The sequence below is a fragment of the Methylophilus sp. genome (genome assembly GCF_052173275.1).
GTDB lineage: Bacteria > Pseudomonadota > Gammaproteobacteria > Burkholderiales > Methylophilaceae > Methylophilus.
Genome location: NZ_JBQMUL010000002.1, coordinates 2,353,184 through 2,583,869, shown reverse-complemented (window position 1 = coordinate 2,583,869; position 230,686 = coordinate 2,353,184). Strand labels below are relative to the sequence as shown.

Below are 230,686 nucleotides of genomic sequence, written 5' to 3'. Positions count from 1 at the left end.
GGCGAAACCATCAATACCGCTGCCCAGGAAATCGCCAGCGGAAATAATGACCTTTCCAGTCGCACTGAACAGCAGGCATCCAGCCTGGAAGAAACCGCTTCCAGCATGGAAGAACTGGCTTCTACCGTGAAACAGAACGCCGACAATGCACGCCAGGCCAATCAAATGGCAGAAGCCGCTTCACAGGTGGCAGTGCGTGGCGGTGAGGTGGTGGGTAATGTCGTGACCACCATGAGTGCGATTAATGAAAGTGCACGCAAGATCGAAGACATCATCACTGTAATTGATGGCATCGCTTTCCAGACGAATATCCTTGCCTTGAACGCAGCAGTTGAAGCGGCCAGGGCTGGTGAACAGGGCAGGGGCTTTGCCGTTGTGGCAGGTGAAGTGCGCAACCTGGCACAACGCTCAGCCAGTGCCGCCAAAGAAATTAAGGAACTGATTACCGATTCTGTCAGCAAAACGACTGAAGGCACCAAACTGGTACAAAACGCCGGTGAAACCATGCATGAGATCGTGACTTCTGTGCAACGTGTGACAGATATCATGGGCGAGATCACAGCGGCTTCTGCCGAGCAAAGCTCAGGTATTGATCAAGTCAACAAATCTGTGACTGAAATGGATGAAACCACCCAGCAAAATGCTGCTTTGGTTGAAGAAGCCGCAGCCGCCGCTGAATCGCTGGTTGAGCAGGCTGCTACATTGATGGATTCCGTCAATAAATACAGGCTGCATAACGCAAGTCCGGCCAAACGAACCAGTGTTGCACCTGCGAAAAAAACAGCACCAGTGCCATTTGTTAGCAAAGCCAAACCAGCCGCTCCAAGCCATTCCAGCGCTCAGGAACAACCTGCCAGGCTGGCAAAAACCGGGACTGATAATAGCGATTGGGAAGAGTTTTAAGCTGCCATTGAAGACGATGGTGGCATTACAGGAAAGCAGCACAAAACACTGAATTTAAGGTTTGCAGCTTTCCCGGGTTACACCGCTGTCATCCTCATTGATCTTCTCTAAAAAGACCGGATTTATCCGGTCTTTTTTTTATCCATCTTTCAATCTATTCACGTAAAAGTAGCCCTTGATTTTTTCCTGGTTTTTTTACTTTTCGTTCGCGACGAAATCACCTTTCATCAAAAAAATATTTTTTGCAAAGTAATTGAATTTATTGAATAAATTTACATTTAATTGCTATCAAGTTTTCTGATGCTTATACGATATTAATGATAAGGAATGGTTAAGTTTATGACACGTGGATTGAAGTCAAAACGGTCGTGGCTGACACCTGTGGTGCGAGTGGCTTAAAAGTGTCGAACAGTATGCTGATTTGGCGGGTAAAAACCCTTCTAATGAACGCATGTGAGCGACTGTATTTTTGCAATAATCGTGCGAGAAATAAGTATTTATACAATTTAATTTGATGGTTAGGGATTTGTGATGACAATAGCGAAACGTATGTATCTGTTGATCGCCTCTTGCGCGATTGCAATGGTGATCCTGATCGGATTTACCTTAACTCAGGTCGTCAAGGTATATGAATATACCAATCAGGCCAATGCGAATAGCATTCCCAGCATTCTGGAGCTTTCCAAAGCTGAGAACTTCTATCAGAGATTGCGCTTGAACCTGTTGCGACATGTGTCTGCAACGGCGCCAGCAGAAAAAGCAAAGCTAGCCGCGCAAATCCAGGAGCGCCGTAAAGTGGTCGAAGAGGCCATGAATAGCTACAAGGACCTGACGACTGATAGCACAGACAAGGAAATGTTCACGCAAGAGCAGAATATGCTTGCTGGTTATTTTGATCAGATGACGCGTGTACTTGCCTTGTCCGATGCAGGCTCACCTGAAGCCGCCATCCTTTTGCAGCAAGCCGATAAAGTCGCAGTTGAACTGGCGAACAAGCTGGATGATCATATGGTGTACAACCAGAAGACCAGCCTGATCCATGCGGATAATGCCGCATCAATCAAAGAAAAAGCATTGTGGCAATCTTCTGCTATCGCCTTGTTATGTCTGACTGTGATTGTGGTGACCGGCGTGTTGATTACCAGACGTTTGCGTGCTCAATTAGGTATGGAACCTGCTGAACTGACGATAATCGCGCGTAATTTTGGTGAAGGTAACCTGAACCAGAAAATAGATTTGCCAGCGAATGATAAAACCAGCGTGGCCTATTCTATCCGCGTCTTGCAAAAGACCCTGGATGGCCTGGTGCAATCATTAAACTACGTCAGTCAGCAACACGACGAAGGTGATATTGATTGCACAGTGGACGAGACCCGCTTTAAAGGTGGCTATGGCGAAATGGCCGCAGGCATCAATAAAATGGTCGCTGGCCACATTGCCATGAACCAGGAAGCAATTGAAGTGGTTAAAGCCTTCGGTGAAGGTAACCTCGACGCACCATTGAAGCAGTTCCCAGGCAAAAAAGCCTTTGTCAACGAAGCAATCGAACAGGTGCGTGGCAATATCAAACGCCTGGTCAGTGACGCAGATGAGCTTGCGCATGCCGCCGTTGAAGGTCGCTTGAGCGCAAGGGTAGATGCAAGCAAGCACCAGGGTGACTTCCGCATGATTGTAGAAGGCCTGAACAATACTTTAGATGCCATCGTGAAGCCATTGAGTGTGACTTCCGGCTATCTGGATAACATTGCCAAAGGCAATATCCCGGCGCGTATCACAGAGCAATACCAGGGCGATTACAGCCTGATCATCAACAACCTGAACACCTGTATCGATGCAGTGAATGCATTGGTGGCAGATGCGAATGAACTGGCACTGGCTGCACAAAACGGCGCCTTGTCTACCCGCGCTGACGCCAGCAAACACAATGGTGATTTCCGCAAGGTCATTGACGGCGTTAACGGCACACTGGATGCAGTGGTGAAACCATTAACCATCACCTCCGAGTACCTGGACAACATCGCGAGAGGCAATATTCCAGCCAAGATCACCGATCATTACCCAGGTGATTACAGCCAGATGATTGAGAACCTCAATACCAGCATCGAAGCTGTCAACAACCTGGTCGCAGACACCAACCTGCTGGCCGAGGCTGCCGGTGAAGGCCGTATTACCGTACGTGCTGACGCTGACAAACACCAGGGTGACTTCCGCAAGATCATCGAAGGTGTCAACAGCACCCTGGATATGGTGGTAGACCCAATCATTGCCGTAACAGAAGCCGTAGAAACCATTACCACGGCTGCCAACGAGATCTCCAGCGGTAACGCCGACCTGTCAGCACGTACAGAACAGCAAGCATCCAGCCTGGAAGAAACCGCTGCCAGCATGGAAGAACTGGCTTCAACCGTGAAACAGAATGCCGAGAACGCCAAACAAGCTAACCAGCTGGCATTGACAGCGTCTGACGTCGCCGTCAAAGGTGGTGCCGTGGTCAACGAAGTGGTCGCGACCATGAGTGCCATCAACGAAAGTGCGAAAAAGATCGAAGATATTATCTCCGTGATTGACGGTATCGCCTTCCAGACCAACATCCTGGCCCTGAACGCAGCGGTAGAAGCGGCAAGGGCAGGTGAACAGGGCAGAGGCTTTGCCGTGGTGGCAGGTGAAGTGCGCAACCTGGCACAACGCTCAGCCAGTGCAGCCAAGGAAATCAAAGAACTGATCACTGACTCCGTCAACAAAACCACCGAAGGTACCCGCCTGGTAGAGAATGCCGGTAGCACCATGGAAGATGTTGTGTCATCTGTACAGCGTGTGGCTGACATCATCAGTGAGATCTCAGCGGCTTCTGCCGAGCAGACCACGGGTATTGACCAGGTCAACCAGGCCGTGACTAGCATGGATGAAACCACGCAGCAGAATGCGGCATTAGTTGAAGAAGCTGCAGCTGCGGCAGAATCATTGGTAGACCAGGCCAATCAGCTGGCAGATGCCATCAGCCAGTTCAAACTGGAAGGCAAGAGCTTTGGGGGCGGACATGCGGTGAAGCAAACAGCCGCGCCACAACACACCTTTACTAAGAGCGCTGTTTCACATTTCAGTCAACAAAAAGGTAGCAGGCCACAGGCTAGCGCCAGTGCACCTGCTCAGTCGCCAGGGACTTCGCGAAGAACCGGCACTGACGATGAAAGTTGGGAAGAGTTTTAGCTGAGTCATTGTTTCATTCACAGCCGACTGCAATTGTGGTCGGCTTTTTTTATGTTTGATTTTTATAGGCTGATGATTTGATTACGACTTACTGCCAGGCTTTTCTGCACGAAGCTAAAAGTCTTTAAAGGCTGGCGCATGATTTTCTGCCGCAGCTGAATCCTGCCTTTTTGATTTCTTTAGGTTTGCAATTACCAAAATAGAGCTAAGTTTCCCCTTTTTTCACACCATTCAAAACCTGTGGTGGTATTGAATAATGGCCAATATATAGCGATAAATAGTACAAAAAACCATATCACAGGGTTTTGGAAATTAAAAAAACAAGGAGTGACGACATGTTGTCAGGTCAATCGGGTGTGTTTGCAAGTGGGTTTGGACGTCTCAAGGTATCGTATCAATTAGGCTTGCTATTAGTGGTATCAGGCGCAGGCGTCGCCATCAGTTTCATTCACGCGGCTTTGGGGGCAGGGGTAATAGCCTGTGCAACAGGGCTGGCTGCAGTATTTATTTTAAGCGCTAAAAACCAGCTGGGTGGCAACGCTACTGAGGCCATTGCAGTCGCACAACATATTGCTGAAGGCGATTTTGGCGATGCAGGCGGTTTAACCCCTACAGATGATATCAGTCTGCTAAATGCATTAAATCAGGCAAAAAGTACTTTGGCAAAACTCAGCCAGCAAATCGCCTACATTGCTACCGAACATGCGAATGGCAACTTTAATGCCGCGATCGATCTCACCCAGTTTCATGGCGAATATCGTCACATGGCAGCAGGCATTAACCAGACTTTAGCCTTGCCTGCAGATATCCTGCAAAAAACAAGTGACGCCATGCTGGCACTAGGCCAAGGCGATTTCGATGCTCAGTTACAACCATTGCCAGGTGATCTTTCAGTATTGAATGCACACTTTGACGGCCTGAAAACCAATATCAATGCCTTGATTTCTGATTTAGCCAATATGAGCGGCGCACATGCACAGGGCGAGTACGACACACTGCTTGAGATCACCAGGTTTGATGGCAACTTTAAACAAGTTGCACAAAATATCAATACCATGGTGTCTGGCTACGTTGGTGATAGCGAAAAATTCATCGCCGTGATGGACAGCATTGGCCGCGGTGACCTCACTGCACAGCTGGAGCCTCTGCCAGGCAAAAAAGCGGCCATGAACAAGAGTGTTGATCGCATTCGCGGCAACCTCAAAGGCATCGTCGATTCAGTGAACTGGGTCAATAGCGAGCACGAAAAAGGCAATATCGATATGACTTTGCGTGCCGATATGTTTAAAGGCCAGTTCTCAGTGCTGGCAGATGCGATCAACAAGATTGTTGCCGGCCATATCGAATTGAATCAAAAAGCCATGGCCTGCGTCAAAGCGTTTGGTGATGGTAATTTTGATGCGCCTTTAGAGCAGTTCCCTGGCCAGAAAGCCGAAATCAACCAGACCATCGAAAAAGTACGCAGTAACCTGAAAGCGTTGAATCATGATGCCGAAGTGCTGGCCGAAGCAGCAAAAGCAGGGCGCGTCACTGTGCGTGCCGATGCCAGCCGCCATCCAGGCGATTACCGCAGGATTGTTGAGGGAATGAACAACACACTGGATATGATTGTAGAGCCGGTATTAACGGTGAAGGCCGCTGCTGAATCTATCAATATCGCAGCGAAAGAAATCGCCCAGGGCAACGCAGATTTAAGCCGTCGTACCGAAGACCAGGCCGCTAACCTTGAGAAAACAGCCTCCAGCATGGATGAGTTGTCCTCAACGGTGAAACAGAATGCCGAAAACGCAAAACAAGCCAATGAATTGGCAGCCCAGGCTTCGCAAGTGGCTGTCAAAGGTGGCGATGTGGTCAATGCTGTGGTGCACACCATGAGCGACATTAACGAAAGCGCACGCAAGATTGAAGACATTATTTCTGTCATCGACGGCATTGCCTTCCAGACCAATATCCTAGCGCTGAACGCCGCGGTTGAAGCTGCGCGTGCCGGTGAACAGGGTCGCGGTTTTGCGGTGGTGGCTGCCGAGGTGGGTAACCTTGCCCAGCGTTCTTCCGTAGCTGCGCGCGAAATTAAAGAATTGATTAATGACTCGGTCAACAAGACTGCAGAAGGTAGCCGCCAGGTTGAAGAAGCCGGCAAAACCATGCATGAGATTGTGAGCTCGGTCAAACGCGTCAGCATCATTATCGGCGAGATCGCCTCGGCTTCTAACGAGCAGAGTGCTGGCATTGCCCTGGTCAATGATGCGGTGATCCGTATGGATGATGTGACACAGCAAAACACCGCCCTGGTTGAGGAAGCGGCTGCGGCTGCCGAATCACTGATGGATCACTCGAATGAGCTGGCAACAGCGGTGAGTGTATTTATTGTAGAAGGCAATGCGAAGAGTTCGCGTCACGAGAATGCAGGCTGGACGGAAGATTACCGTCAAGTCAGTAATGGATAGGGCACGCTGTAAGCCCTTTATAAAGTAGTACTTTTAATTAACAGGAGCATAAAAATGGCAGTGATTGATAGAGTATTGATTGGTGAAGGCTTGGTGATTGAGGACCGTCCTGAAGGTGGTCTGGATTTGAAAAATGTGGCCCACATTGACTTGATCTTAGGACCACGCGGTAGCGCTGCAGAAGACGCATTTTGTCGTACGCTCACCGATCAAAAACAAGGAGTAAACGGTTTATTGGCGATTGCAGCGCCAAACATGATGGTAAAGCCAAACACCGTAATGTTTAACAAAGTAACAATTAAAGATGGTCGCCAGGCGACTCAGATGTTTGGCCCGGCACAGCGTGGCGTGGCAATGGCTGTGATGGATTGCGTCGCTGATGGCACGATTCCTCTGGAAGAAGCCGATGACGTATTTATTTGCGTAGGCGTGTTCATCGACAGCAAAGCAGATATGGATGACCGTATCCAGGACTGGAACTACCGCGCGACAAAAATCGCACTGAAAGCCGCGATCAACCGCGAGCCTAAAGCGGCTGATGTAGTGAAACAATACAAAGAAGCCTTGCACCCGTTTGCGGCACAAACACCAGAAGCACAGAACCGTCGTGCTGATGACACCGCAGCTGCTTTGGCCATCACTCAAATGCAAGAGCGTAGCAAGTATGCACGCACCAGTGCTGAAGCAAAAGCACGCGAAGAGAAACAAGTTGAATTAGCGATCGATCAAATGAAAGAGCGCATCAACACTACAAAGGCTTAATTTAAGCCAATGGAACCCAACGGATTTGCATAGGATAACGAAGTGGCTGCCTTGAAAAAACAAGAACAAGAAGATCGCGAGTTTTTGTTTACGCGCGATGATTTCGTCAGAATTAAAAGTCTGATTTATCGCCATGCAGGCATTTCATTGTCCGATGCAAAGACGGATATGGTGTACAGCCGAATCGGCAGGCGTTTACGTGCACTTGATATGCAAAGCTTCAAGCTGTATCTGGATAAGCTTGAACAACACCAGAACTCAGACGAATGGCAGGCATTTACCAATGCATTGACAACCAACCTGACTTCTTTTTTCCGGGAAGAGCATCATTTTCCCATCTTGGCAGAACATCTGACCAAGCTTGCTTCTTTAAACAAGCATTCAAAACCAATCCGTATCTGGTGTTCTGCGGCTTCGACCGGCGAAGAGCCTTATTCCATTGCCATTACCGCGTGTGAGGCATTTAATTCGCTCAAACCCCCGGTAGAAATCATCGCGACTGACATCGATACCAATGTATTAGCGACTGCGAGTGCGGGTGTATACCCGATAGACCGCATTAAAAAAATGGACGAATCCAGGCTGCGCAAGTTCTTTGAAAAAGGCACTGCCAAGCACGATGGATTAGTCAGAGTGAAAAAATCGGTACGCGATTTGATTCACTTTCACCAGCTCAACCTGCTGGATCAGCAATGGCCGTTTCGTGACGGCTATGATGTGATTTTCTGCCGCAATGTCATGATCTATTTTGACAAGCCCACACAAAGCAAAATCATTGAAAAATTTATTACACTGATGAATGAAGACAGCTTGCTGCTGGCCGGGCATTCAGAGAATTTCCTCTATGTTTCCAACCAATTGCAATTGCTGGGTAAAACCGTTTACAAACTAAAAACTAATGGCGCGGCTCGTTCCAGCCTGTTAATGAATCGGAAATAGTCATGAGTGTTTCACAAGAAGATATTGCAAACACCCTCTACTTTGACAGAACATTTAATTGCGATGCAGCTAAGATCTCTCCTGGAGAATATTACTATACCGATAAGGATATGCTGATTGTCACGGTGCTTGGCTCATGCGTATCTGCCTGTATCCGCGATACCAGGTCTGGCATTGGCGGCATGAATCACTTCATGTTGCCTGAGAGTGGCAGCGCAGATCGTGATAGCCCTGTGTCAGAATCGATGCGCTATGGCACTTATGCCATGGAAGTACTGATCAACCAGTTGTTGAGGAATGGCGCCAAGCGTGAGAATCTCGAAGCCAAGATTTTTGGCGGAGGCAATGTTTTGCGTAGTTTCACAACCAATAACGTCGGTGATCGCAATGCAGAGTTCGTTAAAAAATACCTCAAAGATGAAGGTATTAAAGTGACCGGGGAGGACCTGCTGGATATTTATCCGCGTAAAGTCTATTATTTTCCCAAAACTGGCAAAGTGCTGGTGAAAAAACTGAAACAACTGAACAACTACACCTTGGTCAAACGCGAGCAGGCTTACTCCAGCAAGCTGAAAACCAACGATGTGGGCGGCGATATCGATTTGTTTTGATAATAATAATTATAAAAAGGAAATCATATGAAAACCAAAGTATTAGTCATTGATGATTCTGCGCTGATCCGCAGCTTGCTGACAGGTCTGATCAATGACACCAAAGACCTGGAAGTGGTAGGCGCCGCGCCTGACCCTTTGGTCGCGCGTGAAATGATCAAGCAATTGAACCCGGATGTGCTGACGCTGGATGTGGAAATGCCGAGGATGGACGGGCTGGATTTCCTGGAAAAACTCATGCGCCTGCGGCCTATGCCGGTAGTGATGGTTTCTACGCTGACAGAAAAGGGTTCTGAAATCACCTTGCGTGCGCTGGAACTGGGCGCCACGGATTTCGTGACCAAACCCAAAATGGGTATCTCGCAGGGCATGCAGCAATATGCCGATGAAATTACCGATAAGATCCGCACGGCTGCCAAAGCCAAAGTCAGCACGTTGCAAAGCATAGCCAAAGCATCAGCTGCCGGCGGCCAGGTACAAAATGCCATCCGTAACCCTTTGATCAGCAGTGAAAAATTACTGATCATTGGCGCTTCTACCGGTGGTACCGAAGCCATCAAGGCATTTTTAATGCAAATGCCTTCAGACTGTCCTGGCGTGTTAATCACGCAACATATGCCAGCAGGGTTTACCAAATCCTTTGCTGACCGTTTGGACAGCCTATGCAAGATCTCAGTGAAAGAAGCCGTGGATAATGAGCGGATCTTGCCAGGCCACGCTTACATTGCGCCGGGTGACAAACACTTGCTGTTGGCCAGAAGTGGTGCCAACTACGTCACTCGCCTGTCTGATAGCGAGCCGGTGAATAGACACAAGCCTTCTGTAGATGTATTGTTTGATTCTGCAGCGACGCACGCCGGTAAAAATGCCATAGGCATTATCATGACCGGCATGGGTAAAGATGGCGCGGTGGGCATGTTGCAAATGAAAGAAGCCGGGGCTTACAACTTTGCGCAAAATGAAGATAGCTGCGTCGTCTACGGCATGCCTCGTGAAGCGGTTGCACATGGTGGCGTGCATGAGATCGGGCATTTAAAAGACCTGCCAAGGCTAGTGTTGCATTACCTGGCAACCAATAGTGAACGCGCGATGCGCGTTTAAACCTGGTAAAGAACAAACAGGCAATTCAGCGCTTTATTGGCGCTAGCATTGATACCATCCCGGTTGATAATGCTGACTATAAAATATGTCACTAATGATAGCGGAGTAACAAATGGGCAATCCGAATACTAAATTTCTGGTGGTTGATGATTTTTCCACCATGCGCAGAATTGTGCGTAACCTGCTCAAAGAGCTGGGCTACAACAATGTCGAGGAGGCAGAGGATGGTGCCGATGCATTGAGCAAACTACGCAGTGGTGATTTCGAATTTGTGGTGTCTGACTGGAACATGCCAAATATGGATGGGCTGACCATGCTGCAAAATATTCGTGCAGATGCGAAATTATCCAAATTGCCAGTGTTGATGGTGACGGCGGAAGCCAAAAAAGAAAACATCATTGCAGCCGCGCAAGCAAAAGCGAACGGTTACGTGGTGAAGCCTTTTACTGCGGCTACGCTGGAAGAAAAATTATCTAAAATCTTTGAGAAACTGGAAAAAGGCGAGGCGTAACCATGACCGAAGCTGTCAATCCGAATCAAGACAATGCAATGGTAGATATGGCTTCTGCCTTGATGCATAACCTGAACGATAACCAACAAGAAGATATGATCAGCCGGATTGGCCACATGACACGCACGCTGCACGACAGCCTGAGTGCATTGGGTTACGACAAGGTGCTGGAACAAGTGGCGCAGGAAATCCCAGATGCGCGTGACCGCTTGAACTATGTCGCCAAAATGACCGAGCAGGCCGCTGAACGTGTATTGAATGCCACTGACCTGGCCACGCCATTGCAGTCTGAGCTCGCTGACAGGGCCAGTGTGTTAAAGGCACGCTGGCAAGAGGTGATGGCGAGTTCGGCACTCAAATCCGAATATGATTCTGTGGTGCATGAAACGCTGGAATACCTGTCTCTGGCAGATAAAAATACGGCAACCACTAAATCGTTGCTGATGGATATCATGATGGCGCAGGATTTCCAGGACCTGACCGGGCAAGTGATCAAGAAAATCACTACCTTGGTACAGGAGCTGGAGAGACAACTGGTGCAAGTGCTGGTGGACTTTTCGCCCGGTGCCAAAAAAGAAGAGCCTTCCGATTCATTGCTGAATGGCCCGCAAATCAACCCGCACAATACAGTGGATGTGGTTTCTAACCAGGAACAGGTTGACGATTTGCTGGATAGTTTAGGATTTTAAAAACTGATTTTTCAAGCAAAATAACAAAAAGGGCCCGTGGGCCCTTTTTGCTTATGCATAACCGACGCGCTCCTCCACCGGCAATGCCGCTAACTCATCATCGGTGTAGACACGGCCACGCGTGATAAAAGCAAAGCCGCTGCCACAATCGAGTGAAAATGAGCCGCTGGAGCCGGGCACTGCATCGAGGATGGTATGCGTATTCGCCATAAAGCTGAAATGGCTGTCGCCCATATAAAAGATGGCGCCCGCCAGTACACCTAGCTTCACATCCGACGGGCTGGGCCTGAACTCTGCGGCGGGCATGCACATGGGGCCGCTGCCTTCACAGCAACCGCCAGATTGCAGGAACACTATCGGGCCGTGCTGCTGGGTGAGCTGTTCAATCAATGTGAGCGCACTGGGTGTTGCAGAAAGTCTTTCAGCCATGGTTTTTCCTCAATATTTATCTTAAAGACAAAAAAGGGGCGAAAAATTCGCCCCTTTTTAAACTACTTTAGATCAAGTGATGATTCACCCTGCGCTTAGAAGAAACCCAGTTTTTTCGGGCTGTAGCTGACCAGCAGGTTTTTAGTTTGCTGGTAGTGGTCCAGCATCATTTTGTGCGTCTCGCGACCAATGCCTGACTCTTTATAACCACCAAACGCCGCGTGAGCAGGGTAGGCGTGGTAACAGTTGGTCCAGACACGGCCAGCTTTGATACCGCGGCCCATACGATAAGCACGGCTACCATCGCGTGACCAGACGCCAGAACCCAGGCCAAAGATCGTGTCATTGGCAATGCTCAAGGCTTCTGCTTCATCTTTAAAGGTAGTCACTGCCAATACCGGTCCAAAAATCTCTTCCTGGAAGATACGCATTTTATTGTGGCCTTTAAACAGCGTTGGTTTCACATAGTAACCTTCTGCCAGGTCACCACCCAGGACATTACGCTCGCCACCACACAGCAGTTGCGCACCTTCCTGTTGACCAATATCCATGTAAGACAGGATCTTGTTGATCTGGTCTTGTGAGGCTTGCGCACCTATCATGGTGTTAGGGTCCAGCGGGTTGCCTTGTTTGATCGCAGCGACACGCGGCAATACACGCTCCATGAATTTGTCGTAAATGGATTCCTGAATCAGTGCACGTGATGGACAGGTACAGACCTCACCCTGGTTAAACGCAAACAGCACCAGGCCTTCAACCGCTTTGTCGAGGAAGTCATCGTCAGCAGACATGATATCTTCAAAGAAAATGTTAGGTGATTTGCCGCCTAGTTCCAGCGTCGCCGGAATCAGGTTATTGGCTGCCGCCTGGGCAATAAAGCGGCCAGTGGCTGTGGAGCCGGTAAAGGCGATTTTATTAATGCGCTTGCTGTTAGAAAGCGGGGCGCCCACTTCACGGCCATAACCGTTCACGATGTTCATCACACCAGGCGGTAATATGTCCCCAATCACTTCCATCAATATCAGGATGCTGATAGGCGTGAATTCCGCTGGTTTCATCACGACACAGTTACCTGCAGCAACGGCTGGTGCCAGTTTCCAGGCAGCCATCAAGATAGGGAAGTTCCAGGGGATAATCTGGCCGATCACGCCTAGTGGTTCATGGAAATGATAAGCCACAGTGGTCTCATCCAACTCGCTCAGGCTGCCTTCCTGCGCGCGCAGCGCACCGGCAAAATACCTGAAATGGTCAGCAGCTAATGGGATATCTGCATTCATCGTTTCACGGATAGGTTTACCGTTATCGACGGTTTCAGCGGTGGCGATCAGTTCCAGATTCTGTTCGATACGATCTGCAATTTTCAGCAATAAATTAGAGCGTTCTGCCGCAGAAGTTTTCGCCCATTTATCAGCTGCTGCGTGCGCGGCATCCAGCGCCAGCTCGACATCCTCAGCACTGGAGCGGGCAGCCTGCGTGTAAGGCTTACCAGTAATGGGGGAAATCACATCAAAATACTCACCCTTCACTGGTGCGACCCACTTGCCACCAATAAAGTTGTCATATTTTGCCTTGTAAGGGACTTTTACTCCCATGGCTTTCAATAGATCCAAACTCATAATCACTCCTGTACTTTTTGTATAGATGTTATAGCAGAACTGCTCTCCAAACCGCCATATTGAACGTGAGTTCAATAATCTGAAAAATCATCTGTAAAGCCGCTTAAAATAAGGCTTTTTAAGATGATTAACGGGATAAACATTAACCCTTAAAACCCACAAAATCAAGCGTTTTTGCTGTGTTTCTAATGATTTATAAGATAACTGAGTTAGTTGCTTTAATCCTGAAAAGTTCAATCGCTTACACGTGTGGCGCTGGCGTTAAATCGCGCTATTCTGCAATCTGATTGTTCCGCTATAAATCATTTGGCGCGTTATGGGGAATCAGCTATAATCGCGCCTTCTTTCGGAGAGATGGATGAGCGGTTTAAGTCACCACCCTGGAAAGGTGGCATAGGGGCAACTCTATCGAGGGTTCGAATCCCTCTCTCTCCGCCAGCAGTACAGTGAAGCCTGTTTTCTGTGACTAATCAATAAGTGACAGACCGCAGGCTTTTTCTTTTTAGCAGCATGATTGCGTGATGCTCTCTGAATCGTTGGCAAACAGTCTTCTCGAGAAATCATCATTAGCCTGATGACTGGAAGAAGCTGGGGTCAGCATGAATTTAAATAAAGCCTTATGGTGCTGAGTCTCAAAAGAAAAAGGCACCCTTAAGGGATGCCTTATAAACACTCGGAGATACCCATACAGTCTGACGAATTAGGGTGGGGCTGATTTACCCAGCTTGAAACAAGTTGCCTCATCTCAAACTGTCCTAGTGGCAAATAAGCCCTTAACTAGAATGCAAGGAATCATTCGTTATGCCAATAGGAGTTATTCCTGAGTTTATTCCTTGTGGGTTTTACCTGCGAAATTAGTGAGGTTTAAGCGCATTCAAGCAAAAAAAACCTCTCGGCTGTGCAAGAGGGAGGAGGGTTTGCTTAAATGGATTTCTTAATCTTGCGCTGATGATCCTCTTAAGGCGATAGCGACATTAAATGCCGTTAAGACACTTTCAACGTCCAGGATGTTCTCACCTATGAATGCCTGAATGTCTCCGGCTAGGGTATGTATAACCACTGCGTATTTGGGTGTGGCCAGGAACCACAGCATGCCGCCATAGACCATCGAAAAGAGGCCGATGTAGGGCAGGTTGCCATTACCAAAGAGAAGTGCCAGGCCGCCAAACAGACACACCCTGGCAAAATTAAGGGGAGGTTTGAGTGTTTTGGATTCAACCGTAGTCACATTCTTAATGGCGATAGCCTTGCCGTTGACAATGAATCGCGTATTACTGACGCTGATCCCTTGATAGCTAAAGTAAATGGATTCTTCCATAAATCACCTCCGTAATGTCATCAAGATGTGTTAACATTATATTACTATAAATTAACTAATAATAACAATATATCTAGTCCTTTAGTCTTAGCCAAAGCGGGTCATTGTTGTTGCTTTGCGCGCCTCATAGAATATCCCTGGCGTTACCCCTAACAAAAAATAAAAAGAGAATCGTAATATGTTGCATAAATTGATTTTACTCACCGGCTTGATTGCTTCCATTAGCGCGCATGCCGCCACCCCTACTAATTCACCTGTACCAGAGCCTGAGAGCATGAGTTTGATGCTGCTTGGATTGGGGCTTATTGGCGTGATTGTGTTTCGCCAGAAGTAGGCAGATGATTTCCTGATAGTTGAATCAGCTCTCACCTCTATCACACTCAATGTTGTTTTGGGAGAAACAAGTGCTTCTGGGTTACAGCCTCGCCACTTAAAATGTCACTGGCTTAACGCATTAATGTGGTACAAGTGTCCTAGCGTTTTACTCCAGCAACCTCTGTAGCCACCACAAATAATGAAGGACACAAAATGAAAAAACTATTAGTCAATGTACAACTGGAGATGGACGTTCCTGACGCTTGGGATTTAGTTGAACATCCGGACGACGTTCAAGCGATCAAACTTGAGGATGGTCGATTTATGTACATGAGTTTCTTGCCGATGTTTACTGAAGATCCTAAAGCTGGCGCTGAATGGAGCAGTGAATGCACGGAAGAGTTGAGTGATGAAATCCTGGATATGGTGGCTGATGAAGAAGTGCTGATGAAGTTTGAGACTGAATAATTAAAGCACTTAGAGTAGGTAACACTTCAGCGTGTTACATCTCAGGTATCCTTGCAAAAACTTGGTAATTATTCCGACAATCAGGCAACTGCAACCTTAAGATAAGCTTTTCTTATATTAAGTTGACCCTACTCAGTTAATGAAAAAACACCTCAAGAGGTGTTTTTTCATTTTATTCAATAAGTGGTTTTAATGCATTCAAGCTACAGACTACATGCGATTGAAGCCTTATTGATTTAAGTTTTATGGTTTCCTTTTCTCTGTTGTTTTGTCACTTTTTACAGCGTCTGCCGGGGATGCTTTTTTGGCGCCTACGCTAATATCTTTCTTCAGGTTGTTGAGGGTTGCCTGGCCTATCCCAGGTACCTGGTCTATTTCTTCTACAGTTTTGAAACCGCCATTCTTTTTCCTGTATTCAATAATAGCCTGAGCCTTTGCCGGGCCTATGCCATTCAGGCTCTCCAGTTCAGCCTGGCTGGCAGTATTGATATCCACTGCGGCATAAGCAAATGGGGATGAAAGTAACAACATTAAAGTCACTAAAAATGTGTATCTCATAGCTTCTCCTGATCGTAAAAAAATAAAAGCAGGCCAATAGTTAGCCTGCTTTTATTCTAATAGTGAGGAGCCCGCTGTCACGGGCCGCTGCCTTTAATTTGTTAATTAATGTTAAATATTATTGATAATTGTGTTTAATGCAACAATGGGATCAGCTGTTTGTGTAATTGGGCGGCCAATGACCAGATAGTGAGAACCCAGCGACATCGCTTCCTTAGGTGTCACAATCCGGGTTTGGTCGTCCTTGCTTGCATCCGCCGGACGAATTCCCGGGGTCACCAGGCAGAATGCTGGGCCAAGTGCCTGTTTGAGCATGGCAGCTTCTTGAGCGGAGCAGACAACTCCGTTTAACCCGGCATCTTTAGTCAGGCGGGCAAGTGCCAATACGTGATCACTTAAAGAGCGCTGGATACCCAGGCTATGCAGAGTTGGTTCATCCATACTGGTGAGCACAGTCACGGCAATCAGCAAAGGCGCTTTTGCACCAAACGCTTTATCCAGACCCTCACGTGCCGCTTGCATCATGGGCTGGCCGCCACTGGCGTGTACATTCAGCATCCATACGCCAAGATTAGCCGCGGCCTGGCAGGCCTTGGCTACGGTGTTGGGGATATCATGAAACTTCAGGTCAAGAAACACATCATAGTGCTGTTTTACAAGCGATTCGACAAAGGCAGGGCCTGCAGCGGTAAACAGTTCTTTGCCGACTTTTAATTTGCACAGGGCAGGGTCCAGGCGAGCAACCAGTGCTTGCGCAGAGGCCGCATCGGCGTAGTCGAGGGCAACAATAATTTTGCTATCAGTCATGAGTGCTCAGTACAAAAACAGTGAAAGAACAATTATTTGCGTTTAAGCAACTTGATGTCACGGATGGTGGCTTCAGTCGGCTCGGCGGGGAGAGACTCCCAGGCATTGCAGGCTGGGCATTGCCAGTGGTATTGCTTGGCGCGGAAACCACATTGGTCACAGTAATAGGCCGCGCGGTCGCCGATGGCATTACGTACGGTTTGTTGCATAAGCTGTAAATCATGCTGTTCATCTTCCAGCATGGCACGAGCCTGCAGCAATTGGTCCAGTGATTTTAAACTGGGCTTGCGTATCAGTTCATTCCGCGCCAGTTTGGCTGCCGTATCGGCGCCTTCAGCTTGCAACGTGGCCTCGTATAACACTGACATCATGCTGCTTAACTGGTAGGACTCCAGGTATTGACTCAACTGGGCCAGGCCTTCTTTTAAGCCTTTGGACGCGTTGCCGGCCGTTGCATCACCTTCTCGCAAAGCGGCATAGCTTTTCAGCATTTTTTGTGCGACCAGGCCCAGGTATTCCGGATCCTGCATTTCGATTCTTTTCCAGAAGGCGATCGCCGCTGCGTGATCTTCTTGCTGTGCCGCCATATCGCCTAGCAGCACATTGGCGCGTACACAGTTTTTGTTTGCATCCAGGGCTTGCACCAGGAGGTCGGTGGCATGCTGCCAGTCTTTCTGAATGATCGCGTTGACGGCCAGCTCACAGTAATACTGGGCGACTTCTTTGCGATAAGAAATCCCGGATGAGCCTTCTAATTCAATTGCCATGGCAATTGCTTGCGACCACTCCCGCTCTTTCACATATATTTCGAGCAAATGGCGTAATGCGGCCTGTTCATAACGTGTATGACGCAAAGTTAAAAATAATTCTTCCGCGCGGTCATATAATCCGGCTTTAAAGTAATCCTGTGCCAGTTCCACTTTAATCGAAGTAGATTGCTGCTCAGTCAACTCATAGTTTTCCAGCAGATTCATATGCAGGTGGATAGCACGGTCAGTTTCGCCGGTGCGACGGAACAGGCTGCCCAATACAAAATGCAACTCAAGCGAATCCTTATTCAGGTAGAGCGCTTCACTGAAAGCATCTACCGCTTTGTGGTACTGGTCCGCAATCAGCAGGTTCAGGCCTTTGAAATAAGTAGCGGGCAGGGAGGTCGATTCTGCGATCAACTGCTTGATATCCACGCGAGCGGCGATCCAGCCCAGCGTGAAAAACAGTGGCAAAATCAATAACCACCAATATTCAAATTCAACCAGCATACAAGGTCTCTTTTTTAGATAGCGCCTATTTTACCTTAAGCGCCTGAGGTGTTGGCATGAATATGGCGATGCCATGAATTTAGTAAAGCGATGGCGATGCCATTCAGGCAAAGCACGGCGAAAAAAAACGGCATCTCATTGAGATGCCGTTTTTGTCAGCAAAGGCTGATTTACTCCATAGCGTCTACGCGGTCGCGCAGTTCCTTGCCTGCCTTGAAATGAGGCACATACTTGGCTGGCACCTGTACTTTGGTGCCAGTTTTAGGATTGCGTCCCAAACGAGGCGGGCGGTAGTTCAAACTGAAACTACCAAAACCGCGGATTTCAATACGCTCGCCAGTCGCCAGGTTCTCTGTCATCGCATCGAGGATGGTTTTGACAGATAACTCGGCATCTTTCAGCACTAATTGCGGAAAGCGCTGTGCAAGTAAATCGATAAGTTCAGATCTAGTCATGACCTAAAGCCTTTATTATTTTTTGCTGTCCAATTTAGCTTTCAACAAAGCACCCAGGTTAGTGGTACCCGCTGAAGCTTCATCGATAAGGACATCATCTGTTTTTGCTTTTTTGGCTTTTGGTTTGCCGCCTTTGTCGTCACCAATTGGCGCGCTGTTGCCACTTGGATCTTCAGTCAGCTGTTTCACGCCCAGAGAAATACGCTCTTTCTCAACATCAATTGCCAGGATAACGGCTTGCAGCTCGTCACCTTTCTTGAAGTTGCGGATCGCTTCTTCGCCAGACTGTGTCCATGACAGGTCAGACAAGTGAACCAGGCCATCAATGCCGCCTGGCAGACCGATAAACACACCAAAGTCAGTGATGGATTTGATTTGGCCAGATACTTTGTCGCCTTTAGCGTGCGTTGCAGCGAAATCATCCCATGGGTTTGGTTTGCACTGTTTCATACCCAGTGACAAACGACGACGGTCTTCGTCGATTTCCAGGATCATCACTTCAACTTCGTCGCCCAATTGAGCAATTTTGCCCGGATGGATGTTCTTGTTAGTCCAGTCCATTTCAGACACGTGTACCAAACCTTCAATACCCGGCTCTACTTCAACAAACGCGCCGTAGTCAGTCAGGTTAGACACTTTACCGAACAGGCGTGTGCCTACTGGGTAACGGCGGCTCAATGCCACCCATGGGTCGTCGCCCAATTGTTTGATGCCCAGAGAAACACGGTTTTTCTCTTGGTCGAATTTCAGGATCTTGGCTTCAACTTCTTCACCAACGGTCAGCACTTCAGATGGGTGCTTCACACGGCGCCATGCCAGGTCAGTGATGTGCAACAGGCCATCGATACCACCCAGATCCACGAACGCGCCGTAGTCAGTGATGTTTTTAACGATACCTTTGATTACAGCACCTTCAGTCAGGCTGCCCAGCAATGCTTCACGGTCAGCACCCAGGGTGTCTTCCATGACTGCGCGACGTGAAACAACGATGTTGTTACGCTTGCGGTCCAGCTTGATGACTTTGAAGTCCCACTCTTTGTTTTCGTAAGGAGTCGTGTCTTTCACCGGGCGGATGTCTACCAGTGAACCAGGCAAGAATGCCATGATGCCGCTGACAGAAACGCGCAGGCCACCTTTAACACGGCTGCTGACAAAGCCTTTAACAACGCGGCCTTCGTTCATGGCTTCTTCCAGATCCAGCCATGCTTGCATTTTCTTCGCTTTTTCGCGAGACAGTTGTGTAGAACCAAAACCATCTTCCAGCTTTTCAATCGCCACTTTGACGAAGTCGCCTACAGCAACTTCAAGTTCGCCTTGGGCATTTTTGAACTCACCGGCATTAATCACGCTTTCGGATTTAAGGCCAGCGTTAACAATCACGAAATCATTGTCTACAGAGACTACTTCGGCGGTGATCACTTCACCAGCGCGCATTTCCTGGCGGGCCAGGCTTTCTTCGAAGAGGGCTGCAAAAGATTCGTTAGAAGAGGTTGAATTAGAAATAGAAGCCATTAAAAAATTGTCCAAATTTACACGTAAAACAACACATGCCGTTATACGCGCCATTGCTACTCAAGATAAGCAGGCAACGGATAAAGTTAATATATGTCACATCCAGCTGGCGCCAGAGATAACGCGAATCTGGAACTATACACAAAAAAATTATTCACTTCAATGACTTAAAGCGTTTTTTATGTAATTTCCGTGGTCTTTTTTAAAGGCGTCTACAATCATATCGACGGCTTGGGCGATATTCATTTTCGTCGTATCCACCAACATCGCATCCGGCAATTGTTTCAGGGGAGCTGAAGCGCGTTGCGTGTCACGCAGGTCGCGCTGCCTCAGATCTTCCAGAATCGTATCGTAATCGGCAGTGTCGCCGCGTTGGATGAGTTGATCATAGCGGCGTTGGGCACGGGTCTCAACGCCTGCGGTGAGAAATACTTTTAATGCAGCATCCGGGAAAATGACCGAGCCTATGTCGCGTCCATCTCCCACCAAGCCAGGCATTTTCCTGAAATTTCTTTGAGTTTGTAGCAGGGCAGTGCGCACCTCAGGGTGTACAGCGACCTCGGAAGCACCTTTACCCATGTGTTCGGTGCGAATATGTGGGCTGACATGAACACCATTTAAAAACGCTTCACCGCCCTCAAACTTGATATCCATCGCCGAGACGATGTCTGCCAGTTTAGCTGCGTCTGACCATGACACAGATTGTGTGTGCGCTGCATAAGCCAGCAAGCGATAGAGTGCGCCGGAATCCAGGTAATGAAAGCCAAATACGGCTGCGACACGTTCTGCGACGCTGCCTTTACCGGAAGCGGAAGGGCCATCAATGGCAATCACTGGCCATAAGGGTAGTTCAGTCATAAATTTTGCTTATCGAATACTTAAAAACAATGAATTGGATTAAATAAATAGGGTTTTATATGATGTGCCTAACGATTAAGGAGCACCTCATGATTAAAACATTTTCTTTCGCTATCCTGCATTTCAGCGTGGCTTTTAGCATTGCCTACCTGCTCACCGGCAGCATCCTGATTGGTGGCCTGATGGCGCTGATTGAGCCTGCCATTAATACTGTCGTATTTTATTTCCATGAGCGGGCTTGGAACCACCATCAGCATGGGCATGCCGCCGTTAAAGAGGCGGATGAACATGAGTGGGCTTACGCTGCCTGATTAATGCGCAATACTACTAAACACCTTAAAGTATTCGGGGAAGGTTTTAGCCACGCATTTAGGGTCGTTAATCGTGACTGGCACACCGGCCAGGCTGATCAATGAAAAGCACATCGCCATGCGGTGGTCATCATAGGTATCGATCACTGCATTTTCAATCAGCTTTGTAGGTGGCGTAATCTCGATAGCGTCAGCCGCTTCTGTGACGGTTGCCCCCACTTTGCGCAATTCTGTCGCCATGGCAGCAATGCGGTCAGTTTCTTTCACGCGCCAGCTGGCTATATTGCGCAAGGTGGTTGTGCCTTGCGCAAACACCGCCATCACCGCCAGCGTCATGGCAGCATCAGGAATATGGTTACAATCCAGGTCAATCGCCTTGAGTGCCCCCGTTTTTTCTGCGCGTACATGATTCTCGTCATAGCTGATACGGCCACCCATCAGTTTGGCCGCTTCCGCAAACAGAATATCGCCCTGAATACTGTGCTGGCCAACGCCTTGCACGGTGACATCGCCCGCCAGGATACCTGCCGCAATAAAGTATGAAGCACTCGAGGCATCACCTTCAACGTAAATCTCGCCTGGGGATTGGTAACTTGTGGCCGTTGGAATATGAAAACTTTGCCAGCCATCTCGTTCTACAGTGACACCAAAACGCTGCATCAGGTTAAGCGTGATTTCAATATAAGGCTTTGAAATCAACTCACCGACCACTTCTATCGTGGCTGCCTGGCCTGTCAGCGGCAACGCCATCAGCAACGCGGTCAGAAACTGGCTGGAGACATCACCACGGATTTGAATCGGCTGGCTGACATCGATTGTTGCCGGGGATATTTGCAGGGGAGGGTAGTGCTCGTTGCCCAAATAACTGATATCGGCCCCTGCTTGCTGAAGTGCTGTGACCAAATCACCAATCGGGCGCTCATGCATGCGCGGCACACCATGCAAATGGTAACTGCCATTTGAAAAAGCCAGTGCTGCTGTCAGCGGCCTGAAGGCTGTGCCTGCATTGCCAAGAAACAAGTCCGCCTGCTTGTTTGGAAAGTTACCAGCACACCCGGTCACGCGCCAGGCGTTTTCATCGATGTTTTCCAGCTTAATCCCTAGCGATTGCAGCGCTTCCAGCATGCGTGCTGTGTCATCGGAGTCGAGCAAGTCGCGTATCACTGTCACCCCGTCAGAAAGCGCTGCCAGCAACAAGGTGCGGTTGGAAATGCTTTTTGAGCCGGGTAATGTGATCGTACCTGTTGCTTGTGTGGCGGCAGCTAAATGCAGTTGTTCCATATATATTGAGTCTACTATTGAGTTTTGGATTTAGCCCAGGCATTACGGGCGTTGCTGGCATGTTCAAATAACGCAAACAAACCTTCATCATCATTATTTTCAAGCAATGCCGTCATTTCACTCACCGCTTGTTGATAGGTATTGAGCTCTTGTAATAAGGCCTGTTTATTTGCCAATGCAATATCACGCCACATTTCAGGATGGCTGCCAGCAATCCGGGTAAAGTCACGGAAGCCACTGGCGGCAAATTTAAACAGTAATTCTGCATTGTCACGCTTGGCTAAATCCTCTACCAGGGCGAATGCCAATAAATGCGGCAAATGGCTGACTGCGGCGAATACACTGTCATGTTCTTCCGGACGCATATTGGACACGAGCGCACCGCAGTTTTGCCATAGCGCAGTCACTTTTTGTACAGCCTCTGCGCTGGTCACAGTCGCTGGTGTAAGAATGACGTTTTTGCCTATATATAAATCAGACATTGCCGCAGCTGGGCCGCTTTTTTCAGCCCCGGCGATGGGGTGTCCGCCCACAAACTGGTTAAATTTTTCGCCCAGTTCGGCCTGTGCATAAGCCATGACATCAGATTTTGTGCTGCCCGCATCCGTGATCACTATGTGCACAGAAAGATGAGGACGAATAGATTTTAGAATGGCTGGCGTTTGTGCAACAGGCGCTGCGATGAGGACTAAATCTGCATTTTCTAGCGCGCTTGCAACATTCGTTTCTGCGGCATCAATCAATCCTAAATTTAATGCTTCCTGCAGACTTTGATTTGAGCGGCCAACGCCAATGATCTTTGGCGGATTGGGCAGCTTTTTCAGTGCCAAGGCGACTGAACCGCCAATCAATCCCACGCCAAATATTACAATTTTCTTGAACATTCAGGAATTGTATCATGTCATACAAGTGCGTCTGAAGTTTGGCTAGTATGGGTTTCAGGCGTATAATTAAAAGCTTGCTTTGGGGCTGACCAGGTTTCGACGTGGGTTGCAAAGCAGTGCAGGGCATACCGAGGGTTCAGGTTTCCTCGTAAATCCATCTGAAAAAGTATAGTCGCAAACGACGAAACTTACGCTTTAGCCGCTTAATACCGGCTGAACGCTGCCCCGAAGAGTCTCTCGGTCGGGCCGGGTAACCGGCAGCAGCGTCATTTAGAGAGAATCGTGCGTGGTTGGGTTGCTTAATCACGCATTAAATCCAAGGCAACTCGCTTTACCCTTGCTTGCTCGTTGGTGAGTGTACGGTTAAATATAAACAACGCAGCTAAGTATGTAGAACTGTCTGTGGAGGGCTTGCGGACGGGGGTTCGATTCCCCCCAGCTCCACCAATTACCCAAATCAAGAAATACCAAAACACCTCACAAACCCGCGTAAATGCGGGTTTTTTCATTTATACCTACTCTCAGAACGTATCATGTGATGTATTGACATACCCCATCTATTGGGGGTATTTTCTGGGGTATCTACACGTACCCCAATGGGAGATACCCCAAATGGCACTTTCTGACGTTACCTTAAAAGCCAAAACGCACAAAGATGAAAATGGCAATCCACGCAAAGCACCATACAAGCTTTACGATGAAATGGGCTTGTATGTACAAGTTGCGGAGGGTAAATCCTCTGTTTTAGAGTTTCATTAAAGGTTTAATAAAAAATGGGTAATAAAAATGAAATATACCGAGGCCCTTTAATTCTATTAGCTGTGCTGGTGATATGCATTTTGGTAGTGGTATTTTCTAATCAAAATCAATCAGAATCCTCACACTTAATTCCGGCAAGATATATTCCATGGTCACCAGAGAATAAATGCCTAAATCTTCATAAAGCGGACTTTAATGACCCGGACTCGGCTTATGTTCACAGTAGTTATACATTAGGTAAATCCGATTTGAACATAACAGAAAACCCTATTTCAAGGCACTACATAGAAGAAGGTTACGGCATGTTAGTTGTAAACGTTAGAGCCAAAAACGCCTATGGGGCATACGTTAAAGCTTATGTAGCATGCCCGACCGATAGTGACGGCGTAAGTGAACTGTTAACAGCTGCCTACCGAGTACAGCAAGACCAAGGCCTAGGCCTAGGTGTGAGTGCTGAGACACCTTTAGTAGAGTGACTTTTGATTAATTGGGGTATCTTTGGGGGTATCTTGTTATTTTAAATCCAATAGAATGGCTTAAATAAAGGCTTATATGGCTTTGTTTGATTGTCCCCAGCCCACCAATCTTAAGTAACTAATGCAGTATATGTCGTCAAAAAAACCCGCTCAAGAGCGGGTTTTTTGTTGTGTATCCATTTCTCAAAAGTCTGTTTTTAATATACGCGTCAGCTATATTGCATTTTCAAGCGAATACAGAACCTGCGCTTTGCCACCATGCGCAATTGATCAAAGATCATCTGCTTCCAAACAAACCGCGCCCTGATAGTCTGTTCGTCAGTGTCATTGATTTTGAGCTGATTAAGCTGTTTTCGAGGTTTCCTTCTCGTGACGGCAAAAGCATGATGCTTGATGCGTTCAAGCTTATTTGCCGGTGCTGCCAGCGCGCCGGATATCCAGCGATGAAATACCACTGGTTTTACGTTGGCGAGTTTTATCGCTTTTTGCAGATTTAATGTCCCTAAATATTTGCCGATTTTTAAACTCCAATTCAATGAATGTTGCGTGTGTATTTTCTCAACTCTGCTTTTATTTTGCATGGTTTTATTTTTCATATGATTTCCCTTTTCCTATGATTATTATGACCATAAATTACATTGATAGAAATTAATAAATCATTTAAATCAATACATTAAATAATAAACTTAATGTATTACGACTCTATCAGCGATAGGGCTTTTGTATCAATAGGAATCTTTACTCAGCGGGTGGAAGAAATTTTTTGCAAACTAAATACGTTATAAATTTGTCACAAAAGGAAACCAAGCAAACTGATAGCCATAGAAACAACATGAACCTTACGCATAGCAATGAAGCAAAACTTGTCCAGGACGTAGAGACACTACGCATTCAATTCCCACAAGCAAAAGATTTATATAGAGAAGTCTGCCGACTGATGTTTTTTCGATACGGGATCCAGCCGACCGCGAATAAGCTTTATCAGCTTGTGCGCAAAGGCACCATGTCGATACCTGCGCAGGCAGTAAGTAACTTTTGGTCGGAACTCAGACTTAAAAACAGGGTGGATATTGAGCACTCTGGTTTGCCGGACAGTTTGCGCGAATTCGCTGGCGAAGCCCTTAGTACCTTATGGAAATCCGCCCTGGAGGTCGCCAGGCAAAACGTCAAAGAAAAGCACTCAGCCATCAATGGTCTTGAAAGTAGTAACAGGCTGGAGTTAGAAAATTGCAAGGCGCAACTTAAGAAGCTGGAGTCGCTCAACATTGAACAGTCTTCAGAGCTGGCCATGCTTAGAAAGCAGCTGCAGGAGAGCGAAAAAAGATTCCTGATTGATCATCAGGTATCAGCTACTCACAAAGAATCAGTCAAAACGCTGCAGTATGAGAAATCAGCCTTGGAAGGTTCGCTAAAGAGTATCAATAATGAATTTGATACCGAGCTGAACAAGCTGCATGCTGCGTTGAAGTTTTCAGAAGAACGATTCAGGAAGCTGGAGGCGAAATCATTTCTGGATGTCGACAGGGAGCGGCAGCGTACATATAAGCTGGAATCTGAAATCGCTGAGTTAAAAAAAGCATTGCTGACAGAACATGCAGTCAATAAAAGCCAATCAGCCAAGAACCAAAAACTGGTAAATGAGTTACGCGAAAATGTGGGCGTGATCAAAGGGCAATTAAAAGAGTCGCAGCGCCAGCAATTAGTCGCGTCAAACAAGTTAAAGCAAATTGAAAGAAAAAAGGCATTACTTAAATGAGTATGTGCAGATGAGACCTAAATTCAAAACACTTCGCATAATGTATAAATCATTGTCTGCATTTGAAATGCCTGCCGCCATAGCTGGCGCGGGTTGCAGGGCAGTTACACCGGTGGTAATTAATAACAAGGCAGCCACCCCTCCAAGCTTCTGAAAGAGGCTTTTCCACAGTGTTTTTTCCTCCTCTGTCTTAGCTCTATCCATGTGAATCTCACTGACCACCAAGAATGGGTCGATCTCTAGTATTGACGCCACTTTCAGGCATGTTTTGTCATCGAAATGTACGTTTTTCTTTCTATAAGCGCTGATCGCAGATCTAGTTAACTCCATTTTCGAAGCTAAAACATAGTCGGAAGGCGCGCCAGTCTTAGATTTGATGGCGTCGAGATAACGATTTGTACTGTTCATGATAGGCATCCAGTCCTAGTTGTAAGTGGCACCATAATAGTCAATGATTCTTTGACATTCAACGGTCAAATGACGTTTGACACGTCGAACGGTATTTGACTATATTTCGCCTTGCCTGCCAGCTTCCGGCATCCAGCCAGACAAGTTACTCCGATTACTTGGCTCCGCTGGCAGGACCCAAACTTATCAGGGTGCCAATCGGAGGGGTTAACTTAAGGGGCGAAAATGAATATTCAGGAGTGGCAGAAACTTAGTACAGCCGAAAAGAAACGGCTGTTACGTGCAGCAGGGCATCAGCCCAATAACTACGCCTATAGGGCGTTTAATTTTATCCCGTCACACATCCGTGACGACATCAACTACGTGATACGCCGTGAGCAGGCTAGGGCAGAAGCTGGGGCGATCTATGCGTGAAGATATTAGGCAGTGTGGGTCTGGGTGGGGGTGCAAAGAGTGTTCGCGGTCTCGGTTGAGGGAAACCGCGAATGATTTGTTAGTTAGTAACCGCAGGAGGGTGGTCAGTCCAGTGCACCATCATACTGATAGCGCCATTAATGAAAGATTTGGCTTCTGGCGGAATGCCCGCAGAATTGCCCAGCATTATTTGCAAGCCCAGAATGGTTTCTTTCGTCGCCTCTTTACTGGTCGGTGGAAAAGCGTGGATCACAGGGATCATGCTTCCTAAAGCCATACCTATCATGTTTGCAAATTCTTCTTTTTCACTTTGTGTCACGGCAGTGTCTCCCTTTGTTGTTGGTAAGGGCATCATACCTCTTTTGGTGCCAGTATGACCGCCCTAAACACCCCCTCAATAGACACCCCCCGAATGCAGCTGGCGACAGTGCTAGAAATTGCCCTTACTGAGGGGTTCTCATTGAGACCCCCCATGCAGGCAGTTGCACTGGCCTACGGGATCACTTCACCTGATAGGGCTATCTATGAGCACCCCTCTGCTTAGTCTGAATGATCGCGTCCGGATCCTGAAAGGTGACCATGAGGGTGCCATTGGGTGGATCTGGAAAATACAGGTCGAACCTACTACCGAAATCAAGACCCTGGTTTTGATTACAGTTCAGCTGTCGCGGCCGTATGGTCACATGGCTGAGCTTTTGCCATCCATGATCGAGCTGGACGCCACTCCATGCTCGCATGACTGGCAGCTTTTGCAGGAAGCCGATACCGGCTATTTGTGCCGCAAATGCGGCGAACGCCACTATGACGAAAACATCCAGCCGCCTATAGCGGCTTAATTTTTAACTATCGAAAGGACTGCCATGTTTAAACAGGGTGACAAAGTACGGATCAACGATCAGGAGCATGACTATTGCGGCTTCTATGGCACGGTTGAAAGCGTCATTGATGATCGCTTATGGATCGCTGACGATAACAATGCAGCGCGCGTGATTATTGCGACTCAGTCACAGGTAGAGGCCAATTAGAACATGCAAAACGTGGCATCAGCACACCTTCTCGGTAGTAGTGCGAAATCCCCAAACCAGAAAGAAGCGCAAAAACCAAAACAGCAAATGCCAATATTTGCCAAAAGGTTGCGTTATGACTTGCAGCGCAAAGCAATGTCCATCCTGTGGGATCACTCAGGCGATACCGAGCGCCAACACCGTGTTTGCAGCTGCCACCGCAATTTAAGTTCTGACGGTCTGCCGATTTATCGCGCGGTCGATGGATCCAACGCGCGATTTGCAAACGTGCAAACCTGCGGTTCTGGCTGGGTATGCCCAGTCTGCAACCCAAAAATCACAGAACATCGCCGCGAGGATATTTACAAGGCGACGGTAGAGTGGAACAAGCAGGGCGGCAAATGCCTGCTTATGACACTGACCACCGAGCACGAAAACGCTGACAACATTGTCGAGGTGCTTGAAGAGGTCTCCAAAGCGCAGGATCTATTCACCAATGACAAGTTTGTCAAAAAGACCTTTGGCACTGCGACCGCCACAGTGATGCAGCGCGAGGCCAAAGGCAGACCAGTTAAAGAGCAGATCCACGGCACGCATCAGCGGCTAGGTTATATCCGGTCGCTGGAAGTCACGCACGGCGTGAACGGCTGGCACCCACATTTTCACATTGTCATGTTTATGCATGACGATTCGCTTTTAACCGACGGATCCACACTGCAACGCCTGAAGGAAATCTGGGTTAAGTGCCTGATTAAAGCCGGTGCGGACAAATTCAAAATTAGCGATATGTTGAAATACGGTTTAGATCTGCGCGGTGGCGATTACGTGGCTGACTACATCATGAAATTTGGCCGCGAGCCGATCGCAGTGAATGGCTGGACAATCGCCCACGAAGTCACCAAAGCCAACAGCAAAAACCAAACGCGCAATATCAACGGTGACTGGCATTACACCCCGTTTCAGTTGCTCGGCTTTGCCACCAATGGCGAAGAGGCCGCGGCCGCATTGTTCAAAGAATTCGCCCTGGCATTCACTGGTAAGCGGATGAATTACTGGACCAACGGCCTTAAGGACTATTTCGGCATCAATGAGGTGGACGATGAAGAGATCTCGCAGGAAGCGGCTGAACCTGAAGTCGAAGAGGAACTGGTGATCTATCTGAACCCTGAAGAGTGGAAGCAAGTATTGCAATCAAACACCCGGGCGGAATTGTTAGAAATAGCCGCCGCCTTTGGCAAAGATGGCGTGATCGACTTTCTTGAGAGACTGCCCGATCGACCCAAAACCCACAGCGGCCACTATGACGTTGCCAAGCCCAAAGGGATTTGGCAGTGACCGGCAATGGCTATTTGATGATCGTGATTGTGTTCGCACTAATCAACATTTGGCTTGCTAGGTGGAAATAATGGCTTTTTGGGGCAGGCTATTTGATAACCGTAGGTATTGCAGTAAATGCAAGATCAGCTTTTCTAACAAAGGGCCTCGTTGCCCAAACTGTGGCCGGATCTGTTGATGTACGGCCACCCACAAGCAAGGCACTTTATGAGCAAACAGGAAAAAACCATCAAGCTGGCTTCTCTGGTTCAGCAGATTCAAGCGGTTCAGATCCCGGCATACATCCCGGGCGCTAAAGATCTGCAACAACTGAAAGAGGCCATTTTATTAATCATCGACGTCCTAACTACGGAAAGCGAGTAAACCATGAAAACCAAAGTAGGGCGCATGCCCTGTGAGACTTGCAGCACTGAAGTCGTTGTCAAAAAAAATGAGCATGGCACCCTGTCATACAGGTGCGATGAATGTGATGCAGCACCGTATGCACGTGTGGGCACCGGCCAGCATGATAAATGGTCTGCAAAGCTAGGCACCGCAACACAGCCAGCACCGCAAGAAGATCCAAAGCCAGCGCCAAAAACTGGCGGTCACCCTTTATTCGGTTAATTAGGATCTAGCATGATTGATGAAAACGAACTGAACAGACTAGCCACTAAAGCGCAACAAGCTGACGCGGCCGCGACTGAGCAAGCGGCCGTTACTGAGCAAACCGGCACAGGCGATCAAGGCATTCAAACCATCGAATTAACACTGGACGCTGAAATGGCCATGATGTTGAACATGATTTTAAATATGCTCAAACCAGCATTGCCAAGCCTCGAACAGATCTACACGCCGCCAGTGATCCAAGCGCTTTCTGAAAGCACCGCGGCCGTGTGTAATAAGCATGGATGGCTACAAAACGGGCTTGCTGGTAAATTCGCTGAAGAGCTGGCTTTAGGTGCGATAGTCATACCGGTGGGGCTGGCGACCTACAAAGGCGTTACCGCTGACATTGCCTATAATAAAGCGGCTCAGACCACGCAAGAAAAACCAGTCGAGCCAGCGAAAGCCGAATAATGGGTGCGGAAAATATCGCACGCATTGAGGCGTATATAGGGGCGTCCGGATCCGGCAAATCGACAGCAATCAAACAGCTGGTGCGCAAAGAAAAGCCTAAACGGCTAATCATCATTGATCCCATGGGTGAATATGCCAAGTTCGCAGAGCCGGTGCCCACGATCAAAGATCTATTGACCAAAGTCCGCCAGAAATCCTTCAATGTCTCATTCAAAACCTCAAGGCTTAACCCAGTCGATCAGTTTGAGATCATCTGCGACATTGCCTACACCATGGGTGATATGTGGTTGCTGCCTGAAGAGTTGCAAATGTTTACCAAGGCAGGTTCTGCGCCGCCTTCATGGTCTGATTGCACATTGAGGGGCCGCCATAGGGGATTAACACTGATAGGGGCCACACAGCGTCCGGCCGTCATTGATAAAAACTTCTTTGGCAACTGCACCAAGATCCGCACCGGTCGCCTGAATTACAAGGCAGACATTGTGACCATGGCCGATGTCTTGAACGTACCCAAAGCACAGGTGCAAAACCTTTTACCCTTCCATTACATTGAAAAAGACATGGCAACAGGCATCGTTACCACTGGAATGGTGCAAAAACTAAAATAAATTTTGATCAGAAAAGCTTCTCCAGAGGGGTGCTCAATAGGCACCTATTCAATAGGGTGGTCGTTTGACCGCCTTTTTTTTATGCGAATAATGGGTATCCGTAACTTTTGTTAATCAATCAACAATCAAGGAAACGGACATGAACACAAACCTGTTATTCGCAGCTGGCATTCTTGGTGCTGCATATTTCTTCGTCGGCAAAACCAATCCAATGGTGCGCGGCGCTGTCATCAGCATCGGCGCAGTGATTGCCGCTAAGCAAATCCCTTACGTTAAAGACTACGTTTAACGACTGGCTTGACCTTCTCACTCTCTCATTAAGGAAAAGCCATGTTATTAAAACTCGTAGCCTTTAACAATGTAGTCGCAAACCAACCAGCAACGCTGGATCTGCTGTCCCTGACCGCTGGTAAAGTGATCGACCGCATTGTGCTGCTTTTGGGCGGCACCTTCACCAAAGCCCAGCTGACTGACATCCGCATCAAAGCGAATGGCAAGATCATCTGGAATGACAACGGCGATCGCACTGACAAGCGCATGCAGTATCGCGGTATCGCAGCAACTGCCAACAAACTGACAATCGACTTTTCAGAGATCCGCGCAAAGGATCAGCTGGAGCAACAGTTAGGCAGTCTGGACACTTTACGTCTGGGCGGCGGCACGCTGACGATGGAGGTCGATATCGGCGGGGCCACCAATCCGACACTGGCCGCATGGGCTGAATGCTCATGGCAGACTACCCAAGTCGAAAACGCGCAAGCCGGTGCATATTCTGGCGCGGACTTGATCGGCAAGGTGCTGAACTTCCCGCACCAAGTGGCAGCGACAGCGGCCAAATATCCGATCACGATCCCATACGGTAAACAGGGTGGCAGCTTGATTAAGCGGATCCACCTAGTGCCGCCAGCATCAGGCATCACGATCAACGGCTTTGAAGTGCGTAAAAACGGTGTAACGATCTTTGATTCCACCAAGGATATCAACGACTTTATCAACACCGAATACCAGCGCGTCACACAAACCGGCTGGTTCCACTTTGACACCATCAAAGACGGTTGTTTCTTTACTAACCTGCTCAATGCAGCGGACGCCAAAACAATGGAGTTCTATGCAGACGTGACAGTCTCTACGCCTGGCACTATGCAAGTCGTCGTGGAAATGCTGGATCCGTTAGCAAACAACTAAGGGGCGGTTATGACTGACTTAACTTTGCCCGGTGGTTTGGGGGCTGGCACCGATTGGAACGATACTTTACAAAAGATCGTTGCTTATGGCGCTGGCCGTTTCGCCGACACATACGCCGTTGATAAACTGTATCAGGCAAGCAATAACACGCCTTTGATGATGGATCAATGGGGAAACGTGTTCCCGCAAGGCCAGCTGAATTCGGCTTATCAAACTCAACAAAGCGGCACCTTTCCCATGATTTTTTTAATGATCGGCGGGGCGTTCCTCTTTTTGATGTTGGCTAAAGACTAGGGGGCCGTCATGGCAGCATGGATGGCGGCAATTCCCGCGATGGTGAATGGTGCCGTGGAAGCGTCAAAGGCGCCCGCTATCGGCGGGAATATGCCTCAATACCACACGATGTTTGGCTCTGGCGACTGGAATGTCGCGACGTCTGGATCCAAGGTCAACGGATCTACCCAGTGGTACGTCTACGCGCTCGGCGCGGCCGTTGCGATCATCGCTGTAAAACGATTCACACGGAAATAATTAGCCATGATCATAGGCGGAAAATCAAAATCATCATCAGCATCAGCTGAGACCAATGCCGACAACAGAATCGTTGCCGATGCTGAGGCACAAGCGGCCAGCTCTGGTTCTCAAGTAGCAAAGGATTACGCCAGCCCGGTAAATATCAATGTTGTCGGCACCGGCATGAATAAGTCGTCAATGAACGTGAACTCATATGTCACGATGACAGATCACGGCGCCATAGCTGCGTCATTCAATTTTGCCGAAAATGCCTTGGACAAAATGGACGAAACGGTCGAAGAGGTGCTCGGCGTTGCCAAGTCAAATTTTGATCAGACGACCAGTGCATTGCAAAACGCCTATGAAGATGCAAAGGGCGGCACCCTGGTGATGCAAAGGGTCGCTTTCGCAGCGCTCGGCACCGTGGCGGTCGGCCTGTATTTCTGGCTCGGAAAAAAGGCTAAATAATGAAAACATATGATCTCGCTTTAATCCCTGGCGTGGATACACGCTTAAATATTGACTACAAGTTTCTACTTGTCCTGGCCGATGGTGGTTACACGTTTGATGTGTCGCTTTTTAAGGGTAGCGGCTTTCAGAAATGTGAAGGCGTCAATGCTGGTTTCGGCTTGAGGCTGGACGGCAATAATCGCGGCAAAGAGTTATTTTTCACCAGTTCAAACGCACAAACGATCAAGGTATTTGTCGGTGATGATGAGGCAATCTATCAGCGCCTATCTGGCACGGTCACTATCAACGGCGGCACGTTGGCGACAGTTTCAAATCTCACGACACTGGGCACGATTTCTAATACGGTGAATGTGGCCGATGCAGGGGAGAGTTACGGCGCGAGTTATAAAAGTCAGACAGCTATGGGAGTAAACACCGCTGATACGATTGTCGCTCCTGGCGCGAATGTAAATGGAATCATCATTCAGCGAGCGAGCATGCTTGCATACAACGCAACGTTGTTCATGTATCCGACATTAATCGCAAAAACATCAACGCCGCTAAATACTAGCGATGGCGATGTGATTTTAACTTCACGTTCTTATGGTGGCGGTGCCTATTTTGCTAGTGCAGGTATGGATGAGCCTTTGAAAATTGCAGCAGGCAAAGGTTTGTATTACATCAATAGTACTGCTGAAAGTAATGCCCATCGGTCCGTTCTCTACACGTTACCGTAATGGAAGACGACGACTTAATCATTCTGGCGTCTGTGGCTCTGATTGGCGTCGTTTGGTGGTGGCGCAATCAGCAGGGCGGGGCGCTAACAGAAGATCTAACGGAAGGGCTTGGCAGTTTAGGCGACTTTATGACGACAGTACAAAACAAACTATGGGTGGCCCCTGCGGCCGCTAAACCATATATGACAGCAATCGCCCAGGCGGAAAGTAAATACGGTCTGCCAACTAACTTGTTGGCGCGTGTGCTGCATCAGGAAAGCCGCTTCCGCGAAGACATCATCACAGGCAAAACCAAGTCCTCGGCTGGTGCAATCGGCATTGCGCAATTCATGCCTGCCACGGCTAAAGGCTTTGGTATCAATCCGCTGGATCCCTTCGCCAGCATCGACGCGGCTGGAAAGTATCTGAAACAACTGTATACACGTTTCAAAAGCTGGCCTGAAGCGCTTGCCGCTTATAACTGGGGTCAAGGCAATGTCGGCCGCAAAGGCCTTGAGAATGCACCGAAGGAAACAAGAAAATATTTCAGCCAGATTCTGGCAGACCTGGGGATGGCATGAAAACCACGACTTTAATTGTGCTGGGCGCCGCTGGCGTCCTTGGCTTTGTGCTGTTTAGTGATGGCAAGCAAAAACAGACCGTTCAGACCGCGCTTAAAAAGGCCGGTATTAATATCAATTTCAGCTCAGGTGTGCCGGTCGATATCCCGAAGGATCCGACAAAGCTGGTCAATCAGGTCGATTACTATGAAAAAAATCCCACAGAATCATTCTGGGATAGCTTATTCCGTAGCCTGCCATGACTTCACTAGCGATTAAGCCAGAGGTAAGCCTGAATACCGTGATCGCATTGTTGGTCGCCGGTGGCGCGCTTTATCTGGCGTGGAAAATCAAAAACGGTGTGTCTGACGTTGCTGATGACCTGGGCGAATGGTGGGAAGGCGTGGATCTTAATCCATTGGATAAAGAGGGCACCATCGGGAAGATCTTTAGCCCGCCACCCTACAGCTATGAAACGCTTGATACAGCCGCCCGCAAGGCATTGGCTGCAAAGGGCAAGAATATTGATAACTACCGCATTTATCTACCGTTGCCAGGCGAGAAGCTACCGCCTGACAGCTGGAAGGTAACCTACAAGGGAACCGTGTACACATACATCCCGAAAAACTCAAAACCGATATTTTCTATTTAAGGATCCATTATGGCCACAGCAGAAAAGAAACCACGCACAGCAGCACAGATCGCCGCCACTGAAAGACTGGTAGCGAGAAACACCGCAAAGAAAGCGGCACCGGCCGCGCAGGATCCTGACCAGCTGTATAAAGTGATCGGCGGTGACTGGGGCAACAATTACGGCCACATCGTGGCTGATAAAGAAGGGGGTCCGACAGTAAGCGTCGAGCTGATCGGGAAAGAAGAAACCATCGACGTGGACAGGGAGGCATTGCAAGCAGTGCCGTTTATTGGGGCATAGGGGAATATGGGTACATTAATCTCAGGGGCAGGAACAGTTGCAGCAAGTAGGATCTTTATCGGTTTGGCAAGTCTGGCAGTGGGGTCGTATTGCAAGCCCTGCGAGCCATTCGTGCCGTGGGTCTTTCAGTTGTTGGGTATTGGATCCTAACCGGATCCGGTGATATAGAAAACCCTGTCAGTGATGGCAGGGTTTTTTGTTAGATCCACCTGGTAACAGGGATATGCAAGTACCCTTTCCTGCAGTAAAGGGGTAATATAGTACCCTTTACATCGAGGCGGTTTAAAAGGGGGCTTTTATGCAGTTTCTTGTTCACTCATCCAAGACAAAACAGTTTCTATATGAATCGATCTATAGGCCAACATTAAGGGCCGGTGATCGGGCTATGTGGACACCAAACATGCACAGCGCAAAGCTGTTTAAAACGCCCAGTGAGGCCTATCAGGTAGCATCACGCCAATCAGCCACATCAAAGGCGCACGTCGTACTGTGGGATGGGGTTTCGATGTGGAATTTGACTGAATCAAAAGCTTAGTTTGTCGCTGAGCTCAGCGACAAAGAAAAACGCGCTCTAGGGCGCGTTTTCTTATGCTTGGCGGTATATCGCCTTTAATTCGGTATAGATCTCGCGCCTGCCGCGCTCATCCAGTTGGTTAAAGGCCATTTGTTTCCAGAAGAAAACCGCCTTTAGATCGCCAGGTGAAAGCACGCGGCCATCCTCAGTTATTAACCTGTCTCGATAGAATCTAAAGTCACGCCACGCTTTAGATCTGCCTCCCGGTGGTTCACCGAATGCATGCAGTCTTAAAAGCTCTAACGCGGCATAGGGGGCGCAGGATCTGCCAGTTGACCAACGGTAAAAAGTGAAACGATCAATCTGTAAAATATCCATCACATCCTTGGGGCCGTTGAGGGTTCCGAAGTGCCAGCCGACACGTAGATACCATTCAATTTTTGACTTAGTAGCTAATTTATTTTCATTATTAATAGACTTTGTTCTCATATCAGTTCAATCCTTTAGAATTATTAGTTATTGAAACAGGCATAAAAAAAGCGGGTTAAACCCGCTGTCTAATTATGCTAATCCGAGGGAATTTTGAATCAGAAAAGAGAGGTCTATTTTGCGTGCTTTCGGGCGTTGACCTTTGCGCCGTTTATTTCGCATAATGTATATTATGTTAAATTGTTGGTGTATCGTAAATAGTAGTCGTATGCGCATTCCCCCTGTTGGGATTTGAGTTACTATCTAGACATATCCATGTCACAAGGTGCTTAAGATGAAAAATGTTTATGTTTGCATTGCTTCCTTGTTTCTAGCGGCATGTACTACGCATCACAGTCACATCACTGCACATCCGCAAGCGCGTGTCAGTCAGTTAACACAGCCTGTGAATATCACGGGTAAAGTTGACCAAGTACTCAGGAGTGGCATTCTGGGAAAAAGTGTGACTAGTACGGTGTTCATTTATTTTGATGATGTGTTGCACATCACCGGAAAATTAGATCGTACTGGCTTTGGTGAACTGCCTGGGATCAGTTATCAGGACAAACGCGTTTCCAGCAGTTGCAACTCGAGGCCGACTGGGCCAAGAACGGCGGAATTAAGTTGCATTGTATTTATTGATAGCCAACGCGTAACGACCTTGGTGATGGATACCAAGAGAAATAAATAATACTTCTGCCTAAACGCCCTATTTTTATGGCGTCTGCCGCTCTAAAAAGATTTAGTTATTAATCAGGCAAGTCTGCATGCTCTTCAAAGATCTCCCTGAAGCGCTCAGCTAGTCTTGCGAAGGCTGCAAGTATCATCGGGTCAAAGTGTTCAGGGCGCGTGCGGCCATCGCCTTTAAGGATGATCTGTAATGCATGGTCATGAGTAAATGCCGGTTTATATGGGCGTTTGCTGCGTAAGGCGTCATATACATCGCTAATCACCATAATCCGTGCAGATAATGGGATGGCTTCCCCTTTCAAGCCATTCGGGTAGCCGGTCCCATTCCAGCGCTCATGGTGATTGAGTGCAATTTCGGCACCCATCATGGTGAAGGGCGAGGTGCTTTTTCCGTGGCCCAGGATGCTGTGTCCCAGGGCAGCATGGGTTTTCATGATTTCCCATTCATCCGGAGTATGGGCACCGGGCTTGAGCAAGATATGGTCAGGTATGCCTATTTTGCCTACATCATGCAAGGGGCTGGCATGGTAAATCGTGTCGATAAAGTCCTGGCTCATGCCTAAATCAGCCGATAGTTCCTTACAGAAAAAAGCAATGCGGTGTATATGGTCGCCGGTTTCCTTGTCGCGAAATTCGGCCGCTCGCAGGATGCTGAACATGGAGTCAAAGTAGCTGGTCAGCAACTGTTCAGTCCGCTCTTCCACTTGCACTTCCAGCGTGCGGCTATAGTTGCTGAGAAAGTCGTTATATTCTTTCAGGCGTAACAGGTTGCGTACCCGGATCCAAAGTTCGGCTCTATCTACCGGCTTGGTGACAAACTCCTCTACCCCACATTGCAAGGCGCGCATTCTTGAGTTTCGGTCTACCAGTGCGGTGATCATAATGATGGGTATCACTTTGGTGGCTTCATTACTTTTCAGCTGTTCGGCCAGTTCAAAGCCATTCAGTACCGGCATCATGGCGTCCAGCAGGATAAGGTCAGGCTGATGCTCATCAATCAGTTCCAGCGCCATTTTGCCATCATGCGCTTGCAAGGTAGCGTAGCCTTCTGAGGTCAGCAGCGTATCGAGATAGGTGCGGTTATTCTCTTCGTCATCGACAATGAGTATGGTCTTGCGCGTGACTTTCATATCCATGGTATCAACCTCTCGCCAGTATTATTTTTATACGTAGATCTGCTTTAAAGTGACATCGTGTTGTTTTAAAGTATGGCATCTATTGTTTCCAGGAATTCTTTGTAGCGGATAGGTTTGGCAATATAGCCATCGCACCCTGCTTTGCGCATTTTCTCTTCGTCGCCTTTCATGGCAAATGCGGTGAGCGCGATGATTTTGATATGGCTGGTCTCACCCTCTTCCTTTAGTATCTGCGCGGCTGTCAGGCCATCCATGCCAGGTAGCTGGATATCCATCAGAATCACTTCTGGTAGCTGGCTGCGCGCAATTTCCAATCCATCCAATGCATTCACGGCTTGCAGAACTTCATGCCCGGAAGTCTCCAGCAACAATTGCGCGAGTTTCATATTGGTCGGGTTGTCTTCGACGATCAGTACTTTTGCCATCTTCGCCTCTAGGTTTTTTCTTTAGGCGCGCGCTTTTTCTTGCCGGCCAGTGCACGATGGACTTCACTGAGGAAGTTGCCATGATTGAATTCAGATTTTTCCAGGACAGCCAGCACGTGCCCTTTCAGGACTTGATGCTCCTGAGGCGTCAGGAATTTGGACGTCACGACAATGATAGGGATTTTCGCCGTGCGTTTATCCAGCTTCAAATTTTCAACCACTTCAAAGCCATTGATTTCCGGCATCATCAAGTCCAGCACGATCAGGTCCGGTTGCTGTAATTTGGCGATATGCGTCGCTTCATTGCCGCCATAGGCGCGCAGCACGGTGTGCCTGGCGTGTTCTAGATAAGAAGAAATGATTTCTACCGCTTTGGGGTCATCATCGACAACCAGCACCTTGGCACCAGGCTGGTTATGCCCTGGTTTGGTAAAGCCCAGCTTGTTCAAGGCTATTTGCAAATCGTCGGCAGAAACCGGTTTTTGCAATACCTGCGCTGCGCCAAGCGATAAACCACGGTTGCTATCGGCCATGATAGAAAGAATCACCACCGGGATATGCGCGAGTTTGGCATCGGTTTTCAGTTTGGTTAAAAATTGCCAGCCGTCCATGCCAGGCAACAAAATATCCAGCGTGATCAAATCTGGCGGATTACCGTCGGCCAATATAGACAGCGCTATTTCGGCAGTGGCCGCACGCGTGACACGACAGTTGTCTGATTCCAGCTGCAGCCTGATCAAATCAGCTGCGCGGTCATCATCTTCCAGCACCAATACGTGCGGTGAATCCGTATGCACAAATTTGCGTATGCTTTCGCCGGTCTGCATGCTGGCTAACGTAGTATCGCCCAAGTTGGTATTGTGTTGCAGCCAGACGGTGAAGGTACTGCCTTTGCCAGGCGTGCTGGTGACTGCCACTGCCCCACTGTGCAGTTCTGCCAGTTTGCGCACCAGGGCCAAGCCTAGCCCGGTACCTTCAAACCGCCGGGAAAGCGTACTTTCTACCTGCACAAAAGGCTGGAAAAGACGGCTGATATCTTGTGCTTCTATGCCTATGCCAGTGTCGGTGATCGATATCTGGATAAACTGGCTGGCGTTGCCTATAGGTGAAAAATGGCTTTGCGGGATATCCCTGGTTTGTTCAAGTACGTTATCCCGCTGCACCAGGCTGGCCTGCAACGTGATCTGGCCGCCCTCTGGCGTAAATTTCACCGCGTTGGATAACAGGTTATAAACGATCTGTTTCACCTTGCGTGAATCCAGCCAGGCATGGCCTAGATCATCTGCCAGGTCAGCCTGCAGCTTGATATGCTGGGTAGAGGCTTTTTCCTTGATGATAGAAAGGCTGTTTTGCAGCAAGCCTTTTACATCTATCATCTCGCCCTCAAGCTCCATGCGGCCGGCTTCAATTTTAGACAGGTCGAGCACATCGTTAATCAATGAAAGCAGGTGTTGCCCGCTTTCAAAAATATCATTGACGTACACTTTCTGTTTATCCGCCAATTGCCCAATCAAACCATCCCGCAGGATCTCTGAAAAGCCAATAATGGCATTCAAAGGCGTGCGCAGTTCATGCGACATGGTCGCCAGGAATTCAGACTTCATCTTGTCTGCTTCCAGTAACTGTTCGTTCTTAAGGCCGATTTCTTCACTGCGCAGATGCAACTGCTCTGCCAGAAGCTTGAGGTCGCCATACTGCTGGATATTATGTAGCGCCACGCCTAATTGCGCCGATAAGCGCTCAATAAAGGTTTGGTCGCGATCTGTGACCGGGCGGCTTGCCGCCAGCACGAGTACCGCCAGGCGTTTTTCCTGGTAAGTGACAGGACAGATAATAATGGCTGCAGGTTTAATAGCGAGCAGCCCTGTCTCTATGGTCAGCGTGGGGAACTCTTCTACGTCGCGCAGTATCAGGGTCTGGTTTTTGTGAATCGCATCACCGATGATGCCATGGCCTAATTTGAATTCATTGAGGATATCTGTAGGCGATGAATGTGTGCTTTCCAGGCGGTAAAAACCGCCCCATTCGTCATAGCCATAAATCGCAGAAACCGGGAAAGCATGATTCCTGGCCAGGATTTCCAGCATGTTAGGCAGGATATGTGCGCGGTCATAATTGGCATTGAACAACCTGAGCACCTCGCTGTGGGTCTGGTCATAAATCGCCGCATTTTTCAGGTCGTATTCAATCTGCTTGAAATCGCTCACATTGCGCGCCACGGTAGATAAGTGCGTAGGCACGCCATTCGCATCTTTGTGTACCACGACCACCTGGGAAACCGGGATAGTGATGCCGGTGCGGCTGATAAAAGCGGTTTCCCCGCCCCACACGCCAGTACTCAATGCCGCAGGGATAGCTTTGTTGTGAATGAGGTCGGTTGCCCAGTCCGGGCGCATACGTGAGATCGCTTGAGTAGCGATGTCTTCATTTTCACCTATCCCCAGGAGTTTGCGCCCGCCTCTGTTCAGGTAAAAATACTCGCCTTGCAGGTTGGCATTGGCGATCAGGTCGGGCGATGCGTCGAGAATATCAGTGAGCCGTTTCTGCTCAGCCGAGGCTTGTTTGCGGATTTTAAGATCGCGCTGGATGCGCCATATCAGTAGCGGAAAAAAGATCAGGATCGCGACCGACATGAAGGTGAACAGAACCAGCAAGTCTTTGGCGTGGTCTTGCTCTAACTTAGTCCTGTCAGTCAGCAGGTTTTGCTCTTCGAGCGACATGGCACTGAATACGCCACGAATCTCGAGCATATCTTCGCGGCGGATGGAGTCCTTGCGCAGGATATCCCTGAGTTTATCGATAGAAACTGCATGCGCAGAATCAATCAGCTGATTAAAGTAGATCAGCCGCCGGTCTATCAGTCTTCTTAATAAGGTGATCTGCTTCTGCTGGAAGCTATTATCTTTGGTGAGTACGGCCAGCTCGGTAATATCTTTTTGCAGGTCGGCCAGAGCAATATCACGGCGATTAATCGAACTGTTGTCACCGGTGAGGAGAAATCCGCGTTGCGAGACTTCCAGCTGGTTGAAGAGTGCCAGGCCTCTATCCAGTTTTGAAATGACTTCGTTGGTGTGGGTGACCCAGCGATTAGTCTCAGAAAAACGCTGCAGGTAGATAATGCTGGTAATGCCTACGATCACCAACAGCGCAAAAAAACTGATGAATCCATAAATAATGATGGATTCCAGCGCCCAGCGCTCTGTACGTTCAGAGCTCATACCGATATAACCTGCTAGCCAGCATTGTGATTCCCTTCTTGTTATTCACATCAAGGATTAATCAGTACAGTTCTTACACCGATTTGAGATTGCGTGTTGCTAAACGTTCAAATACCGCGAAATATTCATGAGGCTGCGCTATGACTGCCATCGGGGATAGTTTTCAACTGCGGTGAAGGCCTTTCAGTAGTGGGCACATCTGAAATACATTTATGCTAATTTATTCGTCCGGCAGTCACCTGTCAATTCTAATTTTTACTTAAATTAAATATTTATCGTTATAAATATTTAATTGTTAATCCAGAGCATGCTTATCAGGCTTCACAACATGAGCGAGCAGGCTGCCTTGGCAGCTTGCCGCGCTTATTTTCCGGGTAATTTGAAGGTCAGGATGCGGTCGCCCTGCTTGAAGCCAAACAGGGAGTTTCCGCCGCTTACTACTGCGATATATTGCTCACCATTGACCTGATAAGTGATGGGGGGCGCATTGACGCCATATTCAGATTGGTAATGCCACAAAGCTTTGCCGTCCTTGCTGGCATAAGCCGTCAAACTACCATTGCCTTCACCGCAGAAAAGCAATCCGCCAGCAGTAGAGAGCACGCCACCTACCAGAGGTTGCTGCGTTTTGTGCTGCCAGGCGATTTTTCCTGTCTGGCTATCAATGGCGCTCAGCAGCCCCCATCTTGCATCATCAGTCGGCTCACTGGCAGCGTAACGCATCGGTTTCTGACCGCTGCTGGCCTCGGTTTCATGCACGGTATATTTGATAGGGCTATGCATCGCGGCGACAAATATTTTATGCTGGCGCTCGTCTACGCTGACAGGTGACCAGTTGGCGCCGCCTAGTATGCCCGGATAAATCACAGTGCCTTCAGGGCCTGGTTTTTTAAACAGGTTATGCTGCGGTACAAAGGCTTCCGATTTGGCGAGAAACTGGCCGGTTGCCCTGTCGTGCACATAGAACCAGCCCGTTTTGCTGGCTTGCCCGACTACCGGAATCGTTTTCCCCTGATGCTGGTAGTGAAACAAGACTGGCGGGCTGGCTAGATCATAGCCCCACAAGTCGTGTGGCACCTGCTGGTAATGCCATTTATAGTGGCCGGTTTCAGTATCCAGCGCGACCAGTGACACGGTATACAGATTGTCACCTGGCCTTGAAACATCATTCATCTGCGGCGATGGATTGCCCGTGCCAAAGTAAAGCGTATTGGTGTCTGCATCAATCGCTGGCGTGCTCCAGGCGGAACCGCCACCAAACCTTGCCGCATCCGGATACGCGTTAAGCGCAGCTTTTTCAGCTGCGATATCCCGCTCGAATACGCTGCCATCCGCCGTTTTGGTGGTGAAACTACCCTCCCAGGCTTTGGCCGGGATCGTATCAAACTGCCAGACCTGGTGGCCGTCATTCACATCAAATGCGGCGAGGAACCCAGGGCGGCCATAACGCCCGGTCACACCGATCACGGCACCTAAAGGCGCATCACTGGTCGGGTTATCAATATGCAATCCATAACCTACGCCAGTGATGCCTATGATGACTTTTTGCTTGTAGACCACGGGCGCCATGGCAATGCCAACGCCGGTGCCGCCAGTGACTTTCCTGGTTTTATTCGGGTCACTGCTATTCAGCGTCGTTTGTTGTTCGGTGTTCACCTGGTTAGCGGCGACATCAATATCCCAAAGCTTTTGCCCGCTACGCGCATCCAGCGCAATGAGCCGCGCATCCACAGTGCCGATAAATACTTTGCCTTCAGACACGGCAACGCCGCGGTTAGCCGGCCCACAGCACATCGGCCAATCGGCTTTGCGGTCATGCGTGTATTTCCATAATTGCTTGCCGCTGGCTGCATCTAAAGCCAATACATGGTTAAACGGCAGGCTGATATACATCACACCATTGACCACAATAGGCGTGGCCTGAAAAGTCGCCTTGACGCCGGTATTGACGGTCCAGGCAGATTGAAGCTGGCTGATATTCTGTTGATTGATTTGCGACAAGGGTGAAAAACGTTGCGCTTGCAGATCCCGGCCATAACTGGCCCAATCGACATTCGCCGATTGGGCAGTGTCTGGTTTGGAGACCTGCGTACAAGCCAGCAACAATGATACTGACGTCAGGCTCAGGTAACTAAATAATTGCCGGATGAAAGGTTTATTCATATTCATAATTATCCAAGGACTATACAGGTGAGTATACATGCGAAATGTGTTTTTGCGTCCAGACGCCATTTGAATCACCACAATATAAAATATATTTCTCACAATGCAACTAAAGGCAGTTTATGATGGACATAAACAACAATTGGTTAATGCGATAATATTTATGAGTTCATCTGCATCTCTTGCCCTGAAAATCGCCGAAAAAGGCTGGTTACCAGATCTACTCATCCGCAAAGGCATACAAAAACTCTGCCAATCCAGATTAGATGAAATCCTGGACAACGATTGCGAAAGCGCACAATCAGCCCTGATTCAATTCATCGAACAGATGCAAACCTCAGACATTGCGCCATTACCTGAAAAAGCCAATGCGCAGCATTATGAAATCCCAGCGGCTTTTTACCAGTATTGCCTGGGCGCCCACCGTAAATACAGCAGTTGTTACTGGCATGTAGAGACCGGAACACTAGATGAAGCCGAACAGCTGGCCTTGTCACAAACCTGCGCCCATGCCCTGATACAAGATGGCCAGCAGATCCTGGAGCTCGGTTGCGGCTGGGGCTCTTTGACCTTGTGGATGGCCCGCCACTACCCGAATGCCACGATTACCGGCGTATCTAACTCAGCTTCGCAACGTGACTATATCTTGCAGCAGGCCAGCCTGCTCGGCCTGGCCAACGTCAATATCATTACCGCAGATATGAATGTGTTTGATACCGAGCAGACCTTTGACCGGATTGTATCGGTAGAGATGTTCGAACACATGCGTAATTACCAGGTGCTGTATGCCAAAGTGGCGCGCTGGCTAAAAGCGGATGGGCTGTTTTTCAAGCATATTTTTGTCCATCGCCACGCCGCGTACGCATTTGATGTCAAAGCAGATGATGACTGGATGAGTCAGTATTTCTTCAGTGGCGGCATGATGCCTAGTGATGATTTGCCACTGTACTTTCAAGATGATTTAAAAATCATTGAAAAATGGCGCTGGAGCGGCAGCCATTATGAGAAAACCGCCAATGCCTGGCTGGAGAACATGGATCAGAATCACGCAGCGCTGACACCAGTGTTGCAAGGCATCTACGGTAAAGCTGATGCCGAGATCTGGCGCCAGCGCTGGCGCATTTTTTTCATGGCCTGTGCCGAACTGTTTGGCTACAACCATGGGCAAACCTGGTGGGTCAGCCATTATTTATTTGCCAAAAAATAAACTTAAATATCAAATATGCCCTCTAATAAATTGATTATATTTAATTTTATTGCTTTCCAGTTGCTTTGGTGGGCATGCGTGCTTTCCGCCAAACCGGGATTGACGCTGACTGTATTTGTCGCCGTTGTGCTCTTCACTGCAGCCCATTTGCAATGGATAGAACGCTGGCAACAGGTTTTGCCTATCTTCATCGCAGCCATGTTGGGTTGCATATTGGACCAAATCGGTTATACCATGGGCTGGGTTGCTTTTGAATACCACCATGCATGGATAAGTCACATTCCATTGTGGATGGTGGCCTTATGGCTGGCATTTGCCACCACCCTGAATGTCAGCATGCGCTGGTTACAGCGCAAACTTGTGCTAGCCGCCGTGCTCGGCGCTATTTTTGGCCCGCTGGCTTATCTGGGCGCCGTGCAATTAGGCGTGGTAAAGCTCCCCTCCCCGATTGCTAGCCTGGCCTGGGTGGCGCTGGAATGGGCCATTGCCATGCCACTGTTGCTTTGGGTCCGCCATGCGTTTAATCACACTGCAAACATAAGGCACACATGATTTATACCTACGCATTGATCGCGATACTGATGTTTGCCTTGAGTGGCTGGCTGCTGAGTTTTGCCACGCATCATTACAGCCATGTCGATAGCATGTGGAGCCTGTTTATGGCGATCACAGCGTATATCAGCGCGATTTTTCTCTATGATCTATCAGCCCGCGGCTGCCTGGTGCTGGCGTTAGTGACATTGTGGGCATTGCGGCTGAGTATTTTCCTCACTTTGCGTAACTGGGGTAAGGAAGATCACCGCTACGACACTATACGCAACAATAATGAACCGCATTTCTGGTTTAAAAGCGTCTACATTATTTTTGGCTTGCAGGCTTTACTGGCCTGGGTGATTTCTTATCCACTGTATGCTGCAGTGACCAGCCAGGCGCCTTTGCAGTGGCTGGATTGGGCCGGTGCATTGTTGTTCGCCCTCGGATTTTACTGGGAAGTGGTCGCAGACTGGCAGCTAACACGCTTTCGCAATCAGCCAGGCGACGACAGCAAAGTACTTAATACCGGGCTTTGGCGTTATAGCCGCCACCCCAACTATTTTGGCGAGTGCCTGATCTGGTGGGGCTTCGCCTTATTTGGCGCCGCGACTGGTGATCATTGGGTATGGCTATCACCCATCATCATGACTATTCTGCTGTTAAAAGTCAGTGGTGTCAGCCTAATGGAAAAGACCATCCATAGCCGGCGCCCCGGTTATGCGGAATATGTCAAAAACACCAATGCTTTTATTCCAGGCATCCCGAAAGCTGGACAGACGCATGAATCGTAAAGGTCAAGCGCTGGGGCTAGTGGCTTTATGGCTAGGCCTGCTGCCTGTAGCACAGGCAAAAGACTGGTCTTTTGAGGTGTGGCTGGACAAACAGAAAATAGGCACCCATACCTTTTCGCTCAACAACCAGCAGTTGCAGAGCCGCGCCAGTTTCGATGTCAAAGTCTTGTTTATCAATGCCTATCGCTACCGGCACCAGGCGGATGAAGCCTGGCAAGACGCATGTTTAAACAGCCTGAAATCGCATACTGAAGAAAACAAAACAGTCACCGATGTCAATGGGCTACTAAAGGATAGGCAATTCGTTATTGATAAACAAGAGGGTAAAAATGCTGAGCAACAAACATTACCTGCGTGCATCATGACTTTTGCTTACTGGAACCCCGCTATTCTCAAACAAACGCGCTTGCTCAACCCGCAAAATGCCGAATACCTGGATGTGACAGTGAGTGACGATGGCGTTAAACCTATCATGGTCAAAGGCCAGGACACGCCTGCCCACCAATATCATCTGCGCGGCCGCTATAAAGGCAAAGACAAGCTAAACATCACATTATGGTATGACCAGCAACAAGATTGGGTGGCGTTAGAATCGGTGACGCCAGAAGGTTATAAAATAATTTATAAGCTCATTTAATCAATATGTTAAAAATTTTAATTAAAGTGATTTGTATGATGACGATATTCGGTCTCACCGCTTGCCAGAATTTGCCGCCTATCCAGACTGTGACCCAGGTGGATGTAGACCGCTTTATGGGTGACTGGTATGTGATTGCGGCTATTCCAACTTTTATGGAGAGTGACCCGTACAACCCTGTCGAACACTATGACAGAAATGCGGACGGCACGATTGCCACCACGTTCACTTTCAACAAAGGTGGGTTTGATGGCAAGTTAAAAGAGTACCACCCGACTGGTTTCGTGGTACCCAACACGGGCAACGCCGAATGGAAAATGCAATTCTTGTGGCCGTTCAAGTCTGAATACCTGATCGCGTATCTCAGCGATGACGCGCAACACACGATTATTGCCAGGAACAAACGTGATTATGTCTGGTTGATGTCGCGGCAGCCTTCGATGGACCAGGCCACGTTTGACAAACATGTCGCAAAAATAAAAGCCATGGGATACGACATCAGCAAGCTGGAAATCTTTCCGCACCTGAATGTTCAACCACCATTAAAACAGCCCCTTTAAAGCAGATGCGCGAGTCTGTGCATGAATCTGCCGAATAAACCAAGCCTGCCCATGCATGAAAAACCCAAGTGAATGAGAGACGCAAGTGATTCAGAAAATAGGTAAGATGCAGCAGCGCGTTTCCGGGTTACTCTGGCGGTTAATCGGCTGGCTGGATAATCGACATTACCAGGCGCCGGCCAGTGCCACCTCAGAAAGCATAGACTGGTGGCGGGTATTGCCATTTGTCGCGCTGCATATCGCGCTGATCGCTTTGTTCTGGGTCGGCTGGAGCGCATTTGCGGTAGGGTTCGCAGTGCTCATGTATGTGTTGCGCATGTTTGCCATCACAGGCTTTTATCATCGTTATTTCGCCCATAAAACCTTTCAAACCTCACGTGCCGGGCAATTTGTCTTTGCCTTGATTGGTGCCACCGCAGTGCAGCGCGGGCCACTCTGGTGGGCGTCGCATCATCGCAGCCATCATGTACATGCCGACCAACCGCAAGACATTCATTCGCCGCACCAGCATGGTTTTCTGTGGAGCCACTTAGGCTGGTTTTTGAGCCACGCCAACTTTAAAACTCAGCTTGAGCGCGTGCGCGAGCTGACACGCTTCCGTGAACTCTGCTGGCTGGACAGGTTTGACAGCCTGGTGCCTATTGCACTCGCTGCCGCCATCTATGGCCTGGGTGAATTGCTCAACGCTTATGCGCCGGGCTTACACACCAATGGCTGGCAGTTATTGGTATGGGGTTTCGTGCTTTCCACCATCGCCCTCTACCACGCGACTTTTTGCATCAATTCACTGGCGCATGTCTGGGGCAGCCGGCGTTATGCCACGCGCGACCAAAGCCGTAATAACTGGCTGATTGCCATCTTCACACTCGGTGAGGGATGGCATAACAATCACCATCACTATCCAGGCACGGCGAAACAGGGTTTTTACTGGTGGGAGGTCGATTTCACTTATTATGGGCTGAAAGTATTGGCCGCCCTTGGCCTGATCTGGAATCTCAAGCAAGTGCCGCTGGAAATTCGCAACCAGCATGCAAACGAGGGGCATTAAGCATGGCCTTGAATATCGCCATTATCGGCAGTGGCATTGCCGGTAATACACTGGCCTACCATCTGCATCAACAACACCAGGTCACAGTATTTGAAGCCAACGACTATATTGGTGGCCACACGCATACCCATCAGGTCAGCATCGCCGGCGAAACCCATCTTGTAGACACCGGCTTTATTGTGTTTAACGATAAAACCTACCCCGAGTTTGAGCGTATGCTACGCACCACGGGTGTCGCCTGGCGCGACAGTGACATGAGCTTTAGTGTGCGCAACGAAGTCACCGGGCTGGAATACAACGGTACTTCTATCAACAGCCTGTTCGCGCAAAGGCGAAATTTTCTCTCCCCTGCCTTTTACCGCATGATCCGCGACATTATGCGCTTTAACAAACAGGCACTGGCATTGCTGGCGCCCGGCAATGAAATCACGTTGGGCGAATATTTAGCACAGAACGGCTACTCACCGCAGTTTGTACGCGACTATATTGTCCCTATGGGTGCCGCCATCTGGTCTACCGATGCCGAGCAGATGCTGAACTTCCCTGCCCGCTTTTTTGTGCGATTTTTTCATCATCATGGCATGCTAAGCATCAACGATAGGCCGCAATGGCGCACGATTAAAGGCGGCTCGGCCAATTACCTGGAGAAAATCACTGCTGGCTATCGCCAGCGCATACAACTGAACTGCCCGGTCACCGCCGTGCATAGGGATGTCGATGGTGTCACCCTCACCACAGCACAGGGCAAGCAGCGGTTTGATTATGTCTTTTTTGCTTGTCACAGCGATCAGGCCTTGCGTATCCTGGCCACTGAAGCCACGGCAGCAGAACAGGAAATACTGGGTGCCATCCCCTATCAGGACAACACGGTCTTTCTGCACACGGACGCGACCTTAATGCCCAAACGCAGACTGGCCTGGGCGGCGTGGAATTATCATGTCACCGCCCAGGCGGCTAATAATTCGCAAGCGCCTGGCAAAGTGCAAGTCACCTACAATATGAATATCCTGCAAGGCATACGCTCGGCGCAACCCTTGCTTGTCACACTCAACTACACCGCCGCGATTGATGCGGCCAAAGTCATCAAGAAACTGCATTATCGGCACCCGCTATTCACGCTGGCAGGTGCGCAAGCACAGTTAAGGCATGCAGAAATCAGTGGCCATCACCGCACGGGTTTTGCCGGCGCATACTGGAAAAATGGCTTTCATGAAGACGGCGTGGTCAGTGCACTGGCCGCTATCCAGCACTTCCAGGCAGCAGTTTTATGATTGATAGCGCACTTTCTATCGTCAATCAAAAAATGCCGGGCGAGACAGTCTCAGGTGAAAAGTTACATAGCGCTATTTATACAGGCTGGATCAGTCATCAACGCTTGCAGCCGAAAACGCATGGCTTTCGCTACCAGCTTTTCATGCTTTATCTCGATCTGGAAGAACTTCCTTATTTATTTAAAAATAATAAGTTATGGTCTTATCTTAAACCAAATTGTGCTTACTTCAGACGGCAAGATTACCTGGGGCCGCCTGACCAGCCTTTGGATCAATGCGTGCGTGACCTGGTGGAAACACACACCGGTCATCGTCCGGCAGGCCGCATAGGCTTGCTCACCCATTGTCGCTACTGGGGTATATGCTTTAACCCGGTCAGTTTTTACTACTGCCATGATAGCCAGGGTGAATTGCAGGCCATCGTCAGCCATATCACCAATACACCCTGGAAAGAGCAATTTGCCTATGTGCATGAAGTCAAGCAGGCAAAAGAATTGTTATTCAAACTAGACAAAGACTTTCACGTCTCCCCTTTCATGCCTATGGATATAGACTACCAATGGCAGTTTTCAGCGCCCGCTGACACGCTTAGTGTGCATATGCAAAGCTGGCGGCAGGAGCAAGCCATGTTTTTTGCCACCTTGAAGCTGCAGCGGCAACCCTGGCGGGCCAGTAGCCTGAATCGCATGCTGTTTGGTTACCCGTGGATGACCTTGAAAGTCATTGTTGCCATTTACTGGCAAGCCCTGCGCCTATGGCTCAAAAGAATCCCTTTTTATGCTCACCCAAAACCATACGCCAACCCTGGTGATGAATCATGAATCCAATGCCTACTGTAAAAACGCTACCAGCAGATACCCTGACCAAACCTTTAAAGTCAAAAAGCCGTGCCAAGTGGGTCGCGAAATTGGCTAAAGCCCAGGTACTGAAACGCCTGGCCAGCCTGAAATCAGGTCGGCTGACAGTGATCGATGGCCACGAGCGCCATGAGTTTGGCGATGCGGGCGCGATAGCGACTTCAGCCACCATTACCGTGCATGACCCACGTTTTTATGGCGAAATCGCCTTTGGCGGCAGTATAGGTGCCGGTGAGGCTTATATGCTGGGCTATTGGCAGGCGGATTCCCTGACCAATGTAGTGCGCCTGATGGTACTCAATCAGTCTGTGATGGACACGCTGGAGGGCGGTTACCAGTATTTGAGTAAACCTATCCTCAAAATTTTCCATTGGCTTAACAGTAATAGTGAAGCCGGCAGCCAGAAAAATATCGCCTCGCACTATGACCTGGGCAATGACTTGTTCAAGTTGTTCCTGGACCCGACCATGATGTATTCATCGGCGATATTCGATGATCCAGCCAAGGCTGATACTGGCAGTCTGCAAGCGGCTTCAGAGCGCAAGTTACAGCTGATTTGTGAGAAATTGCAGCTGTCTGCGACAGACCGCGTCATTGAGATAGGCACTGGCTGGGGCGGTTTTGCTATCTACGCTGCTAAACACTACGGCTGCCATGTCACCACGACGACAATCTCTGAACAGCAGTTTGCATTGGCAAAAGAGCGCGTGGCAGCGGCAGGCCTGCAAGACAAAATCGTCTTGCTGAAGCAGGATTACCGCCACCTGCAAGGCCAGTATGACAAGCTGGTATCGATTGAAATGATAGAAGCGGTTGGCCACCAGTTTTACGATACCTATTTCAAAAAAGTCAGTCAGTTGCTTAAATCTGACGGCGTGGCGCTGATACAGGCGATTACCATCAGTGATCAGCGCTACGACAGTGCCATTCGTTCGGTAGATTTTATCCAGCGCTACATCTTTCCTGGCTCGAATATCCCCTCCAATACCGCCATGCTTACCAGCATGACGCGCGCTAGTGATTTACGCCTGGTGGATTTACAGGATATCGGCTTGCATTACGCGACCACTTTGCGCTTGTGGCGGGAAAACTTCTTTGCCAATATCGATGCGGTCAGGCAGTTAGGCTACAGCGATACATTTATCCGTATGTGGGATTTCTACCTGAGCTATTGTGAAGGCGGTTTTGCCGAGTGTGCCTTGGGCGATGTGCATCTGCTGTTGGCCAAACCTGGCTACCGCGCACTTAACAGGGTGTAGCCGCGCAGCAGTCAGCGGGCATGATAAAATTGCCAGCCTATGACTATGCACGCAGCACTGGAGTGGCGCGAGGGCCTGCCCTACTCTACTCAATTTAATGATATTTATTTTTCTGCCAGCCCGGATCAGCCACAGCATGGGCTGGCTGAGACCCGGCATGTTTTTCTGCAGCATAATGATTTACAGCAACGCTGGCAGGCGCTGCCGCCTGATCAGCCCAGTCATTTTGTGATTGTCGAAACCGGTTTCGGCAGCGGCCTGAACTTTCTGGCTGCTTTGCAACTGTGGAGGAAACATGCGCCAGCTTCAGCGCATTTACATTTTCTTAGTATTGAAATCGCCCCGTTTACCCTGCAGGATTTACAGCAGGCACATGCACATTTTCCGGAACTGGCCGAGCTTAGCCAGGCGTTGTGCCAGCAATATCGACTGCTGCAGCCAGGTATCAATCAGTTGGAGTTGCCAGCGTTTTCCACAAGTCTGACTTTGCATATTGCCGACGCGGCACAAGTGTTTCCCGCATTGCATGTGATGGCCGATGCGTGGTTTCTGGACGGTTTTGCGCCATCGAAGAATCCTGAAATGTGGCAGTCACCGTTATTTGACTGCATGGCCAGGTGCTCACGCCAAGGCACCACTTTCGCTACTTTTACCAGTGCCGGCTTTGTACGGCGTGGCTTGCAGGCTGCGGGTTTTATTGCTGAAAAGAAAACTGGCTATGGTGCCAAACGCGAAATGTTAAGTGGCGTGTGGCAATCAGCCGGCATTGAGCAGCAGCCGGCAATGCCTAAAGTGGCAGTGATAGGCGCGGGCATCGCCGGTTGCAGCAGCGCCTGGCACTTAGCCGGGCTAGGTTGCGAGGTGCATGTGTTTGAGCGAGCGGAGAAGGTGGCGCTTGGGGCATCGGGTAATCCACGCGGCATGCTCTACCCAAGGTTAAATGCAGAAAAACCCATGAATGACCAGCTGGCTTTACGTAGCTATAGTTTTAGCTTGCGTCATTATGCAAATCTGGGACTAACTGAAGATGTCTTTAAAGCCTGCGGATTACTGCAATTGGGCGGCAGTGCACGCGAACAAAAGCGAGTGCATAAAGTGGCAGCGCGCTACAGCGATTTAGGTCTGCTCACGCAGGTAGATGCAAGTCAGGCAACGGCATTAGCGGGTGTGACATTAACAACAGACTGCCTGCACTTTGCTGAAGCTGCCTGGGTCAACCCAGGCGAGGCCTGCCAGGTGATGCTGGCGCAAGCCAATATACATGTGCACCTACAACAGGAGATTCAGTCCATCTCCAGGCAAGACACAGGCTGGCAGTTGCAATCTGAGACTCAGGTATATGCAAGATTTGATGCCGTGATTGTGGCCAATGCGGCGGATGCCGCAACATTACTGCCTGACAGCGGTATGTGGCTGAACCCGGTGCGTGGGCAAATGGGCATGATAGCCACACAAGCGGCCTTAGAGCCGCTGAAAACGATTTTATGTGGCGATGGTTACCTGACGCCTTTGCATCAGGGCATGCACGCCATGGGCGCCACGTTTGCCGCAGGCGATGCGGATACCAGCCTGCGTGAAGAGGATAACCAATCAAATTTGAACATGATCAGCAGTCTAAGCCCGCAGTTTGACCAGGCGGGATCTGCAGAAGTGACTTTTGCCCGGGCTTCAAGTCGCTGTGGCTCGCCGGATTATTTACCATATGTTGGGCCATTGCTCCCGATAGCTTCCCTACCCTCAAATACTTCCCCCGGTTTTTCTGATTTGCCCGCCCCACAAGGGTTATACGTGCATGTGGCGCATGGCAGCAAAGGTTTGATGACCGCGCCCTATTGCGCTGCTGTACTGGCCAGGCGCCTGCTGCTTGATGTTGGTTTGCCCTTGCCTCAACTGACTGAAGATAGTTTCTGGGCAGGCCTGCATCCGCAACGTCACCTGTTTAAGCAACTAGGGTGGAAACAGCTGTTGAATCCGTTTAACGAGCAGGTGACATCATGACGCCAGAAATCCAGCGCTTACAGCAGCAATTGTGGCGTGCACCGCAGGATCCGGCCTTGCATTACGAGCTGGGTCGCTGTTACCTGGCACTGAAACAAGCCGAACTCGCACAGCGATCCTTTGCCCAGGCACTGCAGTTGGCTCCCGGCCACCCGCAAATTTTGATGCAACTCGGCAATACGGCCAGCCAGCGTGGTGATGAAGAATTGGCCGCCGATTACTTCAAGCAATCGTTACAACAAGATAACCAGCAAGCGGATGTGCACTTTAACCTGGCAAACAGCTTGCGCAAACTGGGCTTGAATAGCCTAGCCATACAGCATTTCCAGCAGGCATTAGCACTGGATCCGGCGGATGCAGAAACCCATAACAATGTGGGTAATGCCTACAGGGAAACCGGGCAACTTGATCTGGCGGTGGCCGCATATGCGCAAGCGCTTAAACAGAATCCGCAATTACTGCATGCCAAAGTGCACTGGATACACCAGAAGCAGCATATGGCCGACTGGCAAGGCATAGACCACGCCATTGATGAAGTACGCACAGCTTTAAAACAACGGCCACAAGCGCAGATTCCTCCGTTTGCGTTTCTCGCCATGCCTGGCACTAGCAGTGCAGAGCAACTGCAATGTGCGAGTGTGTGGGCGCAGCAACATTACGGGCATATCCAGCCGTTACCCGTGCCAGCTGCCCGCCGCCAAGACCAGAAAATCAGGCTAGCCTATATTTCTTCAGATTTTCGTCAACATCCGTTGGCCTACCTGGTCACCGATGTGATTGCCGCTCACGATCGCAGCCGCTTTGAGGTAAGCCTATATAGCCAGGCCAGGGATGATGGATCAAGCGAGCGCGAGGCTTTTATGTCAGCGGCAGACCACTGGATTGAGATTGCGGCCCTGAATGATGCAGCGGTGGCCGCGCATATACGGGCCGCTGATATTGATTACCTGATAGACCTGACAGGGTTTACGCAAAACAGCCGCAGTGGTGTGGCGGCTTACCGCCCTGCGCGCTGCCATATCAACTGGCTGGGGTATCCGGGCAGTATGGGCGAGGTCAATGGCAACTCCTTGTTTGATGTCATCCTGGTGGATGAGACTGTGCAGCAAGCTCAGTTTTCTGAGCGCACTATCCCCCTGCCTTGTTACCAGCCTAACAATGCGCAACGCCCGCAAGCCGAGGCTGGCACGCGCGCGCAACATGGGTTGCCTGAGCGTGGATTTGTGTTTTGCAGCTTTAACCAGAGCTTTAAAATCACCGCCGACGTGTTTGCCTGCTGGATGCGCATATTGCAGCAAGTGCCGGATAGCGTATTGTGGTTGCAAGCATGTAATCCATGGGCCACCAGCCACCTCAAACAGGCGGCACAGCTGGCAGGCGTACAGCCAGAGCGGCTGATCTTTGCGCCACGTACCAGTGTTAGTCAACATATTGCCCGCCAGCAACATGCAGACCTGATGCTGGACACTAGCCCTTACAATGCACACACCACCGCCAGCGACGCCTTATGGCAAGGCATTCCCTTATTAACCGTGGCTGGTGAGACGTTTCCGGCCCGTGTGAGCGCCAGTCTTTTAAAGCATATTGGCTTGGCGGAATGTATTTGTGATGATTGGGCGCAGCTGGAAAAACAGGCGATTGCACTGGCGAATGCCCCGGCGGCATTACAGGCGCTGCAAATAAAAGTGAAACAACAGGCGAAGATGCTATTTGATCCGCTGACTTTTTGCCAGCAGCTCGAGCAGGTTTATCGCCAGTTATTGCAATAACGCCCTACTCGTTGCTATACCACACCGACAATAATCCGGCAGCCACAATGCACAAGCCGCCGAACATCTCTATCAGCGACATGGTTTCGTTGGCCAGGAAATAAGCAGCGACCGCCGCCACAATCAGCTCAAACATAAATAAAACAGAAGCCTGAATGGCCGGGATCTTGGTGACGCCATATTGCACCAATAAGGTCGCTGATGTGATCATCAGCGCGATGATCAGTAACAAGCTCATGTCGCTGATGCTCACTGAGCGCAGCATGGCAAAGCCAGCCAGCCCCTCCTGCCACAGCAGGACGATCACCGATAAAGAAAATACCCCCAGCCAGACCAACATGGATTTAGTAGCAACGGTGAGATGGGTGGAGAATCGTGTAATCACATTGGTGATCGAGAAGCCTATGCCCGCCGATAAAGCCAGCCAGTCTGAAGTAGATTGCGGCCACGGCAGCCCCCATTGGCCGTCTGTCAGCATCAGCTCTGCCCCGACAAGGGATAATGCGATGGCTAGCAGTTGCGGGCGCTGCCAACGCTCATGCAGCCAGATGCGTGCCAGTAATAATGTCCATAGCGGCGACAGGTAAAACAACAACATGACCCGCATGACTTCACCATCTATGATGGCGAGCACATAGGCCAGGTTGGTCCATCCGGCGACAAGGCTCAGCCAGTAAGCAGATGCTGGCACTTTGGCGATATGTGGATAGCGGCGCCAGAACAGCAGCCCGCCTATCAGCAATGCCAGCCAGAAACTCATCACACTCGATTGCACGCCAGCAATTTCACTGTCATTCAGTAGTCGGTACGGGTACCAGATGAGTCCCCAGCTGATTGCACCGTAAATCAGTGCTGCCAGGGCAAAATATTTTTGCTGATGGGCTTTTTGTTTATGCGCAAGGCTCACTTATAATACAACCCTATGAATCCACATTTAAATTTACTCCAGCCCTACCCTTTTCAGCGTTTGCGTGACTTGTTTGAGGGGATAACGCCGAATCCTGACTTTGCGCCTGTCAACTTGTCCATAGGCGAGCCCAAGCATGCGACACCTGAAATCATTACCCAGGCATTGAGGGAGAATCTGGCCGGGCTAGCCAGCTATCCTACCACAATCGGGGTACCCGCCTTGCGTGTAGCCATCAACGAGTGGTTGCAGCGGCGTTATCAGATCCCGGCACTCAATATCGATAAAGCTATTTTGCCAGTCAATGGTAGCCGTGAGGCCCTATTTGCTTTTGCGCAAGCCGTGGTGGACACCAGCGTGTCTGCGCAACCCGTGGTCATCTCGCCCAACCCTTTTTACCAGATCTATGAAGGCGCCGCTTTTCTGGCAGGCGCGACGCCCTACTTTATCAACACCACCCCGGAAAATGACTATGTCATGGACCTGTCGCAAGTGCCGGTGGAGATACTCAAGCGCACTCAATTAGTGTTTGTTTGCAGCCCAGGCAATCCTTCCGGCAAAGTGATGGATCTACAAGCCTGGAAAACCCTGTTTGAGTTATCTGACCGGTATGGATTTGTGATTGCTTCTGATGAATGCTATTCGGAGATTTACTTTGATGAACTGAATCCGCCTGTGGGTGCTTTGCAAGCCGCCCATCAGTTAGGACGTGATTTTAGCCGTGTGGTCATGTTCAGCTCGTTGTCCAAACGCTCCAACGTGCCTGGCATGCGCTCCGGCTTTGTCGCAGGCGATGCTACCATCGTTGAAAAGTTTGCGCTCTATCGCACTTACCACGGTTGTGCCATGAACCCTGCCGTACAGGCCGCCAGTATCGTGGCGTGGAATGATGAAGCGCATGTGAAACAGAATCGCAGCCTGTATAGCGAGAAATTCAATACGGTCACGCCCTTACTCAAGCAGGTCTGGTCACACACACAGCTGCCTGATGCGGCATTTTACTTGTGGATCCACACGCAAAAAGATGACACGGCTGTTGCGATACAACTCTATAGAGACTTGAATATCACGGTATTGCCCGGTTCTTTCCTGGCGCGTGAAGCACACGGCATCAACCCAGGCGCAGGCTTTATCCGGATGGCATTAGTGGCCTCCACTGAAGAAACCATTGCAGCCGCACACCGTATTGTTGAACACCTGAAATAAAACCAACACTCAAAAACAAAAAAGCCGGATGCTTACGCATACCGGCTTTTTTTACTGCTAGAAAAAATTAAGCAGATTTTCTACGAGCGATAAAACCAATCAGACCCAAACCAACCAACATCAATGCATTGGTTTCTGGCTCTGGTACTGCAGTGATTGTATAGCTACCAGTGTAATCACCACCGCCAAGCAAGTTGAATTTCAATGTGTAGTTACCAGCAGCCAGGTTAGAAGCACTGAAAGTAAATCTGCTCAAATTGAAAATGCTTTGTGGCGCCCAGGTGAACAACTCATCACCATCAACTTCTAATGTAGCGCCAAAAAACAGGCCAGTATTCGCACCATTAAGAACGGTGAAAACAGGATCCAGCACACCAGTCAGATTGAAACTGCCACCCAAATAGGAGATGTCAATTTTCTCAGTTCTGGCTTCTGTTATACCAATGACATCATGACCGCTAAACGTTGTCGTTGTTGCAGATGCCGCGCCCGAAAAGGCTAATGCAGATGCCAGGGCAAATGCATTTACAAATGTAGATACTTTCATATCTTCTCCTCAATTAAAAAAATTATTAAAAAAACTCTTTATAAAACGCTTATAAAACAATTGCTTAATACAAATGCTTATTATGAATAATGCGACCTACGTAGTGAGACCCACCCAATCATGGACAAACCCAACAAAAACAGCACAGACATCTCTGGTTCAGGCACTGGCAGTGAAATAGCGTTCGCAGTGAAATTGTAATGACCGCCGTATAATCCGGTTGCGATGCCAGCTATTTTGAACGTATATTCGCCGGCAGATAGAGATGAAGAATCCGTCACCAGGGCACCATCTTCATCATATAAACCGAAATTGAATCCAGCAAGGTCATCCTGAAAGTCATAAATAACGATGGCTTCCTGGTTTTCGCCAAGACTGAAATCCTTGAAGATTTTAGAGATGCTGTAGTCAATACGACTTAAACCAAACAACTCAAAGGTATAGAAATGCTCAAATGAACCCACGCTAGGATTCACATCTAAGTTCACAACACCGTAGTTGAAATCAATCGCTTCAGCATTCGCGCTTGCGGCAAACACCGAAAAAAACAAGCAAAGCGCTAAATTTTTTAGTTTTTTCATCACTACTCCTCGACTCAGCATAAACGGTTTTAATTGCCCGGTTGGACCACCGTTTATCAACTGCTTTTTATATTGTTTTTTTAAATCATGTAGCAATAAATATTCCACAATTTAAATTTAAGGTAATCCATTGATTTTTATATTGTTTTTATTTTTTTCAATGTAAAAATAAATGGCTTAAATTTATTTTATGGCTATTTTGGTGCAAATTGTTTGATTTGGTGCACCCAAAAATACTCAGAACAATTCTCACTACCGGATTATACGTATAAAAAACAAGGATTTGTGAAATATTTATGAAAATGGATAGTATTGAATGTAATTAAATACGAGGGGATATAAATAGAAAATCAGGTTAACTGTCAGAGAAAACAGCTAGCCGGATATCTAGAACTTATCGGCCAGTTCAAAGCTGCTTCCCAGCGCGTCTTTCGCTGATAATAAAGGCTGTGTTTCTATCTGCCAATCGATGGCAAGCGTGGGATCATTCCAGAGTATGCAACGCTCATGCTGCGGCGCATAAAAATCGGTCGTTTTGTACAAAAACTCTGCTGTTTCAGACAAAACGACAAAGCCATGCGCAAACCCTTCGGGCACCCACAGCATTTTTTTGTTTTCATGGCTCAAAACTTCGCCTACCCAGTGACCAAAAGTGGGCGAATTTGATCGCAAATCAACCGCGACATCCAATACCGCCCCTTGCGTCACGCGCACCAGTTTGCCTTGTGGCTGTTGTATTTGATAATGCAAGCCGCGCAAGACGTTTTTTGCCGATTTCGAATGGTTATCCTGTACAAAGCGCGGGCGTAATCCGGTGGCTTCAGCAAAGACGTGCTCATTAAAACTTTCGTAGAAAAATCCCCTGTCATCCCCAAACACTTTCGGTTCAAACACAACAACATCGGCAATAGCAGTTTGATGCGCAATCACTAAAACACCTTCTCATTCACAATCTGTATCAAATACTGTCCATAGCTGTTCTTTTTGTAAAGCTCAGCTTGCTTTAATAACGCTTCGGCAGTGATATACCCCATGCGGAATGCGATTTCTTCAGGACAGGCGATTTTCAGGCCCTGCCGGTTTTCTATGGTTTGGATAAACAGGGAGGCCTCCAGCAACGATTCATGTGTGCCGGTATCCAGCCAGGCGTGTCCACGGCCCATCACTTCGACATTCAGTTGCTGTTGGGCAAGATAATGCTTATTCACATCGGTGATTTCCAGCTCGCCTCTTGGAGAGGGTTTTAAATTCGCAGCAATATCACTGACCTGGTTGTCATAAAAATACAGACCGGTCACGGCATAACGCGATTTTGGTTGCGTCGGCTTCTCCTCCAGGCTGATGGCTTTGCCTGTCGGATCAAATTCAACCACACCATACCGCTCAGGATCATTGACTGGATAAGCAAATACCGTTGCTCCGCTTTCCGAATGATTAGCTTGCTGTAGCGTTGTCGCCAAATCGTGACCATAAAAAATATTGTCGCCCAGCACCAGGGCGCTAGGTGAGTTATCGATAAAGGACTGGCCGATAATAAATGCTTGCGCCAAGCCATCGGGTGAAGGCTGCACGGCATATTGAATATTAATACCCCACTGCGAGCCATCGCCCAGCAACTGCTCGAACCTGGGCGTGTCTTGCGGCGTAGAGATCAGCAAGATATCTGCCACCCCGGACAACATCAGTGTCGTCAGCGGGTAGTAGACCATAGGTTTGTCATAAACCGGGATCAATTGCTTGGAAACCGCCTGCGTGGCCGGATACAGGCGCGTGCCAGACCCCCCCGCCAAAATAATGCCTTTTCTATTTTTTGCCATAATGCGCCCTATAAAATTTGCTGCAACACATGTGCAACGCCCTGTTTCCAGTCAGGTAGGCGTAAATCAAATGTGTGCTGGAACAACGTGGTATCCAACCTTGAGTTAGCCGGACGTTTTGCCGGCACCGGGTAATCTGCGGTTGTGATTGCTTTCACCATGTCTGGTGATACTTTCATTGGTTTACCGAGCTTAATTGCCTGCGCAATCACGAACCGGGCGTATTCGTGCCAGTTCGTCACCCCTGAAGCGACGACATGATACAAGCCATAGGGGAATATTGTGTCCCCAGGCTGTTTGATACGGCCAACTAACTGCGCCGTCACATCTGCCAGCAGTGCGGCTGAGGTCGGTGCGCCAAACTGGTCAGCCACTACACTCAGTGCATCACGCTCACTCGCCAGCTTTAACATGGTTTTTGCAAAGTTGCCGCCATGCGCACCAACGACCCAGCTGGTCCTCATGATCAAACTGCGCGGGCATGCGTTGAGTAAGGCCTGCTCGCCATCTCTTTTGCTGAGGCCGTAGACATTTTGCGGGTTCGTTGCATCAGATTCCTTGTAAAACTGCTCGCCCATGCCCTCGAATACATAGTCAGTCGAGTAATGAAACACAAACGCGCCTGATTTTGCAGCCTCTTCACCCATGATGCGCGGCGCATCGACATTGATTTTCCTGGCCAGGGCTACGTCAGACTCAGCTTTATCCACCGCTGTGTAAGCAGCTGGATTAATGATGCCATCCGGTTTGATCTCTCTAATCAATGCACGCAATGCCGCTTCATCGGCCAGATCACACTCAGCCCGGCCTAGCGCAATCACTTCAGCCAGTGGTGCCAGGCTGCGTTGCAATTCAAACCCAAGCTGGCCGTGACTTCCAGTCAGTAAAAGCTTCATTGATACTGCTTTTCTACCCATTGCCGATATTGGCCGCTGGTGATGTTTTCTACCCAGGATGGATGATCCAGGTACCACTGTACCGTTTTGCGGATACCTGTTTCAAACGTTTCAGCTGGTTTCCAGCCCAGTTCTTTTTCCAGCCTGGTGGCATCGATCGCATAGCGCCTGTCGTGCCCTGGGCGATCTTTGACATAGGTAACCTGCGTGTTGAAGGGCAAGCCATCCGCGCGCGGCTTCAACTCATCCAATATGCTGCAAATGGTATTCACCACCTCAATATTCGGCTTCTCGTTCCAGCCGCCTACATTATACGTTTCACCCAACTGTCCGGCAGAAAGCACACGGCGGATCGCCGTACAGTGATCTTTCACGTACAACCAGTCGCGAATCTGCTGGCCATCGCCATAAATAGGTAATGGCTTACCATTCAAGGCATTATGGATCACAAGCGGGATCAGCTTTTCGGGGAAATGATAGGGACCGTAATTGTTCGAGCAATTCGTGGTGAGCATAGGCAAGCCATAGGTATGGTGATACGCCCGCACCAGATGGTCAGAAGCGGCTTTGGATGCGGAGTATGGGCTGTTTGGTTCGTAACGATTGTGCTCGTTAAACGGCGGGTCGTTCTTGGCTAATGACCCATAGACTTCATCTGTGGAGACATGCAAAAACCTGAAATCTGCTTTTTCATCGCCTTCCAAGGCACTCCAGTAAGCACGCACAGCCTCAAGCAGGTGAAAAGTGCCGACCACATTGGTTTGAATAAAATCTTCAGGGCCATGGATAGAACGGTCTACATGCGACTCTGCAGCAAAATTCAGCACAGCCCTGGGTTGATGTTCGGCCAGCAATCGTTTGACGAGTTCAAAGTCACCAATATCACCTTGCACAAAAATATGGCGAGCATCATTGGCCAGCGATGTCAGGTTATCCAGGTTACCCGCATAAGTCAGTTTGTCCAGGTTCACCACAGGCTCATCCGACTGCGCCAGCCAATCCAATACAAAATTACTGCCGATAAACCCGGCGCCCCCCGTAACAAAAATCATGTAATCAATAACCTTTTTTAAGTGTTCAGATACCAAAAAGGCATATTAGAACGTTTTTGCGATGACGACAATTTTGTTATGAATATTAACCGTGCATCTGGAGCAGCTAACAAGCCAGGATTATGCGAATTTTTTCAGTTGCGCCATGACACTGGCAAGCAATGATTGCGCGGCCAACTGGCTGGTTTCTTCCACATAACACCTGAATTCAGGCGCATTGCCGGAGGGCCGTAAATGTACCACGCTGCCAGATTGCAAGGTCACCCGTAAGCCATCAGTCGTGTCCATATGCGATACCTGCTCTGCAAGTTCCAACGATTGCAACATATCGGCAGGATCAGCCGTCCAGCCAGACAGCAATGCCTTGCTTTTTTCGGTAGGGAAATCCTGCAGGCGGTCACTGGCGGTAAAGCGCTGTGGCAAGGCCGCCACTAATTGTGACAGTGGCTTGCCCTGGGCCTTGACCTGTGCCAGCAAAGTCACCACCGGCAGTACCGCATCGCGGGTTGGCAATGGCTGTAGTGTGGGTGACTGCGGAATATGGCTGCCTAGCAAAAAGCCACCATTCGCTTCAAACCCGGCCACGCTGGTGGCGCCCTCTTTTTGTAATGCTTCCATGCCCGCGATGACAAAAGGTGAGCCTATGCGCGTGCGGGCTACCTGTTGGAAATAACCACTGGCCTCAATTGCGGTATTACAGCTCACAGGCACCGCCAGATGAGAGATCTGCAATGCCTGTGCGGTCAACAAACCCACGATGTCGCCACGCAGCCAGTTACCTTGTTCATCACTGATCAATGGCCGGTCACCATCGCCATCGGTAGAAATAATCGCATCTACCTGATATTGCGCAGCCCAATCCAGGCCGCGTTGCGTATCTTCAGCCGATACCGCTTCAGTATCGATAGGCACGAAGATGTCTGACCGTTCCAGGCAAACAACTTCAGCACCCAAGTCACTCAACAGGCGATGCAGCACATCCCTCGCCACGCTTGAGTGCTGGTAAATCGCCAGCTTTAACCCTGTAAGCGCCTGGTCACCCAATAAATCTTTATAGCGCTGAATATACTCGGCTCTGGCCTGAGGCGTTTCTTCAGGCAAGCTGACGGTAGTTTCGGATAAGGTCTGCAACTCACTGGCCAACATAGCGGCTTCATCAGACTTGGTGATTTCACCATCGGGACGGTAAAACTTGAGGCCGTTGCGGTCAAAAGGAATATGGCTGCCCGTGACCATGATGCCGGGGATCTTACGAGTCTGGGCAAATAAAGCCAAGGCAGGCGTGGGGATAGCCCCACAAAAAATGAGTTCCAACCCAAGTTGCCGCAGCATTTTTGCGCAGGCTTCAGCAATCCGCGGACTACTCGGGCGCAAATCGACCGCAATGGCGACTTGCTTAAATTCAAACGCGCCCTGCACGGTGTTCACAAAAGCCTGGGTGTAAGCGGCACACACCTCATCGGTCATAGCAGCCACCAGGCCACGTGCACCACTGGTACCAAAAGCCACCCCACTCTGCTGCATCACTGTTTGCAAGACTGGCATACCCGACACCTTAACTGCGGCCATAAGTGTCTTCGTAGCGGACGATATCGTCTTCGCCCAGATAACTGCCTGATTGCACCTCAATCAAATGCAATGGCAGTTTGCCCGGGTTTTCCAGCCTGTGGGTAGAACCAATCGGGATGTAGGTAGATTCGTTCTCGGTATACAGCTTGCTCACATCATCAACTGTAATCATTGCCGAACCACTCACCACCACCCAGTGCTCGGCACGGTGATGATGCATTTGTAATGACAATCTCTCGCCTGGTTTCACCATGATGCGTTTTACCTGGAAGCGCTCGCCAATATCAATGCCCTCGTACCAGCCCCAGGGGCGGTATACACGCGGATGCATTTGGTGTTCAGAACGGCCGCTGGCTTTCAAGTGATCGACAATGCTCTTCACATCCTGCGCGCAATCGCGGTGGGCTACTAAAACTGCATCGCCCGTCTCCACAATCAGCAAATCCTCCACGCCCACCGCCGCAACAAAACGGCCTTCAGCACGGATTAAAGTATTTTTCACATCCTTCAGGTAAACATCACCACGCGTCGCATTACCATCTGCATCATTAGGCTGCACGTCCTTCAGCGCAGTCCAGGAGCCAACGTCATTCCAGCCAATACTCGCAGGCACGATGGCCGCCAGCTTGGTTTTTTCCATCACCGCATAATCGATCGAATCCGAAGGCGATTCAGCGAATGACGCCTCGTGTAAACGCACAAAGTCCAAGTCCTTATAGCTTTGCTCAACCGCTTTAGCCACCGCACTAACCATGTTTGGCGCATATTGCGCCAGCTCGCTCAAGAACACGGCTGGTTTAAACAAAAACATGCCGCTGTTCCAGTAAAAATTACCGGCGTCCACATACTGTTGCGCTGTCTCGGCATTCGGCTTCTCTACAAATCGTGCCACATCAAAAGCGCCTTCAGCCCCATTTAAAGCATTACCCGATTGAATATAGCCATAACCAGTTTCAGCGTGTGTAGGCTCAATCCCAAAAGTCACCAGCTTGCCCTGCTCCGCCGCCACGCTGGCTCTACGTACGGCAGCTTCAAAAGCAGCCACATCTGTGATCACATGGTCAGCCGGCAACACCAGCATCAACACATCCTGCTCTTTCAAACTGATGGCTGCCGCAGCAATCGCAGGCGCCGTGTTACGCGCAATCGGCTCCAGCACAATCGATGCCGGGTTTAAATTCACCTGACGCAACTGCTCAGCCACCAAAAAGCGATGGTCATTACCACATACCACAATCGGGTCACTCACATCAGCCCAGCTGGATAACCTGGTCAATGTTTCTTGGAGCATGGTGTTATCAGTCACCAAAGGCAACAGCTGCTTAGGCAATACCGCACGCGAGAGAGGCCACAATCGTGTACCTGAACCACCAGAAAGAACTACGGGAACAATTTTCATTTTAGCCACCACTCAAAATAGTAAAAGAAATCTTTAATACAATAATTAGTTTTTGTTGCGAAGGTATTTCTTTACCTCGAAAAGCAGAGTGACACTCTCTCTGAATTTTGGAATTAATAAAAAGAAAATACTTAATATAACCGACATATAAGTCCAACCTATTAAAAGGTTATAGTTGCCTTGACTTGTTGAATGACTTATCAAATAGTTCGAAATATGTGCCGCTGCGAAATAACAAAAAGCAGTTAACAACGGTCTATAAATCATTTCTTTTACAGGTATGCCAGAATTTTTTAACCAAAAAATTCCATATAACCAATAGACCATTAACGCTAAAGAGTATGCATAAGCAACACCGACTACGCCCGAAAAAAGTCCTAGGGATGTGATCAATATAACCCCTGGTCTGCCTATCGTAACAAGTTTTAAAAGAGACGAAGTCATACCTTTCGTTACATATACTACAAAAACTGTGTGACATAAGACGGTAAAGACACCAGCAAAAGTTAATCCAATAAAAACAGGCACCATTTTTATCCATTGATCCCCCAGAACAAGACTAAATAAAAGTTCTGTTTGACAACTAGCTGCTGCTAAGCCAGCAGTACAAATATGAAAAATGATGTTCTGGCCAAATAGCAGATAACGATTGTATTTACTAATATCTTCAGCGTTCAATCTTGACAACACGGGTACTGCAACCGTTGTAAAAGATCCATTAAATTGATTTATAGGAACCATAAGTAGCTTATTCGCCCTATCAAATATTCCCAAGCTGATTGCTCCAAAATATCGACCTATGAGCATAGAAGGGAGATTGTTAGAGAAGTATGCCAATAGTTGAGTACCAACTAATCCTGCTCCAAATTTGAAAAACTGACTCATTTCCGTGTCTTTAGTTGGAAGGCCTGGTAACCATCGTCCAAAGGCGATATATAGCAATACTTGAACCGATGCTTGACTTAATAGTTGTGCAACGATTGACCAGTAAGAGTAATTTTGATATGCGCAATAAATACCAGTAGCTATACCAACTGAGAAAGCGATAACATCCGTGAAAACTAATTGTTTAAATTTGAGCTCTCGATTTAATTGAGCTTTGTACTGTGCAGAAATGCCATTAAGGATAAAATTCAAGGACATTACTTGAGCAATTAATACAAGTTCGCTACGTCCGTAAAAGGTAGCCAACTCTTCAGAAAAGTTAAAGGAGAGTGTGGCAAATACCAAACCAATTAATACATTAATCCAAAATAAATTACTTATTTGTGATTTGGATATTTTTGCTACTTGAATAGATGCAGTGGCTAATCCAAAGTCTGAAATAATATCGCACACGCCGTATATGGCAACAACCATGGCCACAAGCCCAAAGTCTTCAGGCATTAGCAATCTTGCTAAAACCACGAGATTGATCAGTTGCAAACCAACTTTAAATACTTGCCCCGTCATCATTGTGACGCCACCGCGTGCTGCTTTACCTGATAAGCTCAAATTGTTACACCATATATATAAATGAAGGGGCTGTCCTAAATAACTAGCGATACTTTTTTAACACATTATTTTAAGGGGCAGTCTAATGCTTAATTAGTACATCGCCCAAAGGCCTTCTAGCAGATAATGGAACAACCACATCTTCCTCGGGGTAGCCAATCGCCAAAAATGTCAGAATTCTTTCATTATTTGGAATATTGCCCTGCTCATGTGCTTTGACATCAGTATCTGGATTCACACACCAATTCAGGCAGCAAGACACCATGCCTTGAGATTGTAATGCCAGAATGAAAGCCATAAGGAATAGACCGCCATCCAAATGCGGTTCAAATCTTTCTGTTGAATCAAAAAATGATCCGAGGTCGCAACACATGACTACAAGCATAGGTACTTTGTGGCCAAATCCTGCATTGCCATTCTGTAATGCTAACATTTGGTCAATATCGCCACGCTTGTTATATATGTGAACTTTCCAAGGTTGCCTATTACATGCCGAAGGGCTTAATTGAGCAACTTGGACGGCTCGTTCAACCAATGCCATATCTATAGATTTATCGTCAAAATTTCTGGTGCTACGCCTACTCAATGATAGCTGGTACAGCATTTCAAATGACTGAGCTGGAGGCTTTTCGATAGAAATTGGTGTTTGATATTGAGTAGCAAAATCACGCTCTACCAAAAAATTATTTATTTTTTTTGCGATTGAAGCCGCCTCGGGTTGGGATGCGGAAGTGAGGTTAGCAAATTCCCAGTATGACTTTAGCGTAGCGCATGCGGCTTGATAGATAGGAGCTTCTCTTGGTAGACCAACACTATCCCACTCATTTAAAAGCTCTAATGTTTTTTCTGCAGCGAGGTGACCAAACCATCTTCGGTTTTCAGGAGGTAAGCAAAGCCCTTTTTCAAGTTTATGGAAGTAGAAAATCAGCTCAGAACTCAACTTCCAATAATGAGCGCCTTTACGTTGCCAGCCCAAATATCGCCAATCATCAAGAATATCCTTTTTGTAGTTTATGAATCGGGCAACTCTTACTGCAGAATTCTTGAGCTTTTTCAGATTTTTATGGAGTCCTGGAACCTTCCACAATACTGATTTAAGTCGACTAGCAATGCTATTTTTACTCATCGTGTTCTCTTAGATATTTAGAAATGCGGGCTGCACTAGATAACTAGCAAATATATTTTTTAACCCAATTTTTTAATTTTGATAACTTAATCTGTGTGGTTTGAGTTTTAAACCGCCACTCGCACGCATTCAAGAACAGCACGAGAGTTAGCTTTTGTCTCACCGTTGGGTTTACGCATACCTTGCTTGGCCTGATCCCAGAAGTTCTCTATGCAATTGATATGATTTTGCTTGATTCAATTAATCAACTTAAAGCTTTTAATAAAAACTCTGAAGATAGTGTTCTCAACTCATTAACTTTCGCATTAACCTCTTTGTAATCGATTAAGTTTTCAACCAACTCTTTTGCACTGTGGCTGCCAAGTTGTTTTTCATCGATTAGACGACTTTCCAGATTCAATTGTTTCAACAGAGATGTGAATCTGCTTGCGCCACGATCAGCGTTGATAATTACTACGAATTGCTTATTGAAAATAATACAAAAAACCATGCCATGAAATGAGTCAGTTATCACAAAATCTGAATCATGAATTGCAGTCACCCACTCTGGCACTGTTAAAAATGATTGAAGTCCTAGTGAGGAAACTTGATACTGACTTCCCAGATTTCTTGCAACGTTATCAATAAAATCCTGCTTTTCGCCGTGCTGGTCTAAAACGTACGTAAGAAGTGATTTATTTGATTTATTTTTTAATGAACTGCTGTCAGTTTCGCTGAGAAATTTTGTATAAAAGTTTTTATTTATTAAGAGTGTAGGATCTATTACATGCGTGCAGTTCTTAACTCCTAGTTCATCGCATACTGAAATACCATCAGCCTCTCTAGTTGAGACGGCATAAAAATCATTGAGTAGTGTTGAAATAGCTTGTTTCTTTTCAGAGGCTTGCCAGTGAGACTTTCCAAATGAAGCAGCGTAAGCAATTTTTCTGGTCTTAGTCCCTTTAGCAAAACTTAAAAAATATCTCTCAAATCCATCTTTAATATAATCCCAGCGCCAAACCTGGTCACTGCCGACAACTATTGCATCAAGATTTTCTTGATTAGTAACGAAAGCAAAATCATTCAATGATCTTAAATTGCGTGTTTGATTGGGAAGGTATTTTTTTAAAAATGGTTTATGAAATTGACCTTTTAGATATATATATCTAAGTGTCTTAAAGTTTTGAAATGGAATTCTTTCAATAAATGTTCTAACCCAAAGCTCGAATCTATGTCTGAACGTAGTGTTACTCAAAAAAACAACATCATAGTTGTGCTCTTTTAGAAAGTTGTATAACGCAACCGCTTGTAGCATTCCGCCATAATTCTCATGCAAAGGTAAAGTTAAAATGCCAACTTTTTTCATTTTTATCGCTTTAATTTTCGTGTGATTACTAATTGTTGTTTTATAGACGAGCTACATATTTGTGAAACATACTGGTTTTATTGAAACTGAATTCTTTTATAACCTTGTAGAATTTTAACTACAGCCAAAATCCTAAAGCTTCTCAACAAGGTTTTGAATTCAAGGAATCCAACTTTTAATGGGTTAATTTCAATGTCCGAAGCAAGACCTTTTCTACTATCCGATTCAATAAATTTATCTTGAATTGCAATCGCAGGGCTCACTTGATAGAGAGAGATTGAACTTGGCACGGGAGATTCTTCATAGCAAAAAAGGAAGGCGTCGAGCAACATATAGTTTTTTGGATCTACAGCGAGTAAGTTCTGGGCACACTTTTTACTGATTATATATGCCCCAGCACACCATGCGGTTGAAACTAGCTTAGCCAAATGCCTTTTGTTCTGGCTTACAGACACATCCTTCAAATCTTTAAGTAGTACCTTTGACGTTGAAGTTTCCAATCTTATAATATCGAAGTCATCAGGCATCCAGCTATGATCCGAAAGTAGCTTTTTTGCATCCGCTGAAAAGTGCATGTCGTCCTCGAGAACTAGAGCGTAATCCTCATCTCCATTGGCAACTAATTTCCAGGTTTCAAAATGACTTAAAAAGCATCCAATACCACCGCCTTTATCCCAACTACGGCTACCGATTTTGTTATAAAAATCGTCATATTCTGCATCAGTCATTGACATCCCGTTAACAGCAGATACTCTCTGAAATGAAATTCCAAGCTCATCAAGCTTTTCCCGCATGTGATTAAGGCGTGCTTGAGCTTTATCTAGGTTGATCAGATAGGTTTGCATAAATTGCCCAGTAAGTGAATTGAGAGTTTTATTAAAACTCATGTCATTCAATTTGAAATTGTAGTAATTATAACTTATTGAATTTTAATTAATTTTGATCAGTAACTTTTAAATTTATATTATTCAGCATTTCGTCGAGCACTTCATCCCATGTGAAAATTGGAGCCAAGAGACCCTTTTTTTCATAATTAATTGCTGAAGAGAACGCATTAATAGCAGTCTTTATAGAATTATAAGAATAAAAGCCTGGGCTAGCTGAAGAAGCAAATTCAGGTGCAACTACAGGAAGGTTGCAATATTTATACTGAAGTATCTTCAAGCTAGATTGCGAAAGATACTCACAGTTCGGTGCATTTCTATATGGCGCAAGTGCGATATTTGCATGCTTCATATAGGGAACGATATCATCAAATTTACATTCACCATGTTCAACGACGTTAGGTAATTGAAGTTTCAGCTTTGCGTAACGCCCAAAGAGATGAAATTGCCAATCAGGATATGCTTCAGCAAGACTTGTCACCAACGCTTCGTCAAACAACATATCCCCGACTGAGATAGCATTCATAGATGCAGAATATGGGTTGGGCAACATATTCGAATCAAAAGCAATCTTGCTGATACCTTGTGGGATATATTTCACCGAGATGCGGGTTACATCTTTGAAATCATTTAGCATGACTTCGGCTGGCACACGTATAAAGTCCAGCCAAGCCTTGGCTGCATGTTCTACCTCAATGACATACGGGTGTGCTCCAACTGTTTTCAGGCGATCAGAAGCCTCGTAAATGACTTTTACATTTTTATTGAGCTTTTTGATAAAAGGGATCATCGCTAGCCCAATCCCACTTTCAACGATCACCACGTCTGATGCGGCGATTCTCTGATAGTTACTTTGGCCAAATTGCTGCGGAATTAACCTGAAGAGTGGTGTAAGTATGCAATTGAGCGCTGGTTTATTCAGAATTGGATGCACCCAGCTGACCCAGTTATAAACACTCAGCTTGCTAGAAATGCTGAGCCACGTGTTTTTTATCTCTGGCAGCGGTCTTTTGAAGAAGGGAAACAGATAGCTTTTACCAACTGATACATAATCCACCTCATGACCATTTTCAACCAGATAATCTGCCCAATAATGGAAACCAACCTTGCGTTTGGCATCATATTCGTGGGCAACAATCAATGTCACTTTCATACTTGTGTTACTTTCCCGATTTCAGCCACAGCAAGTTCATAGCCGTTGTTTTTAAGGTAGCCAATTGTCAGAGCATGGGTTTGAGGCTTGCCCTGGGCTTTAATCGCCTTGAAGGCTGCTCTCATTTGTGCGATGGCCGCATCATGCCGCACCTCAGCCCAAGATAAGTTGCCACACCCTTTAAACTCATGGTTATCTGTCACTACCGGCACCAGCGCGCTTTCAACTAGGTAAGCATTTTGGCTATTGCAAAAATCCATGTTGCCCGACCAGTTGGTAGTAATCACTGGGGTATTCAATAGTAATGCCTCTGCCAGAGTAAGGCCGAAGCCCTCTGAGCGATGAAAGGAAGCATACAGATCGGAGGTCTGCGTGAGCCCCAAAATATCTGCCCTATCCCACGACTCATCAATAAGCCTGATTCGCTGATCGTCTCCTATCAGTTCGTTGATGTGTGTTTTTTCATCGCCACTGCCTGAGTTTGACTTCAGCACCAGCATCACATCTTCATTTTGATTGAATGCCTGTTTAAAGCAAGTAATCAGACTTTGCGGGTTTTTTCTCTCAAGCGCAGAGCCAAAACTGAAAATGCTTGAAATCAAAAAAGTCGATGCAGGGATATTCAGCCTGGCTCTGATATCTTCATTTGCGCCCTTCAAGTTATAACTCACTGGATGCGGCACTGTGATTACAGGTTTACTAGTGTGCTTGCGGATGGCGCGACTGGTAAATTCTGAGGGTGTCATTACTGCGTTCATATATTTAAGCGCTGCTTGCCATTCCGCTGGAATATCCTCCAGTTCCCAGGCCCAGTAGCCGATGTTATAACTTTGCTTATAAGCTTTAAAACCCAGTGAGAATATAGCCGGAGGCAGCATTGGCGGGTTTAAATGAAAAATTCTGATGCTGGGCTTGTCGTTGCCATGATAGAAACCATCCAACGGCCATGAAAACGCAGCAGTTTTTCTATAAACAGCTTCAACAGAAGTGCATTTGACTTTAAAGCCCGAATCTCTCAGGGACAATGCACATAATCTCGCAGACTCACCAATCCCACTGTAGCTTTCAAAAAAACCAATGATCTCTATCACTTTCTCATTATCAAACTCAAAGTGAGCATTACTCACTGGAATTATCTTTTGAAGCAATAGTGAGCGAATGGATCTGTATACGAACCTTACAAACTTACCTATCAAAAAACACCTCAACTAACTCTATTAATTCATTACTTTTAAAGTGTCAGATAGCTCTCTCGACCTAGTTCTGAATGGCTTTTCGACATATTGATACAGTAGATGACTAATCAAAAAAATCAGTGCTAGGCTTATTAAGCTTTCCAACTCTAAATACTTTGCCTTTGAATTCACTTTAACCCTTAGCTATATTGTTCTTTTTGATTAATAGTGTACCTAATAAAAACCATGCAATAGGGACCCATTTAAACGAGAAAATTGAATCTCCGCTGATTGCAAGGTTTGCAGCAACTAGTACGCCAAATAAACTTTTAAAAATCCTGCCTTCATTAGTCGCCATATTTAAACGACAAAAACTAAACCACATGATTAGTGGCAATGTTAGACCTGTGAAATGAATCAAATAGGCATAGCCTTGGTCAACGAACATGCTGTAATGATAGTTAGAAAGTCCAAAAAATTCACTCGCCTTGAAATTAAGTATGTAGTATCCAGTAGTGCCGAGGCGTGTTTTAAAGTCATCCATATTTATTGGGGTATATAGATAAAAACAAAATAAAAGTATTAAAAATGGGCTTAAATATGAAGTAATTTCCAAGGCTTTGAGAGGCAATAAAAACCGTAAGATCAACAAAATGGTAATGAGTGTAGATGCAAATCTGGAGTCAGCCAAAACCGCCACAGCAAAGGCTGCTGCAATAAAAAATAGACCAGACTTGATATCTTTTTTAGATAGTCCCCAACATGCGATAAGCACACCAAAATTTCCCATATTGACTGTTTCTAGAAATACAGAAGATGTACGGTGATCACCTAAGAATGGAAGCAAATGTCTACCACCCCAACGCGTACCATTCATAGAAAAACCACCTTGTGAATATTCAATTGCTATATCAGAGGCTCTGCCAGTAGCTACTTGGTATTCAATCACATTAAAAAATATTCGATAAACTGCGGGTAGAATAAATTCAACCAACCCAACAGCTATGACTATATATGTGAAATACTTTAACAATTGGTCAGGGGATATTTTGTTGTTGTATTGAGCCCCTAACCAAATAATCAAGATTGGTATCATCAGGTTGCGTATTGTCTTGGGGTCAAAGTGTTGTTGAAATATGACTAAAAGAAAGGCATTGGCGAATACGAGAACCAATAAACTCAGCATCTTTAGAGAAATTGGCCCCCGGATGAAAAAAGCCACTACTCCGGTCAGTAAAACAATTTCCGTCAACATCAAAAGTGATGGAGTGATCCTAAAAAAATGTGTATTTACAAAACAGAAAAACGCCTGATATAGAAGTGCCGAAAACAACAATAAAATTGCATAATTTGAGAGTGCATCCGAAGAGGCACTCTCATGTTGTTTAAGGTTATATTTCAAACGAAAGCTGCGCATATTTTTTTCAAATAAATGGTTGTTCTTGGTAATTATTTATCTACCAAGTAGTTTTTGATAATGCCAAACTGCGGTGTCTTTTCAGCATCCAGGCTTTGAATATTGAACATATAGTTTCCCCACCATTTTCCAGCCGCCCAATAAGTCCAACCTATCCAAACATTCTGGTTTTGTTTCAAATACTTCAAGGTATTATCTAATGCTTTAAGGCAAACGGGGTCAGCTGATGCACCAAATTCCCCAAGGAATGCACGCTGCCCATTCTCATTTAACCATTTGGTAGCCTTTTCGAGTCGTACAACCCCCACATCTCCACTTACGCAGGTGGAATGAGTGCCGCTTGAGTCACTATCGAAATACTGGTGCATATCAAAGGCATAGTTATTTTCCGGATCTTTGATTGTTTTCAAGGCTTCAGCGTTTCCGCTACCGATCCATGAATGTGCGCCAGTCCAATTTGTACCCGGGACTAGGATAAGCTGTTTTGCACCCGTAGAACGAATTGCATCAATGGCAACTTGCGCTTGCGATGCCCATTCAGATGATTTTTGTTTAAAAGGTTCATTCATCAAGTTGAATATGACGTTAGGTGAGTCCTTGTATCTTTCTGCAAGCCTTTTCCAAAAATCACCGAAGCTAGCCATTGGCACAGCTTCTGAACCAATCAAATTTCCTTGATAACTCCCATAATTATGCGGATCCAAAACTATTTTAATATTGTTCTTTTTTGCTGCTTCTATGACAATATCTAAATACTTAACCTCATTGTTATTTAGAGGCTTATTAAGCTCTAGTTGCATACGCGACCATGTAAATGGTACTCGAATAACGGTAAAACCGGCATTTGCAAAACGCGTAATTTCATCCGCGCTTGGCCAAATATATTCGTGGCCGTGTCGGCCCGGAATCTTTCCTTCATTTAACTCTGCGCCAGAGATATTCACGCCAACTAGTTGTTGCGTTTCTTCCGCGTAAGCGTTGTTAACACTCAATGCACTTATTAGGCAAGTTACCAAAACTGATCGCAATATCATCACTTTTCTCCAATCGCATTGTGGTATTCACGCAGGTACTTTTGGGCAACGTTAGCCCATGCGTAAATGGTTACAGAAGTAATAATGCTTTTTTTATCAATCATTCGTGATTGATGTAGTTGCATTACTTTTTCTGACAACTGAAAAGGATTGTTAGTTTTAATATTGATACCAATATTTGTTTGATTGACCAGTTTTTCAAATGGCGGGATAGCACTAAGCACTGGATATAAGCCGGCACTCATTGCTTCAATGGGTGCAATACCGAATCCTTCATGCTTGGATAAGCAAATATAGTAGCTCGCCTGCCCAATCTGCTCACTTATTTGTTGATTTGTCGGGTTATTCAACACATGGATTCGCTCATCGACCCCTTGTTTTTTTGCGTAGTCTTTTAAATCAGCTTCCGATAGGTCATATGCACGGCCGCAAATAATCAGCCGCCAGGGTTGCGTTGAATCTTGCGATTTGAGCGCCGCAATGACATCAATTGCTTCGTACAGCCCCTTATTGACGGACCAGCGACCAAAGTATATTAAAACGGGCTGCAACGTTTCTGAAGCGGCATTATTAAACTTTTGAATATCTACGCCATTTTCAATCACGCATAATTTTTTGCTTTTGATAATGGCCGAGAATATGTCGCCATCGTTATCGCTGCAGCCAATCACTTTTTTATAAGCAATTGAAGAAAGTCTGGTGATGGTATGGAAATAGATTTTCTTCAGTCTGGATGCAAACCCGGTATGAAAAAAGCCACCGTGCGTAGAAACGACCAGCGGTTTGCCGTGAATCAACCGGGTTAAGGCCAAAAAGTCATAAAAGAAATCGATGGCATGCACATGCACTAAATCTGCCTGCTTCAAATGCTTTAAAACAGAAAAGGCAATCGGGTAGCGATCAGAGCCAAAATATGGAATGCGGATGACCTGCACGCCTTCAATGATTTCCTCAGCAGGCAGCGTTTGGTCAGCTTTTTTAAATACCCTGTCTAGTGTGATGATATAAGGTTGCAAACCTTGTTGCAGTTGCTCCTGCACCAGGTTGCGTACCACTTCTTCCAAACCGCCCAATGACGGTAAATATTGTCTGACCACATGTGCAACGCGCATCACTAGTTTGCTTTCCCTTGCTTGGTTGCGCTTTTATTCTTTAGGCACAAATATAAAAAATAGACGATATCTACGGTATATCGCTTAACTAGCCGTTTAGGCTCCAGCAACATGCGGAATAGCCACTCCAACCTGTATTGACGCACCCATTCTGGTGCCCGAGGCTTATTCCCGGCCAGGAACACAAACAAAGCCCCTACACCCATGAAAAGCTTGGCGTTCAACGCCTGGTAATGGTCAAGTATCCAGGTTTCTTGTAATGGGTTACCCATGCCGACCAGTACGACATCCGCACCGGAAGCATTGATTTTATCTATCAACTGCGGATTTTTAATATCTTCAAATCCATCGCTAGCCCCTACAATTTTTTGCCCTAGCGTATGAGTAAAATAAAAAGCCGCTTTTTCTAGATCCGGCGTTGTGCTGCCGATCAGGTAAATTTTATGCTGTAAGTTGCCCTCGAAATAAAACGGCGTGAAATCTGTGCCATTCAGGTTGTCTTTAAACCTTTGTCCATGCACTAACCAGCTTGCAATATCAACACCAATGCCGTCATTCACAATCATTACATCCGGGCTATGCAAGCGCGAGACAATCGCTTGAGCCTTTACAATTAAATTGGTGTTAGCAAAAAACAGCAGTGTTTTCCTACCCTCACCCACTCTCTGCATAATGGTATTTTTGAGGGTATCTCTCGTGATATTAAGTACAGGAATGTGGGACAAATTCAGCATTTTTATAGCGCTACCAACCTTGATTTAAAAGCTTACAGCGACGATATTTCAATTAGCATCATCGTTGTTTGAATAAACTGTACATAGTGATTAGCTAAAAAGTACCGTCTTTAACTCCCAATAAACGCTCTCTGGCATCCGGAGCAATTTTATTCATTAAGTCAGTCACAAATTGCTGCTGTACTGAGTATTCATCATCAATGTTATCGCCTATGGTGGACACCCTGAATAACAAGCCATCGGGCACAACACCGGTTAATCCGTAACGTATACGCTCTAGCCGCCATTGAATAGGGTTGACCGCCACCTTATTACCGATTGTCACCCAATAAGTGACAGGCTCTTGCCTTGAACCTTTAACCGCTACCATTTTCCGGACCGTAAAACTTCCAAAATCTGTACTAAATGGCGAGTCATGGCTTTTTTCAACATAAAAACCTTGAGCGGTGTAACAAATCTCAGGTTTATGCACCTGCAACATGTCATTTTGATCGCCGCCATAGGCAATCGCCAGCATGACCCGCTGCCCTTTGCTATTAATGTATGAGCGTGATAATGATTGCAAATAAACTTTATTCACGCTTTCGGCCACGCTAGGATCCACTAACAAGCCATTGGAGGCTTCATCCTCTTTCCAGTCGCCAAACTGCTGAGGAATCATGGCCTCCAGATTGAACTGCTGTTTTTGTTCAGACATTCTTTCGTTAGGCCTTAATGCAAAAGCAGTTATCGAAAGAATCACCATGATCAAGGCCAAGTAAAGACTTAACGGGTGGAATTTAGGCAGTGTTTTAACTAAGTTCATGAGGTTTCTTACGTTTATCTAGCCACCATTGGATGGTATGGTCTACTGCCAAAATCAGGATCAAGGCCACCGTAAATAATACGATGCCGGCGAAGCCATGAATAAAGCCTTGACCAACCTCGTTACCGAAATAATAAGTGATCAGCGTTAAACTGGTGACTCGGATGACATTGGCCGTAAATGAAATGGGCACAATCAGCGTTGCCAGAATCAGGTTTCTTGCAAGCGAATCATGCCTTACCAGGTTTAAATACAGCAGGCCTAATGCTTCTAACGAGATCAGCGTATTCATCCCGGCACAGGCATCCGCGACCATTAACTGGTATTGCCCGATTTGAAGAATCACGCCATCACGTGCAATCGGGTAACCCAAATGAAACAACAGGTTATCAACCACATATGACACTGCGATTTTCATTGGCAATGTAATCGCTGCCAGAAATGCCCCTGGAATCGGTAGCAGGAAAATCATAAAGAAGATCGGAAAAGCAATCACTCTCAAGAATTTGTTGCCATAAGCCATCAGCACCAAACCGATGACAATTGGTATCTGTGAGCCTAAGTCGAGAATCAAAATATCCTGTGAACGACCGATCACATAACAAAATGCACCAATCGCAAAAAGAATGCCGCCAATAATGGGCGATTTTTTAGACTCTTCGAGAACAGCATATAGCTCTTCTTTTCTTGTCCACACCAGGTAGCCAATCAAAAATAGGATGATGGGGCCGTGGGATTGATCATCTGTTGCCCATAGGGTCTCACTGGTGTGCAAATAAGTCGGCACATACATCACCAATAAGCCAATCAGTATAGGTAAGAAATACTGAATGGCTTTTTGGTTTATCTCAGATATGTTCATAACGGCTGCTTCGCAGTTCTCTAAAACTCGTTAAGGACTGAGCCTACAATGCGAACAGACGCCAGGTTTAACTGATCACGTAAGTTCTCAACATGCACGACTTCTGTTGCATCTTTCTTACTAACGATCAGCGCGCCTTGGCTACGTAGAGCCACCGCTTGTGCATCAGAGCAGGATTCAGTCGATGCGTTATCTATAATAATCACATCAAATGCTTCACTGAGTTGATTCAATAATTGTGTGAAGCGGATATTATTCAACAACTCTTGCGGGTTAGGTGGAATAGTACCTGCGCCTAAAATCGTCAAATCAAGTAATGCGTCAATTCTTGAAAATGCATGCTGAAAATCCGCACGGCCAATTAACACATCTGACAAGCCGTGCTTCAATGTCAGGTTAAACAGCTGATGTTGCTTTGGGTTACGCAAGTTCGCATCAATCAATAAGGTCTTTTGGCCCAGCTGGGAGAATACGATTGCCAGGTTGGCAGCAAGGTAGCTAGCACCGGCTCCTGTTGAAGCTGGAATCACAGCCAGCGCTTTATGCCCTTCGCTGAACCAACGCAGGATCAATTGACTACGCAAAGCCCTGAGTGCTTCTACTTGATGCGAGTAAGGAGAGTAAGCCGCGATGAGATCTTTACTGAATAAAGTCTGATTTTCAGACAGGTAAGGATACTCAAATTGCAATGCCAAAGCGTGTTGAATATCAGAGTCATCCAGCAGGCCAAGTTTCTTGGCCGCCTCACCAAACTTTAATCCATCCTCGTTCTGAAGACGCAGAATTTCATTTAAAGATTCGACGCTTAGCTTTCCCATATCGACTAGTACTTTGCCGATAATGTCAAAGCGTTGAGACCGTTGCAAACTTAGGTTTTGATTGTCTACCATACTTATACTTTCTATGCGGAAGGCAATAATTTATTACTGCGGGTAAATCTGGTCAGTAATCGTTTATTTTTCTTACTGTTGCTGATGACAAATACGGGTGCATCGAGCAAATCAACCAGATCTTGTGTCGCACGTACTTTTCTATTCAGTAACTCAGCAAGCATTGCAAACAAAAGCCCCAGGAAAATACCTGCCAGCACCGAGAAGAATGTGTTCATGAAAATTCTTGGCTTGGAAGGGCTAAAAGGAGGGCTGGCAGTATCAAGCAATGCAATATTGCCTTGGTCCGACTGCCCTTCGATGCTGTTTTGTCCATATAATTTGCTCGCATTTTCCATAGCTGCTTGCGCACTCATGACGTCATTTTGCAAACTCATCATCTCGCCACGTGTGTGGTTCAAAGTTAATACTTTCTGCTTTTGCTGCTCAACTTGTTGTTTGAGCACGGCTACGCGTTCTTTAGTGATACTGGCTGTGCCGCCAAGATTGCTCGCTACCTTTGTAATCTCGTCTGCAAGCTGTCGTTTCAGTTTATCAATTTGAGATGTCAATGAGATGTATTGCGGGTGGTTTTTGCTCACTGTCTCGGAAATACTCGCCAGGCTTGCTTCTGCCTTAGACAGTTCCATCTTCAGATTTTGTACCAAGCCACTCTGCGCAACATCTGGTGAATCAGATGCATTTTGTGTGACATCGTGAAAACGGGAATTCGCTTCTACCAATTGCGCCTGCGCCATACTGAGTTGCGCTGACATTTCACTGAGTCTTGAGGACTCAACATCTATCCGGTCATCATTACTTGTCAGACCATGTTCTTTCTGAAAGGAAGTGAATTTTGATTGCGCTTTTCCAAGATTGTCGCGCAACGCTTGTACCTGTTGATTTAAATAGGTAGCAGCTTTCTGTGCGGGCTCAGTTTTCAGTTTGATACTTTTTTCGATGTAAACATCGGTGAAAGTGTTAGCTATCAATGCAGCAAACTGCGGGTCAGCAGCCGAATAAGTAATTTCAATCACATTACTTTTCGTATAAACAACATTCAATTTCCCAGCTAATGCCCTTGCTAGCCAGAGGCTAATTTCACCTTGGCCGCCATTACTGTTCCTAAACCGCTCTTGAACGTTTGGATTGTTTGCCAACCCCAAACGGTTAACAACCTCCAACGCTACAGTGTCACTCTGTAAAACCTGTAATTGGGTAGCCATATAGCTATCCGTCATCTGAGCACCTAAAGAAACTCCCGTTACCGGATCAACTACTTTGTTATTTAGAAGCACCTTCGTAGAGGCTGTGTATTCCTTAGGACTGAGAATATTGAAAATAACAGTGATCAATACCACAGTAAAAAAGGTAATCAATATGATTTTGCGGCGTGCAGCCAATATGGCCAATAATTGTGAAAATGTCATTCTGTCTACCCCTTAAAGCAAGCTTTCCTCAACAAACAAGACATCTTCATCTTGCAAAGTACCATTCAGTTCAGGTTTAAGTTTAATCACTTCCCCTGCAGCATTTTTTCTATGCAGCTTAACGGAACGCTGTGTGCCTCGAACACTTAACCCACCCGCTTTGGCAATGGCTTGCATGATGGTCATGTGTTTATCAATTTTATACATGCCCGGGCGCTGTACTTCACCGTAGATATAAATCTGTGGTGCGACTGGCACATAAATCACATCACCAGGATTTACCTGTTTATTGATATCTGAAGATGGTGCACGAAAAAGTTGGTCAATATTGATCTCTTCAGTGACCGGCGTGCCTGAAACGTTAGTGGTATAAAATAAGGTTTCGCCGGCTGCTTCCGTCGGGCCGCCAGCTTGCGCGATAAAATCACTAAGTTTACGCAGACCACCCTGTATGCCGAATTTACCTGGGCGTGCCAGCTGACCAACAATAGCAACATCACGCATGCCTACATAAATGGTTTCACCGCCTTTAAGAATAATGTCTGCAGATTTAACTTGTTGATTGATGATTTCATGCAAATCATACTCAGAGCGTTTATCTCCTTTAACAACAGTGATCACTTCGGAGCCATCGGATGTTATGCCACCAGCCTCGGCAATTAGATCTTTCACGTCTGATGGGCGAGTAATGGGGTAACGACCTGGCTTTAATACGCCACCCAGTATCGATACAGACTTGCTCATAAACTCAAGCACAAGCACCGACACCTGTGGGTTCGCAATAAAGCCACCTTTTTTAAGCTGCTCTGCAATACGCTTTTCTGTTTCAATGGTGGTTAAGCCGCCAACTTTCACTTCACCAACCAATGGTAATGTGAGGACGCCATCTTCAGACACCCGGGTTTCACGCAACAGATCAGCATCGCCATAGACAGTGACCCTGACATAATCACCAGCGCCAAGCGTGTATTCAGCATGTGATATCAGGCTGAATATCGACAAGATAAAAGCTAACAGGTACTTCATTGATCTAGACATAGATGTGTTCACTTTAATAAAGATGAGAAATTAAAAATCGACAACCTTTAGGGCTTGGTTAAAGGGGGGTTGACAGTATGTGAATGCGATTTATTCGCTAAAGCCATTTCGCTATCTAAAATTTTAATGGTAGATAGCTTTCTTAGCCGAGTAACTTCGCTAGTTATAAACTTTTGTTTTTTATCTTCAGATAACACTTTGGCAGCATAGTTCTTAGCTTCATCGGCACTCATCGGGTTTTCTGTAATGTTTGTAATAGATTTTACGATGACTTTATGACTGTCATGCGTAAACAATAAATTGCCTACAGAGGCAGTTTTCAGCTTATCTGCCCAGATTGACGGCAATGTATCCATCGAAAAACTGCTGGAAACAAGGTTATATTTAATATGCCTGGATTCTAAAATAGCTCGTAAAGAATCAATATCAGTCGCTGAAGACTGTAATGATGTCAGGTCTATTAAAGCGCGATCGTAATTAAACACGATGTCTTGTGTAGAGAAAACTTTGCGATGTGCACATGTTTCCGGATGTGCTTCAATATATTGACTTATGTCACCGTCAGTCGGCGGTGATGATTTTGAAATTCTATTTGCCAGATATGCTTGCGCATAAATTTGCGCCTTGGCTGAATTAACCGCTTCTACTACTTCAGGCGCCCTATCCAAATTCAGCTTGCTGGCTTCTTGCACTAACAATTGACGATCAATTATTTTAGTTAAAAGCTGGTCTTTGACCTTAATATCCACTTCATTATCTAGATGCGCTCTATTTATCTCGGCATTGAATTGATTCAGGGAGATTTCATCTCCATTCACTTTGGCTAATGCCTTGGAGCTATTAAGAGAAGCATTACTATTTATATCACTACAGCCACTTAAAAGCGTCACGAATGCTAAAAATGAAATATTCTTTTTATCTAGATTTATTTTTATAGTCTGCATGCGATGCTTCAGCCACTTAAATTCTAAAATCAACGCTCACACTGGTGAGCGTATCATCGAAGTCAAATTGGGCTAAGGTTGAATCACGATTGGATTTTGTGCTTCTTAGTGAAAAACCAATGTTCTTTATCGGTCGCCAACTAATACTCGCACCATAAGCATGTTCTTTGTCAACTCTGCCACTGGTATCAAACCGGCCACGACCTTCAAAGTCTCGTTCGGAGAGACTGAAATAAGTACTTGCTTGAATTTTTGCACTAATTTCATAACTCAACGACGCATTTAATGAGTCCGTAGTGGTGTATGTACTATTATCCGTTTCAAAAGCACCAAAACCTCGTGCTATGCCAACAGTGGATCTTAATTTCCCAGTCCACTCTAACTCATGGTTAAGACTTCCGATTATTCCATTGTAATCACGCAATGAAAAATTATCGTTCTCTTTTTCTACATAACCAATTTTTCCCCTGAGATTGCTTTTCCCCTCATCAGTGGCTAAAAATTCAAGGTCATATTGATAAGTTGTAAAACCAGTATCAAATTGTAGAACGGTATTTAACGGCCGGCCGGTTACGGAGCCTTGTTTTCTATGGCCCATAAATGCAATGTAACTTTTTGAAGGAAAGTTATAGCGGACTCCGTAATCCAATCCTACTTGTTCATTACTAGCAATCGCGTTAAATGCGCGACTATTTTCGGAGGTTAATTCAGAGTAACCGATAATTAAGCTGAGCACTTGGTGCGGTGAGTATTCAGCTCGAAAAACATTCTCTTTAGTCGTAATCAAATTTCTAGTTGGTGTTTGTATGTCCCTAAAGTTTATTTGACGTTCCGATCTTGAGGACGACAAAACACCAGTCAAATTTGGAGTTAAAGACCAATTCCATGCGGCATCATAGTTAGTAGCTGCATAATCAAGGAAATCATTTTCTTGATATTTATTGTCTATGTAAGTGACGTTAGCCATGAAACGCTGAAGTGCATAAGCCTTATTGAACCGTACACCCAGGGTTGAAATCGTAGCTTGATCTGAAACTTCGTTCGTACTGCGCCTGAAGAGGTTGTTATCGTAGGTTTTATTGACGTCTGCAATGAATTGCAACGTATCCAGCTCATCTGCAAATGTCAGGCCTGGAATCACATTGAAAAAACAGCAACACCAAAGAAGTTTGCGCGTGAATAATGCTACTTTTCTATTTTTATATCTTGAAGGCATGAGCCACCCTGAGTTTAAAAGGCCATTTACGCCAATATGTATTCTACTATTAAAAACCAAAGCGATGCAGTAAAACAAGAACTATTCTCAAGCCTTGCTTTATTTAACTTTCAGGCATGAAAGGCGAGTAATCATGCTTGTTTATGATGACATTTTTTTGACAGGTTACCATGTAAATTTAACTTCAGCAGCCACCCTAAAGAACGATTGCTTTATTGTATGATTGGTGCAAATATCATAGATGCGTTAAAATCGTCGTAAATCAAATTATAAGTAATATATGGCCACAAAGAAACCTCCCATCCGAACTCTCTCCGGCCTCTCGTCTGGTGCTAACAGTCCGCTTTACCTCTTGGAATCCATTGTTGAGCCTTTAGTCATGGTGTTCGTGCTGTGGGGGCTTTTCATCTACACCGAAAATCAGATCCCGATGTCGATATTTATCGTATCGATTGTGTTGTTCTCGATTACCTTCCCCAGTGGTGCAAAAATCCGTAAGGGTTTTGCCAAGATGTGCCGCGATGTCATTGCGCAGTGGCTGCTGATCGCGATGTTTGTTCTGATTTTTGCTTATGTCACTCGCTACATCACGCTGTATAGCGAGCAGTTGATTTTACTGTGGCTGGTGTTGACGCCAGTTGCTCAGATTGCCGTGCTGCAACTATTGAAGTGCGCGAGCCCCAAGTTGATCCAGTGGCAAGGCCCGCCGCAAAACACCCTGATTGTCGGCTTGAATGAACAAGGCATTTTGCTGGCGGATAATCTGAAAGAGGATTATTACCAGCGGATTAATGTACTTGGCTTTTTTGAAGACCGCTCGCCTGCCCGTCTTGAACAGCAGGCAGACTACCCCGTTTTAGGCAGTTTGAATGAATTGAGCACTTATTTGAGCTTGCATACTGTCCACAAGCTGTACATCGCGCTGCCGATGTCCAGCCATCCGCGTATTTTAAAAATGCTGGATGATTTGAAAGATACGACGACTTCTATCTATTTTGTGCCGGATATTTTTGTCACCGACCTGATTCAAGGCCGCGTCTCTGAAGTGAACGGCATCCCTGTCGTCTCCGTGTGCGACACCCCTTTTACTGGCATGGATGGCTTTATTAAACGCACGGCGGATGTGCTGTTTTCGCTGTTTGTGCTAATTATGATTTCACCTATTTTATTGATTATTGCCATTGGGATAAAACTGACCTCTCCTGGTGCAATCATTTTCAAACAACGCCGGTATGGTTTGGATGGTCAAGAGATACTGGTGTACAAATTCCGCTCTATGACTGTGACTGAAGATGGCGGCAAAGTCACTCAGGCAACAAAAAATGACCAGCGTATTACGCCATTGGGCGCATTTCTGCGTAAAACGTCATTAGATGAATTGCCACAATTTATTAATGTATTACAAGGACGTATGAGCGTCGTGGGCCCACGCCCGCACGCGGTGGCGCATAACGAAGAGTATCGCAAGCTGATCAAAGGCTACATGGTGCGCCATAAGGTGAAGCCTGGCATTACCGGCTGGGCGCAGGTGAATGGCTTTCGCGGTGAAACGGATACGCTGGAAAAAATGGAGCAGCGTGTGCATTATGACCTGGAATACCTGCGTAACTGGAGCCCGCGTCTGGATATGTTGATTGTGGCCAAAACTGTGTGGTTAACCGCGGTTGGTCAAGACAGCGCTTATTAAGTACTTGTTTAAATTATTGTAGAAAAAGCCGGAATTTTTTCCGGCTTTTTTATTTGCGGATATGTTGTTTGATGGATGTGGAAGCTATATTGATCCAGTCAGGCTTCAGGCAATCAACTACTTGGTTATCACTCATCCCGCGCAACCAGGTTAGTTGACGTTTGGCAAGTTGCCGTGTGGCAAAGACGCCCTGCTCTCCCAATGTTTTAAGGTCAATGTCACCATTCAGGTAGGCCAATGTTTGCCTGTAGCCCACGCAACGCATGCTTGGGTTTTCAGCAGTGAGCTGCGGATATTGCGCAAGCAGGCTTTGGACTTCTTCCACAAAGCCTTGTTTGAGCATCAGTTGAAAGCGGTCGGCAATGCGTTGATGCAATACAGCACGCTCGCTTGGCATCAGCGCGATTTTAAGGATATTAAACGGCAGTTCGTGTTTGGTGGATTGCGCACGCAGCGCGCTCATGGATTGGCCGCTGATACGATAGACCTCTAATGCCCGCTCGATCCGTTGCGCGTCATTAGGCTGTATCTTTGCCGCGACGACGGGGTCAATACTTGCCAGTTGCGCGTGCATGGCTGGCCAGCCTACCCTTTCTGCCTCTATTTCGATCTCTGCCCGTACATCCTGATCAGCTTCGGGAAGCTGACTCAGGCCATGCTGCAAAGCGTTAAAGTAGAGCATGGTGCCGCCAACCAGCAAAGGCACGCGCCCTTTTTCCGTTGCGGCATGCATAAGTGATAGCGCATCTTTGGCAAATTGTGCCGCTGAGTATTGTTCCAGCGGCGTAATCAAATCGATCAGATGATGCGGTGCCTGGCGCAATGTTTCGGCGTCTGGCTTGGCTGTACCTATGTCCATGCTACGATAGACCAGTGCAGAATCTACGCTGATGATTTCCAGCGGCAGTGCCTGGTATAAGGCGATTGTGGCTGCGGTTTTACCGCTGGCCGTCGGCCCCATCAGGAAAATGGCGGGAGGCAGAGAGGTTTTAGCGGGTGCGGTCATACAACTTCAATATGGGCAATCAATTACTTATTACAGAGACTCATCAAAGACAATTTATTTATCATATTTGACATAGCTGAAACGCAGGTCGTCTTGCGGTGTGCCTTCCAGGGCTGAACCGGCTTGTGCATTCGGCTGCCATTGAATGACTTCTTCAATTTTGCGTGCAAGTTCAATGTCTTTCATAGTGATGCCTTTGGCGCTATGTGTGCAGAGTTTCACAATCACAAACGCGTATGAAACAGTCAAATCAGGGTGATGCCAGGCGGCTTCTGCCAAATGACCGACTGTGTTGACCACCATCAGTGTACCTTTCCAGCTATTGGTTTTGTATTTACGGCGGATCCAGCCTTCTTCGTAAAACCAGTGCGGTAAGGATTCAGCAAAATGTTGTTGGATTTCCTGCTCGGTCAAAACCTGTTCAGTCATGGCGTTCTCCTTGTGAGTATGATTGGTCTCATTTAAACAGGCAGTATACCTGAGGCATACATGCCATTTAAACCAATGTGTTTACTTTGGTTGCCTGGGTTCAGCCGAGTATGGCCAGCATGGCCGTGATGACGGTGAGGTCGGCACTGGTGCCAGGGTTGAGTCGCGCTTGCTTGAGCGATTGATCCCATTTGAGTAGTGTCGCCATATAGTGTTTAGGGTTCTCAAGCGCCATAAACTCGGTGGCATGCGTATGTGCGGCTTGCTGCACTTCTTGCGCGGTTGCCGCGCCATATTTACGCGAAATGTGGCTATCCGGCACGGACGATAACCAATAAAAATATACAGCTGTCAGCGCCCAGGCCGGACGCTGCCAACGGTCTATATAGCTCTGATATAAGGGCAGCGCTTGGGAAAACAGTTGCGCATAGCCTTCGCTATACTGGCGTGCAACCATATCATGCGCACTCGCCAGGCGCATGGCCTCCAGCAGGGTGATCCTGGGGGCTTGTGCAACATCGTGCTCATGACGCTCACCCATACCTGCCGGGTTCACCAGCCTGATGCCTTGATAGACTAACCGCGCGTCTTCCAGTGTTGTGTCATTCAACACCTGCTTTAACCCGTCTAACAAGGGCAACTGCGGGTACTGCAACACAGCCTGCACCAGAGGCGCTGCCAATAAAATAATGCCCAGATTGGTATTACAGCCCACTTTCGCGTAGGTGACCTCTAATGCGGCCAGTATGCGTTGGCCCAAGGTGCGATCGCCATATTGCGTATCATCACACAGCACCGGCGCCGAGACTTCTGCGCTATCGATAAAGTGTTGTACCTGCATGCCGTGACCATCGGCAAAGATATGCACATTGCCGGGCTTGAGGGCTTCAAGCTCTGCCAGGCAGGCTTTCAAATAGGCGCTTTGTACGTTCATAGGTGAGGGCGATATGGGTTATTCAGCATCATTTTTATCAGCAAACCGTAACAGATCTGCTACCAGAATGTCGGCAATATTCAAATCCGTAATGGTTTGCAGGCCGCGCCAGGCGGGTATGCTATTTACTTCGATCACCCATAACTTGCCATGTTTGTCGCGCATGATATCCACGCCAGCGTAATTGATGCCAATCGCTGCCGCTGCCTGCACGCCGATCTCGGCCACATCGGCTTCATCACTGGCAGTACATCGCGCACCACGTGCCACATTGTGTAACCAGCCATCGCCTTGCCGGCGCATCACTGCCACCGGCTCGCCATTGACCACAAACACACGGTAATCATGCTGGTTGGCACCGCAATCAATTTTTTCTTGCAGGTAGTAGATGCCATCGACAAACATATCCTGCGGCAAGGCGAATTGCTGTGGGTGTTCAATCAAGCGCACGCCTTTGCCTTGCGAGCCAAACAATGGCTTGATCACCAGCGTTTTGCCATTATCCAGCGCTTGCTGCATCAGGGGGTGCGCGACCTGCCGGTACTCACACACCCAGGTATTCGGTGTCCCGATGCCATGCTCGGCTAATAGCTGCGTAGTCAGGCTTTTATCGACAGTGGTTTCAATGGCGCGGGCATGGTTATAAATAGTCATGCCCTGCCGTTGCAAGGTATGCAGAATATTCATGCGGGTGATGATCTGCTGGGTAGACCCGGCGGCAACGCCACGCACAAATGCAATCGGCGAAGGTTGCGATAAGCCTGGAATATGCACTTGTACATGCTGGTCTACGATACTGACATGGCAGCTATCCAGGCAGACCATATGCGCCTGCCAACCCTGGCGGGCAAATGCTTGCGCCAAGGCTTGCCCATGCCAGCCGCCCGCCTGGGCGACTTCATCGGTGAAGATAGGAACGACTTTCATGCGATCAGGAAAATGGCTGCGGTGTGAGTATCAGTGGGTATTCAAAAGCTTGTTTACTACATCTGCCTTAAAGCTTTTATGTCACGCCCTGCAATCTTCTCACTTATCAGCGGAGGTTTATCCACCAAAAGATTGATTCAGCAGGGCCTCATTGAATTGGCCGGCAAAGAAAGTTTTACCTGATTTCAAATTAGTGACGCTGACTTTGGCAGGTGAAAACAGCATAGGGTCAATCTGGTAGAAATCCATATTCACAGCTTTGAATACTTCAGCGAAAGGACGTCCATAATCTTTGGAAGCAGAAGAAGGTAATTGTTGCGCCAGTTGTTCTGCGGCAGCATCTTCAGCATTTACAAACAACTGTACAAAACCGCCAAACAAGATCGCATCATTGGTGCGGCCCATGCCGGTAATAAAGTCAGGTGAAGGGGCTGGCACAGGAGCCACGCCATAGCCATCGACAATCGCATTCAAATCAAAATGCAGGGTATGGCATTTATGCAGAGCGACTTCCAGCACGCGCGCGGTGACTTGTAGCGAGCCAGCAATACTACGTGTAGGTGTCAGGATGAATGTCAGTTTATTGGCTGGCAAGCCGGTATCCCTGGCGACTTTTGCGATCACTTCCGCTGGCGGGACCTTATCGGTTTCCAGCACTAGCACCGATTGTTCGCCTTTATCACTGTAGTTGATGTCTTTGAACACTTCTTCACGTTGTGCAATGGCGCGGGCCGGGCCGCTGCCTAGCGAAAAGAATTTCTCATGTGATAAGGCCCAACCGGCGTATTGGCTACCCAAACAGGCAATCACCGGCTGTTTGGCGGTCACGACCACACTCAGCGGCCAGTTGGCGAACTGTGGCACTTGCTGCAGGGTGACGCCACCCAGGCCGCCCATGCAGATTTCGGCAATGATGCGCCCGGCTTCCAGACCCCCCGGTGTTTGAATACCGGCATCGATAATCGTCGCGCCACTTTCATGGGTGGTCACCAGGCAGCCCAGGGCTGGTGCGTGGGCAATCAGGTGTGCGACCAGCGGCGCACTGTATTGCTGTACGCTAATGGATGTTGAATTCGATACGTTCACAGACATAAGTCCCCCATAGTTTCTCTAATTGTGTTTTTTTGTCTTGCAATACTTGCTGTACTTCGTTTGTTGAGTCACCTTGTGCATACAGGCTGCACAAGGGTTGCCCGGCAGTCACGCTGCCGCCATCTGGTCGGTCTTCCAACCAGTTGGGGAAGTTCATATCTTCTGTTTCTATCGCCTGCCGTGCATACAAAATACAATGGCTGGCATACTGGGTATTTGCCTGTAACGCAGGCGACACAGCCCCCTGGGTACCAGCAAGGTGGGCTTGTATCAACGGTAATTCCGCATACAAGCGCATGCTGGCACTTAACCTCGGGTTGATCTCCAGCACATGTAACTGGCCATCGTGCCAAATCGTATCCAGGCTGTTGATGCCAACCAGGCCAGCATCAGGCACCAATGCTTCTAATGTTTTTTGCATCGCAGCAGTTAACCGCGCGTCGTGCAGACGTGTCGCGCCTGCATAAGTATAGTCTCCCTGCCGTTGCTTGAGTGCATGCACGCCTAGCAATGTCACTGACCGTTGATTTGCCACAAACAGTGCACCTACAGCCAAACCGGGTTGAAACGCCTGCCAATAACCTTCTGGGCTGACAATTAGCGACTCATCCCAATCACTGACATGCGCCCCACCACTCTGCCCTGCTAGCTTGTATAACCACTGGCCTTGTTGCGGCGCTTGAGATCGCACGGTGGGCGTCAACACGCCATGCGCCTCACAATAACTATTTAACCAATATGGATTTTTAACTTGCTCGAGCACCGAAGGCGCATTGCCTGCCAATGCATAGCGTTGATGCAGGTTCTGATAGCACGCAATATCTGCTTCAAAACCGGAACCTATTATCAGCACTTCAGGTTGCCAGGCATCCAGTTTTTCAAATAAGATATGCGCATCTTCAGCAGTTAGCCGCCCTGCCAACGCCGGCAATTGCCATGTTTGGTGTGCGGCTTGCACTGTATCAATATCTGCAAAGGCATCGATTGCCAATACTTCAAACCCTTCACGTCGCGCCAGCTGTGCATAGATGCGCGCGCTTTGTGACACGATCGCCAGGCGCAAGAATGCAATTACTCCACGTGGGCACAGGCGTATTCATACGCCTGATGGTAATCAATGTGCATGGGTGATTCGCTTTGCAGCATTTGCTCCAGCAATTTATTCTGGGTGACATATTTCAGCTGACCAATCGCAAGCGCGCCAAAGCCGGCCACTTGCGTGCCTTCAATCAAACCTCCGTTAGAAAAGGTATCTACACCTTCAATACCAGAAGGCGGCACGGCATTCACATCGGCCACCACTTTTAAGGATTTGGAATTGGCAAACTGGCGGGTTTCCAATACGCGAACACCGGCTGGCGTGGCACATAAAGCGACAGTCGCTTCGTTCAAAATAGAGACTTTAGCATCTTCGGAACTGCCATCCACCACTTGCAGTTTCACATCGTAACTGCTGGATAATTTGTCGACATAAGCTTGCATGCTGTCTGTGCCTGCATGCGCCACCATCAGTACGGTAGAACCCTGGCGGGCGGCAATCAACGCAGCGGTTGAACCAACCGTGCCACTGGCACCAAAAATGGCGATTTTTTCTTTGCCCACGCCGCTACCGGATTTTTTCAGGTAAAAATCCACTTTTGCCAGCATGGCTGCTGCAGTGGTGAAAGCACCTGAAGGATCAGAGAATGTATGGCACTCAAATGGCTTAAACATGGCGCTACGTGCCTGTTTCTGCATTTCAAGGGCGACTTGGATATCGCGACCGCCAAAGAATAAAGCCTGCTGCTTGAGGCCGCTTGGACTACGCGAAAAAATCGCATCCTGGGTTAAAGCGACCACCTCATTCAGGGTGACGTCGGTATAGGAAATAATTTTTTCATAGCCTGCATCAAACGCCATATTCACATCGAATGGGCTGGCATTTTTAGCGGCTGTGAACAAATGCATAATACTTGTTTTTTTCATTATTCCCCCTGTGGAATCCATTTACTTAATAGTATCACGTAGCAATATACACAATCATGCATAGGTTCAAAATCAAAAGCAGACCTTAAAAACAGTAACTTTTCCTGAATATGTCATTCAATACGCTGGCCATTGTTGAATACGACTTCATTCAATCCGTGCGGGGTCGTTGACTGCAGCGGTCACAATAAAAGAAAGGTGTGTGTGCTGGGCATATTGCTGCGACAGCGCGGCCTGGTGCAGCATAGCCTCATTTTTTGATGGCATTAATACAAAACCGGTCGGTCCCCATGAGGTTTGGCCCAGGCCGCGATATCCTTGCTGATGGAAAGCTTGCAGAATGCGTGCAACTGACTGGCTGGCATAAGGGCCGCCTTGCGCAGGCGCAAAGTAATCAGCATTGTAATTTTGCAGCGCGCCTACAAACCCGGTAAACGCCTGGAAATCCTGCTCAATTAAAGCAGGCAAACCCTGCATCAGTAACCGGTGCTGGATGTCGCGTGTGGCTGCTGTGCCAAGCGGCGGCAATTGTTTGAACGCATTTTTTTCACCACTGCCATGCAAACCATCATGGCTCTGGTCAACAATCAGTAAAAAATGCCATGCCTCGGGGAAAGCATGACGAGCCAACAAAGGCGGCACAATGGTATTTGATCCACGCCCGCCATCCACCACTAACCCGCCATGATCAAAAGTGGCAATGCCTATGCCGGAGCGAGCACCACGCTGATGGGCAGCTGCGATCTGTGCGCTGTTGACGGGGTGATCTAATAAGGTATTCACCCCTGCGCCCACGGCTAGTGCCATTTGCGTGCCTGAGCCCAGGCCGCTGTGCCGCGGAATCGCCTGCTGAATGTTCAAATCAAGCGCTGTATTCAAACCCAAAGACTTTAAATGCTGCTGCAGGATAGCCGATGCCCATGGGTCGACAGCGGTTTGCTGAGGTTGCGCTGAAACGGTGAGTGCGGTGTGGTATGCATCAATGGCTACCCCCACGCTGCCGAAACGTCTTTCGGCTTGCCCACTTAGATCAAAAAAACCTAGATGTAACCGACCATGGGTCTTCACGCTGACCAAGCGTTGCGGGGAGATCACTGCATTCATGAGGGTAAATTATAATGATGCTGAAAAATATGGAATGTCAGCGCGATGCTGACGTGACATTAAAACATGATTTTGGCATAATGCTGGGAGAAAAGTAATTGCAGAAACAGGTTAGCTCAATAGTAAGCCTCACTTTCGAATTCAATCCGTTGCTTCCCGCGATAGATTTTCATCTGATTTAAAACAATTAAGGGTTTTATATGGTAAGTCATGTTATTCCATTTGAGAATCTCAGAAATAGCGATGTGCCGTCAGTCGGTGGCAAAAACGCTTCTTTAGGTGAGATGATTTCTCAGCTCAATGCCAAAGGTGTGCGCGTACCTACCGGATTTGCAACCACCGCGGATGCATACCGTGAATTTTTATCCCAAGGCGGTTTAGATAAAAAAATCAATGACTTGCTCGACAAACTGAATGCTGATGACACGCAAGAACTGGCCAAATGTGGCAGCCAGATTCGCCAGTGGATTATGGAAGCGGAGTTCCCGGACGCTTTACAGAGCGCTATTGCCCAGAACTATGCCAAGCTGATCGATAAATCAGCGCCAGGCACTACTTTCGCCGTACGCTCATCCGCTACTGCAGAAGACTTGCCAGATGCTTCTTTCGCCGGCCAGCAGGAAAGCTTCCTGAATATCCATGGCCTGGATAACATCAACCATGCGATTAAAGAAGTATTTGCTTCTTTATATAACGACCGCGCCATTTCATATCGTGTGCACAAAGGCTTTGTGCATGCCGATGTTGCTTTGTCTGCAGGCGTACAACAGATGGTACGTTCTGATATCGGCTGTGCCGGTGTGATGTTTACCATTGATACCGAATCCGGCCATAAAGATGTTGCCTTTATTACGGCTTCTTATGGCTTGGGTGAAACAGTGGTGCAAGGCGCCGTCAACCCTGACGAATTCTATGTACACAAACCATTACTGGCTAAAGGCAAGCCTGCGATTGTGCGCCGCACCATGGGTTCCAAACTGATCAAAATGATCTTCTCTGATGCGACCCAGGCTGGTAAATCTACGCATACAGTGCCTGTAGATGCCGCAGAATCCAATCGCTATTCACTGGATGATGCGGATATCCTGGAACTGGCGGGCTACGCCATCACCATTGAACAGCATTATGGCTGCCCAATGGATATCGAATGGGGTAAAAACGGTTTGGACAACAAACTGTACATCCTGCAAGCACGCCCTGAGACTGTTAAATCTCAGGAAGCCGCTAAAAACGTCACCGAGACATACAAACTGCAGAAACATTCTTCAGTGCCAGTGGTTGCCGGTCGTGCCGTGACACAAAAAGTGGGCGTTGGCCCTGTGCGTATCGTGCTGGATCCGGCCGATATGCATGAAGTACAACCTGGTGATGTGCTGGTTGCCGACATGACGGACCCTAACTGGGAGCCGGTGATGAAGCGCGCCAGTGCCCTGGTGACTAACCGTGGCGGCCGTACCTGTCACGCAGCGATCATTGCGCGTGAATTAGGCATCCCGGCGATTGTGGGTTCAGTCAATGCGACCGATCTGCTGCGTGATGGTGAGATCGTGACGGTTTCATGTGCTGAAGGCGAAACCGGTTTTGTATACCACGGCGCCCTGGATTTTGAAGTATCTACACAATCCAACTCTGCACTCTCCAAACCGCCATGCAAAATCATGATGAACGTTGGCAACCCTGACATGGCGTTTACGTTTGCGCAAACCCCTAACGATGGTGTTGGCCTGGCGCGTCTGGAATTTGTGATTAACAACATGGTAGGCATACACCCGAAAGCGATCTTGAATGTCGATGCTATGCCTAAGGCTATCCAGACCACGATTCATAACCGTGCGCGTGGCTATGCCAGCCCTAAACAGTTCTACATTGATAAAGTAGCTGAAGGCGTGGCAACAATTGCCGCTGCTTTCTACCCAAAACCAGTGATCGTGCGTACTTCAGACTTTAAGTCTAACGAGTACAAAAAACTGGTTGGTGGCGATATCTATGAACCGGATGAAGAAAACCCGATGATTGGTTTCCGTGGCGCAGCGCGCTATATGGCAGAAGACTTTAAAGAGTGTTTTGCCATGGAATGCCAGGCCATGAAAAAAGTCCGTGATGAACTGGGCCTGGTCAACGTTGAGTTGATGATCCCGTTTGTGCGTACCCTGGATGAAGCCAAAGCCGTGACAGAAATCATGGCAGCAAACGGCCTCAAACGTGGTGAAAACGGCCTGCGCCTGATCATGATGTGCGAGATTCCATCCAATGCCTTGCTGGCTGAGCAATTCCTGGAATACTTCGACGGCTTCTCTATTGGTTCGAATGACCTGACACAGCTGACATTAGGCATGGACCGCGACTCCGGCATTCTGGCAGATGGTTTTGATGAGCGTAATGACGCAGTCAAAGTATTGCTGAAAATGGCGATCAGCACTTGTAACCGTTTAGGTAAATATGTGGGTATCTGCGGTCAGGGCCCTTCTGACCATGAAGACTTTGCTGAATGGCTGGTTGCAGAAGGTATCCAGTCGGTTTCGCTGAATCCGGATACTGTGGTTGCAACCTGGCAGCGTCTGACCAAGAAGTAATTTTTTAAAGCTCTTTCACTCAAGGCAATCGCATGAATCACCGTTCTGTTTTTATTATTTCTGATGGTACGGGGATTACTGCGGGTGCCTTGAGCAAGCTGCTGGAACATTTTCCGAACACCAAATTCACCACTACCCGCCTGCCCTTCACCGATAATGATGAAAAGGTGCAAGCTGGTTTCGAGCATATCCAGAAAGTCGCAGACCAGGACGGCATCCGCCCGATTGTGATCATGTCGGTAGGTAATGGCGAACATCGCAATCGCCTGAAGCAGGCCAATGCCTACTTTATTGACCTGTTCCACCGATTTATCTACCCGCTGGGTTCTGAGCTCAACCAGGAGCCGCTCACAGGCGCCAGTATTGCTTATAGTTCTATGGGCAACAGCTACCATGAGCGTATGGAAGCGATTAATTTCACGCTTAACCATGATGACGGCATGACGAATACCGGCCTCGATGAAGCTGAAGTGATCCTGATCGGTGTTTCGCGCTGTGGCAAGACGCCAACGAGCATCTACCTGGCAATGCAGTTCGGCATCAAAGCGGCCAACTACCCATTGATTCCGGAAGATTTTGAGCGCGGCGCGTTTCCGGCAGCTGTTGAAAAAAACATTGATAAGATTTTTGGCCTGACCATTAAGCCGGAACGCTTGCATTCAGTGCGTAGTGAGCGCCGTCCGGACAGCTTCTATGCTTCACTGGACAACTGCCGCAAGGAAATCGAAAAAGCAGAAGACATGATGCGGCGTTATGGCATCACCTGGGCTGACTCAACCAGCCGCTCTATCGAAGAGCTTTCTGCGCTGATCCTGCAAAAAATTCGCCAGCGCTAAGGCTGGCGGTTTTTTTCCTGTAAGCCCTCAGAGAGGACGCAGACTTGCTGTTTAGGCAGCCATCGCCAAAGCGCGCGTTTTGACCTGTGGTTTAACCTGCGCCTGCAACTGCTGTGGTTTCAACATATCCCCACGCCAGAAATAATAAAACTCACGTGCTACACTTAAAAATGCATGTTGTGTGCCTAGTGCATTAAACAATGGCAGGTTTCTATCCACCGTTTGACGGTAGCTATGTGATTGTTTGTGCGGCACCTGGCGCAGCGACACTAACAGACACTTCGCCATGCGCATGCGCTCTTTGAATGCAGCAGGGTCAAGACCTTTAGTTTCTGAAGCGCTCAGGAAAGCTTCCATCACGATTTTTTCAGCCGTTGACATCATAGTCTTGTCCAGGTCATACCAATGCTTGAACAGTTCGTCCTGTGTGGTGGTCACCATAGGCGCATTGCCGTTAAATACCTTGGCCTGGCTCATGGCGGCAATGGCTTTGATATCGCGCATCCAGAATGAGAAGAACTCACGCACTACCGGCAATACCATAGGGATTTCAGCAGTATCAATGCTGGCGATAAAGCGATCCACCGCCTGGCGGTATTCACTCCCCGCACATGGAATATCTTTTAAAAACGCACTCAGGCGAATGATGGTGAATTCACGCTGGATTAACATGCGCTGGCTCACACCCTGACCGGTAAGCAGTTTAACGTAGGCTTTTTGTGCTTCTTCTTCTCTGGATACTTCCATTGATGCTCCCATCTGCTTTTCTAGTTGATACTGTTGTTTGAACAGTTATTTACACAACTATCTTAAAGGAACAGCTGGGATTTCAAATACGCGATTAAATCCAGAAAGGCCCGACATTTGCACAGTTTGAGTGCATGGCACTTATACTCAGGCAGGTTTAAAGCGGCGGTGAATCATGAGCATGAGCAGCGTACTGACCAGCGTCATGCCCAGCATGGCTACCGACATGCTGAGGGTTGAATGCCATACCAGAGGCACGATGATCGCTGAGCTCACTGTAGAGCACACCATTTGTATAAACGCCTGGGCCGAGGCTGCCGTACCGCGTGATTTCGGGTAAAAGTCCAGCGCGGCGATAGAGAGTATAGGCACGACCGTGGCCATGCCCACATTGAATAAAGCAATCGGTAATATCGCCATCCACCAGAGGGGTTCACCGGCATAAATCATTTGTATCACCACATTGAGGATAGCCACCAGCACCATCCAGGCAAATGCCCAGCGTATGGTGCGAGCTGGAGAAAACTTACCGGCTGTGTGTCTGGCAAGCCAGGACCCGGACATCATGCCTGCCACGGTTGGAATAAATAAAAAACCGAATTGCTGGCTGGTCAAATGTAAATGCTCGACCAGGAACACCGGGCTGGCCAGTACATAGATGAAAAAAGCGGAGAAATTCAGGCCGACGCAGGCAGTCAGGATAAGAAACTGACGGTTACCCAGCATCTTTCCATAAGTCTGTGTGATGTTGCGTACCGAGAAGCGCACTCTGTGTGCGGCAGGCATGGTTTCGGGCAAGTAGCGCAATGCCGACCATAATGTCACGGCTGCATACAAGGCCAGAAAAATGAAAATGGCTTGCCAGTGTATGCCTAGCAATACGCCGCCCAGGATAGGCGCAATGGCCGGTGCAATACCGAACAGCATTTGCATGGTGGCCATCACGCGCTGCGCTTGCGGACCATCAAATAAATCGCGCACCATGGCGCGGGCAACGGTATTCCCTGCCCCGCCACTCATGCCCTGCAAGGCGCGGAATAACCATAGTGTTTCTACATTGGGGGCAAAAGCACAACCTATACTGGCGAGGATAAAAATAGCCAGCCCCCATTTAATAGTCGTGATACGGCCCACAGCGTCTGAGACCGCGCCGTGACACAAGGTCATCACCGCATATGGCAGCAGGTAGAAAGTCAGGCTCTGTTGTATGGAGAGTGGGTCGGCTTGCAATGAATCGGCCATGACATGGAAGGCAGGCAGATAAGTATCTATCGCGAAAGGCGCCAACGCAGCCAGCGCTGCTAAAACATAGACCAGTAATACCGAATGCTGCACTCAGATTCTTTCAGAAAGGATCTATTTAAAATAGATCAGGAACAATCACAGGCGATGAAATCACGCATGAAAAAACAACAGGCGCAAAATGCGCCCGCTGATTATAAAGCATATGCCTGATACGGTCAGGGCAAGGCGTGAAATTGCTCGACTCTTTCTTTATCGCCTGCCACATATTTTTTGGAGTTTTTATCGGTGCGGAAAATAATCGGTTGCTCACGCACTAAGGGGTTTTGTGAGCTCAGTAACGCCTCATCAATCAAATGGCGATTAGGTGACTTGGTACAGACCGGATCGGCCATCTCGGCATCGCCGCTGAGTATATAGGACTGGCAACGGCAGCCGCCCAGGTCATTATCCTGCTCATCACAGCTACGGCAAGGTTCTTTCATCCAGTCCTTGCCCCGATATTTTGTAAACGCTGGTGATTCTTTCCAGGCCCATTCCAGGCCATTTTCACGCACGTTAGGGAAAGTCATGCCGGGTAATACACGCGCAGAGTGGCAAGGCAATACATCACCATTAGCAGTGACGATCATGAAAACTTCACCCCAGCCATTCATGCATTTTTTCGGGCGATCGGCAAAATAATCCGGCACCACAAAAAACACTTTCATTTTGTTGCCTACACGTTCCCTGAAAGCATTGGTCGCCGCTTCAGCGTTGTTTAATTGTTCACGGGTAGGCATCAACTGGTCACGATTGACCAGGCTCCAGCCGTAGTACTGGGTATTGGCCAGTTCAACATAGTCGGCGCCCAGTGCTTCTGCCATATCCAGGATTTTGCCGACCTGGTCGATATTGTAGCGGTGTATCACCACATTCAGCACCATGGGGTAGCCATGCGCTTTAATCATGGCGGCCACTTTTTTCTTCAACTCGAAAGTACGCGTATCGGTAATAAAGTTACTGATATCCTCAGTCACATCATGCATGGAAAGCTGAATATGATCCAGGCCGCCTTCTTTAAACGCCTGTATGCGTTTTTCAGTCAGGCCGACACCGGAAGTGATCAGGTTGCTGTAGTAACCAAGCTTGTGCGCCTCGGCCACAATCTCTTCGATATCATCTCGCAACAAGGGCTCACCACCAGAAATGCCTAACTGGATCGCACCCATTTTGCGTGCATCGCGCAGGGCATTGATCCATTGCTCGGTGCTTAACTCATTTTTGGTGTGTTTGTCATAATCAGTCGGGTTGTAACAAAAAGCACAGTGCAGCGGGCAACGGTAAGTCACTTCTGCCAACAACCATAGTGGTTGTTTCTGTGTCACATTTGCTGCCACGCCATTATTTAATTGTGCCATGATGCGCTCCTTACGGATTAATTCACCTTGCGTAACCAGGCTTTGCCTACAGCCAGGTCAAACATGCCGAGAATATCGGCTTCAATACCTTCTGCATCCGGAAAAGCAGTTTTCAACTCGACGACGATATCACCCACAGTCGCCTTGCCATCAACGCGCTTTAAAATCTCGCCTGCCCCGCCATGCAATTTCACCATGCCTTCGGGAAACAGGATGACGTAGCTCTGTTGCGCTTCTTCCCACTGAAACCGATGGTGAAAAGCGATTGCATAGATATCGGCGTGCTGAATATTGTTTTCCATCATTAAACTTTCAAATCTTGGGATTAAAATCAGCCTTCAATCTTGATCACTGGCTGGCGTAAATAATCACGCCCTTCGGTTTTAATCTCGGTCGAAGCCAGCATGATTGAATCCGCAACCACCCACAACACATTGAGCTTGAATTGCAGGATGTCCAGTGCTTTCAACTGCATTTCACGCGAGGTACTAAAGTAATCCAGAGTCACGCTTAAGCCCTGCTCTACATCACGGCGGGCTTCTGTCAGGCGTTTTTTAAAATACATCAGGCCTTCTTCTTTCACCCAGGGGTACATGCTTGGCCAGGAGCTGATGCGTTGCTGGTGAATGTGCGGTGCAAACAGCTCGGTCAGGCTGGAACAGACACTTTCCTGCCACGGGCGCTGCTTGGCAAAATTGACGTAGGCATCCACCGCAAAACGCACGCCTGGCGACACCAGTTCAAGGCTGGTCACTTGTTCACGCGACAGGCCTACTGCTTCGCCCAGCTTGATCCATGCTTCAATACCACCGATCTGGTCATCAACACCGTCATGGTCGGTAATGCGCACTATCCACTGCTTGCGTACTTCTTTGTCCGGGCAATTGGATAAAATCGCCGCATCCTTCATCGGGATGGCAATCTGGTAGTAAAAACGGTTGGCCACCCAGCATTGCAATTGTTCTTTGGTCAGTTTGCCCTCATACATCATCACATGGAATGGATGATAGATATGGTAGCCCTGCCCTTTTTCACGTAGCTTTGCTTCAAACTCTTCACGTGTCCATGGCAACTGCGCCTGCGTCACTGCGTTCATGTTGTTCTCCTAAAGAATGATATCCATACCGTCATACGCGACTTCGATCTTGTGATCGTCAAGTATCGCGCGCTCGGCGGAATCTTCCCTTAAAATCGGGTTGGTATTGTTGATATGAATCAGTACCTTACGCACTGGCTTAAGCGTACCGAATTTATCCAGTTCTTCTATCATGCCGCCAGGCCCTGATTGCGGGTTATGGCCGATACTGCGGGCAGTTTTGGTCATTAGCCCCATATCCAGCATTTCGGTATTAGTCCAGAAGGTGCCATCAACCATGATGCAATCCGCCTGATTCATCAATGGTGGCAAGTGCGGTTCTATTTCAGCCAGGCCTGGCGAGTACCAGCATTTTTTACCGGTTGAGATCTGTTCAATCAATACGCCTATGGTATCGCCTGGGTGTGGGTCATTACGGTGGGGGGAATATGGTGGCGCGGCACTCTTGAGTGCAACTGCGGTAAAGCGCAGGTCAGGCACACCTGGGATTTCAAAGTGATTGGCATGACTGACATCATCGCCATCAATCTCGATTTCGTGATGGTTAACACCGCAGTAATGGCCAAGGATATTCAGGATCTGGTTACCACTAGTGAGGTCTTCATAGACCATTTTGGTACAGTAGATTTCACGTTTTACCTGGCCTTCACGCAGCATGAACAAGCCGGTGGTATGGTCAATCTGGGCATCTATTAAAATAATGGCCTGAATACCGCTATCGCGGATGGCACGGCCAGGTTGCAGGGGCGGGAATTCCTGGATTTGCTGCAGAATATCTGGCGAGGTATTGAATAAGACCCAATCAACGCCATTGCTAGAGACACAAATAGAAGACTGTGTGCGACGTGTGGCCTTGATCGTGCCTTTACGCAAACCATCACAATTCTCACAGTTACAGTTCCATTGCGGGAACCCCCCGCCAGCACCAGCACCCAACACGTGTATATACATAATCGCTTCTTGTTTTAATGGTTATAGACCTTGCAGGTCATCATACAATAATTACCTGATCGTCGTTGAGAACTCTTCAGGTAACACTGGCGTGGTCAAATGTGCTTACTTGCTACATCGCCACTGCCTTACTGGTATGACTGGCATCATACGCATGGGTTGCAAGAACACCCTGCTACTGACAATGATTCCCTGCTCATGATTTTCATGAGCCCGGTGTTCTGGCCGCTATAAAAACAAAAAAACCGCACAAACTTCTGTGCGGTTGATGTATGACTTAAAGCTTGTTATTCCTGCTCGGCCAGCTTGTCGCGGCGTGCTTTGACGGCGGCAGCTAATGCTTCAAGCACTGTCACTGAGTCTTCCCAACCCAGACAGGCATCCGTAATAGACTGCCCGTAGTTAAGTGTGCAGCCTGGTGTGTGGTCCTGGCGACCTTCGTTGAGGTGCGATTCCAGCATCACGCCGATAATCCGGCTATCGCCATTGGCGATCTGCCCGGAGACATCCGCAACCACTGCCATCTGGTTTTTATACAGTTTCTGGCTATTGCCATGACTGCAATCCACCATTAATACTGGCGCCAAACCGGCATCGGCCAGCTGATTGCACACTTCAGAGATGCTTTGTGCATCATAGTTAGGCAATTTACCGCCGCGCAGGATCACGTGGCAGTCTTCATTACCCTTGGTCGCAAAAATGCCAGACTCACCTTCTTTAGTCACTGACAAGAAGTGGTGCGGGCTGGCAGCGGTTTTAATCGCATCAATGGCGACCTTGGCGCCACCATCAGTGCCATTTTTGAAACCGACCGGGCAAGATAAGCCTGAAGCCAGTTCGCGATGAATCTGTGATTCAGTCGTGCGTGCGCCGATGGCGCCCCAGCTGACCAGGTCCGCAGTGTATTGGGGTGAGACCACATCCAGGAACTCAGTCGCTGCCGGCATGCCGATTTCGTTCACTTCCAGCAAAAAGCGGCGCGCCTTTTCCAGGCCTGCGTTGATATCGTAAGTGCCATCCAGGTGCGGGTCATTGATCAGCCCTTTCCAGCCCACAGTCGTACGCGGTTTTTCAAAATAAACGCGCATCACAATTAGCAGTTCATTGCCCAAACGATTACGCACTTCTACCAGCCGCTTTGCGTATTCCAGGCCAGCCTCGGTATCATGGATAGAGCACGGGCCGACGATGACGACCAGGCGGTCATCGCCCTGATGCAGGATATGATGAATCGCTGTGCGTGTTTTCAGGATATTCTGGGTGCTGGCAGTGCTTTCCTGCAGGCGTGACAAGAGCTCCGCTGGCTTGACCAGTGGTTTGATTTCAAGCACCCGAACGTCGTCGGTAGCTAGTTTTTCGTATGCATTCATGACTTTAAAATCTGTTCCAGCACTTCGAGAAAACGTGCGTTTTCACTAAACAAGCCGATACTCACACGCAGGTAATCCGGCATTTCATAATTGGCTACCGGCCGTACAATCACGCCCTGCTTCAACAAAGCCTGATTCACAGCGCTAGCATTGGTCACTTTAAAGCTGACAAAGTTGCCAAACGAGGGAATAAAGCTAAGCCCCAGCTTGGTTAACCCTTGCGTGATTTGCGTCATGCCAGCCTGGTTCGCAGCATAGCTGCGTGACACGAAATCCTCATCGTGCAACGACACCGTGGCCGCCACTTGCGCCAGGCTATTGACGTTAAAAGGCTGGCGTACACGATTCATCAAGTCGGCCAATGCAGTATGCATCAGGCCAAACCCTACGCGCAACCCGGCCAGACCGTAAGCCTTGGAGAAGGTACGCGAAATAATCAGGTGATCAAACTCAGCCAGCCAGCTGATGGCTTCTGATTTATCCGCGACCGACAAATACTCATCATATGCCTCATCGAGCACGACCACGATATGACTGGGCACTTTTTGTAAAAAGGCTTTCAATTCGGCTTTGGCTATCAGCGTGCCGGTTGGGTTATTCGGGTTAGCCACAAAAATCAGTTTGGTTTTGGGCGTAATGGCTTTTAAAAAGCCAGCCAAATCATGCCCATACGCAATCGCAGGGACCACCACACCAGTAGCACCAGCAGCCTGCGTGACTAACGGGTAGACGGCAAACGCGTGCTGCGAATAGATCACTTCGTCGCCTGCTGTCAGAAAAGCACGCGCGGCCAACTCCAGAATGTCGTTAGATCCATTGCCAAACACAATCTGCGCTGGCTTCACCGCATATTTATGACTGACAGCGTCGCGCAAGGCAAAACTGTTGCCATCCGGATAGCGCGCGATTTCATAAATGGCCTCTTCCAGCGCCATTTGCGCTTTCGGGCTCATGCCCAAAGGGTTCTCATTGGAAGCCAGTTTGACGATATCGGCTTCGTTCAGGCCCATTTCACGGGCCAGCTCGCTAATAGGCTTGCCACCCTGATAAGGCGCGATGGCGCGGATATTCGCAGGGGCTAATTGTGACAACTCAGACAGGCGTGATGCATCAGACATAGTTTGGCCAGTTAAATATTGAATAGTTAAATAATGGCGGTTGGGTAAGAACCCAACACTTTAAGAAAGGTGGAGCGGTCAGCCAGTTCCTTGAGTGCGGCTTGCACATTAGGCGCTTGCTGATGCCCTTCAATATCGACAAAAAATACGTAGTTCCACAAATTTTGACGCGAAGGCCGGGATTCCAGTTTAGTCATACTGACACCATGGCGTGACAGTGGCTCAAGTAGCTGCAACACTGCGCCCGGCTTATTGTGGGCGCTCATGACCAATGAAGTTTTGTCTTGCCCTGACGGCGCAACGCCGTGACTACCCAGCACCAAAAAGCGTGTGGTGTTTTTGGGGTCATCCTCGATATTTTCAGCAAGGATATGTAAGTCGAATAATTCCGCAGCGCGTTTGCTGGCGATCGCTGCCGCAAAAGTACCCTGGCTGGCCACCAGTTCATGGATCATCTGCGCGGCACGGGCATTACTCACTACCGCCTCACGCTCAACATTAGGCAAGATTTTATTCAGCCACTCATGGCATTGCGACAGTGACTGCGCATGCCCGAATACGTGTGATATCTGTGAGATATCCTCTTGCGCAGACAATAAGCAGTGGTGTACTGGTAAGGTCACTTCACCGACGACCTGCAAAGCACTCGCCAGCAACAAATCCAGGGTAATGCCAACAGCACCCTCGGTCGAGTTTTCAACCGGCACAATGCCGTAATCCGCCTGGCCTGCTTCCACCGTGCGGAATACTTCATCTATGCTGGCACAGACTACCGCCTGGCGCCCTTCACCAAATTGCTTTAAAGCCGCCTCTTCGCTATAAGTGCCTAATGGGCCTAAAAAAGCGATCGACAGCTCTTTTTCCAGTGCACGGCAATTTGACATCACGGCACGGAAAATATGGCTCACCGCTTCCGGAGACAATGGCCCGTCATTCTCAGTCTGCAGGCGACGGATGATTTGCGCCTCACGCTCAGGGCGGTAGATGACACCATCATTTTTTAAATGGCCGATTTCGCGTGCCAGCTTGGCGCGCTCATTCACCAATGCCAATACCTGCGCATCGATGGCGTCAATCTTATCTCTAAATTGTTTTAATAAATCAGACATTTAAAACTTATACTTAATGTTAATTAAGAATTATTCTTTTCGAATTCCTGCATGAAAGCCACTAATGCCTGAACGCCTTCAATCGGCATGGCATTATAAATACTGGCACGCATACCACCGACTGAACGGTGGCCTTTCAATTGCAATAATCCACGTGCGCCAGCCTCTTTGAGGAATGCATCATTCAGGTTCTCATCACGCAAACGGAATGGAATATTCATGCGTGAACGGTATGCTGGTTGTATAGGATTATAGTAAAACTCGGTTTGATCTACGTAGTCGTACAACAGCTTGGCCTTGGCGATATTGATTTTCTCAATCGCCTCTACCCCGCCTTGTGCTAGCAACCATTCAAATACCAGCCCGGCAATGTAAATGCTGTAGGTAGGTGGCGTATTGATCATGCTCTGGTTTTCTGCCTGCGTTTTCCAGTGGAACACCGCTGGCGTGAGCGGCGAAGCCTGTTCCAGCAAGTCTTCACGCACAATCACCAGGCACAAACCGGCAGGGCCGATATTTTTTTGTGCGCCGCCATAAATCACACCATATTTTGAAACATCAATCGGGCGTGAAAGGATATGCGAAGACATATCCGCCACAATAGGCACCCCGTGCGTATCAGGCACATCGAGAAACTCGACACCGTTGATGGTTTCATTGGTGCAATAATGCACATAGGCTGCATCACGATTTAGCTGCCAGTCAGCAAATGCGGGCACATGCGTGAAACCATCTGCCTCAGCCGAGGCCGCGATATTGATCTGGCCGTAGGCTTTTGCATCCTTGACACTGCGCTTGCTCCAGGAACCGGTGACTACGTAGTCTGCCGATTTGCCATTGAGCAAATTCATGGGAATGATGGCGTTTTCAGCAATCGCACCGCCCTGCAAAAACAGCACTTTATAATTAGCCGGAATCGCCAGCAACTGGTGTAAATCCGCTTCTGTTTTTTCCAGGATGCTGGTGAACTCTTTGCCGCGGTGTGACATTTCCATCACACTCATGCCACTGCCATGCCAATCCAGCATTTCAGCTTGTGCGCGCTCCAGAACGGGTTTCGGCAATACTGCCGGGCCTGCAGAAAAATTAAAAATCTTCGTCATAATTCTAGTTACTCTTGGATCTGGTTACTCTTCGTTTCCGTCTTCTTCGCCTTCAACTTCGTCGGTTTCTACAATCTTCTCTAAACCGGAAAGTTTCTCGCCTTCACCCAGGTTAATCAGCGTCACACCTTGTGCCGCACGCCCCATATCGCGGATCTCTTTCACGCGGGTACGGATCAATACACCACCAGTGGTGATCAGCATGATCTCATCATCAGCCGTCACCAGTCTTGCCGCAACAGCCAGGCCATTACGTTCGCTGATGGCAATAGCTTTCACACCCTGCGTACCGCGGCCGGAGTGACGGAACTCTGACAGTACCGTGCGTTTACCATAACCGTTTTCAGTAGCCACCAGGACAGATTGCTGGTCATTCTCAGCAATCAGCAAGGAAAGCACGCGTTGTTTAGCCGCCAGTTTCATGCCACGTACGCCACGGGTTGCACGACCCATAGGACGCACATCATCCTCGGTGAACCAGACCGCTTTACCACCATTGGATACCAGCACAATGTCATTCTTGCCATTGGTCACTTCGGCACCGATCAGGTAATCGTTATCATCGAGGTTGATCGCGATAATGCCGGATTTACGTGGATTGGAGAATTCGGTCAAGGCTGTTTTCTTCACCGTACCCATAGACGTCGCCATGAATACATAATGGTTCTCGTCGAACTCTTTCACCGGCAGAATGGCGTTGATCTTCTCGCCCTCTTCCAACGGGAACAGGTTCACGATCGGTTTGCCACGGCTGACACGGCTGCCTTGCGGTACTTCATAGACTTTGAGCCAGTAGACACGGCCACGGCTGCTGAAGCACAAGATGTAGTCATGCGTGTTCGCTACAAACATCTTGTCGATAAAGTCATCTTCTTTAGTCGCTGCCGCCTGCTTGCCACGGCCACCACGGCGCTGGGCGCGGTATTCATCCAAAGGCTGTGATTTCACATAGCCAGTGTGCGACAAGGTCACCACCACATCTTGCGGCGTGATCAGGTCTTCCAGCGACAGGTCTTGCGTGTTGTGTTCGATCTCGGAACGACGTTTGTCGCCAAACTGTTTCTGGATCTCGTTCAGCTCTTCGACAATAATGGCTGTGACACGCTCAGGCTTGGCCAGGATGTCCAGCAAATCGGCGATGATATCCATCACTTCTTTGTATTCGGTGACGATCTTGTCTTGTTCCAGGCCAGTCAGGCGTTGCAGACGCATCTGCAGGATTTCCTGTGCCTGCACATCTGACAAGCGGTAGCCATTTGGCGTCAGGCCAAAGTCTACCGACAAGCCTTCTGGGCGTGATGCTTCCATGGCTGCGCGTTGAAGCATTTCTTCCACCACGGTGGAATGCCAGTCACGGGCCATCAATTCTTTTTTCGCTTCCGGAGGCGTTGGCGCAGCCTTGATGATGGCAATCATCTCATCCACATTGGCTAACGCAACAGCCAGGCCTTCCAGCACATGGCCACGGTCACGCGCTTTACGCAGTTCAAACACGGTGCGGCGCGTCACCACTTCACGGCGATGGCGCAGGAAGGCTTCCAGCATCTGCTTCAGGTTAAGCAGGCGTGGCTGGCCGTCCATCAGCGCGACCATGTTCATGCCGAACGTATCTTGTAACTGGGTTTGCTTGTACAGGTTGTTGAGAATGACTTCAGGCACTTCGCCGCGTTTCAGCTCGATCACCACGCGCATGCCGGACTTATCCGACTCATCGCGCAGGTCAGAAATACCTTCGATCTTCTTCTCGTTCACCAGCTCGGCGATCTTCTCGATCAGGGTTTTCTTGTTGACCTGATATGGCAGTTCATCAATGATAATTGACTGGCGACCGCCTTTATCCAGGTCTTCAAAGTGGGTACGGCCACGCATGACCACACGGCCACGGCCAGTGCGGTAACCCTCTTTGACGCCGACTGTGCCGTAAATAATGCCCGCAGTTGGGAAATCAGGTGCCGGAATATACTCAATCAGTTCATCAATACTGATTTCAGGGTTTTTCAGCAAGGCAAAACAGCCGTCCAGCACTTCATTCAGGTTGTGCGGTGGAATGTTGGTCGCCATACCCACAGCGATTCCCGAGCTGCCGTTGATCAGCAGGTTAGGGATACGGGTAGGCATGATCAGCGGTTCTTGCTCGCTGCCGTCATAGTTAGGGCCAAAATCGACGGTTTCTTTCTCGATATCCGCCAGCAGTTCGTGTGCGATTTTGGACATACGGATTTCCGTATACCGCATCGCCGCTGCGTTATCGCCATCCACCGAACCGAAGTTACCCTGGCCATCGACCAGCATATAACGCAGGGAGAAATGCTGCGCCATACGCACTATCGTGTCATATACCGCCGTATCACCGTGCGGGTGGTACTTACCGATCACGTCACCGACAATACGCGCAGACTTCTTGTATGGCTTGTTATAGTCATTGGACAGCTCGTGCATGGCGAACAGCACACGCCTATGTACTGGTTTGAGGCCATCACGCACATCTGGTAAAGCACGACCAACAATCACGCTCATGGCGTAATCAAGATAACTGCGGCGCATCTCGTCTTCGAGACTGATAGGCAGGGTTTCTTTAGCAAACTGATCGGGAGACTGACTCATTCTTGACCCATTTTATAGTTAAAAGTTATCTCGCGATTTTAGCATATTTAGCTGGCTCTGGCTGGTTTAAACACGGCTAAAATGGCCCAGATTGTGCCTGCGGGCAAGAAAAGGACTACGAGAAAGAAGAATTGGAATCTCCGGCTTTTGAAACGCAGCGGTGACGTGATGTAAAACTGTGCATAAATGAAAACGGTTTATCGCAATGCCCACTGACGGCAGTACGATAAACCGCTATTTTTGAAACGAGATTAAGCCTGGGCCAGCAATTTCAAATCGGCTTTTAAATCTTCTACATGCTCCAACCCTACCGCAATACGCACCAGGTTATCCCTGATGCCAGCTTCTGCACGCGCTTCCGCCGTGACGCGGCTATGCGTCGTCGTGGCCGGGTGCGTGATGGTCGATTTTGCATCGCCCAGATTGGCGGTAATCGAAATCAGCTTTGTCGCATCTATCAATTCCCAGGCGGCTTCCTGCTCACTTTGCCCAGCCCGCGGCTTGACTTCAAAGGTGACGATACCGCCACCCAACCTTTGCTGCTTTTGCGCCAACGCATATTGCGGGTGCGACGGCAAACCAGGGTAATACACACGTGCCACGCGCGGCTGTTGCTCCAGCCATTGCGCGATTGCCAGCGCACGTAATGCGTGTGCTTCCATACGTATCTGCAGGGTTTCCATGCCTTTGACGAACACCCAGGCATTGAAAGCACTCATGGTGACACCAGCCGTGCGCAAAAAGCCATAAACCGGCTCCATCAGTGTCTTGTTACCCAAAACCGCGCCACCCAGCACCCTGCCCTGGCCATCGATGTATTTAGTCGCCGAGTGGATCACAATATCTGCGCCCAGTTTTAACGGTTGTTGCAATGCCGGGGTGCAGAAGCAATTATCAATCGCCAGATAGGCGCCTGCAGCGTGCGCCTCCTCCGCCAGTCTGGCGATATCGCCAACTTCGGTCAACGGGTTGGAAGGCGTTTCGGCAAAAAACAATTTGGTATTCGGTTTGGCAGCGGCTTTCCATGCTTCAACATCGGTCAGTGATACCAGCGTTACTTCCAGTCCCCAACGTTTGAGGATGTTGGAAAACAGTTGTACCGTGGTGCCAAACACACTGCGGGATGCAACCACATGGTCACCAGCGCTGCAAATCCCCATGATGCAGGCCAGGATAGCAGCCATGCCGCTGGCAGTCGCCACGCATTGCTCTGCGCCTTCCAGGGCGGCCAGTTTATCCTGGAACATGGTCACGGTTGGGTTAGTGAAGCGGGAGTAAATATTGCCGGGCTCAGTCCCGCCGAATCTGGCAGCTGCCTGTGCTGCATTCTTAAAGCGGAAACTGGAGTTCAGGAACAGGGCTTCAGAGTTTTCACCAAACTCAGTTGTCAATGAGCCTGCGCGTACTGCCAGTGTTTCCAAATGGTATTCATCGTTCATATATCTTAATCTTCCAACTATCTTGAATCTTTCAATAAAAACTAAAGACAATAAAAAACCCGCTTTAGCATTGCGCTAAAACGGGTCTTTGGGCTCTCGCTTTAGCAGGATTTATAATGCGCTCGCAAGCTGAGTTCGGCTTCGGTTAAAGTTCGCCACTCAAATCAGCGCAATTTCATTAAACGCCTTTTGCAGGCGCCTGTCAAGGCTTACTCCACGCCCACCAAATCGGTCGATAACAAATTTAAATCCAGCTGGGTGGTTGAGTTTGGCGGTGGCTGTTTCTTGTTGAAATCGCTACGTGCTGCCTCAATACGGTTCAGGTAAGCGGCATCCACATCGCCGGTGACATATTTACCATCAAAACAGCTGCAATCGAACTCAGTCAGATGCGGGTTCGATTTGGTGATGCTTTCTCTCAATGCGTCTAGGTCCTGATAAATCAACGCATCGGCGCCGATTTCAGCACAGATTTCTTCGTCAGTCCGGTTGGTTGCCAGCAATTCATCACGGCTAGGCATATCGATACCGTACACATTCGGGTAACGCACCGGTGGCGCGGCAGAAGCGAAGTAGACTTTATTGGCGCCTGCATCACGTGCCATTTGCACGATCTGTTGTGAGGTGGTGCCACGCACTATTGAGTCATCGACCAGTAAGACGTTTTTACCTTTGAACTCAATACCGATAGGGTTGAGTTTCTGGCGTACAGATTTTTTACGCAATGCCTGGCCAGGCATAATGAAGGTACGGCCGATATAGCGGTTTTTGATAAAGCCTTCACGGTAATCCAGGCCTAGTGAAATGCCTAATTGCAAAGCACTTGGGCGGCTGGTATCCGGGATAGGGATCACCACGTCGATTTGTTTATCTGCCCATTCGCGCTTGATTTTTTCACCCAGCAAAGTACCCATATCCAGGCGGGTCTGGTACACAGACACGCCATCAATGACAGAGTCAGGACGCGCCAGGTATACATATTCAAAAATACAGGAGGTCAGTTTAGGATTCGTGGCGCACTGACGGCTGAACAAGTTGCCATCCATATCAATAAACACGGCTTCTCCAGGCTCAACATCGCGCAGCAACTTAAAGCCCAGTACATCGAGGGCAACGCTTTCAGAAGCCACGATGTACTCGACTCCCTTGCTGGTTTCCTGTTTGCCGATCACCAATGGGCGTATGCCGTGCGGGTCACGGAAAGCCAGCAGACCGAAGTTGGCAATCATGGCGACCACGGCATAGGCGCCTTTGCAACGTCTGTGCACACCGGCAACGGCATCAAATACCATATCGCTGTTCAGCAAAGCACTTTTCGAAGTGGCTTCAATTTCGTGTGCCAACACGTTGAGCAATACTTCTGAGTCTGAACTGGTGTTGATATGACGCAGATCTTGCCTGAACATTTCAGACTTCAGTTGCTCAGAATTGGTCAGGTTGCCATTGTGGCCAAGCACGATACCAAATGGAGAGTTCACATAAAACGGTTGTGCTTCTGCCGCACTGGAGGAACCAGCGGTAGGATAACGCACATGGGCGATGCCTACATTACCGGCCAGATTGCGCATATGGCGGGTATGAAATACGTCTTTTACCAGGCCATTATTTTTATGCATATGGAAAGTATTCCCATCGCAAGTCACGATCCCTGCTGCGTCTTGCCCGCGATGCTGTAGCACCAGCAACCCGTCATACAACAACTGGTTCACCGGGTTTTTACCTACAATACCGATAATTCCACACATAGCGACATCCTATCCAAGACTAGATTACAAATTAAATGAGAGACTCATCCGCCTGCTGATGTTCCAAATGCACATGCTCAGCAATACTAGATGGTACCCACGGCAGCAAATTCAAGACCAGCACTTCAACTGGTGCACTCAACATGGCATTAGTCCAGCGTGCGTCCTTGGGAATATCGGTCATCGCAGCCAGCATCGCCAGTATGCAGACGATCAACACCCCTTTGGCCGCACCGGCAAGGCCGCCCAGCACGCGATTGAGGCCGCCTAAACCCACCGCTTTGATCAGCGTAGTGAGTAATAAGGCACACAAGGTGCATAAAAATAGCACCGATAAAAATACGAACAGGAACGCAGCAATCGCTTTCACCGTTTCACCAGGCACTTGCTCCGGGATATAGCTGATGACCTGGCTATTAAATTTGTTGGCAAGATAAAACGCCAGCACCCAGCCTATAACTGAGAAAAGTTCACGGATAGCACCGCGCATCAATCCAACCAGAATGGAAAAACCAATAATACCCAGGACTAGATAATCAAATATGGTCATTGCCTGATTCAGGATTTACTCGCCACAATGCCGCTAAACCCAGCCGCTTCCAGCTTTTTCAACGCGGCACCGGCTTCATTACGTGTCGCATACGTCCGCGACCGTAGCCTTAACTTATGGCCGGCAGCATCTACATTGTCGGTTGCCGCTTCAAAACCAGCCTGTTTTAACTTGGTTTGCAGCTTTTCCAGATTGCTGGGGTCAGAAAACACGCCAAACTGCACATAGAACTTCCCTGATGTTTTATCGGAAGAAACCGGCTCTTCTTTAACCACAGGCTTGCTCGCCGCCACTTTGGGTTCAACTTTGGGTTCAACTTTGGGTTCAACTTTGGGTTCAACTTTGGGTTCAACTTTGGGTTCAACGATTTGAACGGGTTTGGCTGGTGGTGGTTCAGCGGCACGGGCAGGTTCTGCTTGTGCTGTTTTAGCGGGTGCGGGCGGGGAAATAGGGGCGGTTGCAGGCACTTCTTCAATACGTGCGACGGGTGTTTCTACAGTAGACGTTGTTTTAGCTGAGGTACTCGCCGCGGGGGTCGCCTCTACATCAAGTTCGACATCTTCGTCTGGCAGTTCGAGTATAGGTTCGCGGTTAGCCTGCTGATTGACAACGGTAATTTCAACATCGTCATGTGCAGGCTCTACAACTCTGTCTTTCAATACGAAAGGCAATACAATTAACATCAAAATAACCAGGGTGATGGCGCCCACCAGCCGTCTGCGGGCCGTTTTTTTGAGTACCAGTTCCTTGTCTGTCAAACTATCTCTTGCCATATTGTTTTAAATTCTCACTCAGATCATTTCACATCTATTAAGCCAAATCACTAGCCTAAAAACCTAGTTTGGTGAAATCCATTGGTCAGGTGTTATTTCCAGAATGGCAGCCACGGTAAAGAATGAGCCGAACACGATAATTTTATCATTTTTTGCTGCTTTTTTATAACAGCTTCGTAATGCTGCTGGCAGGTCAGCGTGGACTTTCAATTGCTGCTCAGCAACCTGTTGCGCCAGGCATGCCTGCAAATATTCCACACTGGCGGCACGCGGATGTTGGATCGGTGCAATGTCCCACTCATCAATCACGTCATGCAAGATGTCGACCACACCGGCGATATCCTTGTCTGACAGCATGGAAAACACCGCAAATACTCTGCTGCCATCTGCACTCAGTTGTTGCAAGTTACGCCGCAAGGCGCGCGCCGCATGCGGGTTGTGTGCCACATCCAGGATCACATCCGGCGAGCGGTGCCAGTATTGAAAACGACCAACGACTTCAGTGGCCGTCAGGCCTTGCCGTAAATCCTCTTCTGTCACTGGCAGCCCGGCTTGCAAAGCACGCACGGCATATAGCACACTGGCTGCGTTTTGCCATTGGTAATCGCCAAACAACCTTAAAGAACCGATTGCCAATGTGCCCTGTGCATCATGGTATTGTGCCTCTTGCTGCTGACTGAAATCTATCCTGTAATCCACGCCCAAGCGTTTTAATGACACGCCCAGTGTTGCCGCATGGTTCAGAAGAGAGACCGGCGGCTGTACATCACCACAAATGGCCACTTGGCTTTTACGGTAGATCCCCGCCTTTTCATGCCCTATCAACTCACGCGTATCGCCCAGGAACTCCATATGATCCAGGTCCACATTGGTGACAATCGCACAGTCAGCATCCACGATGTTCACCGCATCCAGGCGGCCACCTAGCCCTACTTCAAGGATCACGATATCCAGCGGTTGTTGCTCAAACGCCCATAATGCTGCCAGCGTCCCCATCTCGAAATAAGTTAAGGAGATATCCTCACGTGCTAACTCGACAGCAGTGAACGCAGCACACAGCACTTCATCACCGATCAAATCTCCATTCAATCGTACACGTTCCTGATACTGCACCAGGTGCGGTGAGGTATAACAGCCGACACGATAACCGGCCGTGGCATAAATCCGTTCCAGCATGGCACAGGTCGACCCTTTGCCATTGGTTCCTCCCACCGTGATGACGGTAAAAGGAAATGCCAGCTGCAGGCGCGCTGCTACAGCCTGCACCCGCGACAATCCCATCTCTATTGATTTGGGATGTAATGATTCAATATAGCTAAGCCAACCCTCGACTGTGACAGGCAGCTCGGGCAAGGGAGACAACATCAGGCAACTTTAGAAATATTCAGGAAACTGGCTAACAACTGGCTTAACTTCGCGCGCATTTCACGACGGTCAACAATCATGTCAATGGCGCCATGCGTCAGCAGGAACTCGGCCCGCTGGAAGCCTTCTGGCAAGGTTTCCCGCACAGTCTGCTCAATCACGCGTGGGCCAGCAAAGCCGATCAGCGCATTTGGTTCAGCCACGATCACATCGCCTAACATGGCAAAACTGGCAGACACGCCGCCCATGGTCGGGTCAGTCAGCACAGAGATATAAGGCAAGCCTGCCTCTGAAAGTTTAGTCAGGGCGGCACTGGTTTTGGCCATTTGCATCAACGACAGCAAGCCTTCCTGCATACGTGCGCCGCCACTGGCAGATACGCAGATAAAAGCAGATTTGTGCTCAATCGCTGCTTGCACGCCGCGGACAAAACGCTCGCCCACCACAGAGCCCATAGAGCCACCCATAAACTTGAATTCAAATGCGGCCACAACCACAGGCACACGTTCAACAGTGCCACGCATGACAATCAGCGCATCTTTTTCTTTGACATCACGCTGCGCAGTGCGCATGCGTTCCGCATAAGTCTTGCTATCCTTGAATTTCAAGGCATCCACTGGCGTGACATCGGCACCGATTTCAACACGATTCTCCGCATCCAAGAACACATTCAGTCGTGCGCGGGCACCCAGCCTGTGATGATGCGCACATTGTGGACACACCTCAAGGTTGGCATCCAGGTCGGTACGATACAACACCGTTTGGCAGGCATCACATTTATGCCAAAGCCCTTCTGGCATATTGCGGCGCTCACCGCTGACCGCACGTTTAATTTTTTGGGGAATCTTATCTAACCAGCTCATATTTTCTCCTGCTTGTCTCGTGTGATGACCCTAAACGGAGTCAATCGCAGTACGTAATTCTTTCATCAAGGCCTGTACATTCGTAATCAGGTTATTTGCATCTGACTGCTCAATGGCAAGTACCATCCGGCTACCCACGACCACCGCATCAGCAATCACGGAAACGTCACGCGCTGTGGCAGCATCTTTCACGCCAAAGCCCACGCCAATCGGCAATGTCGTGCTCTTGCGTATTTCTGTCACCCGTTTTTTGACTTCGACGATATCCAGGTTACCTGCACCGGTCACGCCTTTGAGCGAAACATAGTAAAGAAAGCCTGTCGCCTGCTTCACAATCAACTCAGTACGCGCTGGCTCAGTGGTCGGCGATAGCAGAAAAATACTGTCGATACTCGCTTGCGCCAGTTGCTGGTTAAACTCTTCGCACTCTTCAGGCGGATAATCGACTGTTAAAACGCCATCGACACCGGCTTCTTTGGCCAGTGTGACGAATTGAGCCGCGCCCATCGCTTCTATCGGGTTAGCATATCCCATCAATACAATTGGCGTTTTCTGGTTGGTTTCGCGAAAATCCTTCACCATCGCCAGCACTTTACGTAAGCCCATCTTGTGTACCAGGGCACGTTCACTGGCACGCTGGATCACCGGGCCATCGGCCATCGGGTCAGAAAATGGCACGCCCAGCTCAATCACATCGGCACCGGAAGCGACCAGGGCATGCAGCAAAGGTACGGTCTGATCAGGATGTGGATCACCCGCAGTAATGTAGGGAATCAGCGCTTTTTTACCCTGCGCTTTGAGTTCTGCAAAAACCGATTGAATGCGAGACATAGCTAAGAATTCTTTTTTTAATGGATGAGGCTAAAGCGTAATATTAGAAAGTTTTGCCACTGTATTAATGTCCTTGTCACCCCTGCCTGACAAATTCACTAACACCGCTTGATCCGGTGACATGGTTCTCGCCAGCTTCTCGCCGTAGGCCAAAGCATGGCTGGATTCCATGGCAGGAATAATGCCTTCGGTGCGACACAACTGGTGGAAAGCATTCATCGCTTCGTCATCAGTAATGGCCACATATTCAGCACGCTTGATATCTTTTAACCAGGCATGTTCAGGGCCCACGCCCGGGTAATCCAGGCCAGCAGAGATAGAATGCGTTTCCACGATATTGCCATCGGCGTCCTGCATCAGGTACGTGCGATTGCCGTGTAATACGCCAATCGGGCTGTTTGCCGTCAATGGCGCAGCATGGCTGCCGGTTTCAAGGCCATGACCTGCCGCTTCCACACCAATCAGGCGCACGCCTTCTACGTCGATATAAGGGTAAAAAATACCCATGGCATTAGAGCCACCGCCGACACAGGCAACCACCGCATCTGGCTGGCGACCTATCATCTCCTGCATCTGCTGTTTGGCTTCGATACCGATCACGGCCTGGAAATCACGTACCATCATAGGGTAAGGATGCGGGCCAGCGACAGTGCCGATAATGTAAAACGTATTGGAGATATTGGTGACCCAGTCGCGCATCGCTTCATTCAATGCGTCCTTGAGGGTTTTAGAACCGCTTTCCACCGGGATAACCGTAGCTCCCAGCAGTTTCATGCGGAATACATTGGGCGCCTGACGCTTGACATCTTCTGCGCCCATATACACCACGCATTCAAGGCCCAGCCTGGCGGCAATGGTGGCTGTGGCAACGCCATGCTGGCCCGCGCCTGTTTCAGCGATCACACGCGGCTTGCCCATGCGTTTGGCCAGTAACGCCTGGCCTATCGTATTGTTGATTTTGTGCGCGCCGGTATGGTTCAAATCTTCGCGCTTGAGGTAGATTTGTGCGCCGCCGATTTTATCGGATAAGCGTTTGGCGTGATAAATCGGGCTGGGACGCCCTACAAAATGTTTGAGGTCGTAAGCAAACTCAGCCAGGAACTCAGGGTCGTGACGATACTTTTCGTACATGACCCGCAACTCTTCCAGGGCTTCTACCAGGGTTTCTGCAACAAACACTCCGCCAAATGGACCAAAATGGCCCCGCTCGTCTGGCATGTCATACACTTGCATGCGCTACTCCGTATATCATTTTGTTATTCAAACCGCCCTATTGCGTACTGCATCATGCTGCAAAACCTGCTGCATGAATGCTGCTATTTTTTCCGGGGATTTAATCCCCTTTTGTGCCTCAACCCCGCCACTGACATCCACGGCATAAGGCTGAACCTGCTGCAATGCCTGCGTGACATTGTCAGGATTTAGCCCACCGGCCAGAATGACCGGCTTTTGCAAGCCTGCTGGAATCAATGTCCAGTCAAATACCTGGCCTGTGCCACCGACTGCTTTTTCTGAAAAAGTATCTAGCAACAAGGCAGAAGCCGATGCAAAATCAAGCTCGCATTGTATCAAATTTACATCCGGTTTAACGCGGATTGCTTTGTAATATGGCAGATTAAATTTCTCGCAATAGTCTGCCTCTTCGTCCCCGTGAAACTGCAGGCAATCCAGCGCAGTCGTAGCTATCACCTGCTGCAGTTCGCTGACAGCAGCATTCACAAACAGGCCAACCGTGCTGATATACGGCGGCAATGTTTTGATGATCGCCTGCGCCTGTGCCGCAGTCACTGCGCGTGGGCTAGGTGCATAAAACACAAAGCCGAGTGCATCTGCACCGGCATCAATGGCAGCCCATGCATCCTCTTTCCGTGTAATACCACAGATTTTAACCCTGGTTCTTTTCATCTTTCTCATTCACTTTGTTTAATCCCAAGTGGCTTCGCAGGCTGGCAATTGCCAGGCGGCATCATAGGTCACGCCGGTGAAATACAAGCCATCGGGCATAAATGTCGGCGGCGAAAGCGTCCTGTCCTTATTTTGCAGTAATGCGCTAAACGCGGACACATCCAGTTTGCCCTGCCCTACATAGACCAGTGCGCCCACCACGTTGCGGATCTGGTGTTGCAGGAAAGCATTCGCCTGGAAACTGAACACGATATACTGGCCTTGCTGTTTCACCTCGGCTTGATGCATGGTCCGGATGGGAGAACTTGCCTGGCACTCACTGGCGCGAAAGGCGCTGAAATCATGTTCGCCCAATAATAGCTGGATCGCTTGTTGCATAGGCACAATATCCAGAGGCCTATGATACCAGCCCACCCGCCCATGCTGGCTGGCTGGTGCCACAGCATGGTTATAAAGCACATACTGGTAACTGCGCGCCCTGGCGCTGAATCTGGCATGGAAGTCGTCAGCCACCTCGCATGCCCAACGCACCCGCACCCAGGGTGGCAAGTGTGCATTGGTGCCGCGTACCCAGGCAGTTTGCGGCCGTTGTGCCGTTGTCTCAAAGTGGGCAACCTGCATCAGCGCATGTACCCCGGAATCGGTGCGGCCAGCAGCGTGTAATCTTACTTTTTCATCGGTGACCAGTGCAATGGCGCGCTCAAGTGCATCCTGAACTCCACGGCCATTTGGCTGGCTTTGCCATCCCTGAAAATAAGCACCATGATATTCAATGCCAATCGCAATTTTCATGGCGCATAGTATAAGGGCTGTCTGGCATAACACCTAATGATGAGCAGCCTTAACCATGCATCCATAGGCATTCGCGGCGATTACATACTTAGCCAGGCATCATCCATCAGAACGAGATCAACCAGGTGAATTCACTTAGTCTTTGACACCCTTGCAAGGCATGTCAAAAAAGAAAAAGGCCGGTTTCCCGGCCTGATGGTTATGCGACTTTCTCAAGCAGCTCGCTGGCACGCTGTCGCTGGCGCTCGCCACCTTCGCTGAGCACCTCTTCGATCAGCTCTTTCGCGCCTATCATATCTTCCATATCGATATAGGCCTGAATCAAATCCAGCTTGGTATTCACTTCTTCCGGTTCACCATCGAACTCGGCGACACTCTCCTCTGGCTGGGCACCCACATCAAGTGAAATCTCGGGGAAAGTGCTTTCCGCACTGAAGTTATCTTCAGGAACACGGCTTAAGCTATCGTCGGCAGCATCCAGGCTGATTTCTTCAATCTCAAGTGCATCACCTTCTTCCTGCGCAGCATTGAAAGCGGTATCGTTAGGACCACCCAGCTCAAGCGACAACTCAGGCAAAGATTCAAATACTGCATCATCGGTTGAAAGTGTCTGTTCGCCAGTAGTTGCTTGCGTTCTATCCGGACGGCGATTTTCAAAACCTGCAATCTCTTCATCCAGATTCAGGGAAGGTAAATCCAATGACTTGGGCGTCAGTTCAGCATCATTTTCTGTATACAACTCAGGCGCAGCTCCTGCTGTGCTAAGCGGCTCAATACTGAAATCACTTTCTTCAGGCACATCTAATACAGAATTACTTTCTAACGGCTCTGCATCCAGCGGCTTTTCTTCTGCCAAGTTTGGCAAAGGTTCTTCCAGTGAAGTTTCGGCTAAGGTTGATAAAGCATCTGCTGGCTCATTTTCCTCTAAAGGCTCATCCTTTAATTCTGTATCAGCAGGAACGCTGAAATCTGTCTGCAACTCGGCAAATTTTTCCTGTGCCGGCTCATTCACCGGTTCAACCAATGATTCGCCGTCAACAATAGAAGGCTCAGTCACGCTTCTTGCTGGCTTGTCAGTTGATTCAAATTCAAGCGCAGGCGCCTCGAAGTTAAAGTGATATCCCTGCTCTGCATTTGCTGCTTCAACCACAGGTGTTTCAATGGCTGTGTTATCCAGCGCTGGCATTTGGTAGAGCGAATTCTCCGGATCCAGTTTTTGCCCCATCACAACCACTTTAGACCATGTCTGGTCGCTAGGGCCGACGTTGGCATACACTTCACTTGCCAATGACTCAAACGCGCCTTTATTATTGGTATTTTGATAAATTTCAAGCAACTTCAGCTTGAGCTCCTGGCGTTCAGGGTCTTTCTGAATGGCATCTTTAAGAATCTCCTCAGCCTGCGCATCACGGCCATAGGCCATATAGACTTCAGCTTCCGCAATCGGATCAACATCATGCGAATCAATCATGCCGCCGACACCACTTTGCGAGAAGTCCGTCAGGAATGAGGTATCGCCCGAGGCTGCTTGCGTATCCCCAAACACGGTATTGTTCTGCATTTCAGTGGCAGGCGAAGTCAGAATCGCATCTTCAAACGTATCGATTTCTTTTTTACGGCGGATACGGATAAGTGCCCAAACGCAGATCAGTATCGGTAATGCGATCAAGGCCCATGGCAATACAGGACTGATGTTTTTAAGACGTTGCAGCAACACATGCATAAATGAAGGTTGCTCAGCCTCAGGTGTCGGTTCTGCTGCAGTTTCAGGCACAGGTGGTGCTAATTCTGCCGCCGGAGCTGGTTGTGTCTCCGTTGGTACAGGTTTGTTTTCAGTGGTCACCGCCGGTGCTTGTGCATCTGGTGTAGCCGGTGCCTCAGCTTTAGGCTCTGGAGTAGTCGCTTGTGCAGCATTTTTTTCAGCCTGCGACATGGCATTACTCTTCAACTCCATCAACTTCTTCATATCCGCTACCTGCTTTTCCAGGGCTGCGGCACGAGATTGCTCTTCCTTGATGGCGTTTTCTTTAGCGGTGGCTTCTTCCTGCGCTGCATTTGCTGCTGCTTTGGCAGCCGCTTTATCGGTTTGCGTACCTGACTTTTCATCGCCTGCGGATAGCTTCAATACATCTTTACCCGCCGGTGCCTGCGGCGCAGTTTTCTCCTGCGCACTGCCGATTTTGCCTGCGGATTGTTGTGTGTTGCCGCCGGTTTCACTGGCGGCAGAATTTTTGACTACGTTAGACAAAGCATTTTTATACGCCAGCCAGTTCGTGTTGTGCTCAGCCACCAGGTTTTTCGCTTGCTGATTGCTGATGGCATTCAAGCTAGCCTGGTCCGGCATGCGGATGATCTTGCCTACCTTAAGGCGATTGATGTTTTTACCATCGAACGCATCTTGGTTGGAGCGGTACAAGGCTGCCAGCATTTGCTCTACGCTGACATTATCCGGTTTCATTTGCCTGGCAATGGCATACAAAGTATCGCCGCGTTCTGTGGTCAATGGATCTGGTGTGGCGAGATTGTCTGCAGGTGGCTCAGGCGGTGCGCTTGGCTTAGGCATTGCTGCGCGTTGCGCTGGTTGTTTTTTTGCGGGTTGCTTGCTTGCTTCAGGTTTTTCAGCCTCTGCAATCGGCGCTGCGGCTTTAGGCGCCTCTGCCGAGACTGGAGGTTGGCCGGTGACCGGCAAGCCTGTTGATTCTGACACATAGTTTGAATTGAATCCGGGCGGATCCAGCAGTAAGGTATATTCCTTCACCAGTCGGCCAGTTGGCCAATCCACCTGGATCAGCATATCCAGAAAGGCTTCAGTGATCGGTTGTGAACTGCTGAGTTTGAGGACAGGCAGGCCTTTGCTGTTGTTGCCAACCTCGATCTGGATATAAGGGTAAGAAGCAGGTTTCTCCAGCATCTGATCCTGATACACCTGATCAGCGGCCAATGCAGCCTGGATAGTGCTTAACTCCCCCGGATTAACAGCCAGCAGTTCAATTTCTGCATTCAATGGCTCACCCAGTTTCGAGCTGGACGTCATCGTCCCCAGACCGGCAGCATGTGCGGTGATGACTGCGCTCAAACTCAAGGTTAAGGCTAATTTTTTTAATTGAAATTTATGCACCCGTGTTAACCCTTATCAATTCATGGCGTTCGTGAACATAGCACCATTCAGTAAGCCACGCAAGCGCGCCACCTGCCGTCTGGATGCCACAAACTTGCCTAAATAAAACTCTACCACCCATTAAACTATATTGCATGCAAAATAAAAGCCCGAAAAGACCATGATTTCACTAACAAATCATGGCTTTACGGGCTGTATTTTAAACAATTACTTAAGCTTCAACCAGAATTCGCAACATCCGGCGTAATGGCTCAGCGGCACCCCACAATAACTGGTCACCAACGGTAAAGGCCGACAGGTATTCACCACCCATGGCCAGCTTGCGCAAACGACCTACCGGGGTGGTCAAAGTGCCAGTCACGGCCGCAGGAGTTAACTCACGGATGCTGGCTTCGCGCTCGTTTGGCACAACTTTGGCCCATTGATTGGCTTCTGCCAGCATCTGGTTGATCTCATCCAGCGGCACATCCTGGCGCAGCTTCAAGGTCAACGCTTGTGAATGGCAGCGCATGGCGCCAATGCGCACACACAAGCCATCGATCACAATAGGGTTGGCTTCACGACCCAGAATTTTGTTGGTTTCTGCGCCGCCTTTCCATTCTTCCTTGCTTTGGCCATTGCCCAGGTCTTTATCGATCCATGGGATCAGGCTACCAGCCAGTGGCACACCAAAATGCTGGGTAGGCAAAGCCTCACTGCGCAGGGTGTCAGCCACGGTGCGATCGATCTCGAGAATGGCAGAAGCAGGGTTCGCCAGCAACGCAGAGGCAGACGCATTGACCACGCCCATTTGCGCAATCAGCTCACGCATATTTTGCGCGCCGGCACCAGACGCCGCCTGGTAAGTCATTGAAGTGGCCCATTCCACCAGGTCAGCCTTGAACAAGCCGTTCAAAGCCATCAGCATCAGGGAAACCGTACAGTTGCCGCCTATCCAGTTTTTACCGCCCTGGTTCAATGCATCTTTAATCACATGCATATTGACCGGGTCGAGAATCACCACCGCGTCTTTGTCCATACGCAAGGTAGAGGCCGCATCAATCCAGTGACCATTCCAGCCACTACTGCGCAATTGCGGAAAAATCTCGCTGGTGTAATCACCGCCCTGGCAGGACACGATCGCATCCATCTTGCTCAGTTCAGCAATATTTTTAGCATCCTTCAAGGCAGGCGAAGTCTTGCCTACTGCAGGCGCAGCACCCCCTGTTTGTGATGTGGTAAAAAACTGTGGCTCGATATCGGTAAAATCGTTCTCTTGCACCATGCGTTGCATGAGCACAGAGCCCACCATCCCGCGCCAGCCTACAAACCCTACTTTTAACATGTTATCTCGTTATTCTCGCCGGTCACCCCGGCATCAAAACATTATTGAGAGGACTTTTTCTGCACGGCCTCACCAGCCTGCTCAAGATCTTTGCCCATCCCGTTCATTGTGTTGCAACCCGTCAACACCATTGCTATTACCAGCGTCATCATTAACTTTGACATTTGTTTTCTCCTTAAAAATTAATCCCTGAAATTACCAAATTTCAACGGAAAGTCCGTAACATTCTTTTTAACAAAAGCGATCGCTTCCTGCAACACATCGCGCTTGGCACCATTCACGCGCACCGTATCGCCCTGGATACTTGCCTGCACTTTCATGCCGCTGTCCTTGATCATCTTGGTCAGGCGTTTGGCCAGGTCAGAATCAATGCCTTCGCGTACGACCAAATCCTGCTTGACCTTATTGCCAGAGACCTTCTGCACATCTTTGTGTTCCAGACGCTTGGAAGATTCGGCCTCTTTTTTCTCCATGGAAGGCAACAAAATATCTTTGACCTGATCCAGCTGAAAGTCATTGTCGCCATGCAGGGTAATGACTTTATCTTTTTCATTAAAATCAATCTTGGCCGAGGTCCCCTTGAAATCATAGCGATTGACGATCTGCTTGCTGGCAGCATCCATCGCATTTTTCAGATTGACCATATCGACTTCAGAACTGATATCAAAACTTGGCATGTTAAAAACCTTTCAAGCGATGGCAGGGCAAGGCGTGAGCGCGCAGGCAGTAAATTCAGTACGGCAAGCGCTCGCAACGCAGCCCTGCCGAGCAATCACAATTATTCGTTCCAACTAGAAATTGTGCAGCTTGAGCAAGGCATGCAAGCGCAGGCAGTACACATAAGTACGGCAAGCTTGCATAACGCTGCTCAAGCAAGCAGGTTCGGTTGGCTCTATTCGAAATGGCAGACGTAGTCTACTGTTTCAATCACTTCAATGTCAAAAGACGAATTACCCGGCACAGTGAATTTTTCACCTGCTTTATAAGTAGTCCAGTTTTCTTCATCTTTCAAGCGCACGTTACAGACACCATCATTGATCTCCATCAACTCTGGCGAGCCGGTATTGAATGTCAATGTGCTGGGGAAAATCACGCCTACGGTACATCGTGTCCCATTCGGGAACAGCACGGTGTGGCTGACGCACTTGCCATCAAAATAAACGTTTGCTTTCTTTTTTACGCTGACATGATCAAATTGTGCCATTTTAAATTCCTGATTAATTTCAATGCGTCGCCAATAAAAGCGCGACTATATCACACCTGAAAACTGCGCGAGCGGGATGCAATGCAAATCGCCCGCGCAGCCTGCTTACATTGCGGCGACGATCTGGTCACCCATTTCGGAACAGGAAACACGCTTGGTGCCCTCTTCGTAAATATCACCGGTACGATAACCGGCCGCCAGTACTTTCTTCACTGCGTTCTCAATACGTGTGGCTGCAGCTTCGTTATCAAAGCTGTAGCGCAGCATCATGGCCGCCGACAGGATAGTCGCAATCGGGTTGGCCAGGTTTTTACCTGCGATATCTGGCGCTGAACCGTGTGAAGGCTCATACAGGCCTTGTTTGCTTTCATTTAATGAAGCAGATGCCAGCATGCCTATCGAGCCAGTCAGCATCGAAGCTTCGTCAGACAGAATATCGCCAAAAATATTGCCGGTCACCATGACATCAAACTGTTTCGGGTTGCGGATCAGCTGCATGGCCGCGTTATCCACGTACATATGGCTTAACTCAACTTCCGGATATTCTTTCGCCACATCAATGACGATTTCTTTCCAGAATTCAGTCGTCTCCAATACGTTGGCTTTATCGACTGAACACAGTTTTTTGCCACGTTTCATGGCGATTTCAAACGCCACATGCGCAATACGACGCACTTCCGGCTCGCTGTAAATCATGGTGTTAAAGCCTTCGCGTATGCCTTCATCGTTGGTGCGTATGCCACGCGGCTGGCCGAAATACACATCGCCGGTCAATTCACGCACGATCATGATATCCAGCCCGGCTACTACTTCCGGCTTCAAGGTAGACGCATTCGCCAGTTCAGGGAACAACACCGCAGGACGCAGGTTGGCGAATAACCCCAGATCTTTACGGATAGCCAGCAGGCCACGTTCCGGGCGTAATGGACGGTCCAGCGTGTCATATTGCGGGCCGCCAACGGCACCCAGCAAGACGGCATCCGCGGCCCTACAGATTTTTTGCGTGAATTCAGGGTATGGATGACCATACTGATCATAAGCCTGGCCGCCTAATGGCGCTTCGGTGAAGGTCATGTCCAGACCGTCTTTTTTCAATACTTCCAGCACGCGCAAGGCCTGTGCAACGATTTCCGGGCCGATGCCATCACCGGGTAAGACTGCGATATTTAATGCCATAGGGTTGATCCTAAATAGTAATGTTCAATGATGATGAGAAGCCATCAGAAATCGTCGCAAACAATCGGGTGAACAGCTATGCGCAGCACAGAAACCCAAGTGCACATTGAGCACATGAGGTTTCTTGCACGCGCGGATTAAAACGACGTCAATCAGTGGCGAAACAGGTTTTTACGCAAACAACCAGGGTTGTGACTGCTTATGCTTTTCTTCAAACGCCTTGATCTGGTCCGCATGCTGCAAGGTCAGGCCGATTTCATCTAGGCCGTTAAGCAGGTTGTGCTTACGGGTCGGGGTGATCTCAAAACTGAATGACTGGCCCGAAGGCGTCGTCACGGTTTGAGAAACCAAATCAACGTTCAGCGTGTAGCCTTCATTCGCCAGACACTCCTTGAACAGGCTATCCACTTGCTCGGCAGAAGCCACGATAGGCAAAATACCGTTCTTGTAACAGTTATTGAAGAAAATATCGGCAAAGCTAGGCGCAATCAGCACACGAAAGCCTTGGTCTTCAATCGCCCATGGCGCGTGTTCACGTGAAGAACCGCAACCGAAGTTATCACGTGCCAGCAGCACTTGCGCGCCCTTGTATCGTGGTTGGTTCAGTACGAAATCCTTATTCAAAGGACGTGTACTGCAATCCATGCCGGGCTCGCCGTAATTGGTATAACGCCATTCATCAAACAGATAAGGGCCAAAGCCGGAACGTTTGATCGATTTCAAAAACTGTTTCGGGATAATGGCATCGGTATCGACGTTGGCCCTATCCAGAGGACAAACCAGACCATTTAAAGTACTAAATGCTTTCATGCTGCTCTCCTTTATACGCTGCGCACATCGACAAAATGCCCGGCAATCGCTGCCGCCGCGGCCATTTCCGGGCTCACCAGGTGCGTACGGCCACCCGGGCCCTGACGGCCTTCAAAGTTACGGTTTGAAGTTGAGGCACAGCGCTCACCTGGCTCCAACCGATCAGCATTCATGGCCAGACACATGGAACAGCCTGGCTCACGCCACTCAAAGCCTGCATCAATAAATACTTTGTCCAGCCCTTCCGCTTCCGCCTGGCGTTTCACCTGGCCGGAACCTGGCACGACCATGGCCAGCTTGATATTACCTGCAACTTTTTTGCCCTTGGCAACACCTGCAGCTGCACGCAAATCTTCAATACGTGAGTTGGTGCAAGAGCCGATAAATATCTTATCCAGCTTGATCTCATCAAGCGGCGTATTCGCATTCAGGCCCATGTATTTCAGGGCATTTTCAATGCTGGTGCGCTTGGTGGCATCGTCTTCCTGCGCAGGATCAGGCACGGTTGAGCCGATAGGCAGCACTTGTTCTGGTGAGGTGCCCCAGGTCACTTGTGGCGCAATCTCAGCGCCTTTCAGTTCAACCACTGCGTCATAGGTGGCATCCGCATCAGATTGCAGGGTTTTCCAGTAATCCACGGCTTTGGCCCAGTTTTCACCTTTAGGCGCATGCAGGCGGCCTTCGAGGTAAGCGGCTGTTTTCTCATCGGGCGCAACGATACCAGCACGCGCACCGGCCTCAATCGCCATATTGCACAGTGTCATGCGGCCTTCCATAGACAAACCACGGATGACTTCGCCACCAAACTCAATAGCGTAGCCGGTACCACCAGCAGTACCAATCTTGCCGATGATGGCCAGCGCAACATCTTTAGCGGTCACACCTTTGCCCAGTTGGCCATCGACTCTGACCAGCAGGCACTTGGATTTTTTAGCCACCAGGGTTTGCGTCGCCATCACATGCTCCACCTCGGAAGTGCCAATACCATGTGCAAGCGCGCCAAACGCACCATGGGTAGAGGTATGGCTGTCGCCACAGACGACCGTCATGCCAGGCAGTGTGGTGCCGTTTTCAGGCCCGATGACATGGATAATGCCCTGGTCCTTGTTTTTAAACGGGAAATAAACAAGCGCACCAAATTCTTTGATATTGCTATCCAGCGTTTCGACTTGCAGGCGCGAAATCGGGTCTTCAATGCCCTTATCCCAGTCTTTGGTCGGCGTGTTATGGTCAGGGTTAGCCACGATGGAGCTATTACGCCAGGGTTTACGCCCGGCAATACGCAGACCTTCAAACGCCTGCGGGCTGGTCACTTCATGCACCAGATGGCGGTCGATATAAATCAAACAGGTACCGTCCGGTTCCTCACGCACCACATGTGAATCCCATAATTTGTCGTACAGTGTTTTGCCTGCCATGACCGTTCCTTTCAAATGCTACGTATCAAATATACTAAATTGATAAAACATGCGCAGAATACCTAAGTTTCAATACCCTTACAAGAATATCATTTATACTAGTATTAAGACTAATAGGATAATGAAATCAAATGGATACGAGACGTCAGGAACTCGCCGAATTTTTACAGGCCATGCGCCAACGTGGCACCCCGGAAGCATTTGGCTTCCCCTCCGGTTCTCGCAGGCGTACGCAAGGCTTGCGCCGTGAAGAAGTCGCGCAACTGGCTGGTATCAGCGCCACCTGGTACACCTGGATAGAACAGGCACGTGAGATCAATGTGTCAGCAGATGCGCTGGACAGATTGGCCACCGCCTTAAAGCTGAGCAAATCAGAGCGCAGTTACCTGTTTGATATGGCGGACAGGCGTGATCCGCAAGCGCATCAAAGTGAAGTCGATACCGCACCTGAGACTTTGGTCAGCATACTCACCCAGATACAAGTGCCTGCGTACATCATGGGGCGCGCCTGGGATTTACTGGCATGGAACCCGGCCGCCGCTAGCCTATTCACCGGCTTGCTCGATATTGAATGGCCGCAAGGCCAGCACCCTAACCTGCTCAGATTCGTATTTGCCAACCCCCTCGCCAGACAATTTGTCGTCAATTGGGAAATGCGCAGCCGCAGGCTGGTGGCCGAGTTTAGGGCAGATTGCCGGTCCCGCCTGGAAGAGCCGGAAGTCAAGCAACTAGTCGATGAACTGAGTAGCAGTAGCCCAGAGTTTGATCGTTTCTGGAAACAACATGATGTGCTGGAAAGGCAAGGCGGGCAGCGTGAGTTTCAGCACCCGCAATCTGGCTTGATCCACTTTCAGCAAGTGACTTTACGTTTAGTCGAACAGGAGCAACTGAAACTGGTGCTGTTGCAGCCGGTTTAACCACCCTGTTTTTGCGTTTTCAGCAGCTTGTATTCAATCGCATCTTTCAATGCCAGCCACGAAGCTTCAATAATATCCGACGACACACCAACAGTAGTCCAGTTGGTTTGCTGGTCGGTTGATTCGATCATGACCCGCACTTTAGCTGCCGTGGCCAGGTTTGAGTCCAATACCCGCACTTTGTAATCGACCAGTTTGATCTCGTTAATGATGGGGTAAAAAGGCTCCAGGGCCTTACGCATCGCCTTGTCTAATGCATATACCGGGCCGTCTCCATAGGCAGTGACTTCCGATTCCTGGTCGTTCACAAACAGACTGATCGTGACCGCAGAGTTGATGCCATTGACAGAAGGTTCATGGATATACACGCTATACTGTTTCAGCCGAAAGTAAGGCTGAAACTTACCCAGCAGCTTGTGCATCAGCAGATGAAACGAGCTTTCCGCACTCTCAAACTGGTAGCCTTCATGTTCCAGGGCTTTTAAATGCTCAAGTATCTGGATGGCCGCTTCAGACTCCTTGGTCAGGGTCGGGTCGATTTGCTGCAGCTTGTTTAAAATCGCTCCTCGCCCCGCCACTTCCGACACCAGGATATGGCGCTCATTACCAACCGCATTCGGGCTGATATGCTCATAGGATTTGGGATTTTTATTGACGGCATCAATGTGCATGCCGCCTTTATGCGCAAACGCATCGTGGCCGACATAAGGCGCTTTATCGTTAAACGTCACGTTCGCCACTTCACTGACAAAGCGTGCAGCAGCTGTCAGGTCAGCCAGTTGCGCAGCAGAAATACATTCCAGTCCAAGCTTTAATTGCACGTTGGGAATGATAGATACCAGGTTGGCATTCCCGCATCGCTCGCCTATGCCGTTAATGGTGCCTTGCACCTGTACTGCGCCCGCCTGTACTGCGGCGACTGAATTAGCTACCGCCATTTCGCAATCATTATGGCAATGAATACCAATGTCTAATGTTGGGAAACGTGCCACCACGGTTTGGGTGATTTCAAAAATCTCGTTGGGAAAGCTGCCTCCGTTGGTGTCGCACAAGGCGAGAACATCAGCACCGGCATTGGCAGCCGCTTGCAACGTGTCCAGGGCATATTCAGCATTGGCTTTATAGCCATCATAAAAATGCTCGGCATCAAACACGACTTCTTTGCCCTGTGATTTCAGGTAGGCAATGGTGTCCGCTATCATGGCCAGGTTTTCATCCAGCGTGGTGCGCAGGATATCGGTGACCTGGTAATCCCAACTCTTGCCAAAAATGGCGACGGCGTGAGTATTGGCAGACAGTAACGATTGCAGGTTCTTGTCTTCAGCAGCAGTGATGCCGATGCGGCGCGTGCTGCCAAAGGCAATGATCTTGGCGTGTTTTAGCTTCAGCTCGCCTACACGGGCAAAAAACTCTAAATCTTTCGGGTTGGAGCCGGGGTTGCCGGCTTCGATATAGCCTATGCCCAGTTGATCCAGGCGCTGTACGATCTTGAGTTTATCCTCGACTGAAAATGAAACACCCTGCGCTTGTGCTCCATCGCGCAGGGTAGAATCATAAGCAATCACACGTTGCCTGGGCATAAGGGTTATTTTTTGCGGTTATGCAAATTCGCCGCAATACGCATTCTTAATGCATTCAGTTTAATAAAGCCGCCGGCATCTTTCTGGTCATAAGCGCCTTTGTCATCTTCAAAAGTCGCAATGGTCGAGTCAAACAATGAATCTGTTTTACTGTCACGACCAACCACGATGACATTGCCTTTGTACAACTTGACGCGCACCCAGCCATTGACCGTCGCTTGCGTGTGGTCTATCAGTGTTTGCAAGGCCAGACGCTCCGGGCTCCACCAGTAACCGTTATAGATCAGGCTGGCGTAGCGTGGCATCAGATCATCTTTCAGGTGCGCCACTTCGCGATCCAGCGTGATGCTTTCAATCGCACGGTGCGCTTTCAGGATGATGGTACCGCCCGGGGTTTCGTAACAACCACGTGACTTCATGCCTACATAACGGTTTTCTACCAGGTCCAGACGGCCAATGCCGTGCTTGCCACCGATACGGTTCAACTCGGCCAGAATCTCGTGTGCTTTCAGGGCTTTGCCATTGAGTGCCACGATGTCGCCATTTTTGAATTCGATATCCAGGTATTCTGCGGCATCCGGCGCTTTTTCCGGTGACACTGTCCAGCGCCACATATCTTCTTCCGCTTCGGCAGCCGGGTCTTCCAGATGGCGGCCTTCGTAAGAAATATGCAGCAAGTTAGCATCCATGGAGTATGGGCTGCCGCCTTGCTTGTGCTTCATTTCCACCGGGATGCTATGTTTTTCGGCATAGGCCAGCAGTTTTTCACGCGAAAGCAGATCCCACTCACGCCATGGGGCAATGATCTGGATATTCGGGTTGAGTGCATAAGCGCCCAGTTCGAAACGTACCTGGTCGTTGCCTTTGCCGGTCGCACCATGCGAAATCGCATCGGCTTTGGTTTCGTGGGCGATTTCAATCAGGCGCTTGGCGATCAAAGGACGTGCGATAGACGTACCCAGCAGGTACTCACCTTCATACACCGTATTGGCACGGAACATCGGGAACACGAAGTCACGCACAAACTCTTCGCGCAAGTCATCGATATAGATCTCTTTAACGCCGAATTTCTGCGCTTTTTCACGCGCAGGCTCAAGCTCTTCACCCTGGCCCAGGTCTGCGGTAAATGTCACCACTTCACATTGATAGGTGTCTTGTAACCACTTCAGAATCACGGAAGTATCCAGCCCACCAGAGTAGGCCAATACGGCTTTTTTAATATCGCTCATTAATGCATGTTTCCTTAAAAACGTTTACCAGAGTGGCGCGCAGTCACAAAAAATACTGTGCTGCCAGGCCGACAAGGTCAATCTACTTTACCCAATAACAAATATTCCATCAGTGCCTTCTGTGTATGCAGGCGGTTTTGGCTACGGCCGTTTCACTTAAACCTGAAGGTTAGCCTGCGCCGAAACAGCTTGCGCATATAAGCTGACGCTTATATGACCTTCCCAAGCAGAAGGTACTCCATGAGTGCTTTCTGCGTGTGCAATCTGTTTTCTGCCTCATCCCACACCACACTTTGCTTGCCATCAATCACTTCAGCAGCCACCTCTTCGCCCCTGTGGGCTGGCAGGCAATGCATGAATAATGCATCGGCTTTGGCGACGCGCATCATGTCAGCATCGACTTGCCAATCAGCGAAATCTTTACGGCGCTCTTCATTTTCAGCTTCAAAGCCCATGCTGGTCCAGACATCAGTCGTCACTAGGTCGGCGTCACGTGCGGCTTCCATCGGGTCAGCAAACGACTCGAAGTGATCAGTACCATACAGGTTGGCACGTTCAAATTCGACTTCATAGCCAGGCGGTGTAGACACATGTACGTTGAAATCCAGCACTTCTGCCGCTTGCAGCCAGGTATTGCAGACGTTATTGCTGTCACCGATCCAGGTCACAGTTTTGCCCTGAATAGGCCCACGGTGCTCAATAAAGGTAAAAATATCTGCCAGTATCTGACATGGGTGATATTCGTTGGTGAGGCCATTGATCACCGGTACGCGCGAGTTTTGCGCAAAGCGTTCGATAATGCTTTGCTCAAAAGTACGGATCATCACGATATCGCTCATGCGCGAAATCACTTGTGCTGCATCTTCCACCGGTTCACCGCGACCCAATTGTGAATCACGCGTGTTCAGGTAAATCGCCGAGCCACCCAGTTGCTGCATGCCCGCTTCAAAAGACAGGCGGGTCCGCGTGCTGGCTTTTTCAAAAATCATGACCAGCGTGCGATCAGTCAACGGCCAGTATTGCTGGTAATTCTTAAACTGCGATTTAATCCATTTGGCGCGGGCAAAAATATGTTCTATTTCATCCCGCTTCAGATCGTTAAACTGCAAAAAGTGTTTGATACTCATGATAATCCGGCGCAGTTAACTCACGCGCTTGCCTTTAAAAAATTCAAAATCAGTGGGGCCAGTCTGTTGACCAGTTCTTCGGCCTCTTGCTTGTTCATCACCAGCGATGGCAACAAACGAATGACCTTTTCGGAAGTCACATTAATTAATAGTTTGGCAGCCAACCCTTGTTTCACCAGGTCAGCACAAGGCCTGTCCAGCTCTACGCCTATCATCATGCCGGCATTGCGGATCTGCACGATACCCGCCTGCCCTTTGAGCGCTTCAGTCAGTAACTGGTTGATATAGTCACCAACTGTTTTTGCGTTTTCAAGCAGGTTTTCCTCGGCGATAATATTCAGCGTTGCCAGACCTGCGGCAGTCGCCAATGGATTACCACCAAAAGTGGAGCCATGCTTGCCCGGAGTGAATGTTTCAGCGGCGACACCACGCGCGACACAAGCACCGATAGGCACGCCAGAACCCAGGCCTTTTGCCAGTGTCATCACATCCGGCACAATGCCGGTATGCTGGAAAGCGAACCAGGTGCCTGTTCTGGCAATGCCAGACTGCACTTCATCCAGCATCAATAACCAGCCATTGGCATCACAGATCTCACGCAAACCCTGGAAATAAGCGTTCAGGCTGGCTGGAATATGCACGCCACCTTCGCCCTGGATCGGTTCAACCAGAATCGCAACGACGTTATTTTTATGTGAAGCAATGGTTTTAATCGCTTCCAGGTCGTCAAACGGCACGCGCAAAAAGCCGCTGACCAGCGGTTCAAATCCGGCTTGTACCTTGCGGTTGCCGGTTGCAGACAAGGTCGCCATGGTTCTGCCATGGAAACTCTGATCCATCACGATGATTTCAGGATGGTCTATGCCTTTGTTGTGGCCATGCAAGCGGGCCAGTTTGATCGCCGCTTCGTTCGCTTCGCAACCAGAATTGCAGAAAAATATCCTGTCCATGCCGGAAAGCTCTGCCAGTTTATCGGCCAGTGCGGATTGTTCAGCGATCTGGTAGATATTGGAAACATGGATCAGCCTGGCGATTTGCGCATTCAGCGCGGCGACAAATTTCGGGTGGGCATGGCCAAGGCCATTGACTGCCACGCCTGAGAGTGCGTCCAGATAGCGATCACCGGCAGTGTCTGTCAACCAGACGCCTTCGCCTTTGACAAATGTCACAGGCTGTCTACCATAGGTGTTCATTAAATGTTCGGAATGCATTTCAAAACCCTTTATCAAAAAACAAAAACGGCGGCTCAAGCCGCCGTAACCGTCTTAAACCGTTTAAAACCCTAATACTGCCCTATGACTCAAGCCATTCGCCATGAAAAACAACATGGGAATGGAGAGCATCATATTGGTGCGGGATGCCAGCATCGCCACACGTCGGGCAGTATTCTTGGATGCATCATCTGCAGGCACCAGGCCTAAAATCTTTTTCTGGTTAGGCCAGATCAGCACCCAGACATTGATCAGCATAATGGTGCCCAGCCAAGCGCCCACGCCTATGACTTCAAAACCATTACGCAGCATAAACGCATCATGCATGTGCGCGCCCAGCAAAGCCGCCCCGGCTAACCAGGTCACCACGGCAGACCAGCGGAACCACAGCAAGGCCCGGGGTGCCACATGCTTGCTGATGCCGGCAGCAGTGCCATCGGCCGCCGCAGCTTTCAAGGCTGACATTTGCACCAGGTTAAAATAATAAAGCAGGCCTACCCATGTAATGCCTGCCAGAAGATGTATCCAACGCGCGATTGCCGGGACAATTTCCATGATCAGGCTCCGACCGCAACAAAATTTTTCAGGAAAAACACCAGTGCCACGGTCAACAAAACGCCTGACAGAATGGTGCCTGCGATAGAGTCCAATGGATTTTTCATGCTTCCCCCGTTCATGTAGCCAAAAATAATGCACGCGATTGCGGTAAACCATTCGATGCACGCTTCAGTGATTTTACCAGCCCTTGAGCGGGATTTTTTTGTTGTGAAATCACAATATTGGCGAATGCTGGAGATTACCGCAAAAGTCTTTATTTGACAAGTTTACGGGGCTGGTACGGCCTTGCGCAACCCCAACCCCGCTTTGGCAGATGATGGTTGGTCTTTTTCGTTTTATAATGCGCGGCGGCATTATGATTGTGCGTTTGACATTCAAGCGCCTCACTACGAGGAACTCACACACCATGGCAACAACAGATATCGATGTACTGCTGGTCGGCGGCGGCATTATGAGCGCCACGCTGGCGATCTTGCTGCATCGGCTGGATCCCGACTTACATATCTGCATGGTTGAGAAGCTCGAAGATGTCGCACTCGAAAGCTCGGATGCCCTGAATAATGCCGGCACCGGCCATGCCGGTTACTGTGAGCTGAACTACACCCCCAAAAACAAGAACGGCGGCATTGAGATCCGCCGCGCCCTGGAAATCAATGCGGCGTTTGAAGTCTCGCTGCAATGCTGGTCAACCCTGGTGAAAGAAGGCGTATTGAACGCCGAGGACTTTATTCAACGCGTGCCGCACCTGAGTGCGGTATGGGGCGAGCAAAACAGTGCATTTCTGCGCCAGCGCCATGCGCTGCTGAAAGCCCACCCCTTGTTCGCTGAGATGCAGTGGAGCAACAAACCAGCCACCCTTAACGACTGGATGCCATTGATGATGGCTGGCCGTCAGCAGGCAGACGGCATGTCTGCCACCCATGTGGCGCATGGCTCGGATGTGAACTTTGGTGCGCTGACACGACAACTGGTAGCTTATTTGAAAACGCGGCCCAACTTCACCTTGCTGACACAGTCACGCGTCAGCAAACTGAAACACCAGCCTAAACACAACACCTGGCAAGTGCAGATCCAGAATCTCGCCACAGGACAATCTCAGGCATATCACAGCGCTTTTGTATTTTTAGGCGCAGGTGGCGGTGCCCTGCCATTGTTACAGCAATCCGGCATTGCCGAAGCGCAAGGTTATGGCGGCTTCCCGGTGAGTGGGCAATGGCTGATCTGTGACAACCCCGCGCTGATCAACAAGCATCACGCCAAAGTCTATAGCCAGGCAGCGGTTGGCGCACCGCCGATGTCAGTCCCGCATCTGGATACACGCATGATCCATGGCAAACCTTCGCTGATGTTTGGCCCGTATGCAGGGTTCACTACCCGTTTCCTTAAACAAGGCTCGCGTTTTGACCTGGCCAAATCAGTCAAATTCAGGAATATCAAAAGCCTGCTCGGTGTGTGCAGGCACAATGTGGACCTGACAAAATACTTGATCAAGGAAGTGTTTCAAGGACATGAGCAGCGCATGCATGCCTTACGCGTATTTCTACCAGAGGCGAATAGCCAGGATTGGCGGCTGGCACATGCAGGGCAGCGCGTGCAGATTATCAAACGCTGTCACCAGCATTGGGGAAAACTCGAATTCGGCACCGAAATCGTCGCGTCTGCCGATGGCAGCCTGGCGGCCTTGCTAGGCGCATCACCGGGCGCATCGGTCAGCGTGAAAGCCATGCTGGATGTACTGGAACGCTGCTTTGGCAGCCGCATGCAAAACCAGGTATGGCAAGACACTTTAAAATCGCTGATCCCTTCTTATGGTGAGTCACTGATAGACGATGCTGCCCTATTGGCGCGTGTTCGCCGCGACACATTAAGCACATTAAATCTTTCATCATAAGCAATTGATTTTATAATCATAAAGCCCTCTTACGAAGGTCTGGCAACTCACCATCGCAAGAAAAAAAATGAATTTCATAGGCAAAAGTATGGTCCAGCCTACAAATATTTAAAACACTGAAAGCTTTTTGTTTATGTCTCACTGTTCATTTGGTCACCATGATAAGCGCACGTTTAATTTACCAACTTCAGGCTTGCCTGCTGCCACGGCTTTAGTGGCAACCCTGGTACTGGCAGGCTGCCAGGCAACCGAGGTACAGAACAAGCCAATGGAAACGCCAGACTTTGGCGAACATGTCATCATCATGGATCCCTCCATGCCTTCCAATGAAGTGCAAGACAAGCTGGATGCCATATTCAAACTGCAGGAAAGCAACCAGTTCGGTCCCGAGCGCTATGCCGTGCTGTTTAAACCTGGCGTTTACCACAACAAAGTCAGGCTTGGTTTTTATACCCAGCTATTAGGTTTGGGCCAGTTTCCAGATGACGTCATGCTGCAAGGCGGCATCCAGGTTGAAGCTTCCTGGCATGGCGGGGATGCCACGCAAAACTTCTGGCGCAGCGTAGAAAACCTGTCTGTCACGCCTGATAACGGCACCATGCAATGGGCCGTGTCCCAAGCCTCTCCCCTGCGCCGCATCCACGTGCGCGGCAATATGTTGCTGGATGACAATGGCGGCTGGTCCAGTGGCGGATTCATTGCGGACAGCCTGGTTGATCAGGAGATCAATTCCGGCACGCAACAACAGTGGCTTACCCGCAACTCGACTTTAGGCAGCTGGACTAACGAAAACTGGAATATGGTATTTGTCGGCGTTAAAAATGCGCCTGACGGCCAAGGCTGGCCTAACCCGCCGTATACAGTGGTTGAACAAACGCCTGTAGTCAGTGAAAAACCGTTTTTAACTATCGATAGCGCGGGTCATTACAGCGTGTTTGTTCCGGCCTTGCGGAAAAACAGCCAGGGTGTGAGCTGGCAAGATAAGCATCTCTCTGGCGAAAGCCTGCCGCTGGATAAGTTTTACATCGCCAAAGCGGCCACGGATACGGCCAGCACGTTGAATGCTGCGCTCAATGCAGGCAAACACCTGCTGTTTACGCCTGGTATTTACCAGCTGGATGCACCAGTGCAGATTAAAAATCCGAATACAGTGGTGCTAGGCCTGGGTATCGCCACCCTGCTGCCCACCGCAGGCAATGTGGCGATGACAGTCGCAGATGTCGATGGCGTAAAAGTCAGTGGCCTATTGTTTGATGCCGGTGAGAAAAATTCTGAAGTACTGCTACAGGTAGGCGACAAGAAAACCACACTAAGCCATGCGCAAAACCCGATCACCCTGCATGACGTGTTTTTCAGGGTGGGTGGTGCCAGTGTCGGTAATGCCACGCATAGTGTCATCATTAACAGTAATCATGTGATTGGTGACAACTTATGGGTATGGCGCGGTGACCATGGCAATGGCATTGGCTGGGCCCTCAACAAAACCAAGCACGGCATCATCGTCAATGGCGATGACGTCACCATGTATGGCCTGTTTGTAGAACATTTTCATGATTACCAGACCTTGTGGAACGGTGAAAATGGCGAAGTCTACTTTTACCAGAGTGAAGCGCCCTACGATGTGCCCAACCAGGAAAGCTGGATGAATGGCAGCACCAACGGCTATGCGTCATATAAAGTCGCTGACCATGTCACGCATCACAAAGCCATAGGCATGGGGGTTTACTGTTTCTTTGATACCAATACCAGCGTCAAGCTCAACAGTGCGATTGAAGCCCCGACAGGCCCGGACATACACTTTGAACACGTCACCAGCGTGTCACTGGGCGGAACGGGAGAAATCACCCATGTACTGAATGGCCAGGGTGATAAAGCCTACGACAAAAACTATGTATCCAGGATCATCAAACAATAGACAAAACTGCAACATTACAAGCACGCCACTGAGCCGAAAATAAACCTGTTTTCGGCTCAGTGCTTTTTAGCGTTTGATTTTACGATCCAGGAAATTATGCATCAGCTTGCCGATTTCCTCGCCATCTTCTTCCAGTGCAAAGTGACCGGTATCCAACAGGTGTAATTCAGCCTCCGGTAAATCACGTAAGTAAGGCGTTGCCCCGGCAGCAGGGAAGATCTTGTCGTTCTTGCCCCAGACGATCAGCATAGGTGGCTGATATTTGCGGAAGTACGCTTGCCAGGCCGGGTAAAGCGGTGGATTCGTGCCATAGCTGTAGAAAAGTTCCACTTGGATATCCTTGTTGCCAGGGCGATCCAGATAGGCCTGGTCTAGCATCCAGGTATCGGGGCTGACATGCCGGGCCGGGTCACGGAAACCTTCGGTGTATTGCCATTTTGTCGCGCCCACTTCAAGCACCGAACGCAGCTGGGCAGCGTTCGCTTCTGTTTTATCCTTCCAATAGGCTTTGATCGGATCCCAGAATGGATTGTCTATGCCTTCCTGATACGCGTTGCCATTCTGCACCACAATGGCAGTGATCTTCTCAGGATGCGCGGCCGCCAGGCGATAACCAACCGGCGCGCCATAATCCTGCACATAGATGGCATATTTAGTTAAACCAAGCTCGGCGGTCAATTTATCAACCACCGATGCCAGGTTGTCAAAGCTATACTTAAATTTATCCATCGCCGGCTGCTCACTTTGGCCATAGCCAGGATAGTCAGGTGCAATCACGTGATAACGATCAGCTAGTTGCGGTATCAGGTTTCTGAACATATGTGACGATGTCGGGAAGCCATGCAGAAGCAACACTGTAGGTGCATTTTTAGGTCCTGCTTCGCGATAGAATACTTTGACGCCATCGATCATAACCGTGTGATAAGAGACCGCCGTTTCATTCTGTGTGGTTTGTGGTGCAGTTGTCGCCGCAGTTGCTTCATACACCGGCATAACGAATGTAGCTATTAACGTAGCCAGTAAAACAGGCATTTGTACAGCGACCTTAAATTTTGTGTAGTTCATCATTTATCCTTTGTCATTGATATCGATCACCGAAAACTCGGTATAACGCAATGTAACCGGATGCAGATTTAAGTAGCACTACTGGCGACTCAATTCACTGTTTCGCTTAGTGTAATAATGACCATCGGAACGAGCGGTGCAGCCTCAATGGCAGATCAGGAAACGCATTTAAATGGCTATAAAAAGCATTCTTCTGGCATCACAAGTTAAACAATAGCCCTTCGATCGTGCATGCCGTTGCTTGAATTTGCTGGATACATGACTGTCTTTGCGCTTCGGTCAGCCATCCTGTGAGAAAGGTGGTCCCTATCGCGGCAACTGGCAATCCATCAGGGTCAATAATGGCGATGCCTATGCCGCTGGTGGTCCTGTCCAGTGTGATGTTATCAAAAGTGCCATAGCCATTTTGCATGGCTTCTTTCACGCTACGCCTGAACCCGGTTTCATCGAACCCTTCTACACGGTGATAACGTGACATATTCGTCTCGACAATGTCATAGACTTCTTTTTCCGGCATATGCGCCATAATCCCGAGGCAGCTTTGGGTCATGCCAAATGGCCCGCGTAATCCCGGATCACCTCGACCGATCTGGATCTGTGATTTGCTTTCATATCTGCCTACGCAAACAATATCCAGCCCTGCGCGCACCGAAAGGTAGACCACCTGGCCCAGCTTGTCTGCAAGCAACCTCAGCTCACTTTCTGCTACCTTTTCCAGCGCGTTTCTGGCAATCGCGGAATAGCCAAGCGCGGCTAACTCCTTGCCCAGGTTGAATCGGCCACTTGCATCATCTTTGCTGACCCAGCCCAGTTCGATTAATGCCGCTAGGGTACGGACAACCGTGGTGCGCGGCAGTGATTCCCTGGCAATGATTTCCGTCAACAAGCTGCCTTTTCTCGAGCCCCTGGCGATTGATCGTAAAATCATGGCGGCGCGTGGAAGGCTGCCGGCCTTGTCAGGCGGCAGCAATGTTTTTACGGAGTGGCTGGTCATTTTTCTCTGGCTCATTTGAATTAACCGGATACCGGTTAGTTATTTTAGACTGAAAATTGACTATATTTCTTGGTATTAATACCATCCACTACGCCGTCAAACAACATCACAAGACTAACTGACTGGATAGTGGATATATTCCCGGCAAGTTTGGACATGGACACAAGGAAGCGAGATGCAGCAACACTTTAAATACCTGATAGCCAGAGTCTGGTTTCTGATCAACCTGTTTTTCAGCCTCTACCCGCCCTTGTATTGGGAAGTGGGTTCCAGCCAGAAAATAGTCTTTGGCTTGCCTTTAAGTTTCATTTACTTCGCCGCCATTGCCATCTCCATCACGCTCAGCATTCTTTACGCCTATTGGGAAGAAGCCAGCAGAGAGGGATGGCACGCATGCTGATCACCTTTGGCGTCATGATTCTGTTTTTTGCCGGGCTGATTGTTATCCTGCAACGGATCAAAATCGACGATAAATCTTTTACCAACTATGCGGTGGGCGACAGGTCGTTCGGGGCACGCTTTCAGGCCATGTCTTTTCTTAATACCTGGTATCCGGGCGCCATGTTTACCGCTTTTGGCGGCATGGCAGCCGCCAGCGGCATTATTTCATTTTATGTTTTAACTTATAGCCTGTTGACCGTGATTACGCTGTTTATCATGGCCAAACCGGTCTGGACCTGGGGCAAAGCGTTTGACCTTAAAACGCAACCAGACCTGTTCTCGCTGAGATATAACTCTACCCATATCAGAACCATTGCCGCCATCATAGGCATTATTTCCGGCATTCCATGGTTGGTATTAGGCATGCAGGCTCTGGGTGAGATGTTTCGTTATATTTCACTTGGCGCACTCAGCTTTGAGCAAGCCGTCATCCTGGGCGTGGCTGTGATTGCCATCAGGCAGATCTGGACTGTGCGCATAGGCATGAAAGGCGTCATCATTTCCGACTATTATCAGGGCATACTGGCTTACATTATCGGCACTGCGATATTAATCGGCCTCATCGCATGGCTGATCATTAGCAAAGACATTACATTTGCCAGCCTTGCGCCTGCAAAATTCAGCATCCCCGGGCCAGGCTCACAAGAAGGCCCATTGTATTTATTCAGTCTGATACTCACCGGCGTGGTCGGCGGCTGGTGCTGGCCTTATATCTTTGTGCGCCTGTTTACTTCAAATGGCGTGCAAAGCCTGAAAAAATCCGCTGCGCTGGCAGTGCCGTTGTCGTTGGCTTTTTGTGGGTCATTATTGATTTTTGGCATGCTGGCCGGTGCGCTGCCTGAAGTGGCAAACAACCCGAATGATGTATGGTTCATCGTCACCAAAGAGGCTGGCGGGCTGGTATTGCTAGGCGTTGCCGGCGCGATATTGCTGGCGGCCACCATGGGCCATATCGATGGCAATATCCAGGCCACAGGCGCTCAAATCGCCAACGATTTAATCGGCAATTACTTCAAGTTGAATACCAGGCAACTGATCGTGCTATCTAAAATCGGCATGCTGGCTTTAACCATATTATCTTCCTGGCTGGCCTGTCTGGAGCTGCCTGCCCTGTTCTCACTCGGTGTACTGGCCTATCAGGGTATTATCCAGCTGGCTGTACCGCAGTTTATGGGCATTTTCTGGAAGCGTGGCAACAAGTATGCCGCCATCACCAGCATGTCGGTAGGCTTCACACTGGCAGTCATTCTGGAGACGACTTATCACGGCACCTTGCCCTGGGCGTATGGCCTGACTTCCGGCGCGGTTGCCCTGTGTGTTAATGTATTGATCTATATCGCGATGGCCTATCTCCTGCCGCAGGATGTTGCGGAAAAACAGCGGATAGAAAAGCTGTTTGCCATGGTCTCAAATAAATAGCCTGACACTGACATGAGAGGATAGCCGGATGAAAGATAGCCATATTTACTTCCCTGAACATAGGGCGATGCAAGAGATGATGGGCAGCGTCGCCCTCGCCGACAAAATGGAAGAGATGATCATTCATGACACTTTTTCCGAGGATGATGTGGCGTTTATCACCTCCAGGGAAATGTTTTTCCTGTCGACCATAGGTTCAGGCGGCGAGCCCACGGTTTCTTACAAAGGCGGACCCATCGGCTTTGTTAAGGTCGAGGAAAATGAGCTGATTTTCCCAAACTATGATGGCAATGGCATGTTTTTGTCGGTCGGCAATCTGGTAAAACATCCGCAAGTGGGCTTGTTATTCATCAACTTTGAGACACCACACAGACTGAGGGTGCAAGGCACTGCAGTCATCGATGCGAATCCGGATCTGCAATTATTCCCTGGCGCCCAGTTTCTGGTGCGTGTCAAACCAAACAAGATCTGGGTCAATTGCACCAGGTACATTCCTACCTACAAGAAAGTTTCGGAATCCCCTTACACCCCGGACCAGTGCAAGTCGCCGAAACTCGCCGAATGGAAGCGGATAGATGCTGTTTATGACAGCCTGTCAGCGTCGGATAAAGTGCTGGTCGATGAACAGGGCCTGATCACTATTGAAGAATATGGCGCCATGGTCGGCGAAAACAGAGCCTAGGCAACCATACTGGCGGATGAACTACGCCTTTTCGAAAACCACGCGTGACCAGATGACATCTGGTTTAAAACTGAACATGCTGGGCTGATCTTTCAAAAGCATCACACATTTAAGCCCAGCATTTGCTGCCTGAAGTATGGTTTGCTCAGCATCAGTAGCGAATACATGCGTGCCCATGCCTGCCGGGCCATTACGCAGTGAAAGTGCGCACCTTCCACCAGTTTTAAGCAACTGTGCGAATCGTTGTATAGCGGCTTGGCGCTCAATATCATCAAGATGATGCCATACGCCATCCACCAGAATGAAATCGAATTGCGCATGGCCATCAGCCAAACATTGCAGCGTCGGCAAACTGTCATGGTGCCAGGTGATTGAAGAATGGGAATATCGATTGCGCGCGGCATTCAGGAATTCAATCATGGGCTCTACTGCAACGACTGAATGTCCCATTTCAGCGAATGCCATGGCGTTTTGGCCGGCTCCTGCACCGGCATCAAGAATGTTTGCCGGAGCTTTCGGCAAAAACGCAAGGAATGCATTGCACACTTCACTAAAACTTAATGCTTGGCCACTGGCAATAAAGTGATCAATAAATCTTTCGTAACCTGCAGTGCCGCGGACCATGGCTAACTTTAAGCTGTTTGCTGACCATACAGGCGCTGATACACACTACCAGCCTGATTGACTAACACCTCGTGCTGGCCTTCTTCGATAATACGCCCGGCATCGAACACCAAGACACGGTCCGCTTCTTTCACCGCCGACAACCGGTGGGCGATGATGATAGTGGTGCGGCCACGCAAAAATGTGTGCATGGCAGCATGCAGCAACGATTCCGTATGCGTATCCAGCATAGAAGTCGCTTCATCCAGGATCACCACCTGCGGTTGCTTGAGCATCATGCGCGCAATCGCCAACCGCTGGCGCTGGCCACCTGATAGCCGCACACCACTGCGGCCTAATTGCGAATCCAGCCCATCGGGTAGATCGCGGATAAACTGGGCTAGTTGTGCGACTTCCAGGACCTGCCACAACGCGTCATCCGTATAAGGTTGTTGCATGGCCAGGTTCTGCCGCACGCTATCGTTGAACAGCATGGGGTGTTGCAGCACCACACCCACATGTTCGCGGATCTGGGCATAGCCTAATTGTTCTATCGATTGCCCATTAAACAGGATCTGGCCTTGATTAGGGGCATACAAACCGAGCAATAGCTGGACCAGGGTAGATTTACCTGCGCCGGAAACCCCCACCAGTGCCACCTGCTCGCCGGGTGCGATATCCAGGCTGACCTGGTCAAGGATAGGGTCACCTTCGCCATATGAGAAAGTCACCTGTTTTAACGCTATTGCGGCTGGCTGCTGGTCATTAAAGCCTTTGACCAGCGCTGGATAATGCGGTTCTTCTTCGGCTTCAAGCACCTGGTTGATCCGCGCCAGCGCAGCTTTGGCGGCATAATAGGAAAATTGCACGGTCAGCAGTTCCTGCACCGGCCCCATCATGAACCATAGATAGCCAAATACGGCGATCATTTGCCCGACAGATAGATCAGAGAACACCACCATCAGCATGGCGACGGCGCGGAAGATTTCAAAACCGAACAGGAAGACGCCGAATGACAAACGCGATAAAGCATCTGATTTCCAGCCAGAAGCAGTCGCCGCTTGCCGCACTGCCTCAGCGGCCTGTTTGGCTTTTTCCAGGAAGCGCTTGTCACTATTGCTGGCACGCAGTTGCTGCATGACTTCCAGGGTTTCGCTGACCGATTGGGAGAGCACTTCAAAGGCGTTATTTTCGCGTTGCTTCCAAAGTTTGACCTTTTTTCCCAGCACCATGGTGAGCGCGATCACAAACGGATTCAGCAGCAGAATAATGAAGGCCAGCTGCCAGTGCATCCATAGCAACACCACCGCCACACCGATCACGCTAAGTACGGCCACCAGCACCTTGGCAATGGTTTCACCCAGGAATTTATCCAGCGTTTCAATATCAGTCAGCAGGCGCGCTGTGATCTGCCCTGCCCCCAGGCTTTCATAGACTTGCATGCGGATACGGGAAAGCTTGTCTAACAGGGTTTGCCGCACCCCCAGGGTCGCCTGCTTGGATAAACCGACAAAAATGCGTGTCGTCGCCACGCCGAGTAACACGCTGCCCAGGCGCAAACTAATAGTGAGCAAAGTGACGCAGGCAATGATGGCAATCGGCCCCATCCAATCCGCTGGCAACAAAACCGCCATGGTTTGCGTGAGTTTGCCGGGTTGCTTTAACAGGACCTCATCTACCAGCAATGGCATCAACAACGGGATAGGCACCGCCACGGCTGCGCCGAAAAATGCCAGCCATTGCCCTAACCACAAGCGTTTTGACTGTAGCCTTAACTGCTGCCACAGGCCTGATAAAGTGATCATACGTCTGAAAGTTTATTTCTGTGCAGTAGTCAATACGCGCTGACGGCGGATCTCGTATAAAGCAATGCCGCTGGCGACACTGACATTCATGCTTTGTACCGAGCCAAACATCGGGATAGTGATCAAGGCATCACAGGTTTCCTGCGTCAGGCGGCGCAAGCCGTCACCTTCAGCACCCATCACCAGCGCGATAGGCCCTTCCAGCTTGGTATTGTGCAGTTCACTTGGGGCATCCATGGTAGTGCCGACCACAAACACACCCGCCTCTTTCAGTTCGCGCATGGTGCGCGCAAGATTGGTCACTGAAATAAACGGCACGGTTTCAGCCGCACCGCTGGCCACTTTACGCACTGTACCATTCAGGCCAACTGACCTATCCTTGGGTGCAATAATGGCATGTACACCCATGGCATCAGCCACCCGCATGCAAGCGCCCAGGTTGTGCGGGTCCTGCACACCGTCGAGGATCAAAAAGAACGGTGGTTCGTCAAGGTCAGAGTCAAGGATATCGTGGATATCCTTGTAAGGCATGGGCGTTTCTACCACCCTGGCAATCACGCCCTGATGGCGGCCATGCGCGCCTATAAAGCCATCCAGGCGGTTACGCTCGGATTGGATGACACGGATATTGTGCGATTTTGCCATCTCGAGCAGATCACGCATACGCGCATCTACCCGGTCTTGATCAATGATAATTTCCTGTATGCTGCTGCCATGCTGACGCATGCGACTCAACACCGCATGAAAACCAAACAGAATGCGGGTTTCTGACATAGTAACTCCTAATTAATTTTATTCTGAATTCAAACGCCAAGCACCGCGCATAGGTGTTGCACGCGCGGAGGGGAGTTGAATATTTCGCAAGGTTGAATGCACAGCAATCACCTTGCGAAATGTACACAGGCGATATTATCGGGCTTTCGCCTTAGGTTTGCCTTTATTTTTTTGCACCGAGCGACGATTTTTTTCTTTTGCCGTGCGCGGTTTTCCAGCACCCTCTTTGCCTGAGCTTGTAGATGCTGCCGCTGGCCTGGCTTTGGGCGCCCCTTTACTACTGGCCCCTTTACCCGATTTACTACCGGTATTAAACGGGCTGGCAGGCCTTGCTCTGGCTTCTGACACCTGCGATCTTCTCAATGTAGAGGTTCCGGCTTCTGTCGGAGTATCACTTTCAGCCGTCTCACCAGATGCGTCAGCTTTGCCAGCCAGCGTAAAGTCGATGCGGGCGGTTTCCAGGTCTACACGGACAACTTTTACCGTCAGGCGGTCACCCAGGCGGTAACGCACACCCGTGCGCTCGCCCACCATCTCATGCCTGGCTTTGTCGTGGATAAAGTAATCATTACCTAAATCGGTGACGTGTAACAAGCCTTCCACATACACTTCATCCAGCGCCACAAACAAGCCAAAACTGGTTACACCAGCCACAGTGCCAGCAAACACTTCGCCGACTTTATCCTGCATGTAAAAGCATTTCAGCCAGTTGGTGACATCACGCGTGGCATCATCGGCCCTGCGTTCGGTCATGGAACAATGTGTACCCAGTTGATGCCAGTCTTTTGCCTGGTAACGTTTGCCTTCTACGACGGCCTTGATGGCCCGGTGCACCAGCAAGTCAGGGTAACGGCGGATGGGCGAAGTAAAGTGCGTATACGCATCATAGGCCAGGCCAAAATGGCCGACATTATCCGGGCTATACACGGCCTGTTGCATGGAGCGCAGCATCACGGTTTGCAATAATTGCGCATCAGGGCGCGATTTAATGCGCTGCATCAGTTTGGCGTAATCCTTGGCCTGCGGCTTTTCACCACCGCCAACACCAAAGCCGAACTCGCCCATAAACAGGCGCAGCGCTTCCAGTTTTTCCGGTGTCGGGCCTTCATGGATACGGTACAAACATGTCTGCTCATTTTTCAGTAAAAAGTCGGCCGCGCAGACGTTGGCTGCCAGCATGCACTCTTCAATCAGCTTGTGCGCGTCGTTACGTACTACCGGCACAATCTTGTCTATCTTGCCGTTGTCATTGAACACCATCATGGTTTCGGTGGATTCAAACTCGACCGCACCGCGCTTTTCACGTTGCGTCAGCATCAATTTAAACACGCCATTCAGGTTATTCAAATGCGGCAGCAACCATTCATATTCTGCGGTCAGCGCAGGGTCTTCCTCGTGTAGCAAGGCAGACACCTTGGTATACGTCATGCGCGCTTTGGATAGCATCACTGACGGATAGAACTGGTATTGCTTGACCACGCCCAGCCCATCGATCTGCATGTCACAGACCATACACAAACGCTCGACCTCGGGGTTCAGCGAGCACAAGCCATTGGATAAAGCCTCTGGCAACATCGGGATCACGCGGCGTGGAAAGTACACGGAATTACCGCGGTCAAACGCTTCTTTATCCAGTGCATCGCCAGGCTGCACATAAAAACTGACATCGGCAATCGCCACGACAAGGCGCCAGCCTTTGCCTTGCGGCTCGGCAAACACGGCATCGTCAAAATCACGCGCCGTTTCACCATCGATGGTGATCAGCGCTAAATCCCGTAGATCCTTGCGGCCTTTGTAATCCTTGGGCTGGACCGTTCTTGGAAAATCTTCAGCCTGTTTAACTGCGGCCGGATTGAATTGATGCGGCAAATGGTGTTTGCGCAGGGCAATCTCGATTTCCATACCACTGTCGGCGTAGTTACCCAAAATCTCCACCACTTTACCCATAGGGCGGGAGTGTGAAGAAGGGTATTCGGTTAACTCAATCGTGACCACCTGGCCAACCTGGGCATCCATATCGAGGTGGTAAGGGATCAAAATATCCTGGCTGATACGTTTATCTTCCGCAGCGACAATGGTCACGCCCTGCGCGCGAATGACACGGCCTACCAGGGTTTTATTGGCACGTTCCAATACTTCGACCAGCTTGCCTTCTGGGCGGCCTCTTCTGTCCAGCCCGGCGAGCCGCACCATGGCGCGGTCCCCATGCATGACCATGGTCATTTCTTTAGGGCCCAGGAAAATATCTTCAGGATGTTTGGTTTTATCGTCCGGCACCAAAAAGCCGAAACCATCGGTATGGCCGAACACCGTACCGGCAATCAAATGTATTTTATCCGGCAGGCAAAACGCGCCCTTACGATTGCGCATCAGTTGCCCGTCACGCTCCATCGCGCCCAAACGACGGTTAAAGTTATCCCGTTCATCATGGCTGATGTCGAGTAACAGATAGATCTGGTCTGCACTCAGGGGAACACCCTGATCAGACAGAAGTTGCAGCACTAGCTCACGGCTAGGTAACGGGGTTTGGTATAACTCTGCTTCACGTTGCGCCTGCGGATCGGTTGCCCGCAGAGGCGTTTTAGTTTTTCTGGTTGACAATATTAATTCTTCCTTTAAAATGCACAGCTTCTTTAGCCCAGGTGGCGGAATTGGTAGACGCGCTAGTTTCAGGTATTAGTGTTTAACGACGTGGAGGTTCGAGTCCTCTCTTGGGCACCATAAAGAACAAAACAATCCTTTGTTAGCAATAACTTAGGATTTTTTTGTTTTATGCTACCCGCAAAACTGTACGCATAAATTTCATTCCAACTGATTTGGTACAACATAAGGTCAGTTTATCACCATTTAGTTTTGAAGCAGATTTAACTTTCCAATTCCTGGCATTTCAGACATCTGCACGCAGCACTTTAATCGCATAACTATTTTTCGGTCACTGGCATAGCTTAGAAAATGATGCAGCCAATTTCTGCTACAACATCAGACGCCCGCGTAAATCAATTTTAATTAAATGTTCCTACATTAAACACGCTTTAAAAACGCTACAATTCACGCGCATGATTCCAGTGATTATTAGCTAACCATGGACGATGTGTCTGCACGGCGCATTGCGCATATCGATATGGATGCATTCTTTGCCTCCTGCGAATTATCGCAATACCCGGAATTGCGAGGTTTGCCTGTCGTCGTTGGTGGCCGTGCTTCAGATACACCGCAGTTAAATGAAGATGGTACGCATGCTTTCTCGCGCTTGCGGGATTATGTTGGCCGCGGTGTGTTAACCACCGCCACTTATGAAGCTCGCGCGCTGGGCTTACATTCGGCCATGCCCACCATGCGCGCCGCCAAGCTCGCACCAGATGCCATTCTGTTGCCTGTAAATTTCAACTTGTACCGTCGTTATTCCCGGCTATTTAAAGAAGCCATCCGCTCTGTCAGCCCGGTGATCCAGGATATAGGCATTGATGAGGTCTATGTCGACCTCGCTACGCTGGAAGAAGATTCGCTGACCATTGCGCAAAAGCTCAAGGCTGTCGTGTTTGAGGCCACCAGCCTGACTTGCTCAGTGGGGATCGCACCTAACAAATTATTAGCGAAACTATGCTCAGACATACAAAAACCGGATGGCATCACCATTATCAGCATGGACGACCTGCCCACACGCATCTGGCCGATGCCAGCACGCAAGATCAATGGCATAGGCCCGAAGGCGAGCGCCAAGCTTGAATCTCTGGGCATCCAGACCATAGGTGAGATCGCCACACTGCATGAAGCATGGCTCACCCAGCATTTTGGACAAAGTTACGGCAAATGGTTGTATCGGGTATCACGCGGGTTGGACGACAGGCCAGTGGTGACTGAAAGCGAACCTGTTTCCATGAGCCGCGAAACGACGTTTGAACGTAATTTGCACGCTGTGCGCGATAAACAGGCCTTGGGTGAGGCATTCACCCACTTGTGCGAACGGGTAGCCGATGATTTACAGCGCAAAGGTTATGTATGCCGCAAAGTAGGCCTCAAGCTGCGCTTTGATGATTTTAAAACGGTCACGCGTGACCTCACCTTACCAAAACCGGTGGCCGATGCACAATCGATACGCCGCGCAGCGGGCAAATGTTTAACCCGCATTGAGCTTGACCGCAGCATACGCTTGCTAGGGGTGAAAGCCAGCGGCCTGGAGCGGCCTGATGCGCAGCGCAGTAAAGCCTCTGAACAGTACGCGTTTAATTTTGATTAAGCGGGATATTTCTTACACGCAGGCCTGTCTTTGCAATCACACCAGCCATACTTCACTGTGGCAAACCCTCATTTTTTAAACACGACTCTTTTATGCAACAGCTCTGGAGAACACCATGAAGTACTGGCTTTTTTTAGCAATCGCAATTATTTCCGAAATCACCGCCACCTCAAGCTTGAAAGCCAGTGAAGGGTTTACCCGGGTGATCCCTTCCGTTGTGGTCGTCATCGGTTATGCACTGTCCTTCTACTTCCTGTCATTAACCTTGAAAGCGATTCCCATAGGTATTGCCTACGCGATTTGGGCCGGGCTAGGCATTGTGCTACTGGCGATTGTTGGCTGGGTATTTTATGGCCAGCAACTGGATGCTGCCGCCCTGATAGGCATCTCTTTTATCCTGACAGGCGTACTTATTATGAATTTATTTTCTAAAACAGTCTCTCATTCATAGAATAGCCACGAATCAACAATAACTTTTAAAGGAGAAATGAATGAAGGCACTATTCACATCGTTTGTATTAATCGCTGGATTGATTCCTGCTGCCAGCCATGCAGCAGCAGAAACACTCAAGCTGGAAGAGTCTGTCGAGATCAATGCCAAGGCAGAGACTGTCTGGGCCAATGTCAGCAACTTCGGCGACCTGGGCTTGTGGCATCCTGCCATTAAAACCACACATATTGTGAGCGGCACCCCTAATCTGCCAGGCGCTATCCGTTTATTAACACTGCAGGATAATAGCCAGGTGAAGGAAGAATTGTTGACTTTTAGCCCGGCGCAAAAAACCTTTAGCTATAAAATATTAGAGGGCGTGTTGCCGGTGAGCAACTATCGTTCAACCATCACGGTGAAAGCGATATCAGACAGTAAAAGCAAAGTCACCTGGAATGGTGACTTCAAGCGCAAAGATCTTTCTGACAAGCCAGTCGCCAATCAAACGGATGATGACGCGATTAAAACCATGACCGTGGTTTACCGTTCTGGCCTAGATAATCTAAAGAAGATTTCTGAAGGCAGGTAATCCGCTTTAGCTATTTTTAATGGGCAAAATAAAACCCGGCAGCTGCACATCTGCCGGGTTTTTCATATCTACAAAGCTAATGACAATTACAGGCCTAAATCACTCAAGCCAGGGTGATCATCCGGACGTCGTCCCAGCGGCCAGCGGAACAACCGCTCGCTTTCTTTGATCGGCAGGTCATTGATAGAGGCAAAGCGATTGATCATCAAGCCATCCGGCCCAAACTCCCAGTTTTCGTTGCCATAAGCGCGAAACCAGTTGCCTGAGTCATCTTTGGACTCATAGGCATATCGCACCGCAATGCGGTTTTCAGTGAACGCCCATAGCTCTTTGATCAAGCGGTACTCAAGCTCCTTGTTCCATTTGCGCTCAAGAAACTGCTGCGCCTGCTCACGGCCTTTGACAAATTCAGCCCGGTTTCGCCATTGGGTATCCACAGAATAAGCCAATGCCACTTTGGCAGCATCGCGTGAATTCCAGCCATCTTCAGCCAGCCGCACTTTTTGGATGGCAGTTTCGCGGGTAAACGGTGGTACCGGCGGACGAATGGACGGGGTCGATGTCATATCTCTCTCCTAAAAATTAAATATCGTGTAACCCTGCGCTGACAGCTGGGCAATGCTAGGCAAGCCTGAGGTGCCAGGCACACGGTTATCAGTGATCAGTTCAAACCCCTGTTTCTCCGAGGCTTCGCGCGCACCGAATACATCGGCACAACCGCATGATACGCCAGCAACGGTATCAGAAACAGCACTATACAGGGCATGTAAGGCATGGTCTTTCTGGCTGATCACCGCTGCCCAACGCGTACCAGCACCCTGGAAATAGACCGCGACTTCGGTGCCTGCTTGCTTGAAATCATAGGCGGCGGCTAAACCGTTAAATGCACGTCCTAACGCTTCTTCCCCGCCATGGGTCGGGTCTGACAAAATAATAATGGCTGCTTTCATGTTGCTCTCCTGATTAACGGGTTGTATGCAATGTCGTTTGTTTGACGATCGCATTTTACAAACCCGCTCAGGCGCGAAAAACCACTCGCTGAGAAATTGATTATTTCGTTGGGCGCAACATAACCATTTCAAACAATGTAGCTATTTCAAATTAGGGTGGTTGCGCAAGTCATGCACAATGCCATCAATAAAAGCACGCACTTTTGAAGAGCCTAGTTTATCTTCACGGTGGACGACATGGATAGGCCACGGCGGCTCTTCGAATTCTTCCAGTATCAGGGTCAACGCGCCACGCTCGACCTCACTTTTCACCTGGTAAGAGAGTAAACGTGTGATGCCCAGCCCGCCGATGGCAGCGGCGAGGGCGGCGTCATTGCTGGATACAATCAGTTTTGGCTCCATGCGCAATTTTTCTGAGGTTTCTGCTGTACCAAAACGCCACTCGATTTTAGTCGAGAGCGCATTAGCCGAAATAATAGCGTGCGTGCGTAAATCCTCTGGTTGTTGCGGCACGCCATGTTTTTCAAGATAGGCGGGAGATGCACAGAACACATGGCGGACTTGCCCTACTTTATTGGCACGTAAGGATGAATCCGGCAACTCGCCGATACGGATGGCAACATCGATGCCCTCTTCCACCAGATTAGTGACTCGATCAACAAAATGCGCGATGACCTTCACTTTGGGGTACTTTTGCATGTAAGCAATGATGCTGGGCATGACATATAAACGCCCAAACAACACGGATGCCGTCACCGTGAGCGTGCCATGCGGTTCCGCATTGGCACCTGACACAGCCTCATTGGCTAGCGCGAGACTGGTGAGGATGGCTTTGCTATCCTCATAATACTGGTGGCCGGCATCGGTTAAGCGGATATTGCGCGTGGTGCGCTGGATCAGTTTCACGCCTAACAGCTCTTCTAACGCCACAATGGCACGCGTAACTGCGGCAGGGGAAATATCCAGTTTTCGCGAAGCAGCGGCAAAGCCCCCCTCTTCTTCCACCGTGACAAACACGCGCATAAGGTGAATCTGGTCTATGACTTTCTCCTGAGGTATGAATGTATTGCGGGTTGGGTGTGCTCTTCGCTTTTGATTATTTCATAGAATGCAGCCATCAACAACGAAACGAGGCAAGCACGGCCCTGAGCATGACTTAGGTGTTTCATTCAACGCTGGCTATGCACATGAAAAGACCAGTCACATATGATGGCTTGAGCACCATGCGTGACTGGTCGATGATACGCTCTTGAGTGTGAGAGGTGCTTTAAAAACCGATGGAATAACCCACGTAACCCATGGGTTGAAAACGTGTTTCCACGATCGGGCTATCCGCTTGCTGATTGCCAAGGCGGTTGGCAATCAGCCCGAAAAATACCGCCTGATCGGCACTGACACTGTAAATACCATTCACGCCGAGTTGTAGCTGAGTACCCGCTTTTGCCTGGTATACCGGGCGATCTGGCCGTGCTTCATCTGCATCTACGCCAAAGTAATAATCATTGAATTTGCGGTTGTTCCATTGCACACCTACCAGGCCATTCACGCGGAACCGCTCTGAACGATACAGGCTGCGGATAAATTGCAATTGCACGTTTTGGCCGTTGCTGGCACCGCCAGCATCGAATCCCCACTGGGCATTGATAGTGCCTAACTCGGTCTGCCAGCGCAGCACTGGGCCCACATCAACAGAGAAGTCCCTGTCATGCATGCCCTTGGTGCGGCTGCTATCGCTGGCATCCCAGCCAAACCTGGCATCGGCGGACAAACCCAGGCGCAGGCGCTTATCATCAGATTCCAGCAACCAGACGCCGGCCTGCAAGCCATTGATGTAAAAGCGCTCGCCATAATTGGCGTTGATCACCGGCAAAATCAAAGCCCGCTGGTCTTTGGAACCTGAGGTTTTCGGGATCACACCTACGCCTACGCCATACATGTTTTTCTGCCGCGGCATGGCGGTTTCTGTTTGCCGGTCTATATTGCTTTCTGCCATCACACTGGTATTCATCAGTGCCATGCTGAAAATGCCCATGGCATGGGTAAATGATTTGATTGTTTTTTTACCTAACATGTTTAACGCCTTTTTTGCTTTTTGATAGATGATGACTGTGATTGTTTGATGGAGGCTGCTATACAGGTTTTGCCTGCCTGGATAAGGCTAAAATTGTATAGCCCTAAAATAACCTATACAAATGACGGTTTTGAGATGAAGAAGTTGCCTTTTATTGATTAAGTGCATTAAAAAATATGGCAGATTAAGGCTGCCTGATGGCTTGCAGCAAATGACATTCCGAAAACAATTCGGCTATCCACTCGATAAATGCACGTACCTTGGATGAAAGATGCCGATTTTGCGGATACAGCGCATTCATGGGAAAACCCTCTGCGACATAGTCTGCCAGCACGCTCTCCATCTCACCATTGGCTAAAAAGCCCTGCACCATAAAAGCGGGCAGCTGGCAGATCCCCAGCCCTGCCAGACAGGCAGAGACCATCGCATCCCCATTATTAATCGCCAGTTTACGCATGGTGGCGATCTCCTGGGTCACACCGTTGTGCGTGAGCAAAAATGGATACACTTTGCCGGTTTTTGAGGAAAAGAAATGCACGCCATGATGTCGCGGCAAATCCTCTGGGCTGGCTGGCCTGCCGTAAGTATCAAGGTATTCAGGCGTAGCCACCAGCATGAATTGCATGGTGCCCACGCGCCGGGCGACCAGGGTTGAATCCAGGGGGTTGCCTATGCGGATCACACAATCAACACCCTCTTCCAGTAAATCGATGGGCCGGTCATCACATCCGATTTCCAGCTCGATATCCGGATAGCGCTTAAAGAAATCCGGCAAGGCAGGAATAATCACCAGTCGCCCTAGCGGCGCCGGCACATCTACCCGCAAGCGCCCTTTGGCATTCACCGTCGCCTGGTTCAAGGCCGCTTCTGTTTCTTCCAGCTCATTTAATAACCGGATGGCGCGCTCGTAGTAAGCGGCGCCATCGGTGGTCACACTGATGCGTCGCGTGGTTCTGTGTAGCAGTTTGACACGCAGGCGTTTCTCCAACGCCAGTACCTGTGCGGAAACGGTGGTCTTGGGCAGGTTTAATGACAGCGCGGCTTTGGTAAAACTTTCCAGTTCTACCACGCGCGTGAATGCCAGCATAGTGTCAAAACGGTCCATAAATAGACTTTTGTATTGGCTTGATTGTGCAATAAATTAACACAGTGATTGCATATTTAGGTTATTTATCTCAATTTTATATGCATTTATAGTGTTCATCAGATTTAAACAAACTTTTATTACTGACATTAGGAGATTCTCATGAGCACAAAATTAGCAGGTAAAGTAGCCGTTGTGACAGGCGCATCCAAAGGCATAGGCGCAGAAATCGCAAAACGTTTCGCCAGGGATGGCGCTGCAGTCGTGGTCAATTATTTATCCAGCAAACAAGGTGCTGAAAAAGTCGTTGCCGAAATTATCGAGGCTGGTGGCAAAGCGGTTGCGGTTGGCGGCAATGTGAGTGAGGCTGGCGAGGCGCAAGGCATTATAGACGCAGCCATCAATCACTTCGGCAAGCTGGATATCCTGGTCAACAACTCCGGCATCTATGAATTTGCCACCATAGAAGAAATCACCCCGGAACATTTCCACAAACAATTCGATATCAATGTCCTCGGTTTGTTATTAACAACTCAGGCCGCGGTGAAACATTTAGGTGAAGGCGCCAGCATTATCAACATCGGCTCTGTCATTAGCCGCTTAACGCCACCCGGCGCGGCAGTATATACCGCGACCAAAGGCGCTGTAGATGCCATTACCGGTGTCCTTGCGCGTGAACTGGGTCCACGCAAAATCCGCGTCAACGCTTTAAACCCTGGCCTGGTTGAAACAGAAGGCACACACACTGCGGGCGTCATCGGCTCAGAAGCTGAAACTGGCTATGTCGCACAAACACCATTGGGTCGTAGCGGCCAACCGAATGACATTGCCTCAATTGCTGCTTTCCTGGCGTCTGATGATTCGTACTGGTTGACCGGTGAGCAATTGCTTGCTGGCGGTGGCTTACGCTGATTAATAGAAAAAACATATAGAAAGACACAATGATGATCAACTTATATACATGGGCGACACCGAATGGTCGAAAAATCTCCATCATGCTTGAGGAGCTCGGCATCGATTATGCGGTGAGCCCGGTTGATCTGGGCAAGCTGGCACAATTTTCCGCAGAATTCAGTGCCATTTCGCCTAACAATAAGATCCCGGCCATTGTGGATACTGCAGCAGAAAGCGCGCCACTGGCTATTTTTGAAAGTGGCGCCATCCTGACTTACCTGGCGGATCAAAGTGGACAGTTTTTAGCAGCACATGGCCAGGCGCGTTACAACGCGCTTGCGTGGCTGCATTGGCAAACCAGCAGCCTGGGGCCTATGTTTGGCCAATTAGGTTTTTTTGCTGTCAGAAGCCAGGAAAAAGCACCCCTTGCCATTACACGATTCACTGAAGAAGCGGATCGATTGCTGACCGTGCTGGAGACCCAGTTAGCAAGTCATTCTTATGTGGCGGGTGAGGATTACTCTATCGCGGATATCGCTTGCTATCCCTGGGTGCTGGCTGCCACAACGTATCTTAAAACGGTGCTTGAGGATTCGTTAGCAACGAAACCCTCGATACAACGCTGGTTGCAAGTGGTGGGTGACCGGCCAGCGGTGAAACGTGGCATGGCTATCCCCAAACTTTAATATTTTGCATCCTAACTGCCATGTGGACGACCACTTTTCAATACTCAAAAACCCGGCAAGCCATTGCGCTGCATGTGTTTGGCAAGCATGAAGCCAAACATCAAACACCCGTGGTGATTTATTTCCACGGTGGGCTGTTTAACTGCGGCAAGGTGGAAGACGCTTACGCGATGGCAAATGCCCTTTCTGAACAAGCGGTGGTCGTGTGTGTGGATTATCCATTGGCACCCTGTGTGCATTTTCCTGACACGATAGAAGTCGCCTTTGAAGCGCTGGCCTGGGTCGCCAAGCATGCACTCAAGATAGGTGCCGATGTAAAACGTGTGTTTGTTGCTGGCGAGCAAGCCGGTGGCAACCTGGCTGCAGTGGTTTCTATGTTATTTCGCGACAGAGGGATAAGTGGCATGCGCTTGTCTGGCCAAATACTGATTAATCCCATGCTGGATGCCTTGCAAACTTCCAAGTCTATGGGCGCCACCATGGATTCGCCTTGCAGGCGTGCCTGGGCAGACTATATTCAAGTGACCAGTAATGCCACGCACCCATATGCCTCGCCAGTGAATTCCTGCAGGCTGGCAGGACTGGCGCCGGCGTTGGTGATCACCAGCCATGAAAATCCCCTGCGGGACGAGGCAGAAGCTTATGCAGCAAAGCTATTGCTGGCAGGTGTGCCGGTGCAGGTGCAACGGCTGGATGATGGTGCTCAACGCCTGACGGCGGATGTACACCCGGCTTTCGATGCCAGCTGCCAATTAATCAGACATTTTATTAAAGGCTAACGCGTTGATATTTCACTAGAAGTTCAATTTATCAGCACGCTTCTTGTACGAATATTCCTACAAGACTTTCAGAAAAAGCTGTATGGAGCAGAGTTTGAGAAGCCAGCATTATTGAGCCTACATTAAATGCATTGCTACAAATTAAAAAAGAGGGAGGATTAATCATGACACAATTCAGAGGATCGAACATCCAGGAACGAGCCAAAGGCAGTATTGCGATATCCTTGGCCGCCATTACCGCTGGTGCAGTTGCCGCCGCGCTGGTGATTATGTCGATCGGCTCAATTGTGACGATTATTTCTATCGGCTCCTCTATCAACCCTGGCATGCAAGCCGCTACACCTTTGATAGAAACGACTCACATCGCCGTGCTCACTACAGCTGATCACGGTCATTTCAAGCAAGTTAAGAAGTTGACCAAGAGAAATGAAAAGAGTTTCTATCTTGATGCAGTCCTGCGTGAAGACTCTCATCACATGCCTACGCCAACCAGTGAGCAACCTATACAGCAGCCTAAGCTGACCATCAAAGGCAATCACGTTTTTGCTTAAGTATTGAATATCTCAAAGGCTAACCCGGTGCAAAGGCTAGCGTCTTTAGTTCTAATGATCAGTTGCCTGTTAATGGCAGAAAGCCTGGTCGCGGGCGAAGTCAGCAAAACACCGCATGTCGCCTTTTCAAGCAAATTCCGTAGTGTCGATTACTTTTTCACTGACCGCGCTGAAACCGCAGCCATCGCTGATGGCGCGACTTATGACGTCGCTATCCGTGAAGTGGGTTGGGACCTGATTTCTGCCGTAGGCCGCGCTTGTAGCTCGGTCAAAAATATTCAGGCCATTTTTATTGACCGCATCAACTTCAAGGAACGTCATTCATTTGTGGTGCTGGGGGTATTGGCAGATCTCGAGTTTCTGGCATTTAATATTGATAGTGCCTTACCGAACACCACTCTGAAAGAACTCATCAGCGCTTTCGAGCGTGAGCATATTTCCGTCATCCGCCTGGCTGAAGCCAGCAGCGTCGAGTTGTTGATCGCAAACAAATAACTTCACTTGTTGAATCCAGCCTAAATCGCATAGATGTTAATCAGGCTGCGCTCCTGCGTATGTTCACAGGTCTGGAAATGGATAAAGTAAGTTTGCCCAACCCTGATAAATTTAGTCGCATCTACCAGATCATCCAGCGTCAATATCGGGTTATCGCCCATGTGCGTCGGAATAGTGATAGTGGCATTAGACAAACTGAAGGTGATGCTTTCGGTAGTGATGCCACTCTCACTGCGCTGCACGCTTTTGATTTTTGTTTTGGCGATCTGCTGCTGGCAATCCGGCATCACCTCTTCCAGATTGATCAAGGCAATCACAGACGATTTATCGGCTGCTGTTTTGGCAGGCTTGCCAGTCATTTTTTCAACATGCGTGCTGATGACGCGGGCGCTATCACTGGCAGCGGTTGTTAATGTGGCTACACTTAAAAGAGACAGACATAAAGCGAATCTTTTTAAACGATGATGCCCAAGACCCGAGGAAAATATCATGGTTAAACCTTTTTTATCATTATTGTGATGTGTTGCAATTGAGCGCCGCAAAGCATTTTTACTACGCTTATTCTCAGCTTCAATTTCCCATCAGGAGTTTACAATAAACACTTTGAAATTGTTTATGTAGCAATAATTTCTTCTGCCTGAAAGCAGGCTCAAAAGCCCCGAAATGGTGCAAAGTACTTGAGTCATGTAGACTTTTAAGGCATTGTGGGCGATTAAATGCAATTGGTATGATCCAAATACATTGGGATAAATGAATGAGCGGCACGCATCACTCCGAAAAAGCATGTCTTGAGCGAAAAAACACCTCGCTCAGCACAGGAGGCAACACCTCCTTGCAATCAGCTTTTTTTCAAACAGGCATCATGGAAATCGGCAAACTGAATATTGTATTGATCGGTTTGATTTTCGTGATACTGATCGCCCTGATTTCAAAGGAAGAAGCCTCACCGCTAGCGAACCAGGCTGTGCGAGTTCAAACGGTCACCACGCCAGAAATCGCGGTGCTTGACCCGCAAGACACCATGCCTGAGGCGACAGCACAGATCGACCCACCTAAATCTGAATTTAAAGCGCCTTCCAAACCGCATAAAAAACATGAAACAACGGCCCCGGTAGTCGAACATCTCAAGCAAGCAGAACTAGTGGCGGGAAACCCTGCCACCAATGCAGAGCCTGCCCCTGACAATAGCCCCAGGCAGGACACTGACCGCCCGTTGCAAAAAGAACCTTCCAAGAATATCCTGGTGTTTAATATCTGGAGCCTGTCTGAACTAAGATTGCGCAGCACTTTTACAAAGTTGATCAATGATGGCTCGGCCCCACCGGCGATAGTGGATTCCAGAAAAAGGGAATACCTGAATTTTGTGAATAAACGCACGCACAAATGCGGCGAACTGCACAACAAGTTTGCCAGCAATATCAATACGGTAGAAAAACTGAATTTTAAAGACAAAGATGTAGAAGTACTGGAATGCCATACCTCGGAAAACATCACCGAATTGAATAAGTTAAACGATTCCGCACCCTACGACTCTTGAGTCTGGGGCAATACGCTTGCGCTAGCGTTCCAGTTCAAACACGACACCCATACTTCTAGCCCTAGATTTTCTCGTGAAAGTTGGCCGCGCCTTTTTTCCAGTAAGCGGCGGCTTTCATGTGCTCTTTCGCTTGCCCTTTCTGCAGCAGGATATCCCTGGCCTGTAATGCAAACACATGCTCGCCAGCCACCCAGCTAAATCCTTCACCCGCCGGCAATTCCAGTGCTTCTATCAGTCCAATGGCCTGCTGATGCGTCTCTACCCAAGTGATTTGACGATTACTTGCAGTTTCAAAGCGACGACGGTCACTTTCATCATCGACCTGGATAACAGCAATGACGTGCGCTTCTTTCGGCAGTTCATCTATCCTGCGTGCCAGCGCCGGCAGGCTGGAGGAGTCTGCGACCAATAGATGCCAATCAAAATCTTGCGGGATCACCATAGAACCTTTGGGCCCAGCAATCACGGCGGAATCGCCTGGTCGTGCATTTTTAGCCCAATCCGAAGCATCGCCATGGGCATGCAATGCAAACTCAATGGTTAATTCTTGTGTCGCCGTATTAAAGCTGCGCGGCGTGTAATCTCGCCTGACTGTTTCACCTGCCACGTTGGTGAAAATGAATTTGATATGGTCATCAAACGACAGGCTATTGAACTGGGCAAGTAAAGGCCCGGTAAACACAATGGTTATAAACCCCTCACTGGTTTTTTCTACGCGCGACACCACTACCGGCCTTTGTTGCAGCTCAAACCTGACTCTTTCAAAGTTGCGTTCTTTCATGACAGTTTCCATAGCGTGTTATTTAGTTGATAATATCAACTATGATGAATAAAAAAGTAGACAAAGTCAACCATAATCCGGATGATAAGCACCAGGTGTTTGAAACCATCCATCGCCTGATGCATCACTTCCGTGCGCGCCAATACCGGTTTATCCAGGAAAGCGGCGTGGACCTGACGCATATGCAACATAAGGTGCTGGGATTTTTCGCCCGTCATCCTGCAGCGACACTCAGCGATATGGTGTCCTATACAGGCAAAGACAAAGCGCAAATCGCCAGATTGATTACAGAAGTACGTAGTAAAGGATTGCTGGATGCCACACCGGATGCGTCTGATAAAAGAATATCCAGACTAAGCCTGACGCCTGAAGGCAACAAGGTGTTTGAGAGCCTTAAAACTTCAGAAAAGGAATTGTCTGAATTGGCTGTACAAGGATTATCTGAAGAAGAATACAAAACGTTGCTGATTCTGCTGGCAAAAATCAAAAGCAATATCGCAACCAATTAACACTGGCCGCCCTCTTCAGCTACTTTGTCATTCGCCACTTTAAAAGCTATCCGTCCTGCGCTTCAGTAACAAGAAATACTTTCTCACCAACTGCTGAAAAATCAACACCTGGCAAACAGCTGATGTATTTGCATCAACATTTAGTCCCCGCCGTAAAGCTTGGCCACATTGATTTCATTCAGGAAAAACATGGCACGAAGTTTGATAAAGCTAACAGTTGGATTAGGGACAACCCTTTTCATTGAAGTAGTTTGAAAGAGAAATCATTTATGAAAAACGTATGGCGTGCCATTCAGTTTATTCCCGAATATAAAGGGAAAGTCGTTGGTGTCATTCTGGTGGGCACCGCGCTTGGATTTATCAATACCGCCACACCTTATATCTACAAATTTATCGTGGATGTCATTTCCCGTATGTTTTCCGGGGCAGTCACCCAGGCAGAAGCCACCTGGAGCGTCACTGTTTTACTCGGCGTATTTTTCGCCTTGCGTCTGGGCGTCGTTATTTTTGGTGCGATTCAAAACAAACAGGCGGATGACCTGTGGCTGGACACCGTCAGCACTTTCCGCCAGCGCGTATTCGACAATATGACGCAAAAATCTATCGACTATTTCGAGAAGACCCGTGTCGGCGAAATCATGGACCGGTTTGGCACGATTACCAGCATTACCATGTGGCTATCGTCGCTCACTGAAGGCACGCTGTCAGGCCTTCTGCAAATGCTGTTTATCCTGACCGTTTTAGTGATTAAAGCACCGGTGATTGGCCTGATCATGACCGTGGTGCTGGGCATCAACTTCTGGATTTCATACCGGACAGTAGGCTGGACGCATAAACACCGCCGCGGCTGGCAAGCATTAGCGGGACGGATGACAGGTTTACTGGCAGAAATGGTCGGCAATATCGCCACAGTCAGGAGCTTTGGCGGTGAGCCAGCAGTGAAACAACGCTATGACAACACACAAGCAGAGTGGCGCATCGTGCGCGACAACCTGCATAAAACGCAGTGGAAATCCGAACAAGGCTTGAATGTCGTCAATACTTTTGGTGTATTTGCAGCGGTAGCACTCACCGTGAACGGTGCCCTGAAAGGCGCTTATACCACTGGTGACATTTTATTGGTATTAACCCTGAGCCAGAACCTGATCAGCACCATTGCCCCGATCTCTCGCCAGGTAAACCAGGCCAGTGAAATCGAGAGCAGCGCCGAACGTCTGATAGAACTGCTGGATGTCGAGGCTGAACATCACGACAAACCTGATGCTATCATCCTCAAGCAGCTGGAAACCATCACTTTCGAGAATGTCACCTTCCGTTACCCGGGCAAAGAGATCAGCGCCCTGCAGCAGGTGTCATTCCACATATCGGCCGGACAAACGCTAGCGTTGGTCGGCACCAGTGGCAGTGGCAAAACCACCATAGTCAAACTGCTGATGCGTTTTTACGACCCAACAGAAGGCCGCATACTGATCAACGGCATTGATTTGCGGGATTACCAGCAGCGCAGCATACGCGCTGTGATGGGCGTTGTGCTGCAAGATGTCGCCTTATTCAACGACAGCATAGGTGAAAACATCGCCTTTGCCCGCCCTAGCGCTACGACAGATGAAGTGATTGCCGCGGCCAAAGCGGCGCATGCTGATGAGTTTATCCTGCACCTGGACCACCAATACGAAACCCTGGTCGGTGAGCGTGGCATCAAGCTTTCAGGCGGCGAAAAGCAACGCGTCGCCATTGCCCGCGCCATCCTCAAAGATCCGCAACTGATCATCCTCGATGAAGCCACCAGCGCGCTGGATTCCGAATCTGAACACCTGGTCCAGCAAGGGCTGGAACAACTGGTTTCAGGCCGCAGCTCAGTGATTATTGCGCACAGGCTCAGCACTGTGATGAACGCAGACATCATCCTGGTGCTGCAATATGGCCATGTGATCGAGAGAGGCGCACATGCTGAGTTGCTCGCTGCCCAAGGCCTGTATGCCCGATTATTTTCCCTGCAATCCAAAGGCCATCTGGCAGTCGCCTAGGCCTGACTTCAACTTTAACTACGAATGGTGATCTCAATATGAGTATTTCTCTTTATCAAGTATCTGTCCCGGTATTTATCAAATTTCTTGGCAATCTATCCCTGATCCTGGATAAAGCTACTACCTTTGCCGCCGAGAAAAAAATAGAACAAAGCGTGTTACTCGAAACTCGCCTCTACCCGAACATGTTTACCTTTGGCCGTCAGTTACAACGCGTGGCTGACCACGCCACCAGCTATTCCGCCAGGTTGGCCGGACTTCCGCCGCCTGTATTTGACCTGCCATTAGCCAGCATTGCCGACTACCAAGTGTTGATCAAAGCCTCGATCGAGTTTTTGTCAGGTCTGGAAGCCAGCCAGATTGATGGCCAGGAGCTCCGTGAAATCTCCATTCCACGTGGTACCGAGGTCAGAGTCGTGCAAGCCCAGACTCATCTGCTCAACAACATCTTGCCTAACTTCTATTTCCACCTGACCACGGCATATGCAGTGTTGCGGAATATTGGAGTGGATGTGGGTAAGCAGGATTTCTTAGGCAGGTCTTAATCTGCAACTCCTCAGGCAAGCGCGCACTAAGGCACGTTTGCCCTGTCAGACATTCATATTGCGACTTGTGCTCAAGGACCCGGTATGAAAACAGACAAAGCAGCTGAGGATAAGCATGGACTGGCAAGAGCCATAGTACTTGCTGTTGTTTTTATATGGTTTTTCATTGGCGGCATTGCCCACTTTGTATTCACTGAGCTTGAGATGAAAATCGTGCCGCCCTGGCTGCCTGAGCATCGGCTGTTAGTGCTCGTGAGCGGAGTATTCGAGTTAATAGGTGCGCTAGGGATTTTATTTACCCCCACCCGCCGTATTGCTGGCTGGGGGTTGATTGTTTTAACCATTGCTGTCACACCTGCCAATATTTACATGTGGCAAAACCCCGGTCAGTTTCCCGAGGTGCCATACTGGGTGCTAAGCCTGCGCTTGCCATTGCAGTTAGTACTATTAGTCTGCATCTGGTGGTCAACACGCGTTCCTGAAAACAGGGTGGGTACCTAGCACCCAATCCATCTAAATGCGTCTTTAAAAATTGGCAGGCCGACGATTATTTCCTTAAATGCGCATTAAAAAAGGCAATGCTGCGTTGCCAGGCCAGTGTTGCAGCAGCTTCATCGAATCTTGGTGTCGTATCATTATTAAACCCGTGCTGTGTGCCTGAATAGATATGCGCTTCATAGGGAATATTGGCAGCCTTCAGCGCCTGCTCATAAGGTGGCCAGCTGGCATTTACCCTTTCGTCATTTTCGGCAAAATGGATGAGCAAAGGCGACTTGATATTTGGCACTAATTCCAGCGGCGGTGCGCTGCCGTAAAATGGTACAGCGGCGGCCAGATCAGGCAAGCGCGTCGCCAACAGGTTAGAGATTCCGCCACCATAGCAGAAACCGATCACACCGACTTTACCGTTACTTTCGGGCAGCTGTTTTAACCAATGGAAAGCAGCCACAAAATCTTCATGGGCTTTGGGTTGTTCCAGTTGCTTGAACAATTCACGCGCTGCGTCTTCATCCCCAGGGTAACCACCGAGTGGGAACAAGGCATCGGGTGCAAATACAATAAAGTTTTCCAGTGCAATCCGGCGCGCGATATCTTCAATATGCGGGTTCAGGCCACGGTTTTCGTGGATTACCAACACCACGGGCAGTGTACCTTTGACCTCGGCCGGTTTGACCAGATAGCCTTTGGCTTTGCCATAGCCTTTGGGCGAATCAATTTCTACATAATGGGATTGCAGGCGTACGTCCTGGCTACCGACCTTCTGTGCATGTGCAAACTTGGGGTTCAATGCTTCCAGCAAGCCCACGGCGGTAAATGCGCCCGCAAATCGCGTGGCTTTTGAGATGAATTCGCGCCTGTCGATATCGCCGTGCACCAGCTTGTCGAACAAACGTAGCACTTCAGGGTGGAAGTCGTTTGCGGTGTATTTGAGGCTATTCGTCATTTAAGTGCTCCTTGATATCAAATCCGTTATTTTCGGTATAAAGCAATGCCATAGAAATCAAGTTTTCAAACTGACCATTTCTTTTTTCGGCATTCATATGCAAGCCTTCTTTTACAAATCCAAAGCGCTCATACAGCCTGATGGCACGATAGTTGTGCTCCCTTACTGTAAGCTGGATTCTGGATAAACCTTTGTTCTTTGCCGCATCGAGTGCCGTCTGTATTAAACGCTTTCCCAGGCCCTGATTTCGGTGTGTTTCTATGATGCCTATCCCGAGTACGCCAACGTGCGCATAAATCGACCGCTGCAAAGGGGTAATATCACACCAGCCAATCACTGTTTGCTTCTCGAGTAATACATAATGCGGCCAATGCCCGTTGATATTCCTTAGTACAAAGTCGCGGGTCATTTCGGCAGTAGGTGGCTCATTGAATGAGAGATATTGTTGCTCCCTCACTACGCTGGAAACAGCCGCCGCAAAGCCTTCCAGGTACTCTTCACTGATCGGTGAGATCAAATAGCGCATTGCATTAACACTGCCGATGATTGCTTATGCATCTGCGGTTTCTATCTCAGACATGGTTAACAGTGCTTTCAATGTCACGCCAGCCGCCTGCAATGCTGCCGACCCGCCTGTCTCGCGGTCAATCACGCATATGGCGTATTCCACCAACAATCCATCCGCATTCAGCAGTTTGATTGCATCTAAAATAGCGCCGCCACTGGAGACCACATCTTCTATCAAGACAAACCGCTTACCTTTTAATTCAGTGCCTTCTGCATAGCGGCATGTGCCGTACGCCTTGGCTTCTTTTCTGATGAATGCAGTGGGGAGCCCGGTCAACTGACTGAGTACGGTGACGATCGGAATCCCGCCTAACTCTAACCCTGCCAGCACTTCTGTATCAGCGGGAATCAGTGGCACTAGCGCTTGCGCGATGTCTTTCAGTAGCGTGGGATCGGCTTCGAACCGATATTTATCAAAATAGGTCTGGCTGCGTTTGCCTGACCTTAATAAAAAATCGCCGGATAGTTGCGAGGTTTGTTTAATACGGCTTGTCAGACTCATTGCGTTTCCAGATGGTCAATAAAAAGCCCTCATGAAGCTTAGGGTTCATGAGGGCTGGTATAGAACACTTAACTACAAAAACTTTAACTTAGGCAACCGCGCGTAAATTACCCGCACCCGCTTTGCCGCGTACCAGTGGCAAGACTTCTTCACCCACGCGGTAAGCTTCTTCCAGGTGTGGCGTACTGGCCAGGATGAAGGCATCCGTGCCTAGTTGCACCAGTTCATCCAACCTTGCGGCCACGTTTTCGTAGCTGCCGACGATACCCAGTGTTTGGCCGCCACGTAGCAAGCTGAATCCAGTCCAGATATTCGGGGCGAGGATAAAGTCTTTGTAGCTGTTAATGGTCTGTGGCCGCAAACCACGTTGACGGCTTGCACCGACGGAGTCACCGGCATTTTGCGCTTTGTAACGCTCCAGCACTTCTCTTGGGAGGTTATCAAAGCCACGGCTGACTTCACGCCATGCTTCTTCTTCCGTCGGTCTGGCCACGATGTCTACGCGGATAGAGCACTTGATCTTGCGGCCGAGATGATCGGTACGCTCTTTTACGCGGGCAAATTTGTCTTTGATCTGCTCGAACGGCTCCAGCCATGTCAGGTAGTAATCCGCATGTTTGGAAGCCGAAGCCAGCGCCGCGTCAGAAGAACCTGAGAAATAGATCTCTGGATATTCTTCTTTGGATAGCGGATCTGGCAAGCCGGCATCTTCTACCTGGTAAAACTGGCCGTTGTAAGAGAACGGGCCACCTGCCCAGATGCCTTTTAATACATCCAGGAATTCAGTGGTGCGGCCATAGCGGTCGTCATGTTTTACAGGGTCTCCCCACCAAAGTTGTGATGGGCCACCGCCACCGGTGATCACGTTATAGAGCGCGCGGCCGCCAGTTGCACGTTGCAGGCTCGCTGTCATGCGTGCTGCGGTGACCGGGTTAAGGAAACCGGGCTGAAACGGAATCATGAAGCGGAAGTTCTTGGTCTCGCGCGCCAGGAAGGCTGAAATCACCCACGGCTCATCGGTATTAGGGAAGGACGGAATCAACCCGCCCTGAAAACCGGAGATTTCTGCGGCACGTGCGATTTCTGCCAGGTAATCGATATAGGTGAAGCCATCATCGCCACCGCCGCTCAAACCGCTCAGGGTCTGGTTATCATTGCCGGGGAACCAGTCGCCACGGAAAGGTGAACGGGCCCGGTGTGATGTAGGCTCGCCGTGGGTTGGAATTCTCCAGAAAACATCTATTGTCATTTTTATCTCCTCATTAATCCTAGGCAGCCTGCTTTTGTGCCGGATTGGTTAACTGGCGCACCAATGGCAAGACATAGCTGCCCACGCGGTAGGCTTCTTCAAAGTGCGGCACGGCGGCTAATACGAACTGCGTCACACCCAGGTGGGCATAAGCCGCCAGCGCGGCTGCGACTTCATCATAACTGCCGATTAAGGAAGCCTTGGCGCCAGTGAAGCTTTCGGCAAACCCTGGCCATAGCACGGCAGCATCATCTTTAGGGGCGGCTGCATCGGTTTGGACTAGGAAGCGTTTGGCATCCGCCAGGGCTTCTTCACGTGTTTCGCGCGCCAGCACATCAATGCGTAATGCGAATTCCGGGTTGCCTTGGGCTGCTTTCTGGTATTGCGCGATCTGTTGCGCGATCACCTGGTGATCGGCGGCTTCCAGTACATGTACATCTGCGTGCTTGGCCGAAAGCGCGACTTGCTCTGGCGAGGTGCCACTCAGGTAAACGCGTGGCACTTCGCGGTTAGATAATGGGCCTTGAAAGCCACCATCCTGCACCTCAAAAAAGCGGCCAACAAAGTTGAACGGGTAAGTCGTCAATACCCCCTTGGCGACGGTGATGAACTCATCAATGCGCGCCAGGATATCTTCCTTTGGCACAAAGTCACCCAGCTGTTTGCGCGTATGCTCATCGCTGGTGCCTTCGGTGATGTGCCAGGCAAAGCGGCCACCGGTGTAGCGTTGAAAGCTCACTGCATTTTTTGCCGCATATACCGCTGAACCCCTGGAGGCATCAAATTGGGTCAACAGGCGCAGACGCTGTGTGCTTCTTGCAATATAACCTGCCACTATCCAGGGTTCTTCGCCATCCGGATTGTCTGGAATAAACACACCGGTAAAGCCTGAGATATCCGCTGCCTTGGTGACCTGGTGGATATAGTCGTAATAGTTGAATGCGTTCTGGCGCGGGTCAGTCACGCCACTCCCAAATACCGGGTAATGCGGGTCAGAAGCCTCTCCGCGGCGTTGTTTAGTGGCATCGCCATAGCGTGCATCGCCAGAGGTAGGAAGCTGCCAATAAAATTGATTAGCCATTGTTTTCTCCTTCATGATGTCAGCACAAGTCTGTGCTTTTCAATTACGGGCTAACGCATTATTTGCATTTTTCGTGCCAATATCAGCCCCTACTAATCACTTGAGAAAGTAAAAATAACCTGATGAATTTAAAGGTCTTTTTTTAAATTTAATTTGCGGAATAATCAATACGGCGCACAAGCTGTTGCCTGAGCAACAACGGCACCATCAAAGGTGTTGGTGAAGCAACTTTAGCGTTGCTGATAATCACGGCGGCTAAAGTGACTTACGCGCCACCAGATAGGCATAATCGCCCTGCCCGATGCGGTAGCTGTCCGCCACCTGGGAGAAGGCACCTGATTTGATATCGCACTGCAAGCGCTGCAAGCCTGCAGCAAGCTCTGTGTCAGGACACAGGGACGCGAAAGAAGACATATTGGCGCGCACCTTGGGGTCGAGATATAGCGCTGGCCGTGCTTTGCCGGCATACAGAAACAGGTCTTCCAGAGCGTTGGTTACACAAAAAGGCACGATGCGTTCTATCTCGAACCCGGCAGACTGTAAGGCAGCCGTCACCGCGGCCTCTGTCGGCATCTGCTCTATGGCTCGTTTCATCATTTGCGGAAAGTAATGGCAAAGCCAGTAGCCACGCATCTGCTTGGGAAAAGCCGTAAACAGCACAAAGCGGCCCTGCTGCATGACGCGATAGACTTCGCGGAAGGATTGTTGCAAATCTGCAAAGTGATGAATCGCCAGCGTGCAGACGACGCCATCAAAAACATCATTCGCGTAGGGCAACGCATTCGCCTTGCCTAATTGCCATTGGGTACGAGGATGACGTGATTGCGCTTGCCATGAGCGCTGCGCCCTGGCCTGCCGTATCATGGTTTCGGAGATATCAACGCCGTGCCATGTGCCTGCCAGCGCCGCCAATGCCTGCGTGTAGCTGCCGCTGCCGCACGCCAGATCCAGGTAATTGCCTTGCGCCTGCAAACCCAGCAATTCAGCCAGCGTGGCAGTGATGGCGGCATCCGCACAACGGGTCTGGCTATAGTTCAGCCCTATCGTGTCATACAGCGGCTGCATGTGAATTTCTGTGACGATTGATAGCCAGCTTTAACGCCTCGGCCTGCACTCTCGCCACTTCAGCAAAATCCGCCTGTGCACTGGCATACAAGATACTTCTGGAAGCACTGATGACCAGCCCGGTGCCATCTGCCGTTTGGCCCGCCTGTACGATACTGCCGACATCGCCGCCTTGCGCCCCGGCGCCAGGGACTAAAAATGGCATATCACCCACAATCCCCCTTACCTTGGCGACCTGTTCAGGCCAGGTCGCGCCCATCACCAGCAGGCAGTTGTGATTAAAATTCCATTCATTAGCAACCAGCTGCGCGATATATTCATATACTGGCTCGCCATTTGAACCTGCCTGCTGCAACCTGACTTCCTGCAGTTGTGTAGCCCCTTCATTAGAGGTTTTGCACAAAACAATGACGCCTTTGTCCTGATAATCCAGAAACGGCTTCACCGAATCGAACCCCATATACGGATTCACCGTAACGGCATCTACCTGATAACGGACAAACGCCTCTTTGGCATATTGTGCTGCCGTGCTACCGATATCACCGCGCTTGGCATCCAGGATGACCGGAATATGCGGATAACTGGATTTAATATAGGCGATCGTCTTCTCCAGTTGCTGCTCGGCGCCCAGCGCAGCAAAATAGGCAATTTGCGGCTTGTATGCGCACACAAGATCATGCGTGGCATCAATGATCGCCTGGTTAAACCTGAATATATTGTCATCGCCTGACGCCAACGACTTTGGAAAGCGCTCAATATCAGGGTCCAAACCGATACAAAGCAGAGAATCGCTACTTTGCCAGGATGCTTGAAGCTGTTTAATAAAGCTCATTGATATGCTCCGTTACGGCCTTCAAGCTGCGCCAGACGCATGCAATATTTCGCCAGGGAAGGCATGATGGCAACCTTTGAATTTGCACACATGGCGCTCCCCTCCGGCTTTTTACGCACTTTGTGAGTTACTCGTTAAAACTAAAAGTGCCTTCTGCCACAAACTGCTCTATCGCTTTTCTTGGCGTTGGTTGCTCACGCTCATGAAAGTCCTCTGGCAATACAGATTTATCGGCCTGTTTGCCTACGGCAATCAAGATCTCTACCTGGTAGCCTTCAGGCACGCCCAATGCTGCAGGGGCTGCCTCACGGTTAAAACCACCTATGGCACGTGTACGCCAGCCGGATTGGTAAGCTTGAAAAGCGAGGCTGGCCCACGCAGCACCTGCATCCAGGGAATGGTTTTTTAACGGCGATGGCGTTGTTTCGCCCTGGCGTACATGTGTTTTTTTGGAGACCAGTGCGATCAGCACGGCGGCGCGGTTGACCCAGCGCTGATTGTTTTCATTGAGCAATGCGAACAGTCCATCCCAATGCTCTGAACCATTTTTGGCATAGATAAAGCGCCATGGCTGCGAGTTGTTGGCAGAAGGCGCCCATCTGGCGGCTTCAAACAGGCTGCGCAAGGTGGTGTCATCTATCGCTTCGCCGGTATAGGCGCGTGGTGACCAGCGGTCTATGAAAATAGGTTCTATGGTGTGTTGTGCGTTTCTGCTTGTCGCTTGTGTCATGTCATTCTCCTGATGATTAATGAGGTGTTTGTGAGTTTGGGCCACTGGAGGTGTTCAGATTACTGCTCCAGCCGCCGCCTATGGCCCTGATCAGTGCAACGCTGGCTTGCAATTGCCTGCCGTGGATGGCGATCAGGTTGCGCTGGTTATTGAGGGTATTGGTCTGCCAGGTGATGACATTCAGGTAATCCAGCGTGCCGGCTTTATAGCGGTTGGTGGATTCCTGTAAAGCATCACTGGAAGCCTTGATCGCATCCTGCTGAAACCCGGCTTGTTCAGAGAGCATGCTGATGGCCGCCAGTTGATCTTCGACTTCCTGAAAGGCAGTCAGCACCGTTTGCCGGTATTGGGCAACGGTGGCATCGTAGCCAGCAATGGCGGCGTTGGTTTGCGCCTTGCGCAAGCCGCCATCAAACACATTGAGTGCGATCAGCGGCCCGATTGACCAGATGCGGCTGGGCGTGGAAATCAGGTTGCTGAAAGCATTACTTTGATAGCCTGCGCCGGCTGTCAAATTCAATGAGGGAAAGTACGCTGTTTTGGCAATGCCTATCTCGGCATTGGCTGAAGCAACGCGGCGTTCTGCCGCGGCGATATCCGGGCGTCTCTCGAGCAATGCGGCGGGCAGGCTGGCCGGTACCGAAGGTGGCGTCAGTTGCGCCTGCATATTAAACGGGTTGGCGATGATGCTAAGCTCGGCGGGGGCTTTACCTAGCAACAAGGCAATCGCATGCTCGCTTTGCGCACGTTGCAGCCGTGTTTCAGCAGCAACGACCAGCGTGTTGTTGTGCAAGGCATCGGCCTGGTTGACGTCTGTTTTAGTGGCAACGCCGGCACGATAGCGGTTGATGGTGACCTGCTTGGATCTATCCAGCGCTTTCAGGGTGTCATCCAGCAACACCAGTTGGGTATCCAGCACCCTTAGCTGAAAGTATTCTTGTACCAGGCTGGCAATCAGCGAGAGCTTGGTGACTTCAATATCGGCTTTAGTTGCCTGCAAAGTCGCGTCACCCGATTCGATCTGTTTACGGATGCGGCCCCAGATATCCGGCTCCCAGGAAGCATTCAGGCTCAGATTATATGTCTCAAGGATAGGATCGCTACCTATGCGGATGGCGTTAGTACTGCGTTTGGCACGTGTGGCGGAGCCGTTGGCAGTCACCGTAGGCCAGAGTGCCGAGCGGTTGACGGATGAGGCCGCTGCCGCACGGCGGAAATTGGCCTCGGCAAGCACCAGGCTCTGGTTGGCGGAGATGGCTTGTGTGACCAGGCCATTGAGTTGTGCATCCTGGTAGCTCTCCCACCAGGCAGTGCGTAGTTGTTCATCTGCGGGCTGGCCGGTTTTCCAGCCATTGACTGCATTGGCTTGTTTAAAGGTTTCCGGAATGGCAACCGCAGGCTTTTCATACTCAGGCCACAGCGAGCATGCGCTAAGCAATAAAAAAGGGATCAACCCGATACGTTGTAATGGATGTTGCATATCAAGCCTGCTTTAAATGCGAATAGGGTTTAAGGTTAAAACGACGGATAAAGTAATGCCGCATGCGGTCCAGCGCCAGGTAGACGGTGGGCGTGGTATACAGCGTCAGCAACTGGCTGAATACCAGCCCGCCGACCACAGAAATGCCTAATGGCTGGCGGATTTCAGCACCATCACCAGAGCCCAGGGCCAGTGGCAAAGCGCCCAGCATGGCGGCCAGCGTGGTCATTAAAATCGGGCGGAAGCGCAACAGGCAGGCTTGCCGGATAGATTCATAAGGTGAAAAACCGGATTCGCGCTCCAGCTGCAAGGCGCAGTCGATCATCATGATGGCGTTTTTCATGACAATGCCGGTCAGCAAAATGACGCCAATCAGTGCGATGATAGAAAACTCGGTATCGCACACCATCAGCGCCAGCAAGGCGCCTATGCCAGCCGAAGGCAAGGTAGAAAGGATGGTCAGGGGGTGGATAAAGCTCTCATACAGGATACCGAGCACGATATATACAGTCAGCAGCCCGGCCAGGATCAACCAGGGCTGGCTATCCAGCGAGGCCTTGAACATTTTGGCGGCGCCGGAGAATGTACCGTTGACGTTATCAGGCGCACCCACACGCTGGAACGTTTGTTCAATGGCAGCGGTGGCCTGTTCCAGGGCAAAACCTTCCGCCACATTGAAAGAAATCGTCGCGGCCACAAACTGCCCCTGATGATTCACCGCCAGCGGCGCGCTTTTCAAATGCCAGTGGCTGATCGCAGATAATGGCACACGGGTATTGTTAAGCCCGGCCAGATAGATCTGCTCCAATGCCTGCGGCCCTTTGGTGAATTCCGGCGACAGGGTCAACACCACGTAATACTGGTTCAGCGGCTCATAAATCGTCGAAATCAGGCGCTGGCTGAACGCATTATTCAATGTGGCATCCAGCTGGGCAGCGGTAATCCCCAATTGTGCAGCCGCCTGGCGGTCCACCTCCAGTTGCAGTTGTAAACCCTGGGTCTGGAAATCCGTGTTGACGTCCGTCAGCTCCGGCAGGCGGTTCATTGCCCCGCGCAATTTTGGGGTGATTTTTTCCAGCGTGGCAATGTCATCCGCCAATAAAGTGTACTGAAACTGGGCACCGCCCTGCCTTGCACCTATGCTGAGCTCCTGTTGCGACATCACCATCAGCGACACGCCAGGCACTTTCATTAATTTTGGCCGCAAACGCGCCACCACATCGGCGGCGGTCGCTTCGCGTTCATCGGCAGGCCGCAGGCTGGCAAACATGGTGCCGGTATTGGTCTGCCCACCCCCCGCGCCGCCGGTATATTCATAATAGGTTTTGATATCCGGATCCTGGCTGACGATGGTCATCAGCTTATCTATGCGTTTGCGGATTTCAGCGAAAGAAAGACTTTGATCGCCCTGGAAAGAACCTTGCAGGCGCCCGGTATCCTGCTGCGGAAAAAAGCCTTTGGGAATAATGCGGTACAGATGCACGTTCAGCACAATCACGCCGAATAGCAATATCAGCATCAGCCAGCCATGCCTCAGCGTCCAACCCAGCGTGCGGCGATAGACCTTGAAAGGCAGATCAGCCAGCCTGGCGAACCAGCCCGGGGATTCACTGCTGCTTTTGGGTGGGTGCGGCTTGAGGAATCTCGCACACAACATAGGCGTGGCAGTCAATGACACCGCCAGCGAGATCAGTACTGCGACTGACAAGGTGACGGCAAACTCCCTGAACAAACGCCCCAAAATGCCATCCATAAACAGCAATGGCACAAACACGGCCACCAGTGACAGGCTCATTGCCAGCACGGTAAAACCGACTTCTTGCATGCCCCTGATGGCGGCTTCTAGCGGCGTCTCGCCCTTTTCAAGGTGCTGTATGGTGTTTTCCACCACCACGATCGCATCATCCACCACAAAGCTGGCGGAAATGATCAGTGCCATCAGGGAAAGATTATTCAGGCTGTAGCCCAGCAGGTAAATCACCGCCAGCGTGCCGAGTAAAGACACGGGAATGGCAATGGTCGGGATCAGGGTCGCACGGCCATTGCGCAAAAAGATAAACGTCACCAGGATCACCAGGGCGATCGAGATATACAGCGTATGCTGCACTTCGGTAATCGATTTCCTGACCGTGGTACTGCGGTCGATAATCACATCCAGGTCAATCGCACTTGGAATCAGCGTTTTAAGTTTAGGCAGCATGCCATGGATCGCATCCACCGTTTCAATCACATTGGCGCCCGGCTGGCTGAGCACGACCAGCATCACGGTCGATTTGCCATTGGCAGAACCTGCGTTGCGGACTTCCTGCACCGAGTCTTTGACCGTGGCCACGTCGGATAAACGGATAGGCGACTGCCCGCGATAAGCCACGATCAGCTGTTGATAATCCACGGCGCGTTTAGCCTGGTCGTTGACTTCGATCTGCCAGGCGCGTGTTGCGGTTTGAATCTGGCCTTTGGGCCGGTTCTGGTTGGAAGCGGCAATCGCCGTGCGTAACTGTTCCAGGCTGACACCATACTGGTTCAAGGCATTCGGATTCACCTCCACCCGCACCGAGCGCAAGGCGCTGCCATTGATACTGACCTGCCCTACCCCTTTGACCTGGGAGATCTTCTGGCCAAGGATAGAAAACGCATAGTCATATAACTGCTCTTTGCTATGCGTGGGCGAGGTCAATGAAATCGCCAGGATAGGCGCCGCTGAAGCATTGATGCGCCTATAGCTGGGGTTGGAGGGAATATTGCGTGGCAACAAGGCGCGTGCGGCATTGATCGCCGCCTGTACATCCCTGGCGGCACCATCGATGTCGCGGTCCAGTTCAAATTGCAGGTTGATACGCGTCGCGCCCTGGGTATTGGTCGAGGTCATTTCCTCTATACCGGCGATCCTGCCGAAGGCGCGTTCCAGCGGCGTGGCGACCGTGGCGGCCATGGTTTCCGGGCTGGCGCCCGGTAAATTGGCGGAGACGTTGATGGTCGGATAATCTACCTGTGGCAAGGCCGCGCGTGGCAAGGCGTTAAACGCCAGCACACCGGGCAAGGCAATTGCCAGGGTGAGTAATGACGTCGCCACCGGTCGCCGGATAAATACCGTCAGGAAACTCATGATTTTTCCAGAGGGGTTGCTGCGGTGGCGATAGACGCAGGCGGAGTGCGTTGAAAGCGGCGCGCCAGGCGATCAAAGCTCAGGTAGATCACCGGTGTGGTATATAGCGTCAATACCTGGCTGAACAACAGACCACCGACCATGACGATGCCTAGCGGCTGGCGCAGTTCTGAGCCGGTGCCGTGACTGAACATCAGCGGCAAAGCGCTCAGCAATGCGGCAAACGTGGTCATCAGGATAGGCCTGAAACGCAACAAGGCGGCCTGGTAAATCGCCTGAGGTGCCTGGCTGCTGTGCTGCCGCTCGGCATCGAGTGCGAAATCGATCATCATGATGGCATTCTTCTGCACGATGCCTATCAGCAACACAATGCCGATAATGGCGATAATAGTCAGCGAATGGCCGCTGATAAACAGGGCTAGCAACGCGCCGACACTGGCAGAAGGCAGTGTAGAAAGAATAGTGAGCGGATGCACATAACTTTCATACAGCACGCCCAGCACGATATACATAGTGATGATCGCCGCAATGACCAGCAGCAACTCGTTATCCAGCGCAGCCCTGAAAGCCAGTGCCGCACCCTGGAAACCTAATTGCACCGTAGATGGCAGCCCCAGTTTGGCGGTGGCAGACTCAATCGCATTGACCGCTTCACCCAGCGAGACACCACTGGCCACATTGAAATACACCACGGCCGCCGGGAACTGGTCTTGCCGATGCACCACCAGACTGCCTGAACCTTCACTGATACGTGCAATCACTGACAGCGGGATGGATTCGCCAGCGGCATTGGTCACGTACAACTGTTCCAGCGCATGCACCCCGGCATCAGGGTTGCTATTGGCTTCCAGCACGACTCGATACTGGTTGGTCTGGGTAAAGATGGTGGAAATAAAGCGCTGGCCATAGGCGCTGTACAACACATCATCAATCGCCGCCATACTGATACCGAGCCGGCTGGCTGCGTCCCTGTCTACTTCCACATAGGCCTTCAGTCCTGATGTCTTGTCGCTGCTGGCCACATCGCTGAGTGCTGGTAATTTCTCCAGCGCATCGACCAGTTTAGGGATACTTTGATGCAAAGCCTCGGCATCTAGGCTCACTGCGGTCAACTGGTAACTGGTCGGGCCAGTACGAGTCTCCACGGTTAGATCCTGTACCGGTTGCATGCTGATACTAAAGCCCTGATCGTCAGGCACATGCTGCTGTATACGTTCGATGACTTCGCGCACGCGGGCTTTGCGCGAATTAATCGGTTTCAGTGCAATCAGCAAGCGGCTTTCATTCAGCGTTTTGTTGACGCCATCAACGCCGACAACGGAAGACACATTCGCCACATACGGGTCCTGCAAAATGCTTTCTACCATCGCATGGTGTTTTTCCGACACCTGCCGGAATGACCAGCTTTGCGGCGCCTCTATCACCGCCTGTATTAAGCCATTATCCTGCGTAGGGAAAAACCCCTTAGGGATCCACCATACCAGCAGGAAAGTCAGCACGACCGTGATCAGTGTGACCGCCAACGCCAGTGGCTGATGCGCCAATACCCAGCTTAGTGAACGGCCATAGTGGTGAGTGAGCGCGTTAAAACGTTGTTCTACCCAGTGCTGCCAGCCTTTGCTGCGATGAGGATCGACCGGTTTTAACAGACGGGCGCTCAGCATCGGCGTCAGGGTCAGCGACACGATGCCTGAGATCAGGATCGCGATCGCCAGGGTGCTGGCAAATTCCCGGAACAGCCGCCCGACCACATCCTGCATAAACAGCAGCGGGATCAGCACTGCAATCAGAGAGAAAGTCAGCGAGATAATGGTAAAACCGATTTCCCGCGAGCCATCCAGCGCTGCCTGCATGGGGCTGGCGCCCTCTTCAATATGGCGTGAAATATTTTCTATCATCACGATCGCGTCATCGACCACAAAACCGGTCGCAATCGTCAGCGCCATCAAGGTCAGGTTATTGACGCTGAATCCCGCAAAATACATCACGCTAAAAGTACCCAGCAGCGACAAAGGCACCGCCAGGCTGGGGATCAGTGTGCCGGACAGCGTGCGCAGGAACAGGAAAATCACCATGATCACCAGGCCGATCGCCAGCATCAGCTCAAACTGTACATCGTGGATGGCACTGCGGATGCTGGTGGTTCTGTCCGAAATCACATCAATTTGGATATCAGATGCGATGGTGGCTTTTAGATCCGGCAGCAACGACTGTATCCTGTCCACCACATCGATGACATTGGCGCCCGGCTGGCGCTGGATGCTGAGCAGGATCACCGGCCGTTGATTGACCCAGGCACCCAGATAAGGGTTTTCGACATCGTCGGTCACTTCAGCCACATCGCTTAAACGCACCGGCGTGCCATTGCGGATGGCAATGATCTGCGTACGGTATTCGCTGGCTTTTTTCAGCTGGCTATTGGCATCCAGCGCAATCGAAAGGAAAGTCCCATCGATATTGCCTTTGGCCTGGTTGGAGTTAGAAGCCGCAATCGCCAGGCGTAACGCTTCAAAGCTGATGCCATAAGCTGCCAGCGCTTGCGGGTTAGCACGAACACGCACCGCCGGGCGGTTACCGCCACCGACGCTGACCAGGCCGACACCACTGACTTGTGAGATTTTTTGCACCAGCCGCGTTTCCACCAGATCCTGCAGATCGGGCAATGCCAAAGTCTCATCACTGACAGCCAACGTCAGCACGGCAGCATCGGCCGGGTTGACTTTATTAAACACCGGCGGCGCTGGCAAATCCGTAGGCAGGTAGTTGTCGGCGGCATTGATCGAAGCCTGCACATACTGTTCAGCCTCATCCAGGCTTAAATGCAGTGCAAATTGCAAGGTGATGACAGAAGCACCGGCCGAGCTGGATGAAAACATCTGGCTGAGGCCGGTCATGGAGCCGAACTGGCGCTCTAGCGGTGCGGTGACAGCTGTCGCCATAACATCCGGGCTGGCACCAGGATACATAGTGACCACTTGTATGGTCGGGTAATCGACTTGCGGGAGCGCAGATTGCGGCAGCAAGCGATACGCCATCAGGCCGGACAACAGAATGGCGAGCATGAACAGCAGGGTCGCTACCGGACGCTCAATAAATATGCGGGAGGGATTCATGAGTTATCCCGGTTTACGAATGACGTACTCTGGATTCACCGCTTTTGAAGTGCTCTTGCTTGCCTTTGCCCTTACCAGCGCCGGCGACGATCACCTTGGCACCGTCGCGCAACTTATCCAGCCCACTGACGACTACGCGGTCGCCGGCATTGACACCTTTCAGCACGGCCACGCTATCGCCATCGGCAGGGCCGGTAGTCACAGGCTGCACATGCAGTTTGTCCTGTGCATCTACCAGGTAGACAAAATGCCCCTGGCTGCCATGCTGGATAGCCACTTGCGGCAGCACATTCACCTGTTGCAAGGTATTCAGCAATATCTTGATATTCACAAACTGGTTAGGGAACAAGGCGCTGTCGGCATTGGCAAATTGCGCTTTCAGTTTGATGGTGCCGGTGGCCGGGTCGATCTGGTTATCTAGCGTCAGCAATTTGCCTTCGGCCAGCAAACGGGTATTGCCTTTATCCAGCGCCTGCACCGGCAAGCCATTGACCGAGCGCTGGTCCAGTAAACGACTGATCTCCTGCGCCATGTTCTCCGGCAGGGTGAATGTTACCGCGATCGGCGATATCTGGTTAATCACGGCTACCGTGTCAGCGGTCGTGATATTGTTGCCCGCATCGATCTGCCTGAGACCTATCCTGCCACTGACAGGCGCGATGATTCTGGTATATGCGACCTGCAGTTGCGCGTTTTCTACCGCACCGCTATCAGACAGCACCGTGCCTTTAAATTGCTGCACCAGTGACGCCTGCGCATCGACCTGCTGGCCGGCGATAGAATCCTGTTTTAACAAGGTCTGGTAACGGTCCAGGTCAGCCACCGCGTTAGCCAGCAAGGCTTTGTCTTTGATATGCTGACCCTGTATTTGTGATAGCTGCGCCTCAAACGGCCTGGCGTCTATCCTGGCCAGCACATCTCCGGCCCGGACTAATTGCCCTTCCCTGAAATTGATCGCAGTCAGCTGGCCGTTGACCCGGCTTTTCACGGCCACGGTGGCAAATGAGGTCACTGTGCCCAGCGCCTGGTGATAAACGTGGATGGTGCCTGGCTTGACCTGCTCTACTGAGACGAATAAAGGCTTGCCGCCTTTTTTGCCAGGGGCTTTATCGCCTGGACTCTTATCCGCAGCACTTTTATCCGCTGCTGCCTCTGCTGGCGCCGCAGCGCCCTTTTCCGGATCGTTATTGCGTAGCTCGCTCCAGCCTTTACCGATACCGGCAAATAACAGGACCCCTGCCAGTACGATGAATATTTTTTTCTGCAATCGCATGTGCATCACACTTATTTAGATTTAGAGTTTTTATGATCAGGTTGGCTATCCCACCAATACGTCAGTGCCCATTCTTGCGCGCCGTAATATTTAGGCAGCACCTGCGGGCGTTGTAAGCGATGGTGATAGATCAGGTAATGCTGGGTCAGGTAACGCCAGGGGATCACATAGTGGCTGTGCGCAAGCACGCGATCCAGCGCATGCGCGGCCACTTCCAGCTCGGCCTGGCTATCTGCGTTGAGCAGTTTCTGGATCAGCGCATCGATCACCGGTGATTTCACGCCTATGAAATTCTCCGAGCCAGGCACCTCTGCCGCTTTGCTGTTAAAACTGCGCCACAACTCGGCGCCCGGCATGCGGCCTTCGCGCAGGGCAATGGTCGTATAGTCGTAATCAAAGTTTTTCAACTGGCTGCGTGCCGTGGCCGCATCGGAGACACGCTTGACCACCACAATGCCGAGCTTGCTCATATTCAGGTAGATAGGATCCATATACGGGTTCTGGCCACGGGCGGTGGTCACCTCAATGACAAACGGCTCGCCCTTGGCATTACGCAAAACACCATCGCGGTTATGCCAGCCTGCTTGCGCGAATAGCTCCAGCGCCTTAGTCAGGCTGTTGCGGATGCTGCCGGGCGACTTGGTGTTCGGCTGCTCAAACATGGGGCCGAACACTTCAGGTGGCAATTGCTGGCGGTAAGGTTCGAGGATAGCGAGTTCTTCCGCGCTGGGCAGGCCTTTAGCCGCCAGCGGGCTATAGGCAAAATAGCTGTTCACGCGGTTGAACTCGTTATCAAAAATCTTCTGGTTCATAAACTCAAAGTCCATGGCGTAGTTCAGGGCCAGGCGTACACGCGGGTCCTGAAACTTTTCACGGCGCAAGTTGACGATCCAGCCATTCATAGCCACCGGGTTCTGGTGGGCCACTTTCTCCTTGATCAGTTCGCCTTCGTCAAAACGCTTGCCGATATACTGGCAGCACCAGTAACGCATCTTGTTTTCACTGAGGAAATCAAAATCACCGGCGCGCAACGCGGCCACCATGGTGTCGGTATCTTTATAAATACGGTAGACCACGCGCTCAAAATTATAACTACCCACGCGTGAAGGCACTTGCGCGCCCCAGTATTGCGGGTTTCTGCGGTAAGTCACGGCCTGGCCGCTCACCGCGCGATCAATCAGGTAAGGGCCGGAAGTCACCGGCACTTCGAGGCCTATCTTATTAAATGGCACACGCGTGCCATCGGCTTTTAAGCCCCATTTGGGAGAAAAAATAGGCAAGCTACCGGCGACAAACGACAGGTCACGGCCTTTGCGCTTGAATTCAAAATGCACGGTTTGTGCATCAATCACCGTCAGCGACTTGATCTCAGAGAAATACGCTTTAAAGCGCGGATTGCCTTCTTTATTGGTCAGCGTATCAAATGAATACTTCACCTCTTTGGCGGTGACCGGGTCACCATTGGAGAACCTGGCCAGCGGATTGATATGGAATGTCACGGCACTGAAGTCCGGCGCCAGCTTGATATCATCTGCCAGCAAACCATACTGGGTATTGATTTCATCCAGGCTGTATACCGTCAGCGTCTCAAACATCTGCTCTATCAGGCCAGGCGCCGGTTTGCCCTTGAGGCTGAACGGGTTGAATTTATCAAAGCCGCTGTTCTGGCTGATGATGGCAAACCGGATCTGGCCGCCTTTAGGTGCTGCCGGGTTCACATATTCAAAATTTGTAAAATCCGCCGGGTATTTGGGCTCGCCAAACTGGGCCACGGCATGGGCCGCCAGCGCGCTTTGCCCTGGCCATAAAATGCCAGACACAAAGGATAAAATGATCAGGAGCAACCACGGGTAAGCAGTAGGATTAGCAGATTTATTGTGAGAACGATTAGTCATGAGAATTCACTAAAGAGAAGCTTGTACCAGGGCCTGGGTATAAGGGTGATTGGGTTGCTGGATCACTTGTTCGGTATCGCCGGACTCGATGATCTCGCCATCTTTCAATACATATACGCGATGCGCCAGTGCCTGGATCACGGTGAGATCATGGCTGATCAGCAAATAGCTGAGGCCGAATTTTTTCTGCAATGACACCAGTAATTCCAGCACCTGTTTCTGGATAGACACATCCAGCGCAGAAGTCGGCTCATCCAGAATCACCACTTTGGGTGACAACACAAACGCACGGGCAATGGCGATCCGCTGGCGTTGGCCGCCGGAAAACTCGTGCGGGTAAGAATCCAGTACATTGGCACTTAAACCAACCTCGGACAGGATTTGCACGATGCGTTCATAGCGCTGCTCTGCGCTTAATTGCGGGAAGTGCAGTTCCAGCCCTTCGCCGACAATCTGGCGTACGGTCTGCCGTGGCGAAAGCGAGCCGAACGGATCCTGGAACACCACTTGCAGCCTGGCTCGCAACTCGCGTTGCAGGCGTTTGCTCAGGCTGTATACCGGTGCGCCCTCCACTTCGATCGCGCCTGACTGGACCTTGATCAGGTTGAGCACTGCTTGCGCCAGTGTTGATTTGCCTGAACCCGACTCACCAACGATGCCCACAGTTTCACCTTCACGCAGCACGACATCGGCGCCGTGCAGAGCGGTAAACGCATGTGACTCGAACAGGCCACGCCAGCCTTTTCTTGGCAATGGATACTCCACCCGCAGCTGTTTGGCTTCAAGCAGGGTTTTGGCGTCGCTAGCCACCGGCAACACATTGCGGACCGGGATGCTGTTGATCAGCTTAATGGTATAAGCATGCTTGGGTTGCTCGAACAGCGTCTGCGTATCGGCGGTTTCCACCAGTTTCCCGCGCTCCATCACCGCTACGCGGTGGGCAAACTTGCGCACCAGGTTGAGGTCATGCGTGATCAACAGGATCGCCATGCCCTGCGCGCCGTCTTTGCGCACTTCTTCTTCCTGGATATCGATCAGCAATTTGACGATACGCGCGCGGATAGTTAAATCCAGCGCAGTGGTAGGCTCATCGGCGATCAGCAGTTTGGGTTTGCATGACAAGGCCATGGCGATCATGGCGCGCTGGCGCTGGCCGCCTGATAACTGGTGCGGATAACTATTAATGTTTTTTTCTGGCTGACGGATACCGGTGCGTGTCAGCAGTTCCAGCGTTTTCACCCTGGCTTCAGCGCGCGACAATGCCTGGTGTGCCACCAGCGTTTCAATGATTTGCTCACCGATGGTGAACAGCGGGTTCAACGCTGTCATCGGCTCCTGGAAGATCATGGCGATATCGGCACCGCGCACACGCTGGATCTCCTGTTCGGATTTTTGCAGCAGGTCTTCACCTTTAAAGATGATCTTTCCGCTCAGCTTGGCGGCTTCTACCAGTTTTAAGATAGATAAAGCGGTGACGGTTTTACCCGAGCCGGATTCGCCCACCAGTGCCAGCCGTTCGCCGCTCTGTATGGTCAGGTTGAGCTGCTCAACCACGGTTTTATTCTCAAAACTGGCCGAGAAGTTTTCAATCGATAATAATGGCTGCGTCATTACAGTGCTCCGCCTTGTCTGGCATCAGATATCCTGGTATCCAGCGCATTGCGTAGCGCCTCACCGGTAAACGTCAGTAACAGCAAGGTCAATACCAGCACGCTGAATGCGGAGACCGCAATCCACCACGCATCGAGATTTTCCTTACCCTGTAACAGCAACTGTCCCAGGCTGGGTGCAGGCGCGGTCACGCCCAAGCCCAGAAAGTCCAGGCTGGCCAGTGCCATGATGGCGGCACTCATGCGGAAAGGTAAAAAGGTGATCACCGGCGTCAAACTGTTAGGCAGGATATGCCGCCAGATGATCTGAAAATTGGAAAGCCCCAGCGCCCTGGCTGATTTCACGTACTCCAGCTGACGGTTGCGCAAAAACTCGGCCCGCACATAATCAGACAAAGTGATCCAGCCAAACAGCGCCAGCAGTCCGAACAACAGCAACAGGCTGTGATCAAAAATAGAGGCAAAAATGATCAGCAGGTAAAGCTCGGGCATAGAGCCCCAGATATCGATCAGCCGCTGGGTGAACAGATCGACCTTGCCGGCAAAATAGCCTTGTATGGACCCGAAAAAGATACCCAGTATCACACCCACCACGGTGAGCCCCAACGCAAAGGTCACCGATACCCGGAAGCCATAGATCAGGCGTGCCAGAATGTCATAGCCGGCGATATCGGTGCCCAGCACATTCTCGTCATCGGGCCGCCCGGGATAATGCTCGGCCTTGGAGAAGTAGTTCAGGGTGTCGTAGTAATAAGGGTTAGGCGGATACAGCGCGAAGTTGCCAGACTTGGCTAATTGCGCCTTGATGAACGGGTCATGGTAATCTGCCTTGATCGGCAGGTTACCGCCAAATACTGACTCAGGGTAATCGCTCAGCAAAGGGAAATACCATTGCTTTTCAAAACGCACGACCAGCGGCTTGTCATTGGAAATCACTTCGCCAGCGAGGCTGATGACATACAACACCACAAACACGATCAGGCTCCAGTATCCCAGGCGGTTGCGCTTGAAACGTTGCCAGTTGCGGCGGGCAGGAGAAAGATGGGGGATAACTTGACTCACTTATGACTCCTGAGCATCAAACTTGATTCGAGGGTCAACCAGCACATAGGCAAAATCGCCCAGCAACTTGATCAGCAACCCGATTAAGGTAAACAGGTACAGCGTGCCCAGCACCACCGGGTAATCACGGCTGTTGATTGATTCGTAAGAAAGCAGACCCAGCCCATCGAGGGAGAATAAGGTTTCAATCAGCAGGCTACCGGTAAAGAACGCCGTGATAAAAGTCGCCGGAAAGCCGGTGATCAGCGGTAACAAGGCATTCCTGAACACATGCTTCCATAGCACCTGTCGCTCAGACAAGCCTTTGGCGCGGGCAGTCAGCACATATTGGCGACGGATCTCTTCAAGAAAAGTATTCTTGGTCAGCAGTGTTTTAAAGGCGAAAGTGCTGACCACCGAGGCTGTTACCGGCAAGGTGATATGCCATAAATAATCGGTGATCTTGCCAAACGTGCTTAATTCCGCCCAGTTATCTGAAGTCAGGCCGCGCAAGGGGAACACATCCCAGAATGAGCCGCCACCAAACAAGACAATCAGCAACACCCCTAATACAAAACCGGGGATGGCATAGCCGACCAATACCACCAGGCTGGTGACAAAATCAAAGGTCGTCCCTGCCCGCACCGCCTTGGCCACGCCTAACGGCACGGCAATCAGGTAAGTCAGGGTAAAAGTCCAGAAACCCAGCGCGATCGACACACCTAGTTTGTCTTTAATCAGCTCCAGCACGCTCTGGTTACGGAAATAGCTTTCACCCAGGTCAAACTTCGCATATTGCGTGATCATCTGCCAGTAACGCTCCAGCACTGGCTTATCAAAGCCGTACAGTTCAGTGAGCTGTTCTACCTGCTGCGTGTCTATACCTTGCCTGCCGCTATAGCTCCAGCCGCCCGAACCCGAAGAACCGTCCGTGCCTGAACGGCCATCCTGCGAATCCAGTTGCGCAATCGCACTATCGACCGGGCCGCCGGGCACAAACTGGGTCACCAGAAAGGTTAAGGTCATCACCCCGACCAGGGTGGGGATCATAATCAGGAGGCGCTTTAATAAGTAATGCCACATATTGTTTTATTTTTCAGGTTGATGGATCGGTCTTGCTGGCGAATGACGGCTTGGTACACCTAGGCTTGGCATACCTGGCCTGCATTGCTGCTGGCGTAATACTGCAGATTCCGTACCAACTGTGTAAAAGCGCGGTTTTTTTAAGGTAAATATTATTTAAGTCAATAATATCAATGACTTAATAAAATCACTGCACGATTTACTTAAACAAAAATAGCGGGAGGTCTGATGCGAGAACAACAGCGAGCGCTGGTCGCTGTTGCAGGAAGGACATTTGAGCAAATATTCACCAGTGATCGGGCGGCATGGGATCGGATGTCATGCGCACCTGGCGCAGGGACTACGATATAAGTGAGATTGTCTTTCGCCACTCGGCGAGTTACTTTTCTTTGCTTGCACAAAGAAAACGTAACCAAAAGAAATGCACCCTAGCTTCCGCTTGTTTCCTGCGTTGCTCGTCAACGTGGGCGTCCAACGAAACTCGCCCTGACAAGCCACACACTCCGTAGCTTGTTGCGGAACTCAAACAGGCGCTGGCCGAAGACTCCCACGCTGACTGCGCTACTCGGCGCGTCAGATAGGGGCCCCGGAAAAACACTACGCGGTTGCTTAAGTGAGAACTCTCACATTGATTCCCGCCAAGCCGCTGAAATAAAGCAGAGCAACAAAACCAAACAATAAAACCCAACAAAACAAGTAATTGGTTTGTTGGGTTTTATTGCTTTAGAAGTTAAAGAAGTCCCTTAGCGCCCTGGTCGCAGTGCTCTTAACCAACATTCCATCGTGGTGGTTTTAACCGGGCCCCTATCTGACGCGCCGAGTAGCGCAGTCAAAATAAGAAGGAAGGGAGCGACTGTTTGAGTTCCGCGGTGGCTTGCGTAGTTTGCAAGGCGCTAGGGCGAGTTTCGTTGGACGCCCACTTTAAGTCCTGCAAAGCAACGGACGAAAGTCCTAGGACGAGCAACGCAGGGAAAAAGCGGAAGCTAGGGTGCGCTTTCTTTTGGTGCCTTTTCTTTGGGCACGCAAAGAAAAGGCACTCGCCTAGGGGCGAAAGGCAATCCCTCAATCAGCAGCTGCGCATTTGAGTGAGACACTGCCACTTCTTCTGTAACGCCTTATTGCGCTACCCCAAACCATATCCTGCGTATCAATCCATCCTTCTGCACAAACTGGTGCCAGGCAAAAGCCGCCACATGCACAGCCAACAATCCAGCCAGCACATAGGCGGTGACCCCATGCCAGCCCATGATGGCATGCGCTAACTCTTTATCCACCGCAAATAATGGCTCCCAGTGGAATACAAACAAATTAAAGCCATGATTGAACGAGCTGGCCAGCAGCCCTACCCCTGGCACGACCAGGATCAGGGCATAAATGAAAATATGCGCATAATGGGCTAGCTTCACCTGCAATGGCGAGCCGGGCACATGTTCGGGCACAGCAGAACTGAGCCGCCAGTAGATCCTGAACAGCACCAGCGCGAACACAATCAGGCCGAAGGATTTGTGTGTGTTGTAAATCAGCTTACGCAGCGGTGTTTTCGGCAGATCGGGCATGAAATAGCCCATGACCAGCAGCCCGATGATTAAAATCGCCAATGCCCAGTGCAGCAGGATGGCGGTGTTGTTATAGCGTTGTGGGGTTGCATTCGACATGCATTGATCCTTTATTAAATAGAAGAAACACGAATTAAATAGCTAAGCATTACTACGTTGCACGGGCATTTCTTAATACAGTTGTTTAACAGCGCCGCGTCTGTTGCATGCAATCTCGCTTACCTAGTTATTCCGTGCCTCCTGAAAGCTGAATAATTAATTCTTGTATCTCGGACATTGTTTTAAAGACTTGAAATGCGCCCGCTGCAGCCAATGCCTGTGCAGAGGTGGTGGCTGAGTAGCCGATGACTTTCATACCAGCCGCCACGCCTGCGCTGATACCCGTTGTCGTATCTTCAATCACCAGGCAATCGGCTGGATTTACCCCAAACTGCGCGGCGATCTTCAAATACACATCCGGCGCAGGCTTGGGTTTACCCAGGTCAGCCGCGCTGAAGATGCGTCCTTTAAAATATGACAGCAGCCCGGTTAGGCTGAGCATCTTCTCCACCTTACTGGCTTCACTGTTCGAGGCGACACAATATGGAAGGGTCAACTGTCTGATGACATCCTCCACGCCTGCAATCACCTTGATCTCCGCTGCCAGCGCCGCATCCCGTGCCACTTTGTAGTTGGCTAAAAAATCATTGCCCAGTAACACACCGTACTTCTGGTTAATGCGGGTCAAGCCTTGCTCAAGTGACAGCCCGACATAGCGCTCAAACAATTCGCTGAGTGTAATAGGTACGCCCGCCTGATTGAGCGCTTCCATGAATACCCGGTTCGAAATCGGCTCGCTATCGACTAGCACGCCATCGCAATCGAATATCACAAACGCTATTGCGTGTTTGGCTGTTGATGTCATTATCGGCTATTCGGATTGGCTGGGCGGTTCAACCCGAGGTTATCTCTATAGGTCCCCTGCTGGTACTCCTTGCGGAAAATGCCCCTGCGTTGCAATTCAGGGACAACCAGCCTGGTGAAATCTTCAAAGCCTTGTGGCAGCAATGGCGGCACCACATTAAAACCGTCCGCGCCTTTTTCAACAAACCACTCTTCGATCAGGTCAGCCACTGTGTTTACCGAACCGATGGCTTGCAAATGTCCGCGTGCCACGCGGAATTTAAGAACTAATTGACGGATGGTCAGGTTTTCCCGGCGAGCCAGTTCCAGTTGTTGCAGGAAACGGCCTTTGCCATTTTCAGAAGGCTGGTAAGGTAAATCAGGTAACGGTTCATCAAGCGGATATTGGCTTAGATCATAGCCGCCGAATTCAATATGGCTGAAATCGACAGCAGCTTGCAGCTCGCCAAATTTGTCTTGCGCTTCCTGGTCAGACTTGCCGACGACGACAGAAAGGCCGGGGGAAATCTTCAATTGATCAGGGTCGCGGCCATATTTGGCCATACGCCCTTTGACATCGGCATAGTATTCCTGCGCCACTTTGAGTGAGGTGGCGGAGCAATAAGTCATTTCTGCATGTTGGGCTGCAAATTCCCGGCCGGTATCAGAGTTGCCCGCCTGCACAAACACCGGATAGCCCTGGATAGGCCTTGGAAAATCCAGTAGGCCTTCCGATTTGTAATAAACGCCCTGCTTGTTCACCGGGTGTGCACTTTCGGGCTGGAAATAAACGCCAGTGTGCTGGTCAGGGGTATCAAATGCATCATCATCCCAACTATCCCACAACGCTTTGGTCAGGTCCAGAAACTCTGCCGCCCTGGCGTAACGTTCATCATGCCCGCGTGCGGCAGCGATGCCAAAGTTGTGGGCGGTCGCTTCATTAAACGACGACACGATATTCCAACCGGCACGCCCACCGCTTAAATGGTCCAGCGAGGTGAATTCACGTGCGATGTTGTAGGGGTCAGAAAAGTTGATATTGACGGTGCCGACCAGGCCGATATGTTGCGTATGCGTGGCGATGGCAGACAGCAGGCTCAAAGGCTCAAACTGGTAGCTGAGGCCGCTGCGACCGGTTTGTTTATCCACTGTTGCAGAGCGACCGATAAAATCAGCCAGGAAAAAAGTATGAAACTTGGCGTCTTCAGCCAGCTTGGCGGCGCGCAGCCACCAGGCAAGATTTGGTCTGCCATCGTCCTTAGAGCTAGGGTGGCGCCATCCGGCAGGGTGGTGTCCAAACCGTTGGAAAAAGACATTTAAAATAAGTTGCCGGGGAGTGCTGGCCATGGTTGTTCCTGATGTCTAGTTTTAATTGATATGAGTATTTATGCCAACTGGCTGGATGGTAACAGGTTGATGACGCTGATGACCTGAGCCAGGCGTTCCTGCACAGAGATATCCTGTTCAAGACGCAATACCGGGCAGGCGCGTTTTGCAAGCCAGGCATGATGTTTGCCCAGACTACGGCCTTCGGCGGGCCCTTCATCATATTGGGCCGCCCAGGCTAGAAACTCGGGATTGACGACACCATAGCTGGCGATCTCACGCTGGCGCAGGCGTTCAATGCGAAGCGTGGCCGGGAGGTACAGAAACACGACCAGATCGAATGCATCTTCAATCTCCTGCCCCCAACCCACCACAGAACCAGACACCACGACGTCAGCTACGGACTGTATATCTGCATGCAACAACGCCAGCCGGTCGGCCTGCGCACGTTTTTGCTGGTAAGGCGGCGTGGTGGGTAGCCAGAAATAGTGATCAGCATCCAGATGTCGCGAGGAAAGTGCCTGTGCCAACGCCTGCCCAAGGGTAGTCGTTCCACTGCCTGAAGCACCAGTGATATGCACTTTCATCGGGTTGAAGAAATCGCGTAAAAAACTGAATTTATATGAATCAAGAACCTGTCTTGAGTTTGCCAGCGACAGGCGTATTCGGGTTTTTCGGCCTGTTCAAGCCCAGGTTCTCGCGGTAGGTTTTACCTTCATACTCTTTGCGGAAGATACCACGGCGTTGCAACTCAGGCACCACCAGGCGGGTAAAGTCTTCCAGACCTTTGATGGAATAAGGCGGCACTACATTAAAGCCGTCTGCCCCTTTTTCAACAAACCATTGCTCTATGGTATCGGCCACTGATTTCGCTGAACCGATCGCCTGTAAATGGCCGCGTGCCACGCGGAATTTAAGTACCAGCTGGCGGATGGTCAGGTTTTCACGTCTGGCCAGTTCGAGTTGTTGCTGGAAACGGCCACGGCCATTTTCGCCCGGGTCATAATCCAGGTCAGGCAATGGGCCATCCAATGGGTATTTGGTTAGATCCTGCCCGCCGAATTCCAGCTCGGAGAAATCGACCAGTGCTTGCAACTCACCGTATTTGTCCTGCGCTTCCTGATCCGTTTCGGCGACCACCACATTGAGGCCGGGGGTGATTTTCAACTGGTCTTCGTCACGGCCATATTTCGCCATGCGCGATTTCACATCGGCATAATAAGCTTTGGCAACATCCAGTGACGTCGCGGAGCTGTAAGTCATCTCTGCCTCACGTGCGGCAAACTCACGCCCGGTTTCAGAGTTACCCGCCTGTACAAATACCGGGTAGCCCTGGATAGGTCTTGGGAAATCCAGCAGGCCTTCAGATTTGAAGTATTCGCCTTTGAAATCGACCGGATGGCCGGAAGCCGGGTCATAAAACTGGCCGCTCTGACGGTTAGGGTGATCGAAAGCATCGTCGTCCCAGCTATCCCACAGCGCTTTGGTCAGCTGGATGAATTCACTGGCACGCTCGTAGCGTTCCTCATGGGTGATCGGCGCCTCGATACCAAAGTTCTTGGCTGTCACCGGGTTAAGCGATGACACCACGTTCCAGCCGGCACGGCCGCCACTCAGATGGTCCAGCGAAGTGAACTGGCGTGCAACATTGTATGGGTCAGAAAAATTGGTATTCACCGTTGCCACCAGGCCAATATCCTTGGTTTGTGCAGCAATGGCTGACAGCAAGGTGAACGGTTCAAAATGAAAGTTGTTCGGATTTTTCACCGATTGTTTATCGATCACGCCCGAACGGCCGATAAAATCAGCCACAAAAAAAGTATCAAACTTAGCCGCCTCGGCAATTTTAGCCGCACGTATCCACCATTGCAGATCAGGACGCCCGTTTTCAGTCCAGGTCGGGTGTAACCAGCCCGCCGGATGGTGTCCATAACGTAACAAAAATACGTTCAGGGCTAATTGTCTTTTTTTGCTTTGACTCATCATCAACACTTTCAATAAAAAGTCGGGCGCAAGAAAAACTTGCCCCGACATAAGGTAAAAACTTCACCAACCTATGGCGTTAAGCTGCCTTTTGCTTGTCTTCAGACTTCAGCAGATCAGCAATAAAACGGCCAGTGTATTGCTTGGCTTTTTCTACCAGGCCAGTGCGCTTCCATTGCACTTCCAGTGCGCCAGGCGTGTAGTCTTTGGCACCGCCGACTTGTTCAGCCAGTGACTGGAAGCGTGCCGCTTCTTCGATCAGCAACACCAGTTGTGAGGTGCCGATAATGCCTTTGCCCCAAATATTGGCGCCGCCGTTGGATTCCAGCAGGGCTGGCGGTGGTGCCAGTTCAGGATGGTTATCCAGACGCTCGGAAATAATGGACAGGATACTGCGGGTACGATCCAGGTGATTAGGGATCTCGCGTGCCAGCAAATGACGTTGTGCAGCCACGTACAGGATAGGGAAATTGATTTGCGCCAATGACCATGCCGCCAGGTAAGGCGTGTGCGCATGAATCACGGTATCCGCATCCACACGCGCTTCGTGCAGGATATGGTCTTTCTTTTCAGAGAAAGTATCGATGCTGATCACCGGGTCACGTGATCTCTCCCATGGCCATGGGAAACGGATGTTCAGCAGTTTGTCCTGGCCAGGGATCTTATGCGTGATGTGATAAGTCCAGGTGGCAGACAAGGTGCCGGTTTCTTTCAAAAAGTTGAAGGAATGCAAAGCATCGGCCTTGGCCTGCTCCACATATTTCACTAATTCTGCTTCGGTAAAAGTATCGCTCATGATCAGTCTCCTGTTTTAAGGTGGTTATGCAGCTTGCGCTGCCGCAAAAACGGTAAATTCGGGTTGTTGCTTGACCAGTTGTGCTGCCCTGGCCAACGGTGCCGGGTCTATCCAGTCCTGGATATCAAAATCCTGTTTCACATAGCCCCAGTCACGCAGGAAGTTCTTCTGGATCTCCAGCCCTTTGACATACTGGTTGCTCAGCGCAGGCGTAAATGACAGATGTACATTGGCGCCGTGAGATGCAATGACTTCGGCTTCACTGCTACTCTGGTTTTCGGGTGCCAGCAACTGCACCACTTCTTGCGGATGGGTGGCTGCCCAGGCAGCGGTCCGTAACAATACGGCCAGGTAGCGGTCAACCACATCCGGGTGTTTCTGCAGGAAAGCGCGGTCTACCGTGACCGGGCGGGGCGTGCCATTATTGACGCGTACAAACGGGTCATGGTGCTCATTGATATTGATCAGCTGGCGGTAGCCCGGAGTATTCGCCAGGCGCACACCGCGGGCAAAACGGACAAAAATCGCATCGACGCGGCCATCATTCAGTGCGTCGAGTTCCACATGCTTGTAGTCAGAGCGCTCGCGTCTTGGGCCGTCAGTCAGATCATAACTTGGCGCAGCGATATCTACCCATTTGGCATCGGCAGGTACCAGGCCATGCAACTCAAACGTAGTCGCAAACCCATGCTGGGCAGCGCCGCGCTGGAAATCAATCACCGCATCTGCATGGTTAGGGATACCGACACGCTTGCCTTTAAGGTCAGCAATGGAATGAATGCCGCTGTCTTCGCGCACAATAATGCCCTGGTATTCATCCAGCCAGGTAATGCCCACCACCACGGTATCGTGGCCCTGGCCTTTGGCCCAGATAGGCGGGATGTTGCCGCCTTCCCTGAACATGCCGGACTGCTTGTGGTGGAAATGCGAATTCCGGACTTCCAGGCTTTCGGAATCGCGCAATGAATGCAACTGCGTGCCATTGCCCGCGAACTCCTGCTGCAACCATTGCTGACGGATAGCCAGTGCGGAAGCCGTGGCCGCGCCGCAGCGGGTGTACCACAAATTGACTGCCTGATTCGAGACTGAAGAATGTTGACTCATACCCTACCCCTTTGATCTTGCCTGAATGTGAACTGTATAAACAACAATACATTGGCAAACGGCATGCCAACTCTGATTGCGGGCTTTCCGCCCACGCCAGGGCAGCTGGTATGTGATTGATATTTAATGGATATTACTGACTAACTAGCCTTTGTTTTGAGTGAGATCCTAAGTGCATGCATCAACATCCCGCTGCTGGTCTGGCAACAGCAAGCGCCTTTTTTGTTGCTGCTGCAACAAAAAACCTGGCAAACAGGCTGGTATGCGATTTGCTCGCAAGATGACTTCCATTTCATCCATCTCAATCACAGAAAGCATCGCCATGCCCGCGCTTACAGAAAACACCCTGAAACAACTCTTCACCGAAGCACACACTGAACATCACTTTAGTGACGCCATAGTTTCAGATGACGTCATCCACCAGTTATATGAATTAGCCAAACTTGGCCCGACCGGCTTTAACGCACAACCAGCCAGATACCTGTTTATTCGCAGCCAGGCGCAAAAGGAGAGACTGGTCGCGCACGTGTCTTCGGCTAATCGCGAGAAAACCCTGGCAGCACCTGTCAACCTGATCGTGGCCTATGACACACAGTTTCATCACGAGTTGACCGAGCAGTTCCCCGCTTATGATGCACGCAGCTTCTTTGAGAAATCCCCGGCATGGATAGAACCGACCGCTAAACTGAATGCGGCACTGCAAGCCGGCTACCTGATTATCGCGGCGCGGGCGCTGGGATTATCGGTGGGCCCGATGTCAGGTTTCAACCCTGACCAGATCGATGCGACCTTTTTTGCAGATGGCCAATACAAGGCTTTTTTGCTGCTGAATATCGGCTACCTTGACCAAACATCTACGCAGAAACGCGGGCCGAGATTGTCGTTTGAAAAAGCCGTAAACATTTCTTAAAAGTGTTTATTCAGCAACATTCCGGCAAAACAGTTATCCCGTGTAATGTTGCTGACAAAACAATTCGCCATTTTCAAACTTTTGCCGATAGATTTAAAAACACAATTAAAATCATATAGTTAACAAACTATTTTCCGATTGGCATGATTCGTGCCCTTGAGCTTGCAACACTTTTATAAGTGCTTCATCTCAAACTCAAGGGAACATTATGAAAAGAACGACTCACAGTATCGGCGCAGAACAGCCGAGAAATCTATGGAAATTAAGAACGGTTAAAGTCGCCGTGCTGAGTGCCTTTGCAGGGTCACTGGCACTGAACCCGGCCTGGGCTGCCGAAGAGGAAAAAGTCGTTGAAGGCCAGGAAGCGCAAGTTTCAGAAACTGCGGGCAACGGTGAAACCAAGAAGCCTGCTGAAGAAACCCAGGCACAGGAATCTTCACTCGGTAGTGTGACCGTGACAGCAAACAGACGTAAAGAAAACGCGCAGAAAATCGCCACACCTATCACTGTGCTGAAAGGTAAAGATTTGCTGCAACAAGGCGTAGGCCGCTCATCACAGGAAATCTTTAACTATGTACCTAACGCGACTGCGGTGGGTCAACAGCATGGTCGTCCACGCTGGTGGATCCGTGGTATCGGTGCCGGGCAGCAACAACAGGATTTGGCCAGCCCGATTGGTTTCTACCTGGATGATGTGTATATCAGTAACGCAAACGCGACTGGTTTCCCGCTGTTTGACCTGGAGCGTGTAGAAGTACTGCGCGGCCCTCAAGGCACAAAATACGGCAAGAACACTACCGGTGGTGCCGTGAATATCATCTCGCAAAAACCTTCCTTGAAAGAAGGCAAAACCGATGATTACGTGAAAGCAGAATATGCTACTTTCAACGACAAGATCCTGCAGGGCGGCGTCAACATTCCGCTGATCGAAGACAGATTGGGTGCCCGTATCTCTTTCTACAACGAAGATACCGATGGCCGTTTCCGCAACCTGTTCAAAGGCACTAAAGACGGTGGCTTGCAAGATGGCGCATTGCGCGGCCAATTGCTGGGCAAGATCTCTGATGACTTTGAAGCCTTGCTGAATGTGCATTACCGCAAATATAAAACCGACGGTGCCATCACTAACACCAACAGCTACAGAGCCGATGGCGTATTGCGTGCCAACTACAGACCTAGCACAGGCTATAACGATGTCAGCACCAACGCCGATAACTGGACTGATTCTTCACAAACAGGCGCTAACCTGAACCTGAAATGGAATGTGGGCAAATATGCATTCACCTCTATCACAGGTTTCGAAGGCTTCAAGAATGAAGGTTTAAGTGATGGTGATAACTCACCACTTGAGTTTTCACGCAGCCATACAGATAGTCAATCACGCCAGGTATCACAAGAGTTCCGCATTACTTCACCACGTGAGGACCAATGGAACTGGTTGGGTGGCGTGCATCTGTTTAAAGAGACACTGGACTTATCTAGTCAGAACGCAAAATTGCCAGCTACCCAGGTTGCAAACTCAAATGCTACTGACTCCGGTACAGCCGTCAATTTCAACGAAACAAATTTGAAACATGAAACAACAAGTTTCTCAATATTTGGTAACACCACTTACAACTGGACTGATGACTTTGCAACTTCAGCAGGTTTGAGCTGGAGTCGTGAGAAAAAAGACTATGACTTGAATCGCAGAGGTACACCTAACGGCGGCATTAACGGTAGTTTCACAAACTTAGGTCAGTGGTGGAATTCATTTGTTCCAGTGACTGGAGTACCTGGAGTAGGGTTTAGCGCACCAGGTTCACTAGCCTCAGGCACATTCAACACAAGTGATTCAGCTACCTGGAATCGCTGGAGTTATGATTTCACACCTGAATACAAATTAAGCCCGAGTGACCGTGTGTTCTTCAAATACGCACATGGTATCAAATCAGGCGGTTTCAACACGGCTGCAACCAACCTGGCTGCTGTGAATACAGTGAAGCCGGAGGAACTGGATTCTTACGAAGTGGGTTATAAGTCTGAGTGGCTGGCTGGTCGCCTGAACTTTAACGCAACAGCGTTCTACTATGACTACCAGGATGCACAGGTAAACGTGGTGGGCTTTAACGCGCTGGCAGGCCAGACCGTTTCATACCTGCAAAACGTAGACAAGGCTAAAACCTACGGCCTAGAACTGGAGATCCAGGCATTGCCAACCAATGACTGGTTTATCAGTGGCAGCCTGGGTTTATTGAGCACCAAATTTGAAGATGCCGAGATCCTGAACAATGGTGGTAACTTCGATGGCAACCGTCTGGTACGCTCACCTAACGTCACAGCCAACATCTTGACCAACTACACGTTCCACGTTGATAACGGCGCCAAAGTAGTCCTGGGTGGTGATGCACGTTATGTTTCACAGCAATACTACTATGTGACACCACAAGGTGTTGATGCCAATGGCGTGAACCGTACCGGTTTGGAACAAGGTGGTTTCACCATCGTGAATGCACGTATCTCATATGTCACACCAGGCAACAAGTACACGCTGACTGCGTATGCGAACAACCTGTTCGACAAAGAGTACCTGCAACACTCAACTCCATCCTATAACGCCGGCCAGGGTATCTTTGGTGACAACATCATCCAAGGTGGCGTAAGAGTGGTTGGTGCTTCATTCACCGCTGCATTCTGATCGTTTTACCCTAGTGATAGCGCCAGAGCACCTCGTGTGTTCTGGCGTTTTTTGATATTGACCATTCTTAAAGGAGCGCCTGTTGAAGTCCTACATAGAGACCGAAATCGAGGGGCAGACGCAAGCCGCGTCACGCTTTGCTCATTTCCAGCGCACACACCCACTCATACGATGCCTGACACTGTACGCGTACATGCCATGGCAATTCAGCATCACCGCCCTGCTCTTCATCCTGGTGAATGCCGGCATGGCCTGGCAGTTATGGCTGGTTGGTCAGGTGATCCAATCGATCCATATCGGTGAATTCATTACGCGTAATGCCCAGGGCATACTCGATTTTTCTAACGCCCGCTATTGGCTCACACTGTTGATCGGCGTGGCTATTGGCCGGGCGGTATTGCAATACATAGGCGGCGTGATGTCGCTGATCATCGGCCAGGAGTTACTGTACATATTGCGTGAGCGCATTCTGTACCAGGTACAACGGCTGGACCTGGCCTATCACTGGCAACACGGCATAGGCGAGATCGTGACGCGCACCACCCGCGATGCCGACAAAGTGCGCGATGCGCTGATCAACTTCTGGCGCCAGGTATTTGAAGCCACGATATGGGTATTGATCTCGGTCACCGTGCTGAGCATTTACCACCCACTGATAGGCATAGGCACACTGCTGCTGGTCGTCGCCGGCATGCTGTTGTTTATCAAACACACCAATGCCCTGGTGTTGCTGGACCGTGAAGTGGGCAATGCCTATGACCAGGTCAACCAGGAACTCAGTGAAGGAGTGAACGGCATCCGCGTGATCAAGGCATTTGGTCTGGAAACACAGCGCACGCTGCACTTCACCGGCCTGGTGAATACCTTTGTCACGCATGCCCGCGCAGCATTGGCATACGCCGCAAAAAGAATCCCCTTACCGCAGATTGTGATCGGTTTTAGCCAAGTATGGATTTTAGCGCTGGGCGCTTACCTGGTCAGCAAAGGCGCACTGAATGTAGGCCAGCTGGTGGCTGCACTATTGATCGCCAACGCACTGGTGTTCAGGGTCGAAGGCATAGGCCGGGTCATGCAGGTGTTTGCTGACGCGCGCGCCTCCGCCGCCAGGATCTGGGAACTGCTGGATGAACAACCGAAAATCCTGTCCGGCAAGGTAGAGATACAACCGCAGGCACTGGGCTTTCGTTTACTCGATATCACCACCAAAGCACCCAACAGCGACAAAGCCATTCTCCAGCATTGCAGCCTGGAAGTCAGCCCCGGCGAAACCATCGCCATCGTGGGAGCTACCGGTGCCGGTAAAAGCTCGCTGGCAGGCTTGCTACCCCGCTTGCTGGATGCCGCGAAAGGCAGTGTAGAAGTCGGTTCAGCATGGGCTGGCTGGCACGATGTCAAAACGCTGGACCTGCATCAGTTACGCAAACTGGTGCATGTAGTGCCGCAGGAAAGTTTTTTGTTTTCTGACACGCTGGCTGCCAACTTACGCCTGGCAAAACCGGACGCGACAGATGAAGAGCTGCTAGCCGCGCTACACCTGGCCGCTGCTGACGAAGTATTGGAGAAACTCAGCGATGGTCTGCACACCAAAATTGGTGACCGCGGCATCACCCTGTCTGGCGGACAACGCCAGCGCATCAGCCTGGCGAGGGCATTTTTGTCTGAGCCTTCTATCCTGGTGCTGGATGATTCCACCAGTGCGCTGGATGCGATCACCGAACGCACGGTGCTGGACAATATCCGCCATTTGCGCGAGCACACCGGTAAAAACATCACCGTGCTGATCATCGCCAGCAAACTTTCTACCATTTTGCTGGCCGACCGTGTCGCCATGCTTTCGGAAGGAAAGATTGTGGCAGAAGGCACGCATGACACATTAATCAAGGCGCATTTTGCATATCGCGATCTGGTAGGAGTTCAACATGGCTGAAAAGTTAAGACAAGAACGCGCACTCAATGATATTGAGCTCGAGCAGGCGCTCGCTAAAAAAAGCCTGGACCGCAATATGTTCTGGCGTTTGCTGCCGCTGCTAAAACAGGTGTGGGGGCAAGTCACCACCGTCATCCTGCTCGAAGCGGTGCTGGTGGGCGTGATTTTCATCCGGCCCTGGTTTTTGCGCGAGGTGATAGACGATGGTTTTATCCAGACCGCGCAAGGTGTCCTGCTCAACACGCCTTTGCTCACCTGGATGAGCATAGGCATGGCCGTGAGCTGGGTGGTACGTTTCGGTATTTCCGGCTTATCGCAATACCTGTCCGGCAGCGCAGCGGTGCATATCCTCAACAGCTTACGTGTACAAGTGTTTGCGCACCTGCAGCACCTGAGCATGCGCTATTTTGACCAGACCAAAGCCGGACGCATCATTTCGCGTGCTGACCGCGATATCGATGCCCTGGAACCACTGCTGATCCAGGGGCCGCCAGAGCTGTTATCTGCCCTGCTGCGCTTTGTGGTGGCCGCCGTTGCCCTGTGGTGGATATCGCCCAAACTGTTACTGGCACTGGCCAGCATCGTCCCGGCGCTGTTTGCCGCCACCTGGCTATTTAAACGTATCTCGGAAAAAAACTGGGCCAAAGTGGCTGAAGCCCGGGCACGCTTTACCGCACACCTGGTAGAAACCGTCTCTGGCGTACGCATCATCAAGCAAACCGTGACCGAAGCCGATAACGCGCACCGTTACCGCAGCTTGTTGCATGACTTCAACACCACGCTGATCAAAGGCAATATCCGCACCAGCTGGTTCCTGCCTTTCACCCAGATATTGAGCACCGTCGGCATGGCTTTTTTGCTGGGTACCGGCGCGTTAGGTATTGTCGAACAGGAATTAACCGTCGGCCAGATTGCGCAAAGCCTGTTTTACGTGCAATTGTTCCTAGGCCCGCTGCAAGAGTTGAATGACTTGTTTGAACGCTATTCCACCGGCGCATCTTCAGCGCAGCGTATCTTTTTGCTGCTGGATACCGAGCCGGAGATCATAGACCCGCCACAACCACAATTACCGCCGGTCAGCGGCCATGTCGCGTTTAACAATGTGCATTTCAAGTACAACCCGGATGCGGCCAAGCTGGTGATCCAGGGGCTTAATCTTGAGATTCCGGCCGGCCAGGTATTGGCAATCGTCGGCCCCACCGGTCATGGCAAAAGTACTATCGTCCAGTTGTTGACACGCTTTTATGAGGTGAATGAGGGCGAAGTGCTGGTCGATGGCGTGAACGTCAAAGATTACCAGCAAACCCTGCTACGCCGTAAGGTTGGCCTGGTGTTGCAGGATAATGTGCTGTTCAGCGGCAGCGTGCTCGATAACCTGCGCCTGGCCGCGCCTGAGGCTTCAGATGAAACACTGATACAAGCGGTGAAAGAACTGGGCGCCGATGAAATCCTGGAAAGATTGCCGCAAGGCTATTACACCGAAGTCGGCCCGTTAGGCGCTTTCCTGAGCCATGGGCAGCGGCAACTGGTGTGCATCGTCAGGGCTTATCTGGCTGACCCGGCCATCCTGGTGCTGGACGAAGCCACTTCTGCGGTCGACCTGCACACCGAAAGAAAGATCCAGAATGCGTTCCGGCGACTGAGCGAAGGCCGCACCGCCATTATCATCGCCCACAGGCTGTCGACTATCCGTGATGCCGATGCGATTGCTGTGATCCGGGATGGCCAGATTGTTGAAAAAGGCTCGCACAACGAACTGATCGCTCTGGATGGCCATTATTCGGGATTATATAAAGCGTATCAGGAAGCCTCTGAAGCCAGCGTGACTGCCTGATGCTGGCAGAACAACAGTTGCCCGGCGACGGATGTTGCTGGGCAAACAAAAAACTGGCGTACAGGAATGAAAAAATAGCCTATCTCATTGATTATTAATAATTAAAAAGACTGGCATGCTTCCTGCAATACAGCTAGTTCCAAACTAATTTTACTCATCAGGAGAGATGATATGTCTGCACAAGACAAGATTGATAGCATTTGGTACACACGTTGCCCGGTGCCTACCCCATTGGGACTGGCTGCACGTGAAGGCTGGATCAGCCAGGAATTTGCACAAGATGGCATCACCATCAACACCTTGCAAGAAACGCAAGACCCGGAATTGCTGGAGTCACACTACGACCACCGCTTGCCACACTCTTTCCGCCAGGGCGGTAACGTACCGGCCATCTGGGCAAAATCCAGAGGCACGGATACTAAAGTGATCGGTTTGAACTGGGTAGACGAAGCACAATTGATCGTCACCCTGCCAAACTCAGGTATCACCACACCGGCAGACCTCAAAGGCAAACGCATTGCGGTGCCAAAACACGTAATCAGCATTGACCACCAACGTGCAAGCGCTTTGCGTGGCATTGTCGTGACACTGGAAGTCGGCGGCCTGACACCTAAAGACGTTCAACTGGTCGATGTTGCTGTTGAAAAACAACCACCGACGATCGGCTGGCAATCTGGCAAACGCGCGGCTTATGCTGCGGAATACGCCGCCCTGAAAAACGGCGAGGTAGATGCGATCTTCGTTAAAGGTGCACGTGGTTATGAAAGCGCTAATGAGCACGGCGTGACTATTGTTTACGATGTACGTCAGCATCCGGACCCAAAAGTCAGAGCAAATAACGGCGCCCCACGCCCAATCACAGTGGATGCCGCTTTGCTGCGTGACCGTCCTGACCTGGTAGTGCGCTTTTTGAGCCAGATCGTAGAAGTATCTGACTGGGCTGCAAAGCATGAAGCGGAAACCGTGGCTTACATTGCCAAAGAATCCGGTTCTACTGATGAATGGGTACGCAAAGCCTATGGCCAGGACGTACACCTGCACCAGGGGACTGACCTGAACCCTGAATCCATCGCGGCACTGGAAGGTTACAAGAACTTTCTGCTGGAATGGGGTTTCATCAAGGAAGACTTTGATGTTCAGGCCTGGATCGACCCATCAGCCTTGGCTGAAGTGCAACGCCTGAATAAAAAAGCTGCTTAATTTTCAGCACTGATGTGGCAGCTGCTCAAGGTCCGCCTTGGCACCTGCCACTTTTACTTTTAACAGATAAATAAAGATGCCCCCTGAGATACCCAGCCCTATCGATTTAAAAGACCCTGCCACTGCCGCAGAGTGGGCACAATCAGCCCTGGCAAAACGCCCATGGCGTCCCGAATTCTTTCAGGCGTTTGCCGATACCATACTTAAATACTTTCCGACTGGCGCCGTACGCATACTTGAACTGGGTTCAGGGCCTGGCTTTCTTGCCGAGTTTTTATTGCAGGCATTGCCCAAAAGCCAATACGTGGCACTGGATTTTTCTGCCGCCATGCATGCCCTCGCAAAAGAACGCGTCGGCCTGGGTAGTGAACATATCCACTTTCTTGAAAGAGACTTTCTCACGCCTGACTGGTCGCAAGGGCTAGGCGTGTTTGATGTGATCGTCACCATGCAAGCCGTGCATGAGCTGCGCCACAAAACCCGCGCCAGTAGTTTGCACCAGCAGGTAAAAAGCCTGTTGCACAGCGATGGCTATTATTTACTCTGCGACCACCATACCGATGATGGTGGCATGCAAAACACCGAGCTGTATATGTCCGTGGCCGAGCAACGGGCCGCATTAAGCGCTGGCGGATTTGACCAGATCACGCTAATCCTGAATAAAGGCGGCCTGGCATTGCATCAGGCGCACTGTCATGCTTAAGCAACGCGCCTAAGTAAGCAACGTGCATACACATTCATACAAAAAACCACATTCAAAGGAGCATTACGATGAGTTTAAGACTAGGTGATATCGCCCCTGATTTCACACAAGATTCCAGCATAGGCCCGCTTTCATTTCACGCGTGGCTGGGCGATAGCTGGGCTATTTTCTTTTCCCACCCGGCTGATTACACCCCGGTTTGCACGACCGAACTGGGCGCCACTGCTAAACTGGCGGGTGAATTCAAAAAACGCAATGTGAAAGCGATTGCCCTGTCCGTCGACCCGGTCGAGTCACACCATGGCTGGATCAAGGATATCAACGAGACTCAGTCCACAGAAGTCAACTTTCCGATCATTGCCGATGCTGACCGCAAAGTATCTGAGTTGTATGACCTGATACACCCGAATGCCAGCGCAACGGCTACAGTGCGATCAGTGTTTGTGATAGACCCGAACAAGAAGATCCGGCTGACACTCACCTACCCTGCCAGCACTGGCCGTAACTTTAATGAACTGTTGCGCGTGATCGATTCATTGCAACTGACCGAATACCACAGCGTGGCCACGCCAGCCAACTGGGAAGACGGCCAGGACGTGGTGATCCTGCCATCCATCACAGACCCCGAGGTACTGAAAACCAAATTCCCCAAAGGGTTCAAGGCAGTAAAGCCGTATTTGCGCCTTACACCGCAACCCAATAAATAACACTGAAGGTCCGGCGCATCGCTCCGGGCCTTTTATCTACTAGCGGAATAACTTCAATGCGCGTATCCACACCTTGTTTGATCACAACCCTTATATTAGCCAGCCTGCCCGCAAAGGCAGCTGACCCGGTGACGGTGACTACGCCGCGTGGCGCGCCCATCACTGTAGTAGCTAATTTCCCTGAAGGCCCGGGGCCTTTCACCACCGTCATCCTGGGGCCAGGCACCGGCACCATGAAACAGAAGATCAATGAAGTCGTCGAACGCGAGCTGCTAAAAAACAATATCGCCGTCTATCGGTTTGAATGGGCGTTTTATGTCAAAGATAAAAACAGCAAACCGTCCGACACTGATCGCAGTCCAGAGCTCGAAGACTTTTCTACAGTGATCGCACTCGCGAAAGCCGATAAACACGTAGACCCCAAATCCATCATTGTCGGCGGCAAATCACGCGGCACCGTCATCGCTTGGCAGATGTTGCGTAATGACCCTACTTTAAAAGGGATATTGCAACTCACGCCGGTGTGCAGCAAACAAGGGTTCACCGCTGACCAGCTTTACCCTGACCTCGCCAGCGAAAGCAGGCCCTCGCTCTGGATCGCTGGCGATGCTGACTCAGCGTGTAATATCAATACACTATATGGCTTTCTGGCACATGCAGGCGGACCCGCGCGAGCGGCGATTGTGATTGGTGACCACGGTTTGGCCGGGGATGTAACCAGCCAGTTAACAGCCGCGTTTTCGGCAGACTTTGTGTCGGCGCTAGGCCGGGACAGACACTAAAGATGAATGATTACCCGCAGTTCAACCAACCATGACATTCATTAAATGAATATTCCTTATCTCCAACTGATTGGTGATTATTTTCAAGTTTCCAGTCTGGAGTTAGTCGTCCAGCGCAGGGGTGGTTATGTCTATAAAGGCTGGTTAAATAAAAAAACCGTATACATCAAACTCTCTGAGCTATCAGCACCATTTAAACGGGAAGTTGAAATATTGCAGGCCCTGCCGGAAGCTGCCTTTTTCCCGCAGTTGATCGCGCATGCAGAATTACAGGGTTGGTATGCACGCGTGATTAGCGAAATTCCAGGAATACCGTTATCGCAAGGGCTTCCGACGATAGCAAACGATACAGAACGTATTCATTTAATCCAGGCCTGCGGCAAGTTGCTGGCTTCGTTTCACCAGGCTGTGACGGAGCCTGAACTCACCAAGCTCCAATTTTGGCGTCAGGACGATCAAGCACAAAGTAAGTTACCGCAATGGCAGGGCTATATCCAGCGACTGGTAAATAAATGGGTGGGGAGAATACGCTTTACAGAACCAGATAAGCGCCTCCATCTGGACAATGCCGTCAACAAAATAGTGAATTTATCTGCACACACCCCCGAACCGGCTGTTCAACGCATTCTGCACTGTGATTTTGTCGGCAGAAATATCATTGTGGATGCGCACAATCATTCCGTGGGGTTAATTGATTTTGAAGAAGTGCAAATAGGTGACCCCGCTTACGATGCCGCCAAATTTGTCTGGGCGACCTTGGATTGGCAATCGCAAAAAGAGGTACTGGCTTTTTACAACGCGTGGTCTCAGGCATATGGCGCGCAGCCAGATTGGGATTTATTTAAGATTTATGTGGCTATCCAATCGATCGCTGCCATTGCATGGTGCGATAAAAACACCCTGGATACTGCGGACAATGCACAATTCAGAGCCAATGCGGTACGCACATTAATAACGGTGGCCGAGTCGCTTTAAATTTTTACCTTGTTTGATGATATGGAATCCAACCCATTTATAACCAGCTCACAAAGCACGGTCAAAAAGCTGCCATTTCAACAATCCCCAATCACACCGGCACTTTAACTGTTTAAAAAGCAACATCTGTAATTAAGCTTTCTGCTACTCCATCACCTTCCCTGATTCTGCATAAAACCTTGCTTCCCAGCCTGCAGGCTGGCAATACGCCATAGCCATTCAATCATCGCCGTGGCTTTAAAAAAGCGCTATTCAGCTGGCGCAAATATTGCATATTTAGCTCGCACATATCGCTTATAAACACTAAAAATCAAGGATTCAATCATCCATGGGGAATGTTAATCATCCAACTCAGCCAGCAAAAATCATTGGACCATGGCGCGCTTTACTGGCATGTGCCTGTTTGCTTTTTTGCGCACACACGTTCGCGGAAGAACAGCCCGCCCCTGGCAAACAATTCACGATTTCAGTGCTGAGTACCACTGATTTGCATGGGCATCTGGAAACCCTGCCGCGTATCGCCGGCTTTATCTCCAATGTCAGAAAAGCACGCGCGGCTGATGGTGGCGCGGTGCTGGTACTGGATGGCGGTGATATGTTTCAGGGCGAGCTAGCCTCTAACCTGAACGAAGGAGCAGCGGTTGTCGCGGCTTATAACCAGATAGGGTATGACGCAGTCACCATGGGTAATCACGAGTTTGATTTTGGGCCAACAGGCCCGGCGGTGATCCCGAAAAAAGGTCAGAACCCGCGCGGTGCGTTGCAGGCCAGGGCGGCAGAAGCGCACTACCCTTTTCTTGCCGCCAATACGATAGAAAAAGCCACAGGTGAGCCGTTAACTGCGCCCAATATCAAGCCTTCCGTGATTGTGGATGTGCATGGCATCAAGGTGGGCCTGATCGGGGTGCTGACACTGGAGGCCACGCAATCCATTTTGATCCCGGTATTTGATGGCTTGAAACTCAGTCCTTTAGATGAGGCCATCCGTCGTCAGGCGCTACTGCTGCGCGACAAAGCGAAAGCAATCAAGGCGCAAGGTGCCACGATTGTCATTGCGGTGGCACATGCCGGTGGTCATTGCAGCAAGTTCGACAACCCGGATGACCTTTCTTCCTGTGATCACAATGCAGAAATATTTGAAGTGGCGCGCAAGCTTGAACCTGGCTTGATAGACGCGATAGTGGGCGGGCATACACATCAGAAGGTTGCGCATAGAGTGAATGGCATTCCTATCATCCAGGCAGGCAAGAATGGCGAAACGCTGGCACGGTTAGACCTGGCGGTGGACGTGGCGACAGGTAAAGTATTCAATAACTCGCTCAAAGCGCCCATCACCATATGCAAGAAATCACCAGGCGCCAGCAGTTGTGAAAACACCAGCTATGAAGGCCAGCCTGTCATTGATGACCTTCAGGTAGCCAATATCGTAGAGGCGGCCTTTCAGGTCTCAAATGCCCGGCGCAACGAATTGGTTGGCGTTGATTTACTAACGCCTATCGAAAGAGCCAAGGATAAAAATACCGAATCGGCGCTGGCTAATCTGGTGGCCGATCTCATGCGCAAAGCCAGGCCGGTAGATATCGCCATTACCCATGCGGGCGGCTTACGAGCAGATTTGCCTGCCGGGCCACTCAAATATGGCTCGCTGTATGAAACTTACCCGCGCGACAGCACATTTGCCATTGCCAGCTTAAGCGGTCGCCAGCTGAAAGCGGCCATCGCTAAAAACCTGTCCGGCCCGACCGGGCTGTTATTCTCGATTTCCGGCGCCAGAGTCCAGGCAGAATGTAAAGGCAATGAACTGGCCATCGCCATCACGGATAAACAGGGCAAGCCGATAGCGGATGAAACAACCATCGTGGTTGCCACCAATACCCTGCTCGCCCTGGGTTCTGAAGGCACCTTCGGCAATATCAACTGGGCGGTAGAAGATGACCCGCCTATCCGTGAAGCGATTATCCAGGTGCTTAAATCGCAGGGCGGCAGTCTTACCGCCAGGGATGTGGCTTTATATGATGTGACGAACCCCAGGATTTCGATTGCACAACCGTTACCGGTTAAATGCACACCCCAGGGCGTCCATGACTAAAAAAACCATTGAAAGCAGTTTTTGGCAGCAAGGCTACGATGTGCGCCTGGAATGGGGCCTACCCGCTGCCGTCTACCTTGACCAGGAGATTGATTGTGTTGTGATTGTCGATGTGATGTCATTCTCTACTTGTGTCAGCCTGGCCAATGACAGAGGTGCTTATATTTACCCTTGGCCATGGAAGGACGATTCAGCCACTGCATACGCGGCCAAAATTGGTGGCCATGCCGCCAGCATCGATAGAAAATCTTCTCCCGACACCTTCAGCCTTTCGCCAGCATCCATCCAAAACCTGCCGGAAAATGACAAACTGGTATTACCTTCACCCAACGGCGCGACTATATCTTTTAAAGCCAAAGCGCTATCCGGTGTCAGTATTTTTAGTGCTTGCCTGAGAAATATGCAGGCGACCGCGAAAGCCTGCAGCCACTTTAAAACGGTGATGGTCATTCCGTGCGGTGAGCGCTGGCCTGACAATAGCTTCCGCCCTGCTCTGGAGGATTACGTTGCAGCAGGCGGGATCATTGCGGCATTTCAAGGGCGTCATTTATCTCCTGAAGCAAAAGCAGCGGTCGCGGTGTATCGATCTGAAAGCCTGAGTCATTTTGCTACCTTGAAACACTGCGTATCTGCCAGAGAGCTGGTGGCACGCGGGTTTTCAGAGGATGTAGACCTGTGTTTGCAGGCGGATGTCAGTGACAAAGCCAATCAGATGACCAATGATTATTACCAGGGAATCAACCCATGATTTGAGAGCGTTTTAATATTAAAACCGGCTACAACTATCTAATGATGAATGATTCAGAAACTACCCAGTATGAAAAAAATAATAAACCTTCTTATCGTATTTTTAATGTTTACTGGTGCTGCCTCAACCCAGGCAAAGCCTGACCTGAGCTCACCAGAGTTTGACGGCATATGGGTAGGCGAGCCTGAGCGTATCTACGGCGCCAACCTGGGCGAAGGTAATAAATCCAACCTGAAAAGAAAATTCAGGTTTGATATCAACGGGCCAAAAGGTATCGTCTCCGAATGGAAAACAGATCATTGGCTGCGATTCTGGGGCATCAGGAATGTGGTATTCAATGTGGCATCGTATGAAACCAATGCCGTGATGTACCAAACGGTGTCAGGCACGGATACCGATTGCACATGGGTGGAAACCTGGACATTCAATTTAACCAAGATAGATAAAGATACCTTGAGAGCTTATTACTTTAGAACAGTTAATAACCACGATTGTGAATTCCCCTTGGAAGAAGATCCTGTCTGGACACTGGCGGGCAGCGTGATCCTGAAAAAAACCAAACAATAAGCATTGCCCGCCTATTTTCATGACAGTGAACGCCTCCTCTATCGACCTCTGAATATACGTTATGACCACCCTTAGAATTGTTGTTTTGTTTGGAGGCGTCAGCGAAGAGCGTGATGTCTCTATCGCCAGTGCGGCACAAGTCATCCCGGCGCTGCGGCAAGTGGGCCATGAAGTCATCGCCATAGATACCGCCACCGGCGTACTCACCCATGCGCAAGAGGCGCTACTGCTGGCAGGGAAAGTCGATGCATTACCGCCGGGTTCAGATTCGCTGGCCCTGATGCGCCAGATACATATCCTCCCGGCGCAACAACTGGCAGATATCGATGTCTATTTTCTGGCCTTGCATGGCGGCACTGGCGAGAATGGCAGCATCCAGGCGATGCTGGATATGGCAAATATGCCTTATACTGGCAGCGGCGCCTTAGCGAGCGCGGTGACGATGGATAAGGATATTGCCAAGCGCTTGTATACATTGGCGAATATACGCACCCCAGCCTGGCGTATGGTCCCGGATTACTCACAAAAAGAACTGCATAGCCTGGGCTTGCCGCTCGTAGTTAAACCCAACGCCCAGGGCTCGACTGTCGGGCTGTCTATCATTCATGACTTGACTGCATTGGATGCGGCGATTGCGCTGGCAAAACAGTTTGGCGATGAAGTCGTGCTGGAACAGTTTATTGCCGGCAGGGAGTTAAGTGTAGGCGTACTGGATGGTGAACCGCTGGGTGTGGGCGAGATCGTGCTGGATGATGCATTGATTTTTGACTATGCATCAAAATACCAGGCTGGCAAAGTAAGGGAGATATTCCCGGCCGAATTGCCTGCAGATATTTATGCGGAGGCGCAGCGCCTAGCAGCGCTGGCACATAAAACACTCAAACTTGCAGGTTATAGCAGGTCAGACTTCAGACTGGATGAAAACGGCAAACTATGGTGTCTGGAAACCAACACCTTGCCAGGCTTGACCGCCACCAGCCTGATGCCGCAGTCAGCTGCCGTGATGGGTATTTCATTCCCGGCGCTGTGTGACCGGATTTGCAGGCTTGCGCTCAGTAAGCCTGCATTCAATACATCTGATATTTAAATAAAAAAACGGTCCGGGGTACAGGCCCGGACCGTTCAAGCACTACACTGGATATTGTTGTTTTAATCTTCGATTCTGAATCCGACTTTAATCGTGACCTGGAAATGCGCTAATTTGCCATCCGCAATATGTCCGCGCGTTTCTACCACCTCAAACCAGTTGAGGTGATTCAGCGTTTTGGCTGCACGCTCGATGGCATTCTTGATCGCATCATCACTGCTCACGGTAGACGAACCGACTAATTCAACCACTTTATAGATATGTTCTGACATCGCTTTATCCTTTAATCCAATTGAAGTTTTTGCCTGCGACTTTATTGTACTGGCTGCCAGACACGTCCGGGGGGATTCTGACTGGGGTTTCCTTCAATCCGGATCAGTTTGGCCGGGCCGTCACGTCTGGGTGAGTGGATTTCATTTTCGTTATAGACGCGCACATTGCCGGGCGTGAGTTCAATCGAATCACGCAGCTTGACTGTGCCTTGTTTGCCCGGCTCGCCGGGTTCGATCACATCCCAGCCATCCATGGTGGTGACGCCGGCCACCTGGCCATAAATAGCCCAGGAAATGCCATGGTCATGCGGCGGTGCTTTCCTGGCTTCCTTGAAAACATGTCCCAGGATAGCGAAGCCAAGATCCGCATCTTCGTACAATACCCGGCGCTGTGGTTGTGCATCATCCAGGTATTCGTTTGCAAATGCCTGGTCAGAAACGACATCCTGCAAATACACGCGGACGCGCTCACGACCTGCCGGACCGTTGTCTTCCAGCAAAAAATGACGCACCTGTTGTGCGACAGCATCAATAGTAAAAGCCATGCTTACTCCAGAAAAAATGAGTGTGGAGCGCGCTTGTGCGCTACTCCACATGAGGATTACGCTGCCAGCTTGCCGCCCTGCTCATTGGCGAGCAGTTGCTGCAATGCTTTTTGCGCATCCTGAATAGGTCGGTGATCTACCCAGGCATCAAAATCGAAGTCTTTATCCAGGATGCCATAGCTCAGCAAAAAGTCTTTCTGCTGACGGAACAACTCCAGACGCTCAGCCGACAAATCAGGCGCCAATGACAGATGGAAGCCATTGCGGTAAGCCGCAGCCACGCCTTCAGCCGTGCCACCCGTTTCATTTTGCAGGATCTCATGCACACCGGCCAGGTTGGTTTTCGCCCATTCCGCAGCACGTAATGTCTGGGTCAGGAAACGCACTACCACATCGTAATGATTTTCCAGCAGGTAGCGATGGACAGTCACCGGGCGTGGCGTACCGTTGTTCACGCGGAAACGTTTTTCGGGCAAAGTGTCAAGGTCAATACCGACCACCAGGCCCTGATCACGTGCGCCATCCTGTGCAGCGGCACCCTTGACATAAATGGCATCCACTTTGCCTGCCAGCAAGGCATTGAAGCTGGCTTGCCAGCCACCGTAGCGACGGCCAGTCGCACTGACTTCATTCTGGCCGACTTCGACCAGCTCGATATCATCCAGTGTCAGGCCGACGGAGGCCAGTGCGCCTTTGTAGCCATGCAGACTGCTGTGGCGGGTGATGGTGCGGCCACGCTTGTTTTCAGTGATATCTTTGGCATTGTAGCCAGGCAATGCCAGGCGCTTGCCTTTCAGGTCTTCCGGCTTGCGGATATTGGAATCCGGGCGGACGATAATGGATTGTGACTCTTCGATCCAGGTCAAACCGATCAGCACGGTATCCGCGCCTTGCGCTTTGGCTGGGATAGCAAACAGGTTGCCGCCTTCGCGGATCAGGGTTTGCAAGCCGTGATCATAATGGTGATGCCTGAAATCGGCGCTGTCATCATCCTGCAAAGCGCGCAGGCGGACATTGTCTTTGGTGAACTCGTCCTGCAACCAGCCGAGATTGAACGCGATGCCGGAAGCTGTAGGTACACCGCCCTGGCCATTGCCCGCGCAACGGGTGAACCAGAGCGTATTGTCAGGAAGCTGTTGTTGATTACTCATAATACATTCCTTTGATTAATTAAAATTTTTAGTCGTCCGACCAACCGGTATGACACTGTTATCAACAGCGATTGGTTACTGCTTGTTTGTTAATCTGATGCCAGCCACCTGGGCCTGAATACATGCCCTTGCTGCACCGTTATGCACACGCTTTGAAACAATCGCTTGTTCAACAGTGCATCGATTTAACAAATCAGTATGGATATCTGCAGGAAATATGCCAAATGCAAAGAAATTTAAATACCCTATAAAAATCAATGCATTACATACAATTCACAGGAATACTTGAATAAACGCTGTTTGCCTGTGAGCAAACCGCTGATGGGCTTGCAACAGTTGAATGCGGATTTAATCAGCATCCATATTGGCGCTGAATCAGCGCAGATCAAAACCTTAATTGTTGAGGTTAAACGCCACTGGCACGGTCACCACGGTATCTACAGGTTTGCCTTTGACGGTAGGCGGGTAAAACTGCCAGCGCGCAACCGCCGTCAGGGCCAGCCAGGCCAGTTCTTCATTGTTTGTCTTCAGCGTATGCGGAAACTGCACAGAGCCTTCTTTATCGATATAGAACTCGACCAGCACCGTGCCCGTCACCCCTTTATCCACCAGCTCCAGCGGATAGGCCGGTGGCGGGGTGTAAAAAGGTTTGGGGGCATGATCCAGCGTTTTGACAGGCGCAATATTCGGCTGAGCGTCTTTCAATTCGTCCAGTATGCGTTGACCATGCTCATTGATTGCAATGTCATGCGTGCCATACTGGGTGAATATTCTCTTGATATTAAAAGCCGACCAGGAAAACTGTTTATTTTTGCGTGCTGGAAAAAAAGTGGAGGAGGCAAGCATGGCTTTCAATGACTCGCCAAAAGCCGGTTCACTGCTTTCAATGACTTTCAGCTGTTTGGGTGACCCCGTGGGGTCAATCACTACAGCCACGGTAGCGGTGCCTCTGACATTTTTCTTGAGTAAGTCGAGGGGATACACCAGTGGCGCGACTACTTTGTCTGCTGGCGGATAATCGTATTGCAGTATTTCAGGCTCTGCCGGATTGGCTTTATCCGGATAGGTCTTGTATGAATCTGGCTTGTTTCGAAACCTTGGTATCGCGTACGTAAATGGCTGTGTCACGCGTGCCGGTATGGGCTTGTCTTTGACTTGCACTGCCTTTACTGTGGCATCCTTGAGGCTACGAATAGCTGCCTGCTCGAATAATGGATGATTTGATTGCAACACTTCGACGCCTTTCAGCTGATCGTTCTCGCTAATGTCTACATTCACCAATACAACGCCCTGGCTGCCATAGGAGTCTAAGGTCGGCGGGTAGACCGTTTTCTGCTTGATTGTAATCACTGCAGCTTTAAACACCTCATCCGGGACGCGGCATTTTTTATACTCGCCTTCGTAACTCACACCATTTGCCCAGGTAGTAACTCCCGTTTGCGGGCATCCTTTTTCAAACCTGCCTTCAAATCGACTGCCGTCGGGGTAGCTGTAAACCCCTAGCCCATGAGGTGTGTTATTGAAAAATTCCGCCTCTACGCGTTCTCCTGCAAGGCGGCTGTTAAAAAACTCAGCCACGCCCTTGCCCTGTAATTTTCCCTCTACAAAATGGCCGCTGTAGGTGGCTTTATGAATACCGTCCTCAAACACCTTGAGTACCCCTGCGCCATCCAAGTAGCCATCTTTACATTCCCCGGCCCACTCTATGCTATTTAATGGCTGCTTGAAGCGCGTATAGGATTTGCACCCCTTTTCATCACTGAGCCAGACATCTTTCACTTCATCTGCTGCATGGCAAAACCCTGCCCACATCAGCAGTATCTGCACGATTAATACCTTCTTCATCTCAAACTCCCTATGACGGTCTACGCATCATTCTCAGTGATCCAAGCGGATGTTGGCTGTTTGCTAAAGCTGCTCCCCGGCTTCATAAGCATGGTACAGATCGGCATATTTACCATTGTTCTGGATCAGTTGTGTATGCGGGCCCAGTTCGGCCAGCTCACCGTGGTGGATCACCGCAATCAGGTCGGCATCGCGGATAGTCGCCAGGCGATGGGCGATAATGATGGCGGTGCGGCCTTCACACAAGCGCCTGAGGGCATGCTGGATACGCCGCTCGGTCTGGATATCCACCGCAGAAGTGGCTTCATCCAGGATCAGGATGGTCGGGTTGGCAAGATAGGCGCGTAACAGGCAGACCAGCTGGCGCTGACCATGGCTGAGGTGCGAGCCCATGGCGCCGACTTCGGTATGATACCCATGCGGCAAGCGGCTGATCAGGTCATCAATGCCCAGTTCGGCAGCTGCTTGTTCAAACTCAGCCTGTTGCGCATCTGGCTTGGCCAGTTTGAGGTTGTCTATGATGGTGCCGCTGAACAAGACGTTGTCCTGCAACACCACACCTACGTGCTGGCGCAGGTTGCGCTGGGTCAACTGCCTGATATCAAAGCCATCGATCAATACCTGGCCCTGCTGCACATCATAAAAACGCGTCAGCAGCTGGATCAGCGTACTCTTGCCATGGCCAGTCGGCCCGACAATAGCCAGCACCTGCCCGGCAGGTACTTTCAGGTTGAGGTGTTTGATGACCGGCTTGGAATGGTCAGGCAGGTAGGAGAACAAGACATTGTTAAACGCTACCTCACCTTTAATCGTATTCAGGCGGATCGCATCTGCCCTATCCAGCACCTCTGCCTGCGTATCCAGCAGCAAAAAGATGCGTTGTGCCGAGGCGACGCCATTGGTATAGCGTTCTACCAGGTCTCCCAGCTCCTGCAACGGGCCTAAAAACATATACACATAAAACAGGCTGGCGGCAAACTGGCCCAGGGTGAGGTGGCCGAGCGTGACTTCTTGCCCGCCAGCGACTAGCAATAACATCAAGCCGAGGATGGTGAGCACACCGGTAAAGTGGGTAAACCAGCCAGAGGCGATATTGCTTTGTACCAGCGAGTGGATAAACGCATCCACCAGGCCACGGTAACGTTTGAGGTTGCTGTCTTCCTGTACTGTCTGCTTGATGATGCGCACCCCGGCCACGGTTTCGACCAGGTGCGCGGTAAAGCGGGCACGGTTTTCAGCCACACGGGCGAAATGGTGGCCTGAAAGCCGCCGGAACAGCATGCTAGACAGGATCAGCAACGGAATCACCAGCACCAGGTGATAAAACAGCGTCGGCGATACCCATAGCAAAATCGAAGCTGCCATCACAAACCTGAGCAAGGCTGAAAATATTTCTGGCGGGCCCTGTATCAGCAATGGCTCCAGCGCATCAATATCGCGGTCTATGCGTGAAATGATGCGGCCAGACTTGGTGCGGTCAAAATACGCCACGCTGAGTTGCTGCACATGACTGAAAAGATTGACACGCAACTGGTTGAGGATACGGATGGCTGCGGTGCCGGAAAAATATTGAGACAACCCGGCGAACACGAATCGCGCGCCCCACATCCCGGCCAGGCCTGCCAGCGCCCAGGCGATCACCTGCCAGTCGATGCCGATCACCAGTTTCTGTGAAGCGGCAACCACGCCCGATGTCTCGTACAACAGCCCGTGATCGATCGCCTGCTGGATAAAATATGGTCGCAGGAATACAAAGCCGACCAGGATGATCTCCATCACCACCGCGGTCAGGATATAGTGTTTGACCGGCTTGAGCAGCGGCAACAGGCGCCAGAACATATTGCGGTTCAATCGCTGATTGGCGAGCTTTTCTTCCAGCTCGATGTCGGACAGCACTTTCAGATTGGTATTACGTTCAACTGCCATCATCCAGCCCCATTAATTCACGATAGCGTGTGTTGTTCTTGACCAGTGTCTGGTGCTTGCCAGCGGCCACGATATTACCTTCGGACAGGAACAGTACTTTGTCCGCCAGCAGAATGGTCGAGAGTTTGCTGGCGATCACCAGCACGGTGGTTGCTTTGTCCTGTTTTTTCAACGCGCGGATATTGTTCAGTACATTGCGTTCAGTCACCGCATCCAGCGCGCTGGTGGCATCATCCAGCACCAGGATGCGTGGTTGGCCCAGCAATGCGCGCGCCAGGCAGACACGCTGCCGCTGGCCGCCCGACAAGGTCACACCACGATCACCGATCTTGGTTTCCAGTCCATCACTTAAGCTGACTAAAAGCTCGGCAGCACTGGCCATTTCCAGCGCCCACTCCAGTTCGTCTTCCGTGGCCTCAGGCGCGGTCAATCGCATATTGGCCGCCAGCGTATCCGAAAACAGGAAAGCCTCCTGCGGCACCGTATGTACCTGTTTGCGTAAGCTCGCCAGGTCCAGGTCTTTGACATTGATCCACTGCCCTGCTTCACCGGCAATTTCTACTGCACCCTGTGTGACATCCGCCAGGCGAGGCACCAGCCCGGCCAGCGTGCTTTTACCGGAGCCGGTGGTGCCCACAAGTGCCACGATCTCACCGGCATTCACTTCAAAGCTGCACGCATCCAGTATCGGGTTACCCCCTTCTGGCGGGTGTACGGCTACCTGGTCAAAACGTAAGGATAAAGGCCCATCAGGCAAGGCAATGGTGCCGGATTTGATTTCGGGTTCAGCATCCAGCAAATCCCATATCCTGGCGGCGGAGGATCTGGCATCGGCAAAAATTTGCATCACGCGACCTACCCCCTCTACCCTGAACACCAGGGTATTCACCATCAGCAAGGCGGCGATCAACTGGCCAAGATTCAGCGCGTTGGTATAGACCAGGTGACAGCCAAAGCCCAGCACCCACACCTGTCCCAGCGCGACCACGAATTGCGGCAAAGGAATACGCGAGGTGTAGAACGTCAACGCGGCAAATGCATGCGACATAAAGCTTTGCACATGCTGTTCAAATTTGTTGATACGGCTGGTTTCCAGCGCGAACGCTTTGATCACGCGCACGCCGTTCACACCTTCGGTGAGGTCCTGGTTCACGGCATCGTAGGCTTCACCAACCGCCCTATCCAGTTTGACCAGGTGTTCGGTTTGCAACAGCAGGATGCCGAAACCGATCAGGCATAAAATGAGCGGGACCACGCCCAACCAGAAGTCATACCAGAACAGGAACCCCATGGCGGCGGCAATCACCAGCCCGGTATCCACCACCTGGCGCCAGAAGCTGATCAGGGCATCACGCAATTTATCGGAGTCACGCGTGGTGCGCGTCACCAATTCACCGGCACCATGCGCCCAGTGATAACTCTGGTCCAGTCGCTGTACCTGGATCAGAATACGCTCGCGGATATGGCCGATCAGGTTTTGCTGGATGATGAGTGACAGCCAGCCGACAAAATACATAATGAGGGCGCGCCCCAGGGCCACCGCCACAATGATCAGCAGCCAATGCCAGGCGGCTTCACTGTTCAGCGCGCCGGTGGCCTCCAGGTAAATGGCTTTGCCATGCTGCACATCATCGATCGCTTTCGCAATGAGGCCTTGTTGCAGGGCAAGCATAAAGTTGGCTGCGGCAAACAGCCCGGTACACAGCCAGAATCGGACAGGAGTTCTGCGATACAGCAGTAAACAGCGGATAAGCGGATAGTGACGAAGATTCAAAACGGATCAATTCTGGAAAAACTAGCGGTGGAGACTGAGTACTGGCGCTTTGAGCGTATCAAGCGGCGCATGATCTACCCAGTCCATAATGTTGAAATTCTGCTTGAGAAAGCCATGCTCAAACAGGAAATCCTTGAGCACTTTCAGGCCTTGGATGGCGTGGTCAGATAACTCCAGCCTTAATTGCTGGTGTACGTTTGCACCATAGACTTTTTGCACCCAAGGCTCTGCCCAGCCGGTTTCTTTGGCGATCAGCTGCACGGTTTCTTGCGAGTGTTTTTTCGCCCAGTCGCCCGCGTTGACCACGTGCCGCAAAAAGCGGCTGACGAGGTGTGGATACTGTTCTATGGTTTCGGCATTGACGGTGAGTGGCCTGGGCGTGCAATTGCTGATACGGATAAAGCTATCCGGGTGAAAGCCAAGGTCAAACACCACCTGTGCACCCAGCAAATGGGTGACTTCGGCGCCACGCACATCTTTGACGTAAATGGCATCGACCTGGTGCTTCACCAGGGCATAGAGCTCATTGACATAACTATGCCTGCCCTGCCCCCAATCCGGCCCGCCAGTCGCCGGGTTTGGCGCTATCGGCGTATCAGGCAGATCGACCAGTTCCACATCTTTCAGGCTCAGGCCCACGGTATCCAAAGCCACTACAAATGCACGCAGTGCAGAAGCGCGGTGATGGTCTATGCTGACATCATGTTTGGGGATGCCGATACGGCAGCCTTTTAAATCCCTGATGCTACGGAGTCTGGAGTCAGGCAGGCTGATGATGGACTGGTATTCGTCCGTCCAGGTCAGGCCTATCACCCGCGTTTGCTGCCCGCTGGCTCTGGCCCAGATGGCGGGCACACTGCCACCCTGGCGGAATGAATGCGGCAGGTGGTGATCAAAATGAGACTGGAAATCAGCCGGGCTGGCAGATTCGCGTAAAGACTGGATAGGAATGCCATCCGGCGCAAATTCTTTCGCTATCCAGCCGTGCTGTATGGCCAGGCTCAAAGGCGTGGGTACTGCGCAACGGGTATACCAGAGCGCTTCGGGCTGAGGATGTGTAGTGGGATCAGACATTGTTATTATTGTTTGGCGTGGCTATTTTTATGGTATCTCGCGTGCCTGGCAGGCCGCGGATTAACGTGTATTACGCCATTGGAACAAGGCATTTCCTGCCAGTTTAATCAACAGCGACATCATGTAACCGAGTATGCCGATCACAAACGTCACAATAATGAGGATATCCATCCTGGAAGCCTCTTGTGCATTCATCATCAGGTTACCCAGCCCGGCGCCCGCCGTGAATAGCAGCTCGCTACCGATGGTGGACAACCATGCAAATGCCAGTGCCAGTGAGAAACCAGTGAATATTTGCGGCAGCGAAGCTGGCAATATGATTTTGCTGTAGACCTGCCATTGGCTCAGTTTGTAGACCTGGCCGACTTCGCGGTACTTGTGATCCACCTGCAACATGCCTTCAAACGTGGATAACACCACCGGGTAAAACGCAGACAGGCTGACAACGATGAGCTTTGAGGTATCGCCATTGCCAAACCAGAGGGCAAACAACGGCACCAGGCCCAGTAAGGGCACCTGGCGGATGGCGTGATACACCGGCGTAATCAGGATATTGGCGATGCGTGACACGGCGACCAGTGAGCCCACAATAAACCCGGCACTCGCGCCTATCAGTAAACCGGTAAGTGCGCGCGCCACACTGGCAGATACGTTAGCCATTAACTCGCCACTTTGCCATAACTGGCTGACGGCGGCTGCAATCTGGCTCAGCGAGGCAAAGGCGTAGGCATGGTTGGCATCTAGCCGTGACATCCAGTCCCAGGCCAGTACGATCAGAAGCGGCAATACCCAGCCGCGCCAGTCAGGAATCCATTTTGTCGATAGAAAATTCATTACTTATGTTCTCAAATTGCGATGCCAGGGGATCAGGCGTAACTCACCCCATTTAAACAGTTTGTCTATGCTAAAGCCGACCACACCGGTGATCACCACGCCGACCATCACGACATCGAGCCTGAACATTTCGCGTCCCAATTGCATCATCTGGCCGATGCCACTGTCGGCGGCCAGCAATTCAGCGGCGACTAAAATAGTCCACGACCGAGAGAATGCGATCCTCAGGCCGGTAAACACCGGTGGCGTGATAGCGGGAATGATCAGTTTGCGATACAAGGTTGTTTTTGGTAGCTGGTAAATGCTGGCCACTTCAAAATAACTTTTCGAGACGCCTTTGGTGGCCTCATACGCAGCCAGTGCCACCGTTAAAGAAGCCGCCTTGAACACAATAATGACCTTGAATATCTCATCCACCCCCAGTAACAGGATCAGGATAGGGATCAGGGCAATGGTAGGCACCTGGCGCAAGCCCTGGAAAAGCGGCAGGGCAAATGCTTCTACACGCGGCGAGATCGCCATCCAGATACCGAACAGCACGCCGACCACTGCACCAAGGCTGAACCCGATCAGCAAGCGGTTGAAACTTGCTTTCAGATGCAGGAGCAATTCGCCGTTATCACTCAACTCGCCCAGCGTGGCAAACACTTGCTGCGGCGTGACCAGGATATCGTCTGAATAGTAGCCTGCGTTTGACACCCACCACCAGATGGCAAGCACCAGCAGCGGGGAGATCAGGAAAGGTAATACATATTTCCATTGGCGTATCATGTGGCTAAAACCTTAAACCTGTCTGTTACTCAGCCTGCGTCAGCACAGCCACGCGTGAAATACCTGCGCGTTCGATGGCGGCCATCACTTTGGCGACTTTTCCGTAGTTCACGGCTTCGTCCGAGCTCAGGTGCAGGGTGACATCCGGGTTACTATCGTGGATACGCTTGAGCTCAGGCTCAATGGTTTCCAGCGGATATTCCTGCTTGTCGATAAACAGCTTGCCTGCGGCATCCACAGACACCGTCACCGGCTTTTTCTGCTCAGTGGTTTTGGTGGCTGAGGTCTTGGGCAAGTTGACCTGAATCGAGTTGGTCATCAACGGTGCCGTCACGATAAACGCGACCAGCAATACCAGCATCACATCGACCAATGGCGTGACGTTGATCTCACTCAATACGTCATCATCTGCATTTGTAGAAATAGCCATTATGCAGTTGCTCCTTTGAGGTTGCGCACGACTGAAGCAGAGGCAGATGAGGAAGACACGAACTCACCAGGCTTGGTGGCATCTGCCGCTTTTTTGAAAGTCACTCTGCGGGAAACCTTGATCAGGTCTTCAGCAAAATCATCCAGGTTGTTGCTGCTGGTTTTCAGGCGACGCAGGAAGAAGTTATAAGCCAGCACAGCAGGCACCGCCACGGCAATACCAATCGCAGTGGCAACCAGCGCTTCACCGATAGGGCCAGCCACAACTTCCAGGCTGGCAGTACCCAGTTTGCTGATGTCTGTCAGTGCATGCATGATGCCCCATACCGTACCCAGCAAGCCGACGAACGGTGCTGTACTACCGATACTGGCCAATACCACCAGGCCAGCTTCACGCAATACACGTTCTTTCTGGATCTGCTGACGCAATGCGCGCTCCAGCACTTCCTGGCGGTCACCGCTATGACGCAAGTCATCGGCAGATTCCACATCCAGGTCTTTCAGGGTTTCAAAACCCACTTGTGCGACACGGTATGCCGGGCCATTGTGACCTTCTAATGTCGCTGCTTCCTGCAGGCTTTTAGCGCCCCAGAATGCAGCCCTGAATTTAACGTTCTGTTTACGGATCAGCCAGACCTGGAATGATTTGGCCAGGATAATGGTCCAGGTGACGCCAGAAGCGATCAGCAAGGTGATCAATACGCCAAGCACCACTGGAGATGCACTTTGATAGGTTTCTAAACTAAACATGGTATTTCCTTCTCTTTCAAATTAAAAAATTACTGCAGCCTGAATTCAACCGGGAACGTTGCCCAACCTTCAACAGGCGTATTCCCACGTTTTGCCGGGGTGAACGCCCAGCGTTTCGCTGCAGCAACCGCAGCATCATCCAGTACGCTATGGCCACTGGACTTCTTAACTTTCACATCCGCAGGCTTGCCGTTTGGCAACACTTTCACCCGCAGGATCACCGACCCTTCCCAACCCTGGTCAGCCGCAAAATCCGGATATTCAGGGTCAGGGTTATTCAAATGTCCGACGCCGCCTTTGGCTTCGACCAGAGGCTCTTCTTTCACCACTGGTGCTGGCGGTGGCGGTTCTGGTGCCGGAGGCGCTGCCACGACCGGAGCAGTGCTTTTCGGCGCTTCGGTGTTTTCCTGAATGACGATGTCATTCGCGCTGATATTCTGCGATGCTGGCGCGGTCCGCAGTGCTGGCGGTGGCTTGGCAGCTTGTGGCGGCGGTTCCACGCGTTTTACTGGCGGTGGCGGCGGTTTAGGCGGCTCGATCACTGGTGGCGGTTCGACCACAGGTTTCACAAACTCCACAATGACTTCCTTCTTTTTCGGCTTGACGATGCTAGGCTCGTTCAATGCAGTCAGAAAACCGGCGATGACCAACACATGCACACCCACAACCAGCGCGATCAGCGTGGCCAGTTTTTTACGCGGGATCACATGTTCCACCGCGTTGAGGCTGGTCACCAGTCGTTCAGATAACTTCTTAAAATCCTCTCCTGTTGCAATCAGCTGTTTTCTGCTCCGACTTTTATCAGTCAGTGAATCCCAAATCGTGGAATGCTCGGCAGGCGATTTCAGTGCCGTTGTTGACATACAAACTCCTAATAACTCTAACTAATCTCGATGAAATCACTTAACACATCGTCCTTGATGTGCTGAAACTTGGCTGAAGCCCGATGCCGTGGTCTGGGCAGATCGACTTCAACGATACGTTTGATACGGCCAGGATTGGCTTCCATCACCACAACCCGGTCACCCAGGAACACAGCTTCTTCCACATCATGCGTCACCAGGATAGAAGTGGTGTCTTCTGATTCCCACAGGCGTTGCAGCTCTTGCTGCATCTTGAGCCTGGTGAGTGCGTCCAGCGCGCCAAAAGGCTCATCCAGCAACAACAATCTTGGTTTCAACACCAGTGCCCTGGCGATCGCAACCCGTTGCGACATGCCGCCTGAGATCTGGTGCGGGTAGGCATCGGCAAAACCGCTTAAACCAACCAGTTCGATCTGGTGCGCCACACGCGCCTTGATCTCAGCCTGACTCAGGCCGGAGGACTCCAGCGCCAGCGCCACGTTCTGCTGCACCGTCAACCACGGGAACAGGCGGTGCTCCTGGAACACCAGGCCACGGTCCAGTGAGGTACCGGATACAGCATCCCCCAGCCAGACGATGCTGCCGTCATAAGAGGTGTCCAGCCCGGCGATCAGGCGCAACAAAGTGGACTTGCCGCAACCGCTGCTGCCAACGATGGAAATAAATTCACCCTTGGCAACCTGCAAAGAAAAATCCGACAATACCTTGAGTGACTTGCCATTGAGCTGGAAAGTCTTGGAAACACCTTCTACTGCCAGCACTGCGGCTTCACTGGCCAGGGACAAACGACTGGAGCTACCGGAGCCACTTGTTTGCGCAGCTGGAGCTGTGGCAGGATCAAGATCGTTGACACTCTCTTGATCGATGTAATTTAAAGCGGCTTTGGTCCTACCCATGTTGATTCCTGTACAAAATAACTAGGTATCTATACGCAAGCCCTGTGCCAAGTTTAAAATTATTATTTTCATATTTAAAAACAATAACTTATAAATAATTATGCAGAATATGGATAGCAAGGATGTTGACTATGAATCATTTGGGCATGAACTGTTGCTGTCACAGCAACAGACATAAAAAAACAGATGGCGGGAACCATCTGTCTAGGGAGTGATTGCCGGGAGGCAATAAAATGTTATTGTTTTGCAGCGATCTGGGATGGCGCCCAGAAAGTTTCCAAATTCAATTCTTTGAGTGCTTTGTCAACAAACGTAGCGTTCAGCAACTGGTTGATATCGATATCCTTGCGGATCAAACCTGACTCACGCGCATAGGAAGCCGCACGTTTATAGTGATCCACCAGTGCCTGGTCATACAGCGGTGACCAGCGGTCGCGCCAGCTGACCACATCATCCTCATAATCACGCCTGACCACACTTTCCGGTTGCACCAGGCTGGCATAGTCTTTGAGGTAGGTTTCCTTGTGTGCTTCTTGTGCCGCCCAGTGGTTGGCTTTGATAAACGATGTCACAATCGCCTGCGTTAATTCCGGGTACTGTTGCACAAAGTCATTACGCGCCCACAATCCGCCCATCAGTTTCCAATCCGGTGGCGCTGTTTTGGTCGACCAGATGATTTTGCCAACACCTTTATCCACCAGGTTGTAAGCATCGCTCAGGGAATAGAAAGCATCTACCGAACCACTTGCCAGCGCGGCTGAACCGACTTGCGGATTGACATTCACAATTTTGAAATCAGTCAGCTTGAAACCGTTTTTCTGCACCAGGTTGGCAAAGGCGATCTCCCATGGGCGGCCTCTATGCAAGGCGATACGCTTGCCTTTGAGGTCGGCAATGGTTTTGGCGGTTGAATTGGCCGGCACCACTAAATAAGAGTTGCCGCTACGGCCCCAAGGCGCCACCAGTTGCACGCGTGGTTTTGAACCGTTGAGAATAATCGGCGGCAGATCGCCATAGGCAGCAAAATCAATGGTTTTGTTGGCAAAGGCTTCGTTGACGATAGGGCCTACCATGGCTGTAGCGGCTGGCACCCACTCGACTTTTACGCCACGCTTGGCCAACTCTGCATCAAGCCCGGTTTCAGTCACCAGTTCTGTACTGCCCAGGTAACGGGTTTTGCCATTGACGTTGTAGGCAACGGTGGCAATTCGCACGACTTTGGGTTCATTGGCAGCTGGCTTGGCATCCGCGCTATTGGCATCGGAGACACTGATGAAAGGCACCAGTACCGCTGCTGTAAAAACCACTTTTAAAAATTTAATCACACTTACTCCTTAAAACATCAGGTCATCGACGTTTGCTGCTGACGACCTTGATAAACATGGCGGTGTTCAATCACTGAAAATCTTAGGCCACCGCTGCATATTTATGCAGCAATTGCTCGGCTTCACGCAACGGCCTGTCATCGACCCAGCTATCCAGGTCAAAATCCTGATCCAGCAAACCATGCACCAGCATGAAGTTCTTTTGCTGCCTGAATAATTCAATGCGCTCTTTAGATAGATCCGGCGCCAGTTGCAGATGGAAATCTTCACCATAAGCAGTAGCAACACCCTCCTCACCCGAACGGGTTTCTGATTCGAGGATATCGCGCACGCCTTTGAGGTTGTTTTTGGCCCAGTCAGCAGCACGCAGGGTCTGGTACAAGAAACGCACTACCAGGTCAAAATGGTTATCCAGCAAATCCTGGTGCACGGTGATCGGGCGAGGCGTGCCGTTATTCACACGGGTAGATAAGTCCGGATAACTATCGAGATCAATACCAACCACAGCACCCACGCGTTTGGCGGCATCGACGGCTGAAGCGCCTTTGACGTAGACCGCATCTACCTCGCCTGCCACCAGTGCATCCAGCCCTGCCCACAACTCACCGAGGCCGTTACGGTTACCGCGGCCGGAAGCCACTTCAACCAGCTTCACATCATCCAGCGTCAGCCCGGCGATTTTCAGTGCGCCTTTATAACCTTGCAGGCTCATGCCGCGCGCGATACTGCTGCCACGCACATGGCTCTGGATCGGATGAGCTATGAATTCTGGCAAGGCCAGGCGCAGACCTTTTAAATGTTCAGGCTGCGTGATGCCGCTGTCTGGCCGCACCAGAATGGCTTGCCATTCATCGATCCAGGTCAGGCCTATCAGCTTGGTCGGCGCGCCTTGCGCTTTAGCGGCCAGCGCCAGTAAATTGCCGCCTTCACGGATCAGGCTGTTAAGCGCATGATCATAGTGATGTTTGGAAAGCGCTTTAGGCGCTTCTTGCAACGTGTTGATCTGGATATTGTCGCGGGCGAACTCTTCAGCCAGCCAGCCCAGTTTATAGGCCAGACCGGTTGCGGTTGGCACTGGGCAGCGCGTAAACCAGATCTGGTCTATCGCTGGTGAGGCTGTAGTTTGCGAAACGGTGTTTTGCTGAACGGTCACGATGGTTTCTCCGGCTATGACAGTGAATTACAGATCAGAAGGACGCAACAGGCCTTCTGCCTGGGCCTGGTCATACAGTTTGGCCATTTTCCATTGTTGTTTCAGCACGCCTGGGCCGTAATCACGCGAACCACCCAGCGATTCTGCCAGTGTCTGCAATTTGGCCCCTTCTTCGAGCAACAAAGTGAACTCGGCCAGTTTGCGCAGGCCTTGCTTGCCCCAAACGGTAGAACCGCCATTGGCTTCCAGGATGGCTGTGTTGTGCGGATTGATCGCGATCTGGTCCAGGATAAAGTCCACCTCCTGCTGACGACGGTCTATATAGATAGGCAATTCTTTGATCAGGTTGAAGCGTTGTACCGGCACATAGCGGATCGGCAATGTGCGGTGTGTTTGCGCCCATGCACCCAGGTAAGTAGAGTGGATATGCGAAATGGTGGTCACTTCAGGATGCACCTGGAATAATTTCAGGTAGCGGTTCACCGCTGCGCCATTGCCTTTACCGGAATACACCACGCCATCAAAACCGGCCACCAGTGCTTCAAGCGGTTTGTTTTTGTTAAATGGGCCTGGATCATTGATGATGATCAGCTTTTCCTGGCCTGGCACCCTGTGCACAAAACCAACAGTGCCGTTGGCGGTAATAGTGTCTGTTTCTCTGAATACTTCAAAAGCCAGCTTGGCTTCAGCCACAGTCTCTGCAATATAAAGATCCAAATCGATTTCTGTGTTTAATGTTGCAACCGTCATGTCTAACCCTTTCTTATTTGGTCTGGAATTTCCTCGCTAGTCTATTTGCAAGTTATATGCCATATTGAAAAATAAGAAATTAATGATTAAAAATCAGACTGTTAGATAAATAATGACGCGACACGATCGCAAAAAACCTGTGTTGCAAATGCAACAAGTGTTTAAATCAACACAGTGAATTGTTGAATTATCGCGTGTGGTGCACCCCACCCTACATATAACCAGTTCGAATATAAATATAATTTATAGAACTTTGACTTATTAATGATAAATACATTATATTGACACGCCTGTTAAGTGAGGAAGTCAATTATGAGCGCACAACGCTGGGATATCCGTGATTCGTACACTGAACGTGTCGATCATGTGATCACTCACCCTAACCCATCCGCTGTCAGTTTATCTGTACGTGCCAGCGCATTGGTCTTCAGCGATCCTAAATCGCAAAACCTGCTTTCCCTGATCGAAAGGATAGCCACCAGCAATGCCACCGCATTGATCATTGGTGAGACCGGGACCGGGAAGGAACTGATTGCGCGCCATATCCACTCGCTCAGCAATCGTAAAAACGGCCCATTCCAGGCCATCAATTGCGGCGCTTTCTCTGAAACGCTGGTAGAGAGCGAGTTATTCGGTTACGAAAAAGGCGCTTTTACCGGCGCCAATATGTCCAAAATCGGCTGGTTTGAAACAGCCAATGGCGGCACCTTGTTCCTGGATGAAATCGGTGATTTGCCGCAATCGACCCAGGTGAAATTACTGCGCGTGCTGCAAGAGCGTGAAGTCGTGCGAGTCGGCTCCAGAAAGCCTATCCCGATTGATGTCAGGCTGATAGCCGCTACCAACGTCAACCTGGAAGAAGCAGTGAAAGCCGGACGTTTCCGCGAAGATCTGTACTACCGCATTAAAGTCGTGCCGGTGGAGCTGTTGCCTTTGCGCGAACGCCGTGGCGATATCCTGCCGCTGGTGGAGCACTTCCTGAATGTTTACCGCAGCAAACTGAATACGTCCGAGCATAAACTGTCCCCGGAAACAATCTCTCTGCTGATGGAATATCCCTGGCCAGGCAATATCCGCGAGCTTGAAAATGTGATCCACCGCGCAGTGCTGGTGAGCATGACAGATACCTTGTCGCCCAAGGATTTGAACTTGCCCAAGATAAGTTTTAGTGCTTCCCAGGTCATCACAGATGAACATTATTCTGTGGCAGCACCAGCGACTGGCAAGATCAGTTATGAGCAGCAGAGCTCGCTGTACAAACTTGAAAGTGTGCTGGAAGAGTTGTTTGAACAAGGCGCCGATAATCTGTATGAGCTGATTAATGGCACCACGGTGAGCAAGGCGTTTGAGCACAGTAAAAACAACCAGGTTCATACCGCCAAATTGCTGGGTATCAGCAGGAACATCCTGCGCGCCAGATTGAAAGAACTCAATCTGATCGCCTAAAACCTGATTGAATGCAAAGCGATGGATATTAAAAAAGGGGATGAATATCCCCTTTTTTATTGCTACTGCTAAATAGTCACTTTACGTTCAGGCAACCAGCGTCTCAGGCAAGTGCTGCTTGATCAGCACCCCTGCCTGCTCCAGCGCCTGGTCGATGCGCTGTTCGATCAACGGGCTTTCCAGCTGGTAATCTTTAAACTCGATATCCTTGGCATAGATCGTGGTCGGGATGGTGTAGATACCAAAAAAACTGGCCAGGCTACGCAAATGAGACTCCAGCACCAGGGCATGGTGGTCACTGCCGCCGGTTGCCACCAGAATGGCTACTTTTCCCGTGAGTTTCTTAGGGTCTACCAGGTCAAAGAAGTGTTTCAGCAAGCCGGTGTAAGACGCTTTATATATCGGTGTACCAATCACGATCAGGTCTGACTGGTGCAGTTTGTCATAGGCCTGGGTCAGGGCTGGCGGAAAGTTGTTGAAAGAGACTGTAGGCCCCAGATCAGCCGTCAGCCTGGATATATCGATCACCTCACCCGGACTATGAAATTTCTGGCTGGCCTTCGCCACGACTGCATCCACTAATGAAAGTGTTCTCGAAGGTGCTGTGATATTTCCGGATACCCCAATAATTCTTGGCATTTCAATTTTCCTGTTTTTAAGAATGTCACAAAGGATTAGCAAATTGAATGCCATGTTTTTATTACTTTAAAATCAGATATTTACGATTTTAATGTTGCCATAGAAACATGCGATTTAGCATGAAATGTTGAATATCACACACTGCACAAACATAAAAAAAGCTGTGTCCGCAGACACAGCTTGTATTGGTCAACCGAGTCAATCAGCGGTTATTGAAGAAGCCGATATTCATGACTTTGTCATTGACGAAAGTGACTTCCGCTTCTTTATAAGTGTTTTTTGCATCATATTTCACTAGGTTCTTGTAGTACCACATTTCTACCTGCACTGGTTTGGAGTTTTTCTCCTGGCCGCCCACGCCTGCGATCATGTTATTGGCATTGCTAGGTTTGACTGACTGTTGCTTTTTAAAAGGCTGGCCCAGTTTCTCCAGGATGATTTTTTTAGACTTGCCACTAAACTGACTGATAAATTCGTCTTCGCTGTAAGTTTTACCGGCAAAAGCAGATGTTGCGCTCATTAGCACGGCCACGGCAACAAACAACGCCGACATTTTTGAATAGAACTTCATGTTAATCCCTGTGCTCCAGAATCAGATGTTTTACAATTATTTTATTTATGAAAGTATAACTGTTTATACGCTAGTTCGGTTGACCGCCGTAGGCAAAACGGGTGAGAAAGTGCTTTCACAGTGTCAGCTGCAATCCATCGTAGCCTACACTGATGTTGTCTGCTAACCTGGCTTGTAGCGCATGATATTCC

General features: G+C 49.9%; 224 protein-coding genes, 2 tRNA genes and 1 other RNA gene (2 of these 227 cut by a window edge). 85 read left to right on the top strand and 142 right to left on the bottom strand.

Going from position 1 to position 230,686, the window contains the following annotated elements; genetic code table 11:
- From ACTS9Y_RS13605 to cheZ, 9 genes are all read left to right on the top strand, one after another.
- Positions 1-903: the 3' portion of a methyl-accepting chemotaxis protein gene (locus ACTS9Y_RS13605; protein ID WP_442586465.1), read on the top strand. It extends 1,716 nt beyond the left edge of the window; 903 of the gene's 2,619 nt are visible here — the last part of the coding sequence; the start codon falls outside the window, past its left edge; the stop codon is at positions 901-903.
- Positions 904-1,434: 531 nt separating this feature from the next.
- Positions 1,435-4,110 carry a methyl-accepting chemotaxis protein gene (locus ACTS9Y_RS13600; RefSeq protein ID WP_442586464.1) on the top strand — a complete coding sequence of 892 codons (2,676 nt, stop codon included), beginning with the start codon at positions 1,435-1,437 and terminating at the stop codon, positions 4,108-4,110.
- 335 nt (positions 4,111-4,445) lie between these two features.
- Positions 4,446-6,557, top strand: a complete 2,112-nt coding sequence (locus ACTS9Y_RS13595) for a methyl-accepting chemotaxis protein (protein WP_442586463.1) — start codon at positions 4,446-4,448, stop codon at positions 6,555-6,557.
- A 54-nt stretch (positions 6,558-6,611) separates the two neighbouring features.
- Entirely contained in the window at positions 6,612-7,319 is a 708-nt protein-coding gene (gene fae, locus ACTS9Y_RS13590) for a formaldehyde-activating enzyme (protein WP_442586462.1), read from the top strand.
- Between the two features lie 42 nt (positions 7,320-7,361).
- Positions 7,362-8,258: a CheR family methyltransferase gene (locus ACTS9Y_RS13585; RefSeq protein ID WP_442586461.1), complete on the top strand. Its 897-nt coding sequence runs from the start codon at positions 7,362-7,364 to the stop codon at positions 8,256-8,258.
- Between the two features lie 2 nt (positions 8,259-8,260).
- Positions 8,261-8,869 carry a chemoreceptor glutamine deamidase CheD gene (gene cheD, locus ACTS9Y_RS13580; RefSeq protein ID WP_442586460.1) on the top strand — a complete coding sequence of 203 codons (609 nt, stop codon included), beginning with the start codon at positions 8,261-8,263 and terminating at the stop codon, positions 8,867-8,869.
- A gap of 27 nt (positions 8,870-8,896) precedes the next feature.
- Positions 8,897-9,970 (top strand): protein-glutamate methylesterase/protein-glutamine glutaminase, encoded by a 1,074-nt coding sequence (locus ACTS9Y_RS13575; RefSeq protein ID WP_442586459.1) that lies wholly within the window; start codon positions 8,897-8,899, stop codon positions 9,968-9,970.
- Between the two features lie 112 nt (positions 9,971-10,082).
- The gene (gene cheY, locus ACTS9Y_RS13570) at positions 10,083-10,481 is read left to right on the top strand and encodes a chemotaxis response regulator CheY (RefSeq protein WP_055831421.1); all 399 of its coding nucleotides are present in this window, start codon (positions 10,083-10,085) and stop codon (positions 10,479-10,481) included.
- Positions 10,482-10,483: 2 nt separating this feature from the next.
- Positions 10,484-11,170: a protein phosphatase CheZ gene (gene cheZ / locus ACTS9Y_RS13565; RefSeq protein WP_442586458.1), complete on the top strand. Its 687-nt coding sequence runs from the start codon at positions 10,484-10,486 to the stop codon at positions 11,168-11,170.
- A gap of 51 nt (positions 11,171-11,221) precedes the next feature.
- On the opposite strand, the gene ACTS9Y_RS13560 is transcribed toward cheZ, so the two are convergent.
- A complete protein-coding gene (locus ACTS9Y_RS13560) occupies positions 11,222-11,599 on the bottom strand; it encodes a DUF779 domain-containing protein (protein WP_442586457.1) in 378 nt (125 codons plus the stop codon).
- 95 nt (positions 11,600-11,694) lie between these two features.
- Positions 11,695-13,215 (bottom strand): acetaldehyde dehydrogenase ExaC, encoded by a 1,521-nt coding sequence (gene exaC / locus ACTS9Y_RS13555; protein ID WP_442586456.1) that lies wholly within the window; start codon positions 13,213-13,215, stop codon positions 11,695-11,697.
- Between the two features lie 348 nt (positions 13,216-13,563).
- Between exaC and ACTS9Y_RS13550 the strand changes: the two genes are divergently transcribed.
- A tRNA-Ser gene (locus ACTS9Y_RS13550) sits at positions 13,564-13,653 on the top strand.
- 496 nt (positions 13,654-14,149) lie between these two features.
- Here the strand turns inward: ACTS9Y_RS13550 and ACTS9Y_RS13545 are convergent.
- Complete coding sequence (locus ACTS9Y_RS13545) at positions 14,150-14,533, bottom strand: DUF6232 family protein (protein WP_442586455.1); 384 nt, start codon at positions 14,531-14,533, stop codon at positions 14,150-14,152.
- Between the two features lie 178 nt (positions 14,534-14,711).
- Here ACTS9Y_RS13545 and ACTS9Y_RS13540 point away from each other — a divergent pair, with 178 nt between their 5' ends.
- Together ACTS9Y_RS13540 and ACTS9Y_RS13535 are read left to right on the top strand one after the other, a co-directional pair.
- On the top strand, positions 14,712-14,867 hold the full coding sequence (locus tag ACTS9Y_RS13540; protein ID WP_442586454.1) for a PEP-CTERM sorting domain-containing protein: 156 nt from the start codon (positions 14,712-14,714) through the stop codon (positions 14,865-14,867).
- A gap of 194 nt (positions 14,868-15,061) precedes the next feature.
- Positions 15,062-15,316 (top strand): hypothetical protein, encoded by a 255-nt coding sequence (locus ACTS9Y_RS13535; RefSeq protein WP_442586453.1) that lies wholly within the window; start codon positions 15,062-15,064, stop codon positions 15,314-15,316.
- Positions 15,317-15,559: 243 nt separating this feature from the next.
- Here ACTS9Y_RS13535 and ACTS9Y_RS13530 read toward each other — a convergent pair whose 3' ends face one another.
- The 6 genes from ACTS9Y_RS13530 to cmk all read right to left on the bottom strand — a co-directional run bounded on the left by ACTS9Y_RS13530 (position 15,560) and on the right by cmk (position 20,765).
- A complete protein-coding gene (locus tag ACTS9Y_RS13530) occupies positions 15,560-15,874 on the bottom strand; it encodes a ComEA family DNA-binding protein (RefSeq protein ID WP_442586452.1) in 315 nt (104 codons plus the stop codon).
- 111 nt (positions 15,875-15,985) lie between these two features.
- Positions 15,986-16,681, bottom strand: a complete 696-nt coding sequence (gene pyrF / locus ACTS9Y_RS13525) for an orotidine-5'-phosphate decarboxylase (protein ID WP_442586451.1) — start codon at positions 16,679-16,681, stop codon at positions 15,986-15,988.
- 32 nt (positions 16,682-16,713) lie between these two features.
- On the bottom strand, positions 16,714-17,940 hold the full coding sequence (gene lapB / locus ACTS9Y_RS13520) for a lipopolysaccharide assembly protein LapB (protein WP_442586450.1): 1,227 nt from the start codon (positions 17,938-17,940) through the stop codon (positions 16,714-16,716).
- Positions 17,941-18,110: 170 nt separating this feature from the next.
- A complete protein-coding gene (locus ACTS9Y_RS13515) occupies positions 18,111-18,395 on the bottom strand; it encodes an integration host factor subunit beta (protein WP_379029822.1) in 285 nt (94 codons plus the stop codon).
- Positions 18,396-18,410: 15 nt separating this feature from the next.
- Complete coding sequence (gene rpsA / locus ACTS9Y_RS13510; protein WP_379055711.1) at positions 18,411-19,907, bottom strand: 30S ribosomal protein S1; 1,497 nt, start codon at positions 19,905-19,907, stop codon at positions 18,411-18,413.
- Between the two features lie 159 nt (positions 19,908-20,066).
- Positions 20,067-20,765 carry a (d)CMP kinase gene (cmk, locus tag ACTS9Y_RS13505; RefSeq protein ID WP_442586449.1) on the bottom strand — a complete coding sequence of 233 codons (699 nt, stop codon included), beginning with the start codon at positions 20,763-20,765 and terminating at the stop codon, positions 20,067-20,069.
- 89 nt (positions 20,766-20,854) lie between these two features.
- Here cmk and ACTS9Y_RS13500 point away from each other — a divergent pair, with 89 nt between their 5' ends.
- Positions 20,855-21,076: a DUF2061 domain-containing protein gene (locus ACTS9Y_RS13500; RefSeq protein WP_442586448.1), complete on the top strand. Its 222-nt coding sequence runs from the start codon at positions 20,855-20,857 to the stop codon at positions 21,074-21,076.
- Here ACTS9Y_RS13500 and aroA read toward each other — a convergent pair whose 3' ends face one another.
- Complete coding sequence (aroA, locus tag ACTS9Y_RS13495; RefSeq protein WP_442586447.1) at positions 21,077-22,357, bottom strand: 3-phosphoshikimate 1-carboxyvinyltransferase; 1,281 nt, start codon at positions 22,355-22,357, stop codon at positions 21,077-21,079.
- Between the two features lie 14 nt (positions 22,358-22,371).
- Positions 22,372-23,241 carry a prephenate dehydrogenase gene (locus ACTS9Y_RS13490; RefSeq protein WP_442586446.1) on the bottom strand — a complete coding sequence of 290 codons (870 nt, stop codon included), beginning with the start codon at positions 23,239-23,241 and terminating at the stop codon, positions 22,372-22,374.
- An 81-nt stretch (positions 23,242-23,322) separates the two neighbouring features.
- Between ACTS9Y_RS13490 and ssrA the strand changes: the two genes are divergently transcribed.
- The 3 genes from ssrA (at position 23,323) to ACTS9Y_RS13475 (ending at position 24,476) form a co-directional block, all read left to right on the top strand.
- Positions 23,323-23,688: a transfer-messenger RNA gene (gene ssrA / locus ACTS9Y_RS13485) on the top strand.
- A gap of 165 nt (positions 23,689-23,853) precedes the next feature.
- Positions 23,854-24,000 carry a hypothetical protein gene (locus ACTS9Y_RS13480; protein WP_442586445.1) on the top strand — a complete coding sequence of 49 codons (147 nt, stop codon included), beginning with the start codon at positions 23,854-23,856 and terminating at the stop codon, positions 23,998-24,000.
- Positions 24,001-24,014: 14 nt separating this feature from the next.
- The gene (locus tag ACTS9Y_RS13475) at positions 24,015-24,476 is read left to right on the top strand and encodes a hypothetical protein (RefSeq protein WP_442586444.1); all 462 of its coding nucleotides are present in this window, start codon (positions 24,015-24,017) and stop codon (positions 24,474-24,476) included.
- Positions 24,477-24,685: 209 nt separating this feature from the next.
- On the opposite strand, the gene ACTS9Y_RS13470 is transcribed toward ACTS9Y_RS13475, so the two are convergent.
- Positions 24,686-25,072 (bottom strand): hypothetical protein, encoded by a 387-nt coding sequence (locus tag ACTS9Y_RS13470; RefSeq protein ID WP_442586443.1) that lies wholly within the window; start codon positions 25,070-25,072, stop codon positions 24,686-24,688.
- 236 nt (positions 25,073-25,308) lie between these two features.
- On the opposite strand from ACTS9Y_RS13470, the gene ACTS9Y_RS13465 reads away from it, so the two are divergent.
- Positions 25,309-26,232: a DNA-binding protein gene (locus tag ACTS9Y_RS13465; protein WP_442586442.1), complete on the top strand. Its 924-nt coding sequence runs from the start codon at positions 25,309-25,311 to the stop codon at positions 26,230-26,232.
- On the opposite strand, the gene ACTS9Y_RS13460 is transcribed toward ACTS9Y_RS13465, so the two are convergent.
- Positions 26,221-26,640 carry a DUF3693 domain-containing protein gene (locus ACTS9Y_RS13460; RefSeq protein ID WP_442586441.1) on the bottom strand — a complete coding sequence of 140 codons (420 nt, stop codon included), beginning with the start codon at positions 26,638-26,640 and terminating at the stop codon, positions 26,221-26,223. The genes ACTS9Y_RS13465 and ACTS9Y_RS13460 overlap by 12 nt on opposite strands.
- Before the next feature lie 225 nt (positions 26,641-26,865).
- Here ACTS9Y_RS13460 and ACTS9Y_RS13455 point away from each other — a divergent pair, with 225 nt between their 5' ends.
- Positions 26,866-27,054 carry a hypothetical protein gene (locus ACTS9Y_RS13455; protein WP_442586440.1) on the top strand — a complete coding sequence of 63 codons (189 nt, stop codon included), beginning with the start codon at positions 26,866-26,868 and terminating at the stop codon, positions 27,052-27,054.
- A 79-nt stretch (positions 27,055-27,133) separates the two neighbouring features.
- Here ACTS9Y_RS13455 and ACTS9Y_RS13450 read toward each other — a convergent pair whose 3' ends face one another.
- Positions 27,134-27,373 (bottom strand): hypothetical protein, encoded by a 240-nt coding sequence (locus tag ACTS9Y_RS13450; RefSeq protein ID WP_442586439.1) that lies wholly within the window; start codon positions 27,371-27,373, stop codon positions 27,134-27,136.
- Between the two features lie 205 nt (positions 27,374-27,578).
- Here ACTS9Y_RS13450 and ACTS9Y_RS13445 point away from each other — a divergent pair, with 205 nt between their 5' ends.
- From ACTS9Y_RS13445 to ACTS9Y_RS13365, 17 genes are all read left to right on the top strand, one after another.
- A complete protein-coding gene (locus tag ACTS9Y_RS13445) occupies positions 27,579-27,890 on the top strand; it encodes a hypothetical protein (protein ID WP_442586438.1) in 312 nt (103 codons plus the stop codon).
- Between the two features lie 24 nt (positions 27,891-27,914).
- The gene (locus ACTS9Y_RS13440) at positions 27,915-28,079 is read left to right on the top strand and encodes a hypothetical protein (RefSeq protein WP_442586437.1); all 165 of its coding nucleotides are present in this window, start codon (positions 27,915-27,917) and stop codon (positions 28,077-28,079) included.
- A gap of 12 nt (positions 28,080-28,091) precedes the next feature.
- Positions 28,092-29,393, top strand: coding sequence for a hypothetical protein (locus tag ACTS9Y_RS13435; protein ID WP_442586436.1), 1,302 nt, complete (start codon positions 28,092-28,094; stop codon positions 29,391-29,393).
- 207 nt (positions 29,394-29,600) lie between these two features.
- Positions 29,601-29,756, top strand: a complete 156-nt coding sequence (locus ACTS9Y_RS13430; protein ID WP_442586435.1) for a hypothetical protein — start codon at positions 29,601-29,603, stop codon at positions 29,754-29,756.
- A 3-nt stretch (positions 29,757-29,759) separates the two neighbouring features.
- On the top strand, positions 29,760-29,999 hold the full coding sequence (locus tag ACTS9Y_RS13425; RefSeq protein ID WP_442586434.1) for a hypothetical protein: 240 nt from the start codon (positions 29,760-29,762) through the stop codon (positions 29,997-29,999).
- A gap of 12 nt (positions 30,000-30,011) precedes the next feature.
- A complete protein-coding gene (locus ACTS9Y_RS13420) occupies positions 30,012-30,452 on the top strand; it encodes a hypothetical protein (RefSeq protein ID WP_442586433.1) in 441 nt (146 codons plus the stop codon).
- On the top strand, positions 30,452-31,060 hold the full coding sequence (locus ACTS9Y_RS13415) for a helicase HerA domain-containing protein (protein WP_442586432.1): 609 nt from the start codon (positions 30,452-30,454) through the stop codon (positions 31,058-31,060). The genes ACTS9Y_RS13420 and ACTS9Y_RS13415 overlap by 1 nt, the downstream gene beginning before the upstream one ends.
- Before the next feature lie 139 nt (positions 31,061-31,199).
- Complete coding sequence (locus tag ACTS9Y_RS13410) at positions 31,200-31,349, top strand: hypothetical protein (protein ID WP_442586431.1); 150 nt, start codon at positions 31,200-31,202, stop codon at positions 31,347-31,349.
- Positions 31,350-31,390: 41 nt separating this feature from the next.
- Entirely contained in the window at positions 31,391-32,245 is an 855-nt protein-coding gene (locus ACTS9Y_RS13405) for a major capsid protein P2 (protein WP_442586430.1), read from the top strand.
- 9 nt (positions 32,246-32,254) lie between these two features.
- Positions 32,255-32,539 carry a hypothetical protein gene (locus tag ACTS9Y_RS13400; protein WP_442586429.1) on the top strand — a complete coding sequence of 95 codons (285 nt, stop codon included), beginning with the start codon at positions 32,255-32,257 and terminating at the stop codon, positions 32,537-32,539.
- Between the two features lie 9 nt (positions 32,540-32,548).
- Positions 32,549-32,776 carry a hypothetical protein gene (locus ACTS9Y_RS13395; protein ID WP_442586428.1) on the top strand — a complete coding sequence of 76 codons (228 nt, stop codon included), beginning with the start codon at positions 32,549-32,551 and terminating at the stop codon, positions 32,774-32,776.
- Positions 32,777-32,782: 6 nt separating this feature from the next.
- The gene (locus ACTS9Y_RS13390; protein ID WP_442586427.1) at positions 32,783-33,226 is read left to right on the top strand and encodes a hypothetical protein; all 444 of its coding nucleotides are present in this window, start codon (positions 32,783-32,785) and stop codon (positions 33,224-33,226) included.
- Positions 33,226-33,945, top strand: a complete 720-nt coding sequence (locus ACTS9Y_RS13385; RefSeq protein ID WP_442586426.1) for a hypothetical protein — start codon at positions 33,226-33,228, stop codon at positions 33,943-33,945. The genes ACTS9Y_RS13390 and ACTS9Y_RS13385 overlap by 1 nt, the downstream gene beginning before the upstream one ends.
- Positions 33,945-34,505, top strand: coding sequence for a lytic transglycosylase domain-containing protein (locus ACTS9Y_RS13380; protein ID WP_442586425.1), 561 nt, complete (start codon positions 33,945-33,947; stop codon positions 34,503-34,505). The genes ACTS9Y_RS13385 and ACTS9Y_RS13380 overlap by 1 nt, the downstream gene beginning before the upstream one ends.
- Positions 34,502-34,747, top strand: coding sequence for a hypothetical protein (locus tag ACTS9Y_RS13375; RefSeq protein ID WP_442586424.1), 246 nt, complete (start codon positions 34,502-34,504; stop codon positions 34,745-34,747). The genes ACTS9Y_RS13380 and ACTS9Y_RS13375 overlap by 4 nt, the downstream gene beginning before the upstream one ends.
- Positions 34,744-35,136, top strand: coding sequence for a hypothetical protein (locus ACTS9Y_RS13370; protein WP_442586423.1), 393 nt, complete (start codon positions 34,744-34,746; stop codon positions 35,134-35,136). Before ACTS9Y_RS13375 ends, ACTS9Y_RS13370 begins: the two co-directional genes overlap by 4 nt.
- Before the next feature lie 9 nt (positions 35,137-35,145).
- Positions 35,146-35,418, top strand: coding sequence for a hypothetical protein (locus ACTS9Y_RS13365; protein WP_442586422.1), 273 nt, complete (start codon positions 35,146-35,148; stop codon positions 35,416-35,418).
- A 586-nt stretch (positions 35,419-36,004) separates the two neighbouring features.
- Here ACTS9Y_RS13365 and ACTS9Y_RS13360 read toward each other — a convergent pair.
- Positions 36,005-36,421 (bottom strand): DUF3653 domain-containing protein, encoded by a 417-nt coding sequence (locus tag ACTS9Y_RS13360; protein WP_442586421.1) that lies wholly within the window; start codon positions 36,419-36,421, stop codon positions 36,005-36,007.
- A gap of 274 nt (positions 36,422-36,695) precedes the next feature.
- Here ACTS9Y_RS13360 and ACTS9Y_RS13355 point away from each other — a divergent pair, with 274 nt between their 5' ends.
- Positions 36,696-37,091 carry a hypothetical protein gene (locus ACTS9Y_RS13355; RefSeq protein ID WP_442586420.1) on the top strand — a complete coding sequence of 132 codons (396 nt, stop codon included), beginning with the start codon at positions 36,696-36,698 and terminating at the stop codon, positions 37,089-37,091.
- A 58-nt stretch (positions 37,092-37,149) separates the two neighbouring features.
- Here ACTS9Y_RS13355 and ACTS9Y_RS13350 read toward each other — a convergent pair whose 3' ends face one another.
- The 4 genes from ACTS9Y_RS13350 to ACTS9Y_RS13335 all read right to left on the bottom strand — a co-directional run bounded on the left by ACTS9Y_RS13350 (position 37,150) and on the right by ACTS9Y_RS13335 (position 44,032).
- Positions 37,150-38,226 carry a response regulator gene (locus ACTS9Y_RS13350; RefSeq protein WP_442586419.1) on the bottom strand — a complete coding sequence of 359 codons (1,077 nt, stop codon included), beginning with the start codon at positions 38,224-38,226 and terminating at the stop codon, positions 37,150-37,152.
- A 65-nt stretch (positions 38,227-38,291) separates the two neighbouring features.
- Positions 38,292-38,651 (bottom strand): response regulator, encoded by a 360-nt coding sequence (locus ACTS9Y_RS13345; RefSeq protein ID WP_442586418.1) that lies wholly within the window; start codon positions 38,649-38,651, stop codon positions 38,292-38,294.
- An 8-nt stretch (positions 38,652-38,659) separates the two neighbouring features.
- Positions 38,660-41,869, bottom strand: coding sequence for a response regulator (locus tag ACTS9Y_RS13340; RefSeq protein WP_442586417.1), 3,210 nt, complete (start codon positions 41,867-41,869; stop codon positions 38,660-38,662).
- Between the two features lie 363 nt (positions 41,870-42,232).
- Positions 42,233-44,032, bottom strand: a complete 1,800-nt coding sequence (locus ACTS9Y_RS13335; RefSeq protein WP_442586416.1) for a pyrroloquinoline quinone-dependent dehydrogenase — start codon at positions 44,030-44,032, stop codon at positions 42,233-42,235.
- Positions 44,033-44,195: 163 nt separating this feature from the next.
- On the opposite strand from ACTS9Y_RS13335, the gene ACTS9Y_RS13330 reads away from it, so the two are divergent.
- The 11 genes from ACTS9Y_RS13330 to ACTS9Y_RS13280 all read left to right on the top strand — a co-directional run bounded on the left by ACTS9Y_RS13330 (position 44,196) and on the right by ACTS9Y_RS13280 (position 55,963).
- Complete coding sequence (locus ACTS9Y_RS13330; RefSeq protein WP_442586415.1) at positions 44,196-45,239, top strand: SAM-dependent methyltransferase; 1,044 nt, start codon at positions 44,196-44,198, stop codon at positions 45,237-45,239.
- Positions 45,240-45,254: 15 nt separating this feature from the next.
- Positions 45,255-45,791 (top strand): DUF2878 domain-containing protein, encoded by a 537-nt coding sequence (locus tag ACTS9Y_RS13325; protein WP_442586414.1) that lies wholly within the window; start codon positions 45,255-45,257, stop codon positions 45,789-45,791.
- Positions 45,788-46,564, top strand: a complete 777-nt coding sequence (locus ACTS9Y_RS13320; protein ID WP_442586413.1) for a DUF1295 domain-containing protein — start codon at positions 45,788-45,790, stop codon at positions 46,562-46,564. Before ACTS9Y_RS13325 ends, ACTS9Y_RS13320 begins: the two co-directional genes overlap by 4 nt.
- On the top strand, positions 46,554-47,201 hold the full coding sequence (locus ACTS9Y_RS13315) for a DUF6134 family protein (RefSeq protein WP_442586412.1): 648 nt from the start codon (positions 46,554-46,556) through the stop codon (positions 47,199-47,201). Before ACTS9Y_RS13320 ends, ACTS9Y_RS13315 begins: the two co-directional genes overlap by 11 nt.
- Before the next feature lie 35 nt (positions 47,202-47,236).
- A complete protein-coding gene (locus ACTS9Y_RS13310) occupies positions 47,237-47,761 on the top strand; it encodes a lipocalin family protein (protein ID WP_442586411.1) in 525 nt (174 codons plus the stop codon).
- Between the two features lie 106 nt (positions 47,762-47,867).
- Positions 47,868-48,809 (top strand): acyl-CoA desaturase, encoded by a 942-nt coding sequence (locus tag ACTS9Y_RS13305; protein WP_442586953.1) that lies wholly within the window; start codon positions 47,868-47,870, stop codon positions 48,807-48,809.
- Positions 48,810-48,817: 8 nt separating this feature from the next.
- The gene (locus ACTS9Y_RS13300) at positions 48,818-50,080 is read left to right on the top strand and encodes an NAD(P)/FAD-dependent oxidoreductase (RefSeq protein ID WP_442586952.1); all 1,263 of its coding nucleotides are present in this window, start codon (positions 48,818-48,820) and stop codon (positions 50,078-50,080) included.
- Positions 50,077-50,901: a DUF1365 domain-containing protein gene (locus ACTS9Y_RS13295; protein ID WP_442586410.1), complete on the top strand. Its 825-nt coding sequence runs from the start codon at positions 50,077-50,079 to the stop codon at positions 50,899-50,901. The genes ACTS9Y_RS13300 and ACTS9Y_RS13295 overlap by 4 nt, the downstream gene beginning before the upstream one ends.
- Positions 50,898-52,196, top strand: a complete 1,299-nt coding sequence (locus tag ACTS9Y_RS13290; protein ID WP_442586409.1) for a class I SAM-dependent methyltransferase — start codon at positions 50,898-50,900, stop codon at positions 52,194-52,196. The genes ACTS9Y_RS13295 and ACTS9Y_RS13290 overlap by 4 nt, the downstream gene beginning before the upstream one ends.
- A 39-nt stretch (positions 52,197-52,235) precedes the next feature.
- Positions 52,236-54,194: a bifunctional tRNA (5-methylaminomethyl-2-thiouridine)(34)-methyltransferase MnmD/FAD-dependent 5-carboxymethylaminomethyl-2-thiouridine(34) oxidoreductase MnmC gene (gene mnmC / locus ACTS9Y_RS13285; RefSeq protein WP_442586408.1), complete on the top strand. Its 1,959-nt coding sequence runs from the start codon at positions 52,236-52,238 to the stop codon at positions 54,192-54,194.
- Positions 54,191-55,963 carry an O-linked N-acetylglucosamine transferase, SPINDLY family protein gene (locus ACTS9Y_RS13280; protein WP_442586407.1) on the top strand — a complete coding sequence of 591 codons (1,773 nt, stop codon included), beginning with the start codon at positions 54,191-54,193 and terminating at the stop codon, positions 55,961-55,963. The genes mnmC and ACTS9Y_RS13280 overlap by 4 nt, the downstream gene beginning before the upstream one ends.
- A gap of 4 nt (positions 55,964-55,967) precedes the next feature.
- On the opposite strand, the gene ACTS9Y_RS13275 is transcribed toward ACTS9Y_RS13280, so the two are convergent.
- Entirely contained in the window at positions 55,968-56,870 is a 903-nt protein-coding gene (locus ACTS9Y_RS13275; protein ID WP_442586406.1) for a DMT family transporter, read from the bottom strand.
- Positions 56,871-56,885: 15 nt separating this feature from the next.
- On the opposite strand from ACTS9Y_RS13275, the gene dapC reads away from it, so the two are divergent.
- Complete coding sequence (gene dapC / locus ACTS9Y_RS13270) at positions 56,886-58,076, top strand: succinyldiaminopimelate transaminase (RefSeq protein ID WP_442586405.1); 1,191 nt, start codon at positions 56,886-56,888, stop codon at positions 58,074-58,076.
- Between the two features lie 67 nt (positions 58,077-58,143).
- Here dapC and ACTS9Y_RS13265 read toward each other — a convergent pair whose 3' ends face one another.
- The 25 genes from ACTS9Y_RS13265 to epsL all read right to left on the bottom strand — a co-directional run bounded on the left by ACTS9Y_RS13265 (position 58,144) and on the right by epsL (position 84,575).
- Positions 58,144-58,623, bottom strand: a complete 480-nt coding sequence (locus ACTS9Y_RS13265) for an FxDxF family PEP-CTERM protein (protein WP_442586404.1) — start codon at positions 58,621-58,623, stop codon at positions 58,144-58,146.
- Positions 58,624-58,703: 80 nt separating this feature from the next.
- Positions 58,704-59,204 (bottom strand): FxDxF family PEP-CTERM protein, encoded by a 501-nt coding sequence (locus ACTS9Y_RS13260; protein WP_442586403.1) that lies wholly within the window; start codon positions 59,202-59,204, stop codon positions 58,704-58,706.
- Between the two features lie 387 nt (positions 59,205-59,591).
- The gene (gene rfbC / locus ACTS9Y_RS13255; protein WP_442586402.1) at positions 59,592-60,134 is read right to left on the bottom strand and encodes a dTDP-4-dehydrorhamnose 3,5-epimerase; all 543 of its coding nucleotides are present in this window, start codon (positions 60,132-60,134) and stop codon (positions 59,592-59,594) included.
- The gene (gene rfbA, locus ACTS9Y_RS13250; protein WP_442586401.1) at positions 60,134-61,021 is read right to left on the bottom strand and encodes a glucose-1-phosphate thymidylyltransferase RfbA; all 888 of its coding nucleotides are present in this window, start codon (positions 61,019-61,021) and stop codon (positions 60,134-60,136) included. Before rfbA ends, rfbC begins: the two co-directional genes overlap by 1 nt.
- 8 nt (positions 61,022-61,029) lie before the next feature.
- Positions 61,030-61,917, bottom strand: coding sequence for a dTDP-4-dehydrorhamnose reductase (rfbD, locus tag ACTS9Y_RS13245; protein WP_442586400.1), 888 nt, complete (start codon positions 61,915-61,917; stop codon positions 61,030-61,032).
- Complete coding sequence (rfbB, locus tag ACTS9Y_RS13240) at positions 61,914-62,969, bottom strand: dTDP-glucose 4,6-dehydratase (RefSeq protein WP_442586399.1); 1,056 nt, start codon at positions 62,967-62,969, stop codon at positions 61,914-61,916. Before rfbB ends, rfbD begins: the two co-directional genes overlap by 4 nt.
- 120 nt (positions 62,970-63,089) lie before the next feature.
- Positions 63,090-64,514 (bottom strand): phosphomannomutase, encoded by a 1,425-nt coding sequence (locus ACTS9Y_RS13235; protein ID WP_442586398.1) that lies wholly within the window; start codon positions 64,512-64,514, stop codon positions 63,090-63,092.
- A gap of 10 nt (positions 64,515-64,524) precedes the next feature.
- Positions 64,525-65,937 carry a mannose-1-phosphate guanylyltransferase/mannose-6-phosphate isomerase gene (locus tag ACTS9Y_RS13230; protein ID WP_442586397.1) on the bottom strand — a complete coding sequence of 471 codons (1,413 nt, stop codon included), beginning with the start codon at positions 65,935-65,937 and terminating at the stop codon, positions 64,525-64,527.
- Positions 65,938-65,982: 45 nt separating this feature from the next.
- On the bottom strand, positions 65,983-67,431 hold the full coding sequence (locus ACTS9Y_RS13225; RefSeq protein ID WP_442586396.1) for a lipopolysaccharide biosynthesis protein: 1,449 nt from the start codon (positions 67,429-67,431) through the stop codon (positions 65,983-65,985).
- Between the two features lie 82 nt (positions 67,432-67,513).
- Entirely contained in the window at positions 67,514-68,557 is a 1,044-nt protein-coding gene (locus tag ACTS9Y_RS13220) for a nitroreductase family protein (RefSeq protein WP_442586395.1), read from the bottom strand.
- A 244-nt stretch (positions 68,558-68,801) separates the two neighbouring features.
- Positions 68,802-69,902 (bottom strand): polysaccharide pyruvyl transferase family protein, encoded by a 1,101-nt coding sequence (locus ACTS9Y_RS13215; protein WP_442586394.1) that lies wholly within the window; start codon positions 69,900-69,902, stop codon positions 68,802-68,804.
- Positions 69,903-69,979: 77 nt separating this feature from the next.
- Positions 69,980-70,747 carry a glycosyltransferase family 25 protein gene (locus ACTS9Y_RS13210; RefSeq protein WP_442586393.1) on the bottom strand — a complete coding sequence of 256 codons (768 nt, stop codon included), beginning with the start codon at positions 70,745-70,747 and terminating at the stop codon, positions 69,980-69,982.
- Between the two features lie 88 nt (positions 70,748-70,835).
- On the bottom strand, positions 70,836-71,939 hold the full coding sequence (locus ACTS9Y_RS13205) for a GumK N-terminal domain-containing glycosyltransferase (RefSeq protein ID WP_442586392.1): 1,104 nt from the start codon (positions 71,937-71,939) through the stop codon (positions 70,836-70,838).
- A complete protein-coding gene (locus ACTS9Y_RS13200; RefSeq protein WP_442586391.1) occupies positions 71,936-73,066 on the bottom strand; it encodes a glycosyltransferase family 4 protein in 1,131 nt (376 codons plus the stop codon). Before ACTS9Y_RS13200 ends, ACTS9Y_RS13205 begins: the two co-directional genes overlap by 4 nt.
- 241 nt (positions 73,067-73,307) lie before the next feature.
- Positions 73,308-74,531 (bottom strand): hypothetical protein, encoded by a 1,224-nt coding sequence (locus tag ACTS9Y_RS13195; protein ID WP_442586390.1) that lies wholly within the window; start codon positions 74,529-74,531, stop codon positions 73,308-73,310.
- Between the two features lie 32 nt (positions 74,532-74,563).
- Positions 74,564-75,523 (bottom strand): glycoside hydrolase family 5 protein, encoded by a 960-nt coding sequence (locus ACTS9Y_RS13190; protein WP_442586389.1) that lies wholly within the window; start codon positions 75,521-75,523, stop codon positions 74,564-74,566.
- Between the two features lie 41 nt (positions 75,524-75,564).
- Positions 75,565-76,677, bottom strand: coding sequence for a glycosyltransferase family 4 protein (locus ACTS9Y_RS13185; protein ID WP_442586388.1), 1,113 nt, complete (start codon positions 76,675-76,677; stop codon positions 75,565-75,567).
- A gap of 2 nt (positions 76,678-76,679) precedes the next feature.
- Positions 76,680-77,411: a WecB/TagA/CpsF family glycosyltransferase gene (locus ACTS9Y_RS13180; protein WP_442586387.1), complete on the bottom strand. Its 732-nt coding sequence runs from the start codon at positions 77,409-77,411 to the stop codon at positions 76,680-76,682.
- Positions 77,412-77,505: 94 nt separating this feature from the next.
- Entirely contained in the window at positions 77,506-78,216 is a 711-nt protein-coding gene (epsI, locus tag ACTS9Y_RS13175; protein ID WP_442586386.1) for an exosortase-associated protein EpsI, B-type, read from the bottom strand.
- Complete coding sequence (gene xrtB, locus ACTS9Y_RS13170) at positions 78,203-79,078, bottom strand: exosortase B (protein WP_442586385.1); 876 nt, start codon at positions 79,076-79,078, stop codon at positions 78,203-78,205. Before xrtB ends, epsI begins: the two co-directional genes overlap by 14 nt.
- A 20-nt stretch (positions 79,079-79,098) precedes the next feature.
- Entirely contained in the window at positions 79,099-79,968 is an 870-nt protein-coding gene (gene epsG / locus ACTS9Y_RS13165; protein ID WP_442586384.1) for a chain length determinant protein tyrosine kinase EpsG, read from the bottom strand.
- 11 nt (positions 79,969-79,979) lie between these two features.
- The gene (gene epsF / locus ACTS9Y_RS13160) at positions 79,980-81,377 is read right to left on the bottom strand and encodes a chain length determinant protein EpsF (protein ID WP_442586383.1); all 1,398 of its coding nucleotides are present in this window, start codon (positions 81,375-81,377) and stop codon (positions 79,980-79,982) included.
- Between the two features lie 12 nt (positions 81,378-81,389).
- Entirely contained in the window at positions 81,390-82,403 is a 1,014-nt protein-coding gene (locus ACTS9Y_RS13155) for an SLBB domain-containing protein (RefSeq protein WP_442586951.1), read from the bottom strand.
- 59 nt (positions 82,404-82,462) lie between these two features.
- On the bottom strand, positions 82,463-83,359 hold the full coding sequence (locus tag ACTS9Y_RS13150; protein WP_442586382.1) for an EpsD family peptidyl-prolyl cis-trans isomerase: 897 nt from the start codon (positions 83,357-83,359) through the stop codon (positions 82,463-82,465).
- 16 nt (positions 83,360-83,375) lie between these two features.
- Positions 83,376-84,575, bottom strand: coding sequence for an XrtB/PEP-CTERM-associated polysaccharide biosynthesis outer membrane protein EpsL (epsL, locus tag ACTS9Y_RS13145; protein ID WP_442586381.1), 1,200 nt, complete (start codon positions 84,573-84,575; stop codon positions 83,376-83,378).
- 379 nt (positions 84,576-84,954) lie between these two features.
- Between epsL and ACTS9Y_RS13140 the strand changes: the two genes are divergently transcribed.
- Entirely contained in the window at positions 84,955-86,262 is a 1,308-nt protein-coding gene (locus ACTS9Y_RS13140) for an undecaprenyl-phosphate glucose phosphotransferase (protein ID WP_442586950.1), read from the top strand.
- Between the two features lie 49 nt (positions 86,263-86,311).
- On the opposite strand, the gene miaA is transcribed toward ACTS9Y_RS13140, so the two are convergent.
- The 8 genes from miaA to ACTS9Y_RS13100 form a co-directional block, all read right to left on the bottom strand.
- A complete protein-coding gene (gene miaA / locus ACTS9Y_RS13135) occupies positions 86,312-87,268 on the bottom strand; it encodes a tRNA (adenosine(37)-N6)-dimethylallyltransferase MiaA (RefSeq protein ID WP_442586380.1) in 957 nt (318 codons plus the stop codon).
- A 54-nt stretch (positions 87,269-87,322) separates the two neighbouring features.
- A complete protein-coding gene (locus ACTS9Y_RS13130; protein ID WP_442586379.1) occupies positions 87,323-87,697 on the bottom strand; it encodes a 4a-hydroxytetrahydrobiopterin dehydratase in 375 nt (124 codons plus the stop codon).
- Between the two features lie 100 nt (positions 87,698-87,797).
- Entirely contained in the window at positions 87,798-88,631 is an 834-nt protein-coding gene (locus ACTS9Y_RS13125) for a triphosphoribosyl-dephospho-CoA synthase (RefSeq protein WP_442586378.1), read from the bottom strand.
- 18 nt (positions 88,632-88,649) lie between these two features.
- Entirely contained in the window at positions 88,650-89,558 is a 909-nt protein-coding gene (locus ACTS9Y_RS13120; RefSeq protein WP_442586377.1) for an ATP-grasp domain-containing protein, read from the bottom strand.
- A gap of 117 nt (positions 89,559-89,675) precedes the next feature.
- Complete coding sequence (gene mch, locus ACTS9Y_RS13115) at positions 89,676-90,650, bottom strand: methenyltetrahydromethanopterin cyclohydrolase (protein WP_442586376.1); 975 nt, start codon at positions 90,648-90,650, stop codon at positions 89,676-89,678.
- On the bottom strand, positions 90,616-91,713 hold the full coding sequence (locus ACTS9Y_RS13110; RefSeq protein WP_442586375.1) for an ATP-grasp domain-containing protein: 1,098 nt from the start codon (positions 91,711-91,713) through the stop codon (positions 90,616-90,618). The genes mch and ACTS9Y_RS13110 overlap by 35 nt, the downstream gene beginning before the upstream one ends.
- Positions 91,714-91,721: 8 nt before the next feature.
- A complete protein-coding gene (locus ACTS9Y_RS13105) occupies positions 91,722-92,615 on the bottom strand; it encodes an NAD(P)-dependent methylenetetrahydromethanopterin dehydrogenase (protein ID WP_442586374.1) in 894 nt (297 codons plus the stop codon).
- A gap of 147 nt (positions 92,616-92,762) precedes the next feature.
- Complete coding sequence (locus ACTS9Y_RS13100; protein ID WP_442586373.1) at positions 92,763-93,719, bottom strand: beta-ribofuranosylaminobenzene 5'-phosphate synthase family protein; 957 nt, start codon at positions 93,717-93,719, stop codon at positions 92,763-92,765.
- Positions 93,720-93,919: 200 nt separating this feature from the next.
- Here ACTS9Y_RS13100 and ppsA point away from each other — a divergent pair, with 200 nt between their 5' ends.
- Positions 93,920-96,292 (top strand): phosphoenolpyruvate synthase, encoded by a 2,373-nt coding sequence (ppsA, locus tag ACTS9Y_RS13095; RefSeq protein ID WP_442586372.1) that lies wholly within the window; start codon positions 93,920-93,922, stop codon positions 96,290-96,292.
- Positions 96,293-96,324: 32 nt separating this feature from the next.
- Positions 96,325-97,128, top strand: coding sequence for a pyruvate, water dikinase regulatory protein (locus tag ACTS9Y_RS13090; RefSeq protein ID WP_442586371.1), 804 nt, complete (start codon positions 96,325-96,327; stop codon positions 97,126-97,128).
- A 51-nt stretch (positions 97,129-97,179) separates the two neighbouring features.
- Here ACTS9Y_RS13090 and ACTS9Y_RS13085 read toward each other — a convergent pair whose 3' ends face one another.
- From ACTS9Y_RS13085 to leuC, 29 genes are all read right to left on the bottom strand, one after another.
- Positions 97,180-97,875: a hypothetical protein gene (locus ACTS9Y_RS13085; protein ID WP_442586370.1), complete on the bottom strand. Its 696-nt coding sequence runs from the start codon at positions 97,873-97,875 to the stop codon at positions 97,180-97,182.
- A gap of 147 nt (positions 97,876-98,022) precedes the next feature.
- On the bottom strand, positions 98,023-99,210 hold the full coding sequence (locus tag ACTS9Y_RS13080; protein ID WP_442586369.1) for a multidrug effflux MFS transporter: 1,188 nt from the start codon (positions 99,208-99,210) through the stop codon (positions 98,023-98,025).
- 125 nt (positions 99,211-99,335) lie between these two features.
- The gene (pqqE, locus tag ACTS9Y_RS13075) at positions 99,336-100,517 is read right to left on the bottom strand and encodes a pyrroloquinoline quinone biosynthesis protein PqqE (protein WP_442586368.1); all 1,182 of its coding nucleotides are present in this window, start codon (positions 100,515-100,517) and stop codon (positions 99,336-99,338) included.
- A 17-nt stretch (positions 100,518-100,534) separates the two neighbouring features.
- Positions 100,535-100,819, bottom strand: coding sequence for a pyrroloquinoline quinone biosynthesis peptide chaperone PqqD (gene pqqD, locus ACTS9Y_RS13070; protein ID WP_442586949.1), 285 nt, complete (start codon positions 100,817-100,819; stop codon positions 100,535-100,537).
- A gap of 29 nt (positions 100,820-100,848) precedes the next feature.
- Positions 100,849-101,613, bottom strand: coding sequence for a pyrroloquinoline-quinone synthase PqqC (gene pqqC / locus ACTS9Y_RS13065; RefSeq protein WP_442586367.1), 765 nt, complete (start codon positions 101,611-101,613; stop codon positions 100,849-100,851).
- A 9-nt stretch (positions 101,614-101,622) separates the two neighbouring features.
- Positions 101,623-102,564, bottom strand: coding sequence for a pyrroloquinoline quinone biosynthesis protein PqqB (pqqB, locus tag ACTS9Y_RS13060; protein ID WP_442586366.1), 942 nt, complete (start codon positions 102,562-102,564; stop codon positions 101,623-101,625).
- Between the two features lie 287 nt (positions 102,565-102,851).
- On the bottom strand, positions 102,852-103,934 hold the full coding sequence (locus ACTS9Y_RS13055) for a 3-deoxy-7-phosphoheptulonate synthase (RefSeq protein WP_442586365.1): 1,083 nt from the start codon (positions 103,932-103,934) through the stop codon (positions 102,852-102,854).
- On the bottom strand, positions 103,931-105,052 hold the full coding sequence (hisC, locus tag ACTS9Y_RS13050) for a histidinol-phosphate transaminase (protein WP_442586364.1): 1,122 nt from the start codon (positions 105,050-105,052) through the stop codon (positions 103,931-103,933). Before hisC ends, ACTS9Y_RS13055 begins: the two co-directional genes overlap by 4 nt.
- Before the next feature lie 26 nt (positions 105,053-105,078).
- Positions 105,079-106,161: a prephenate dehydratase gene (pheA, locus tag ACTS9Y_RS13045; protein ID WP_442586363.1), complete on the bottom strand. Its 1,083-nt coding sequence runs from the start codon at positions 106,159-106,161 to the stop codon at positions 105,079-105,081.
- 23 nt (positions 106,162-106,184) lie between these two features.
- The gene (gene serC, locus ACTS9Y_RS13040) at positions 106,185-107,264 is read right to left on the bottom strand and encodes a 3-phosphoserine/phosphohydroxythreonine transaminase (protein ID WP_442586362.1); all 1,080 of its coding nucleotides are present in this window, start codon (positions 107,262-107,264) and stop codon (positions 106,185-106,187) included.
- A gap of 24 nt (positions 107,265-107,288) precedes the next feature.
- A complete protein-coding gene (gene gyrA / locus ACTS9Y_RS13035; protein ID WP_442586361.1) occupies positions 107,289-109,868 on the bottom strand; it encodes a DNA gyrase subunit A in 2,580 nt (859 codons plus the stop codon).
- A gap of 251 nt (positions 109,869-110,119) precedes the next feature.
- The gene (locus ACTS9Y_RS13030; RefSeq protein ID WP_442586360.1) at positions 110,120-111,307 is read right to left on the bottom strand and encodes an O-succinylhomoserine sulfhydrylase; all 1,188 of its coding nucleotides are present in this window, start codon (positions 111,305-111,307) and stop codon (positions 110,120-110,122) included.
- Positions 111,308-111,516: 209 nt separating this feature from the next.
- Entirely contained in the window at positions 111,517-113,052 is a 1,536-nt protein-coding gene (gene purF / locus ACTS9Y_RS13025) for an amidophosphoribosyltransferase (protein WP_442586359.1), read from the bottom strand.
- A 31-nt stretch (positions 113,053-113,083) separates the two neighbouring features.
- Complete coding sequence (locus ACTS9Y_RS13020; RefSeq protein ID WP_442586358.1) at positions 113,084-113,602, bottom strand: CvpA family protein; 519 nt, start codon at positions 113,600-113,602, stop codon at positions 113,084-113,086.
- Positions 113,603-113,610: 8 nt separating this feature from the next.
- Positions 113,611-114,360, bottom strand: coding sequence for an SPOR domain-containing protein (locus ACTS9Y_RS13015; RefSeq protein ID WP_442586357.1), 750 nt, complete (start codon positions 114,358-114,360; stop codon positions 113,611-113,613).
- Positions 114,361-114,438: 78 nt separating this feature from the next.
- Positions 114,439-115,740, bottom strand: coding sequence for a bifunctional tetrahydrofolate synthase/dihydrofolate synthase (gene folC, locus ACTS9Y_RS13010; RefSeq protein ID WP_442586356.1), 1,302 nt, complete (start codon positions 115,738-115,740; stop codon positions 114,439-114,441).
- On the bottom strand, positions 115,740-116,603 hold the full coding sequence (gene accD / locus ACTS9Y_RS13005) for an acetyl-CoA carboxylase, carboxyltransferase subunit beta (protein WP_442586355.1): 864 nt from the start codon (positions 116,601-116,603) through the stop codon (positions 115,740-115,742). The genes folC and accD overlap by 1 nt, the downstream gene beginning before the upstream one ends.
- A gap of 30 nt (positions 116,604-116,633) precedes the next feature.
- Positions 116,634-117,434 (bottom strand): tryptophan synthase subunit alpha, encoded by an 801-nt coding sequence (gene trpA / locus ACTS9Y_RS13000; RefSeq protein ID WP_442586354.1) that lies wholly within the window; start codon positions 117,432-117,434, stop codon positions 116,634-116,636.
- 30 nt (positions 117,435-117,464) lie between these two features.
- Positions 117,465-118,667 (bottom strand): tryptophan synthase subunit beta, encoded by a 1,203-nt coding sequence (gene trpB / locus ACTS9Y_RS12995; RefSeq protein ID WP_442586353.1) that lies wholly within the window; start codon positions 118,665-118,667, stop codon positions 117,465-117,467.
- Between the two features lie 27 nt (positions 118,668-118,694).
- Positions 118,695-119,339: a phosphoribosylanthranilate isomerase gene (locus tag ACTS9Y_RS12990; RefSeq protein WP_442586352.1), complete on the bottom strand. Its 645-nt coding sequence runs from the start codon at positions 119,337-119,339 to the stop codon at positions 118,695-118,697.
- Between the two features lie 18 nt (positions 119,340-119,357).
- Positions 119,358-120,131 carry a tRNA pseudouridine(38-40) synthase TruA gene (truA, locus tag ACTS9Y_RS12985; RefSeq protein WP_442586351.1) on the bottom strand — a complete coding sequence of 258 codons (774 nt, stop codon included), beginning with the start codon at positions 120,129-120,131 and terminating at the stop codon, positions 119,358-119,360.
- Between the two features lie 199 nt (positions 120,132-120,330).
- Positions 120,331-123,213 (bottom strand): FimV/HubP family polar landmark protein, encoded by a 2,883-nt coding sequence (locus ACTS9Y_RS12980; RefSeq protein WP_442586350.1) that lies wholly within the window; start codon positions 123,211-123,213, stop codon positions 120,331-120,333.
- 247 nt (positions 123,214-123,460) lie between these two features.
- On the bottom strand, positions 123,461-124,573 hold the full coding sequence (gene asd / locus ACTS9Y_RS12975; RefSeq protein ID WP_442586349.1) for an aspartate-semialdehyde dehydrogenase: 1,113 nt from the start codon (positions 124,571-124,573) through the stop codon (positions 123,461-123,463).
- Between the two features lie 41 nt (positions 124,574-124,614).
- A complete protein-coding gene (locus ACTS9Y_RS12970; RefSeq protein WP_442586348.1) occupies positions 124,615-124,737 on the bottom strand; it encodes an entericidin A/B family lipoprotein in 123 nt (40 codons plus the stop codon).
- 18 nt (positions 124,738-124,755) lie between these two features.
- Positions 124,756-125,250, bottom strand: a complete 495-nt coding sequence (locus ACTS9Y_RS12965; protein WP_442586347.1) for a YajQ family cyclic di-GMP-binding protein — start codon at positions 125,248-125,250, stop codon at positions 124,756-124,758.
- Positions 125,251-125,465: 215 nt separating this feature from the next.
- Positions 125,466-125,777: a pyrimidine/purine nucleoside phosphorylase gene (ppnP, locus tag ACTS9Y_RS12960; RefSeq protein ID WP_442586346.1), complete on the bottom strand. Its 312-nt coding sequence runs from the start codon at positions 125,775-125,777 to the stop codon at positions 125,466-125,468.
- A 105-nt stretch (positions 125,778-125,882) separates the two neighbouring features.
- Complete coding sequence (gene leuB, locus ACTS9Y_RS12955; protein ID WP_442586345.1) at positions 125,883-126,953, bottom strand: 3-isopropylmalate dehydrogenase; 1,071 nt, start codon at positions 126,951-126,953, stop codon at positions 125,883-125,885.
- 171 nt (positions 126,954-127,124) lie between these two features.
- Entirely contained in the window at positions 127,125-127,763 is a 639-nt protein-coding gene (gene leuD / locus ACTS9Y_RS12950) for a 3-isopropylmalate dehydratase small subunit (RefSeq protein WP_442586344.1), read from the bottom strand.
- 11 nt (positions 127,764-127,774) lie between these two features.
- On the bottom strand, positions 127,775-129,181 hold the full coding sequence (gene leuC / locus ACTS9Y_RS12945) for a 3-isopropylmalate dehydratase large subunit (protein ID WP_442586343.1): 1,407 nt from the start codon (positions 129,179-129,181) through the stop codon (positions 127,775-127,777).
- 131 nt (positions 129,182-129,312) lie between these two features.
- Here leuC and ACTS9Y_RS12940 point away from each other — a divergent pair, with 131 nt between their 5' ends.
- Positions 129,313-130,098, top strand: a complete 786-nt coding sequence (locus ACTS9Y_RS12940) for a helix-turn-helix transcriptional regulator (protein ID WP_442586342.1) — start codon at positions 129,313-129,315, stop codon at positions 130,096-130,098.
- Here the strand turns inward: ACTS9Y_RS12940 and cimA are convergent.
- The 5 genes from cimA to ACTS9Y_RS12915 all read right to left on the bottom strand — a co-directional run bounded on the left by cimA (position 130,095) and on the right by ACTS9Y_RS12915 (position 135,800).
- A complete protein-coding gene (gene cimA, locus ACTS9Y_RS12935) occupies positions 130,095-131,678 on the bottom strand; it encodes a citramalate synthase (RefSeq protein ID WP_442586341.1) in 1,584 nt (527 codons plus the stop codon). The two genes, ACTS9Y_RS12940 and cimA, sit on opposite strands and share 4 nt — an antisense overlap.
- A 5-nt stretch (positions 131,679-131,683) precedes the next feature.
- Entirely contained in the window at positions 131,684-132,907 is a 1,224-nt protein-coding gene (locus tag ACTS9Y_RS12930; protein ID WP_442586340.1) for an argininosuccinate synthase, read from the bottom strand.
- 209 nt (positions 132,908-133,116) lie between these two features.
- Positions 133,117-134,034 (bottom strand): ornithine carbamoyltransferase, encoded by a 918-nt coding sequence (gene argF / locus ACTS9Y_RS12925; RefSeq protein ID WP_442586339.1) that lies wholly within the window; start codon positions 134,032-134,034, stop codon positions 133,117-133,119.
- Between the two features lie 20 nt (positions 134,035-134,054).
- Positions 134,055-135,245, bottom strand: a complete 1,191-nt coding sequence (locus tag ACTS9Y_RS12920) for an aspartate aminotransferase family protein (protein WP_442586338.1) — start codon at positions 135,243-135,245, stop codon at positions 134,055-134,057.
- A 63-nt stretch (positions 135,246-135,308) separates the two neighbouring features.
- Positions 135,309-135,800, bottom strand: coding sequence for a urate hydroxylase PuuD (locus ACTS9Y_RS12915; protein ID WP_442586337.1), 492 nt, complete (start codon positions 135,798-135,800; stop codon positions 135,309-135,311).
- A gap of 343 nt (positions 135,801-136,143) precedes the next feature.
- Between ACTS9Y_RS12915 and mqo the strand changes: the two genes are divergently transcribed.
- Together mqo and ACTS9Y_RS12905 are read left to right on the top strand one after the other, a co-directional pair.
- The gene (gene mqo / locus ACTS9Y_RS12910; protein WP_442586336.1) at positions 136,144-137,694 is read left to right on the top strand and encodes a malate dehydrogenase (quinone); all 1,551 of its coding nucleotides are present in this window, start codon (positions 136,144-136,146) and stop codon (positions 137,692-137,694) included.
- Positions 137,695-137,827: 133 nt separating this feature from the next.
- The gene (locus tag ACTS9Y_RS12905) at positions 137,828-139,609 is read left to right on the top strand and encodes an adenylyl cyclase (RefSeq protein WP_442586335.1); all 1,782 of its coding nucleotides are present in this window, start codon (positions 137,828-137,830) and stop codon (positions 139,607-139,609) included.
- 66 nt (positions 139,610-139,675) lie between these two features.
- Here ACTS9Y_RS12905 and ACTS9Y_RS12900 read toward each other — a convergent pair whose 3' ends face one another.
- Both ACTS9Y_RS12900 and ACTS9Y_RS12895 read right to left on the bottom strand, forming a co-directional pair.
- The gene (locus tag ACTS9Y_RS12900) at positions 139,676-140,674 is read right to left on the bottom strand and encodes an alpha/beta fold hydrolase (protein WP_442586334.1); all 999 of its coding nucleotides are present in this window, start codon (positions 140,672-140,674) and stop codon (positions 139,676-139,678) included.
- A 199-nt stretch (positions 140,675-140,873) separates the two neighbouring features.
- Positions 140,874-141,668, bottom strand: coding sequence for an IclR family transcriptional regulator (locus ACTS9Y_RS12895; RefSeq protein ID WP_442586333.1), 795 nt, complete (start codon positions 141,666-141,668; stop codon positions 140,874-140,876).
- A 175-nt stretch (positions 141,669-141,843) separates the two neighbouring features.
- Between ACTS9Y_RS12895 and ACTS9Y_RS12890 the strand changes: the two genes are divergently transcribed.
- From ACTS9Y_RS12890 to ACTS9Y_RS12880, 3 genes are read left to right on the top strand one after another with little or no spacing between them, the layout of a single operon-like run.
- Positions 141,844-142,068 (top strand): hypothetical protein, encoded by a 225-nt coding sequence (locus tag ACTS9Y_RS12890; RefSeq protein ID WP_442586332.1) that lies wholly within the window; start codon positions 141,844-141,846, stop codon positions 142,066-142,068.
- Positions 142,053-143,528, top strand: coding sequence for a sodium:solute symporter family protein (locus tag ACTS9Y_RS12885; protein ID WP_442586331.1), 1,476 nt, complete (start codon positions 142,053-142,055; stop codon positions 143,526-143,528). Before ACTS9Y_RS12890 ends, ACTS9Y_RS12885 begins: the two co-directional genes overlap by 16 nt.
- A gap of 28 nt (positions 143,529-143,556) precedes the next feature.
- The gene (locus ACTS9Y_RS12880; protein WP_442586330.1) at positions 143,557-144,210 is read left to right on the top strand and encodes a pyridoxamine 5'-phosphate oxidase family protein; all 654 of its coding nucleotides are present in this window, start codon (positions 143,557-143,559) and stop codon (positions 144,208-144,210) included.
- A 21-nt stretch (positions 144,211-144,231) separates the two neighbouring features.
- On the opposite strand, the gene ACTS9Y_RS12875 is transcribed toward ACTS9Y_RS12880, so the two are convergent.
- From ACTS9Y_RS12875 to rnr, 4 genes are all read right to left on the bottom strand, one after another.
- The gene (locus ACTS9Y_RS12875) at positions 144,232-144,834 is read right to left on the bottom strand and encodes a class I SAM-dependent methyltransferase (RefSeq protein WP_442586329.1); all 603 of its coding nucleotides are present in this window, start codon (positions 144,832-144,834) and stop codon (positions 144,232-144,234) included.
- Between the two features lie 8 nt (positions 144,835-144,842).
- Positions 144,843-146,618 carry an ABC transporter ATP-binding protein gene (locus tag ACTS9Y_RS12870; protein ID WP_442586328.1) on the bottom strand — a complete coding sequence of 592 codons (1,776 nt, stop codon included), beginning with the start codon at positions 146,616-146,618 and terminating at the stop codon, positions 144,843-144,845.
- Positions 146,619-146,630: 12 nt separating this feature from the next.
- Complete coding sequence (gene rlmB, locus ACTS9Y_RS12865; protein WP_442586327.1) at positions 146,631-147,392, bottom strand: 23S rRNA (guanosine(2251)-2'-O)-methyltransferase RlmB; 762 nt, start codon at positions 147,390-147,392, stop codon at positions 146,631-146,633.
- A 135-nt stretch (positions 147,393-147,527) separates the two neighbouring features.
- Entirely contained in the window at positions 147,528-149,993 is a 2,466-nt protein-coding gene (gene rnr / locus ACTS9Y_RS12860) for a ribonuclease R (RefSeq protein ID WP_442586326.1), read from the bottom strand.
- A gap of 35 nt (positions 149,994-150,028) precedes the next feature.
- Between rnr and ACTS9Y_RS12855 the strand changes: the two genes are divergently transcribed.
- The 4 genes from ACTS9Y_RS12855 to ACTS9Y_RS12840 all read left to right on the top strand — a co-directional run bounded on the left by ACTS9Y_RS12855 (position 150,029) and on the right by ACTS9Y_RS12840 (position 152,648).
- Positions 150,029-150,113 (top strand) — tRNA-Leu (locus ACTS9Y_RS12855).
- Positions 150,114-150,474: 361 nt separating this feature from the next.
- Positions 150,475-151,629: a DNA polymerase IV gene (gene dinB, locus ACTS9Y_RS12850; protein WP_442586325.1), complete on the top strand. Its 1,155-nt coding sequence runs from the start codon at positions 150,475-150,477 to the stop codon at positions 151,627-151,629.
- 115 nt (positions 151,630-151,744) lie between these two features.
- Entirely contained in the window at positions 151,745-152,080 is a 336-nt protein-coding gene (locus ACTS9Y_RS12845; RefSeq protein ID WP_442586324.1) for a DMT family transporter, read from the top strand.
- 40 nt (positions 152,081-152,120) lie between these two features.
- Positions 152,121-152,648: an SRPBCC family protein gene (locus ACTS9Y_RS12840; protein ID WP_442586323.1), complete on the top strand. Its 528-nt coding sequence runs from the start codon at positions 152,121-152,123 to the stop codon at positions 152,646-152,648.
- A gap of 86 nt (positions 152,649-152,734) precedes the next feature.
- Here the strand turns inward: ACTS9Y_RS12840 and ACTS9Y_RS12835 are convergent, their stop codons facing one another.
- The 5 genes from ACTS9Y_RS12835 to ACTS9Y_RS12815 form a co-directional block, all read right to left on the bottom strand.
- Entirely contained in the window at positions 152,735-153,214 is a 480-nt protein-coding gene (locus ACTS9Y_RS12835) for a nuclear transport factor 2 family protein (protein WP_442586322.1), read from the bottom strand.
- 9 nt (positions 153,215-153,223) lie between these two features.
- Positions 153,224-153,598 carry a DsrE family protein gene (locus ACTS9Y_RS12830; RefSeq protein WP_442586321.1) on the bottom strand — a complete coding sequence of 125 codons (375 nt, stop codon included), beginning with the start codon at positions 153,596-153,598 and terminating at the stop codon, positions 153,224-153,226.
- A 141-nt stretch (positions 153,599-153,739) separates the two neighbouring features.
- The gene (locus tag ACTS9Y_RS12825; RefSeq protein ID WP_442586320.1) at positions 153,740-154,621 is read right to left on the bottom strand and encodes a LysR family transcriptional regulator; all 882 of its coding nucleotides are present in this window, start codon (positions 154,619-154,621) and stop codon (positions 153,740-153,742) included.
- Positions 154,622-154,865: 244 nt separating this feature from the next.
- On the bottom strand, positions 154,866-155,669 hold the full coding sequence (locus ACTS9Y_RS12820) for a MipA/OmpV family protein (protein ID WP_442586319.1): 804 nt from the start codon (positions 155,667-155,669) through the stop codon (positions 154,866-154,868).
- A 184-nt stretch (positions 155,670-155,853) separates the two neighbouring features.
- Positions 155,854-156,774 carry a LysR substrate-binding domain-containing protein gene (locus tag ACTS9Y_RS12815; protein WP_442586318.1) on the bottom strand — a complete coding sequence of 307 codons (921 nt, stop codon included), beginning with the start codon at positions 156,772-156,774 and terminating at the stop codon, positions 155,854-155,856.
- A gap of 141 nt (positions 156,775-156,915) precedes the next feature.
- On the opposite strand from ACTS9Y_RS12815, the gene ACTS9Y_RS12810 reads away from it, so the two are divergent.
- The 5 genes from ACTS9Y_RS12810 (at position 156,916) to ACTS9Y_RS12790 (ending at position 160,158) form a co-directional block, all read left to right on the top strand.
- A complete protein-coding gene (locus tag ACTS9Y_RS12810; protein ID WP_442586317.1) occupies positions 156,916-157,665 on the top strand; it encodes a glucose 1-dehydrogenase in 750 nt (249 codons plus the stop codon).
- Positions 157,666-157,694: 29 nt separating this feature from the next.
- Entirely contained in the window at positions 157,695-158,333 is a 639-nt protein-coding gene (locus ACTS9Y_RS12805) for a glutathione S-transferase N-terminal domain-containing protein (RefSeq protein ID WP_442586316.1), read from the top strand.
- Positions 158,334-158,353: 20 nt separating this feature from the next.
- Positions 158,354-159,112, top strand: a complete 759-nt coding sequence (locus ACTS9Y_RS12800; protein WP_442586315.1) for an alpha/beta hydrolase — start codon at positions 158,354-158,356, stop codon at positions 159,110-159,112.
- A gap of 164 nt (positions 159,113-159,276) precedes the next feature.
- Positions 159,277-159,663, top strand: coding sequence for a hypothetical protein (locus ACTS9Y_RS12795; protein ID WP_442586314.1), 387 nt, complete (start codon positions 159,277-159,279; stop codon positions 159,661-159,663).
- Between the two features lie 72 nt (positions 159,664-159,735).
- Positions 159,736-160,158, top strand: a complete 423-nt coding sequence (locus tag ACTS9Y_RS12790) for a hypothetical protein (RefSeq protein ID WP_442586313.1) — start codon at positions 159,736-159,738, stop codon at positions 160,156-160,158.
- 20 nt (positions 160,159-160,178) lie between these two features.
- On the opposite strand, the gene ACTS9Y_RS12785 is transcribed toward ACTS9Y_RS12790, so the two are convergent.
- A complete protein-coding gene (locus tag ACTS9Y_RS12785) occupies positions 160,179-160,649 on the bottom strand; it encodes a hypothetical protein (RefSeq protein ID WP_442586312.1) in 471 nt (156 codons plus the stop codon).
- Positions 160,650-161,020: 371 nt separating this feature from the next.
- Here ACTS9Y_RS12785 and ACTS9Y_RS12780 point away from each other — a divergent pair, with 371 nt between their 5' ends.
- Entirely contained in the window at positions 161,021-161,695 is a 675-nt protein-coding gene (locus ACTS9Y_RS12780) for a hypothetical protein (RefSeq protein WP_442586311.1), read from the top strand.
- A gap of 61 nt (positions 161,696-161,756) precedes the next feature.
- Here the strand turns inward: ACTS9Y_RS12780 and ACTS9Y_RS12775 are convergent, their stop codons facing one another.
- Positions 161,757-162,476 carry a siderophore-interacting protein gene (locus ACTS9Y_RS12775; protein WP_442586310.1) on the bottom strand — a complete coding sequence of 240 codons (720 nt, stop codon included), beginning with the start codon at positions 162,474-162,476 and terminating at the stop codon, positions 161,757-161,759.
- Between the two features lie 41 nt (positions 162,477-162,517).
- On the opposite strand from ACTS9Y_RS12775, the gene ACTS9Y_RS12770 reads away from it, so the two are divergent.
- The 4 genes from ACTS9Y_RS12770 to ACTS9Y_RS12755 all read left to right on the top strand — a co-directional run bounded on the left by ACTS9Y_RS12770 (position 162,518) and on the right by ACTS9Y_RS12755 (position 166,058).
- The gene (locus ACTS9Y_RS12770; RefSeq protein ID WP_442586309.1) at positions 162,518-162,985 is read left to right on the top strand and encodes a MarR family winged helix-turn-helix transcriptional regulator; all 468 of its coding nucleotides are present in this window, start codon (positions 162,518-162,520) and stop codon (positions 162,983-162,985) included.
- Positions 162,986-163,254: 269 nt separating this feature from the next.
- A complete protein-coding gene (locus tag ACTS9Y_RS12765; protein ID WP_442586308.1) occupies positions 163,255-165,012 on the top strand; it encodes an ABC transporter ATP-binding protein in 1,758 nt (585 codons plus the stop codon).
- A gap of 38 nt (positions 165,013-165,050) precedes the next feature.
- Positions 165,051-165,557, top strand: a complete 507-nt coding sequence (locus tag ACTS9Y_RS12760; RefSeq protein ID WP_442586307.1) for a DUF1993 domain-containing protein — start codon at positions 165,051-165,053, stop codon at positions 165,555-165,557.
- Positions 165,558-165,641: 84 nt separating this feature from the next.
- Entirely contained in the window at positions 165,642-166,058 is a 417-nt protein-coding gene (locus ACTS9Y_RS12755) for a DoxX family protein (RefSeq protein ID WP_442586306.1), read from the top strand.
- Between the two features lie 46 nt (positions 166,059-166,104).
- On the opposite strand, the gene ACTS9Y_RS12750 is transcribed toward ACTS9Y_RS12755, so the two are convergent.
- The 23 genes from ACTS9Y_RS12750 to ACTS9Y_RS12640 all read right to left on the bottom strand — a co-directional run bounded on the left by ACTS9Y_RS12750 (position 166,105) and on the right by ACTS9Y_RS12640 (position 195,275).
- On the bottom strand, positions 166,105-167,001 hold the full coding sequence (locus tag ACTS9Y_RS12750; RefSeq protein WP_442586305.1) for a dienelactone hydrolase family protein: 897 nt from the start codon (positions 166,999-167,001) through the stop codon (positions 166,105-166,107).
- Positions 166,991-167,527 (bottom strand): GNAT family N-acetyltransferase, encoded by a 537-nt coding sequence (locus ACTS9Y_RS12745; protein WP_442586304.1) that lies wholly within the window; start codon positions 167,525-167,527, stop codon positions 166,991-166,993. The genes ACTS9Y_RS12750 and ACTS9Y_RS12745 overlap by 11 nt, the downstream gene beginning before the upstream one ends.
- A 24-nt stretch (positions 167,528-167,551) precedes the next feature.
- Positions 167,552-168,070 (bottom strand): orotate phosphoribosyltransferase, encoded by a 519-nt coding sequence (gene pyrE / locus ACTS9Y_RS12740; protein WP_442586303.1) that lies wholly within the window; start codon positions 168,068-168,070, stop codon positions 167,552-167,554.
- 88 nt (positions 168,071-168,158) lie between these two features.
- Positions 168,159-169,319: an LLM class flavin-dependent oxidoreductase gene (locus tag ACTS9Y_RS12735; RefSeq protein WP_442586302.1), complete on the bottom strand. Its 1,161-nt coding sequence runs from the start codon at positions 169,317-169,319 to the stop codon at positions 168,159-168,161.
- 19 nt (positions 169,320-169,338) lie between these two features.
- Entirely contained in the window at positions 169,339-170,400 is a 1,062-nt protein-coding gene (locus ACTS9Y_RS12730; RefSeq protein ID WP_442586301.1) for an LLM class flavin-dependent oxidoreductase, read from the bottom strand.
- 255 nt (positions 170,401-170,655) lie between these two features.
- Positions 170,656-171,465, bottom strand: a complete 810-nt coding sequence (locus tag ACTS9Y_RS12725) for a class I SAM-dependent methyltransferase (RefSeq protein WP_442586300.1) — start codon at positions 171,463-171,465, stop codon at positions 170,656-170,658.
- The gene (pyrF, locus tag ACTS9Y_RS12720; protein ID WP_442586299.1) at positions 171,449-172,297 is read right to left on the bottom strand and encodes an orotidine-5'-phosphate decarboxylase; all 849 of its coding nucleotides are present in this window, start codon (positions 172,295-172,297) and stop codon (positions 171,449-171,451) included. The genes ACTS9Y_RS12725 and pyrF (ACTS9Y_RS12720) overlap by 17 nt, the downstream gene beginning before the upstream one ends.
- A 127-nt stretch (positions 172,298-172,424) precedes the next feature.
- Positions 172,425-173,027, bottom strand: coding sequence for a nitroreductase family protein (locus tag ACTS9Y_RS12715; protein WP_442586298.1), 603 nt, complete (start codon positions 173,025-173,027; stop codon positions 172,425-172,427).
- A 16-nt stretch (positions 173,028-173,043) separates the two neighbouring features.
- On the bottom strand, positions 173,044-174,507 hold the full coding sequence (locus tag ACTS9Y_RS12710; RefSeq protein WP_442586297.1) for an efflux transporter outer membrane subunit: 1,464 nt from the start codon (positions 174,505-174,507) through the stop codon (positions 173,044-173,046).
- A gap of 1 nt (position 174,508) precedes the next feature.
- Entirely contained in the window at positions 174,509-177,613 is a 3,105-nt protein-coding gene (locus tag ACTS9Y_RS12705) for an efflux RND transporter permease subunit (RefSeq protein ID WP_442586296.1), read from the bottom strand.
- A complete protein-coding gene (locus ACTS9Y_RS12700; RefSeq protein WP_442586295.1) occupies positions 177,610-180,726 on the bottom strand; it encodes an efflux RND transporter permease subunit in 3,117 nt (1,038 codons plus the stop codon). The genes ACTS9Y_RS12705 and ACTS9Y_RS12700 overlap by 4 nt, the downstream gene beginning before the upstream one ends.
- A 13-nt stretch (positions 180,727-180,739) precedes the next feature.
- Positions 180,740-181,999 (bottom strand): efflux RND transporter periplasmic adaptor subunit, encoded by a 1,260-nt coding sequence (locus tag ACTS9Y_RS12695; protein ID WP_442586294.1) that lies wholly within the window; start codon positions 181,997-181,999, stop codon positions 180,740-180,742.
- Between the two features lie 11 nt (positions 182,000-182,010).
- The gene (locus ACTS9Y_RS12690; RefSeq protein WP_442586293.1) at positions 182,011-183,894 is read right to left on the bottom strand and encodes an extracellular solute-binding protein; all 1,884 of its coding nucleotides are present in this window, start codon (positions 183,892-183,894) and stop codon (positions 182,011-182,013) included.
- Between the two features lie 9 nt (positions 183,895-183,903).
- Entirely contained in the window at positions 183,904-185,505 is a 1,602-nt protein-coding gene (locus tag ACTS9Y_RS12685; protein ID WP_442586292.1) for an ABC transporter ATP-binding protein, read from the bottom strand.
- Positions 185,505-186,566: an ABC transporter permease gene (locus ACTS9Y_RS12680; RefSeq protein ID WP_442586291.1), complete on the bottom strand. Its 1,062-nt coding sequence runs from the start codon at positions 186,564-186,566 to the stop codon at positions 185,505-185,507. Before ACTS9Y_RS12680 ends, ACTS9Y_RS12685 begins: the two co-directional genes overlap by 1 nt.
- Positions 186,567-187,628: a microcin C ABC transporter permease YejB gene (locus tag ACTS9Y_RS12675; RefSeq protein WP_442586290.1), complete on the bottom strand. Its 1,062-nt coding sequence runs from the start codon at positions 187,626-187,628 to the stop codon at positions 186,567-186,569.
- Positions 187,629-188,743: 1,115 nt separating this feature from the next.
- A complete protein-coding gene (locus tag ACTS9Y_RS12670; protein ID WP_442586289.1) occupies positions 188,744-189,283 on the bottom strand; it encodes a cytochrome b in 540 nt (179 codons plus the stop codon).
- Between the two features lie 127 nt (positions 189,284-189,410).
- Positions 189,411-190,088, bottom strand: a complete 678-nt coding sequence (locus tag ACTS9Y_RS12665; RefSeq protein ID WP_442586288.1) for an HAD family hydrolase — start codon at positions 190,086-190,088, stop codon at positions 189,411-189,413.
- Positions 190,088-191,413, bottom strand: coding sequence for an LLM class flavin-dependent oxidoreductase (locus ACTS9Y_RS12660; RefSeq protein ID WP_442586287.1), 1,326 nt, complete (start codon positions 191,411-191,413; stop codon positions 190,088-190,090). The genes ACTS9Y_RS12665 and ACTS9Y_RS12660 overlap by 1 nt, the downstream gene beginning before the upstream one ends.
- 38 nt (positions 191,414-191,451) lie before the next feature.
- Positions 191,452-191,979 (bottom strand): AAA family ATPase, encoded by a 528-nt coding sequence (locus ACTS9Y_RS12655; protein ID WP_442586286.1) that lies wholly within the window; start codon positions 191,977-191,979, stop codon positions 191,452-191,454.
- 40 nt (positions 191,980-192,019) lie between these two features.
- The gene (locus ACTS9Y_RS12650) at positions 192,020-193,375 is read right to left on the bottom strand and encodes an LLM class flavin-dependent oxidoreductase (RefSeq protein WP_442586285.1); all 1,356 of its coding nucleotides are present in this window, start codon (positions 193,373-193,375) and stop codon (positions 192,020-192,022) included.
- 79 nt (positions 193,376-193,454) lie between these two features.
- A complete protein-coding gene (locus ACTS9Y_RS12645; protein ID WP_442586284.1) occupies positions 193,455-194,171 on the bottom strand; it encodes a class II aldolase/adducin family protein in 717 nt (238 codons plus the stop codon).
- Between the two features lie 24 nt (positions 194,172-194,195).
- Entirely contained in the window at positions 194,196-195,275 is a 1,080-nt protein-coding gene (locus ACTS9Y_RS12640) for an ABC transporter substrate-binding protein (protein WP_442586283.1), read from the bottom strand.
- A 262-nt stretch (positions 195,276-195,537) separates the two neighbouring features.
- Between ACTS9Y_RS12640 and ACTS9Y_RS12635 the strand changes: the two genes are divergently transcribed.
- The 13 genes from ACTS9Y_RS12635 to ACTS9Y_RS12575 all read left to right on the top strand — a co-directional run bounded on the left by ACTS9Y_RS12635 (position 195,538) and on the right by ACTS9Y_RS12575 (position 211,481).
- Positions 195,538-196,185 (top strand): malonic semialdehyde reductase, encoded by a 648-nt coding sequence (locus ACTS9Y_RS12635; RefSeq protein ID WP_442586282.1) that lies wholly within the window; start codon positions 195,538-195,540, stop codon positions 196,183-196,185.
- Between the two features lie 208 nt (positions 196,186-196,393).
- Positions 196,394-198,862, top strand: coding sequence for a TonB-dependent receptor (locus tag ACTS9Y_RS12630; RefSeq protein WP_442586281.1), 2,469 nt, complete (start codon positions 196,394-196,396; stop codon positions 198,860-198,862).
- An 82-nt stretch (positions 198,863-198,944) separates the two neighbouring features.
- Complete coding sequence (locus ACTS9Y_RS12625) at positions 198,945-200,789, top strand: ABC transporter ATP-binding protein (protein ID WP_442586280.1); 1,845 nt, start codon at positions 198,945-198,947, stop codon at positions 200,787-200,789.
- A complete protein-coding gene (locus tag ACTS9Y_RS12620; protein WP_442586279.1) occupies positions 200,782-202,623 on the top strand; it encodes an ABC transporter ATP-binding protein in 1,842 nt (613 codons plus the stop codon). Before ACTS9Y_RS12625 ends, ACTS9Y_RS12620 begins: the two co-directional genes overlap by 8 nt.
- A 171-nt stretch (positions 202,624-202,794) precedes the next feature.
- Positions 202,795-203,823 carry an ABC transporter substrate-binding protein gene (locus ACTS9Y_RS12615; RefSeq protein ID WP_442586278.1) on the top strand — a complete coding sequence of 343 codons (1,029 nt, stop codon included), beginning with the start codon at positions 202,795-202,797 and terminating at the stop codon, positions 203,821-203,823.
- Positions 203,824-203,899: 76 nt separating this feature from the next.
- Positions 203,900-204,526 (top strand): class I SAM-dependent methyltransferase, encoded by a 627-nt coding sequence (locus tag ACTS9Y_RS12610; protein ID WP_442586277.1) that lies wholly within the window; start codon positions 203,900-203,902, stop codon positions 204,524-204,526.
- Positions 204,527-204,594: 68 nt separating this feature from the next.
- Positions 204,595-205,233 carry a peroxiredoxin gene (locus ACTS9Y_RS12605; RefSeq protein WP_442586276.1) on the top strand — a complete coding sequence of 213 codons (639 nt, stop codon included), beginning with the start codon at positions 204,595-204,597 and terminating at the stop codon, positions 205,231-205,233.
- Between the two features lie 56 nt (positions 205,234-205,289).
- On the top strand, positions 205,290-206,015 hold the full coding sequence (locus tag ACTS9Y_RS12600) for an alpha/beta hydrolase family protein (RefSeq protein WP_442586275.1): 726 nt from the start codon (positions 205,290-205,292) through the stop codon (positions 206,013-206,015).
- Between the two features lie 45 nt (positions 206,016-206,060).
- A complete protein-coding gene (locus ACTS9Y_RS12595) occupies positions 206,061-206,990 on the top strand; it encodes an aminoglycoside phosphotransferase family protein (protein ID WP_442586274.1) in 930 nt (309 codons plus the stop codon).
- A gap of 328 nt (positions 206,991-207,318) precedes the next feature.
- The gene (locus tag ACTS9Y_RS12590) at positions 207,319-209,079 is read left to right on the top strand and encodes a bifunctional metallophosphatase/5'-nucleotidase (protein ID WP_442586273.1); all 1,761 of its coding nucleotides are present in this window, start codon (positions 207,319-207,321) and stop codon (positions 209,077-209,079) included.
- Positions 209,072-209,827 carry a 2-phosphosulfolactate phosphatase gene (locus tag ACTS9Y_RS12585; RefSeq protein WP_442586272.1) on the top strand — a complete coding sequence of 252 codons (756 nt, stop codon included), beginning with the start codon at positions 209,072-209,074 and terminating at the stop codon, positions 209,825-209,827. The genes ACTS9Y_RS12590 and ACTS9Y_RS12585 overlap by 8 nt, the downstream gene beginning before the upstream one ends.
- A 105-nt stretch (positions 209,828-209,932) precedes the next feature.
- Positions 209,933-210,394, top strand: coding sequence for a hypothetical protein (locus ACTS9Y_RS12580; protein ID WP_442586271.1), 462 nt, complete (start codon positions 209,933-209,935; stop codon positions 210,392-210,394).
- 61 nt (positions 210,395-210,455) lie between these two features.
- Positions 210,456-211,481: a D-alanine--D-alanine ligase family protein gene (locus ACTS9Y_RS12575; protein WP_442586270.1), complete on the top strand. Its 1,026-nt coding sequence runs from the start codon at positions 210,456-210,458 to the stop codon at positions 211,479-211,481.
- Positions 211,482-211,543: 62 nt separating this feature from the next.
- Here the strand turns inward: ACTS9Y_RS12575 and ACTS9Y_RS12570 are convergent, their stop codons facing one another.
- From ACTS9Y_RS12570 to ACTS9Y_RS12495, 16 genes are all read right to left on the bottom strand, one after another.
- The gene (locus tag ACTS9Y_RS12570) at positions 211,544-211,753 is read right to left on the bottom strand and encodes a dodecin (protein WP_379030282.1); all 210 of its coding nucleotides are present in this window, start codon (positions 211,751-211,753) and stop codon (positions 211,544-211,546) included.
- Positions 211,754-211,794: 41 nt separating this feature from the next.
- Entirely contained in the window at positions 211,795-212,298 is a 504-nt protein-coding gene (locus ACTS9Y_RS12565; protein WP_442586269.1) for a hypothetical protein, read from the bottom strand.
- A 56-nt stretch (positions 212,299-212,354) separates the two neighbouring features.
- Positions 212,355-213,449 (bottom strand): ABC transporter substrate-binding protein, encoded by a 1,095-nt coding sequence (locus ACTS9Y_RS12560; protein WP_442586268.1) that lies wholly within the window; start codon positions 213,447-213,449, stop codon positions 212,355-212,357.
- A gap of 393 nt (positions 213,450-213,842) precedes the next feature.
- A complete protein-coding gene (locus ACTS9Y_RS12555; RefSeq protein WP_442586267.1) occupies positions 213,843-215,294 on the bottom strand; it encodes a TonB family protein in 1,452 nt (483 codons plus the stop codon).
- A gap of 63 nt (positions 215,295-215,357) precedes the next feature.
- A complete protein-coding gene (locus tag ACTS9Y_RS12550) occupies positions 215,358-217,223 on the bottom strand; it encodes an ABC transporter ATP-binding protein (protein WP_442586266.1) in 1,866 nt (621 codons plus the stop codon).
- Positions 217,210-218,994 (bottom strand): ABC transporter ATP-binding protein, encoded by a 1,785-nt coding sequence (locus ACTS9Y_RS12545; RefSeq protein ID WP_442586265.1) that lies wholly within the window; start codon positions 218,992-218,994, stop codon positions 217,210-217,212. Before ACTS9Y_RS12545 ends, ACTS9Y_RS12550 begins: the two co-directional genes overlap by 14 nt.
- A 21-nt stretch (positions 218,995-219,015) precedes the next feature.
- Positions 219,016-220,068 carry an ABC transporter substrate-binding protein gene (locus tag ACTS9Y_RS12540; protein ID WP_442586264.1) on the bottom strand — a complete coding sequence of 351 codons (1,053 nt, stop codon included), beginning with the start codon at positions 220,066-220,068 and terminating at the stop codon, positions 219,016-219,018.
- 60 nt (positions 220,069-220,128) lie between these two features.
- Entirely contained in the window at positions 220,129-220,902 is a 774-nt protein-coding gene (locus tag ACTS9Y_RS12535; protein WP_442586263.1) for an ABC transporter permease, read from the bottom strand.
- 3 nt (positions 220,903-220,905) lie between these two features.
- Positions 220,906-221,673: an ABC transporter permease gene (locus ACTS9Y_RS12530; protein WP_442586262.1), complete on the bottom strand. Its 768-nt coding sequence runs from the start codon at positions 221,671-221,673 to the stop codon at positions 220,906-220,908.
- A gap of 25 nt (positions 221,674-221,698) precedes the next feature.
- Positions 221,699-222,103, bottom strand: a complete 405-nt coding sequence (locus ACTS9Y_RS12525; protein ID WP_442586261.1) for an ExbD/TolR family protein — start codon at positions 222,101-222,103, stop codon at positions 221,699-221,701.
- Positions 222,103-222,852, bottom strand: a complete 750-nt coding sequence (locus ACTS9Y_RS12520) for a MotA/TolQ/ExbB proton channel family protein (protein WP_442586260.1) — start codon at positions 222,850-222,852, stop codon at positions 222,103-222,105. Before ACTS9Y_RS12520 ends, ACTS9Y_RS12525 begins: the two co-directional genes overlap by 1 nt.
- Positions 222,853-222,881: 29 nt before the next feature.
- Positions 222,882-223,715 (bottom strand): energy transducer TonB, encoded by an 834-nt coding sequence (locus ACTS9Y_RS12515; RefSeq protein ID WP_442586259.1) that lies wholly within the window; start codon positions 223,713-223,715, stop codon positions 222,882-222,884.
- Between the two features lie 17 nt (positions 223,716-223,732).
- The gene (locus ACTS9Y_RS12510; protein WP_442586258.1) at positions 223,733-224,611 is read right to left on the bottom strand and encodes an ABC transporter ATP-binding protein; all 879 of its coding nucleotides are present in this window, start codon (positions 224,609-224,611) and stop codon (positions 223,733-223,735) included.
- Positions 224,612-224,847: 236 nt separating this feature from the next.
- Positions 224,848-225,936 (bottom strand): ABC transporter substrate-binding protein, encoded by a 1,089-nt coding sequence (locus ACTS9Y_RS12505; RefSeq protein ID WP_442586257.1) that lies wholly within the window; start codon positions 225,934-225,936, stop codon positions 224,848-224,850.
- A gap of 82 nt (positions 225,937-226,018) precedes the next feature.
- On the bottom strand, positions 226,019-227,089 hold the full coding sequence (locus tag ACTS9Y_RS12500) for an ABC transporter substrate-binding protein (RefSeq protein ID WP_442586256.1): 1,071 nt from the start codon (positions 227,087-227,089) through the stop codon (positions 226,019-226,021).
- Between the two features lie 27 nt (positions 227,090-227,116).
- Positions 227,117-227,839, bottom strand: coding sequence for a class II aldolase/adducin family protein (locus ACTS9Y_RS12495; protein WP_442586255.1), 723 nt, complete (start codon positions 227,837-227,839; stop codon positions 227,117-227,119).
- Positions 227,840-228,151: 312 nt separating this feature from the next.
- Between ACTS9Y_RS12495 and ACTS9Y_RS12490 the strand changes: the two genes are divergently transcribed.
- Positions 228,152-229,285 carry a sigma-54 interaction domain-containing protein gene (locus tag ACTS9Y_RS12490; RefSeq protein ID WP_442586254.1) on the top strand — a complete coding sequence of 378 codons (1,134 nt, stop codon included), beginning with the start codon at positions 228,152-228,154 and terminating at the stop codon, positions 229,283-229,285.
- An 87-nt stretch (positions 229,286-229,372) separates the two neighbouring features.
- On the opposite strand, the gene ACTS9Y_RS12485 is transcribed toward ACTS9Y_RS12490, so the two are convergent.
- The 3 genes from ACTS9Y_RS12485 to ACTS9Y_RS12475 form a co-directional block, all read right to left on the bottom strand.
- Positions 229,373-229,924, bottom strand: a complete 552-nt coding sequence (locus ACTS9Y_RS12485) for an NADPH-dependent FMN reductase (RefSeq protein WP_442586253.1) — start codon at positions 229,922-229,924, stop codon at positions 229,373-229,375.
- 202 nt (positions 229,925-230,126) lie between these two features.
- Complete coding sequence (locus tag ACTS9Y_RS12480; protein ID WP_442586252.1) at positions 230,127-230,495, bottom strand: hypothetical protein; 369 nt, start codon at positions 230,493-230,495, stop codon at positions 230,127-230,129.
- A 115-nt stretch (positions 230,496-230,610) separates the two neighbouring features.
- On the bottom strand, positions 230,611-230,686 hold the 3' end of the coding sequence (locus ACTS9Y_RS12475; RefSeq protein ID WP_442586251.1) for an MBL fold metallo-hydrolase. The gene runs 686 nt beyond the window's last position; the window shows 76 of its 762 coding nt (coding positions 687-762); the start codon falls outside the window, past its right edge — the gene reads right to left on this strand; the stop codon is at positions 230,611-230,613.

Excerpts from the sequence above, each read along its gene's own strand:
- ACTS9Y_RS13600 (WP_442586464.1), top strand. The coding sequence starts at position 1,435 with ATGACAATAGCGAAACGTATGTATCTGTTGATCGCCTCTTGCGCGATT.
- ACTS9Y_RS13595 (WP_442586463.1), top strand. The coding sequence starts at position 4,446 with ATGTTGTCAGGTCAATCGGGTGTGTTTGCAAGTGGGTTTGGACGTCTC.
- fae (WP_442586462.1), top strand. The coding sequence starts at position 6,612 with ATGGCAGTGATTGATAGAGTATTGATTGGTGAAGGCTTGGTGATTGAG.
- cheD (WP_442586460.1), top strand. The coding sequence starts at position 8,261 with ATGAGTGTTTCACAAGAAGATATTGCAAACACCCTCTACTTTGACAGA.
- ACTS9Y_RS13575 (WP_442586459.1), top strand. The coding sequence starts at position 8,897 with ATGAAAACCAAAGTATTAGTCATTGATGATTCTGCGCTGATCCGCAGC.
- cheY (WP_055831421.1), top strand. The coding sequence starts at position 10,083 with ATGGGCAATCCGAATACTAAATTTCTGGTGGTTGATGATTTTTCCACC.
- cheZ (WP_442586458.1), top strand. The coding sequence starts at position 10,484 with ATGACCGAAGCTGTCAATCCGAATCAAGACAATGCAATGGTAGATATG.
- ACTS9Y_RS13560 (WP_442586457.1), bottom strand. The coding sequence starts at position 11,599 with ATGGCTGAAAGACTTTCTGCAACACCCAGTGCGCTCACATTGATTGAA.
- exaC (WP_442586456.1), bottom strand. The coding sequence starts at position 13,215 with ATGAGTTTGGATCTATTGAAAGCCATGGGAGTAAAAGTCCCTTACAAG.
- ACTS9Y_RS13545 (WP_442586455.1), bottom strand. The coding sequence starts at position 14,533 with ATGGAAGAATCCATTTACTTTAGCTATCAAGGGATCAGCGTCAGTAAT.
- ACTS9Y_RS13540 (WP_442586454.1), top strand. The coding sequence starts at position 14,712 with ATGTTGCATAAATTGATTTTACTCACCGGCTTGATTGCTTCCATTAGC.
- ACTS9Y_RS13535 (WP_442586453.1), top strand. The coding sequence starts at position 15,062 with ATGAAAAAACTATTAGTCAATGTACAACTGGAGATGGACGTTCCTGAC.
- ACTS9Y_RS13530 (WP_442586452.1), bottom strand. The coding sequence starts at position 15,874 with ATGAGATACACATTTTTAGTGACTTTAATGTTGTTACTTTCATCCCCA.
- pyrF (WP_442586451.1), bottom strand. The coding sequence starts at position 16,681 with ATGACTGATAGCAAAATTATTGTTGCCCTCGACTACGCCGATGCGGCC.
- lapB (WP_442586450.1), bottom strand. The coding sequence starts at position 17,940 with ATGCTGGTTGAATTTGAATATTGGTGGTTATTGATTTTGCCACTGTTT.
- ACTS9Y_RS13515 (WP_379029822.1), bottom strand. The coding sequence starts at position 18,395 with ATGACTAGATCTGAACTTATCGATTTACTTGCACAGCGCTTTCCGCAA.
- rpsA (WP_379055711.1), bottom strand. The coding sequence starts at position 19,907 with ATGGCTTCTATTTCTAATTCAACCTCTTCTAACGAATCTTTTGCAGCC.
- cmk (WP_442586449.1), bottom strand. The coding sequence starts at position 20,765 with ATGACTGAACTACCCTTATGGCCAGTGATTGCCATTGATGGCCCTTCC.
- ACTS9Y_RS13500 (WP_442586448.1), top strand. The coding sequence starts at position 20,855 with ATGATTAAAACATTTTCTTTCGCTATCCTGCATTTCAGCGTGGCTTTT.
- aroA (WP_442586447.1), bottom strand. The coding sequence starts at position 22,357 with ATGGAACAACTGCATTTAGCTGCCGCCACACAAGCAACAGGTACGATC.
- ACTS9Y_RS13490 (WP_442586446.1), bottom strand. The coding sequence starts at position 23,241 with ATGTTCAAGAAAATTGTAATATTTGGCGTGGGATTGATTGGCGGTTCA.
- ACTS9Y_RS13480 (WP_442586445.1), top strand. The coding sequence starts at position 23,854 with ATGGCACTTTCTGACGTTACCTTAAAAGCCAAAACGCACAAAGATGAA.
- ACTS9Y_RS13475 (WP_442586444.1), top strand. The coding sequence starts at position 24,015 with ATGGGTAATAAAAATGAAATATACCGAGGCCCTTTAATTCTATTAGCT.
- ACTS9Y_RS13470 (WP_442586443.1), bottom strand. The coding sequence starts at position 25,072 with ATGAAAAATAAAACCATGCAAAATAAAAGCAGAGTTGAGAAAATACAC.
- ACTS9Y_RS13465 (WP_442586442.1), top strand. The coding sequence starts at position 25,309 with ATGAACCTTACGCATAGCAATGAAGCAAAACTTGTCCAGGACGTAGAG.
- ACTS9Y_RS13460 (WP_442586441.1), bottom strand. The coding sequence starts at position 26,640 with ATGAACAGTACAAATCGTTATCTCGACGCCATCAAATCTAAGACTGGC.
- ACTS9Y_RS13455 (WP_442586440.1), top strand. The coding sequence starts at position 26,866 with ATGAATATTCAGGAGTGGCAGAAACTTAGTACAGCCGAAAAGAAACGG.
- ACTS9Y_RS13445 (WP_442586438.1), top strand. The coding sequence starts at position 27,579 with ATGAGCACCCCTCTGCTTAGTCTGAATGATCGCGTCCGGATCCTGAAA.
- ACTS9Y_RS13440 (WP_442586437.1), top strand. The coding sequence starts at position 27,915 with ATGTTTAAACAGGGTGACAAAGTACGGATCAACGATCAGGAGCATGAC.
- ACTS9Y_RS13430 (WP_442586435.1), top strand. The coding sequence starts at position 29,601 with ATGAGCAAACAGGAAAAAACCATCAAGCTGGCTTCTCTGGTTCAGCAG.
- ACTS9Y_RS13425 (WP_442586434.1), top strand. The coding sequence starts at position 29,760 with ATGAAAACCAAAGTAGGGCGCATGCCCTGTGAGACTTGCAGCACTGAA.
- ACTS9Y_RS13420 (WP_442586433.1), top strand. The coding sequence starts at position 30,012 with ATGATTGATGAAAACGAACTGAACAGACTAGCCACTAAAGCGCAACAA.
- ACTS9Y_RS13415 (WP_442586432.1), top strand. The coding sequence starts at position 30,452 with ATGGGTGCGGAAAATATCGCACGCATTGAGGCGTATATAGGGGCGTCC.
- ACTS9Y_RS13410 (WP_442586431.1), top strand. The coding sequence starts at position 31,200 with ATGAACACAAACCTGTTATTCGCAGCTGGCATTCTTGGTGCTGCATAT.
- ACTS9Y_RS13405 (WP_442586430.1), top strand. The coding sequence starts at position 31,391 with ATGTTATTAAAACTCGTAGCCTTTAACAATGTAGTCGCAAACCAACCA.
- ACTS9Y_RS13400 (WP_442586429.1), top strand. The coding sequence starts at position 32,255 with ATGACTGACTTAACTTTGCCCGGTGGTTTGGGGGCTGGCACCGATTGG.
- ACTS9Y_RS13395 (WP_442586428.1), top strand. The coding sequence starts at position 32,549 with ATGGCAGCATGGATGGCGGCAATTCCCGCGATGGTGAATGGTGCCGTG.
- ACTS9Y_RS13390 (WP_442586427.1), top strand. The coding sequence starts at position 32,783 with ATGATCATAGGCGGAAAATCAAAATCATCATCAGCATCAGCTGAGACC.
- ACTS9Y_RS13385 (WP_442586426.1), top strand. The coding sequence starts at position 33,226 with ATGAAAACATATGATCTCGCTTTAATCCCTGGCGTGGATACACGCTTA.
- ACTS9Y_RS13380 (WP_442586425.1), top strand. The coding sequence starts at position 33,945 with ATGGAAGACGACGACTTAATCATTCTGGCGTCTGTGGCTCTGATTGGC.
- ACTS9Y_RS13375 (WP_442586424.1), top strand. The coding sequence starts at position 34,502 with ATGAAAACCACGACTTTAATTGTGCTGGGCGCCGCTGGCGTCCTTGGC.
- ACTS9Y_RS13370 (WP_442586423.1), top strand. The coding sequence starts at position 34,744 with ATGACTTCACTAGCGATTAAGCCAGAGGTAAGCCTGAATACCGTGATC.
- ACTS9Y_RS13365 (WP_442586422.1), top strand. The coding sequence starts at position 35,146 with ATGGCCACAGCAGAAAAGAAACCACGCACAGCAGCACAGATCGCCGCC.
- ACTS9Y_RS13360 (WP_442586421.1), bottom strand. The coding sequence starts at position 36,421 with ATGAGAACAAAGTCTATTAATAATGAAAATAAATTAGCTACTAAGTCA.
- ACTS9Y_RS13355 (WP_442586420.1), top strand. The coding sequence starts at position 36,696 with ATGAAAAATGTTTATGTTTGCATTGCTTCCTTGTTTCTAGCGGCATGT.
- ACTS9Y_RS13350 (WP_442586419.1), bottom strand. The coding sequence starts at position 38,226 with ATGGATATGAAAGTCACGCGCAAGACCATACTCATTGTCGATGACGAA.
- ACTS9Y_RS13345 (WP_442586418.1), bottom strand. The coding sequence starts at position 38,651 with ATGGCAAAAGTACTGATCGTCGAAGACAACCCGACCAATATGAAACTC.
- ACTS9Y_RS13340 (WP_442586417.1), bottom strand. The coding sequence starts at position 41,869 with ATGAGCTCTGAACGTACAGAGCGCTGGGCGCTGGAATCCATCATTATT.
- ACTS9Y_RS13335 (WP_442586416.1), bottom strand. The coding sequence starts at position 44,032 with ATGAATAAACCTTTCATCCGGCAATTATTTAGTTACCTGAGCCTGACG.
- ACTS9Y_RS13330 (WP_442586415.1), top strand. The coding sequence starts at position 44,196 with ATGAGTTCATCTGCATCTCTTGCCCTGAAAATCGCCGAAAAAGGCTGG.
- ACTS9Y_RS13325 (WP_442586414.1), top strand. The coding sequence starts at position 45,255 with ATGCCCTCTAATAAATTGATTATATTTAATTTTATTGCTTTCCAGTTG.
- ACTS9Y_RS13320 (WP_442586413.1), top strand. The coding sequence starts at position 45,788 with ATGATTTATACCTACGCATTGATCGCGATACTGATGTTTGCCTTGAGT.
- ACTS9Y_RS13315 (WP_442586412.1), top strand. The coding sequence starts at position 46,554 with ATGAATCGTAAAGGTCAAGCGCTGGGGCTAGTGGCTTTATGGCTAGGC.
- ACTS9Y_RS13310 (WP_442586411.1), top strand. The coding sequence starts at position 47,237 with ATGATGACGATATTCGGTCTCACCGCTTGCCAGAATTTGCCGCCTATC.
- ACTS9Y_RS13305 (WP_442586953.1), top strand. The coding sequence starts at position 47,868 with ATGCAGCAGCGCGTTTCCGGGTTACTCTGGCGGTTAATCGGCTGGCTG.
- ACTS9Y_RS13295 (WP_442586410.1), top strand. The coding sequence starts at position 50,077 with ATGATTGATAGCGCACTTTCTATCGTCAATCAAAAAATGCCGGGCGAG.
- ACTS9Y_RS13290 (WP_442586409.1), top strand. The coding sequence starts at position 50,898 with ATGAATCCAATGCCTACTGTAAAAACGCTACCAGCAGATACCCTGACC.
- mnmC (WP_442586408.1), top strand. The coding sequence starts at position 52,236 with ATGACTATGCACGCAGCACTGGAGTGGCGCGAGGGCCTGCCCTACTCT.
- ACTS9Y_RS13280 (WP_442586407.1), top strand. The coding sequence starts at position 54,191 with ATGACGCCAGAAATCCAGCGCTTACAGCAGCAATTGTGGCGTGCACCG.
- dapC (WP_442586405.1), top strand. The coding sequence starts at position 56,886 with ATGAATCCACATTTAAATTTACTCCAGCCCTACCCTTTTCAGCGTTTG.
- ACTS9Y_RS13265 (WP_442586404.1), bottom strand. The coding sequence starts at position 58,623 with ATGAAAGTATCTACATTTGTAAATGCATTTGCCCTGGCATCTGCATTA.
- ACTS9Y_RS13260 (WP_442586403.1), bottom strand. The coding sequence starts at position 59,204 with ATGAAAAAACTAAAAAATTTAGCGCTTTGCTTGTTTTTTTCGGTGTTT.
- rfbA (WP_442586401.1), bottom strand. The coding sequence starts at position 61,021 with ATGGCAAAAAATAGAAAAGGCATTATTTTGGCGGGGGGGTCTGGCACG.
- rfbD (WP_442586400.1), bottom strand. The coding sequence starts at position 61,917 with ATGAAGCTTTTACTGACTGGAAGTCACGGCCAGCTTGGGTTTGAATTG.
- rfbB (WP_442586399.1), bottom strand. The coding sequence starts at position 62,969 with ATGATTTTTGTTACGGGGGGCGCCGGGTTTATCGGCAGTAATTTTGTA.
- ACTS9Y_RS13235 (WP_442586398.1), bottom strand. The coding sequence starts at position 64,514 with ATGCCAGTCTTGCAAACAGTGATGCAGCAGAGTGGGGTGGCTTTTGGT.
- ACTS9Y_RS13230 (WP_442586397.1), bottom strand. The coding sequence starts at position 65,937 with ATGAAAATTGTTCCCGTAGTTCTTTCTGGTGGTTCAGGTACACGATTG.
- ACTS9Y_RS13220 (WP_442586395.1), bottom strand. The coding sequence starts at position 68,557 with ATGAGTAAAAATAGCATTGCTAGTCGACTTAAATCAGTATTGTGGAAG.
- ACTS9Y_RS13215 (WP_442586394.1), bottom strand. The coding sequence starts at position 69,902 with ATGAAAAAAGTTGGCATTTTAACTTTACCTTTGCATGAGAATTATGGC.
- ACTS9Y_RS13210 (WP_442586393.1), bottom strand. The coding sequence starts at position 70,747 with ATGCAAACCTATCTGATCAACCTAGATAAAGCTCAAGCACGCCTTAAT.
- ACTS9Y_RS13205 (WP_442586392.1), bottom strand. The coding sequence starts at position 71,939 with ATGAAAGTGACATTGATTGTTGCCCACGAATATGATGCCAAACGCAAG.
- ACTS9Y_RS13195 (WP_442586390.1), bottom strand. The coding sequence starts at position 74,531 with ATGCGCAGCTTTCGTTTGAAATATAACCTTAAACAACATGAGAGTGCC.
- ACTS9Y_RS13185 (WP_442586388.1), bottom strand. The coding sequence starts at position 76,677 with ATGCGCGTTGCACATGTGGTCAGACAATATTTACCGTCATTGGGCGGT.
- ACTS9Y_RS13180 (WP_442586387.1), bottom strand. The coding sequence starts at position 77,411 with ATGCTGAATTTGTCCCACATTCCTGTACTTAATATCACGAGAGATACC.
- epsI (WP_442586386.1), bottom strand. The coding sequence starts at position 78,216 with ATGAACTTAGTTAAAACACTGCCTAAATTCCACCCGTTAAGTCTTTAC.
- xrtB (WP_442586385.1), bottom strand. The coding sequence starts at position 79,078 with ATGAACATATCTGAGATAAACCAAAAAGCCATTCAGTATTTCTTACCT.
- epsG (WP_442586384.1), bottom strand. The coding sequence starts at position 79,968 with ATGGTAGACAATCAAAACCTAAGTTTGCAACGGTCTCAACGCTTTGAC.
- epsF (WP_442586383.1), bottom strand. The coding sequence starts at position 81,377 with ATGACATTTTCACAATTATTGGCCATATTGGCTGCACGCCGCAAAATC.
- ACTS9Y_RS13155 (WP_442586951.1), bottom strand. The coding sequence starts at position 82,403 with ATGAAGTACCTGTTAGCTTTTATCTTGTCGATATTCAGCCTGATATCA.
- ACTS9Y_RS13150 (WP_442586382.1), bottom strand. The coding sequence starts at position 83,359 with ATGCAGACTATAAAAATAAATCTAGATAAAAAGAATATTTCATTTTTA.
- epsL (WP_442586381.1), bottom strand. The coding sequence starts at position 84,575 with ATGCCTTCAAGATATAAAAATAGAAAAGTAGCATTATTCACGCGCAAA.
- ACTS9Y_RS13140 (WP_442586950.1), top strand. The coding sequence starts at position 84,955 with ATGGTGTTCGTGCTGTGGGGGCTTTTCATCTACACCGAAAATCAGATC.
- miaA (WP_442586380.1), bottom strand. The coding sequence starts at position 87,268 with ATGACCGCACCCGCTAAAACCTCTCTGCCTCCCGCCATTTTCCTGATG.
- ACTS9Y_RS13130 (WP_442586379.1), bottom strand. The coding sequence starts at position 87,697 with ATGACTGAACAGGTTTTGACCGAGCAGGAAATCCAACAACATTTTGCT.
- ACTS9Y_RS13125 (WP_442586378.1), bottom strand. The coding sequence starts at position 88,631 with ATGAACGTACAAAGCGCCTATTTGAAAGCCTGCCTGGCAGAGCTTGAA.
- ACTS9Y_RS13120 (WP_442586377.1), bottom strand. The coding sequence starts at position 89,558 with ATGAAAGTCGTTCCTATCTTCACCGATGAAGTCGCCCAGGCGGGCGGC.
- mch (WP_442586376.1), bottom strand. The coding sequence starts at position 90,650 with ATGTCTGTGAACGTATCGAATTCAACATCCATTAGCGTACAGCAATAC.
- ACTS9Y_RS13105 (WP_442586374.1), bottom strand. The coding sequence starts at position 92,615 with ATGAAAAAAACAAGTATTATGCATTTGTTCACAGCCGCTAAAAATGCC.
- ACTS9Y_RS13100 (WP_442586373.1), bottom strand. The coding sequence starts at position 93,719 with ATGAATGCAGTGATCTCCCCGCAACGCTTGGTCAGCGTGAAGACCCAT.
- ppsA (WP_442586372.1), top strand. The coding sequence starts at position 93,920 with ATGGTAAGTCATGTTATTCCATTTGAGAATCTCAGAAATAGCGATGTG.
- ACTS9Y_RS13090 (WP_442586371.1), top strand. The coding sequence starts at position 96,325 with ATGAATCACCGTTCTGTTTTTATTATTTCTGATGGTACGGGGATTACT.
- ACTS9Y_RS13085 (WP_442586370.1), bottom strand. The coding sequence starts at position 97,875 with ATGGAAGTATCCAGAGAAGAAGAAGCACAAAAAGCCTACGTTAAACTG.
- pqqE (WP_442586368.1), bottom strand. The coding sequence starts at position 100,517 with ATGGCACAATTAAATAATGGCGTGGCAGCAAATGTGACACAGAAACAA.
- pqqD (WP_442586949.1), bottom strand. The coding sequence starts at position 100,819 with ATGGAAAACAATATTCAGCACGCCGATATCTATGCAATCGCTTTTCAC.
- pqqC (WP_442586367.1), bottom strand. The coding sequence starts at position 101,613 with ATGAACGCAGTGACGCAGGCGCAGTTGCCATGGACACGTGAAGAGTTT.
- pqqB (WP_442586366.1), bottom strand. The coding sequence starts at position 102,564 with ATGTATATACACGTGTTGGGTGCTGGTGCTGGCGGGGGGTTCCCGCAA.
- ACTS9Y_RS13055 (WP_442586365.1), bottom strand. The coding sequence starts at position 103,934 with ATGAATGCATACGAAAAACTAGCTACCGACGACGTTCGGGTGCTTGAA.
- hisC (WP_442586364.1), bottom strand. The coding sequence starts at position 105,052 with ATGTCTGATGCATCACGCCTGTCTGAGTTGTCACAATTAGCCCCTGCG.
- pheA (WP_442586363.1), bottom strand. The coding sequence starts at position 106,161 with ATGTCTGATTTATTAAAACAATTTAGAGATAAGATTGACGCCATCGAT.
- serC (WP_442586362.1), bottom strand. The coding sequence starts at position 107,264 with ATGACGAAGATTTTTAATTTTTCTGCAGGCCCGGCAGTATTGCCGAAA.
- gyrA (WP_442586361.1), bottom strand. The coding sequence starts at position 109,868 with ATGAGTCAGTCTCCCGATCAGTTTGCTAAAGAAACCCTGCCTATCAGT.
- ACTS9Y_RS13030 (WP_442586360.1), bottom strand. The coding sequence starts at position 111,307 with ATGAACGATGAATACCATTTGGAAACACTGGCAGTACGCGCAGGCTCA.
- purF (WP_442586359.1), bottom strand. The coding sequence starts at position 113,052 with ATGTGTGGAATTATCGGTATTGTAGGTAAAAACCCGGTGAACCAGTTG.
- ACTS9Y_RS13020 (WP_442586358.1), bottom strand. The coding sequence starts at position 113,602 with ATGACCATATTTGATTATCTAGTCCTGGGTATTATTGGTTTTTCCATT.
- folC (WP_442586356.1), bottom strand. The coding sequence starts at position 115,740 with ATGTTGTCTCCCTTGCCCGAGCTGCCTGTCACAGTCGAGGGTTGGCTT.
- accD (WP_442586355.1), bottom strand. The coding sequence starts at position 116,603 with ATGAGCTGGTTAGATAAGATTCCCCAAAAAATTAAACGTGCGGTCAGC.
- trpA (WP_442586354.1), bottom strand. The coding sequence starts at position 117,434 with ATGTCTCGCATTCAATCGGTTTTTGCAGAACTCAAAGCGCAGGGTAAA.
- trpB (WP_442586353.1), bottom strand. The coding sequence starts at position 118,667 with ATGCAAGTGTATGACATGCCAGACGAGCGGGGCCATTTTGGTCCATTT.
- ACTS9Y_RS12990 (WP_442586352.1), bottom strand. The coding sequence starts at position 119,339 with ATGAAAAGAACCAGGGTTAAAATCTGTGGTATTACACGGAAAGAGGAT.
- truA (WP_442586351.1), bottom strand. The coding sequence starts at position 120,131 with ATGAAAATTGCGATTGGCATTGAATATCATGGTGCTTATTTTCAGGGA.
- asd (WP_442586349.1), bottom strand. The coding sequence starts at position 124,573 with ATGTTAAAAGTAGGGTTTGTAGGCTGGCGCGGGATGGTGGGCTCTGTG.
- ACTS9Y_RS12970 (WP_442586348.1), bottom strand. The coding sequence starts at position 124,737 with ATGTCAAAGTTAATGATGACGCTGGTAATAGCAATGGTGTTGACGGGT.
- ACTS9Y_RS12965 (WP_442586347.1), bottom strand. The coding sequence starts at position 125,250 with ATGCCAAGTTTTGATATCAGTTCTGAAGTCGATATGGTCAATCTGAAA.
- ppnP (WP_442586346.1), bottom strand. The coding sequence starts at position 125,777 with ATGGCACAATTTGATCATGTCAGCGTAAAAAAGAAAGCAAACGTTTAT.
- leuB (WP_442586345.1), bottom strand. The coding sequence starts at position 126,953 with ATGGCATTAAATATCGCAGTCTTACCCGGTGATGGCATCGGCCCGGAA.
- leuD (WP_442586344.1), bottom strand. The coding sequence starts at position 127,763 with ATGAAAGCATTTAGTACTTTAAATGGTCTGGTTTGTCCTCTGGATAGG.
- leuC (WP_442586343.1), bottom strand. The coding sequence starts at position 129,181 with ATGGCAGGCAAAACACTGTACGACAAATTATGGGATTCACATGTGGTG.
- ACTS9Y_RS12940 (WP_442586342.1), top strand. The coding sequence starts at position 129,313 with ATGGATACGAGACGTCAGGAACTCGCCGAATTTTTACAGGCCATGCGC.
- cimA (WP_442586341.1), bottom strand. The coding sequence starts at position 131,678 with ATGCCCAGGCAACGTGTGATTGCTTATGATTCTACCCTGCGCGATGGA.
- ACTS9Y_RS12930 (WP_442586340.1), bottom strand. The coding sequence starts at position 132,907 with ATGAGCGATATTAAAAAAGCCGTATTGGCCTACTCTGGTGGGCTGGAT.
- argF (WP_442586339.1), bottom strand. The coding sequence starts at position 134,034 with ATGAGTATCAAACACTTTTTGCAGTTTAACGATCTGAAGCGGGATGAA.
- ACTS9Y_RS12920 (WP_442586338.1), bottom strand. The coding sequence starts at position 135,245 with ATGCATTCCGAACATTTAATGAACACCTATGGTAGACAGCCTGTGACA.
- ACTS9Y_RS12915 (WP_442586337.1), bottom strand. The coding sequence starts at position 135,800 with ATGGAAATTGTCCCGGCAATCGCGCGTTGGATACATCTTCTGGCAGGC.
- mqo (WP_442586336.1), top strand. The coding sequence starts at position 136,144 with ATGCGCGGCGGCATTATGATTGTGCGTTTGACATTCAAGCGCCTCACT.
- ACTS9Y_RS12905 (WP_442586335.1), top strand. The coding sequence starts at position 137,828 with ATGTCTCACTGTTCATTTGGTCACCATGATAAGCGCACGTTTAATTTA.
- ACTS9Y_RS12900 (WP_442586334.1), bottom strand. The coding sequence starts at position 140,674 with ATGAACTACACAAAATTTAAGGTCGCTGTACAAATGCCTGTTTTACTG.
- ACTS9Y_RS12895 (WP_442586333.1), bottom strand. The coding sequence starts at position 141,668 with ATGACCAGCCACTCCGTAAAAACATTGCTGCCGCCTGACAAGGCCGGC.
- ACTS9Y_RS12890 (WP_442586332.1), top strand. The coding sequence starts at position 141,844 with ATGCAGCAACACTTTAAATACCTGATAGCCAGAGTCTGGTTTCTGATC.
- ACTS9Y_RS12885 (WP_442586331.1), top strand. The coding sequence starts at position 142,053 with ATGGCACGCATGCTGATCACCTTTGGCGTCATGATTCTGTTTTTTGCC.
- ACTS9Y_RS12880 (WP_442586330.1), top strand. The coding sequence starts at position 143,557 with ATGAAAGATAGCCATATTTACTTCCCTGAACATAGGGCGATGCAAGAG.
- ACTS9Y_RS12875 (WP_442586329.1), bottom strand. The coding sequence starts at position 144,834 with ATGGTCCGCGGCACTGCAGGTTACGAAAGATTTATTGATCACTTTATT.
- ACTS9Y_RS12870 (WP_442586328.1), bottom strand. The coding sequence starts at position 146,618 with ATGATCACTTTATCAGGCCTGTGGCAGCAGTTAAGGCTACAGTCAAAA.
- rlmB (WP_442586327.1), bottom strand. The coding sequence starts at position 147,392 with ATGTCAGAAACCCGCATTCTGTTTGGTTTTCATGCGGTGTTGAGTCGC.
- dinB (WP_442586325.1), top strand. The coding sequence starts at position 150,475 with ATGGACGATGTGTCTGCACGGCGCATTGCGCATATCGATATGGATGCA.
- ACTS9Y_RS12845 (WP_442586324.1), top strand. The coding sequence starts at position 151,745 with ATGAAGTACTGGCTTTTTTTAGCAATCGCAATTATTTCCGAAATCACC.
- ACTS9Y_RS12840 (WP_442586323.1), top strand. The coding sequence starts at position 152,121 with ATGAAGGCACTATTCACATCGTTTGTATTAATCGCTGGATTGATTCCT.
- ACTS9Y_RS12835 (WP_442586322.1), bottom strand. The coding sequence starts at position 153,214 with ATGACATCGACCCCGTCCATTCGTCCGCCGGTACCACCGTTTACCCGC.
- ACTS9Y_RS12830 (WP_442586321.1), bottom strand. The coding sequence starts at position 153,598 with ATGAAAGCAGCCATTATTATTTTGTCAGACCCGACCCATGGCGGGGAA.
- ACTS9Y_RS12825 (WP_442586320.1), bottom strand. The coding sequence starts at position 154,621 with ATGCGCGTGTTTGTCACGGTGGAAGAAGAGGGGGGCTTTGCCGCTGCT.
- ACTS9Y_RS12820 (WP_442586319.1), bottom strand. The coding sequence starts at position 155,669 with ATGTTAGGTAAAAAAACAATCAAATCATTTACCCATGCCATGGGCATT.
- ACTS9Y_RS12815 (WP_442586318.1), bottom strand. The coding sequence starts at position 156,774 with ATGGACCGTTTTGACACTATGCTGGCATTCACGCGCGTGGTAGAACTG.
- ACTS9Y_RS12810 (WP_442586317.1), top strand. The coding sequence starts at position 156,916 with ATGAGCACAAAATTAGCAGGTAAAGTAGCCGTTGTGACAGGCGCATCC.
- ACTS9Y_RS12805 (WP_442586316.1), top strand. The coding sequence starts at position 157,695 with ATGATGATCAACTTATATACATGGGCGACACCGAATGGTCGAAAAATC.
- ACTS9Y_RS12800 (WP_442586315.1), top strand. The coding sequence starts at position 158,354 with ATGTGGACGACCACTTTTCAATACTCAAAAACCCGGCAAGCCATTGCG.
- ACTS9Y_RS12795 (WP_442586314.1), top strand. The coding sequence starts at position 159,277 with ATGACACAATTCAGAGGATCGAACATCCAGGAACGAGCCAAAGGCAGT.
- ACTS9Y_RS12790 (WP_442586313.1), top strand. The coding sequence starts at position 159,736 with ATGGCAGAAAGCCTGGTCGCGGGCGAAGTCAGCAAAACACCGCATGTC.
- ACTS9Y_RS12785 (WP_442586312.1), bottom strand. The coding sequence starts at position 160,649 with ATGATATTTTCCTCGGGTCTTGGGCATCATCGTTTAAAAAGATTCGCT.
- ACTS9Y_RS12780 (WP_442586311.1), top strand. The coding sequence starts at position 161,021 with ATGGAAATCGGCAAACTGAATATTGTATTGATCGGTTTGATTTTCGTG.
- ACTS9Y_RS12775 (WP_442586310.1), bottom strand. The coding sequence starts at position 162,476 with ATGAAAGAACGCAACTTTGAAAGAGTCAGGTTTGAGCTGCAACAAAGG.
- ACTS9Y_RS12770 (WP_442586309.1), top strand. The coding sequence starts at position 162,518 with ATGATGAATAAAAAAGTAGACAAAGTCAACCATAATCCGGATGATAAG.
- ACTS9Y_RS12765 (WP_442586308.1), top strand. The coding sequence starts at position 163,255 with ATGAAAAACGTATGGCGTGCCATTCAGTTTATTCCCGAATATAAAGGG.
- ACTS9Y_RS12760 (WP_442586307.1), top strand. The coding sequence starts at position 165,051 with ATGAGTATTTCTCTTTATCAAGTATCTGTCCCGGTATTTATCAAATTT.
- ACTS9Y_RS12755 (WP_442586306.1), top strand. The coding sequence starts at position 165,642 with ATGAAAACAGACAAAGCAGCTGAGGATAAGCATGGACTGGCAAGAGCC.
- ACTS9Y_RS12750 (WP_442586305.1), bottom strand. The coding sequence starts at position 167,001 with ATGACGAATAGCCTCAAATACACCGCAAACGACTTCCACCCTGAAGTG.
- ACTS9Y_RS12745 (WP_442586304.1), bottom strand. The coding sequence starts at position 167,527 with ATGCGCTATTTGATCTCACCGATCAGTGAAGAGTACCTGGAAGGCTTT.
- pyrE (WP_442586303.1), bottom strand. The coding sequence starts at position 168,070 with ATGAGTCTGACAAGCCGTATTAAACAAACCTCGCAACTATCCGGCGAT.
- ACTS9Y_RS12735 (WP_442586302.1), bottom strand. The coding sequence starts at position 169,319 with ATGACAATAGATGTTTTCTGGAGAATTCCAACCCACGGCGAGCCTACA.
- ACTS9Y_RS12730 (WP_442586301.1), bottom strand. The coding sequence starts at position 170,400 with ATGGCTAATCAATTTTATTGGCAGCTTCCTACCTCTGGCGATGCACGC.
- ACTS9Y_RS12725 (WP_442586300.1), bottom strand. The coding sequence starts at position 171,465 with ATGCAGCCGCTGTATGACACGATAGGGCTGAACTATAGCCAGACCCGT.
- pyrF (WP_442586299.1), bottom strand. The coding sequence starts at position 172,297 with ATGAGCTTTATTAAACAGCTTCAAGCATCCTGGCAAAGTAGCGATTCT.
- ACTS9Y_RS12715 (WP_442586298.1), bottom strand. The coding sequence starts at position 173,027 with ATGACACAAGCGACAAGCAGAAACGCACAACACACCATAGAACCTATT.
- ACTS9Y_RS12710 (WP_442586297.1), bottom strand. The coding sequence starts at position 174,507 with ATGCAACATCCATTACAACGTATCGGGTTGATCCCTTTTTTATTGCTT.
- ACTS9Y_RS12705 (WP_442586296.1), bottom strand. The coding sequence starts at position 177,613 with ATGAGTTTCCTGACGGTATTTATCCGGCGACCGGTGGCGACGTCATTA.
- ACTS9Y_RS12700 (WP_442586295.1), bottom strand. The coding sequence starts at position 180,726 with ATGAATCCCTCCCGCATATTTATTGAGCGTCCGGTAGCGACCCTGCTG.
- ACTS9Y_RS12695 (WP_442586294.1), bottom strand. The coding sequence starts at position 181,999 with ATGCGATTGCAGAAAAAAATATTCATCGTACTGGCAGGGGTCCTGTTA.
- ACTS9Y_RS12690 (WP_442586293.1), bottom strand. The coding sequence starts at position 183,894 with ATGACTAATCGTTCTCACAATAAATCTGCTAATCCTACTGCTTACCCG.
- ACTS9Y_RS12685 (WP_442586292.1), bottom strand. The coding sequence starts at position 185,505 with ATGACGCAGCCATTATTATCGATTGAAAACTTCTCGGCCAGTTTTGAG.
- ACTS9Y_RS12675 (WP_442586290.1), bottom strand. The coding sequence starts at position 187,628 with ATGTGGCATTACTTATTAAAGCGCCTCCTGATTATGATCCCCACCCTG.
- ACTS9Y_RS12670 (WP_442586289.1), bottom strand. The coding sequence starts at position 189,283 with ATGTCGAATGCAACCCCACAACGCTATAACAACACCGCCATCCTGCTG.
- ACTS9Y_RS12665 (WP_442586288.1), bottom strand. The coding sequence starts at position 190,088 with ATGACATCAACAGCCAAACACGCAATAGCGTTTGTGATATTCGATTGC.
- ACTS9Y_RS12660 (WP_442586287.1), bottom strand. The coding sequence starts at position 191,413 with ATGGCCAGCACTCCCCGGCAACTTATTTTAAATGTCTTTTTCCAACGG.
- ACTS9Y_RS12655 (WP_442586286.1), bottom strand. The coding sequence starts at position 191,979 with ATGAAAGTGCATATCACTGGTGCTTCAGGCAGTGGAACGACTACCCTT.
- ACTS9Y_RS12650 (WP_442586285.1), bottom strand. The coding sequence starts at position 193,375 with ATGAGTCAAAGCAAAAAAAGACAATTAGCCCTGAACGTATTTTTGTTA.
- ACTS9Y_RS12645 (WP_442586284.1), bottom strand. The coding sequence starts at position 194,171 with ATGAGCGATACTTTTACCGAAGCAGAATTAGTGAAATATGTGGAGCAG.
- ACTS9Y_RS12640 (WP_442586283.1), bottom strand. The coding sequence starts at position 195,275 with ATGAGTCAACATTCTTCAGTCTCGAATCAGGCAGTCAATTTGTGGTAC.
- ACTS9Y_RS12635 (WP_442586282.1), top strand. The coding sequence starts at position 195,538 with ATGCGATTTGCTCGCAAGATGACTTCCATTTCATCCATCTCAATCACA.
- ACTS9Y_RS12630 (WP_442586281.1), top strand. The coding sequence starts at position 196,394 with ATGAAAAGAACGACTCACAGTATCGGCGCAGAACAGCCGAGAAATCTA.
- ACTS9Y_RS12620 (WP_442586279.1), top strand. The coding sequence starts at position 200,782 with ATGGCTGAAAAGTTAAGACAAGAACGCGCACTCAATGATATTGAGCTC.
- ACTS9Y_RS12615 (WP_442586278.1), top strand. The coding sequence starts at position 202,795 with ATGTCTGCACAAGACAAGATTGATAGCATTTGGTACACACGTTGCCCG.
- ACTS9Y_RS12610 (WP_442586277.1), top strand. The coding sequence starts at position 203,900 with ATGCCCCCTGAGATACCCAGCCCTATCGATTTAAAAGACCCTGCCACT.
- ACTS9Y_RS12605 (WP_442586276.1), top strand. The coding sequence starts at position 204,595 with ATGAGTTTAAGACTAGGTGATATCGCCCCTGATTTCACACAAGATTCC.
- ACTS9Y_RS12600 (WP_442586275.1), top strand. The coding sequence starts at position 205,290 with ATGCGCGTATCCACACCTTGTTTGATCACAACCCTTATATTAGCCAGC.
- ACTS9Y_RS12595 (WP_442586274.1), top strand. The coding sequence starts at position 206,061 with ATGAATATTCCTTATCTCCAACTGATTGGTGATTATTTTCAAGTTTCC.
- ACTS9Y_RS12590 (WP_442586273.1), top strand. The coding sequence starts at position 207,319 with ATGGGGAATGTTAATCATCCAACTCAGCCAGCAAAAATCATTGGACCA.
- ACTS9Y_RS12585 (WP_442586272.1), top strand. The coding sequence starts at position 209,072 with ATGACTAAAAAAACCATTGAAAGCAGTTTTTGGCAGCAAGGCTACGAT.
- ACTS9Y_RS12580 (WP_442586271.1), top strand. The coding sequence starts at position 209,933 with ATGTTTACTGGTGCTGCCTCAACCCAGGCAAAGCCTGACCTGAGCTCA.
- ACTS9Y_RS12575 (WP_442586270.1), top strand. The coding sequence starts at position 210,456 with ATGACCACCCTTAGAATTGTTGTTTTGTTTGGAGGCGTCAGCGAAGAG.
- ACTS9Y_RS12570 (WP_379030282.1), bottom strand. The coding sequence starts at position 211,753 with ATGTCAGAACATATCTATAAAGTGGTTGAATTAGTCGGTTCGTCTACC.
- ACTS9Y_RS12565 (WP_442586269.1), bottom strand. The coding sequence starts at position 212,298 with ATGGCTTTTACTATTGATGCTGTCGCACAACAGGTGCGTCATTTTTTG.
- ACTS9Y_RS12560 (WP_442586268.1), bottom strand. The coding sequence starts at position 213,449 with ATGAGTAATCAACAACAGCTTCCTGACAATACGCTCTGGTTCACCCGT.
- ACTS9Y_RS12555 (WP_442586267.1), bottom strand. The coding sequence starts at position 215,294 with ATGAAGAAGGTATTAATCGTGCAGATACTGCTGATGTGGGCAGGGTTT.
- ACTS9Y_RS12550 (WP_442586266.1), bottom strand. The coding sequence starts at position 217,223 with ATGATGGCAGTTGAACGTAATACCAATCTGAAAGTGCTGTCCGACATC.
- ACTS9Y_RS12540 (WP_442586264.1), bottom strand. The coding sequence starts at position 220,068 with ATGTCTGATCCCACTACACATCCTCAGCCCGAAGCGCTCTGGTATACC.
- ACTS9Y_RS12535 (WP_442586263.1), bottom strand. The coding sequence starts at position 220,902 with ATGAATTTTCTATCGACAAAATGGATTCCTGACTGGCGCGGCTGGGTA.
- ACTS9Y_RS12530 (WP_442586262.1), bottom strand. The coding sequence starts at position 221,673 with ATGATACGCCAATGGAAATATGTATTACCTTTCCTGATCTCCCCGCTG.
- ACTS9Y_RS12525 (WP_442586261.1), bottom strand. The coding sequence starts at position 222,103 with ATGGCTATTTCTACAAATGCAGATGATGACGTATTGAGTGAGATCAAC.
- ACTS9Y_RS12520 (WP_442586260.1), bottom strand. The coding sequence starts at position 222,852 with ATGTTTAGTTTAGAAACCTATCAAAGTGCATCTCCAGTGGTGCTTGGC.
- ACTS9Y_RS12515 (WP_442586259.1), bottom strand. The coding sequence starts at position 223,715 with ATGTCAACAACGGCACTGAAATCGCCTGCCGAGCATTCCACGATTTGG.
- ACTS9Y_RS12510 (WP_442586258.1), bottom strand. The coding sequence starts at position 224,611 with ATGGGTAGGACCAAAGCCGCTTTAAATTACATCGATCAAGAGAGTGTC.
- ACTS9Y_RS12495 (WP_442586255.1), bottom strand. The coding sequence starts at position 227,839 with ATGACGGTTGCAACATTAAACACAGAAATCGATTTGGATCTTTATATT.
- ACTS9Y_RS12490 (WP_442586254.1), top strand. The coding sequence starts at position 228,152 with ATGAGCGCACAACGCTGGGATATCCGTGATTCGTACACTGAACGTGTC.
- ACTS9Y_RS12485 (WP_442586253.1), bottom strand. The coding sequence starts at position 229,924 with ATGCCAAGAATTATTGGGGTATCCGGAAATATCACAGCACCTTCGAGA.
- ACTS9Y_RS12480 (WP_442586252.1), bottom strand. The coding sequence starts at position 230,495 with ATGAAGTTCTATTCAAAAATGTCGGCGTTGTTTGTTGCCGTGGCCGTG.